This window comes from Serpentinimonas sp. SSL01 (genome assembly GCF_056323735.1).
The window spans coordinates 1,622,195-1,848,815 of record NZ_CM150487.1 but is presented as its reverse complement, the minus strand read 5'-3'; the positions used below and the strand labels follow the sequence as shown (position 1 = coordinate 1,848,815).

Annotated in this window: 200 protein-coding genes, 1 tRNA gene, 4 pseudogenes and 1 CRISPR repeat array (2 of these 206 cut by a window edge); of the genes and pseudogenes, 116 read left to right on the top strand and 89 right to left on the bottom strand. The window is 66.0% G+C overall.

The window, feature by feature from the left end:
* A protein-coding gene (locus ACVMK0_RS08710) for a putative bifunctional diguanylate cyclase/phosphodiesterase (RefSeq protein WP_476463556.1) crosses the window boundary here: on the bottom strand, positions 1-90 show its beginning. The gene continues 2,394 nt to the left of window position 1, outside the view; only the first 90 of its 2,484 coding nucleotides appear in the window; its start codon is at positions 88-90; the stop codon falls past the left edge of the window.
* A 215-nt stretch (positions 91-305) separates the two neighbouring features.
* On the opposite strand from ACVMK0_RS08710, the gene ACVMK0_RS08705 reads away from it, so the two are divergent.
* The 14 genes from ACVMK0_RS08705 (at position 306) to rpmG (ending at position 13,611) form a co-directional block, all read left to right on the top strand.
* Positions 306-698 carry a MerR family transcriptional regulator gene (locus ACVMK0_RS08705; RefSeq protein ID WP_034109661.1) on the top strand — a complete coding sequence of 131 codons (393 nt, stop codon included), beginning with the start codon at positions 306-308 and terminating at the stop codon, positions 696-698.
* 133 nt (positions 699-831) lie between these two features.
* Complete coding sequence (locus tag ACVMK0_RS08700; RefSeq protein WP_034109659.1) at positions 832-1,284, top strand: PaaI family thioesterase; 453 nt, start codon at positions 832-834, stop codon at positions 1,282-1,284.
* A gap of 54 nt (positions 1,285-1,338) precedes the next feature.
* Positions 1,339-2,529: an isovaleryl-CoA dehydrogenase gene (locus ACVMK0_RS08695; protein ID WP_250960500.1), complete on the top strand. Its 1,191-nt coding sequence runs from the start codon at positions 1,339-1,341 to the stop codon at positions 2,527-2,529.
* A 176-nt stretch (positions 2,530-2,705) separates the two neighbouring features.
* Complete coding sequence (gene aceK / locus ACVMK0_RS08690) at positions 2,706-4,631, top strand: bifunctional isocitrate dehydrogenase kinase/phosphatase (protein ID WP_476463555.1); 1,926 nt, start codon at positions 2,706-2,708, stop codon at positions 4,629-4,631.
* Between the two features lie 20 nt (positions 4,632-4,651).
* Positions 4,652-5,149, top strand: a complete 498-nt coding sequence (locus ACVMK0_RS08685; RefSeq protein ID WP_045536394.1) for a hypothetical protein — start codon at positions 4,652-4,654, stop codon at positions 5,147-5,149.
* Positions 5,150-5,191: 42 nt separating this feature from the next.
* Positions 5,192-6,382, top strand: a complete 1,191-nt coding sequence (locus tag ACVMK0_RS08680; protein ID WP_476463554.1) for an acetyl-CoA C-acyltransferase — start codon at positions 5,192-5,194, stop codon at positions 6,380-6,382.
* Positions 6,383-6,414: 32 nt separating this feature from the next.
* On the top strand, positions 6,415-7,551 hold the full coding sequence (locus ACVMK0_RS08675) for an acyl-CoA dehydrogenase family protein (RefSeq protein ID WP_476463553.1): 1,137 nt from the start codon (positions 6,415-6,417) through the stop codon (positions 7,549-7,551).
* On the top strand, positions 7,548-8,939 hold the full coding sequence (trkA, locus tag ACVMK0_RS08670; RefSeq protein WP_476463552.1) for a Trk system potassium transporter TrkA: 1,392 nt from the start codon (positions 7,548-7,550) through the stop codon (positions 8,937-8,939). The genes ACVMK0_RS08675 and trkA overlap by 4 nt, the downstream gene beginning before the upstream one ends.
* 96 nt (positions 8,940-9,035) lie before the next feature.
* Positions 9,036-10,517, top strand: coding sequence for a TrkH family potassium uptake protein (locus ACVMK0_RS08665; RefSeq protein ID WP_476463551.1), 1,482 nt, complete (start codon positions 9,036-9,038; stop codon positions 10,515-10,517).
* A 225-nt stretch (positions 10,518-10,742) separates the two neighbouring features.
* On the top strand, positions 10,743-11,066 hold the full coding sequence (locus tag ACVMK0_RS08660) for a hypothetical protein (protein ID WP_476463550.1): 324 nt from the start codon (positions 10,743-10,745) through the stop codon (positions 11,064-11,066).
* Positions 11,063-11,557: a hypothetical protein gene (locus ACVMK0_RS08655; protein WP_045536384.1), complete on the top strand. Its 495-nt coding sequence runs from the start codon at positions 11,063-11,065 to the stop codon at positions 11,555-11,557. Before ACVMK0_RS08660 ends, ACVMK0_RS08655 begins: the two co-directional genes overlap by 4 nt.
* Positions 11,541-12,899, top strand: coding sequence for a DUF2325 domain-containing protein (locus tag ACVMK0_RS08650; RefSeq protein WP_476463549.1), 1,359 nt, complete (start codon positions 11,541-11,543; stop codon positions 12,897-12,899). The genes ACVMK0_RS08655 and ACVMK0_RS08650 overlap by 17 nt, the downstream gene beginning before the upstream one ends.
* A gap of 287 nt (positions 12,900-13,186) precedes the next feature.
* Positions 13,187-13,420, top strand: a complete 234-nt coding sequence (gene rpmB, locus ACVMK0_RS08645; RefSeq protein ID WP_034111793.1) for a 50S ribosomal protein L28 — start codon at positions 13,187-13,189, stop codon at positions 13,418-13,420.
* 20 nt (positions 13,421-13,440) lie between these two features.
* On the top strand, positions 13,441-13,611 hold the full coding sequence (gene rpmG, locus ACVMK0_RS08640) for a 50S ribosomal protein L33 (RefSeq protein WP_029462955.1): 171 nt from the start codon (positions 13,441-13,443) through the stop codon (positions 13,609-13,611).
* Positions 13,612-13,686: 75 nt separating this feature from the next.
* On the opposite strand, the gene ilvA is transcribed toward rpmG, so the two are convergent.
* Positions 13,687-15,330 carry a threonine ammonia-lyase, biosynthetic gene (gene ilvA / locus ACVMK0_RS08635; RefSeq protein ID WP_082027332.1) on the bottom strand — a complete coding sequence of 548 codons (1,644 nt, stop codon included), beginning with the start codon at positions 15,328-15,330 and terminating at the stop codon, positions 13,687-13,689.
* A gap of 332 nt (positions 15,331-15,662) precedes the next feature.
* On the opposite strand from ilvA, the gene ACVMK0_RS08630 reads away from it, so the two are divergent.
* Entirely contained in the window at positions 15,663-16,112 is a 450-nt protein-coding gene (locus ACVMK0_RS08630) for an OsmC family protein (protein WP_476463548.1), read from the top strand.
* 34 nt (positions 16,113-16,146) lie between these two features.
* On the opposite strand, the gene coq7 is transcribed toward ACVMK0_RS08630, so the two are convergent.
* The 7 genes from coq7 to ACVMK0_RS08595 all read right to left on the bottom strand — a co-directional run bounded on the left by coq7 (position 16,147) and on the right by ACVMK0_RS08595 (position 22,498).
* A complete protein-coding gene (gene coq7, locus ACVMK0_RS08625; RefSeq protein WP_476463547.1) occupies positions 16,147-16,809 on the bottom strand; it encodes a 2-polyprenyl-3-methyl-6-methoxy-1,4-benzoquinone monooxygenase in 663 nt (220 codons plus the stop codon).
* 143 nt (positions 16,810-16,952) lie between these two features.
* Positions 16,953-17,879, bottom strand: a complete 927-nt coding sequence (locus tag ACVMK0_RS08620) for a CopD family protein (RefSeq protein ID WP_476463546.1) — start codon at positions 17,877-17,879, stop codon at positions 16,953-16,955.
* Positions 17,880-17,903: 24 nt separating this feature from the next.
* Positions 17,904-18,272 carry a copper resistance CopC family protein gene (locus tag ACVMK0_RS08615; protein WP_476463545.1) on the bottom strand — a complete coding sequence of 123 codons (369 nt, stop codon included), beginning with the start codon at positions 18,270-18,272 and terminating at the stop codon, positions 17,904-17,906.
* A gap of 57 nt (positions 18,273-18,329) precedes the next feature.
* Entirely contained in the window at positions 18,330-19,130 is an 801-nt protein-coding gene (locus tag ACVMK0_RS08610; protein ID WP_476463544.1) for a DUF411 domain-containing protein, read from the bottom strand.
* 59 nt (positions 19,131-19,189) lie between these two features.
* Positions 19,190-20,686, bottom strand: a complete 1,497-nt coding sequence (locus tag ACVMK0_RS08605) for a multicopper oxidase family protein (protein WP_476463543.1) — start codon at positions 20,684-20,686, stop codon at positions 19,190-19,192.
* Positions 20,687-20,688: 2 nt separating this feature from the next.
* A complete protein-coding gene (locus tag ACVMK0_RS08600) occupies positions 20,689-21,942 on the bottom strand; it encodes a hypothetical protein (RefSeq protein ID WP_476463542.1) in 1,254 nt (417 codons plus the stop codon).
* A gap of 82 nt (positions 21,943-22,024) precedes the next feature.
* Positions 22,025-22,498, bottom strand: coding sequence for a hypothetical protein (locus ACVMK0_RS08595; RefSeq protein ID WP_476463541.1), 474 nt, complete (start codon positions 22,496-22,498; stop codon positions 22,025-22,027).
* Between the two features lie 64 nt (positions 22,499-22,562).
* Here ACVMK0_RS08595 and ACVMK0_RS08590 point away from each other — a divergent pair, with 64 nt between their 5' ends.
* The 8 genes and pseudogenes from ACVMK0_RS08590 (at position 22,563) to ACVMK0_RS08555 (ending at position 28,771) form a co-directional block, all read left to right on the top strand.
* On the top strand, positions 22,563-22,796 hold the full coding sequence (locus ACVMK0_RS08590; RefSeq protein WP_045537925.1) for a hypothetical protein: 234 nt from the start codon (positions 22,563-22,565) through the stop codon (positions 22,794-22,796).
* Positions 22,797-22,874: 78 nt separating this feature from the next.
* Positions 22,875-23,615, top strand: coding sequence for a 2OG-Fe dioxygenase family protein (locus tag ACVMK0_RS08585; RefSeq protein WP_476463540.1), 741 nt, complete (start codon positions 22,875-22,877; stop codon positions 23,613-23,615).
* A gap of 96 nt (positions 23,616-23,711) precedes the next feature.
* Positions 23,712-24,899 carry a beta-ketothiolase BktB gene (gene bktB / locus ACVMK0_RS08580; protein ID WP_476463539.1) on the top strand — a complete coding sequence of 396 codons (1,188 nt, stop codon included), beginning with the start codon at positions 23,712-23,714 and terminating at the stop codon, positions 24,897-24,899.
* 105 nt (positions 24,900-25,004) lie between these two features.
* A pseudogene (locus ACVMK0_RS08575) lies at positions 25,005-25,049 on the top strand (hypothetical protein); the annotation flags it as partial.
* A 40-nt stretch (positions 25,050-25,089) separates the two neighbouring features.
* Positions 25,090-25,797, top strand: a complete 708-nt coding sequence (locus ACVMK0_RS08570; protein WP_052468477.1) for a choice-of-anchor I domain-containing protein — start codon at positions 25,090-25,092, stop codon at positions 25,795-25,797.
* Between the two features lie 149 nt (positions 25,798-25,946).
* Positions 25,947-26,960, top strand: a complete 1,014-nt coding sequence (locus ACVMK0_RS08565; protein WP_476463538.1) for a TatD family hydrolase — start codon at positions 25,947-25,949, stop codon at positions 26,958-26,960.
* 28 nt (positions 26,961-26,988) lie between these two features.
* Positions 26,989-27,912 (top strand): DMT family transporter, encoded by a 924-nt coding sequence (locus ACVMK0_RS08560; protein ID WP_045536374.1) that lies wholly within the window; start codon positions 26,989-26,991, stop codon positions 27,910-27,912.
* A gap of 64 nt (positions 27,913-27,976) precedes the next feature.
* Positions 27,977-28,771, top strand: a complete 795-nt coding sequence (locus tag ACVMK0_RS08555) for an SDR family oxidoreductase (RefSeq protein ID WP_476463537.1) — start codon at positions 27,977-27,979, stop codon at positions 28,769-28,771.
* A gap of 155 nt (positions 28,772-28,926) precedes the next feature.
* Here ACVMK0_RS08555 and ACVMK0_RS08550 read toward each other — a convergent pair whose 3' ends face one another.
* Positions 28,927-29,862: a DMT family transporter gene (locus tag ACVMK0_RS08550; RefSeq protein WP_045536368.1), complete on the bottom strand. Its 936-nt coding sequence runs from the start codon at positions 29,860-29,862 to the stop codon at positions 28,927-28,929.
* 205 nt (positions 29,863-30,067) lie between these two features.
* On the opposite strand from ACVMK0_RS08550, the gene ACVMK0_RS08545 reads away from it, so the two are divergent.
* Together ACVMK0_RS08545 and ACVMK0_RS08540 are read left to right on the top strand one after the other, a co-directional pair.
* Positions 30,068-31,069, top strand: a complete 1,002-nt coding sequence (locus ACVMK0_RS08545; RefSeq protein ID WP_476463536.1) for a quinone oxidoreductase family protein — start codon at positions 30,068-30,070, stop codon at positions 31,067-31,069.
* Between the two features lie 181 nt (positions 31,070-31,250).
* On the top strand, positions 31,251-31,676 hold the full coding sequence (locus ACVMK0_RS08540; protein WP_045536364.1) for an Hsp20/alpha crystallin family protein: 426 nt from the start codon (positions 31,251-31,253) through the stop codon (positions 31,674-31,676).
* 24 nt (positions 31,677-31,700) lie between these two features.
* Here ACVMK0_RS08540 and lspA read toward each other — a convergent pair whose 3' ends face one another.
* The 3 genes from lspA to ACVMK0_RS08525 form a co-directional block, all read right to left on the bottom strand.
* Positions 31,701-32,213 (bottom strand): signal peptidase II, encoded by a 513-nt coding sequence (gene lspA / locus ACVMK0_RS08535; RefSeq protein WP_045536362.1) that lies wholly within the window; start codon positions 32,211-32,213, stop codon positions 31,701-31,703.
* Between the two features lie 30 nt (positions 32,214-32,243).
* Positions 32,244-35,120 carry an isoleucine--tRNA ligase gene (gene ileS, locus ACVMK0_RS08530; RefSeq protein ID WP_476463535.1) on the bottom strand — a complete coding sequence of 959 codons (2,877 nt, stop codon included), beginning with the start codon at positions 35,118-35,120 and terminating at the stop codon, positions 32,244-32,246.
* Between the two features lie 74 nt (positions 35,121-35,194).
* Complete coding sequence (locus tag ACVMK0_RS08525) at positions 35,195-36,256, bottom strand: bifunctional riboflavin kinase/FAD synthetase (protein ID WP_476463534.1); 1,062 nt, start codon at positions 36,254-36,256, stop codon at positions 35,195-35,197.
* A gap of 196 nt (positions 36,257-36,452) precedes the next feature.
* Here ACVMK0_RS08525 and ACVMK0_RS08520 point away from each other — a divergent pair, with 196 nt between their 5' ends.
* The 3 genes from ACVMK0_RS08520 to ACVMK0_RS08510 all read left to right on the top strand — a co-directional run bounded on the left by ACVMK0_RS08520 (position 36,453) and on the right by ACVMK0_RS08510 (position 41,635).
* Positions 36,453-37,010, top strand: coding sequence for an HNH endonuclease (locus ACVMK0_RS08520; protein WP_045537918.1), 558 nt, complete (start codon positions 36,453-36,455; stop codon positions 37,008-37,010).
* Between the two features lie 152 nt (positions 37,011-37,162).
* Positions 37,163-39,352: a catalase/peroxidase HPI gene (gene katG, locus ACVMK0_RS08515; RefSeq protein ID WP_476463533.1), complete on the top strand. Its 2,190-nt coding sequence runs from the start codon at positions 37,163-37,165 to the stop codon at positions 39,350-39,352.
* A gap of 114 nt (positions 39,353-39,466) precedes the next feature.
* A complete protein-coding gene (locus tag ACVMK0_RS08510) occupies positions 39,467-41,635 on the top strand; it encodes a hypothetical protein (protein WP_476463532.1) in 2,169 nt (722 codons plus the stop codon).
* A gap of 1 nt (position 41,636) precedes the next feature.
* Here the strand turns inward: ACVMK0_RS08510 and ACVMK0_RS08505 are convergent, their stop codons facing one another.
* The 3 genes from ACVMK0_RS08505 to ACVMK0_RS08495 form a co-directional block, all read right to left on the bottom strand.
* Positions 41,637-42,812: an acyl-CoA dehydrogenase family protein gene (locus ACVMK0_RS08505; protein WP_476463531.1), complete on the bottom strand. Its 1,176-nt coding sequence runs from the start codon at positions 42,810-42,812 to the stop codon at positions 41,637-41,639.
* A 21-nt stretch (positions 42,813-42,833) separates the two neighbouring features.
* Positions 42,834-44,015 carry an acyl-CoA dehydrogenase family protein gene (locus ACVMK0_RS08500; protein ID WP_476463530.1) on the bottom strand — a complete coding sequence of 394 codons (1,182 nt, stop codon included), beginning with the start codon at positions 44,013-44,015 and terminating at the stop codon, positions 42,834-42,836.
* A gap of 185 nt (positions 44,016-44,200) precedes the next feature.
* Positions 44,201-44,929, bottom strand: a complete 729-nt coding sequence (locus tag ACVMK0_RS08495) for a YceH family protein (RefSeq protein ID WP_082027325.1) — start codon at positions 44,927-44,929, stop codon at positions 44,201-44,203.
* A 25-nt stretch (positions 44,930-44,954) separates the two neighbouring features.
* On the opposite strand from ACVMK0_RS08495, the gene purN reads away from it, so the two are divergent.
* Positions 44,955-45,560, top strand: a complete 606-nt coding sequence (gene purN / locus ACVMK0_RS08490; RefSeq protein WP_476463529.1) for a phosphoribosylglycinamide formyltransferase — start codon at positions 44,955-44,957, stop codon at positions 45,558-45,560.
* On the opposite strand, the gene ACVMK0_RS08485 is transcribed toward purN, so the two are convergent.
* Positions 45,557-47,176 (bottom strand): peptide chain release factor 3, encoded by a 1,620-nt coding sequence (locus ACVMK0_RS08485; protein ID WP_476463528.1) that lies wholly within the window; start codon positions 47,174-47,176, stop codon positions 45,557-45,559. The genes purN and ACVMK0_RS08485 overlap by 4 nt on opposite strands.
* 155 nt (positions 47,177-47,331) lie before the next feature.
* Between ACVMK0_RS08485 and ACVMK0_RS08480 the strand changes: the two genes are divergently transcribed.
* The gene (locus ACVMK0_RS08480) at positions 47,332-48,243 is read left to right on the top strand and encodes a 5'-nucleotidase (protein WP_476463527.1); all 912 of its coding nucleotides are present in this window, start codon (positions 47,332-47,334) and stop codon (positions 48,241-48,243) included.
* Between the two features lie 19 nt (positions 48,244-48,262).
* Here ACVMK0_RS08480 and ACVMK0_RS08475 read toward each other — a convergent pair whose 3' ends face one another.
* The 11 genes and pseudogenes from ACVMK0_RS08475 to ACVMK0_RS08425 all read right to left on the bottom strand — a co-directional run.
* Positions 48,263-48,400, bottom strand: a complete 138-nt coding sequence (locus ACVMK0_RS08475; RefSeq protein ID WP_476463526.1) for a hypothetical protein — start codon at positions 48,398-48,400, stop codon at positions 48,263-48,265.
* A 107-nt stretch (positions 48,401-48,507) separates the two neighbouring features.
* Positions 48,508-49,308 carry an exodeoxyribonuclease III gene (locus tag ACVMK0_RS08470; RefSeq protein ID WP_476463525.1) on the bottom strand — a complete coding sequence of 267 codons (801 nt, stop codon included), beginning with the start codon at positions 49,306-49,308 and terminating at the stop codon, positions 48,508-48,510.
* A gap of 52 nt (positions 49,309-49,360) precedes the next feature.
* Positions 49,361-52,369, bottom strand: coding sequence for a type III restriction-modification system endonuclease (locus ACVMK0_RS08465; protein ID WP_476463524.1), 3,009 nt, complete (start codon positions 52,367-52,369; stop codon positions 49,361-49,363).
* Between the two features lie 10 nt (positions 52,370-52,379).
* Positions 52,380-54,419 carry a site-specific DNA-methyltransferase gene (locus ACVMK0_RS08460; protein WP_476463523.1) on the bottom strand — a complete coding sequence of 680 codons (2,040 nt, stop codon included), beginning with the start codon at positions 54,417-54,419 and terminating at the stop codon, positions 52,380-52,382.
* 31 nt (positions 54,420-54,450) lie between these two features.
* The gene (locus ACVMK0_RS08455) at positions 54,451-55,290 is read right to left on the bottom strand and encodes a DUF4391 domain-containing protein (protein ID WP_476463522.1); all 840 of its coding nucleotides are present in this window, start codon (positions 55,288-55,290) and stop codon (positions 54,451-54,453) included.
* On the bottom strand, positions 55,287-57,074 hold the full coding sequence (locus ACVMK0_RS08450; RefSeq protein ID WP_476463521.1) for a GmrSD restriction endonuclease domain-containing protein: 1,788 nt from the start codon (positions 57,072-57,074) through the stop codon (positions 55,287-55,289). The genes ACVMK0_RS08455 and ACVMK0_RS08450 overlap by 4 nt, the downstream gene beginning before the upstream one ends.
* A gap of 26 nt (positions 57,075-57,100) precedes the next feature.
* Positions 57,101-59,293 (bottom strand): S8 family peptidase, encoded by a 2,193-nt coding sequence (locus ACVMK0_RS08445; RefSeq protein WP_476463520.1) that lies wholly within the window; start codon positions 59,291-59,293, stop codon positions 57,101-57,103.
* A gap of 153 nt (positions 59,294-59,446) precedes the next feature.
* Positions 59,447-60,433 carry an AAA family ATPase gene (locus ACVMK0_RS08440; protein ID WP_476463519.1) on the bottom strand — a complete coding sequence of 329 codons (987 nt, stop codon included), beginning with the start codon at positions 60,431-60,433 and terminating at the stop codon, positions 59,447-59,449.
* A 3-nt stretch (positions 60,434-60,436) separates the two neighbouring features.
* Positions 60,437-63,670, bottom strand: a complete 3,234-nt coding sequence (locus ACVMK0_RS08435; protein WP_476463518.1) for a helicase-related protein — start codon at positions 63,668-63,670, stop codon at positions 60,437-60,439.
* Entirely contained in the window at positions 63,667-63,903 is a 237-nt protein-coding gene (locus tag ACVMK0_RS08430) for a helix-turn-helix domain-containing protein (RefSeq protein WP_476463517.1), read from the bottom strand. Before ACVMK0_RS08430 ends, ACVMK0_RS08435 begins: the two co-directional genes overlap by 4 nt.
* A 104-nt stretch (positions 63,904-64,007) precedes the next feature.
* Positions 64,008-64,394: pseudogene (locus ACVMK0_RS08425) on the bottom strand (endonuclease/exonuclease/phosphatase family protein); the annotation flags it as partial.
* A 12-nt stretch (positions 64,395-64,406) separates the two neighbouring features.
* On the opposite strand from ACVMK0_RS08425, the gene pyrE reads away from it, so the two are divergent.
* Both pyrE and ACVMK0_RS08415 read left to right on the top strand, forming a co-directional pair.
* Positions 64,407-65,162, top strand: a complete 756-nt coding sequence (gene pyrE / locus ACVMK0_RS08420; protein ID WP_476463516.1) for an orotate phosphoribosyltransferase — start codon at positions 64,407-64,409, stop codon at positions 65,160-65,162.
* Positions 65,163-65,179: 17 nt separating this feature from the next.
* Positions 65,180-65,737: a hypothetical protein gene (locus ACVMK0_RS08415; RefSeq protein ID WP_476463515.1), complete on the top strand. Its 558-nt coding sequence runs from the start codon at positions 65,180-65,182 to the stop codon at positions 65,735-65,737.
* A 1-nt stretch (position 65,738) separates the two neighbouring features.
* Here the strand turns inward: ACVMK0_RS08415 and gatB are convergent, their stop codons facing one another.
* From gatB to gatC, 3 genes are read right to left on the bottom strand one after another with little or no spacing between them, the layout of a single operon-like run.
* Positions 65,739-67,256, bottom strand: coding sequence for an Asp-tRNA(Asn)/Glu-tRNA(Gln) amidotransferase subunit GatB (gatB, locus tag ACVMK0_RS08410; RefSeq protein WP_476463514.1), 1,518 nt, complete (start codon positions 67,254-67,256; stop codon positions 65,739-65,741).
* The gene (gene gatA, locus ACVMK0_RS08405) at positions 67,253-68,779 is read right to left on the bottom strand and encodes an Asp-tRNA(Asn)/Glu-tRNA(Gln) amidotransferase subunit GatA (protein WP_476463513.1); all 1,527 of its coding nucleotides are present in this window, start codon (positions 68,777-68,779) and stop codon (positions 67,253-67,255) included. The genes gatB and gatA overlap by 4 nt, the downstream gene beginning before the upstream one ends.
* On the bottom strand, positions 68,776-69,075 hold the full coding sequence (gene gatC, locus ACVMK0_RS08400) for an Asp-tRNA(Asn)/Glu-tRNA(Gln) amidotransferase subunit GatC (protein WP_045536339.1): 300 nt from the start codon (positions 69,073-69,075) through the stop codon (positions 68,776-68,778). Before gatC ends, gatA begins: the two co-directional genes overlap by 4 nt.
* 123 nt (positions 69,076-69,198) lie before the next feature.
* On the opposite strand from gatC, the gene ACVMK0_RS08395 reads away from it, so the two are divergent.
* The 4 genes from ACVMK0_RS08395 to mrdA are packed head-to-tail and all read left to right on the top strand — an operon-like array spanning position 69,199 to position 73,796.
* On the top strand, positions 69,199-70,245 hold the full coding sequence (locus tag ACVMK0_RS08395) for a rod shape-determining protein (RefSeq protein ID WP_045536337.1): 1,047 nt from the start codon (positions 69,199-69,201) through the stop codon (positions 70,243-70,245).
* 19 nt (positions 70,246-70,264) lie between these two features.
* On the top strand, positions 70,265-71,203 hold the full coding sequence (mreC, locus tag ACVMK0_RS08390; protein WP_045536335.1) for a rod shape-determining protein MreC: 939 nt from the start codon (positions 70,265-70,267) through the stop codon (positions 71,201-71,203).
* A complete protein-coding gene (gene mreD, locus ACVMK0_RS08385; RefSeq protein WP_250960454.1) occupies positions 71,200-71,730 on the top strand; it encodes a rod shape-determining protein MreD in 531 nt (176 codons plus the stop codon). The genes mreC and mreD overlap by 4 nt, the downstream gene beginning before the upstream one ends.
* 29 nt (positions 71,731-71,759) lie before the next feature.
* The gene (gene mrdA / locus ACVMK0_RS08380; RefSeq protein WP_476463512.1) at positions 71,760-73,796 is read left to right on the top strand and encodes a penicillin-binding protein 2; all 2,037 of its coding nucleotides are present in this window, start codon (positions 71,760-71,762) and stop codon (positions 73,794-73,796) included.
* On the opposite strand, the gene ybeY is transcribed toward mrdA, so the two are convergent.
* Together ybeY and ACVMK0_RS08370 are read right to left on the bottom strand one after the other, a co-directional pair.
* Entirely contained in the window at positions 73,772-74,266 is a 495-nt protein-coding gene (gene ybeY / locus ACVMK0_RS08375; RefSeq protein WP_476463511.1) for an rRNA maturation RNase YbeY, read from the bottom strand. The two genes, mrdA and ybeY, sit on opposite strands and share 25 nt — an antisense overlap.
* Entirely contained in the window at positions 74,263-75,282 is a 1,020-nt protein-coding gene (locus ACVMK0_RS08370) for a PhoH family protein (RefSeq protein ID WP_045536327.1), read from the bottom strand. Before ACVMK0_RS08370 ends, ybeY begins: the two co-directional genes overlap by 4 nt.
* 30 nt (positions 75,283-75,312) lie before the next feature.
* On the opposite strand from ACVMK0_RS08370, the gene ruvA reads away from it, so the two are divergent.
* Positions 75,313-75,906, top strand: a complete 594-nt coding sequence (ruvA, locus tag ACVMK0_RS08365) for a Holliday junction branch migration protein RuvA (protein WP_045536325.1) — start codon at positions 75,313-75,315, stop codon at positions 75,904-75,906.
* A 12-nt stretch (positions 75,907-75,918) separates the two neighbouring features.
* Positions 75,919-76,980 (top strand): Holliday junction branch migration DNA helicase RuvB, encoded by a 1,062-nt coding sequence (gene ruvB, locus ACVMK0_RS08360; RefSeq protein ID WP_045536323.1) that lies wholly within the window; start codon positions 75,919-75,921, stop codon positions 76,978-76,980.
* Between the two features lie 48 nt (positions 76,981-77,028).
* Here ruvB and ACVMK0_RS08355 read toward each other — a convergent pair whose 3' ends face one another.
* Positions 77,029-77,667, bottom strand: a complete 639-nt coding sequence (locus ACVMK0_RS08355) for a histidine phosphatase family protein (protein WP_476463510.1) — start codon at positions 77,665-77,667, stop codon at positions 77,029-77,031.
* A gap of 92 nt (positions 77,668-77,759) precedes the next feature.
* On the opposite strand from ACVMK0_RS08355, the gene ACVMK0_RS08350 reads away from it, so the two are divergent.
* Entirely contained in the window at positions 77,760-78,737 is a 978-nt protein-coding gene (locus ACVMK0_RS08350; RefSeq protein ID WP_476463509.1) for a chemotaxis protein, read from the top strand.
* A 5-nt stretch (positions 78,738-78,742) separates the two neighbouring features.
* Here the strand turns inward: ACVMK0_RS08350 and ttcA are convergent, their stop codons facing one another.
* From ttcA to ACVMK0_RS08335, 3 genes are all read right to left on the bottom strand, one after another.
* Positions 78,743-79,702 (bottom strand): tRNA 2-thiocytidine(32) synthetase TtcA, encoded by a 960-nt coding sequence (ttcA, locus tag ACVMK0_RS08345; RefSeq protein WP_476463508.1) that lies wholly within the window; start codon positions 79,700-79,702, stop codon positions 78,743-78,745.
* A 156-nt stretch (positions 79,703-79,858) separates the two neighbouring features.
* Positions 79,859-80,251, bottom strand: coding sequence for a dihydroneopterin aldolase (locus ACVMK0_RS08340; RefSeq protein WP_045536316.1), 393 nt, complete (start codon positions 80,249-80,251; stop codon positions 79,859-79,861).
* A 116-nt stretch (positions 80,252-80,367) separates the two neighbouring features.
* A complete protein-coding gene (locus ACVMK0_RS08335) occupies positions 80,368-81,159 on the bottom strand; it encodes an SDR family oxidoreductase (protein WP_045536314.1) in 792 nt (263 codons plus the stop codon).
* A gap of 56 nt (positions 81,160-81,215) precedes the next feature.
* On the opposite strand from ACVMK0_RS08335, the gene ACVMK0_RS08330 reads away from it, so the two are divergent.
* Complete coding sequence (locus ACVMK0_RS08330) at positions 81,216-82,424, top strand: class I SAM-dependent methyltransferase (RefSeq protein ID WP_476463507.1); 1,209 nt, start codon at positions 81,216-81,218, stop codon at positions 82,422-82,424.
* Between the two features lie 17 nt (positions 82,425-82,441).
* On the opposite strand, the gene ACVMK0_RS08325 is transcribed toward ACVMK0_RS08330, so the two are convergent.
* The 4 genes from ACVMK0_RS08325 to ACVMK0_RS08310 form a co-directional block, all read right to left on the bottom strand.
* Positions 82,442-83,770, bottom strand: a complete 1,329-nt coding sequence (locus ACVMK0_RS08325; RefSeq protein ID WP_476463506.1) for a multifunctional CCA addition/repair protein — start codon at positions 83,768-83,770, stop codon at positions 82,442-82,444.
* A gap of 72 nt (positions 83,771-83,842) precedes the next feature.
* Entirely contained in the window at positions 83,843-84,211 is a 369-nt protein-coding gene (locus ACVMK0_RS08320) for a metal-sensitive transcriptional regulator (RefSeq protein ID WP_082027322.1), read from the bottom strand.
* Positions 84,212-84,242: 31 nt separating this feature from the next.
* Positions 84,243-85,190 carry a complex I NDUFA9 subunit family protein gene (locus tag ACVMK0_RS08315; RefSeq protein WP_476463505.1) on the bottom strand — a complete coding sequence of 316 codons (948 nt, stop codon included), beginning with the start codon at positions 85,188-85,190 and terminating at the stop codon, positions 84,243-84,245.
* Positions 85,191-85,240: 50 nt separating this feature from the next.
* Entirely contained in the window at positions 85,241-87,361 is a 2,121-nt protein-coding gene (locus ACVMK0_RS08310; protein WP_476463504.1) for a lytic transglycosylase domain-containing protein, read from the bottom strand.
* Between the two features lie 9 nt (positions 87,362-87,370).
* Between ACVMK0_RS08310 and ACVMK0_RS08305 the strand changes: the two genes are divergently transcribed.
* Positions 87,371-87,985, top strand: a complete 615-nt coding sequence (locus ACVMK0_RS08305) for a 5-formyltetrahydrofolate cyclo-ligase (protein ID WP_476463503.1) — start codon at positions 87,371-87,373, stop codon at positions 87,983-87,985.
* An 18-nt stretch (positions 87,986-88,003) separates the two neighbouring features.
* On the opposite strand, the gene ACVMK0_RS08300 is transcribed toward ACVMK0_RS08305, so the two are convergent.
* Positions 88,004-91,429, bottom strand: a complete 3,426-nt coding sequence (locus ACVMK0_RS08300) for a methylmalonyl-CoA mutase family protein (protein ID WP_476463502.1) — start codon at positions 91,427-91,429, stop codon at positions 88,004-88,006.
* A 182-nt stretch (positions 91,430-91,611) separates the two neighbouring features.
* Complete coding sequence (locus ACVMK0_RS08295) at positions 91,612-92,331, bottom strand: Crp/Fnr family transcriptional regulator (protein WP_034110731.1); 720 nt, start codon at positions 92,329-92,331, stop codon at positions 91,612-91,614.
* A gap of 448 nt (positions 92,332-92,779) precedes the next feature.
* Between ACVMK0_RS08295 and ACVMK0_RS08290 the strand changes: the two genes are divergently transcribed.
* Positions 92,780-94,003, top strand: coding sequence for an IS110 family RNA-guided transposase (locus ACVMK0_RS08290; RefSeq protein ID WP_476463501.1), 1,224 nt, complete (start codon positions 92,780-92,782; stop codon positions 94,001-94,003).
* A 25-nt stretch (positions 94,004-94,028) separates the two neighbouring features.
* Here ACVMK0_RS08290 and ACVMK0_RS08285 read toward each other — a convergent pair whose 3' ends face one another.
* From ACVMK0_RS08285 to osmB, 4 genes are read right to left on the bottom strand one after another with little or no spacing between them, the layout of a single operon-like run.
* On the bottom strand, positions 94,029-94,862 hold the full coding sequence (locus tag ACVMK0_RS08285; protein ID WP_476463500.1) for a response regulator: 834 nt from the start codon (positions 94,860-94,862) through the stop codon (positions 94,029-94,031).
* On the bottom strand, positions 94,859-96,541 hold the full coding sequence (locus ACVMK0_RS08280; RefSeq protein WP_476463499.1) for a PAS domain-containing hybrid sensor histidine kinase/response regulator: 1,683 nt from the start codon (positions 96,539-96,541) through the stop codon (positions 94,859-94,861). The genes ACVMK0_RS08285 and ACVMK0_RS08280 overlap by 4 nt, the downstream gene beginning before the upstream one ends.
* Positions 96,542-96,581: 40 nt before the next feature.
* Positions 96,582-96,731 (bottom strand): lmo0937 family membrane protein, encoded by a 150-nt coding sequence (locus ACVMK0_RS08275; protein ID WP_144400319.1) that lies wholly within the window; start codon positions 96,729-96,731, stop codon positions 96,582-96,584.
* Between the two features lie 57 nt (positions 96,732-96,788).
* Positions 96,789-97,022, bottom strand: a complete 234-nt coding sequence (gene osmB, locus ACVMK0_RS08270; protein WP_034110733.1) for an osmotically-inducible lipoprotein OsmB — start codon at positions 97,020-97,022, stop codon at positions 96,789-96,791.
* A gap of 345 nt (positions 97,023-97,367) precedes the next feature.
* On the opposite strand from osmB, the gene ACVMK0_RS08265 reads away from it, so the two are divergent.
* The 3 genes from ACVMK0_RS08265 (at position 97,368) to ACVMK0_RS08255 (ending at position 104,583) form a co-directional block, all read left to right on the top strand.
* Positions 97,368-101,108, top strand: a complete 3,741-nt coding sequence (locus tag ACVMK0_RS08265) for a DUF6079 family protein (protein ID WP_476463498.1) — start codon at positions 97,368-97,370, stop codon at positions 101,106-101,108.
* Between the two features lie 206 nt (positions 101,109-101,314).
* Positions 101,315-101,863: a hypothetical protein gene (locus ACVMK0_RS08260; protein WP_476463497.1), complete on the top strand. Its 549-nt coding sequence runs from the start codon at positions 101,315-101,317 to the stop codon at positions 101,861-101,863.
* A complete protein-coding gene (locus tag ACVMK0_RS08255) occupies positions 101,860-104,583 on the top strand; it encodes a DNA methyltransferase (protein WP_476463496.1) in 2,724 nt (907 codons plus the stop codon). The genes ACVMK0_RS08260 and ACVMK0_RS08255 overlap by 4 nt, the downstream gene beginning before the upstream one ends.
* A 250-nt stretch (positions 104,584-104,833) precedes the next feature.
* On the opposite strand, the gene ACVMK0_RS08250 is transcribed toward ACVMK0_RS08255, so the two are convergent.
* From ACVMK0_RS08250 to ACVMK0_RS08225, 6 genes are all read right to left on the bottom strand, one after another.
* Positions 104,834-104,924 (bottom strand) — tRNA-Ser (locus ACVMK0_RS08250).
* A 126-nt stretch (positions 104,925-105,050) separates the two neighbouring features.
* Complete coding sequence (locus tag ACVMK0_RS08245; RefSeq protein ID WP_476463495.1) at positions 105,051-106,457, bottom strand: tryptophan--tRNA ligase; 1,407 nt, start codon at positions 106,455-106,457, stop codon at positions 105,051-105,053.
* 28 nt (positions 106,458-106,485) lie between these two features.
* Positions 106,486-107,154, bottom strand: coding sequence for a site-2 protease family protein (locus ACVMK0_RS08240; RefSeq protein ID WP_034114573.1), 669 nt, complete (start codon positions 107,152-107,154; stop codon positions 106,486-106,488).
* A gap of 52 nt (positions 107,155-107,206) precedes the next feature.
* Entirely contained in the window at positions 107,207-107,842 is a 636-nt protein-coding gene (locus tag ACVMK0_RS08235; RefSeq protein WP_476463494.1) for an L-threonylcarbamoyladenylate synthase, read from the bottom strand.
* Between the two features lie 16 nt (positions 107,843-107,858).
* Positions 107,859-108,752, bottom strand: a complete 894-nt coding sequence (locus ACVMK0_RS08230) for a DMT family transporter (protein ID WP_476463493.1) — start codon at positions 108,750-108,752, stop codon at positions 107,859-107,861.
* Positions 108,742-109,596: a 3',5'-nucleoside bisphosphate phosphatase gene (locus ACVMK0_RS08225; protein ID WP_476463492.1), complete on the bottom strand. Its 855-nt coding sequence runs from the start codon at positions 109,594-109,596 to the stop codon at positions 108,742-108,744. The genes ACVMK0_RS08230 and ACVMK0_RS08225 overlap by 11 nt, the downstream gene beginning before the upstream one ends.
* A gap of 117 nt (positions 109,597-109,713) precedes the next feature.
* Between ACVMK0_RS08225 and murJ the strand changes: the two genes are divergently transcribed.
* On the top strand, positions 109,714-111,279 hold the full coding sequence (murJ, locus tag ACVMK0_RS08220; protein ID WP_250961019.1) for a murein biosynthesis integral membrane protein MurJ: 1,566 nt from the start codon (positions 109,714-109,716) through the stop codon (positions 111,277-111,279).
* Between the two features lie 38 nt (positions 111,280-111,317).
* Here the strand turns inward: murJ and purM are convergent, their stop codons facing one another.
* Entirely contained in the window at positions 111,318-112,370 is a 1,053-nt protein-coding gene (gene purM / locus ACVMK0_RS08215) for a phosphoribosylformylglycinamidine cyclo-ligase (RefSeq protein ID WP_476463491.1), read from the bottom strand.
* Positions 112,371-112,449: 79 nt separating this feature from the next.
* Between purM and ACVMK0_RS08210 the strand changes: the two genes are divergently transcribed.
* The 5 genes from ACVMK0_RS08210 to folK all read left to right on the top strand — a co-directional run bounded on the left by ACVMK0_RS08210 (position 112,450) and on the right by folK (position 117,365).
* Positions 112,450-113,619 (top strand): AI-2E family transporter, encoded by a 1,170-nt coding sequence (locus ACVMK0_RS08210; protein ID WP_250961021.1) that lies wholly within the window; start codon positions 112,450-112,452, stop codon positions 113,617-113,619.
* Between the two features lie 6 nt (positions 113,620-113,625).
* Positions 113,626-114,321, top strand: coding sequence for a DnaA regulatory inactivator Hda (gene hda, locus ACVMK0_RS08205; RefSeq protein ID WP_476463490.1), 696 nt, complete (start codon positions 113,626-113,628; stop codon positions 114,319-114,321).
* A gap of 57 nt (positions 114,322-114,378) precedes the next feature.
* Positions 114,379-115,056: a histidinol-phosphatase gene (locus ACVMK0_RS08200; protein ID WP_045536282.1), complete on the top strand. Its 678-nt coding sequence runs from the start codon at positions 114,379-114,381 to the stop codon at positions 115,054-115,056.
* Positions 115,053-116,762 carry a polynucleotide adenylyltransferase PcnB gene (pcnB, locus tag ACVMK0_RS08195; protein WP_476463489.1) on the top strand — a complete coding sequence of 570 codons (1,710 nt, stop codon included), beginning with the start codon at positions 115,053-115,055 and terminating at the stop codon, positions 116,760-116,762. Before ACVMK0_RS08200 ends, pcnB begins: the two co-directional genes overlap by 4 nt.
* A gap of 108 nt (positions 116,763-116,870) precedes the next feature.
* Positions 116,871-117,365, top strand: coding sequence for a 2-amino-4-hydroxy-6-hydroxymethyldihydropteridine diphosphokinase (folK, locus tag ACVMK0_RS08190; RefSeq protein ID WP_250961024.1), 495 nt, complete (start codon positions 116,871-116,873; stop codon positions 117,363-117,365).
* A gap of 85 nt (positions 117,366-117,450) precedes the next feature.
* Here the strand turns inward: folK and pdxH are convergent, their stop codons facing one another.
* Positions 117,451-118,083 carry a pyridoxamine 5'-phosphate oxidase gene (pdxH, locus tag ACVMK0_RS08185; RefSeq protein WP_476463488.1) on the bottom strand — a complete coding sequence of 211 codons (633 nt, stop codon included), beginning with the start codon at positions 118,081-118,083 and terminating at the stop codon, positions 117,451-117,453.
* Positions 118,084-118,157: 74 nt separating this feature from the next.
* On the opposite strand from pdxH, the gene ACVMK0_RS08180 reads away from it, so the two are divergent.
* The 22 genes from ACVMK0_RS08180 (at position 118,158) to nagZ (ending at position 138,484) form a co-directional block, all read left to right on the top strand.
* A complete protein-coding gene (locus ACVMK0_RS08180; RefSeq protein ID WP_250961026.1) occupies positions 118,158-118,742 on the top strand; it encodes a YceD family protein in 585 nt (194 codons plus the stop codon).
* A gap of 133 nt (positions 118,743-118,875) precedes the next feature.
* Positions 118,876-119,058, top strand: a complete 183-nt coding sequence (rpmF, locus tag ACVMK0_RS08175) for a 50S ribosomal protein L32 (protein WP_250961027.1) — start codon at positions 118,876-118,878, stop codon at positions 119,056-119,058.
* 160 nt (positions 119,059-119,218) lie between these two features.
* Positions 119,219-120,265 carry a phosphate acyltransferase PlsX gene (gene plsX / locus ACVMK0_RS08170; RefSeq protein ID WP_476464668.1) on the top strand — a complete coding sequence of 349 codons (1,047 nt, stop codon included), beginning with the start codon at positions 119,219-119,221 and terminating at the stop codon, positions 120,263-120,265.
* A 44-nt stretch (positions 120,266-120,309) separates the two neighbouring features.
* Positions 120,310-121,329 (top strand): beta-ketoacyl-ACP synthase III, encoded by a 1,020-nt coding sequence (locus ACVMK0_RS08165; RefSeq protein WP_250961028.1) that lies wholly within the window; start codon positions 120,310-120,312, stop codon positions 121,327-121,329.
* Between the two features lie 163 nt (positions 121,330-121,492).
* Positions 121,493-122,443, top strand: a complete 951-nt coding sequence (gene fabD / locus ACVMK0_RS08160; RefSeq protein ID WP_476463487.1) for an ACP S-malonyltransferase — start codon at positions 121,493-121,495, stop codon at positions 122,441-122,443.
* Between the two features lie 79 nt (positions 122,444-122,522).
* Positions 122,523-123,329, top strand: coding sequence for a 3-oxoacyl-ACP reductase FabG (gene fabG, locus ACVMK0_RS08155; RefSeq protein ID WP_476463486.1), 807 nt, complete (start codon positions 122,523-122,525; stop codon positions 123,327-123,329).
* A 138-nt stretch (positions 123,330-123,467) separates the two neighbouring features.
* The gene (gene acpP / locus ACVMK0_RS08150) at positions 123,468-123,707 is read left to right on the top strand and encodes an acyl carrier protein (RefSeq protein WP_045536264.1); all 240 of its coding nucleotides are present in this window, start codon (positions 123,468-123,470) and stop codon (positions 123,705-123,707) included.
* Positions 123,708-123,714: 7 nt separating this feature from the next.
* Complete coding sequence (gene fabF / locus ACVMK0_RS08145; RefSeq protein ID WP_476463485.1) at positions 123,715-124,959, top strand: beta-ketoacyl-ACP synthase II; 1,245 nt, start codon at positions 123,715-123,717, stop codon at positions 124,957-124,959.
* A 109-nt stretch (positions 124,960-125,068) separates the two neighbouring features.
* Positions 125,069-125,545: a hypothetical protein gene (locus ACVMK0_RS08140; RefSeq protein WP_250961032.1), complete on the top strand. Its 477-nt coding sequence runs from the start codon at positions 125,069-125,071 to the stop codon at positions 125,543-125,545.
* 105 nt (positions 125,546-125,650) lie between these two features.
* A complete protein-coding gene (gene rpoE / locus ACVMK0_RS08135; protein ID WP_045536258.1) occupies positions 125,651-126,283 on the top strand; it encodes an RNA polymerase sigma factor RpoE in 633 nt (210 codons plus the stop codon).
* 33 nt (positions 126,284-126,316) lie between these two features.
* The gene (locus ACVMK0_RS08130) at positions 126,317-127,213 is read left to right on the top strand and encodes a sigma-E factor negative regulatory protein (RefSeq protein ID WP_476463484.1); all 897 of its coding nucleotides are present in this window, start codon (positions 126,317-126,319) and stop codon (positions 127,211-127,213) included.
* An 86-nt stretch (positions 127,214-127,299) separates the two neighbouring features.
* A complete protein-coding gene (locus ACVMK0_RS08125) occupies positions 127,300-128,280 on the top strand; it encodes a MucB/RseB C-terminal domain-containing protein (protein WP_171820297.1) in 981 nt (326 codons plus the stop codon).
* Positions 128,281-128,546: 266 nt separating this feature from the next.
* Positions 128,547-129,956, top strand: coding sequence for a Do family serine endopeptidase (locus ACVMK0_RS08120; RefSeq protein ID WP_476464667.1), 1,410 nt, complete (start codon positions 128,547-128,549; stop codon positions 129,954-129,956).
* An 84-nt stretch (positions 129,957-130,040) separates the two neighbouring features.
* Positions 130,041-131,852: a translation elongation factor 4 gene (lepA, locus tag ACVMK0_RS08115; RefSeq protein ID WP_045536248.1), complete on the top strand. Its 1,812-nt coding sequence runs from the start codon at positions 130,041-130,043 to the stop codon at positions 131,850-131,852.
* 14 nt (positions 131,853-131,866) lie between these two features.
* Positions 131,867-132,832, top strand: a complete 966-nt coding sequence (lepB, locus tag ACVMK0_RS08110) for a signal peptidase I (RefSeq protein ID WP_476463483.1) — start codon at positions 131,867-131,869, stop codon at positions 132,830-132,832.
* A gap of 57 nt (positions 132,833-132,889) precedes the next feature.
* Positions 132,890-133,234, top strand: a complete 345-nt coding sequence (locus ACVMK0_RS08105) for a DUF4845 domain-containing protein (RefSeq protein ID WP_250961035.1) — start codon at positions 132,890-132,892, stop codon at positions 133,232-133,234.
* Positions 133,234-133,971 carry a ribonuclease III gene (gene rnc, locus ACVMK0_RS08100; protein ID WP_476463482.1) on the top strand — a complete coding sequence of 246 codons (738 nt, stop codon included), beginning with the start codon at positions 133,234-133,236 and terminating at the stop codon, positions 133,969-133,971. Before ACVMK0_RS08105 ends, rnc begins: the two co-directional genes overlap by 1 nt.
* A 164-nt stretch (positions 133,972-134,135) precedes the next feature.
* Entirely contained in the window at positions 134,136-135,122 is a 987-nt protein-coding gene (era, locus tag ACVMK0_RS08095) for a GTPase Era (protein WP_476464666.1), read from the top strand.
* A gap of 8 nt (positions 135,123-135,130) precedes the next feature.
* The gene (recO, locus tag ACVMK0_RS08090; RefSeq protein ID WP_476464665.1) at positions 135,131-136,051 is read left to right on the top strand and encodes a DNA repair protein RecO; all 921 of its coding nucleotides are present in this window, start codon (positions 135,131-135,133) and stop codon (positions 136,049-136,051) included.
* A gap of 131 nt (positions 136,052-136,182) precedes the next feature.
* Positions 136,183-137,013: a pyridoxine 5'-phosphate synthase gene (locus ACVMK0_RS08085; protein WP_476463481.1), complete on the top strand. Its 831-nt coding sequence runs from the start codon at positions 136,183-136,185 to the stop codon at positions 137,011-137,013.
* A complete protein-coding gene (gene acpS, locus ACVMK0_RS08080) occupies positions 137,010-137,420 on the top strand; it encodes a holo-ACP synthase (RefSeq protein WP_250961039.1) in 411 nt (136 codons plus the stop codon). The genes ACVMK0_RS08085 and acpS overlap by 4 nt, the downstream gene beginning before the upstream one ends.
* The gene (gene nagZ / locus ACVMK0_RS08075) at positions 137,402-138,484 is read left to right on the top strand and encodes a beta-N-acetylhexosaminidase (protein ID WP_476463480.1); all 1,083 of its coding nucleotides are present in this window, start codon (positions 137,402-137,404) and stop codon (positions 138,482-138,484) included. The genes acpS and nagZ overlap by 19 nt, the downstream gene beginning before the upstream one ends.
* Before the next feature lie 18 nt (positions 138,485-138,502).
* Here the strand turns inward: nagZ and accD are convergent, their stop codons facing one another.
* From accD to asd, 7 genes are all read right to left on the bottom strand, one after another.
* Positions 138,503-139,381 (bottom strand): acetyl-CoA carboxylase, carboxyltransferase subunit beta, encoded by an 879-nt coding sequence (accD, locus tag ACVMK0_RS08070; protein ID WP_476463479.1) that lies wholly within the window; start codon positions 139,379-139,381, stop codon positions 138,503-138,505.
* A gap of 41 nt (positions 139,382-139,422) precedes the next feature.
* Positions 139,423-140,289: a tryptophan synthase subunit alpha gene (trpA, locus tag ACVMK0_RS08065; RefSeq protein WP_476463478.1), complete on the bottom strand. Its 867-nt coding sequence runs from the start codon at positions 140,287-140,289 to the stop codon at positions 139,423-139,425.
* Positions 140,286-141,554: a tryptophan synthase subunit beta gene (trpB, locus tag ACVMK0_RS08060; RefSeq protein ID WP_476463477.1), complete on the bottom strand. Its 1,269-nt coding sequence runs from the start codon at positions 141,552-141,554 to the stop codon at positions 140,286-140,288. The genes trpA and trpB overlap by 4 nt, the downstream gene beginning before the upstream one ends.
* Positions 141,527-142,252 (bottom strand): phosphoribosylanthranilate isomerase, encoded by a 726-nt coding sequence (locus ACVMK0_RS08055; protein WP_476463476.1) that lies wholly within the window; start codon positions 142,250-142,252, stop codon positions 141,527-141,529. Before ACVMK0_RS08055 ends, trpB begins: the two co-directional genes overlap by 28 nt.
* Before the next feature lie 84 nt (positions 142,253-142,336).
* Positions 142,337-143,131, bottom strand: coding sequence for a tRNA pseudouridine(38-40) synthase TruA (gene truA / locus ACVMK0_RS08050; RefSeq protein WP_476463475.1), 795 nt, complete (start codon positions 143,129-143,131; stop codon positions 142,337-142,339).
* Positions 143,132-143,180: 49 nt separating this feature from the next.
* Positions 143,181-145,718, bottom strand: a complete 2,538-nt coding sequence (locus ACVMK0_RS08045) for a FimV/HubP family polar landmark protein (RefSeq protein ID WP_476463474.1) — start codon at positions 145,716-145,718, stop codon at positions 143,181-143,183.
* 209 nt (positions 145,719-145,927) lie between these two features.
* Positions 145,928-147,037: an aspartate-semialdehyde dehydrogenase gene (gene asd / locus ACVMK0_RS08040; protein WP_476463473.1), complete on the bottom strand. Its 1,110-nt coding sequence runs from the start codon at positions 147,035-147,037 to the stop codon at positions 145,928-145,930.
* A gap of 317 nt (positions 147,038-147,354) precedes the next feature.
* Here asd and ACVMK0_RS08035 point away from each other — a divergent pair, with 317 nt between their 5' ends.
* The gene (locus tag ACVMK0_RS08035) at positions 147,355-147,747 is read left to right on the top strand and encodes a DUF2784 domain-containing protein (protein WP_045533579.1); all 393 of its coding nucleotides are present in this window, start codon (positions 147,355-147,357) and stop codon (positions 147,745-147,747) included.
* Here ACVMK0_RS08035 and ACVMK0_RS08030 read toward each other — a convergent pair.
* The 12 genes from ACVMK0_RS08030 to ACVMK0_RS07975 all read right to left on the bottom strand — a co-directional run bounded on the left by ACVMK0_RS08030 (position 147,737) and on the right by ACVMK0_RS07975 (position 158,082).
* Positions 147,737-148,354: a mechanosensitive ion channel family protein gene (locus tag ACVMK0_RS08030; RefSeq protein WP_045536227.1), complete on the bottom strand. Its 618-nt coding sequence runs from the start codon at positions 148,352-148,354 to the stop codon at positions 147,737-147,739. The genes ACVMK0_RS08035 and ACVMK0_RS08030 overlap by 11 nt on opposite strands.
* Positions 148,355-148,398: 44 nt before the next feature.
* The gene (gene leuB / locus ACVMK0_RS08025) at positions 148,399-149,469 is read right to left on the bottom strand and encodes a 3-isopropylmalate dehydrogenase (RefSeq protein WP_476463472.1); all 1,071 of its coding nucleotides are present in this window, start codon (positions 149,467-149,469) and stop codon (positions 148,399-148,401) included.
* A gap of 115 nt (positions 149,470-149,584) precedes the next feature.
* A complete protein-coding gene (gene leuD, locus ACVMK0_RS08020; RefSeq protein ID WP_034113116.1) occupies positions 149,585-150,235 on the bottom strand; it encodes a 3-isopropylmalate dehydratase small subunit in 651 nt (216 codons plus the stop codon).
* 29 nt (positions 150,236-150,264) lie between these two features.
* Positions 150,265-150,390 (bottom strand): entericidin A/B family lipoprotein, encoded by a 126-nt coding sequence (locus ACVMK0_RS08015; protein ID WP_052468471.1) that lies wholly within the window; start codon positions 150,388-150,390, stop codon positions 150,265-150,267.
* 22 nt (positions 150,391-150,412) lie between these two features.
* Positions 150,413-151,834 (bottom strand): 3-isopropylmalate dehydratase large subunit, encoded by a 1,422-nt coding sequence (gene leuC, locus ACVMK0_RS08010; protein WP_476463471.1) that lies wholly within the window; start codon positions 151,832-151,834, stop codon positions 150,413-150,415.
* 216 nt (positions 151,835-152,050) lie between these two features.
* Positions 152,051-153,364, bottom strand: a complete 1,314-nt coding sequence (locus tag ACVMK0_RS08005) for a citrate synthase (RefSeq protein WP_476463470.1) — start codon at positions 153,362-153,364, stop codon at positions 152,051-152,053.
* A 63-nt stretch (positions 153,365-153,427) separates the two neighbouring features.
* A complete protein-coding gene (locus ACVMK0_RS08000; protein WP_250961057.1) occupies positions 153,428-153,715 on the bottom strand; it encodes an FAD assembly factor SdhE in 288 nt (95 codons plus the stop codon).
* 18 nt (positions 153,716-153,733) lie between these two features.
* A complete protein-coding gene (locus tag ACVMK0_RS07995) occupies positions 153,734-154,438 on the bottom strand; it encodes a succinate dehydrogenase iron-sulfur subunit (RefSeq protein WP_045536194.1) in 705 nt (234 codons plus the stop codon).
* Positions 154,439-154,471: 33 nt separating this feature from the next.
* On the bottom strand, positions 154,472-156,280 hold the full coding sequence (gene sdhA / locus ACVMK0_RS07990) for a succinate dehydrogenase flavoprotein subunit (protein ID WP_476463469.1): 1,809 nt from the start codon (positions 156,278-156,280) through the stop codon (positions 154,472-154,474).
* A 3-nt stretch (positions 156,281-156,283) separates the two neighbouring features.
* Complete coding sequence (gene sdhD, locus ACVMK0_RS07985; RefSeq protein ID WP_476463468.1) at positions 156,284-156,649, bottom strand: succinate dehydrogenase, hydrophobic membrane anchor protein; 366 nt, start codon at positions 156,647-156,649, stop codon at positions 156,284-156,286.
* A gap of 41 nt (positions 156,650-156,690) precedes the next feature.
* Positions 156,691-157,125 (bottom strand): succinate dehydrogenase, cytochrome b556 subunit, encoded by a 435-nt coding sequence (sdhC, locus tag ACVMK0_RS07980; RefSeq protein ID WP_476463467.1) that lies wholly within the window; start codon positions 157,123-157,125, stop codon positions 156,691-156,693.
* 165 nt (positions 157,126-157,290) lie between these two features.
* Positions 157,291-158,082, bottom strand: a complete 792-nt coding sequence (locus ACVMK0_RS07975) for a GntR family transcriptional regulator (RefSeq protein ID WP_045536184.1) — start codon at positions 158,080-158,082, stop codon at positions 157,291-157,293.
* Positions 158,083-158,207: 125 nt separating this feature from the next.
* On the opposite strand from ACVMK0_RS07975, the gene ACVMK0_RS07970 reads away from it, so the two are divergent.
* The 4 genes from ACVMK0_RS07970 to acnB are packed head-to-tail and all read left to right on the top strand — an operon-like array spanning position 158,208 to position 163,457.
* On the top strand, positions 158,208-159,194 hold the full coding sequence (locus ACVMK0_RS07970; RefSeq protein WP_476463466.1) for a malate dehydrogenase: 987 nt from the start codon (positions 158,208-158,210) through the stop codon (positions 159,192-159,194).
* 32 nt (positions 159,195-159,226) lie between these two features.
* Positions 159,227-160,243, top strand: coding sequence for an HpcH/HpaI aldolase/citrate lyase family protein (locus ACVMK0_RS07965; RefSeq protein WP_476463465.1), 1,017 nt, complete (start codon positions 159,227-159,229; stop codon positions 160,241-160,243).
* Between the two features lie 24 nt (positions 160,244-160,267).
* Positions 160,268-160,825, top strand: coding sequence for a hypothetical protein (locus ACVMK0_RS07960; RefSeq protein ID WP_052468466.1), 558 nt, complete (start codon positions 160,268-160,270; stop codon positions 160,823-160,825).
* A gap of 40 nt (positions 160,826-160,865) precedes the next feature.
* Positions 160,866-163,457 carry a bifunctional aconitate hydratase 2/2-methylisocitrate dehydratase gene (gene acnB, locus ACVMK0_RS07955; protein WP_476463464.1) on the top strand — a complete coding sequence of 864 codons (2,592 nt, stop codon included), beginning with the start codon at positions 160,866-160,868 and terminating at the stop codon, positions 163,455-163,457.
* Between the two features lie 82 nt (positions 163,458-163,539).
* On the opposite strand, the gene ACVMK0_RS07950 is transcribed toward acnB, so the two are convergent.
* A complete protein-coding gene (locus ACVMK0_RS07950; protein WP_045536176.1) occupies positions 163,540-165,573 on the bottom strand; it encodes a sigma-54-dependent Fis family transcriptional regulator in 2,034 nt (677 codons plus the stop codon).
* 289 nt (positions 165,574-165,862) lie between these two features.
* On the opposite strand from ACVMK0_RS07950, the gene exaC reads away from it, so the two are divergent.
* The 4 genes from exaC (at position 165,863) to trhP (ending at position 170,576) form a co-directional block, all read left to right on the top strand.
* On the top strand, positions 165,863-167,383 hold the full coding sequence (gene exaC / locus ACVMK0_RS07945) for an acetaldehyde dehydrogenase ExaC (RefSeq protein ID WP_476463463.1): 1,521 nt from the start codon (positions 165,863-165,865) through the stop codon (positions 167,381-167,383).
* A gap of 51 nt (positions 167,384-167,434) precedes the next feature.
* On the top strand, positions 167,435-168,583 hold the full coding sequence (gene yiaY / locus ACVMK0_RS07940; protein WP_045536171.1) for an L-threonine dehydrogenase: 1,149 nt from the start codon (positions 167,435-167,437) through the stop codon (positions 168,581-168,583).
* 148 nt (positions 168,584-168,731) lie between these two features.
* Complete coding sequence (locus ACVMK0_RS07935) at positions 168,732-169,091, top strand: DUF779 domain-containing protein (RefSeq protein ID WP_045536169.1); 360 nt, start codon at positions 168,732-168,734, stop codon at positions 169,089-169,091.
* Positions 169,092-169,193: 102 nt separating this feature from the next.
* Positions 169,194-170,576, top strand: a complete 1,383-nt coding sequence (gene trhP / locus ACVMK0_RS07930) for a prephenate-dependent tRNA uridine(34) hydroxylase TrhP (protein WP_476463462.1) — start codon at positions 169,194-169,196, stop codon at positions 170,574-170,576.
* 30 nt (positions 170,577-170,606) lie between these two features.
* Here the strand turns inward: trhP and ACVMK0_RS07925 are convergent, their stop codons facing one another.
* The gene (locus ACVMK0_RS07925; protein WP_250961066.1) at positions 170,607-170,933 is read right to left on the bottom strand and encodes a hypothetical protein; all 327 of its coding nucleotides are present in this window, start codon (positions 170,931-170,933) and stop codon (positions 170,607-170,609) included.
* Between the two features lie 222 nt (positions 170,934-171,155).
* On the bottom strand, positions 171,156-171,383 hold the full coding sequence (locus tag ACVMK0_RS07920; RefSeq protein WP_250961067.1) for a hypothetical protein: 228 nt from the start codon (positions 171,381-171,383) through the stop codon (positions 171,156-171,158).
* 170 nt (positions 171,384-171,553) lie between these two features.
* On the opposite strand from ACVMK0_RS07920, the gene cas3 reads away from it, so the two are divergent.
* From cas3 to ACVMK0_RS07860, 12 genes and pseudogenes are all read left to right on the top strand, one after another.
* Positions 171,554-174,295, top strand: a complete 2,742-nt coding sequence (cas3, locus tag ACVMK0_RS07915) for a CRISPR-associated helicase Cas3' (RefSeq protein WP_476463461.1) — start codon at positions 171,554-171,556, stop codon at positions 174,293-174,295.
* Entirely contained in the window at positions 174,292-175,902 is a 1,611-nt protein-coding gene (locus ACVMK0_RS07910) for a type I-E CRISPR-associated protein Cse1/CasA (RefSeq protein ID WP_476463460.1), read from the top strand. The genes cas3 and ACVMK0_RS07910 overlap by 4 nt, the downstream gene beginning before the upstream one ends.
* The gene (casB, locus tag ACVMK0_RS07905) at positions 175,889-176,443 is read left to right on the top strand and encodes a type I-E CRISPR-associated protein Cse2/CasB (protein ID WP_476463459.1); all 555 of its coding nucleotides are present in this window, start codon (positions 175,889-175,891) and stop codon (positions 176,441-176,443) included. The genes ACVMK0_RS07910 and casB overlap by 14 nt, the downstream gene beginning before the upstream one ends.
* Positions 176,444-176,467: 24 nt before the next feature.
* Positions 176,468-177,733: a type I-E CRISPR-associated protein Cas7/Cse4/CasC gene (gene cas7e, locus ACVMK0_RS07900; protein WP_476463458.1), complete on the top strand. Its 1,266-nt coding sequence runs from the start codon at positions 176,468-176,470 to the stop codon at positions 177,731-177,733.
* 1 nt (position 177,734) lies between these two features.
* On the top strand, positions 177,735-178,448 hold the full coding sequence (gene cas5e, locus ACVMK0_RS07895; protein ID WP_476463457.1) for a type I-E CRISPR-associated protein Cas5/CasD: 714 nt from the start codon (positions 177,735-177,737) through the stop codon (positions 178,446-178,448).
* Entirely contained in the window at positions 178,445-179,188 is a 744-nt protein-coding gene (cas6e, locus tag ACVMK0_RS07890) for a type I-E CRISPR-associated protein Cas6/Cse3/CasE (protein WP_045536116.1), read from the top strand. Before cas5e ends, cas6e begins: the two co-directional genes overlap by 4 nt.
* An 18-nt stretch (positions 179,189-179,206) precedes the next feature.
* Entirely contained in the window at positions 179,207-180,100 is an 894-nt protein-coding gene (gene cas1e, locus ACVMK0_RS07885) for a type I-E CRISPR-associated endonuclease Cas1e (RefSeq protein WP_045536114.1), read from the top strand.
* Positions 180,072-180,383 (top strand): type I-E CRISPR-associated endoribonuclease Cas2e, encoded by a 312-nt coding sequence (gene cas2e / locus ACVMK0_RS07880; RefSeq protein WP_045536112.1) that lies wholly within the window; start codon positions 180,072-180,074, stop codon positions 180,381-180,383. The genes cas1e and cas2e overlap by 29 nt, the downstream gene beginning before the upstream one ends.
* Before the next feature lie 55 nt (positions 180,384-180,438).
* Positions 180,439-184,336: a CRISPR direct-repeat array (repeat unit 29 nt; unit sequence GGTTCCCCCGCGCAAGCGGGGATAGACCC).
* 275 nt (positions 184,337-184,611) lie between these two features.
* Positions 184,612-184,899 (top strand): annotated as a pseudogene (locus tag ACVMK0_RS07875) (EAL domain-containing protein); the annotation flags it as partial.
* 2 nt (positions 184,900-184,901) lie between these two features.
* Positions 184,902-186,401: a M20/M25/M40 family metallo-hydrolase gene (locus tag ACVMK0_RS07870; protein WP_476463456.1), complete on the top strand. Its 1,500-nt coding sequence runs from the start codon at positions 184,902-184,904 to the stop codon at positions 186,399-186,401.
* A gap of 2 nt (positions 186,402-186,403) precedes the next feature.
* Positions 186,404-187,249: a lysophospholipase gene (locus ACVMK0_RS07865; protein ID WP_476463455.1), complete on the top strand. Its 846-nt coding sequence runs from the start codon at positions 186,404-186,406 to the stop codon at positions 187,247-187,249.
* A gap of 111 nt (positions 187,250-187,360) precedes the next feature.
* A complete protein-coding gene (locus ACVMK0_RS07860) occupies positions 187,361-187,534 on the top strand; it encodes a hypothetical protein (protein ID WP_171820292.1) in 174 nt (57 codons plus the stop codon).
* Between the two features lie 28 nt (positions 187,535-187,562).
* Here ACVMK0_RS07860 and hemL read toward each other — a convergent pair whose 3' ends face one another.
* Both hemL and thiD read right to left on the bottom strand, forming a co-directional pair.
* A complete protein-coding gene (gene hemL, locus ACVMK0_RS07855; RefSeq protein WP_476463454.1) occupies positions 187,563-188,864 on the bottom strand; it encodes a glutamate-1-semialdehyde 2,1-aminomutase in 1,302 nt (433 codons plus the stop codon).
* Between the two features lie 19 nt (positions 188,865-188,883).
* A complete protein-coding gene (thiD, locus tag ACVMK0_RS07850) occupies positions 188,884-189,837 on the bottom strand; it encodes a bifunctional hydroxymethylpyrimidine kinase/phosphomethylpyrimidine kinase (RefSeq protein WP_250961069.1) in 954 nt (317 codons plus the stop codon).
* 95 nt (positions 189,838-189,932) lie between these two features.
* Here thiD and ACVMK0_RS07845 point away from each other — a divergent pair, with 95 nt between their 5' ends.
* The 6 genes and pseudogenes from ACVMK0_RS07845 (at position 189,933) to ACVMK0_RS07820 (ending at position 198,376) form a co-directional block, all read left to right on the top strand.
* A complete protein-coding gene (locus ACVMK0_RS07845; protein ID WP_045537861.1) occupies positions 189,933-190,106 on the top strand; it encodes a rubredoxin in 174 nt (57 codons plus the stop codon).
* Positions 190,107-190,174: 68 nt separating this feature from the next.
* Positions 190,175-190,576 carry a response regulator gene (locus ACVMK0_RS07840; RefSeq protein WP_045536095.1) on the top strand — a complete coding sequence of 134 codons (402 nt, stop codon included), beginning with the start codon at positions 190,175-190,177 and terminating at the stop codon, positions 190,574-190,576.
* Positions 190,577-190,591: 15 nt separating this feature from the next.
* A complete protein-coding gene (locus tag ACVMK0_RS07835; RefSeq protein WP_034109681.1) occupies positions 190,592-190,954 on the top strand; it encodes a response regulator in 363 nt (120 codons plus the stop codon).
* Positions 190,955-190,976: 22 nt separating this feature from the next.
* Positions 190,977-191,552, top strand: coding sequence for a chemotaxis protein CheW (locus ACVMK0_RS07830; RefSeq protein WP_082027309.1), 576 nt, complete (start codon positions 190,977-190,979; stop codon positions 191,550-191,552).
* 393 nt (positions 191,553-191,945) lie between these two features.
* Positions 191,946-193,055: pseudogene (locus ACVMK0_RS07825) on the top strand (methyl-accepting chemotaxis protein); the annotation flags it as partial.
* A gap of 14 nt (positions 193,056-193,069) precedes the next feature.
* The gene (locus tag ACVMK0_RS07820) at positions 193,070-198,376 is read left to right on the top strand and encodes a hybrid sensor histidine kinase/response regulator (RefSeq protein ID WP_476463453.1); all 5,307 of its coding nucleotides are present in this window, start codon (positions 193,070-193,072) and stop codon (positions 198,374-198,376) included.
* Here the strand turns inward: ACVMK0_RS07820 and ACVMK0_RS07815 are convergent.
* Positions 198,373-199,872, bottom strand: coding sequence for a cryptochrome/photolyase family protein (locus ACVMK0_RS07815; RefSeq protein WP_250961072.1), 1,500 nt, complete (start codon positions 199,870-199,872; stop codon positions 198,373-198,375). The genes ACVMK0_RS07820 and ACVMK0_RS07815 overlap by 4 nt on opposite strands.
* Positions 199,873-199,898: 26 nt before the next feature.
* Here ACVMK0_RS07815 and ACVMK0_RS07810 point away from each other — a divergent pair, with 26 nt between their 5' ends.
* Genes ACVMK0_RS07810 through ACVMK0_RS07785 form a run of 6 tightly spaced genes read left to right on the top strand, consistent with a single transcriptional unit; the run spans position 199,899 to position 204,894 of the window.
* Entirely contained in the window at positions 199,899-200,684 is a 786-nt protein-coding gene (locus tag ACVMK0_RS07810) for a YqgE/AlgH family protein (RefSeq protein ID WP_045537855.1), read from the top strand.
* Positions 200,681-201,169, top strand: a complete 489-nt coding sequence (gene ruvX, locus ACVMK0_RS07805; RefSeq protein WP_476463452.1) for a Holliday junction resolvase RuvX — start codon at positions 200,681-200,683, stop codon at positions 201,167-201,169. The genes ACVMK0_RS07810 and ruvX overlap by 4 nt, the downstream gene beginning before the upstream one ends.
* Positions 201,166-201,726, top strand: coding sequence for a bifunctional pyr operon transcriptional regulator/uracil phosphoribosyltransferase PyrR (gene pyrR, locus ACVMK0_RS07800; protein WP_082027307.1), 561 nt, complete (start codon positions 201,166-201,168; stop codon positions 201,724-201,726). The genes ruvX and pyrR overlap by 4 nt, the downstream gene beginning before the upstream one ends.
* On the top strand, positions 201,723-202,679 hold the full coding sequence (locus ACVMK0_RS07795) for an aspartate carbamoyltransferase catalytic subunit (protein WP_045536089.1): 957 nt from the start codon (positions 201,723-201,725) through the stop codon (positions 202,677-202,679). Before pyrR ends, ACVMK0_RS07795 begins: the two co-directional genes overlap by 4 nt.
* A 21-nt stretch (positions 202,680-202,700) precedes the next feature.
* Positions 202,701-204,071, top strand: a complete 1,371-nt coding sequence (locus tag ACVMK0_RS07790) for a dihydroorotase (RefSeq protein WP_476463451.1) — start codon at positions 202,701-202,703, stop codon at positions 204,069-204,071.
* A gap of 19 nt (positions 204,072-204,090) precedes the next feature.
* A complete protein-coding gene (locus tag ACVMK0_RS07785; protein ID WP_045536085.1) occupies positions 204,091-204,894 on the top strand; it encodes a lysophospholipid acyltransferase family protein in 804 nt (267 codons plus the stop codon).
* Positions 204,895-204,954: 60 nt separating this feature from the next.
* On the opposite strand, the gene ACVMK0_RS07780 is transcribed toward ACVMK0_RS07785, so the two are convergent.
* Positions 204,955-206,643, bottom strand: a complete 1,689-nt coding sequence (locus ACVMK0_RS07780; RefSeq protein ID WP_052468456.1) for a tetratricopeptide repeat protein — start codon at positions 206,641-206,643, stop codon at positions 204,955-204,957.
* A 270-nt stretch (positions 206,644-206,913) separates the two neighbouring features.
* Between ACVMK0_RS07780 and ACVMK0_RS07775 the strand changes: the two genes are divergently transcribed.
* The 5 genes from ACVMK0_RS07775 (at position 206,914) to ACVMK0_RS07755 (ending at position 212,082) form a co-directional block, all read left to right on the top strand.
* Positions 206,914-208,134 (top strand): ABC transporter substrate-binding protein, encoded by a 1,221-nt coding sequence (locus ACVMK0_RS07775; RefSeq protein WP_476463450.1) that lies wholly within the window; start codon positions 206,914-206,916, stop codon positions 208,132-208,134.
* Positions 208,135-208,241: 107 nt separating this feature from the next.
* Positions 208,242-209,024: an ABC transporter ATP-binding protein gene (locus ACVMK0_RS07770; RefSeq protein WP_476463449.1), complete on the top strand. Its 783-nt coding sequence runs from the start codon at positions 208,242-208,244 to the stop codon at positions 209,022-209,024.
* Positions 209,021-209,725: an ABC transporter ATP-binding protein gene (locus tag ACVMK0_RS07765; protein WP_476463448.1), complete on the top strand. Its 705-nt coding sequence runs from the start codon at positions 209,021-209,023 to the stop codon at positions 209,723-209,725. The genes ACVMK0_RS07770 and ACVMK0_RS07765 overlap by 4 nt, the downstream gene beginning before the upstream one ends.
* 3 nt (positions 209,726-209,728) lie before the next feature.
* The gene (locus ACVMK0_RS07760; protein WP_476463447.1) at positions 209,729-210,742 is read left to right on the top strand and encodes a branched-chain amino acid ABC transporter permease; all 1,014 of its coding nucleotides are present in this window, start codon (positions 209,729-209,731) and stop codon (positions 210,740-210,742) included.
* Positions 210,739-212,082: a branched-chain amino acid ABC transporter permease gene (locus ACVMK0_RS07755; RefSeq protein WP_476463446.1), complete on the top strand. Its 1,344-nt coding sequence runs from the start codon at positions 210,739-210,741 to the stop codon at positions 212,080-212,082. Before ACVMK0_RS07760 ends, ACVMK0_RS07755 begins: the two co-directional genes overlap by 4 nt.
* Positions 212,083-212,109: 27 nt before the next feature.
* Here ACVMK0_RS07755 and ACVMK0_RS07750 read toward each other — a convergent pair whose 3' ends face one another.
* From ACVMK0_RS07750 to pilB, 8 genes are all read right to left on the bottom strand, one after another.
* Complete coding sequence (locus tag ACVMK0_RS07750; protein WP_476463445.1) at positions 212,110-212,952, bottom strand: heme ABC transporter ATP-binding protein; 843 nt, start codon at positions 212,950-212,952, stop codon at positions 212,110-212,112.
* A 13-nt stretch (positions 212,953-212,965) separates the two neighbouring features.
* Positions 212,966-214,072 (bottom strand): FecCD family ABC transporter permease, encoded by a 1,107-nt coding sequence (locus ACVMK0_RS07745; protein ID WP_476463444.1) that lies wholly within the window; start codon positions 214,070-214,072, stop codon positions 212,966-212,968.
* Positions 214,069-215,025 (bottom strand): heme/hemin ABC transporter substrate-binding protein, encoded by a 957-nt coding sequence (locus ACVMK0_RS07740; RefSeq protein ID WP_476463443.1) that lies wholly within the window; start codon positions 215,023-215,025, stop codon positions 214,069-214,071. The genes ACVMK0_RS07745 and ACVMK0_RS07740 overlap by 4 nt, the downstream gene beginning before the upstream one ends.
* Positions 215,022-216,101: a hemin-degrading factor gene (locus ACVMK0_RS07735; RefSeq protein WP_476463442.1), complete on the bottom strand. Its 1,080-nt coding sequence runs from the start codon at positions 216,099-216,101 to the stop codon at positions 215,022-215,024. Before ACVMK0_RS07735 ends, ACVMK0_RS07740 begins: the two co-directional genes overlap by 4 nt.
* Positions 216,102-216,114: 13 nt before the next feature.
* Entirely contained in the window at positions 216,115-218,394 is a 2,280-nt protein-coding gene (locus ACVMK0_RS07730) for a TonB-dependent hemoglobin/transferrin/lactoferrin family receptor (RefSeq protein ID WP_284738259.1), read from the bottom strand.
* 150 nt (positions 218,395-218,544) lie between these two features.
* Entirely contained in the window at positions 218,545-218,727 is a 183-nt protein-coding gene (gene hemP, locus ACVMK0_RS07725; protein WP_034109471.1) for a hemin uptake protein HemP, read from the bottom strand.
* 129 nt (positions 218,728-218,856) lie between these two features.
* The gene (locus ACVMK0_RS07720; protein WP_476463441.1) at positions 218,857-220,074 is read right to left on the bottom strand and encodes a type II secretion system F family protein; all 1,218 of its coding nucleotides are present in this window, start codon (positions 220,072-220,074) and stop codon (positions 218,857-218,859) included.
* A gap of 44 nt (positions 220,075-220,118) precedes the next feature.
* Complete coding sequence (gene pilB, locus ACVMK0_RS07715) at positions 220,119-221,849, bottom strand: type IV-A pilus assembly ATPase PilB (protein WP_476463440.1); 1,731 nt, start codon at positions 221,847-221,849, stop codon at positions 220,119-220,121.
* Between the two features lie 148 nt (positions 221,850-221,997).
* On the opposite strand from pilB, the gene accB reads away from it, so the two are divergent.
* From accB to ACVMK0_RS07690, 5 genes are all read left to right on the top strand, one after another.
* A complete protein-coding gene (gene accB, locus ACVMK0_RS07710; RefSeq protein ID WP_476463439.1) occupies positions 221,998-222,486 on the top strand; it encodes an acetyl-CoA carboxylase biotin carboxyl carrier protein in 489 nt (162 codons plus the stop codon).
* Positions 222,487-222,499: 13 nt separating this feature from the next.
* Complete coding sequence (accC, locus tag ACVMK0_RS07705) at positions 222,500-223,849, top strand: acetyl-CoA carboxylase biotin carboxylase subunit (RefSeq protein WP_045536064.1); 1,350 nt, start codon at positions 222,500-222,502, stop codon at positions 223,847-223,849.
* A gap of 58 nt (positions 223,850-223,907) precedes the next feature.
* The gene (gene prmA, locus ACVMK0_RS07700; protein WP_476464664.1) at positions 223,908-224,792 is read left to right on the top strand and encodes a 50S ribosomal protein L11 methyltransferase; all 885 of its coding nucleotides are present in this window, start codon (positions 223,908-223,910) and stop codon (positions 224,790-224,792) included.
* Positions 224,793-224,817: 25 nt separating this feature from the next.
* The gene (locus ACVMK0_RS07695) at positions 224,818-225,888 is read left to right on the top strand and encodes a zinc-ribbon and DUF3426 domain-containing protein (RefSeq protein ID WP_045536062.1); all 1,071 of its coding nucleotides are present in this window, start codon (positions 224,818-224,820) and stop codon (positions 225,886-225,888) included.
* A 63-nt stretch (positions 225,889-225,951) separates the two neighbouring features.
* Positions 225,952-226,621, top strand: partial view of a carbohydrate kinase family protein gene (locus tag ACVMK0_RS07690; protein ID WP_250961084.1) — the 5' portion only. The gene runs 218 nt beyond the window's last position; only the first 670 of its 888 coding nucleotides appear in the window; it begins with the start codon at positions 225,952-225,954; the stop codon falls past the right edge of the window.

Here is a 226,621-nt window from a genome sequence, read left to right as displayed (position 1 = left end):
GTCGTGTGGGTGCACCAGATCGAGGTAGAGCAGGTGCTGGCGCATCCAGTCGGTGGCGCGGTAGCCCCACTGGCTCACGTTTTCACTCACGTACGCGACCGGACAGCCTTCGGCTCCCACCCAGGTGATTGCCACCACAGGCGAGGCATTGATGGCGGTGGCCAAAAATCCCGGGCCGGAATGACGCGGACCCGGGGCGTAGGGGGCAAAGGGATGCGGCGCTTCCATGGCAAATGGCAGTGATCAGATTTTCGCTTGCGGCATTATGAGCCCATTGAGAAACAAGGGTGTTGACGGCGCACAACATGGTTAAAACCAGCTACAGCATCAGCGATTTGGCGCGCGAGTTCGACCTGACCACGCGCGCCATTCGTTTCTACGAAGACATGGGGCTGCTGCAGCCGCAGCGCAGCGGCGCGCTCGGGCGCAACCGCGTCTACAGCGCGCGCGACCGCACCCGGCTCAAGCTCGTGCTGCGCGCCAAGCGCTTGGGCCTGAGCCTGTCGCAAGCCAAAGAAATCATCGACATGTACGACACCCCGCGCGACAGCGGGCCGCAGCTGCGCAAGTTTTTGGCGGTGCTGGCGTTGCACCGGCGCCAGCTCGAAGAGCAACTGGCCGACCTGCAAGCCAACCTAGACGAGGTGAAAGTGCATGAAAAAGAAGCCAAGGCCCTGCTGGCCAAGCTGGGGGGCTGAGCTTGGGGGAGTACTGCGCTGAACCGGTGCCGTGGGCGTGTTGCCGGCGTGAGTTTTTTGAGGCCATAATTGACGTTTACGTAAACGTAAATTAAAGTTGGCCCCTGATCTGGCCGGCCACACAGGAGACCCTATGCCGCACGCACCCACCGCCGCCGAGCTTGCTGCGCTCACCGAGCGCGTGCAAAGCAGCCTCGAGCGCCAAGGCATGATGCAGCCGCTGGGTGTGCGCTTGCTGGCCGTGGCGCCGGGTACGGTGACGCTGGCCATGCCCTACTCGGAGCGCGTGGCGCAGCAGCAAGGCGGCTTTCATGGCGGCGCCATGGGCGCGCTGGCCGACATCGCCGGTGGCTACGCCGCCCTCACCGTGGCCCCCGAGGGCATGGAGGTGACCACGGTGGAGTACAAAATCAACTTTCTGGCCGCCTTTCAGGGCGGCGAGCTGCAGGCCACGGGCAAAGTGGTGCGCGCCGGCAAGCGCATCATCGTGACCACGGCCGAGGTGGTGCACGTGGCGCCCGACGGCCGGCGCAGCGTGTGCGCGCTGATGCAGCAGACCATCGTGCCCGTGCCCAAAACCTATTGATCCACCCCTGCCACCCCCACCACCTCTAACCTCAAAAAACCGGAGACACCGACCATGAGCGCACTGCCCAACCTGCCCGGCCTCGATTTCATGCTGGGCGACGACATCAACGCCCTGCGCGACGCGGTGCGCGACTTCGCCCAGGCCGAAATCGCCCCGCGCGCGGCCGAGATCGACCGCAGCGACCAGTTTCCCATGGACTTGTGGCGCAAAATGGGCGAGTTGGGCGTGCTCGGTATCACCGTGGGCGAGGAATACGGCGGCGCCAATATGGGCTACCTGGCGCACATGATCGCCATGGAGGAAATCTCGCGCGCCAGCGCCAGCGTGGGCCTGAGCTACGGCGCGCACTCCAACCTGTGCGTGAACCAGATCAAGCGCAACGGCAGCGAGGCGCAGCGCGCCAAGTACCTGCCCAAGCTCATCAGCGGCGAGCACGTGGGCGCGCTGGCCATGAGCGAGACCGGCGCCGGCTCCGACGTGATCGGCATGAAGCTGCGCGCCCAAGAGCGCGGCGGCTGCTACCTGCTCAACGGCAGCAAAATGTGGATCACCAACGGCCCCGACGCCGACACGCTGGTGGTCTATGCCAAGACCGAGCCCGAGCTGGGCGCGCGCGGCGTGACCGCGTTCCTGATCGAAAAAGGCATGCCGGGCTTTGGCGTAGCGCAAAAGCTCGACAAACTGGGCATGCGCGGCAGCCACACCGGCGAGCTGGTGTTCAACAACGTCGAGGTGCCGGCCGACAACATCCTCGGCGGCCTGAATCAAGGCGCCAAGGTGCTGATGAGCGGCCTGGACTACGAGCGCGCCGTGCTGGCCGCCGGCCCCATTGGCATCATGCAGGCGGTGCTCGACAACGTGGTGCCCTACATCCACGAGCGCAAGCAGTTTGGCCAGAGCATCGGCGAGTTTCAGCTGGTGCAGGGCAAGGTGGCCGACATGTACACCGTGCTGCAGGCCGGCCGCGCCTTTTGCTACCAGATCGGCAAAAACCTGGATCAACTGGGCGCCGCGCACGTGCGCCAGGTGCGCAAAGACTGCGCCTCGGTGATTTTGTGGTGCGCCGAACAGGCCACCAAAATGGCCGGCGACGGCATCCAGCTCTTTGGCGGCAACGGCTACATCAACGACTACCCGCTGGGCCGCCTGTGGCGCGACGCCAAGCTGTACGAGATCGGTGCCGGCACCAGCGAAATCCGGCGCATGCTGATTGGGCGCGAGCTGTACAACGAGACCCGCTGAAAGCGCCGCACCCCCTACAAAGCGGCGCCGCGCCCGGCTGACCACACGCCAGTGGCTTGCAGATGGGCCGGAACCAGCACGCTGAACAGTAGGCAGGGCGGCCTGTTTTTGTGCTAGTGTCAGGGTCTGCATGCGGGCAGATGGCCTGCTCGGCCCTTGTCCCCCTTCAACTGCCTATGGTCACCACCCTGCCGCAACGGCTCGACTCCACGCTGGCGCACGACATCGCGCGCGCCATGATCGACGGTTTCGACCGCCATTACCGCCTGTTCCGGGCCGAGTCGGCGCGCGCCAAGCACCGCTTTGAAACCCAAGATTGGCACGGTCAGCAGCGCGCCCAGCGCGAGCGCATCGAGTTTTACGACCTGCGCGTCAAGGAATGCGTGACGCGGCTGGAGCGCGAATACCACGCCGCGCAGCTGCCGATGGAGGTCTGGCAGCAGATCAAGCTGTTTTATGTCGGCATGCTGGTGGACCACCGCCAACCCGAGCTGGCCGAGACCTTTTTTAATTCGGTCAGCACCAAGATTCTGGATCGCTGCTATTTCCAGAACGACTTCATCTTCGTGCGCCCGGCGGTGAGCACCGAATACCTAGAGCCGCAAGACCCGCAGACCCACACCAGCTACCGCAGTTATTATCCGCAGCGCGCCAATTTGCTCGATGAATTGCGCCGCATGGTGCGCGATTTTGGCCTGCGCGCGCCGTTTGAAGATTTCGAGCGCGACACGTTGTCGGTGTATGAGGCGCTGCTGCCTTTGTTTGAGCACGACAAACTGCGCGCCAATTTCCAGATTCAGGTGCTGCACAGCCTGTTTTATCGCAACAAGGGCGCCTATGCGGTCGGCAAGCTGATCAACGGTTTTCAAGAGCTGCCCTTTGCATTGCCGATTCTGCACAACGAACAGGGCCAGTTGGTGATCGACACCCTGTTGCACGGCGAAGACGATCTGCTGATGGTGTTCAGCTTTGCGCGCGCCTACTTCATGGTTGACATGGAAGTGCCCAGCGCCTACGTGCAGTTTTTGCGCAGCATGATGCCGCGCAAACCGCGGGCCGAGTTTTACAACGCGCTGGGGCTGGCCAAGCAGGGCAAAACGCTGTTTTACCGCGATTTTTTGTACCACATGCGGCACAGCACCGACCGCTTCCGGATTTCGCCCGGCATCAAGGGCATGGTCATGCTGGTGTTTGACCTGCCGAGTTTCCCGTTTGTGTTCAAGGTCATCAAGGATTTTTATCCGCCGCAAAAAGACACCACGCGCGAGCAGATCCGGGGTAAATACCAGCTCGTCAAGCAGCACGACCGGGTCGGGCGCATGGCCGATTCGCTCGAGTTCAGCGAAGTCGGGTTTCCGCGCGACCGCTTCGAGGACGAGTTGATCGAGGAGATCAAAAAGTTTGCCCCCAGCCAGATCGAAATCAGCGACCGCGATGGCGACGGTACGATCGAAGTCGTGATCAAGCACCTCTACATCGAGCGGCGCATGATCCCGCTCAACATCTACCTGCAAGAGGCTTTTGACGTGCTGCGCCACGACCGCAACCATGCCGGCGCGCGCCGGCAGCTCGAGCGCGCGGTGTTCGAATACGGCAATGCCATCAAAGACTTGGTGGCGGCCAACATCTTCCCCGGCGACATGCTGTGGAAGAACTTTGGCATCACACGCCACGGCAAGGTGGTGTTTTACGATTACGACGAAATCGAATACATCACCGATTGCAATTTCCGCCGTGTGCCACAAGCGCGCAACGACGACGACGAGATGAGCGGCGACGTCTGGTACAACGTGGCCAAGAACGACGTCTTTCCCGAAACCTTTGGCCCCTTTTTGCTCAGCAACCCGCTGGTGCGCGAGGTCTTCATGCGCCACCACGCCGATCTGCTGCAAGCCGATTTCTGGCAGGGGCACAAAGACCGCATCTTGGCCGGCCACGTGCACGATGTGTTTCCCTACGAGCGCGAGCGCCGCTTTGGGGTGCAGCGCGCCCAAGCGGCGCTGGCGGCCGAGTTGGCGGCCGAACTGGCGGCGCAGGCGGCGGTGCTAGAAGCGCAAGCGGCGCAAACAGCGGCCTTGAGCTCGAGCGCCCAAACCCCTTAGAGCCCAGCGCTGCGGCCCCCATGACGATCGACGACGCCTTCATGCTGGCGGCCAACGCCGTGACGGTGATCGGCTTGCCCTTTGCCCTCTGGACTTATGTGCAGCAAGCGCGCAAAGAGCGCGAAAACGAAGAAGAAGAAGCCTACCAGCACCTGAGCGACGCCTACAACCAGTTTTTGCAGGTGGTGCTCTCACACGCCGATTTGCAGCTGCGCAGCACCCGTGCCCTGCCCAACCCCACGCCTGAGCAGCGCGAGCGCATGCTGGTGATCTTCGACATGCTCATCAGCCTGTTCGAGCGCGCCTACCTGGTGGCCTACAAAGAGCAGATGAGCCCGACCGAGCAGCGGCGCTGGAACAGCTGGGACGACTACATGCGCGAGTGGTGCCGGCGCGAAGACTTTGCCGCCGCGCTCGATCAGTTGCTGCGCGGCGAAGACCCGGACTTTGTGGCCTACATCGAGCGCGTGGCGCGCCAAGAGCGCGAGGCGGTGCAGCGCGAGGCCGCAACCGCCTAAATTTTTCTGCACCCTGCCAAATTTTTTATCAGGAGCCCCGCCATGAACCCAGTCGCCGACCCGATCGTCATCGTTTCCGCCGCCCGCACCCCGATGGGCAGTTTGCAGGGCGACTTTGCCGCGCTGGCGGCGCACGACTTGGGCGGGGTGGCGATCGCCGCCGCGGTGGCGCGCGCCGGCATTGCGCCCGAACTCGTCACCGAGGTGCTGATGGGCAACTGCTTGCTGGCAGGACAAGGCCAAGCGCCGGCGCGCCAAGCGGCTTTCAAGGGCGGCTTGCCCGACAGCGCCGGCGCCGTGACGCTGTCCAAAATGTGCGGCTCCGGCATGCGCGCGGCCATGTTTGCGCACGACATGCTGCTGGCCGGCAGCCACGAGGTGCTGATCGCCGGTGGCATGGAGAGCATGAGCAACGCCCCCTACCTGCTGGCCAAGGCGCGCGGCGGCTACCGCATCGGCCACGACCGCATCTACGACCACATGATGCTCGACGGCCTCGAGGACGCCTACGAACCGGGGCGCAGCATGGGCACCTTTGGCGAAGACTGCGCCGCTCACTACGGGTTCACCCGCGCCCAGCAAGACGCCTACGCCACCGCCAGCGTGCAGCGCGCCCAGCGCGCCATTCAGGATGGCAGCTTTGCAGATGAAATCGCCCCGGTCACGCTGCAAGAGCGCAGCGGCGCGCGCGAGGTGCGCATCGATGAAGGGCCGGGCCGCATCAAGCTCGACAAAATCCCAACGCTCAAACCGGCCTTCAAAAAAGACGGCACCGTGACCGCAGCCAGCAGCTCCAGCATCAACGACGGCGCCGCCGCGCTGCTGCTCATGCGCGCCAGCACGGCGCAGCGGCTCGGTTGCACACCGCTGGTGCGCGTCTGCGCCCACGCCACCCACGCCCAAGCGCCGCAGTGGTTTGCTACCGCGCCGGTGGGCGCGAGCCTAAAGCTGCTGGCCAAGCTGGGCTGGACGGCAGACGAAGTCGATCTGTGGGAAGTCAACGAGGCCTTTGCCGTGGTGGCGATGGCGCTGATGCACGACCTAAAAGTGCCGCACGAGCGCGTCAACGTCAACGGCGGCGCCTGCGCGCTGGGGCACCCGATCGGGGCCAGCGGCGCGCGCATACTGGTCACGCTCATCCACGCCATGCGCGCCCGCAACGCCCGGCGCGGCGTGGCCACGCTGTGCATCGGCGGCGGCGAGGCCACGGCCATGGCGCTGGAATTGCTCTAAGCCAGATTTTTAAGCAAACGCGAGGCCTAGCCGTGCTGCTCACCCCCGACCAACTGCAAATCCGCGACGCCGTGCGCGCCTTCGCCCTCGAGCAACTGTGGCCGCACGCCGCCGCTTGGGACCAAGGGCACATCTTCCCCAAAGAGGCGCACCAGGGGCTGGCGGCCTTGGGTTGCTACGGCATCTGCGTGCCCGAGGCGCTGGGTGGTGTGGGGCTCGACACCCTGACGCTGGCGCTGGTGCTGGAAGAAATCGCGGCCGGCGACGGCGGCGTGAGCACCACCATCAGCGTCACCAACTGCCCGGTCAACGCCATTTTGCTGCGCTACGGCAGCAGCGCGCAGCAGCAGCGCTGGCTGGTGCCGCTGGCGCGCGGCGAGCTGCTGGGCGGCTTTGCCCTGACCGAGCCGCAGGCCGGCTCCGACGCGTCTGAGCTGCGCACGCGCGCGCGGCGCGACGGCGACGGCTATGTGCTCGACGGCGTCAAGCAATTCATCACCAGCGGCCAATACGGGGATTTGTTGATCGTCATCGCCGTCACCGACCCGGCGGCGGGCAAAAAGGGCCTGAGCGCCTTTCTGGTGCCCACCACCACCCCCGGCTACTTGGTGGAGCGGCTCGAGGACAAAATCGGCCAGCACAGCAGCGACACGGCCCAAATCCGCTTCGAGGGCTGCCGCATCGCGCTCGAGCAGCGCATCGGGGCCGAGGGCGAGGGCTACAAAATCGCCCTCGGTGCGCTCGAAGGCGGGCGCATCGGCATCGCGGCGCAGAGCGTGGGCATGGCGCGCAGCGCGCTCGACTTTGCCATCGGCTACGCCCGCGAGCGGCGCAGTTTTGGCCGCGCCATCATCGAGCACCAAGGCGTGGGCTTCAAGCTCGCCGACTGCGCCACCCGGCTGGAGGCGGCGCGGCAACTGGTCTGGCACGCCGCCAGCTTGCGCGACGCCGGGCTGCCCTGCCTCAAAGAAGCCGCCATGGCCAAGCTCTTTGCCAGCGAAGTGGCCGAGCAGGTCTGCTCGGCTGCCATCCAGACCTTGGGTGGCTACGGCGTGGTGCGCGATTTCCCGGTGGAGCGCATCTACCGCGACGTGCGCGTGTGCCAAATTTACGAAGGCACCAGCGAAGTGCAAAAAATCCTCATTCAACGCGCCTTGGCGGCCCCATGAACATCATCATTTTTGGCGCCGGCCGGGTGGGCGAGAGCGTGGCCGAGAGCCTGGTGTCGGAGCACAACGACATCACCGTCATCGACCAAGACCCGCTGCGCATCCGCGCCCTCGAAGACCGGCTCGATTTGCGCGGCCTGGTGGGCAACGGCATCCAGCCCTCGGTGCTGCGCGAGGCCGGGGCCCAAGACGCCGACATGGTGATTGCCTGCGCCGCAGCCGACGAATCGAACCTGGTGGTGTGCAAGATCGCGCACGACGTCTTTAGCGTGCCCACCACCATCGCGCGCCTGCGCTCGCCCGAGTTCGCCGAGGGCGACGAGCTGATGAGCAAGGCCGGCTTTGCGGTCGATCACGTGATCTGCCCCGAAGAGTTGGTGATGCGCTTCATCCACCAGCTCATCGAGTACCCCGAAGCCCTGCAAGTGCTCGAGTTTGCCGATGGCCGGGTCTGCCTGATCGCGGTGCGCGCCGAGCACGGCGGCACCTTGGTTGGGCGCACCATCGCCCAGTTCAAAGAGCTGCTGCCGCACGCCGACATGCGCGTGGTGGCGCTGTACCGGCTCGACACCGAGATGGAGGCCACGCGCGAAACCCGCATCCTGCCCGGCGACGAGCTGTTCGTGCTGGCGGCGGCCGACCAGATCCGGCTCGTGCTGGCGGCCATCCACACCATCGACAAACCGGTGCTTCGCGTGATGATCGCCGGCGGCGGCCGGGTCGGGTTGCGGCTGGCGCGCAGCCTGAGCGGCCAGTACCAGGTCAAAGTGATCGAGCACAACGCGCTGCGCTGCGAATACCTGGCCAGCCAACTGCCCTCGAGCACGCTGGTGCTGCGCGGCGACTGCACCGACGAGTCGCTGCTCGAGGAAGAAAATGTGGCCGACATGGACTTGTTCCTGTCGCTGACCAACGACGACGAAGACAACATCATGGCCGCCATGCTGGCCAAGCGGCTGGGCGCGCGGCGCGTGATGGCGCTCATCAACCGCCGCGCCTACGCCGACATGATGCAGGGCAGCGCCATCGACATCGCCATTTCGCCGGCGCAAACCGTGATCGGCGAGCTGCTCACCCACGTGCGCCGCGGCGACGTGGTGGCGGTGCACAGCCTGCGCCGCGGCGCCGCCGAAGCGCTCGAAGGGGTGGCGCGCGGCGACGTCAAAACCTCCAAGCTGGTGGGGCGCCGCATCGAAGAGATCGCGCTGCCGCAGGGGGCACGCTTTGGCGCCATCGTGCGCGGCCAGGGGCGCGAAGCCCAGGTGCTGATGCCGCACCACGACACCCTGATCGAGGCCGAAGACCACGTGGTGATCTTCATCCCGCACAAGCGCTTGGTGCGCGAGGTGGAAAAACTGTTCCAGGTCACGGCCACTTTTTTCGGCTAAACCCTTGTTTCCCATGCCGCTGCTGCGCGTCGCCTCGGTGCTGGGCTGGTTTATGCTCGCGGCACTGGTTTTGTTTACAAGGGCTTTTTGGCGCAAATGAACGGCTTGTCTGCCCTGTGGTCGTTTTTTGGGCCCGTGTTGGCGCTGCTGGCGCGCATCATGATGGCCTTTTCCTTCGCCTTTCTGGTGCCCCTGACTTGGGGCTGGGCGCTGGATCTGAACTACCTGCGCGCCATCTGGGGCGTGGCTTTTGGACTGACCTTCGGCTCCGGCTTGCTGCTGCTGTGGCTCACGCGCCACCAGTACCGCGAGCTGCTGCCGCGCGACGGGTTTTTGCTGGTGGTGCTGGTCTGGCTGGTGCTCACCGCCTACGCCGCCATTCCCTTGTACTGGCTGGTGCCCGACATCAGTTGGAGCCACGCCTATTTCGAGGCCATGAGCGCGCTCACCGCCACCGGCGCCACCGCCTTGAGCGGTCTGGGCGATTTGCCGGTTTCGGTCAACGTCTGGCGCGCCTTTTTGCAGTACATCGGCGGCCTCGGGATCATGCTGCTGGTGGTGGCGGTGTTGCCGCTGCTGGGTTTGGGCGGCATGCAGCTCTACAAAGCCGAAACCCCCGGCCCGATGAAGGACACCAAGTTCACGCCCCGCATCGCCGAGACCGCGCGCGGCCTGTGGCTGGTGTATTTTGGTTTTTCGCTGGCCTGCCTGTTGGCCTACCGCTGGGCCGGCATGAGCTGGTCCGACGCCTTCATCCACATGTGCAGCACCATGAGCCTGGGCGGCTTTTCGTCGCAGGACGCGAGCATCGGGCACTGGGATTCGGCAGCGGTGGAGCTGGTGGCGATCGTTTTCATGACGCTGGCCGGCATCAGTTTTTTGCGCTATTTTCTGGTGCTGCGCACGCTCACGCTGGGCCCGATCGTCAACGACCATGAGATCCGCAGCTACTTTTTGGTGCTGGCCGGCTCGGTGCTGCTGGTCGTGGCCTTGCTCACGGCGCACCAGGTTGAAGCCGATTTTTGGACCGCCCTGCGCAGCAGCGCCTTTCACGTGGTGTCCCTGGCCACCACCACCGGCTACGCCGCCACCGACTACGGGCAGTGGCCGGTGTTCATCGGCGTCTATCTGATGTTTCTGGGCTGCTTCGTCTCGTGCGCCGGCTCCACCGGTGGTGGCATCAAGATGGTGCGCATGGTGCTGCTGATCAAGCAGGCGCGGCGCGAGCTGGTGCGCATCGTGCACCCGCGCGTGGTCAACCCGATCACCCTGGGCGGGCAGTGCATCGCCTCGGCCACGCTGATCACGGTGCTTGGCTACATGCTGATCTACGGCGCTGCCACGCTGGGGCTGAGCTTTGTGTTGCTGCTCACCGGGCTTGACATCGAGACCGCCTTTAGCGCCGTGGTGGCCACGCTCAACAACATCGGCCCCGGGCTGGGCCTGGTCGGGCCAGCGCACAACTTTGGCTGGCTCAGCGGCTTTCAGCTTGGGGTGTTGAGCTTTGCCATGTTGCTCGGGCGGCTGGAGCTGCTCACGGTGCTGGTGTTGTTTACGCGCCATTATTGGCGGCGTTGAACCGCTCTTTTCAGGTTGGAGAGGGCGTTTGAGGGCGTCCACTGCGGCCGCGTTCAGTCCTGCCACATGGGGTGCAGATCTGCAGGAAGCGCAGAACAGGATCGGGCGCTTGTGTAAATCAACAATCGGCAGCACATCCGGTTAAGAAAAAATAAATCAATTTGGCAATTAACAAGAACGATTCGCATTTACTATACGTCCATCGCCCCCATCCTAGGAGCCGCCATGGAACGAGACCTCGACTGGACCGAAGCCGATACCTACCTGTTGCCCGCCTCAGAGGCCATGCTCGCGGCTGCCTTGGCGCTCATGACCGGCCACGCCCAGAGCGCTTGCGAGCGCCAGCGAGCCGCTTTGGCGGACAAAATCGGCGCCTTGTTGCTTGCACTCACCGAGCAGACCAGCCTGAGCGCATCGATGCGCGCCATGGTCTGGCGCTTGCATGCCCATTGGCAGGCGTTGCCCAAGGCGCCAGCCCGGCAAGCGCTGGTGTGCCCCCCGTGCGCCCCGGGTTGGAGCGGCCAACCGCTGACGGCGGGTTTGCAATGAGCGCCGCCTTCGACTGCGTGCCTGGCGCGGCATCGGACGCCATGCCAATGGATGAGCAGATGGTTTGGCTGCGCCACCACGCCCGCGTGCAGCAAAGGGTGAGCGAAACCGTGCGCCAGATGGCCGCCCGCATCGAGGCGCTGGAGGCCGATCTGTTGCGCCACCGGGCCAAGGCCGTTTTGGAGCGCACCGCCAAATGGTGGGCGATTCCGCTGCGCAGCCGCCGCTCGTGGCGTGCGTGGCCCAGAGGGCAGGCCAGCGTGGCCCAAAAAGCGCTCGTGCGCCTGGTTTTTCACAGTCAACCCCTGGACCAGGCTGCGGCTTCCAATGTGGCTCCCGATGCATGGCGCGCATCTGATGAGGTGCTGTGCCAAACCGCTTGCGTCGGCCATGCCCACCATTGGCTGGGCGCAGATGGCCAGTGCCAGCGCAAGGGCGGGGACTGCGAGCGGGTGCAAACCGTAGGAGACGTTTATGTGTCTGGCACGTAAAGCCACGGCGGTGTGGTCGTCTGAATCGGGCGCCGACGGTCTGCGGCCACTGGTGTTCGAGGTGCCGTCGATGGACGGCGCCCGCAAAGCCGCCAAGCGCCGACGCTCCTTGTGGGAGCTGAGCGCCAGCGCCGCCTGCCCGGTGCTGGGGGTCTGTCTGCCGATGTGCGAGCAGCGTGCGCTGATGCACAAGTGTGGCATCGACGTACACGGACGCGGCGACTACGAGCTGCACCAGATCGGGGTTTCGGAGTGCCGGCGCCGCACGCCCTTGGCCGAGCGCTTGCAAAAGTGGCTCGACGCGCACTTCGCCCTCGAGTTGCGCCAAGTGGCCGATTTGCGCAGCGCCGACGAGCTGCGCCAGCACTGGCAGCAGGCAAGGGCAGAGCCGGCATGGGGCGGTGTGATGTGGGCCGTGCTCACTCACCCGGCCTGCCTGCTCACGCTGGAGCACGAGCTGCTGGGCGATGTGCACATGATGCAGCACCAAGTGGGCATGGTGACGCGCGTCGAGCAGCAGCAGTGGCAGCAGCAGCGCAGCCAAATGGCGCAACTGCGCGCCGAATTGGTCGAGCACAAAGGGCGTGCGCAGCGTCAGCAGCATGAGGCGCAGCAGCGCCAGAACGAGCTGCAAGCCGAGCTGCAGCGGCTGCGTCACAGCCTGCTGCAGGCCGTGGCCGAACAGGAGCGGCTGGCCACACGCTGCCAGCAGTTGCAGGTCGAGCGCCCCGACGCCGAGACCCTGGAGGCGCTGTGGCTGGAAAACGCCGATTTGCGCCAGCAGTGCCAGCAGGCCAACCGGGCCTTGCGTGCAGCGGTGCGTCCATGCGCGACCAGCCCCCAGGGGTCGATTCAGCCCTGCTTGGCCCCGGTGGTGGCAACGGTTGGTAGCAAGGTGCAAGCCCATGCGCAGCAGGCAAACCCGGAGTCGCAAGGGCACGCGGCGCAACCGGTGCCGGAATCGGGCTGCACCAGCGACTGCGCGGCCTTGACCGGCCGCGCAGTCCCGGGCACCAAGGTCGCGTGCGTGGGCGGCCGCACGGCACAATTGCCCGCTTTCCGCGAGGTGGTGGAAGCGCACGGTGCGCAACTGCTGCACCACGACGGCGGTGACGAACACCACCTGAGCCAGCTGCAAGCCACCCTGGCGGCCGCCGACTGGGTCATCTGCCAAGTGGGCTGTATCAGCCACAACGCCTACTGGCGCGTCAAAGAGCACTGCAAACGCACCGGCAAGCCCTGTCTGTACGTTGAGAGCACCAGCCGCAGCGCGCTCGAACGCGCCATGCAGCGCATCCATGCAGCGCAACAGGTTCCCGTTTGTCCCGCTGCAGCGGTGTGAATGGGGGATTGCAGGCGGCAAAAAATTTGGCACTCAAAATTTGCCACTCAGCCGCGCTGATGGTTTAGAATAGCAGGCTGTCCAAGTTGGGTGGCGTGTTCAAGCCGCGCCATGCTTGCATTCAATGCAAGGCCCTTGGTCAACCTCCCTCGACCGCTCGCGAGCCGGAGCCGTCCTTGAAAAAGCCTGCAGGCATGGCTTGCAGGGCACCCCAAGGCAGGCGGCGCAACACAGGACGCGAGCGAGGTGCAGCCTTCGGGCTGTTTTTATTTGATAGGAGTGCCCACATGGCACGGGTATGTGAAGTCACGGGCAAAAAGCCCATGGTGGGGAACAATGTGTCCCACGCCAACAACAAAACCAAGCGCCGCTTTCTGCCCAACCTGCAGTCGCGCCGCTTCTGGGTCGAGAGCGAAAAGCGCTGGGTGCGCCTGCGCATTTCGGGCGCCGCGCTGCGCCTGATCGACAAAAACGGTATCGAAGCGGTGCTCGCCGATCTGCGCGCCCGCGGTCAAGCCTGATCGCTTAAAGGAGCAGCACCATGGCAAGCAAAGGCGGACGCGAAAAAATCAAGCTGGAATCCACTGCAGGAACCGGCCACTTCTACACCACGACCAAGAACAAGAAGACCACACCAGAAAAACTGGCCTTCGCCAAGTTCGACCCCAAAGCACGCAAACACGTGCAGTACAAAGAGGTCAAGCTGAAGTAATACGCAGCTTGGGTCGCCAGCAAAAACCGCCACTTTGGGCGGTTTTTGCTTTTTGGGGCCGCCGGTGCACGGCCCTCAACGGCGCAAAAACAACCGATATACCGGGTTGGCGGTTTCGTCCACGCACGGGTAGCCCAGCGTGGTCAGAAAGGTCTGGAACTCGGCCTCTTCGGCCTCGGGCACCTGCAGCCCGACCAAGATGCGGCCGTAGTCGGCGCCCTGGTTGCGGTAGTGAAACAGGCTGATGTTCCAGCCCGGGCGCATCAGGTTCAAAAACTTCAGCAGCGCGCCGGGGCGCTCGGGAAACACAAAGCGCAGCAGGCGCTCGTCGTGCGCCAGCGGCGAGTGGCCGCCGACCATGTGCCGGATGTGCTCTTGCGCCAGGTCATCGTGCGTCAGGTCTAGGGCGGCAAAGCCGTGGCGGGCAAAGTTGGCGGCAATTTTGCTGCTCTCGCCGCGGCCGTGCGTGCTCAGGCCCAGAAACACGTGTGCTTCGCTCGCGTCGCTGATGCGGTAGCTGAACTCGGTCACGTTGCGCGGCCCGCCCGGCAGGTTGCCGATGGCCCCGAGGAAGCGTTTGAAGCTGCCGCGCTCTTCGGGAAGGGTGACGGCAAACAGGCCCTCGCGCTGCTCGCCCACCTCGGCGCGTTCGGCCACGAAGCGCAGCCGGTCGAAGTTCATGTTGGCACCGCACAAAATCGCGGCGTAGGTCTCGCCCCGGGTTTTGTGCGTGGCCACGTACTGCTTGATCGCCGCCACCGCCAGCGCGCCGGCGGGCTCGACGATGCTGCGCGTATCCACAAACACGTCTTTGATGGCGGCGCAGACGGCGTCGGTATCGACTTCGATAAAGCCATCGACCAGAGCGCGGCTGATGCGCAGCGTCTCGTCGCCCACGCGCTTGACGGCGGTGCCGTCCGAAAACAACCCGACTTCGGCCAGCGTCACCTGCTGGCCCGCCGCGACCGAGCGCAGCATGGCGTTGGAGTCGTTCATCTGCACGCCGATGACCTTGATCTCGGGCCGCAGCGCCTTGAGGTAGTTGGCCACGCCGCTGATCAGGCCGCCGCCGCCCACGGCCACGAACACCGCATCGAGGCGCTGGTTGCCCAGGCTTTGCAACTGGCGCAGCAGCTCCATGGCCACCGTGCCCTGGCCGGCGATCACGTAGGGGTCGTCAAAGGGGTGCACAAAGGTGTAGCCGTGCTCGGCTTGCAGTGCCAGCGCGTGCGCGTGCGCGTCGGTATAGCTGTCGCCGTGCAGCAACACCTCGCCACCGAGGGCGCGCACGGCCTCGATCTTGAGCTGCGGCGTGGTCACGGGCATGACGATCACCGCCCGCGCCCCGAGCCGATGCGCCCCCAGCGCCACCCCTTGGGCGTGGTTGCCGGCCGAAGCGCAGATGACGCCGCGCTGCAACTGCTCGGGCGCCAAGTGCGCGAGCTTGTTGTAGGCGCCGCGCAGCTTGAAGCTGAACACCGGCTGCTGGTCTTCGCGTTTGAGCAGCACCTTGTTGTGCAAGCGGCGGCTGAGCTGGCGCGCCGGCTCCAGCGCCGACTCGACCGCCACGTCATAGACGCGCGCCGTGAGGATGAGCTTGAGGTAGTCGGCGGGGCTGAGGTCGGTGGCGGCGGTAGCGGCCGGCGCTGCGCCGGCAGGGGACTCCGCCAAAGGGGCAGCAGACACAGCGGCGGGCGGGGCAGGTTGGGGTGCGGGCATGGGGGCAAAAGCGTAAATCTAGGGCAGGGCGGCAGGCCAGTTGCTAATGTGGCAGGGCAGCCCGGCATCATAGGGGAAAGCGCTGTGGCGGCCCGAAATCCATGGGGGGCAGTCAGCCCAGCGCGGTCAAAAAAAAGCCCGGTCGCGATGACCGGGCTTAACCACCCGTTGAAGGGCAGAGGAGACAACTGGTAACGCAGCAAGGGGGCTGCGGACGCTACAGGCGCTGATCGAGCCACTCCTGCATACAATGGCGCTAGTGTAAACCCGGATTTGCTGCAATGCAACATCTTTTTTTGTAAGCCCCTGTTGTTTTTGAGGTAATGATTGAAATGGAATGCACCGTCACCTGGACCGGCGCCGCCGGCACCCGTTCATCCATGGGCTTTGTGGCCGAAACAGGCAGCGGCCACGTGCTATACATGGACGGCGCGCCCGACCCGGCGCGGCCCGAACACGGCGGCGCCAACCTGGCCCCGCGCCCCATGGAGGCGCTGCTGGCCGGCACCGGCGGTTGCAGCGCCTACGATGTGGTGTTGATCCTCAAGCGCGGTCGCCACGACGTGCGCGGCTGCAGCGTCAAGCTCAGCAGCGAGCGTGCCCAGACCGACCCGAAGGTTTTTACCCAGATCCACATGCACTTCACCGTGCGCGGGCGCGGCATCCCCGAGGCGGCGGTGCAGCGCGCGATCGAACTGAGCCACGAAAAATACTGCTCGGCCAGCGTGATGCTGGGCAAAACCGCCGCCATCACGACCAGTTTCGAGCTGATCGAAGACTGAGGGGCTGGGAGGCTGGCAGGCTGGCAGGCGCGCTCTAGACCCGGTGCGCCACCGTGGTCATGACCTTGGCCGCCAGCCGCATCAGGCCCTTAACGGGGGGTGGCAGATCGACGCCGCCGTCGCGTTTGGCCTCGTTGGCGTGGCGCACTTCGTCGGCCTTCATCTGCTCGACGATGGCGCGCGAGGCGTGGTCGTGCGCCGGCAGTCGCCCGAGGTGGCTGTCGAGGTGGGCCTCGACTTGGCGTTCGGTCTCGACCACAAAGCCCAAGCTCACGCCTTTACCGAAGCGCCCGGCCAGCAGGCCCAGCCCAAAGGCGCCGGCGAACCAGAGCGGGTTGAGCAGCGAAGGCCGGTCACCCAGCTCATCCAAGCGCTGCTTGCACCAAGCCAAGTGGTCGGTTTCGTCCTGCCCGGCGGCCTCGAGATGGTGCGCCAGCTTTTCCTTTTCGGCCTCAGAGCCCGGCCCTAGCCGCGCCGCCAGCGCCTGCGAGGTGTAGAGCGCTTGGGCGCAGATCTCGCCCACGTGGTTGACGCGCATGAGCGCACCGGCGTGGCGCTTTTCAGCTTCGCTCAACGCCGTCACAGCCACATCGGCGGGCGGGCGCGGGCACGGGCGGGCGGCACGGTGCGGCGCAAACAGGGCGCGCAGCGCGCCGTCGGCAGCGATCAGGTGGGCGTCGATGAAGGCAGTGCTCATGGTCGGTTCCGAGGGCTAAAGGTCTGGTGGAATTATCGGCTGCGCCGGGCCGGATTGCAAACCTGTCAACCCAAAGTAGAAATGTCCCCTTGCTGTGAGGTCGAGCGTGCTCAAGACTCAGCCGCTGGGGCAGGCTGGCGCACTCAGGGTGAGGTGGTGGTGGTCAAAAATGCCGTCAGGAGCAGGATCAGGGCCACCAGCAGCATCTCGCAGCCTATGCTGGCGCGCAGCCTTTGCCGTGCGCGCGGCGCATGGGCCACCAAGGCCGGCACCAGCAGCCAGCGGTTCAGCCCCGCCAAGGCCAGCAGCAGGCCCAGCACGGCGAGCTTGAGCAGCAGCACCAGGCCGTAGGCGCTGTGCAGCAGGGGCGACCAGCCCTCCAGCAGGCGCCAGGCCAGCCACAGCCCGGCGACGATCAGGCCCGCCACCACCGGGGCCGCCACCAGGCCAAAGCGCTGCAGCACGTGGGCCGCTGGTTCGCCCAGTTGCGACGGCCCGCTGATGCGGTACAGGGGGATCAGGGCGCCGACCCAGAACGCCACCGCGCCTAGGTGCAGCAGCAGCAGCACCGCCAGCAGCGCACGCGGTGCACCGGTGCTGTGCCCGACTAGCGTGAAGGCCAGCAGCACCAACGCCGCGCCCAGCAGACTCGCTGCCGCCGCGGGCCCGCGCCAGCGCCCCGACACTATCCAAAACGCCTGCAACAGCAGCAAGCCGCTGCCGGCCAGCAGCAGGCGCTGGCCGGTGGCACCGTCAAACACCAGCGCGAGCAAGCCAGGGTCGAAGGCCGCCGCCCAGGTGCCGCCACCCAGAAAGCCGGCCTGCAGCGGCCACTGCAACAGCAGCAGGGCCAGCGCCAGCCCGGCGGCTACGGGCACCAGCGGCCGCAACCCAGCGGCCCGATGCAGCCCCGTAGGGTGAGCAAACACCTGCCCAAACAGCACACCGCCTACGGCCACCAAGGCGCAGGCGTAGAAGGCCGCCGCCACCAGCACGCGCAGCCAGGTCCAGCCATCGGTCTGCGCGAGCAGTTCTAGCAGGGGTTGCAACAACGACAGGGCGGTGCTCATTGCGGGAGCGGTATCCTGCAGGGATCAGCGCACGGTGAAATAAATTTCATCGGCCATCACGTGCCCGTCTGCCGCCAGGCCGCGCCAGCGCACCGTGTATTTGCCGGGCCCCAGCGGGGTGGCCGGGCTGGCTTCGAAGCGGGTGAGCGCGTCGCGGCCCGGGCCTTGGCTCAAGGGCACCACACCCCGGGGGCCGCTGACTTCGAACAGCGTCAGCCGCATCGGGTGATCGAACCAGACCGCGATCCGGTTCGGGCTGCCGCTGACGGTGCTGCCGTGCGCGGGCAGCGAGCCCTCGGGCTGGGCGTGGGCGTGCAGATGGGGCGTGGCCAGCAGCAGGTGCAGCGCCAGCGCAGCGGGGGCGATCTTGAGCAAGGTTTTCAAACGGTTCATGGTCAGACTCCGGTGTGCAAGGGAAGGGGTGTGGGTGCGCGACGGGATTGGACAAAATCAAGGCAGGGACGCGATTTGCATCACGGTGTATTCGCCCTGGATGAGCGCGGCGCTGAAGCGGATGCGCTGCCCCTGCTGCAGTTGCTCCAGCAGGGCCGGGTCGCTGAGCTGGAACACCATGGTCATGCCGCCCATGTCGAGGTTGGGGATGGGGCCGTGGCGCAGGCTGACGCGGCGGTTGCTGCGGTCCACCCGGCGCACCTCGGCCTCGACCCAGGGGCGGCCGTCGCGGTCGGTGGCCGCGCCCGCGCCCGCCGCGTCGGCGCCGTCGGCTGCTGGCTGCGTCGCTGCTGCCCCGGCCGCTGGTTGGTTATGCGAGGCCCAGATGCGCGAGCTGCCGTCGCGCCCGACCAGCAGCACGTGGAAGGGGTCGCGGCGGCCGCCGTAGAGCGGGCCGTCCATGCCGGGGCTGCCGATGGGCATGCCCGGCACGCTCAGGCCCAGCGCCGCCGGGCGCTCGCGCAGCAGGCGCTGGATGTCGGCGGCGGGCACGTGTCCCTCGACCACGTAGCCGCCGATGAGCGCGGTGTGGCAAGAGCCGTATTTCTCGGGCATGCCCAAGCGCTGGCGCGCCGCGATGTTGCCGGTGTCGAAGGCGCGCACGCTGAAGCCGTTTTTTTCGAGGTAAGTGATCCAGTCGTCGCAGCAGCCGCATTGGGGGTCTTTCCAGACCTCCATCACGGGCGGGTTGCGGCGCGCCTGCGCCAGCGCGACTGGGGCTGTCAGGGCGAGCAGGGTGCTGCCAGCCAGCCCGGTGAGGGCGGCGCTGGCGCTGTGGAGCAAGGTGCGTCGTTGCATGGTGGGTGTGGTTTGAGTCAAGGGAGCGCCGGGTTTGATGCCCGGCACAGGCCGCAAGTTCAGTGCCGATGCACCGGGGCGGCCGGTGCGGGTGTTGCCGGTGTTGCCGGACTGGGCGGTGGCGCTGCGCCGTGGGCTCCGTGGGCTCCTCCTCCGTGGCCTCCCTGCGCCCCTCTACGGACTTCTCCGTGGGCAGCTTGGGGCGGGCTGGGTGGGCGCACCGCCTCGGGTACCGGCCCCCGGTATTCAAAGGCCACGCTGCCGCTCGGGAAGGCGTAGGGGCCGGGGTCGCGGTAGTCGTTGGGCGGCTGGTTGGCGCGCACCTTGAGCACGGTCAGCATCCCGCCCATGCCGATCGGGCCGAACTGGCCTTGGCCGGCCATCATGGGCAGGGTGTTGGGGGGCAGTTCCATCGGCATCTGCTTCATGTCGTACATGCCGCGCTCGCCCATGACCATGAAGTCGGGCGCCAGGCCCTGGATTTTGCCGACCAGCCCGCGGTGATCGACTCCGATCATGGTCGGCACCTCGTGCCCCATCGGCCCCATGGTGTGGTGGCTCTTGTGGCAGTGCACGGCCCAGTCGCCGGGTTCGTCGGCGATGAACTCGATCTGGCGCATTTGGCCGACGGCCAAGTCCACCGTCACCTCGGGCCAGCGCGCGCTCCTCGGTACCGGGCCGCCGTCGGTGCCGGTGACTTCAAACTCGACCCCGTGCACGTGGATCGGGTGGTTGACCATGGTCAGGTTGCCCATGCGGATGCGCACGCGGTCGCCTAGGCGCGCCACCAGCGGGTCGATGCCAGGAAAGACGCGGCTGTTCCAAGCCCAGGTGTTGAAGTCGAACATGGTCGCGACGGTGGGCGTCTGGGCCCCGGGTTCGACGTCGAAGGCGTTGAGCAAGAAGCAGTAGTCGCGCTGCACCGCTTCGATCAGCGGGTGCCGGCCGCGCGCATCGAGCTTGGGGTGCGTGACCCACATGCCCATCATGCCCATGGCCAGTTGCACCATCTCGTCGGCGTGTGGGTGGTACATGAAGGTGCCCGGGCGGCGCGCTTGGAACTCATAGACGAAGGTTTTGCCAGCCCCGATCGAGGGCTGGTTGATGCCCGCCACCCCGTCCATGCCCGAAGGCAGGCGCTGGCCGTGCCAGTGGATGCTGGTCGGCTCGGGCAAGCGGTTGCTGACAAAGATGCGCACCCGATCCCCCTCCACCACTTCGATCGTGGGGCCGGGGCTCTGGCCGTTGTAGCCCCACATATTGACCACGAAACCGGGCGCCACTTCGCGCACCACCGGCTCGGCCACGAGGTGGAATTCTTTGACGCCGTCGCGCATCCTAAAGGGCAGGGTCCAGCCGTTTAGCGTCACCACCGGCCGGTAGGGCAAACCGGCCCCGGTGACGCCGGGCGGCACCCAGGGCGCGGCGGTGGCGGCGCTGTGCTGCAGCACCGGCTCGGGCAAAGCGGCCAGCGCGTGGCGGCCGACGGTGGCGCTGGCGGCGGCTGTGAAGGCCCCGGCAGCCAAGGCACCCTGGAAAAATTGGCGGCGTTGCATGATCAATTTCCTTTCGCGGTTTCGTAAGATAGGCCGGCGAGCACGGCACGCAGTTCGGCTGCGGCCACAGCGGCGTCGCGCCGCGCCAGCAGGGCGGCCTCGCTCGCCTGCACCCGGGCGCTGGCACTGGCCAGCAGCTCCCAGGTGCTCTTGAGCATGCCGTTGTAGCGCTGCTGGGTTTCGTCTTGCAAGGCGCTGTGCAGGCGCAGCGCGTCTTGCGCCGAGCCCTCGGCCAGCGCGGTGGCGGTTTGCCAGGCGCTGTAGGCGCTGTGGACGTCGGCGCGTATCTGGCGCTCGAGCGCATCGGCCTCGGCGCGCACCTTGGCGGCTTTGTCCCAGGTGTGCGGCCAGAGCTGGCGCGCAGCCAGCTCGGGCAGTGCGGGCGGGGCACCAGTGCCGGGCTGCGGCGCGACGGCGACCGCCAGCGTGGCAGCGATGCGTTCGAGCTCGGCCGCTGACAGGCCGCGCTCCAGCATTTCGGCCTGGCGCTGCAGCAGCGGCCAGCGTGGGTGCGACTGCAGTGCCTGCGCTTCCAGCACAGCCAAGGGGGCGAAGGCGGGTGTGGCGCTCGCCACTGGCCATTCGTTGGGCAGCCGCTGCTCCAGTTGCGCCGGCGTGAGCCCACCGCCTGCCATGCGCCACAAGTTCAGCAAGGCCAGGTGCTGCTGGTGCTGCGCCACGCGCTGCTGCGCCTGCGCTTGGTTGAGCAGCAGTTGCTGTTGCAACAGGTTCATCTGCGGCCAATTGCCTACCCGCACCATGCGTGTCGCCAATTCGGCCCCGGCCTGCGCGGCTTGCAGCACCTGCGCCTGGTAGCGGGCGCTGCTGCCAGCCGCTACGGCGCGCAGCCAGGCCCGCTCCACCTGCAAGGCCAGATCGGCCTGCTCCAGCCGCAGCGCGGCGCGTTCGAGCGCATTTTGGCCCGGCCGCGCCAGCAGATCGGGGCGCGCGCGCTGTGCCGCCATCAGAGCATCAGACAGGCGCAAGTGCTGGGCGGCGGCGGGTTGCGGCGCGGCGCTGGCGTGCGGCTGCTGCTGGGCCTCCCACTGCACGATGTCGGCGTGGCCGCGGGGGAAAGCGCCGACCAGCTCGTTGGCCGCGCGCCACTGCTGCTCCGGCTCGGGATTGGCCCAGGCAGGGCCAGACCAAGCGGCCGCCAGCAGCGCCGCACCCAACAGGGGATGCCAAAAGGCTTTCGGCCCGCCGCGCTGCACACGCCGCACGCGCTGCACTGGGGCCCAAAAAGTAAAAAACATGGAAAACTCTCCGATCAAGAACCAAGAAACGCCGCGCCGCTGCCGAAGCAAGAACCAAGCGGGCGCACTGCGGGTGTCGAGATCAGAGAATGGGCGGTTTGAGCTCGGGTTGCGGCGTGGCCTGCACGATCACGGTGCGCGCGGGCACCGGTGTGCCTAGGGGCAAGGCGGGCGGCAAGGCCCCTAACCGCAGCGGCACCGCCAGTGCCTGGTGGCAAATCCCGCACAAAAGACACAGGCCATGCGCGCCCGCTTCAGAGTGCCCGGGGCAGGCGGGGTCGGCGGCCTGAGCTGCCCCAAGCGCCGCCCCATGCGGTACGCCGTGGTTGGGGACGTGAGCGAGGTCGTGAGTGGCGGCGGGAGTGCTGGCGTGCGCAGCCTCGTGCAGCGCCAAGTCGGCGTGGCCACAGAGTGCTGCCGGGTTGATTGACGCCATCTGGGCTGGGCCATACGCAGCGGCAGGGACTGAATGCAAAACCGCCAGCGCCATGGCGTCGCCCGCCCACAACCGCCAAGGCAGCAGCAGCACGAACAAGATGATCAGCCAGCGACGCATCTTTCGATGTTAGCGCATTTGGGCACAGCGTGCAATCGCTGCGCCGCGCGGCACAATGGCCCCCATGCCCGATTCCGCCCCACCCACCCCCTTGCCGCAGCGCCTGCGCCGCCTCTGGCAGCCGCACAACGGGCTGTTCTGGCTGATGCTGCTGTTCAACGGCCTCTCGACCGGCATGGCTTGGTTTCTGCACCTGTCACCGCCCGCTGGTTGGTTGCTGCTGGTCTTTACCCTGCTGGCGCTGGCCAATGCGGCTGCGGGCATGCTGCTGCTGTGGCTGCTGTGGCGCAGCACCTAGGGAGGGTGCTGGCTGGCGCGTGCCCGGGTTTACACTAGTGCCACCCGCACAAAGCCGCTTGCCTTTGTCAACCCTCCCATGAACGCCGTTTTCCCACCCCCCACCGTGCCGTTGGAGCAGCTCGATGCCACCTTGGCGCGCCAGGGCTTTGCCCTGCTCGATGCGGCTGCGGTGCAGCGCTGGCTTGGGCTCGAGGCGCAGGCGCTGGCGGCCCTGCAACCGAGCTGGGAGCGGCTCTGCCCCGACCACTATCTGCGCGATGGCGGGCGCTACCGCAAACGGCGCCACAGCTGCTTCGTGGTCGAGGGCGCGCAGGTGCGCCAGGTGCCGCACCGGGTGCACTGGCAGCCGCTGCAGTACAACGCGCTGCACGGCGGCATGCAGCGCTGGTTCGAGCCGATCGAGCCCGAGGTCGTGGCCCAACCCGCTTGGCAGCGCCTGCTACAGCAGACCGCGGCGGCGGCTTCGGCGCTCAAGGGCGCGCAGCCGTGGTACGTGGAAGCGCACCAGTTTCGCATCGACACCACCGACGGCATCGGCCGCCCCACGCCCGAGGGCGCGCACCGCGACGGCATGGAGCTGGTGGCCGTCTATCTGCTCGCTCGCCAAGGCATCAAGGGCGGCGAGAGCCGGGTGTTCGAGGCCGATGGCCCGCACGGCCAGCGCTTCACCCTGACCGAGCCTTGGTCGCTGCTGCTGCTCGACGACGAGCGCGTGATCCACGAATCGACCCCGATCCAGCCGCTGGTGCTGGGTGAGCTGGGCTGGCGCGACACGCTGGTGCTGACGTGCCGCTCGGGCGGCTTTCAGGGCGATTGAGCGGCGATTGAGCCGCCGCGCTGGCCTTAAGATCTGGTCTTGGGCGCAGCAGTGGCCCAAGCCATTTACAACCATACCCCCCAGGAGCCCAAACCCATGAGCAACCGAGAAGTCGTCGTCGTCAGCGCTGCGCGCACCGCCATCGGCACCTTTGGCGGCAGCCTCAAAGACACCCCCACCACCGAACTCGGCGCCCTGGTGGTGCGCGAGGTGCTGGCGCGCGCTGCCGTGCCCGGTGCCGACGTGGGCCACGTGGTCTTTGGCCACGTCGTCAACACCGAGCCGCGCGATCTGTACCTATCGCGCGTGGCTGCGCTCGACGGCGGCTGCCCAGACACCACCGTGGCCATGAACGTGAACCGCCTGTGCGGCTCGGGGCTGCAGGCCATCGTCAGCGCCAGCCAAGCGATCTTGCTGGGTGATTGCGACGTCGCCATCGGCGCCGGGGCCGAGAACATGAGCCGCGCGCCCTACCTCAGCCTGGTGTCGCGCTTTGGCGCGCGCATGGGCGACGCCACACTGGTGGACATGATGGTGGGCGCGCTGCACGACCCCTTCCACAAAATCCACATGGGCGTGACGGCCGAAAACGTGGCGGCGCAGTTTGGCATCAGCCGCGCCATGCAAGACGCACTGGCGGTCGAGAGCCACAACCGCGCCGAGCGCGCCAGTGCCGAGGGCCGCTTCAAATCGCAGATCGTGCCGGTGCTGCTCAAGGGCCGCAAGGGCGAGGTCGCGTTCGACACCGACGAGCACTTTCGCCCCGGCTGCACGCTGGCCGACATGGCCAAGCTCAAGCCGGTGTTCGTCAAAGAAAACGGCAGCGTCACGGCGGGCAATGCCTCGGGCATCAACGACGCCGCCGCCGCCGTGCTGCTGATGGAAGCTGGCGCGGCGCGCGCGCGTGGCCTAGCCCCCATGGCGCGGTTGGTGGGCTACGCGCACACCGGGCTCGAGCCCAAGATCATGGGCGTGGGCCCGATTTCGGCCACACGCAAAGTGCTCGAGCGCACCGGTCTGACGATTGCCGACCTCGACGTGATCGAAGCCAACGAAGCCTTCGCCGCCCAAGCCTGCGCCGTGACGCAAGAGCTGGGCCTGGACCCGGCCAAGGTCAACCCCAACGGCTCGGGCATCTCGCTTGGGCACCCGATCGGGGCCACCGGCGCCATCATCACCGTCAAGGCGCTGTACGAGCTGCAGCGCACCGGCGGCCGCTACGCGCTGGTGACGATGTGCATCGGCGGCGGGCAGGGGATTGCGGCGATTTTTGAGCGCCTTTGACCGCCCTGGGGCGGCCTAGGGCGGGCCGGGCGGGGGCGCGAGTTCACAGATTTGTCATATGGCTTGCGTAGAGTGCGGCGATTCAAACCCAAACCGCCCTACCCAATGCCCAAAACCCCCACCCCCTTCGCCCTAGCCCGCTTGACTGCGGCGGCTGCCCTAGCCATTGTGGCGCTGGCCGGCTGCCAGAATGCCCGACGCCATGGCCGCCTACAGCGTGGGCGGGCGCACCCTGCTGGTCACGGCCAACGAGGGCGACGCGCGCGACTGGCCCGGCTTCAACGAAGAGGTGCGCGTGCGCGCCCACTGCCCCCAAGGTCTGGATCCGGCCGTCTTTCCCAATGCGGCCGCGCTGATCATGGATTCGGGCTTGGGCCGACTGCTCGTCACCAACACCCCCAACGCCGGTCAAACTGGGCGCAACGCCGCCGGCCAGTGCACCGAGCTGTTCAGCTTTGGCGCGCGCTCGTTCTCGATCTGGGACGCCAGCAACCTGCAGCAGGTCTATGACTCGGGCGACGAACTGGAGCAACGCACCCGTGCCCTGCCCAAGGTCGCCTTCAACGCCAGCCACAACAACAACACGCTCGACGCCCGCAGCCCGAGCAAAGGCCCAGAACCCGAGGCGGTGGTGGTGGCCCAGTTTGGCAACCGGCACTTCGCCTTCATCGGGCTCGAGCGCGTCGGCGGCGTGATGGTCTATGAAGTCACCAACCCGGCCGAGGCGCGCTTCGTGACCTACTTCAACGGCACGCGCAACGGCGTCACCGGCGACCGCGGCCCCGAGGGCCTGACCTTCATCCCGGCGGTGCAATCGCCCAACGGCCGGCCCCTGCTGGTGGTGGCCAATGAAATCAGCGGCACCACGCGCATACTGCAAATCAACTTGGGGTTTTAAGCGGTTCAACGGCCGATCGGCCCAATGGTTGTTGATGGGCTGGTGGACTGGTGTGCTGATCCTCTAGGCCCTGCAGGGGCGGGGCGCTGTGCGGCCTAGGCGCGTGCGCTGGCTGCAGGCTGGAGTGGCGCAGCGCATAATCGCTGCGCATGTGGATCGACAGCCATTGCCACCTCGACGCCCCCGATTGGACGGATGAGCAGCGCTTGGCGCTGCGCCGGCAGGCGCGTGCCGCCGGGGTGGAGGTCTGCGTCTATCCGGCGGTGGAGCGCGCCAACTGGGCGCGTGTGCGCGAACTGGCGCACACCACCGGCGACGCCTACGCGCTGGGCATCCACCCGCTTTATGTGATGCAGGCCGACGACGCCGACCTCGAGGCGCTGGCGCTCGAGTTGCAACGCTGCCACGACGACCCGCAGCTGGTGGCGGTGGGTGAGATTGGGCTCGATTTTTTTGTTCCCGCCCTGTGCGCGCCGGCTGCGCGCCAGCGCCAGTGGCACTTCTACACCGCCCAACTGGAGCTGGCGCAGCGCTTTGGGCTGCCCGTGATCTTGCACGTGCGGCGTTCGGCGGACGAGTTGCTGCGCGGCTTGCGCCAGCGCGATCGGGGCGGGCCGGGTGCGGCCACGGCAGGCCCGGCAACGCGCTCGGCCACACGCCTAGCAACCAGCCCGGCCAGCGCGCGCGGTGGCATCGCCCACGCCTTCAGCGGCAGCTTACAGCAGGCGCAGGCCTTCATCGAACTCGGATTTGCCCTGGGCTTTGGCGGTGCCTGCACCTTCGAGGCGGCGCGGCGCCTGCGCCGGCTGGCCAGCGATCTGCCCGCCGAGGCGCTGGTGCTGGAGACCGACGCCCCCGACATGCCGCCCCAGTGGCTCTATACCCCGGCCGCGGCGCGCGCCAGCGGCGCCAGCCAAGCGCCCAACACCCCGACCGAGCTGGCGCGCATCGGTGCCACGCTGGCGGCGTTGCGCGGCTTGGACTGCGCCGCACTAGCCGCCCAGACCAGCGCCAACGTGCGGCGCGTGCTGCCGCGGCTGGCAGTGCTGCGGCCAAATTCGGGCCCAGCAGCGCTTGCATCCGCACCCACGCCCACGCCCACGCCCGCAATGGGCCAGTTGCCCCAGTCATCCACCAGCGCGGCGCCCGGCGTCGCACCCTGAGTGCCACCGCCGCGCTCCAAGCAAGCCTATGCCACTGCGCCCCACCGGTTTGTCCAAACTTAGCCGCCTGCAAAGCGGCTTGCTGCTGGCGCTGGCTGGGGCCGTGGCCTTCAGTGGCAAGGCCATCATCGTCAAGCTGGCGTATCGCTACGGCGTCGATCCGGTCACGCTGCTGATGTACCGCATGCTGTTTGCGCTGCCGCTGTTTCTGGCCATGATCTGGTGGGCCACCTACCGCAGCGCCAAGCCGGTGCAGCCGCTGCAGCGGCGCGACTGGTTGGCCATTTTTGGGCTGGGTTTTTGCGGCTACTACCTCGCCAGTTTTCTCGATTTTCTGGGCTTGCAGTACATCAGCGCCAGCCTCGGGCGGCTGATTCTGTACCTCAACCCCACGCTTGTGCTGCTGCTGGGCTGGCTCTTGTTTGCCCAACGCGTCACGCCGCGCCAGCTCGGGGCCATGGGCCTGAGCTATGCCGGCGTGCTGCTGGTGTTTGGGCACGAGTTGCGCTTCGACGGCTGGAGCACGGCACTGGGGGCGGCGCTGGTGTTTGGCAGCGCGCTCAGCTACGCCGTATATCTGGTCTATAGCGGCGCGCTGGTGCAGCGCATCGGTGCGTTGCGGCTGGTGGGCTGGGCCACCACTGTCGCCTGCATCCTGTGCATCGGCCAGTTTGTGCTGCTGCGCCCACTCGAAGCGGCGCTGGTGGCGCCCGAGGTGATCTGGCTCTCGCTGCTCAACGCCGTGCTCTGCACCGCGGCGCCGGTGGTGCTGGTGATGCTGGCGATCGAGCGCATCGGCGCCGGGCTCACGGCCCAAGTCGGGATGGTCGGCCCCATGGCCACGCTGCTCATGGGCGCGCTGATACTGGGCGAGCCCTTCAACGCTTGGATTTTGGCCGGCACCGCGCTGGTGCTGGCGGGCGTGCTGTGGGTGAGCCGGCCCAGCCGGTGAGGATAATCGGATCAAGCAAATCGCTCAATCCGGCCCGCTCGGGCCATTTTTGGAGTGCAAGACAATGGATTTGGGAATCGCGGGCCGCTGGGCCTTGGTGTGTGGGGCCAGCAAAGGGCTGGGTTGGGGTTGCGCGCAGGCGCTGGCGAGTGCGGGAGTGAATTTGGTGATCGCGGCGCGCGGGGCCGAGCGCTTGCAGCAGGTGGCTGCCGAGCTGCGCCAGCAAAGCGGGGTGACGGTGCTGCCGGTGGCGGCCGACGTGACCACGGCAGCCGGGCGCGAGACGCTGTTTGCGGTGCCCGGCGGGCCGGGGCGGGCCTTTGACATCGTGGTCAACAACGCCGCTGGCCCACCCACGGGCGACTTTCGTCACTGGGAGCGCGAGCAGTGGCTGCAGGCGCTGGAGGCCAATATGCTGAGCCCGATCGAGCTCATCAAGGCCACGGTGGACGGCATGGCCGAGCGCGGTTTTGGCCGCATCGTCAACATCACCTCCAGCGCCGTCAAGGCCCCGATCGACATCTTGGGCTTGAGCAATGGCGCCCGCAGTGGCCTGACCGGCTTCGTCGCCGGGCTGGCGCGCAGCGGCTTGGCGGCGCGCGGCGTGACCATCAACAACCTGCTGCCCGGCAAGTTCGACACCGAGCGCCTGGCCGCCACCCTGGCCGCCGGGGCCCAAAAGAGCGGGCAGCCGCTCGAGGCCGTGCGCGCGGCGCAACTGGCGCAGATACCGGCGCGCCGCTTTGGCAGCCCGCAAGAGTTCGGCGCCGTCTGCGCCTTCCTGTGCAGCACCCACGCCGGCTACCTCAACGGCCAAAACATTTTGCTCGACGGCGGGGCCTATCCGGGGGTGTACTAAAAAACTTCGGGCTGGTTGGCGGGGGCTGAGCTGGGCCTGGGTTCGTCAGTCACACGTTCCGATTCCTCACCCCGGCCCAGCCCAGCCCTGCCTTGGTGGCGCGAGGGCTCGCCAAAAAATCGTGGTCCTATTCCGATTTGGGGCGGGCCGGCCCCTCAACGCCGCAGCGACGAGACCGCGATGCCGGCCACGATGAGCGCGAAGGCGGCGACGTGGAAGGCTTGCGGGGGTTCGCGCAGCAGGGCGGCGGACATGAGCGCGGCCAGCAGCGGCGTCAGGTTGCTGAAGAACGCGGCCACGGTGGGGCCGGCGCGCTGCACCCCTTCGCCCCAGAAGCGGTAGGCGATCACGCCCGGCCCCAGGCCCACGAACACCAGCACCGCCAGCAGCGCCCAGCTCCAGTCGATCTGCGGCAAGGGGGTGCCGGTGGCCGCTGGCCACAAGACCCACTCGCCGGCGCTGAGCGCGGCCGACCAGAATAGGCCAAAAATGATCTGCGCCATCAAAAAGGCCGACCAATCGGCGCGGATCGGGGCCGGTTCGTCGCGCCGCGTGAGCAGCCAGCTGTAGAGCGCCCAGGTGCAGGTGGCCAGCAGCATCCAGGCGTCGCCCGGCACCAGTTGCAGCTCGAGTATGCGCTGCACTTGGCCTTGCGTGAGCACCACCAGCACCCCGAGCAGCGACAGCGCCGAGCCCAGCAGCGCCTGGCGCGTGATGGCGGCGCCAAAGAACAGGCGCCCAATGATCAGCATCCAGACCGGCATGCTGGCTGCCACCAGCGTGACATTGATCGGCGTCGAGGTGTGCAGCGCCAGGTATTGCAGCGAGTTGTAGCCGGCAATCGCCAGCAGCCCGAGCAGGGCAAAGCGGCGCCAGTGCTGCCACAAACCGCTGTGGCGGCGCAACACCCAAGCCGCCAGCGGCAGCAAAATGGCCAAAGCCACCAACCAGCGCAGGAAGTTGAAGGTCATGGGCGGAATCCAGTCCGCCGCCAGACGGCCCACGACGGCGTTGCCAGCCCACAGCAACGGGGCGATGGTGAGCATGGCGGCGGTGCCCAAGGTCAGGGGCGCAAAGGGTGTGGCAGACATCGCTGCGACTGTAACGCCTGCGCGCTCGCGGCCTTGGCAAGGGGTTTGCAGTGCCGGTTTTGGGCGCTGCTGATTTCGTGGCACCATTGGCGTTTTGGCCGCCAGCAATGCAAGCCTTTGGCTCCAGCCTTTGCGGTGCACACATTGCGCCGCTCGCTGGTGTGCCGGTATTGCCCCAACCCACTCATTTTCAGGAACCCCCCCCATGAGCACCACCCACAGCCGCGCCGTCGTGATCGAGCAAACCGGCGGCCCCGAGCAGATGCACCTGATCGAGGCCCCGGTGGGCGACCCCGGCCCGGGCGAGGTGCGCATCCGCCACCACGCCATCGGGCTCAACTACATCGACGTTTATCAGCGCAGCGGCCTGTACCCGCTGCCGCTGCCGCTGCCATTGCGCTTAGGCATGGAGGGCGCGGGCGTGATCGAGGCCGTGGGCGCGGGCGTGGAGCACCTGCAGGTCGGTGACCGCGCCGCCTACGCCAGCCAGCCGCCAGGCAGCTACTGCGACGCGCGCGTGCTGCCGGCCATGAACGTTTGCCGCCTGCCCGAGGACATCGGCTTTGAGCAGGGCGCGGCCATGATGCTCAAGGGCCTGACGGCCCAATACCTGCTGCGCCACTGCAAGCCGGTCGAGGGCTTGCAAGCGGGCGACTGGGTGCTGTTCCACGCGGCGGCGGGCGGCGTTGGGCTGATCGTTTGCCAGTGGGCGCGCGCGCTCGGCCTGCGCCTGATCGCCACTGCGGGCACGGACGAAAAATGCGCGCTGGCGCTGGCCAATGGGGCCGTGCACGCGATCAACTACCGGCACGAAAACGTGGCCGAACGCGTGCGCGCCCTGACTGCGGGCAGCGGCGTGAAGGTGGTCTATGACGGCGTGGGCAAAGACACCTGGGAGGGCTCGCTCGACAGCCTAGCGCCTTTTGGCCTGCTGGTGAGCTTTGGCAACGCCTCGGGCCCGGTGCCGGCCTTTGCCCCGGCGCTGCTGGCGGCCAAGGGCTCGGTCTATGTCACGCGCCAGACTCTGTTTCACCACATCACCAGCCGCGCGCGCACCCAAGCCATGGCCGACGAACTGTTTGCCGTGGTGGGCAGCGGGGCGGTGCAGATCCACGTCGAGCAGCGCTACCCGCTGGCGCAGGTGCAGCAGGCGCACCAAGCGCTGGAGGCGCGCCAGACCGTGGGCGCCACGGTGCTGTTGCCCTAAAGGCGGCGGCAGGGCGCCGTTGCGGGCGTCGTTGTGGGCGCCATTGTGGGCGCCGTTGTGGGCGTTTTTGGGGTCTTGAAATCGCCATCCGTCGCCGCTAGATTGTGCCTGTGGCCGCAAGGGTTTGCGGCCCAACAAGGGTCTCATCAACCGCAGTGTCTAGCAAAGGAGTGCACGCATCATGAACCACCTGATTCCACGGGGCAGCCTGTTCGACGACTTTTTCAAAGACATGGCCTCGCCCGGTTTTTTCATCAAACCGCTGCACGGCGACGCGCTGCCGCAGTCGATCAAGGTCGATGTGAGCGAAACGCCGGAGGCCTACCAGGTGCAGGCCGAAATCCCGGGTGTGGCGCGTGAAGACATTCACGTCAACATCGATGGCAGCATCGTGAGCCTGCGCGCCGAGGTCCGGCAGCAGGACCGCCAGACCTCAGACGATAAACTGCTGCGCAGCGAGCGCTACTACGGCTCGGTGGCGCGCAGCTTTCAGTTGCCGCTCGAGATCGACGAGGCCGAGGCCAAAGCCAAGTACGAGCACGGCGTGTTGACGCTCACGCTGCCCAAGAAGCGCGGCCGCAGCGGCCAGCGGCTGACGATCGAGTGAGGGCGTCGGGGCCGGCGCACCAACTCAGGCGCGCGAGCGCCGCACGCGCCGGATTTCGTCGATGATGATACCGCACGCGCCCAGCGTGATCGCCATGTCGGCCAAGTTGAAGGTGGGAAAGTGGCCGCCGTGAAACACCGGCTGCAGCCAGCGGAAGTGAAAGTCGAGCATGTCGATCACGTGGCCGTGCAGCAGCCGGTCGATCAGGTTGCCGATGGCCCCGCCCATGATGCAAGCGATCGAAAAAGCAAACAGGCGCTGGCTGTGGTGCTTGTGCAGCAGCCATACGATGAAGGCGCTGGCCGCCACCGCCACCGCGCTCAGAAACCAGCGCTGCCAGCCACCGGCGTCGGCCAACAGCGAAAAGGCCGCGCCCGGGTTGTGGTGCCGCGTGAGGTTGAAAAACGAGCTGATGCGCAGCGCTTCGCCGTGGTCGAAGGTGGCGACGATGAGCGTTTTCGTGAACTGGTCGGCCAGCACGATGGCGGCGGCCAGCGCGAGCCAGAGCCAGAGGCTGGTGGGGGATGATTTGGCCATGGGGCGCTTTGTATAAAAAGGTGCAGCCTCTTAGGCTACGTGGCGCACTTCGCCGCTGCCGTACAGGTTGCTGGTGCAGCGGCCACAGAGCTCGGGGTGCGCCGGGTCGTGGCCCACGTCGTCGCGGTAATGCCAGCAGCGCGCGCACTTGGGGGCGCTGGCTGGGCGCACCTGCACCGCCAGCTGCGCGCCCGGCTGCAGCTCGACGGCCGAGACGATGAACACAAATTTGAGCTCGTCGCCTAGGCTGCGCAGCAGCGCCAAGTCTTCGGCGTCGAGCGTGAGCCTCAGGTTGGCTTGCAGCGAGGAGCCTAGGCTGCCGCTGCTGCGCACATCCTCGATCGCCTTGTTGACCACCGTGCGCAGCTCGCGCAGGCGGCCCCACTTGGCCAGCAAGGCCTGGTTGGGGCTGGGCAGCGGCAGGTAGGTCTCGGTGTAGATCGACTCGGTGTGGCCGACCAATTTCCACGCCTCCTCAGCGGTGAAGCTCAAAAACGGCGCCATCCAGCGCAGCAGCGCGTGCGTGATCTGGTGCAGCGCGGTCTGGGCGCTGCGCCGTGCCAGGCTCTTGGGGGCGCTGGTGTAGAGGCGGTCTTTGAGCACGTCGAGGTAGAAGGCGCCCAGGTCTTCGGAGCAATAGACTTGCAGCTTGGCGACCACGGGGTGGAATTCGTACTCTTGGTAGTGCGCCAGCACCTCGGCCTGCAAGGCGGCCGCGCGGCTCAGGGCGTAGCGGTCGATCTCCAGCAGTTCGGACTCGGGCACGCCGTCGGTGGCGGGGTCGAAGTCGCTGATGTTGGCGAGCAAAAAGCGCAGCGTGTTGCGCATGCGCCGGTAGGCATCGACCACGCGCGCCAGAATTTTGTCGTCGATCGCCAGATCGCCCGAATAATCGGTGGCCGCCACCCACAGGCGGATGATCTCGGCCCCGAGCTTGGAGCTGATCTGCTGCGGCGCCACCACGTTGCCCACGCTCTTGCTCATCTTGCGGCCTTGGCCATCGACGGTGAAGCCGTGCGTGAGCAAGCCCTTGTACGGCGCGCGGCCGTACAGGGCGCAGGCGGTGAGCAGCGAGCTGTGGAACCAGCCGCGATGCTGGTCGTGGCCTTCGAGGTAGAGGTCGGCCTCGGGGCCGTGCTCGTGCCCGGCGCCGGCGTGGCTGCCCTTGAGCACGGTGGTGTGGGTGGTGCCCGAGTCGAACCAGACTTCCAGAATGTCGCTGCTCTTGCTGTAGTGCGCCGGGTCGGCGGCGTCGTCGATGCGCGCCAAAATCTCGGCCACGCTGAGCTGGCTCCAGGCCTCGATGCCGCCCGCTTCCACCACCTCGGCGGCTAGGTCGATGATCTCGAGCGTGCGCGGGTGCGGCTCGCCGCTGTCGAGGTGCAGCAAAAAGGGCAGCGGCACGCCCCAGGAGCGCTGGCGGCTGATGCACCAGTCGGGCCGGTTGGCGATCATGTCGCGCAGCCGGGTGCGGCCGTTTTCGGGGTAAAAGCGCGTTTGCTCGATGGCTTGCAGCGCCGACTGGCGCAGCGTCTGCTCGGCGGCGTCTTGCGTGAACACGCCGTTGCCCGCGTCCATGCGCACGAACCACTGCGCGGCGGCGCGGTAGATCACCGGCGTTTTGTGGCGCCAGCAGTGCGGGTAGCTGTGGCTGATGGTCTCGGTGCCAAACAGCCGGCCGTGCGCGCGCAGGGTGTCGATGATCACCGAGCAGGCCTTCCAGATGTTGAGGCCGCCAAACAGGGGCAGCGCCTCGTCGTACTGGCCGTTGCCCTGCACCGGGTTGAGGATTTCGTCCAGCTTCAGGCCGTGGGCGACGCAGGAGTTGAAGTCTTCCACGCCATAGGCCGGGGCCGAGTGCACGATGCCGGTGCCGTCTTGGGCGGTGGCGTAGTCAGCCAGATAAATGGGGCTTGAGCGCTCGTAACCGGGGTGCACGTGCGCCAGCGGGTGCTGGAAATTGATCAGCTCCAGCGCCCGGCCGGGGGCGGTGGCGAGCACGCTGCCTTGCAACTGAAAGCGCACCAGGCATTTTTCCACCAGCGATTCGGCCAGCACCAGCAAGCCGCGCGGCGTGTGCACCAGCGCGTAGATCAGCTCGGGGTTGAGGTTCAGGGCCTGGTTGGCCGGAATGGTCCAAGCGGTGGTGGTCCAGATCACGGCGTACATGGGCTGGCGCGCAAGCTCGGCGGTATCCACGTGCGGCAGGCCGCTGTGGCCAAAGAAGGCGTGCAGCAGTTTGGCCGGTTCGGCGCACAAAAAGCCCACGTCCAGGCTCTGGCTTTGCTTGTCTTGGTACTCGATCTCGAACTCGGCCAGCGACGAACCGCAGTCAAAGCACCAATAGACGGGCTTGAGGCCACGGTAGACGAAGCCGCGCTCCATCACGCGCTTGAAGGCACGGATCTCGTGGGCTTCGGTGGCGAAGTCCATGGTTTTGTAGGGCTGGTTCCACTGGCCCAGCACGCCCAAGCGCTGGAAGTCGGCCATCTGCTGCGCGATCTGCTCGGTGGCGAAGGCGCGTGCCTTGGTCTGCATCTGATCGCGCGACAGCTTGCGGCCGTGCAGCTTTTCGATCGCGTTTTCGATCGGCAGGCCGTGGCAGTCCCAGCCGGGGATGTACTGCGCGTCAAAGCCGGCCAACTGGCGCGCCTTGACGATCATGTCTTTGAGCACCTTGTTGACCGCGTGCCCGATGTGGATCTGGCCGTTGGCGTAGGGCGGGCCGTCGTGCAAGATGAACTTGGGCGCACCCACGCGCGCGGCGCGCAGGCGCTGGTACAGGCCGTGCTCGTTCCACTCTTGCACCCAGCCCGGTTCGCGCTGCGGCAGGTTGCCGCGCATGGGAAAGGGCGTGTCGGGCAGGTTCAGCGTGGCGCTGTAGTCGGTCGGGGTGGCGTCTGGCATGGCAATGGCGGTAGGGGGTGCGGTGAGCGGGCCGGCTGACAGAGAGGGTGCCGCGCCCGCCCCAAGGGGCGCGCTCAGGTGGGGGCTGCAGACCGGGCGGCAAACCAGGCGCGGGCGTCGGCGCAGTCTTGTGCGATGCCGCGTGTGAGGGCCTCGAGGCCATCGTAGCGCAGCTCGTCGTGCAGTTTGTGCAGCAGTTCGACGCGAATGATTTTACCGTAGGCCTCACCCGGCGTGGTGGCGCCGCGCAGGGCCTGCTGCACGCGCTCGGGCCAGGCCAGGCAGTGGGTCTCGAGCAGCACCCGGCCGCCGTTGGCGTCGTCGGGGTCGAGCGAGGGCCGCACCCCGAGGTTGGCCACGCCGGGCAGCGGCGGTGCCGCCGGGTCTGGGTCCAGCCCGTGCACTTGCACCACGAAAATGCCGCTGGCGGCGGGCTTCCAGTGGTCAAAGCGCAGGTTCAGGGTGCGAAAGCCGTCGTCGGCCCCGCTGGCCGACGCGCCCAGCGCGCGCCCAAGCTTGCGCCCATGCACCACGTGGCCGCTGATGGCGTAGGGCCGGCCCAGCAGGGCGGCCACATCGGTCATGCGGCCAGCGGCCAGCGCCTCGCGCACCTCGGAGCTGGAGACGCGCAGACCGTGCACCTCGTAGCTCATCATGCGCGCCACGTCGAAGCCCTGGGCGCTGCCTGCGGCATCGAGCAGCGCGTAGTCGCCGCGGCGCTGGGCGCCAAAGCGGAAATCGTCGCCCACCAGCACGTAGCGCGCGCCCAGCGCCCCGATCAGCACCTGGTCGATGAAGGCCTGCGCCGGCAGCGTCGCCAAGCGCTCGTCAAAGGGCAGGATCACGCACCGCTCCACGCCGCAGCGGCGCAGCTCGTGCAGCTTGTCGCGCAAGGTGGCGATGCGCGCCGGGGCCAGATCGGGCTGGCGGTATTTTTGCGCGAAATAGTCGCGCGGGTGCGGCTCGAAAGTGAGGGCGCAACTGGGCAGGCCGCGGTGGCGCGCCTCATTGCCCAGCAGCGCCAGCATGGCTTGGTGGCCACGGTGCACGCCGTCGAAGTTGCCAATGGTGAGCGCGCAGCCCCCTTGGGAGCGGGTCTGGCGCAGCAGGTTGGCCATGCCTTGGATGATTTTCATGCGTAAAGGGTAAAGATTTGGGCCGGGTGTCGCCGAACCGCAACCAAAGCGCGCTATATTGACACAAACCCACATGGGTTTCGCCTCTGCCCGCCGCTGCCTTGGCTAGGTTGCCGGTGGGCCGGGTTTCTGTGGTGGTTCGGGTGGCTGCGCGGCGCGTGGCGGCCAAGGCCAAAGCACGCGGAGGCAAGGTTTGGTGAAGGTCTTGAAATTGTCGGCACAGGGCGTGCCGCAGTCGTGGATCAGCCTAGAGCAGGCCGTGCTGCACTACGCAGCCGGCGAGGTGCGCTGGGAGGCGGGCCTGCGCGTGGCGCGGTTTCGGGGCGGTATCAACGCCGCCAGCGGGCTGCAGTCGGTGATCGAGGTCAACTCCATCATCGGCACGGTCGGCGTGCCCAACATCAACCCCTTCGAGCTCAAGCCCAGCCTGAACAACGAAAAACTGTTCGCCCGCGACCGCAGCCTGTGCGCCTACTGTGGCGACTCGTTCCCCGAATCGTTTCTCACGCGCGAGCACATCCGGCCGCTGGCCCAAAAAGGCGGCGACCAATGGATGAACGTGGTCACGGCCTGCCGCAGCTGCAACCACCGCAAGGGCAACCGCACGCCCGAACAAGCGCGCATGCCGCTGCTCTACACCCCCTACGTGCCCAGCTTGTGGGAGGACTTTATTTTGCGCAACCGCCGCATCTTGGCCGACCAGATGGAGTTTCTGGCCGCGCGCCTGCCACGCCACTCGCGGCTGCACGCCTGAGCACGGTGCAGCGCGAATTGGCCGGCCCGCAACCGCGCACCGATCCTATTGATCGATTAGACAAAACCAATCCCCGCACCCGATAGCCTCGGCCTACACTGTACGCACCTGTCCACCCCCCCCGTCCACTTTTTCAACCAGGAGATGAGACCATGACGACCGAATCCAAATGCCCTTTCCACGGTGCGCCCACCGCCCCGGCGGTGGCGGGCGTGCGCTCGAACCGCGACTGGTGGCCCGAGCAGCTCAATCTGCGCATCCTGCACCAGCACGGCTGCAAATCGAACCCGATGGGCAAAGACTTTGATTACAAAAAAGCCTTCGCCGAACTCGACCTCGACGCTGTGGTGCAAGACCTCAAGGCGCTGATGACCGACTCGCAAGACTGGTGGCCGGCCGACTACGGCCACTACGGCCCCTTCTTTATCCGCATGGCCTGGCACGCCGCCGGCACCTACCGCATCCACGACGGCCGCGGCGGTGCCGGCCACGGCGCGCAGCGTTTTGCCCCCGAGAACAGCTGGCCCGACAACGGCAACCTCGACAAGGCGCGGCGCCTGCTGTGGCCGATCAAGCAAAAGTACGGCAAGCACCTGTCGTGGGCCGATTTGCTCATCCTCACCGGCAACGTGGCGCTGGAGTCGATGGGCTTCAAGACCTTTGGCTTTGCCGGTGGCCGCCCCGACATCTGGGAGCCGCAGGACGACATCTGGTGGGGCCCCGAAACCGAGTGGCTGGGCGACAAGCGCTACAGCGGCGAGCGCGATCTGGCCAAACCGCTGGGCGCGGTGCAGATGGGCCTGATTTACGTCAACCCGCAGGGCCCCAACGGCGTGCCCGATGCGCTGGCCTCGGCGCGCGACATCCGCGAGACCTTCGCGCGCATGGCCATGAACGACGAGGAAACCGTGGCCTTGGTGGCCGGTGGCCACACCTTTGGCAAGGCGCACGGGGCCGGGCTGGAGTCGCACGTGGGGCGCGAGCCCGAAGGCGCGCCGATCGAGCAACAGGGTTTGGGCTGGGCCAACAGCCTGGGCACGGGCAAGGGCGGCGACACCATCACCAGCGGCATCGAAGGCGCTTGGACCCCGACCCCGACGCAGTGGGACCACAGCTACTTCGAGATGCTGTTTGGCTACGACTGGAATCTGGTCAAGAGCCCGGCCGGCGCCTGGCAGTGGGAGCCGGTCAACGTGGCCGACAAAGACCTGGCCCCGGCCGCGCACGATCCATCCAAGCGCGTCAAGACCATGATGACCACCGCCGACTTGGCGCTGCGCTTCGACCCGGCCTACAACAAAATCGCGCGCCGCTTTCAGCAAAACCCGGCCGAGTTCGCCGACGCCTTTGCCCGCGCCTGGTTCAAGCTCACGCACCGCGACATGGGGCCGCGCGCGCGCTACCAGGGCAAGCTGGTGCCGCCCGAGGTGCTGATCTGGCAAGACCCGCTGCCGGCCGCCACGCAGCCGCTGATCGACGCCGCCGACGTGGCGGCGCTCAAAGCCCAGGTACTGGCATCAAACCTGAGCGTGGCGCAACTGGTGGCCACGGCCTGGGGCGCGGCGAGCACCTTCCGCGGTTCCGACAAACGCGGAGGCGCCAACGGCGCGCGCATCCGGCTGGCGCCGCAAAAAGACTGGGCCGCCAACGACCCGGTGCAGCTCGCCAGCGTGCTGGCCCAACTCGAAGCCATCCAGCAGCGCTTCAACGCCAGTTCGGGCAAAAAAGTCTCGCTGGCCGATTTGATCGTGCTCGCTGGCGGCGCAGCGGTGGAGGCAGCGGCCAAGGCTGCGGGCCATGCCATTGAGGTGCCGTTTCACCCCGGGCGCACCGACGCGCTGCCCGAGCAAACCGATGTGGCCTCGTTTGCCGTGCTCGAGCCGCGCGCCGACGGCTTGCGCAACTACGCTGCTCCCGGCTGCGAAGCCCACGCCGCCGAGCTGCTGATTGACCGCGCGCAGCTGCTGACCCTTACCGCGCCCGAACTCACGGTGCTGGTGGGTGGCCTGCGCGTGCTCGGGGCCAACAGCGGCGGCAGCCGCCACGGCGTGTTCACGCAGCGCCCCGGCGTGCTCTCGACCGACTTCTACACCCAGTTGCTCGACATGGGCACGGTGTGGGCGCGTTCGGCCGCCAATCCGCACGTGCTCGAGGGCCGCTGCCGCAAGAGCGGCGCCCTGAAGTGGACCGCGACCGTGGCCGATCTGGTGTTTGGCTCCAACTCGCAACTGCGGGCCCTGGCCGAGGTCTATGCCGAGCGCGGCAACGAGCGCAAGTTCGTGCAGGACTTTGTCGCCGCTTGGGTCAAGGTGATGGAGCTGGACCGCTTCGACTTGCGTTGATACAGCGCACGGGCTCGGTGCGGTGGTGGCACCGGGTCCGCGCAAAGTGCTAGGATCTGCAACCGTTGTCAGCCACTTGGGTCGCTGGCAGCGGTTTTTTCTTTGGAGGCAACAATGGGCGAAGCTTTGGAGATGAGCGGCCTGCATCGCTGGCGTTTTTTTCGCAGTGGCGGCTTTGACCAAGTGCGCATCGAAACGTCGCAGGATTTGCGCAGCCTCGATCAGCTTGACCAAAAGCTGTGGGCCGTGCTCGCCTGCCCGACCAGTGGCCTCGAGTTCGACAGCCGCACGTTGCAGCGCATCGACACCGACGGCGACGGCAGCATCCGGGTGCCTGAGCTGCTGCACGCGGTGCGCTGGGTCTGTGAGCAGCTGCACAACCCACAGCTGCTGTTTCAACCCGGTGCCGACTTGCCGCTGGATGCGTTGCGCTCCGACACGGCAGCCGGGGCTTCCCTGTTTGCCGCCGCGCAGCAGGTGCTGCAGCGCCTGGGCAAAGCCACAGCCGAGCAGCTGTGCCTAGACGACCTGAGCGATCCGGCGCGCCTGTTTCCGCCCACACTGCCCAACGGTGACGGCGTGGTGCCGGCCGAGCTGGCCCCAGACGCCGCCTGCGCCGAGCTGATCGCGCACCTCATCGCCACCCAAGGCGCTCAGACCGACCGCAGCGGCCAGCCCGGGGCCACGCAAGCGGGCCTGACGGCCTTTTTGGAGCAGGCGCAGCAGGCGCTGGACTGGCACCTGAGCGCCCCGCACGGGCCGGGTACAGTGCCGCCAGAAGCGGCAACCAATGCGCCGCCGCTCTCGGGTTTACAGGAAGCGGCCGCCCTGCAAGCCTACGACGCCGTGCAGGCCAAGGTGGACGATTTTTTTACCCGCTGCCGGCTGCTCGACTTCGACCCCCGCGCCGAGGCGGCGCTCAACCCAGACGAGGCGCGCTACACCGAGATGGCCCCCCTCACCCTGCACGCAGCCAGCGCCGAACTGGCAGCCTTGCCGCTGGCTCGGGTGCAGCCGGGGGCCGCTCTGCCTCTGTGCGCAGGGGTCAACCCGGCGTGGCAGAGCCGCTTGGCCGCGCTGCGCGAGGTGGCGGTGCAACCGCTGCTGGGCGATTGCGAAGCGCTGACGTCCGCCCAGTGGGGCGATCTGGGAGCGCGCTTGGCCGACTGCCGCGCCTGGCTGGCGGCGCGCCCTGCCGGCACCTTGGCCGACTGGAGCCCGGCCGCGCTGCGCCAGTTGCTCGACAGCCCCGCGCCGGCTCGGCTGGCGGCCCTGATCGAACAAGACCGCAGCGCCGATGCCAGTGCCGCCGGCATCGAAGCGCTCGAGCTGCTGCTGCGGCTGCGCCGCGACCTCGTGCCGCTGCTGCGCAACTTCGTCAACCTGAGCGATTTTTACGGCCAGAAAGAGCCGGCCATCTTCCAAGCCGGCACGCTCTACATTGACCAGCGCAGCTGCACGCTGTGCCTGCGCGTGTCCGATCTGGAGCGCCACAGCGAATTGGCCCCGCTCTCGGGCGCCTACCTGCTCTACTGCGAATGCGTGCGCCCCGACGAGGAGCCAATCACCATCGTCGCTGCCCTCACCGGCGGCGACGCCGACGAGATGCTGGTGGCCGGGCGCAATGCGCTCTTTTACGACCGCCAAGGGCGCGACTGGAAGGCGCAGGTGCTGCGCGTGGTCGAGGCACCCATCAGCGTGCGGCAAGCGTTTTGGATGCCATACCGGCGTTTGGCCCGATTCATCAGCGCCCAGGCGCAGCGTCTGGCGGCGGCGCGCGAGCAAAACGTCGAGGCCCAATCGGCAGCCGGGGCGGCGGCAGCAGTGCCGGGTGCGGCCGCGCCGGTGTCCGCGCAGGCCTTCGACATCGCGCGCTTTGCGGGTATTTTTGCCGCCATCGGCTTGGCGCTGGGGGCGCTGGGCACGGCGCTGGCCGCGATCATGGGCGGTTTTTTGCGCCTGCCGCTGTGGCAGATGCCGCTGGTGCTGGTGGGTCTGCTGCTGCTGATTTCCGGCCCGGCGATGTTGTTGGCTTGGTTCAAGCTGCGCCAGCGCAACCTAGGCCCTTTGCTCGACGCCAACGGCTGGGCGGTCAACATCCGGGCGCGGCTCAACATCCCCTTCGGGGCGGCGCTCACCGGTGTGGCGCAGCTGCCTGCTGGGGCCGAGCGCAGCCTACAAGACCCCTATGCCGAACCCAAACGGCCTTGGTCCTGGTATGCTTTGACGGCCTTGCTGATGCTGATGCTGGTGCTGGCCCTGACTTGGCTGCTGCTGCGCTGAATTAGACAAACACCCCGGCGCTGGCGCCCATGCGCGCCGACACCTCGTCGAGGTGGTGCAGGGTGTCGCCCAAGGTGAGCTCGAGCTGCGTCAGCTTTTTGAAGCAGTGGCTCACGATGTACTCGTCGGTGACGCCGATGCCGCCGTGCAGCTGCACCGCTTGCTGGCCAACGAAGCGCATCGATTGCCCCAGCTGCACCTTGGCGCGCGCCAGCGCCTGGCGCCGTTCGGGGGCGGGCGCACCGAGCTTGAGGGTGGCGTAGTAGCTCATGCTGCGCGCCAGCTCGAGCTGCATTTTCATGTCGGCCACGCGGTGGCGCAGGGCCTGAAAGCTGGCGATGGGCACCCCGAACTGCTGGCGTGTGTTCAGGTATTCGAGCGTGAGTGCCAGCGTTTGCTCCATCACGCCCACGCCTTGGGCGCAAGCGGCGGCGATGCCGACGTCGGCGGCCCGCTCCAGCGCCGCCAAGCCATCGGCGCTGAGCAGCTGCGCCGGGCTGTGCGCAAAGCCGACTTCAGCGGCGCGGCTGCCGTCCTGGGTTTGGTAGGCTCGGGTTTGCACCCCGGCGGCGCTGCGTTGCACCAAAAACAGCGCCAGCCCCTGCGCGGTCTGGGCCGGCACCAGAAAAGCGTCGGCGCAGTCGCCGGCGGGTACCAGGCTCTTGGCGCCGTTGAGCAGCCAAATTTCGCCCTGTGGTTCGGCTTGCCCCGCGCTTTGGGCACTAGGCCGCCCCGCTTGCGAAGTAGCCGGCTGCGCGACCGCTTGGGTTGCCACGGCCCCCAGCCGGTGGCGCAAGCCCCGCTCCACGTGCGCCAGCACCAGCAGCGCCGCACCACTGGCCAGGCGCGGCAACCACTGCGCTTGCACGCTGGTGGGCGCAAAGGCCTGCAGCACCGAGGCGGCGACGAAGGTCTGCTCTAGGGGCTCGAGCACCAAGCCGCGCCCCAGCTCCTCTTGCACCAGCATGGCTTCCACCGCGCCCAGCCCCAGTCCCTCGTGGGCATCGGTCACGGTCAGGCCGCACAGGCCGAGTTCGGCCAGTTCGTTCCAAGCGGCACGATCAAAGCCGCCGGCGGCGGCAGCGGCGCGGCGGCGCTCGAAGGGGTAGGCTTTGTGCACCCAGCGCTGCACGGCCTCGCGCAGCTGCAGTTGCTCGTCGGAAAAATTGAAATCCATCACGGTCTCCAAAAAGGGGGCTTAGCCGAGCAGGGTTTGGGCCACGATGTTGCGTTGCACCTCGTTGCTGCCGCCGTAAATCGTGGTTTTGCGCAAGTTGAAGTAGGTGCCTGCCAGGGGCGCGTTGGCGCTCAGGCCGCCGGGGAAGTCGCCCTGCCAGCCGGCTTCCAGCGCTTCAAAGATGCAGGGCAGGGCAAAGGGGCCGGCGGCGAGCATCATCAGCTCGGCCAGGCGCTGCTGGATTTCGCTGCCACGGATTTTGAGCAAGCCGGCGATGTCGAGCGGGTTTTTGCCCGATTTTTCCGCCGACAGCACGCGCAGCACCAGCATTTCGAGCGCCACCACATCGACTTCAAGCAGCGCGACCTGATCCCGAAAGCGGCTGTCGTTCCACACCCCTTCGGCTTGGGCGATGCGCTTGAGGCGCTCGAGTTCGCGCTTGGCGCGGTTGACTTCAGCGATGTTGGTGCGCTCGTGGCTGAGCAGGTGCTTGGCGTAGTTCCAGCCCTTGTTTTCGGCCCCAATCAGGTTGCCGAGGGGCACCTGCACATCGTCGAAAAAGACCTCGTTGACTTCGTACTCGCCGTCGAGCAGACGCACCGGGCGCAGCGTGATGCCGGGCGATTTCATGTCGATCAGCAAAAAACTGATGCCGCTCTGGGGCTTGCCTTCGTGGCTGGTGCGCACCAGACAAAAAATCCAGTCGGCGTGCTGGCCCAGCGTGGTCCAGGCTTTCTGGCCGTTGACCAGGTAGTGGTCGCCCCGGTGCTCGGCTCGGGTTTTGAGGCTGGCCAGATCGGAGCCGGCGCCGGGTTCGCTGTAGCCTTGGCACCACCAGACCTCGCCGCTGGCGATGCCGGGCAGGAAGCGCTGCTGCTGCTCGGCGTTGCCGTAGGCCATGATCACCGGGGCCACCATCACCGGGCCGAAGGGGATGACGCGCGGGGCCCCGGCGAGGGCGCATTCTTCTTCGAACAGGTGTTTTTGCACCGCCGTCCAGCCCGGGCCGCCGAAGGCCTTGGGCCAGCCGCTGGCCAGCCAGCCCTTGCGCCCGAGGATGCGGGCCCAGCCTTGCAGGTCGTCGCGGCTCAGGCGCAGGGCGTGGTGCACCTTGTGCGCCAGTTCGGGCGGCAGGTGGGCGCGCACCCAGGCGCGGATTTCGGCTCTGAAAGCCTGTTCTTCGGGCGTAAAAGCCAAGTCCATGGGGCGGGTCTCCTGTGTGGCGTCGTGGTGCGATCACCGCTTTGTAGCACGCACCCTTTCACAGCGCTGTCCGGGCGGTGACAGCGGGTTCAGGCAGGGCCGAGTGGGGCCGGGCAGGGTAGGGCCGTACCACAAAAACTGGCCTAGGCTGCAGCAGCCAAAGGCCCTTGTGGGCCAACGCCTGCTCAGACCCCGGCCTGCTCCAGCCGCTGCTGCAAATCCTGCACCTGCTGCTCTAGGGCCTGCACGCGCTCGGCCAGCGCGGCCAGTTGGGTTGCCAGCTCCGTCCCCTTTCCAATTCCCAGCCCAGCGCCCCCCGCCTCGGCCAGCAACTCGGGTGCCGGTGCGCCACACAGCAGATGGGCCCAGCGCGGCTCGCGCGCACCGGGCTGGCGCGGCAGCAGCGCCACCAGCGGCCCGCCCTTTTGCGCCGGGCGCTGCTGCAGTTCCTCCAAAAAGGCCTCGACCGAAGCGATGTCGAGGAAGCGGTACCAGCGCTCGGCGTTCAGGCGCAGCTCGCCCGCGGTCTGCGGCCCGCGCAGCATCAGCAGCCCCAGCAGCACGGCGGCTTGCTCGGGCACGCCCACGGCGCGCTGGAAGTTGTGCTCAAAGCGCGGCACGCGCCCGCCGCTGCTCTCGAACACCAGGGTGCGCTGGCGCAGGCCGTCGAGCGCCAGCGCGATTTCGCTCTCGCTCAGGTTGAGCACCGGGTCGCGCGCCGATTTTTGGTTGCAGCCCAAGAGCAGGCTGTTGAGGGTCAGCGGGTAGCTGTCGGGCACGGTGCGCGCTTTCTCCATCAGGGTGGCGAGCACGCGCGCCTGCACCGCCGTCAGCGGCTCGAAGGCGGTGGGCGATGGGGTGTCGTGCTCGTTGGGGGCAACGCTGGGGTCCGCAGCAGGGTCGGGCAGGTTCATGGGAGTCATTACACTAGGCATCTGTATGGTTGCAACAAAGAACATTGTCGTACTGATTTCGGGCACCGGCTCGAATATGCAGGCCTTGGTGCGCGCGGCGCAGCAGCAGCACTGGGAGCAGCGCTTCGGGGCGCGCATCGCTGGTGTGCTCAGCAACCGGGCGCAGGCGGGCGGGCTGGCTTGGGCGCAAGCGCAGGGCTTGCCCACGGCGCTGCTCGAGCACGCACACTACCCCAGCCGCGCCGCCTTCGACGCCGCGCTGATGCAGGCCATCGACCGCTTCGACCCCCACGGCAGGCCGGCGCTGGTGCTGCTGGCGGGTTTCATGCGCATCTTGGGGCCAGACTTTGTGCAGCACTACGCCGGGCGCCTGCTCAACATCCACCCCTCGCTGCTGCCGGCGTTTCCGGGGCTGCACACGCACCAGCGCGCGCTCGATCTGGGTTGCCGCTTTGTCGGGGCCACGGTGCACCACGTCACCGCCGAGGTGGACAGCGGCCAGATTCTGGAGCAGGCGGTGCTGCCGGTGCTGCCCGACGACACCGCATCCACCCTGGCCGCCCGGCTGCTGACGCAAGAGCACCTGATCTACCCGCGCGCGGTCGAGCGCTGGTTGGCGGCAGCCGCCTAGAGCGCCTTGTGAAACACCAGCCCCGCGTGCTCGCGCATGGCGTGGAACTGGATTTTGGGCCAATTGGCCTCGACGGCGCGCAGCGTCGCTTGGTGGTCCACCAGCAGCGTCGGCGCATCGACCGCGTCCCAGGCCATGCGGTGCAGGTTGGCTTGCATGAATCGCTTGAGCTCGGCCTCGCCGCCGTCTTCGGGTGCGCAGGTGACCCAGCGCGCCACCTGGTAGGGGCTGGGGCTGATGCGTGCCTTGACGCCGTATTCGCTCTCGAGCCGGTGCTGCACCACCTCAAACTGCAACTGCCCCACGGCACCCAGCATCAGCACCGTGCCCGCCATCGGCCTAAAGACTTGGATCGCGCCTTCTTCGCCCAGCTGCGTCAGACCGGCCTTGAGCTGCTTGCCGCGCAGCGGGTCGGCCACTTCGACGCTGCGGATGATCTCGGGCGCAAAAAACGGCAGCCCGGTGAACTGCAGCGCCTCGCCTTCGGTGAGCGTGTCGCCCAGTTGCAGCACGCCGTGGTTGGGGATGCCGATGATGTCGCCGGCAAAGGCCTCGTCGAGCAGTTCGCGCCGTTGGCTCAGAAAGCTGACCACGGTGTTGGGGCGCAGCTCTTTGCCCGAGCGCACCACCTTGAGCTTCATGCCGCGCTCGAAATGCCCGCTGGCGCAGCGCACAAAGGCGATGCGGTCGCGGTGCGCCGGGTCCATATTGGCCTGGATTTTGAACACCACGCCGCTGAACTTGGGTTCGGTCGGCTGCACTGTGCGCTGCAAGGCCGGTTTGGGGCCCGGCGGCGGGGCCAGATCGACCAGCGCGTCGAGCACCTCGCGCACGCCAAAGTTGTTGATCGCCGAGCCAAACAGCATCGGCGTTTGCTGCCCGGCCAAAAAGGCGCTGGCCTCAAAAGCCGGGGCGGCGCCAGCCAGCAGCTCCATCTCCTCTTTGGCCTGCTGCCATTCCAAGCCAAAGCGCCGGGCGCTTTCCGGGTTGTCGAGGCCAGCGTGCACCTCTTCGTCGCCGCCCACGCGGTCGGCGCCGGCATCAAACACCCGCATCTGGTCCGAGCGTCGGTCGTAAACGCCATGAAACAGCTTGCCCATTCCCACCGGCCACGTAAAGGGCACCACCGTCATGCCGAGCTCGCGCTCGATCTCGTCCATCAGGTCCAGCGGCGCTTGCACTTCGCGGTCCATTTTGTTGACGAAGGTCAGGATGGGCGTATTGCGTGCGCGGCAGACCTGCAGCAGGCGTCGCGTCTGCGGCTCGACGCCATTGGCGGCGTCGATCACCATCAGCGCCGCATCCACGGCGGTGAGCACGCGGTAGGTGTCTTCGGAAAAGTCTTGGTGCCCGGGGGTGTCGAGCAGGTTGATGACGCAGTCGCGGTACTCCATCTGCATCACCGAGCTGGCCACCGAGATGCCGCGCTGCTTTTCGATCTCCATCCAGTCGGAGGTGGCGTGGCGCGCGGCCTTGCGCGCCTTGACCGAGCCGGCGATGTTGATCGCGCCCGAGAACAGCAGCAGCTTTTCGGTCAGGGTGGTCTTGCCGGCGTCGGGGTGGGAGATGATGGCAAAGGTGCGGCGGCGGCGCACCTCGAGGGCGAGATCGGGCATGGGGTGGGATTATCCGGGATTGGCTAGCGGAGTCTGAAACCCAATCCAGGCTCCGCTAGCGGGTTTGTGTCGCTTGGCCACTCCACAAGCGCATTGGGGCGGCTTGAGCAGATAGGCTGGAGCAGGCACCTGCCCCATGCGAGAATGAAGCCACCATGCCCACCACCCTCGACGGCCAGCTCGTGGTCGCTATCTCGTCGCGTGCGTTGTTCGATTTCGAGGCCGAAAACCGGGTTTTCGAGCAAAGCGACGACCGCGCCTACATGCAACTGCAGCTCGAGCGGCTGCAGCAGCCCGCCGCTGCCGGGGTGGCGTTTTCGCTGGTGCAAAAGCTGATGCGCTTCAACAGCGCCGCGCAGCCGCGGGTCGAGGTGGTGATTTTGTCGCGCAACGACCCGGTTTCGGGCATGCGCGTGTTTCGCTCGGCGCAGCACTATGGTCTGTCGATCGAGCGCGGCGTGTTCACGCGCGGCCAGCCGCCTTGGCGCTACCTGCGGCCGCTGCGCGCGAACCTGTTTTTGTCGACGCACTTAAGCGACGTGCGCGCCGCGCTCGAGGTCGGGGTGCCGGCGGCGCAGGTCTATCCGCAGTCGGTGCACGCCAGCGACGCGCACCCGAACGAAGTGCGCATCGCCTTCGACGGCGACGCGGTGCTGTTTTCCGACGAGGCCGAGCGCGTCTATCAGGCCCAAGGGCTGAACGCCTTTCAGCAGCACGAAGTGAGCAAGGCCAGTCTGCCGCTGCCGGGCGGGCCGTTCAAGCCGCTGCTCGAGGCGCTGCACCGGCTGCAAAGCGCGGGCACGGCGCAGATGCGTATCCGCACCGCGCTGGTGACGGCGCGCAGCGCCCCAGCGCACGAACGCGCCATCCGCACCCTGATGAACTGGAACATCGAGGTCGATGAGGCGCTGTTTTTGGGCGGCCTGCCCAAGGGCGAGTTTTTGCGCGAGTTCGAGCCCGACTTCTTTTTCGACGACCAAACCGGCCACATCGAGCACGCCGCGCGCCACGTGCCCTCGGGCCATGTGGCCAGCGGGGTGGCCAACGCGTACAGCGGGGCGGATTGAGGCCGCCCTTACTGGCGCCTCACAGCGCCCAGTCGTAGTCCAGCGTCAGCGGCGCATGGTCCGAAAAGCGCTGCGCCTTGTGCACCTGTGCGCTGCGCGCCGCCGCCGCCAACGCCGGGGTGGCGAGGTGGTAGTCAGTGCGACAAAAAACCTGCATTTTTATGCCGATTTCCAAGGCGCGACGCAACTTACGTACCCCTTAGGGTTGGCCAGCGCCACAGCGTGCGCCGGTCGCCTGGCGTGCGCAGTCGTCACCGAGGCCCCTCACAGCGACAGGTCGTACTCGATGGTGAGAGGTGCGTGGTCACTAAACTTCTGCTCCTTGTAGATGGCGGCAGATCGCGCAAGGGCGGCAATGCCAGGAGTTGCGAACTGGTAGTCCAGTCTCCAACCGACGTTCTTGGCATAGGCCTGACCCCGGTTGCTCCACCACGTGTAACAGGTGTCCGTGGTGTCCGGATGCAGACGGCGGTACACGTCCACGAGGCCGCCCTGGCCCTTGTCGATGCCCACCAGCTGGGTCACCCAGGCTCGCTCCTCGGGCAGGAACCCGCTGTTCTTCTGATTGCTCTTCCAGTTCTTCAGGTCAGCTTCCTTGTGAGCGATGTTCACATCGCCGACGAGGATGAATTCGCGCTGCTGCTTCAGCTTGGCCAGATGAGGTGCCATCGCGTCGAGAAACCGGAACTTGGCCTGCTGGCGGTCTTCGCCGCTAGAGCCGCTGGGGAAGTAGCAGCTGATGATGCTGAGTTTCCGACCGGGCTTGTCGAAGCGCTTTTCGATCCAGCGCCCCTCTGCATCGAACTCAGGGACCCCGAAGCCCACCACGATGTCGCTCGGCTCGACGCGGGTGTACAGGCCAACGCCAGAGTAGCCCTTCTTCTCGGCGTAATGGAAGTGGCCAGACAGTCCCGCGAATTGGCAGAAGGTGCCTTCAACTACGTCAGACTGCGCCTTGACTTCCTGCACGCCGAGGGCGTCCGCATCTTGCTGTTGGAGCCATTCGAAGAAGCCTTTGGTGGCCGCCGAACGGATGCCGTTCAGGTTCGCGGTGATGATTTTCATAGTTGGCTATCAAAGGTCGTGGATCTTGGGGGCGGTGCACAAGGAGTCATCGTCACTCCACAGCTGTCAGCACGTCACTGAGCGACCGCGCCACCAGGTAGCGCGCAGGGTTCTCGCCGACGGCCAGGGCCTTGAAGTGCGCCTTGCCGCACTCGATCTTGGCGCTCTCCTTGTTGCGCAGGTCGTCGGTGAACAGGCTGCTCTTGGTCTCGACCACGAAGTACAGGCGCCGGGTTCCGTCCTTGTTCACCAGCACGGCCCAGTCAGGGTTGTAGTTGCCCAGCGGGGTGGGCACCTTGAACCAGCCGGGCAGCTTGGCGTACAGCACCACGTCGTCGTCCTTCTCCAGGGCGTCGGCGAAGTCGCGCTCGGTGGCCGAGTCGTAGACCACGTGCTCGTAGATCGAGCGCTTGGTGTCGCGCAGCATGTTGGTCAGGTAGCCAGTCAGCTCCTCGGTCTCGAACAGCTCCTGGGCCCAGACGGCGTCGTCGCCCAGGCGCTGGTAGCGGATGCCGTCCACCAGGGCCATGCGCTTGCAGCGGTTGATGATTTCGGCCGCCTGCTCGATGAACTGCTGTGGGTTGCGCTTGAAGTCGTCCAGCCGCTCACACTCGGTCAGAATCTTGACCAGGGTGCGCCGCGTCAGCTGTGTGCGGTCCTGCAGGTCGGTCAGCAGGTCGGGTAGTTCGATGTCGGCCTCGTCCAGCGTCACGGTGTAGGCGCCTTCCTTTTCGCGCGCCTCCACGCCGGCCTTGCCGATGCCGATCTCCGCCTTGCGCCACTGCAGCCGGGCTCGCGCGATGTGCAGGTCACGGGTCAACGCGGCCGTGCAGTCGCGGATGAGCTTGTCGTTGTCGAACTGCACCCGGTACGTGGTCTTGTGCTTGATGCGGTCCCACAGCGCCTTGAAGTCCTCGCTCAGCGTCACCGCCTTACCGTCGGCACCCTTGCGCAGCGGCACGGTCTCGCGGTCATCGCGGTTCTTCACCTCCACGCGGCCGGTCACCTTGCGCAGCAGCTCGGCCACCTGGCCCCGGTAGGGCTCGAAGGCCTCGGGCAAGGCCAACTTGCCGTCCTTCAGCGCGATCTTCAGCGAGTCCTGCACCTTGCCCTTGGCGTCGATGTGTCCGGCAGCGCGCAGGTGGTCCCACAGGGCCTTGGACTGGTCCGCGCCCAGCGGGGCCACCTTGCCGTCGGGCGTGGTGATGGCGATGGTGGCGAACTGGTGCTGCTCGACGATGCCGAAGCGGATACCCGTGTCGGCCTCGATCTCCTTCTGCAGCTGGTCGGCGAACTCCTGGTAGGACTCGGTGGCAATCACCGTCAGCCGGTTCACGTCGTGCCCGTAGACGCGCTGCCCGTCCTGGTTGACGCACAGGCGCAGGCCCCGGCCCAGGGTCTGGCGGCGCTCGCGCTCGCTGCCCATCTCGCGCAAGGCGCAGATCTGGAAGACGTTGGGGTTGTCCCAGCCTTCCTTCAGGGCCGAGTGGGAGAAGATGAACTTCAGCGGCGTGCTGAAGGTGAGCAGCTTCTCCTTTTCCTTCATGATGAGGTTGTAGCCGCGCTCGGCGTCGGCGCGGCTGGTCTCGTTCTTCAGGCCGCCTTCCTTGTCTAACTCGGGGTCGGCCCAGCGGCCCTTCTTGTCGATGGAGAAGTAGCCGTCGTGCACGGCGGCGGCTTCTTGGGCCAGATCCACCTCGCCGAAGAGGCTCTGGAAGGCCGGCAGCTTGGCCGCGCGCCGATACTCTTCCTCGAAGATGCGGGCGTAGTCACCCTTCACCGGGTTGCCGTCCTTGTCGTATTGACGGTAGCGCGCCACCGACTCGATGAAGAACAGCGACAGCACCTTGATGCCCTTGGGCCGCAGCAGCTTCTCCTTCTCCAGGTGTTCCTTGATGGTCCGCCGGATCATCTCGCGCTGCACGGCCAGGGCATCCACCTCGCCGTGGGCTTGCCCCAGGGCCAGGTAAACCTCGCCGCCGGGGTAGCGCAGCTCCATGAACTCTTCGCCTTTGGCGGTGTTGATCTCGCCGACACGGAAGTCGGCGTACACCGCACGCTTGGCCAGCTGCTGCAGGTCGTCTCTGTCGTTGACGGTCAGCACCTGCGGCTTGGCACCGGTGGCCGTCTGCACGTGCAGCTCCACCTTGGCCGAGATGCCCTTCTTGTTGCTCACCTCCAGCAGGCGCACGTAGGGCTTGTTGAACGCGTCCTCGATGGTGGCCGCTGCCACCTCGATCTGCTTGACCAGCTTACGCTCGTAGGCGTCCACGGCGTCCAGCCGGTACACCATGTGGTGCTTGTTGGCGTGGGTGGCCGAGTAGCGCAGGGTGCATAGCGGGTTCATCGCGTCCAGCGCGGCCTTGCCGGCGCCGCTGAGGCCGCCGTCCACGCTCTGCGGCTCGTCCACGATGACGATGGGCCGCGTGGCGCGAATCAGGTCGATGGGCTTCTCGCCGCCGGTCTTCTCGCTGTCCTTGTAGAGGTTGTTCACCTCCTTCTTGTTGATGGCGCCCACCGTCACCACCATGATTTGGATGGTGGCGCTGGTGGCGAAGTTACGCACCTGGCCCAGCTTGCTGGAGTCGTACAGGAAGAAGTCCACCGGCACGCCGGCATACATGCTCTTGAAGTGCTCCTCGGTGATCTGCAGCGACTTGTAGACGCCTTCCTTGATGGCCACCGACGGCACCACGATGACGAACTTGGTGAAGCCGTAGCGCTTGTTCAGCTCGAAGATCGTGCGCAGGTAGACGTAGGTCTTGCCGGTGCCGGTCTCCATCTCCACCGTGAAGTCGCCCGACGCCAAGGTGCTCGACGGCGCCAGGCCGTTGCGCAGCTGCACGCTGCGCAGGTTGTCCAGCAACTGGTCGTCCACGAGGGTGAGGCGGTTGCCCAGGCCCTTGTCGGTGTCGGCCACGCCCAGCGTTAGCTGCTGGTCGGGCAGCTTCATGGTGACGGTGAACTCGGTGCGGCAGATCTCCTGGCCACGGAACAGGTCGCAGACCGACTCGATGGCCTGGAGTTGATAGTCCAGATTGGGCTCGAAGTGAAGCTTCATCGCATCGGCCTCACAGACTGCGCACGTTGGCGATGCCGTTCTGCTCCAGGATCGCGGCCATGTTGGTCTTGGCTACGTCGTCGGCAAAGGCACTGTCGCGGAACACGCAGGTGGTGTCGCCGGCCGGGGTCAGCTCCTTGTGCCAGGCAATGATGCCCTGAGCGAGGGGCTCGACATCGCTTGCCTGAATCTGTGGATCCAGGCAAGCGATGAGCACGCCCCCAGCAACGCTCCGGAGCTGCTTGCCAGCGACAGCTCGGGCCTGCGTTGGCACGCAAAGGTCAAGACCGAGCTTCAGCAGAAGTTCGGCCAGAACGTCGTCGTCCGTGCGGCCCGGCAGAAGATGTTCAGCGTGAGCCAGCAGGGTCTGAGCCATGCCGTCTGCTGCTGGGTTCCAAGCGCGGATGTTGGACGAGTCCAGCTTGAAGACGCGGAAGCCGAAGTCGCCACCAAAGAGCGGGTTCTCGGCCTTCACCTTTGCGGCAGCGCGACGGATGCGTTCCTTGGTCAGCTCGGCAATGTTGCGCGGCTTCTTCAGCTTGTCGCAGAGCGAGGCGCCGGCCTTCTGCGCTTTGTCGGACGGGTCCAAGGGTTCCGGAAGCTGAACGCAGATGAAGCGGCGAGACTGCGAGTCGATTGCGTTCTGCTGCATCACCGCCTGGGCCGTTGCTCCCGATCCCGCAAACAGATCCATCACGATGTCGTCGCCACTCGTGCCAAGGAGGATGCATGTGCGCAGGAAGTCGATGGACTTCGGGAAGTCGAACACTTCTCCAGGCAACAGCTCTTTAAGGGCTCGCTTGCCGCTATCGGTGGAGAACTCTCCCCCCAACCAGAACGACTTCGGCTTTGACGTACGCTCAACGACGCCCTCGTCCTCTTCATCGTCATCGGGCTCGTCTTCAATGGCGATAGAGGTATCGAGATAGACCCGATGCTCCACGTCCAGCCGACCGGTCCGGTCTGAGCGCTTCGGGTGCATCCAGTCAAGGTGCTTGCGAACCTTGTCAATGCCCCACCGCCAGCGACCTTCTACGCCGTCGCCGCGTATCGGCAGGATCTCGCAGTCACTCGGTGCCAATCGCTCCAGAGACACCCGACCGGTCTTCTCGTCCCAGAAGATCGGGAAGTACATGTTCGGTCGGTCTTCGCGCTTGTCCGGTCCGCCGCGCTTTCGCAGGTCCCGCAGCGCGTACTTGTTGCCCTTGTCATCCGCGTACTTGAACGCAGCCTTCTGTTCATCGGTCAACGGCAAGCCGTTGGAGCGGAAGGCCGGCCCCGCATAGATCACCACATACTCGTGGCAGGCTGCGACGTGCTTCTTGTCGTTGCGGCCCTTCATGTTGTTGACGACGCTGACGGTCGCGACGAAGTTCTCCTCGCCGAAGACCTCGTTAGCAACCATCCGGAGATTGGTCAGCTCGCGGTCGTCGATGGAGATGAACACCACGCCGTCCCGCCGCAGCAGCGCCCAGGTCAGCTTCAAGCGCGGCAGCATCATGTTGAGCCAGTCGGTGTGAAACCGCCCGCTGGCCTCGGTGTTGCTGCTGATCTTGCGTCCACCCTCGACCTGACCGGTCAGCTCCAGGTAGTTCTGGATGCTGTCCCGAAAGCTGTCCGGGTACACGAAGTCCTTCCCAGTGTTGTACGGCGGGTCGAGGTACGCCAGCTTGACCTTGCCCGCGTAGCTCTTCTGCAGCAGCTTCAGCACTTCGAGATTGTCGCCCTCGATCATCAGGTTCTTCGTGGTGTCCCAGTCCACGCCTTCGTCCGGGCAGGGGCGCAGCGTGCCGGTGCTGGGCGTCAAGGCCAGTTGTCGCGCGGCACGCTTGCCGTGCCAATTCAGGCCGTACTTCTCTTCGGCGTCGGTCACCTTCGCGTCGCCCACCAGCGCCTTCAGCACGTCCAGGTTGACGGCCGGGCCGTGCGGCCCCTCGGTCACCAGTTCCGGGAACAACGCCTTCAGCTGGGCCACGTTGTCGGCCACCAGGTTGGTGGATTGGGCCTCCGGGCTGGTCGCTTCGATCTTCTGCATCTTCGGGTCTTTCATTCGGTCGTTCTTGTTTGTCGGGTTGCGCGCGTCACAGCCGCGCACGGGCCTCGTTCAGGTCGGCCTGCAGTCGCTGCAGCGCCAGGTTCAGGTCCACCTGCTTAGCAATCTGTCGTTCCTTGGCGGCCTGGCTACGCAGGCGCGCCGCTTCTTGTTCCAGTCGCTGGCAGGCTCGCAGCGCGTCACGCTGGGCGGCAGCTGCGGGGGGGCCGCTGGGCAGGCGGAAGTTCCCGGTCAGGCGGGCAGCCTCCGCTGCGGTGAGGCAGTCCATCCAGCCCTGGTACAGGGCCATCAGGTCTTGATGCGGCTGGCGGTCCAGGGCCATCGCCTCCAGCAGCGGGCCCACCACGGAGGCGGCAGCGCTGTTGGCGCCCATCAGCTCGGAGCGGACCAGTTCACCGTCGAGCACCACCTTGCCCGCCTCGTTCTGCGCAGCGCGCTTGTGCGCGAGGCTGAGGGCGAGCTGGGTCGGCGGCGTCGGTGTCGAGGCCTCGGACGCTGCTGCGGCGCCCGGCGCCAGCGCCTGGATCAGCAGCACGGGGTAGGGCACTGCCCGGTGCACCAGCTCGGCCAACCGCAGCCACTGCGATGCCTTGCCATGCGTGGCACGCACCTGCACGCCGAGCACGGCCACTTCCAGGTATTCGCGCCCGTCGGCACGGTGCTCGGGGATGGCCACGGTGCCGGGCTTCAGCGCGGCGATCCACTGCAGTTCCTCGATGCCGTCGGTCAGCAGGCGCCGGTCGGCCGCCGTCGGCGCGCCGTGCTCGGCCAGCATCTTCTTGGGCACGCGCTGGTCCACCCGTGCGCGCTCGGGCAAGGCAAGCGCCTTAACCACGTCGTCGGCGGTGAGGTGGTGCGTCGCCGTCATGGGGTCAGCGCAGCTCCGAAGGCCTTGACGGTGTCCTCGCTGTCGCGGCCCGACACGGTCTTGCTGGTGGCGGCTTCAATGAGCGCCAGCAATGCGCCAGCGCGCAGGCGGATGAAGGCGTCAAAGTCGTCTGCGCGCAATGCAGCCACGGGGATGACGTGCGAGGCCAGGAACTCGTCCAGGCTGGTCGGCGGCACCTGCTTGGCTTTCTGGATCCGGCCCAGGTAGACGCTCGGGGCGTCACCGCTGATGAAGCGGTTGGTGCCGGCGGCCAGCGGGGCCTTGTTGATCACGCTGTTCCACTTGTCCTTGGGCAGCTTCTGCTTCTCGCACCACGCACGCGGGAAGATGTGGTGGATGTCGATGGCGTTGTTGAAGTAGGTGTTCAGGTCGATGGGCGTGCCGCTGACGAAGTCGCGCCCTCCATGCTTCATCAGCAGGGCTGCCAGCCCCTTGTAGGCCGCTGCCAGGCGGCTTTGCAGCGACAGCAGGCGGGTGGGCGCGAAGTTGGCATCGCGCACCGTGCGCGGTTCGGTGCCGCCGTCTACCCAAGCCACCACGTCCTGCATGTCCATCGCGAAGCGCGTCTCGTTGGCGCCGCCGTACAGCTCGCCCAGCACACCGCTCCAGTACCAACGCAACAGGCTTTGCTTGATGCCGTGCAGGGTTGTGCGTTCGCCCAGGTGGGCGCAGATCGCGGCCAGTGGGATCAGCTGCGTGGCATAGGGCAGGCTGCGCTCGTCGAAGATCTTCTCCTCGGCCAGCAGCTCGGCTGCGCGCTTGAAGCCCAGCTCCAGGGCCGCCTCCAGGGCCTTGAAGTCGGCCAGATCCAGCTTCAGCACGTCGGCACGCTTGCAGCTCACCGCTGTCTTCTGGGCCAGGTGCCGCCGGTAGCTGGCCAGCAGCGTGACGGCAGTCAGGAAGCTCGTGCCGTCCACGGCCTCCAGCACGTCGTGCTTGGCGGTCAACCGTTCGCGCCGGGCGTCCCAGTCGTCGCGCAGGTTGAACTCGTCCGCTGCAAAGGTGGCGGTCATCAGCTCGAACACGGTCAGCGTGACGCCGCCGGTGTTGACCTTTTCGAAGACCTGGCAAACGGCCTCACGTGGCGTGTCCTGGGTCAGCTCGATGGCCGGTACCTTGAACTGCTGGAATCGCAGCCAGATCTCGTTGCGGAACTTCTGCATGAACTGCATGGCTTCCGCGCCGAACTGGTGGTAGGCACTGAAGCCGCTCTCCCAGGTCATGAAGCCCTGGATGTCGAACAGCAGCGCCACCGGGAACAAGCGCTGGGCGTACTGCAGCTCAGGCGTGCTCACATCAAGGTCGACTTTGCGGCCGAAGTCCGAGGTGACCTGCAGCGACTCGGGGACCGAGATGACGGCTTCCTCGCGGTCGGCGTCCGGATCCAGGCACTTGGCCATGTCCAGGAAGTAGAGCCGGCGGATGTTGGCACCCTTCTCTGTGCGCGTGGGCACGGGCTGGCCGCTGCGCAGCGACAGGTACATCGAGGTCAGGCGTTGCTGGCCGTCCAACACCAGGGTTTTGGGCTTGGGCGCAGGCTGCAGTTGCACGCCGGCGAACAGCCGGGGCTTGAACGGCACACCGCCGGCCTCCAGGAACATCACGGCGCCGATGGGGTACGACAGGGACAGGCTCGCGATCAGCGACCGGATGTGGTTGTCATCCCAGACCCAGCCGCGCTGGAAGTCGGGCAGCTGAATCTGACCGGCAGCGATGGCGTCGAGAACGTCCTTCAGTGCGGGTTCTGCGGTGCGGAAGCTCATAGGAACATGCGATCCATACGGTTGCGTCAGACTCGTGCGCGTGCACGCTGCTCGACCCGGGCCCTGAGAAGGGCTTGGATCTGCGCGTACAGGCGCGATTGGACGTTGGCCCTGTCGGCGATGCTGACGCACAGGGCGTAGTGCTCCAGGACGTCGTTTACCGTGGACCAGGGCGCGTCTTGGCGGGTCACCACGATGAACAGTTGCCCGCGAGGGCGCTGCCTGAAGGTCCAACGAGACACCTGCAGCGTGCCGGCCTGGCGCGCCTCGCCAGACAGCCAGCGGTTGTTGCCGCGCTCGGACATGCCCTCGTCGCGGTTGGGCTGGAAGGCTGCCGCCACTTCGTCCAGGTTGTTGGCCACGACCAGGCTGAACTTCAGCTTGGTCATGCGGTAGTCCAGCCGAGTGGTCCGCACCACTGGGCTGTAGGCCAAGGCAACGGTCACTTCCCGAGTGCGTCGCCCGCCATCCCAGAACTCGTCCGGGATGGGGACCGCGTAGAACTGGCAGCGGTCGTTGCCGATTTGCTCTTCGCAGATCAGCGACACGACGTTGTCGAGCGACTGCTCCAACGCGTGGTCGTTTATGCAACCGTAGCCGACCAGGCGCGTGAGTTTCTCGCGGCCTTCGGCGTTGTCGTTGGGGTTGAGCAGGGGGACCGAAGGGTCAGGCCACTTGGCGTGGGCGCCCAGCAATGCGCGCAGCAAGTTGTGGCTGGCGCCGGGCACACGTCGCAGCAGCTTGGCCGCCCGGTGGGCAACGGCCGGAGCGGCGAAGCTGGTTCCCACCACCTCCCTGAATGCGCCGCTGTTCGCGAAGCCGCCATTGACGGTGATAACGCCCAGTCCTCGGTCAATGGTCCCACCACCCGCGCGGCGCACGGCCAGATTGCCAGCGTGCTCCACGAAGTCCGGCTTGATAGCGCCATTGATGGAGGGGCCAGAGCGGGTCAGTGGGTACGGGTGGCCCGCCCTCGCAATGGGCCGATCCTCGACAGCGTCTTGATACCGCTGGGCATTGTGGGTCGCTTCGTGCCGTGCCACGCCACCGACGGTGACCGCGTTCAACGCCGTGGCAGGGTCAAGCAAGCGCGCTTGGTCCTGCAGTAGGTAGTCTGGATAGGCCGCAAGAGGGTCCTCAGGCAGGCCCTCCAGCTTGAGGTTGCCAGTCGACACGACGAACAGGACGCCCAGTTCACGTGTCAGTCGATCCAACGTGTAGGCAAGACCGCGCACGTGCCCACGGTCATAGACCTTGTTGTGGTCGCCGTAGCTCAGGTTGAAGACCTTGCAGCCGAACCCGGCGTGTAGATCTCGCACAGCGCGCTCGACTGCGTTCTCCACGAACTCCGTCTGGTCGTTGCCGTCATGGTTGAACACCCGGCCAGACACGAGGAAGAGGCTGGGGATGAATCCGCCGGCCGCGATCGCGGCCTCGATGTCGCCGTAGAGCGCGAGGCCGGCCACCGAGGTGCCGTGCCACGGGTTGGCGTCGTCCGGGCTGCGATGCGGCAGCACGTAGCCCTGGGCGTGTCCGACCGCAGGGGCCAGGAGCGGGTGTCCGGTGACCAGTCCCGAGTCCAGCACGGCGACTCGGGGGGCGTCAGCCCCGGGCTGGGCAGGCTGAGGGAAGCGGTTCACGTCCGCAGCGACGGTACCTACGGCCACGCCCCAGCGCGGCGGCAGATCTACTGTCCGCGCATCTCGGTAACGAAGCAGTTGTTCCGCTGCTTGACGGCTACAGCGCAGGCGCACCATGAGCAACGACGGGGAGACAACCCTGTCGACGATTTCCGCCCCCAGCTCCCCGGCGAAGGCCGTGAAGGACTCCATCGTGGACTGCCGACGAGCCGGCTGTTCCTGCGGCCAGAGCTCGACGTCCAAGGTGCAGAGACCGTCTTGCGGCAAGCCCTGTTCGGCCAGTGCCGCGCCAGTCCTATCTTCGGGTGTCCAGTGCTCGAACGCGTCGATGACGAACAGCAGCTCTTTGCGCGTCACTCGCCCGTCACGTGCCAGCGTCGCAAGCCGCTCCTCGACCAGGTTCAGCGCCGCCGCCGTGGCAAACGCGAGGACGACTTCATGACCCTCCTGGCTGACAACTTCCAGGCCATCGATCAGGTTGAAGGGTGGAAGCTGCCGCTCGCCCTCGCGCAGGCGGATCTTCAGCAGCTTGCGGTCGTCAAATCCACCGAGGTCCTCATTTGCTGCGACTTCGCGCACTGCGCGAAAGCTCCGAAGCAAGGCATTGCCGTGGCCTCGTGGGTCCGCAGGCGCTGGTGCGCCGAAGCCGCGCGGCCGATGCCGGTCGGTGACAGGAGACTCTTTTTCTAGTCGCAGGTGCTCATATGCCATCCAGTTGCCTCCCTAGGCCACTCAGTGGGGTTGTTGGTATTCCTTCGCCAGCGCAGCCTCTAGGTGGGCCTTGGCGAGGAACTCACGGTTGGACAGGACCATGTCCTTGACGGCGCGGCGAAGCACGCGCTCGATGTCGGCGTGGGACAGGCCCTTGAAGAGGGCGGCGATCTTCGAGTCGTCGGTCTCAAAGTTCCGGCGCACGCCGGACAGCTTCAGGGCCAGCAGGCGCTTGGCCTGCTCCAGGTTCGGGGGCTCGAAGCGGATGACCTCGTCGAAGCGACGCCACACGGCCTTGTCCAGCAGGGTCTCGTAGTTCGTCGTCGCAATCAGGATGCTCGGGCCTCGGTACCCGTCCATCATCTGCAGCACGGCGTTGACGGACCGCTTCAGCTCACCGTGGTCATCGCTGGCGCCGCGATCCTTGCTCAGGGCGTCGAACTCGTCGAAGAGCGCAACCACGGGACGCGCCGACACGTAGTCGAAGACCTTGCGCAAGTTGGCTGAGGTCTCGCCCAGCAGCGAGGAGATGACGGAGTCCAGGCGAACGACCACCAGCGGCAGTTCCAGCGCGCTGGCGATGACCTCGGCGGCCAGCGTCTTGCCGCAGCCCGGTGGACCGCAGAACAGCAGGCGCTGCGCCGGTTGCAGGCCGTGCGCCAGCAGCACGTCGCCGCGCCGGTGCTCCATCAGCACCTCGTCCAGCGCCGACTGCGCGCCGTCGCCCAGCACGATGTCGGTCTCATCGCGGACCGCTGGCCGCTCTTCCACCAGGGCCAGGCCGCTGTCCTTGTTGATGGGCAGTTCCTTGGCAGGCAGCAGGCGCAGGTAGCCCCGGCCAGTGGCTGACCTTTCTCCATACAGTAGCCTCTCCAGATCGTTGGCCAGGAGGTGATGCTTCTTTTCGCGCTCTTCGCGGATGACGGCCTCAGAGGCCGCCTTGAAGCCATCCGTGTCTCCGTCCATACCGGTCTTGATCAACTGCCTAAGCAACTTTGCATTGGACATGATTTACCTGTCCTTACTAAAAGTTTTGTATTTTGACCCGAAGCTTGTTTCCACAGGCAAGACAACCATGAAGGCAGTTACCTCAAAATCATTGCTACCTGCGAACTCACCCTTTAATGCATGGGTGCCGCCTAGTGAAAACAGGCTGGCCACGGCGCGTTCTTCATTCTTGCCCACCACTGACGCCACGGCTGCGGCCAGCAGCTTTTGGGCGTGTCGCATGTCCTCGCCCTGCCGGGTTTGCTTGTCAAACTTGGTGCATGCGCCCTCGTCGGGCAGCTCGCGCCCAAGGGCCAGGCGTTTGAGCCGGTCCAGGATGCGCTTGGCTTGGGGGTAGGGTAGTAGCACGGCGCCGTCTTCGCCCACATGGGCCAGGTAGATGGGTGCCAGTGGGTAGTCGGATGGCTTGCCCTTGGCCGCCGCCGCACCCTCGGCCCTCAAACAGAAGATGACACCAGGCGCAATATCCGCGTCGATGCTGGTGGTAACGGCGTAAGTGCCCAATGGCAGGCCTTCAAGCTGGCCAGGGTGTTCTTTGAGGTACTGCGCCAGGTCGATACGGAAGTCGGTGAGCGTCAGGTCGGTGATGGACACGCCGTTGCTAAGGTCTTCCATGTCGATGACCGTGTCTTGCAGCTTGAGCAACTGCTTGCGTCGGTACTCAAGGTCATTCATCGGGTTGCCCGACTGTTGCTCGATGAGGTTTTCCTCGCCCGTGGCCGACACGTCCAGCAGAACCATCCGCCCGCTGACACGCTGCTCCAGGCCGATGTATTCCTCCAGCTCCATGTTGGGCCAGAAGTTGACTAACTGAATGTTTTGGTTTGGCGAGCCGATACGGTCAATCCGACCGAAGCGCTGGATGATCCGCACGGGGTTCCAGTGGATGTCGTAGTTGACCAGCCAGTCGCAGTCCTGCAGGTTTTGGCCTTCAGAGATGCAGTCGGTGGCGATGAGCAGGTCGATTTCCCCCTCAGCTGCTAGGTCGGCCGGGCGTTCCTTGGCGCGCGGCGCGAAGGCCGACAGCACGCTGCTCATGCTCTTTCGCAGCCCGGGCAAGGTGGTCTGAATGCCAGCACTGCCCGTGACGAGTGCGGCGTCAACCCCGAGGCTGGCTTTGACCCAGGGCGCTAGATTTGCGTACAGATACTGGGCAGTGTCTGAGAACGCCGTGAAGACAATGATCTTCCGGTTACCGGCGTTGATGGGCTGGCGGCACTTCTGCTCAATCATGTCGCGCAGCTTGGCCAGCTTGGCATCGCGTGCTGCATCCACCTGCTGGGCAGCAGCCAGTAACGTAGCGAGGCGGTTGCGGTCTTCGATGAGGTCTTGCTTCCACCGAATCAGGTCCACATCGCTGAGCAGCACCTTGACCTTGCGCCCAACAAGCAGAGATTCAAACGCTGGGTCGTCGATGTCCACGTCGGCGATGTCGATTTCCTCGATGTCGGCGTCGCGGTTCTCGATGTGGGCCAGCACGGCTTCGACGTCCTTGAGCTGCCGCTGAACCGTCAGCGAAAAGGACGATACGGCGCTTTCCATGCGCTTGAGCACGTTCACGCGCAACAGGTGAATCAGGCTCTCTTCACGGTCAACTTGGCGGAAGAAGCTCTCGCCGCCCCGAATCTCGGTGCTGTACTTGGCGTCGTAGGCGGCCTGCTTGTGAGGCAGCACGTAGCGCAGCGGTGCATAGCTGGCCAGGTTCAGGCGCCTGATTTCGAGGTTGATGTCCTTGATGGCACGGAACTGACCAGCCAGGTCTACGTCGGCCTTGATATTGATAGGCGGCAACCGCCCAGGAAACTTGCCGGTTTCATCGGTGCCGTAATAACGCTCGACGTGGCGGCGCGAACGCGCGATGGTCAGGTGGTCCAGCAGGGTGAAATAGTCAAAACCCAGCATTTCGACCAAATGACCGGGCGTGCGCTCTGCTTCGTCCATGGTCAACCAGCGGTTGAACTGGATTTGGGCTTTGCGGGTGGTTTGCTCGATGCTGTCGATGCCGTGCTCGATCAGCGCGGTATCGTCGCCCTCGGTGACGAAAGCGATTTGGTTTTTGAGGTCGGCCAGGCGGTTGTTGACGGGGGTGGCCGACAACATCAGCACGCGGGTCTTGACGCCTTCCTTGATGATCTTGCGCATCAGGCGGTCGTATCGCGTCTCGGTCCCCTGGCGTGGGGACTTCTTGTTGCGGAAGTTATGGCTCTCGTCGATGACCACGAGGTCGTAGTTGCCCCAGTTCACGTGGGAAAGGTCGATGTCACCCGACATGCCCCCGTCGCGCGACAAGTCGGTGTGGTTCAGCACGTCGTAATTGAACCGGTCGGCAGCCAGCACGTTGCGCTTGTCGTTGGCCTTGTAGAGCGTCCAGTTGTCGCGCAGGCGCTTGGGGGCCAGCACCAGCACACGGTCGTTGCGCAGCTCGGCGTACTTGATGACGGCCAGCGCCTCGAAGGTCTTGCCCAGGCCGACGCTGTCCGCGATGATGCAGCCGCCAAAGCGGGCGAGCTTGTCTATGGCGCCGACGACACCGTCACGCTGAAACTTGAACAACTTCTTCCAGACGACGGTGTTTCGGATGCCCGTGGCCGACTTGACGATGCGTTCCTCGTCCATTTCATCATCGCGGTTCCCGAAGAGGTGGTTCAGGATTGCGGCGTAGACGGTGAAGGGGGCGTGGTGAGCCCCCATGCCGCGCAGAGCTTGGACCAGGGCGTCGCGGCTCTCGGGCTGGGTGTGAAGGGCATTCCACTGCTGGTCGAACCACTGGGCGAGCTGGGCCGCCTCAGCGGGCGACTCAGACGCCTGGATCAGGCTCATAGGGTTGCCTGGCGTCAGCCCCAGGCCGTCCGTGCTCAAAGCGAACGAACCTAGCACCACCTGCTCAGCGTTGCCCTGTGCATCACGCATTACGGCAGTGCCTTGGGGCACGAGGCCATGTGCACGCCGTAGCTCCACTTTTCCTGTCAGCCAGTTGGCGCACTGGTTGGCCAGCCATCGTGCTTGGAGTCGGTTGCGGTTGGCGCGGTCGCCATCGCCACCCAGGTATTGCAACGAGTCGTTTTGGGGCGGCAAAATGAGCTGGACCCGTTCGAGTTTGGTCAGCGCATCGCGCAATTCAGCAAACGCGAACAATGAGAACGACGGGGTAACGCACCCCAACTGGCTACCCGGCTTGAGGTGCGGGCGCATCAAGTCGACGACACGGTCTACCCCGCTGTTTTGGACAAGTCTCAAGGCTTCCTTCCCTTCCCTTTCTGCTCACCATTCAACGATTCTTCGGCGGCGTTTTCTGCCATCTGTCCATCAATCCACCTTTCAATGTCGGCTCGCTTGAACCGCCAATTTGCGCCTACCTTGAAGCTAGGCAGCCTCCGGGTGGCCGCAAGTCGGTAAACCGTCCGTTGGTTGACTCGCAGGTAGTCGGCGACCTCTTGCACGGTCATTACGGTGGTGATGTCGGCTTGCATGCAGCGCGGGTGAATAGAAACTGCAACACAGTGTAAAGGAGTACAAAGCCATTCACCATCGTCTGCTCGCGGCGAACCACCTACGACAAGGGGCCGTCGGACAACTGGTATTTGGCCAGCTGGCGTTCGGGGCCGCTGGAGCCGCTGGGAAAGTAGCCGCTGATGACCGAAAAGCGCCGCGCCGGGGTGTCAAAGCGCAGCTCGATCCAACGCCCTTCGGCATCAAACTCGGGCACGCCGATGCCGCAGCGCACCGCGCTGGGCTCGTGCCGGCTGTAGATGCCCACGCCGGAGTAGCCTTTTTTCTCGGCGCAATAAAAATGCCCGCGCAAGCCCGCCAGCTCGGCCAAGCCGGGGCCGAGTTCGCTGCTTTGGGCGCGCAGCTCTTGCACGCAAATACAATCGGGCGCGGCGGCGCGCACCCAATCGGCCAGGCCCTTGCGGGTGGCGGAGCGGATGCCGTTCAGGTTCAGGCTGGTCAAACGAAACAAGGATGGTTCTCCATGGCAGATGTGACGACAGGGGCTAAAGTGGGCTGTGGGGTTCAGGTGCCGGATCAGACTGCTGCGGCGCAAGACGAGCTGGCGCAAGAATTCGTGCGATTTTCGGTTGAATCGGGCGTGCTGCGCTGGGGCGAGTTTCAGACCAAGGCCGGGCGCATCAGCCCGTATTTTTTTAACGCCGGCGGTTTTGACGACGGCGCCAAGCTCGAGCGACTGGCGCAATGTTACGCGCGGCGCATCGTGGCCTCGGGTATCGGGTTTGACATGCTGTTTGGCCCGGCCTACAAGGGCATTCCGCTGGTGGCGGCGCTGGCGGTGGAGCTGGCGCGGCTGGGCCACAACCACCCCTTTGCCTACAACCGCAAAGAGGCCAAGGCGCACGGCGAAGGCGGCACACTGGTGGGCGCGCCGCTGCGCGGCCGTGTGCTGATCGTCGATGACGTGATGAGCGCGGGCACGGCGGTGCGCGAGTCGATCGGCCTGATTCGGGCCGCGGGCGCGACGCCGCATGCGGTGGCGATCGCGCTCGATCGGCAAGAGCGCGCCACCGAAACCGGCCCCGACGGCACCCTGCACGACCTGCCGCACAGCGCGGTGCAATACGTGCGCGAGCAGCTCGGGCTGCAGGTGTGCGCGATTGCGCGCCTGAGCGATTTGCTCGATTACCTGCAAGGGCAACACAGCCCCGAAATGGCCGGGCACCGCGAGCGCGTGCAGGCCTACCGCCAGCGTTACGGTGTAAACTGGCAAAAATAGATTTTTAAGGGGTGCAGATGCGATACCCTAGAGGGGTGCAGCTGGGGTTGATGTGGGCGTCGGCGCTCCAGATCGCTCCTGCGTTTGCGCAAACTGGCAGCATCTTCACCTGCACCGATGCCCAGGGCCGGCACTTGAGCTCGGATCGGCTGCGCGCAGAAGAACGCGCCCGCGCCGAGGCGCAGGTGCGGGCCCGCTCCAACGACGAGCGGCGCTTGCAACAGGCGCTGCTGATGCGCTACCGCGACCAAGCCGCGCACCAGCGCGAGCGCGCTTTGGCCCTGCAGCCGATCCAAGCCATGCGCCAGGCGGCGCTGCAGCGGCAGCAGGAGCTGGAGCAGCAGCGCCGCGCCGCTGCCGACGAATGGGCGGAACTGCAGCGCGCCGACCCCACCAAAGCCCCACCCGCTAGGCTGGCCCAGCGCAAGGCCGATCTTGAGCAACAGTTGGTATCGCAAGATGCGCTGGTGCAAGGGCATCAGCGCGAACTCGAGCACATCGAGCAGCGTTTTGACGCCGAATTGCGGCTGCTGCAGCGCCTCTGGGCCGAGCGCGACGCCGCAGCGATGCGCTGAATCAAGTGCCCAACAGCTGCTTGAGCAGCGCGTTGACGCCCGCTGGGTCGGCCTTGCCTTGGCTGGCTTTCATCACTTGGCCCACCAGGGCGTTGAAGGCTTTTTCTTTGCCGGCGCGGTATTCGGCCACGTTCTTGACGTTGGTTGCCAGCACCTGCTCGGCGATGGCTTGCAGAGCGCCGCTGTCGTTCATCTGCTTGAGGCCTTTGGCGGCGATCACTTGATCGACTCGGGCCAGATCACCCGTTCCAACGGCAGTGTCATGTCCCGACTCAGTGGCACTCCCAGATCCGGTAACCACAGGATTGCTCCAGAGCTCATCAAACACCTGCTTGGCGGCGTTGTTGCTCACCGTTTGGTCGCCGATGCGTGTGAGCAAGGCCGCCAGTTGGGCCGCACTCACCGGCGCTTGGGCGATGTCGCGTTCTTCGGCGTTGAGGCGGCGCGAGACCTCGCCCATGATCCAGTTGCTGGCCGATTTGGCCAAAGCCTTGCCGGCTGCGGTCACCACGGCCTCGAAGTAGGCCGCCATCTGTGGCGATTGCGTGAGCGTGGCGGCGTCGTATTCGGGCAGGCCGTAGTCGGCCACGAAACGCGCGGCCATGGCGCGCGGTAGCTCGGGCAGCTCGACGCGCAGCTGCTCGACCCACTGCGGCGCGATGCACAGCGGCGGCAGGTCGGGGCAGGGGAAGTAGCGGTAGTCGGCCGCGTCCTCTTTGCTGCGCATGGCGCGGGTCTGGCCGCTGTCGGGGTCGAACAGCACCGTGGCCTGTTCGATCGCGTAACCGTCTTGCAGCCGCTCGATCTGCCAGCGCACCTCGTAGTCGATGGCCTGCTGCATGAACTTGAAGCTGTTTAGGTTTTTGATCTCGCGCCGGGTGCCCAACGGCGCCCCGGGCCGGCGCACGCTGACGTTGGCGTCGCAGCGAAACGAGCCCTCTTGCATGTTGCCGTCGCAGATGCCGATCCAGGTGACGAGCTGGTGCAGGGCCTTGGCGTAGGCCACCGCTTCGGCGCTGGAGCGCAGATCGGGTTCGGTGACGATCTCGAGCAGCGGCGTGCCGGCGCGGTTGAGGTCGATGCCGCTCATGCCGTGGAAGTCTTGGTGCAGGCTCTTGCCCGCGTCTTCTTCGAGGTGGGCACGCACCAGCCGCACCGTGCGCGCGGCGCCCGCGAGCTCAAAAGCCACGCTGCCGCCTTGCACCGCCGGGATTTCGTACTGGCTGATCTGGTAGCCCTTGGGCAAATCGGGGTAGAAATAATTTTTGCGCGCAAACACGCTGCGCGGGGCAATGTGCGCCCCCACCGCCAGCCCGAAGCGGATGGCGCAGGCCACCGCTTCGCGGTTCATCACCGGCAGCGTGCCGGGCAGCGCCAGATCGACGGCGCAAGCCTGGGTGTTGGGTTCGGCGCCGAAGGCGGTGGGCGCGCGGCTGAAGATTTTGCTGCGCGTGGCCAGTTGCGCGTGGGTCTCGAAGCCGATCACGACTTCGTAACCTTGGACCAAAGGGGCGCTCATGAATGGGATCCGGGGCAGGGCGTGAAAGGGGGCGGCGTGCGGGTGTGCCAGTCGCTCACCAGCTGCAACTGGTGCGCCACCTGCAGCAGCCGGGCTTCGCTGAGGTAGTTGCCGATCAGTTGCAGGCCCACGGGCAGTGGGTCGGCGCCAAAGCCGGCGGGCACGCTCATGCCGGGCAGGCCGGCGAGCGAGGCCGGCAGGGTGTAGATGTCGGCCAAGTAGGCGGCGAGCGGGTCGGCGGTTTTGGCGCCGATGGCCCAGGCCACGCTGGGAGCCACCGGGCCGGCGATGAGGTCGCACTGGCCGAAGGCGGTCTGGAAATCTTGCGCGATCAGGCGCCGGATCTGCTGCGCCTTGATGTAGTAGGCGTCGTAGTAGCCGTGGCTTAGCACATAGGTGCCCAGCAAAATGCGGCGCTGCACCTCGGGCCCGAAGGCCTCGCTGCGCGAGCGCTGGTACAGGTCGAGCAAGTCGCTGGGCTGCGCGGCGCGGTGGCCGTAGCGCACGCCGTCGTAGCGGCTGAGGTTGGAGCTGGCCTCGGCGGGGGCGATGATGTAGTAGGCCGGGATCGCCAGTTCGGTGCGCGGCAGGGCGATGTCGAGCAAGGTGGCGCCAAGGCGCTCGAGCTCGCTCAGGGCGGCGCGCACGGCTTGCAGCACGTCACTGGCGCAGCCGGGGCCAAAGAACTCGCGCGGCAGGCCGATGCGCAGCCCCTGCAGCGGCCGGCTGGCGCTGGCCCCCGGCCACGGCTGGGCCAGATAGCGGCTGTAGTCTTCGGGCGGCTGCTCGAGGCTGGTCGAGTCGCGCTCGACATCGGGTCCGGCCATGGCGCTGAGCAGCAGCGCGCAGTCGTGAGCGCTGCGCGCCATCGGGCCGGCTTGATCGAGGCTGGAGGCGTAGGCCACCAGCCCGTAGCGCGAGCAGCGGCCGTAGGTGGGCTTGATGCCGGTGACGCCGCAGAAGCTGGCGGGCTGGCGGATCGAGCCGCCGGTGTCGGTGCCGGTGGCCGCCGGGGCTAGGCGCGCCGCCACCGCCACCGCCGAGCCGCCCGATGAACCGCCGGGTACGCGCGTGCGGTCCCAGGGGTTGTGCGCCGGGCCATAGGCGGATTGGTCGTTGCCCGAGCCCATGGCGAACTCGTCGCAGTTGAGTTTGCCTAGGCTGACGGCGCCGGCAACCGCCAAGCGCTGCACCACGGTGGCATCGAAGGGGCTGCGGTAGCCTTGCAGCATTTTCGAGCCGGCGGTGGTGGGGAAATCGCGCGTCACGAGCACGTCTTTGTGCGCCAGCGGCACCCCCAGCAAGGGGCCGCGTTCGCCAGCGCTCAGGCGCGCATCGGCGGCGGCGGCCTGCGCCAGTGTGGCCGCTTCATTTAGGGCCAGATAAGCCCCTAGGCCGCTGTGGGCGTGGGCGCGCGCAAGCAAATGCTGCGCCACCTCGGTGGCCGAGGTCTGGCGGGCGTGCAGGGCGGCGCCGAGTTCGGCCACGCCCATCTGGTGCAGGTCAAGGGTGGCGGCGCTCATTCGATCACCCGGGGCACGAGGTAGAGGCCGTCTTCCACGGCCGGGGCGCTGGCTTGGTTGGCTTCGCGCTGGTTGGGCTCGCTGACCACATCGGGGCGCAAGCGCAGTTGCACCGCTTGCATGACGGCGGTTGGGTGCGCCAAGGGCTCGACGCCGCTGGTGTCCACGGCCTGCATCTGCTCGACCAAGCCCAAAAAACCATTCAGGCGCTGCTGAGCATCCAGCGCCTGCTCGGGCGTGAGTTGCAGCCGCGCCAACTGCGCGAGGCGTTCGATTTCTTGCAAAGTCAATGACATGGGGCAATATGTAAGAAAGCTTAAGCGCCTCCCAAAGCGGCGTCGATCGGGTATTATCCCCGGTTTGTGCCCGCGCTTAAACCAGTCGGCATCCGTGTCCGGCGGTGCAGGGCAACCCTCATCATGTTTGAATCCATACGCCAGCATTTCTCCACCGATTTGGCCATCGACCTCGGTACCGCCAACACCCTGATCTACGTGCGCGGCAAGGGCATCGTGCTCGACGAGCCGTCGGTGGTTTCGATCCGCCACGAAGGCGGCCCGCAAGGCAAAAAATCCATCCAGGCGGTGGGCAAAGAAGCCAAGGCGATGCTGGGCAAGGTGCCTGGCAACATCGAAGCCATCCGGCCCATGAAAGACGGCGTCATCGCCGATTTCACCGTCACCGAGCAGATGCTCAAGCAGTTCATCAAGATGGTGCACCCGCGTTCGATGTTCAGGCCCAGCCCGCGCATCATCATCTGCGTGCCCTGCGGCTCGACCCAAGTCGAACGCCGCGCCATCCGCGAGTCGGCGCTCGGGGCCGGGGCCTCGCAGGTCTATCTGATCGAAGAGCCCATGGCGGCGGCCATCGGCGCCGGGCTGCCGGTGTCCGACGCGCGCGGCTCGATGGTGGTGGACATCGGTGGCGGCACCACCGAAGTCGGCGTCATCAGCTTGGGCGGCATGGTCTACAAGGGCAGCGTGCGCGTGGGTGGCGACAAGTTCGACGAGGCCATCATCAGCTACATCCGGCGCAACTACGGCATGCTGATCGGCGAACCGACCGCCGAGACCATCAAGAAAACCATCGGCTCGGCCTTCCCGGGCTCCGAGGTCAAAGAGATGGAGGTCAAGGGCCGCAACCTGGCCGAAGGCGTGCCGCGCAGTTTCACCATTTCGAGCAACGAGGTCCTCGAAGCCCTGACCGACCCGATCAACCAGATCGTGCAAGCGGTCAAGACGGCGCTGGAGCAAACCCCGCCCGAACTCGGGGCCGACATTGCCGAGCGCGGCATGATGCTCACCGGCGGCGGCGCCCTGCTGCGCGACCTCGACCGCCTGCTGGCCGAAGAAACCGGGCTGCCGGTGTTGGTGGCCGAGCAGCCGTTGCTGTGCGTGGTGCTGGGCTGCGGTATGGCGCTGGACCAGATGGACCGTTTGGGCGGCAGCATTTTTACCGCCGAGTAATTTTTCGCTGCATCCGGCCATGTCGCTGGGGACCATCGACCAATCCCCGCCGCCGTTTTTCAGGCAGGGCACGCCGGCTTTGTCCAAGCTGCTGGTGCTGGGGGCGCTGGCGGTGTTGCTGATGGTGCTCGACGCCCGCTTGCAGTGGGCAGCGCCGGTGCGCCAGACCGTGGCGGTGGCGCTCAGCCCGTTGCAATGGTTGGCCTTGCAGCCGCTGCACGCGGCGCGCTGGTCGGGACAATACCTGGGCAGCTTGCGAGCCGCCCAAGACGAGGCGGCGCTGGCGCGCGCCGAGCTGATGCGCCAAGCCGAGCGCGCCGCCATCGTCGAGCACCTGGCCCAAGAGAACCGCGAGTTGCGCGATTTGTTGGGCATGCGCGCCCGACTGCCCGCCACGACCCGGGGCGCGCAGATTTTGTATCAGCTGGCCGACCCGTACACGCTGGCGGTGGTGATCGACCGCGGGCAACAAGATGGCGTGCAGCCCGGCTCGGCCGTGATGGATGGCTTTGGCGTGCTGGGGCAGGTGACGCGGGTGCATTGGGCCACGGCGGAAGTGCGCCTGTTGGTTGATCCCCGGCAGGCGATGGCGGTCATCAACACCCGCACCGGGCAACGCAGTCTGGCTTTTGGCCTGCCGGCGGACTGGGGTGCAGACGCACAGATCGAGCTGCGCTTCGAGCCCATCGCCACCCAGGCCATGGTGGGCGATGTGCTCACCACCAGCGGCATCGACGGGGTTTATCCGGCTGGTTTGCCGGTGGCGCAGATCGTTCAGGTGATGGCCTCGGGTGCCGACGGATTTGCCCAAGTGCACGCCCGGCCGCTGGCCCGCATCCAGCACGCTCTGCATGTGCTGGTGATCGACCCGGTGGGGCGCCCGGTGGCCAACGAAACGCCCGCCGCTGCGGCGGCCAGTGCGCCGCCCACCCCCCCCGATAGGAGGGCTGCGCCATGATCATGAGCCCTGGGCAGACCCTGCTGCTGCCCGCCAACCCTTGGTTTGTCTGGGGTACCCTGCTGGGTGCGTTGCTGCTCGAAATGGCGCTGCAGGTGGCGCTGCTGGGGCGCGCAGCGTGGGCGCCCGACTTGTTGGCCCTGACGCTGGTGTTTTGGGTCGTGCACCAGCCGCGGCGCGTCGGTGTCGGGGTCGGGTTTGTGCTGGGCTTGTTGATCGATGTGCACCAAGGCGCACTCTTGGGGCAGCATGCCTTGGCCTACAGTGTGATGTGTTACTTGGCGGTCGTGATTCACCGGCGGCTGCTGTGGTTCGACTGGAAGCGCCAAGCCTTGCACGTAATGTTGCTGTTTGTGTTGGCGCACGCGCTGCAGTGGCTGGTGCGGGCGCTGGCGGGCGACGGCGGACCCGATCTCGGGATGCTGCTGGCGCCATTGTGGCAGGCCGCCTTGTGGCCGCTGGCCACCGTGCTGCTGCTGGCGCCGCAGCGGCGCGCCCACGACCCCGATGCCGACCGGCCCCTTTGAGCCAGCGCCACAGCCAGCGCCCGCCTGCCATGCACGACGTTGAACTTCAGCTGTTGCGTTTTCGACGCCGGGCGCAGATCGCGCTCGTGGTGGTGTTGCTGGCCTTGGGGCTGCTGGCCGTGCGCATGTACGTGCTGCAAATCCAGCGCCATGCCGATTTACAGACCCGCGCCGAGAGCAACCGCACCGCCGTCATCCCGCTGCCGCCGTTGCGTGGCCAGATCGTGGACCGCCACGGTGTTCTGCTGGCCGACAGCCTGGCGGTGTTTACGCTCGAAATCACGCCGGCTTTGGTGGCCGACATGGACCACACCCTGCAGACGCTGGCCGAGCTGGTGCCGATCACCCCGGGCGAGTTGCGCCGCTTTCAACGCCTGCGCGCCGAATCGCACCGCTTTGCCTCGCTGCCGCTGCGCAGTCGGCTGACGCCCGAAGAAATGTCGGTGCTGGCGGCGCAACTGTTTCGCCTGCCCGGGGTCTCGATCCAAGCGCGCCAGATGCGCTACTACCCGCTGGGTGCGTCAGCGGCTCATGTGGTCGGACATGTGGGGCGCATCAACCAGCGCGACCGCGAGCGCATGGCCGAATGGCCGCCCGAAAAGCAAGCCAACTACCGGGGCTCCGACCACATCGGCAGACTGGGGGTGGAGCAAAGCCACGAAGCGTTGCTGCACGGCAGCACCGGGTTTCGCCGGGTCGAGATCAACTCGCACGGCCAGGTGCTGCGCACGCTCGAGACCGTGCCCGCCCGCGCCGGCCAAACGCTGCGCCTGACGCTGGATGCGCGCTTGCAGCACTTGGTGGAACAACTGTTTGGCGCGCGCCGCGGTGCCTTGGTGGCCATCGACGTGCGCAACGGCGAGGTGCTGGCTTTCGTGAGCATGCCCAGTTTTGACCCCAATTCTTTTGTCGATGGCATCGGCGTGGAAGAATGGCGCGCCCTGAACGAGTCGATCGAGCGCCCGCTGTTCAACCGGGCTTTGCGCGGCACCTATCCGCCGGGCTCAACCTTCAAGCCCTTCATGGCCTTGGCCGGGCTGGAGCTGGGGCTGCGCCGCCCCGAAACCACGGTCTATGACCCGGGCTTTTGGGTGCTGGGCAACCAACGTTTTCGCAGCGTGGGCGAGCGCCATTTGGGGCACGTGGACTTGCGCAGCGGCATGGCGGTGTCGAGCAACGTGTACTTCTACACGCTGGCGCACGAGATGGGCATCGACGTCCTGCACGGCTTTATGCACCCCCAAGGCTTTGGCCAGCGCACCGGCATCGACTTGGTGGGCGAGGGGCGCGGCCTGTTGCCCAACCAAGCTTGGAAGCGCAGCGCCTACAGCCACCCGGCGCAGCAGCGCTGGTTCCCTGGTGACACGGTGGCCGTGGGCATCGGGCAGGGCTACAGCGCGTTTACCATGCTGCAACTGGCCCATGCCACCGCCACCTTGGCCAACGGGGGCGTGCGCCATCAGCCGCACTTGGGGCTGCGCGCCTACGCCTTGGGTGAGCCCCGGGGGCGCGAACTGGCGACGCACCAAGGCACGCCCATGGGCTGGCAGAGCCAGAACCTGCAAGCGGTGCTCGAGGCCATGGAGGCGGTGAACCTGCCCGGCGGCACGGCGGCGGGGGTGTTTGCCGGTGCGCCCTACCGCAGCGGTGGCAAGACCGGAACCGCCCAAGCGGTGCGCATTGCCCAAGGCGCACGCTACGACGCCGCGCAGCTCGAGGAGCACCAGCGCAGCCACTCGCTCTACATCGGCTTTGCGCCGCTGGAGGCGCCCACGGTGGCGCTGGCGGTGATCGTGGAGAACGCCGGCTTTGGCTCGGTGGCCGCGGCCCCGATCGCGCGCCGGGTGTTCGACTACCTGCTGCTGGGCCTGTACCCGAGCGAGGCCGACATCGCCGCCACCGCCCTGGGCCAGACCCGAGCGCCCACGGGGCTGCAGCGGCTGGCGCGCGAAGTCGCCTGGCCGGGGCGCCCAGCGCCGCCAGCCCCGCAACCAGCGCCGGCCGTGCAGCCAGCGCTGGTCTCGCAGCCAGCGCCAGCGACTCAACCAGCTGCGGTGCCCCGGTAGGGGTCGGAAAAGCCCAAGCCGGCCAAAATCTGCGTTTCGCGCGCTTCCATGGCTTCGGCGTCGGCGGCGCTGGTTTCGTGCTCCCAGCCTTGGGCGTGTAAGCAGCCGTGCACCAGCAGGTGCGCGTAGTGCTGCTGCAGGGTCTTGCCCTGCTCGGCGGCCTCGCGCTCCAGCACCGGGGCGCACAGCACCAGATCGGCCAGCACCACCGGTTCTGCCGCGTAGTCGAAGGTCAGCACGTTGGTGGCGTAGTCTTTGCCGCGGTAGTCGCGGTTCAGGACCCGGGCTTCGTCGGTGCCGACGATGCGCACCGTGAGCTCGGCCGGGCACTCCAGCGCGTGGCGCAGCCAGCGCCGCACCAAGTGCCGGGGCAGGGCGGCGCGGTGCGCGGCCAAGTTCAGGCCCGCTTGGGTGTCGGCCGCCTCGGGGCGCGCATATTGCAGCGACAGCATAAGGGTGGGCAGCTTCATGGGGCGGGCTCGGCAGCGAGCGGGGGTGGGCGGCGGCTGCGCCGGCTGGCGGGTGCGGCGCTGTGGTCGCTGGCGTGAGCAAGGCCAGCGCTGTCGTAGGCATCGACGATGCGCGCCACCAGCGGGTGGCGCACCACGTCGGCGCTGGAAAAGCGGCTAAAGGCGATGCCTTGGGTGCGCTTGAGGACGCGCTCGGCGTCGATCAGGCCGCTCAACTGGGTGCGCGGCAGGTCGATCTGGCTTACGTCGCCGGTGATCACGGCTTTGGAGCCAAAGCCGATGCGCGTCAGAAACATCTTCATCTGCTCGGGCGTGGTGTTTTGCGCTTCGTCGAGGATGACAAAGGCGTGGTTTAGGGTGCGCCCGCGCATGAAGGCCAGCGGCGCGATCTCGATTTGCTGGCGCTCAAAGGCCCGGTGCACCTGCTCGAGCCCCATCAGGTCGTAGAGCGCGTCGTAGAGCGGGCGCAGATAGGGGTCCACCTTTTGCGCCAGATCGCCGGGCAAAAACCCGAGGCGCTCACCAGCCTCGACCGCCGGCCGCGTGAGCACGATGCGCTGCACGGCGCTGCGCTCGAGCGCATCGACGGCGCAGGCGACCGCGAGGTAGGTCTTGCCGGTGCCGGCTGGCCCGATGCCGAAGGTGATGTCGTGCGTGGCCATGTGCGTGAGGTAGCGGCGCTGGTTGGCGCTGCGGCCGCGCAGTTCGCCGCGCCGCGTTTGCAGCGCCGGGGCCTCGTCGGCCCCCGGCGCAGCGGGCAAGGCGGTGTCGCCGCTGAGCATGAGCTGCACTTTTTCTGCGGGGATGGGCGCGCGCGCCTGCTCGTACAGCGCCTGCAAGACCTCGAGCGCCTGCTGCGCGCGCGCCTTGGGGCCTTCGATGCGAAACTGCTCGAAGCGGTGCACCAGCTTGACTTGGAGCGCGGCCTCGATCTGGCGCAAATGGGCATCGAGCGGGCCGCACAGGTGCGCCATGCGCAGGTTGTCGGGCGGGGTGAAGGTGTGGCGCAGAATCAAACCGATAATCCGCAAAAAAGGAAAACCCCAATGATAGGCAAATTGAGCGGCACCCTGCTAGAAAAAACGCCACCGCAGATCGTGATCGACTGCCACGGCGTCGGCTACGAGGTCGAGGTGCCCATGAGCACCTACTACGGCCTGCCGGCCTTGGGCGCGCCCGTGGCCTTGCTGACGCAGCACGTGGTGCGCGAAGACGCGCAACTGCTGTACGGCTTTGCCACGGCGGCCGAGCGCAGCGCCTTTAGGCATCTGATCAAAATCAGCGGCGTGGGGCCGCGCACCGCCCTGGCGCTGTTGTCGGGCCTGAGCGTGGCCGAGCTGGCGCAGGCCGTGACGGCGCAGGAAGCGCGCCGGCTGCTCAAGGTGCCGGGCATCGGCAGCAAAACCGCCGAGCGCTTGCTGCTCGAGCTGCGCGGCAAGCTCGGGTCCGAGCTGGGCCTGCCCGCCACACAAGCCGGGGCCGCGGCAGCGCCGGCCAACGCCGAGCAGGCCGACATCGAGCAAGCCCTGCTGGCGCTGGGCTACAGCGAGCGCGAAGCCGCCGCCGCCCTCAAGGCGCTGCCACCGGCGGTGGGGGTGAGCGAAGGCATCCGGCTGGCGCTCAAGGCGCTGGCGCGCTAAGAAAATTCCCACATGACCATCCAAACCGACGATTTTGCCCCCGCCGCGCCGCGGCGCACCGTGTCGGCGCAGCCCGAGAGCCCGCGCGAAGAGGCGCTCGAGCGCGCGCTGCGCCCCAAGGGTCTGGCCGAGTACGTGGGGCAGGCCAAGGCGCGCGAGCAGCTCGAGATCTTCATCGGCGCGGCCAAAAAACGGCGCGAGGCGCTCGATCACGTGCTGCTGTTTGGCCCGCCGGGCCTGGGCAAAACCACGCTATCGCACATCATCGCGCACGAGCTCGGGGTCAACTTGCGCCAAACCAGCGGCCCGGTGCTGGAAAAGCCCAAAGACCTGGCGGCCTTGCTGACCAACCTCGAGCCCAACGATGTGCTGTTCATCGACGAAATCCACCGTCTGTCGCCGGTGGTGGAAGAAATCCTCTACCCGGCGCTCGAGGACTACCAGATCGACATCATGATCGGCGAAGGACCGGCGGCGCGCTCGATCAAGCTCGATCTGCAGCCCTTTACGCTGGTTGGCGCGACCACGCGCGCCGGCATGCTCACCAACCCGCTGCGCGATCGCTTTGGCATCGTGGCGCGGCTGGAGTTTTACACCCCGCAAGAGCTGGAGCTGATCGTGCGTCGCAGCGCCAGCTTGCTGCAGGTGCCGCTGGATGCCGCCGGCGGCTTTGAGATCGCGCGCCGTTCGCGCGGCACGCCGCGCATCGCCAACCGGCTGCTGCGCCGGGTGCGCGACTACGCCGAAGTCAAGGGCAATGGCCGCATCACCGAGGAGGCGGCGCAGCGCGCGCTGGCCATGCTCGACGTCGATGCACTCGGCTTTGACCTGATGGACCGCAAGCTGCTCGAGGCGCTGATCCACAAGTTCGACGGCGGTCCCGTGGGGCTGGACAACATCGCCGCCAGCATCGGCGAGGAGCCCGGCACGATCGAGGACGTGATCGAGCCCTACCTGATCCAGCAAGGCTACCTGCAGCGCACGCCGCGCGGTCGCATCGCCACCCAAGCGGCCTATCGGCACCTGGGGCTGGCCGCGCCCAGCGCCGCCCACGACCTGTTTGCCGCCGAGTAAAAAGGCCCTCTGCGCATCCCCCAGCAGGACTTGCGGCCCGCTTGCCCTTTAACTCAGCGGTTCGTCGCTGGGTGCGGTGTCGAGGTGCAGGGTGTCGGACCAGCCCACCAGCCGCAGCCCCTGCGGGCTCCAGAGCAGGCGGTTGATGGCGGCGTTGCCCAACTGCCAGGTGCGCGGTGCCTGCAGATCGACCCCGGTGGCCAAGCGGTACAGGGTGTCGAGCACGCCGCCATGGGTGACAACCACGATCTGCTGCCCTAGGTGCGCGACCGCCACTTCTTCCAGCGCCTGCAACACGCGCTGGCGCAGCATGAGCAGCGACTCGCCGCCCGGCGGGGCAAAGTCGGGCACGCGGCGGCGCCAGAGCTCGGTGAGTTCGGGCTGCGTGGTTTCGAGCTCGCTCCAGCGGCTGCCTTGGCAGACGCCAAAGTGGCGCTCGCGCAAGCCCAGGTGCAGTTGCGTGCTCAAGCCCTGGGCGCGGGCGATGGCGGCGGCGGTGTCGGCAGCGCGCGACAGGTCGCTGCTGTATACCGCGCCCAGGGGCTCGCCGCGCAGCGCCTCGGCGGTGCGCTCGGCCTGCCAGCGACCGGTCATGTTGAGCTCAATGTCGAGCTGGCCTTGGATGCGGTTGTCGCGGTTCCAGGCGGTCTCGCCGTGCCGGATCGCCAAAATGCGGGTGCAATGCACGCTCGTGTCCCCTAAAAAACAGCCGACGGTTCATCGGAAAGCCCTAGAATGGTAACGGGGATGGCGCGGCGCCGTCGCTTCGAGGAAAATTTATGCCCACAGCAGCCCAAAAAGAGATCGACGAGCGCACCAACCTGACCGGCTCCAATAAATTCGAGATGTTGCTGTTTCGCCTCGGCAACGCCGCCGGCACCGAGCGCTCCGAGCTGTTTGGCATCAACGTCTTCAAAATCCGCGAGATTGTTGCCATGCCGGCGGTCACCGCCATGGCCGGCGCGCCGCAACACGTGCTCGGGGTGGTGAACCTGCGCGGCCAAGTGATTCCCGTGATCGACCTGCCGGCGGTGGTGGGCTGCGTGCCCAAGAGCGGCCTGAACATCATGCTGGTGACCGAGTATGCGCGCACCACGCAGGCCTTTGCGGCCGAGGCGGTCGAAGACATCGTGCGCTTGGATTGGAAGCAGATCCTGTCGGCCGACGAAGCCATGGCGCGCGGCTTTGTCACCAGCATCGCACGCCTGGACGGCGACCAAAACAGCACCCGACTGGCGCAAATCCTCGATGTGGAATCGATCCTGCAGCGCATTTTGCCCGCCGACCAAGCCGACCTCAAAGCCAACTCCAGCGGCCCAGCGCTCAAGCTGCGCCCCGGTGCGATCATTCTGGCCGCAGACGATTCCTTTGTGGCGCGCGCCATGATCGAGCAAGAGCTCAAGGCGCTCCAGCTGCCCTACGAGATGACCAAAACCGGCCAAGAAGCCTGGAACCGGCTGCAAGCCATCGCCGCCGAATGCCAAGCCCAAGGGCTGGAATTGCGCGAGCGCGTGGCGCTGGTGCTCACCGACCTCGAAATGCCCGAGATGGACGGCTTCACCCTGACGCGCAACATCAAGAAGGACCCGGCCATGCGCAGCGTGCCGGTGGTGATCCATTCGTCGCTCACCGGCGACACCAACGAGCAGCATGTGCGCAGCGCCGGGGCCGACGCCTACGTGGCCAAGTTTGCCGCGCGCGAGCTCGACGTGGCGCTGCGCGACGCGCTGGCGCGCTACGAAGCCGTGGTGGCCTAATAGGCCTATAAGGCTGGCTGGGCGGCTGGCTGGCAGCTTCCGGCGGCGCTGGCCGACCGGCCCGTCTGCGCCCGCATAGGCAGGGGCAGCGCCACCGATTGCAGCATGGGGGTTGCCGGTTCCACAGATGGTTCGGGGGCGTCAAAAACGGTGTCGCCTTCTTCTGTGGGCTGGCCCGTGGTCTGCAGCGTCTCGAAGGGGAACAGCGCGCGGTCCATCAGGTGGCTGGGCACCACGCTTTGCAGCGCCTTGAGCATGTTGTCGAGCCGCCCGGGGTGCTTGCTTTCCCATTCGCGCAGCATCTGCCCGACCTGCACCCGTTGTAGGTTGTCTTGGCTGCCGCACAGGTTGCAGGGGATGATCGGGAACTGGCGCACTTGGGCCCAGCGCACCAGGTCGGGCTCGGCCACGTAGGCCAGCGGCCGCAGCACCATGAATTCGCCGTTGTCGCTCACCAGCTTGGCCGGCATGCCTTTGAGCTTGGCGCCAAAAAACATGTTGAGCAGCAGCGTTTGCAAGATGTCGTCGCGGTGGTGCCCGAGCGCGATCTTGTTGCAGCCCAGTTCGCGCGCCACGCGGTACAAAATGCCCCGGCGCAAGCGGCTGCACAGGCTGCAGGTGGTCTTGCCCTCGGGGATGATTTTTTTCACCACGCTGTAGGTGTCTTGGGTTTCGATGTGAAACGGCACCCCGAGCTGCGTCAGGTAAGCCGGCAGCACCTCGGCTGGGAAGCCGGGCTGTTTTTGGTCCAGGTTGACGGCGATGAGTTCGAAGTCGATCGGCGCGCGCTGACGCAGCTTGAGCAAAATGTCGAGCAGCGTGTAGCTGTCTTTGCCGCCCGATAGGCAGACCATGATGCGGTCGCCGGCCTCGATCATGGCGTAGTCGGCAATCGCCTGGCCCACCAGCCGGCACAGGCGTTTTTCGAGTTTGTGGTTTTCGCGTTCGATTTTGTCGGGGTTCATGTCAGGGATTTCCAATCTGGGTCGGGCATGCATGCGTGGCATGAAGGCATCGAACGTGGCCACGGTGTAGGCTGGGCAATGTGATGCGCTGAGGATAACTTGCCTAAATTTGCTTGATTGGTCCGCCTGCAAGCGCCAGCGCGCTGCTGCGCGGGCTCACCACTGCCCGCTCTCGATGCGGATGGCGACTTCGCAGTCGTCAAAAATTTCGAGCTTGGCGATGCGCACCCGCACCCCGACCACGCCCGGCAGCCGCAGCAGGCGCTGGGCCAGCTTGCCGATCAGGCTCTCGAGCAGGTTCACGTGCTCGGCGGTGCACTCGTCGATGATGATCTGGCGCACCTTGCGGTAGTCGAGCACATGGCTGATGTCATCGTCGTGCGGCTGCAGCGGCTGCGGCCCTTGGTTGAGCTCGGCATCGACTTGGATGGGTTGCGGCGCGCAGCGCTCATGATCGAGGATCCCAAGGTTGGCGGCAAAGCGCAGGCCAGTCAGCGTCAGGACTTGGGTGCCGCTGTCGGGGGCGTTGCCGGGCGGGAGTGGGGTCATGGGTGGATTAAAAATGCGATTCGAAGGGCGCCGCTAAAGAGGCTGGAAACAAGGGGCGGTTGACAAGGGGCAGTTGACAAGGGTGGCTTGCTGGCCCGCTCTGCGCGGGGCGTGGTTTACATGAGCGAAAAGTCGCGCTCGAAGCGTTGCAGATGCTGGCCGCCATCGACCAGCAGCGTGCTGCCGGTGACCGAGCGGTTGTCGAGCGCAAAGCGCACTGCGGCGGCCACGTCTTCGGGACTGGAGGAACGACCCAGTGGCGACTGGCGGTGCAGTTGCGCAAACTTGGCCTCGTCGAGCAGGTGGCTGGTGAGCGTGAGGCCCGGGGCCACGCCGACCACGCGTACCAGGGGCGCCAGCGCCAGCGCCAACATGGTGGTGGCGCAGTGCAGCGCGGCTTTGGACAGGGTGTAGCTGAAAAAATCCGGGTTCAGGTTCCACAGCTTTTGGTCGAGCAGGTTGACCACCACGCCTGCGGCGCTGGCTGTAGGCGTGCGCTGGCCTAAGTGCTGGTGCAAGGCCTGCGCCAGCAGCACCGCCGGCGCCGTGTTGCTGCGCAGGTGCTGCTCTAGGCTGGCGTAGCTGAAGCTGGCGGCGCTGTCGTGCTCGAAGGTCGAGGCGTTGTTGACCACGGCATCGAGGCGGCCAAAGCGCTGCAGCACCAGCGGCACCAAGGCACGGCAGGCCGCTTCGTCGGCCAGATCGGCGCCAAATACAGCGGCCTGCACGCCCAGCAGGCGGCAGTCGGCGGCGCATTGTTCGGCCTCGAGCGCCGAGTGGCGGTAGTGCAGGGCCAAGTTCCAGCCGGCGGCGGCCAAGTCGAGCGCGATGCGGCGCCCAAGCCGTTTGGCTGCACCGGTGACGAGCACGCAGCGCGCTTCACCAGCGGCGGGGGTGGAGGACGACATGGGGGACAATCCGATCTGTGGACAGACAAACGCCCATTTTATCGACCCTCTCCGGGTTGCCTCCGGTCCCTACCGGAGCGGCTTGGCCATTGCACGAGCGCATCGTGGCCGCACTGGCCGACGCCGGCGGCTGGTTGCCCTTTGACCGTTTCATGGCATTGGCGCTGTACAGCCCGGGCTGGGGTTACTACGCCAGCGCCAGCCCAAAGTTTGGCGCCATGCCCGCCAGCGGCAGCGATTTTGTCACCGCGCCCGAGCTGTGTCCCGCCTTTGGCCGCACCTTGGCGCGCCAAGTGGCGCAGGCGCTGGCGGCCAGCGGCACGCAGGAGGTGTGGGAGTTTGGCGGCGGCAGCGGGGCGCTGGCGCAGCAGGTGCTGCAGCAGCTGCAGGCCGATGGGGTGGCGCTGGCGCGCTACACCCTCGTCGAGCTGTCGGCCGAGTTGCGCTGGCGCCAGCAGCAGCGGCTGGCAGACTTTGCCCCGCGCGTGGTCTGGGCCGAGGCCTTGCCGCCGCAGATGCAGGGGGTGATTTTGGGCAACGAGGTGCTCGACGCCATGCCGGTGCAGCTGCTGCTGCGCTGTGGCGGCGTGTGGTACGAGCGTGGGGTGGCGCTGGCGGGGGTGGCGGCAGAAGCTGATGCGGGAGCTGGGGCGCCCGAGTCGGCCCGGCTGCGGCCAGTGCAAGGCGCGGAGGCGGCGCCGCTGGCGGATGCGGCCCCCGCGTTTGCCTGGGCCGATCGCGCCACCGACTTGCGCCCGCCGCTGGCAATCGCCGGCACACACGACTACCTGTGCGAAATCCACCCGCAGGCCGAGGCCTTCATCGCTACACTGGCCGAGCGCTGGCAGCGCGGGGTGGCGTTTTTCATCGATTACGGCTTCCCCGAGGCCGAGTACTACCACCCGCAGCGCAGCAGCGGCACCCTGATGTGCCACCGCGCGCACCGCGCCGACGCCGATCCGCTGGTCGATGTGGGCCGCAAAGACATCACGGCGCATGTGAACTTCACCGGCATCGCCGTGGCGGCGCAGCAGGCTGGCCTGCAGGTGCTGGGTTACAACAGCCAAGGCCGGTTTTTGCTCAACGCCGGGCTGCTCGACGGCGCCGACGGCTGGCCGCTGGCCGAGCGCGCCGCCGCCGCCCGGCTGGTGAACGAGCACGAGATGGGTGAGCTGTTCAAGGTGCTGGCGCTGGCGCCGGCAACGTTGCCGGCGGACTGGCTGCCCACGGGGCTGTTGACCGGGGACCGCACGCACCGGCTTTGAGCGCTGGCCCAAGCGGCCTAAGCATCGGCTTGCGGGGCTGCCGGCAAGGCCGCCGCGATGGCGGCCTCGCGCAGCGCCTCGATGGCGCGCCCGATCTGCAGGCCGCTGCTGCGCGGGTTGGCTCCGGGCTGCGCCTGCACGGCCGCGGCCACGCCGGCGGTGTCGGCGGCCAGCGCCGCTTGCAGGGCCAGGCGCAGCCGCTGTGCTTGCGGGTAGGGCGCGTCGTGGTGGCCCAGCCGGCCGCGGGCGTCGGCTTCGCAGGCCAGCAGCACCTGCTCGAAACGCTCAGGCCGGCGCAGCGCATCGCAGCGCTGCAGCAAGCGCAGCGTGGCCCCGGCGCTTAAGTTCAGGCTGGCGTGGATGTGGCCGTGCTCGCGCGCCACCACGTCGGCCAGTTCGCGGCAGTCGCGCGGCACGCGCCAGCGCTGCCCGATGGCCTGCGCCAGCCGGGCGCTGCGCTGCTCGTGCCCGTGGTGGCGCGGCAGCAGCTCGGCCGGGGTCGTGCCCTTGCCCAAATCGTGGCACAGGCAGGCGTAGCGCACCTCGAGCCCGGCGCCCAGCTGCGCCGCCATGTCGAGCACCATTTCGAGGTGCGTGCCGGTGTCGATTTCGGGGTGGTATTCGGCGCGCTGCGGCACGCCCCAGAGCGCATCGACTTCGGGCAGCAGCACGCGCAGCGCGCCGCACTGGCGCAGCACCGCCAGCATGCGCGAGGGCCGGGGCTCTTGCAGGCCGCGCGCCAGCTCTTGCCAGACGCGCTCGGGCACCAGGTGGTCGGCCTCGCCGTGCGCCACCATCTGCTGCATCAGGCTCAGGGTTTCGGGGGCAATTTGAAAGTCGCTCCAGCGCGCCGCAAAGCGCGCCATGCGCAACAGGCGCACCGGGTCTTCGGCAAAGGCGTGGGTGACGTGGCGCAGCACCTTGGCTTGCAAGTCGGCGCGGCCGCCGTAGGGGTCGATCAGCGCCGGGCTGTGCGGGTCGAAGCGCCCGTCGGGGTCGAGCGCCGCAGCGGGCAGCGCCATGGCGTTGATGCTCAGGTCGCGCCGCCCCAAGTCTTGCTCGATGGTCACCGTGGGGTCGGCGTAAAAATCGAAGCCGTGGTAGCCGCGCGCGGTTTTGCGCTCGGTGCGCGCCAACGCGTATTCCTCGTGTGTGCGCGGGTGCAAAAACACCGGAAAGTCGCGCCCCACGGGCAGAAAGCCCTGGGCCCGCATCTGTTCGGGCGTGGCGCCGACCACGACCCAGTCGCGGTCGGCGTGCACGCTGCCGTCGGGGCGGCGGTGGGCTAAGTGGTAGTGGCCGAGCAGGCCGTCGCGCACGGCGCCGCCGACGAGGTAGATGTGCATCGGGAGGTGGCTGGTGGCAGCGGGTGCTGGCGGTGGCAGGTGAGGGGGCAGCTCAGCTGCGTGCTCAGCCGCTCAAGCGTATTTTTCGAGGATGCGGGTGGAGCGCTCGAGATCGTTGCCGGCGTCGGCGCTGGCGGCGGCTTCCATCATCGAGCAGGCCATCATGCGGTAAAAGGCCTTGTCGAGCGCCTTGCGGGCGGCGGCCATCTGCTGGGCGATGTCTTCGCAGGGGCGGCCGTCTTCGATCATCTGCACCAAGGCGCGCACCTGGCCTTCGATGCGGCGCAGCCGGTTGCTCACGTCGCGCTGGTGCTGGGCACGGTGCGCCGAGATCGGCTCGGGCGCGGCCGCGTCAGCCGGTGCTTGTGCGGCGTTTTTCAAGGGTGCGGCGGACGCTGGTGTGGCAGCTTTGGCTGCCGGCTTGGGTGTGCTCTTGCTCATGGTGGGTAGGGGGGTGGTGGCTTGTGGCCGGTTACTTGCGATGGACAGCGTGTTTGCGCAGGGCCAGCAGCGGGTCGGCGCGGCCGGCTTGATCGAGGTAGCGCGCCGCCAGCGGCTCCAGCGCTTGGGGTTCGATGCCCAGTGCGCGCAGGTCCGGCAGTTGGCCGCTGGCCACGTTGTCCACTTCGAGCGAGCGCAGGTTGTCGGCGCTGAGCAGCGGCTCACCGGGCAGCAGCTGCATCAGCAGTGCCTGCACGTAGCCCAGCGCGCGCGGCAAGGGCAGCACGGGCCGTGGGTGGCCCGACAGCCGGCCCGCCAGCCGCACCAAGTCGGCTAGGCTAAAGGTCTCGGGGCCGGCACACTCGATGATCTGGCCGCTGGTGGCGGGGTGCAGCAGGCAGTGCAGCAGCGCCCGCGCCACGTCACCCACCCAGACCGGCTGCAGCCGCGCCTGTGATCCGGCCAGCGGCATGAGCGGAAACAGCTTTTGCAGCGAGGCAAACAGGTTGAGGAAGCGGTCTTCGGCGCCGAAGATCACACTCGGGCGCAGGATGGTGAGCTCGAGCCCGGCGGCTTGCAGCACGGCCTGGCCGGCGGCTTTGCTGCGCTGGTACTCCGACGGTCCGCTGGCGCTGGCGCCCAGCGCGCTCACGTGCACCAAGCGGCGCACACCGCTGGCTTGCATGGCGGCGGCGAGCCGGCGCGGCAATTCCACGTGCACCTGCTCGAAGCGCGCCCGGCTGCCGTGCAGCACCGCGATCAGGTTGACCACGGCGTCGTGGCCAGGCAGCAGCCGCGCCAGCGCGGCCGCATCGTGCACATCGGCCTCTAGCGGTTGCACCAAGGGCAGCATCTGCACCGCTTGGGCGTTGTTCAGGCGGCGCGTGGGCACGGTGGCGCGGATGCCGGCGCGGTTGAGGTGTTCGCACAGGTGGCGGCCGACAAAGCCGGTGCCGCCCAGAACCAAAACGTTTTTCATGAGGTACAAATGCAGTGTAGGTGGGGGTGTGAAAAGAGGGGGTTTGGTTTTCAGGGCCGCTGGGCTAAAGGCACCGGGGCGCTGGCGGCGGGGGTGGCGCGCGGCCCGATCGGCTGCAGGTGCGCGCGCAGGCTCTGTGGTTGGCCGCTGATCAGGGCGGCGTAGTTGGTGCCGTTGGCCAGCACGCGCTGCACGTAGTCGCGGGTTTCGGCAAAGGGGATGTTTTCGATCCAGATCGCGGCTTCGAGCACCGGGCCGTTGCGCCACTGCTGCGGGCGCCCAATGCCGGCGTTGTAGGCGGCGGCGGCGAGCACGCGCGAGCCGTCGAGCTGCTCTAGGCGCCATTGCAGGTAGGCGGTACCCAAGGCGATGTTGACGTCGAGCTGGTTGACCTGATCTTGGGTGAAGTTTTGCAGCCCGATGCGCCGCGCCACCAGACGCGCGGTGGCGGGCATGAGCTGCATCAGCCCCGAAGCACCGACGTGCGAGCGCGCATCCATGATGAAGCGGCTTTCTTGGCGAATCAGGCCAAAGACGTAGGCCGGATCCAGCCCGATGGCCCGCGACTGGGCCAACACCTGGTCGCGAAACGGCATCGGGAAGCGCTGCAGGTGGTCGATCTCGGTGCGGGTGCGCTCGCTGGTGTTGATGCAACGGTCCCAGACTTGGCGGCTGCAGGCGAAGTCGGCGGCGGCTAGCAGTTCGCGCTCGCTCAGGCCGCCGCTGCGGTGCACGATGATGTGGTAGTTCCACTCGCGTACGCCATCGTTGCGCAGCCCGATGGCAATGGCGTGCAGGGCGCGCTGCAGACCCGGGTGCTGGCGCGCGGCGGCGATTTCGGCCGCCGTCAGGGGGGCGGGGGCGGGTGGGGTGCTGATGCGCTGGCCCAGGGCTTCGAGCGCCAACTGCTCGTAAAAACCGCCCACGCCGGCGATGCGGCGCTGGATTTGCTGCGCCTGTTCGCGCCATTGCTGCGCCTGTGCCGCTTGACGGGCCGGCAGGCTGGCGGCGCGTTCGTTCAGGGCGCGCGCCAACCAGTAGCTCCAGACCGCTTCGTCGCGCTGCGCGCTGCCCATGGCCATGATGGCGTCGTGTACCCGGTTCCAGTCGCCGGCGCGCAAGGCGGCACGCGTGGCCCAGATCAGGTGCGAGTCGTGCAGCAGATCAAGCTGGGTGTGGCCAAAGGCGGCGTGGGCCTCGGAGTTCAGGCGCTGGGCTTGGCGGCGCCCGATCACGGCCCAGACCCAGCTCTGCGCTTCGGCGCTCAGGTGCAAGCGCCAGCGCGCTTGGTGCATGGCGTCGGTGGCGGCTTGGGGGTCTTCCATGGCCAGCCGGATGAGTGCCAGTGTGGCCAGTTCGGGGGCGGGCAGGCGCTCGGCGCTGCCGGCGGCGTCGATGAAGCGCTGTGGCTGGCTGACGAGGCCCGCCACCTGCTGCGCCCACTGCGGGTTAATCAGGCCCACGGCTTGCGCCGCCGTGCCGGGCAGATTGCCCTCGGTGGCTAGGCGCGCGCGCTGCCAGACCACGGCTGCGGGCAGGTCGCCGCTGGCAAGCAGGCGCTCGGCGGCGTGGGCGCAGCCGTCGTCGGCCCGGGTTTGCGCCAACCAGAGCGCGGGCAAGGCGGCGGCGCGCTCGGCCGCCGGGCGCTCGCGCTGGGCCACCAAGGCGTAGCAGCGGATTTCGCGGTCGGCGGTGAGGCGGAAATCGGCAAACTCCTGGTTGAAGGTGTTCCAGTCGCGCGCGCGCCCGAGCAGCAGCAGCCAGTCAGCGCGCAGGCGGTTTTCGTAAAAGGTGCCGCTCCAGCGGCGCAGAAAGGCGCGGATTTCGTCGGGGTTGGCGCTCTCGAGGCGCGCCGCCAGCACCCAGTACTGGGCCAGCGGTTCGAGCGGGTGCCCGGCCACTTGCGGCAGCAGGGCGGCCAGGCGCGCGTGGTTGCGGCGCTCGAAGGCCTGCTCCATCTCGAGCAGCGCTTGCTCGGCCCGGCTCAGGGGCGCAGGTGCCGCGGCTGCGGCTGGCGCGCTCAAGGTCGCTGCGCTGGGGTTGGCCGCCACCGCGGCAGGCAGTAAGATGCACGCCAGCAGGGTGGCAAACCAGCGCAGCCGCCGCCTGGGCTGGGTGGGTGCGAACGGGCGCAGCGACGCCTTGGGTTGAGCAACGAACAATCTGAACATAGGCCGATTATGAACAACAACCGCCCGCCTGACCAGATGGCGCGCAAAGCCCAGTGGCGCCAGCGCCTGATCGAGCAGCGCCTGCGCCTGGGCGACCGGCTGGCGCGCAACGACGCGCTGCAGCGCGTGCTGCGGGTCTGGCTGGTGGATCGGCCCGACAGCGCCATCGGCGCCTACTGGCCGATCAAGGGCGAGTTCGACCCGCTGCCGGCGCTGTTTCGCTGGCAGGAGGCCGGGCGCGAGGCCGACGCGCTGGGCGCCAGCCGCGAACGCAAAATCGGCCTGCCGGTCATCGACAAGGCCAGCAAAACGCTGAGCTTTCACCGCTGGTATCCGGGCTGCCCGATGGAGCCCGACGCCTACGACATCCCCAAGCCCAGCGGCACCCAGCGCATCGCGCCCACGCTGCTGTTCGTGCCCTGCGTGGGCTACGGACCCGGCGGCTACCGGCTGGGCTATGGCGGCGGCTTTTACGACCGCACGCTGGCGCAACTGCAGCCCCGCCCCTACACCGTGGGGCTGGCGTACACGCACGGGTTTTTGCCCGAACTCGAACCCGAGCCGCACGACTGGCCGCTGGACGCGATCTTGAACGACAACGGCGTGGTCTGGCCGCTCGACTGAAGCGCGGCGCCCCAAAGCTCACATACTGCGCCGGTACTGCCCCCCGACTTCGAACAGCGCCTGCGTGATCTGCCCCAGCGAGCAGCAGCGCACGGCCTCCATCAGCACCTCGAAGACGTTGCGCTCCTCGATCACCGCTTGTTGCAGGCACTTGAGCATGGCCGGGGCCGCAGCGGCGTGGCGCTCGTGGAAGGCCTGCAGGCGCTGCAGTTGCGACTGTTTTTCGGCCTCCGACGAGCGCGCCAGCTCGATCTGCGCCGGCACCGGGTCGCCGTGTGGGTTGCGAAAGGTGTTGACGCCGATGATCGGGTGTTCGCCGCTGTGCTTGAGCTGCTCGTAGTGCATCGACTCGTCTTGGATGCGCCCGCGCTGGTAGCCGGTTTCCATCGCGCCCAGCACGCCGCCGCGCTCGCTGATGCGCTCAAACTCGGCCAGCACCGCTTCTTCCACCAGTTCGGTGAGTTCGTCGATGATGAAAGCGCCTTGGTTCGGGTTTTCGTTTTTCGCCAGGCCCCACTCGCGGTTGATCACCAGTTGGATCGCCATGGCGCGGCGCACCGATTCTTCGGTGGGCGTGGTGATGGCCTCGTCGTAGGCGTTGGTGTGCAGGCTGTTGCAGTTGTCGTAGATGGCGATCAGCGCCTGCAGCGTGGTGCGGATGTCGTTGAAGGCGATCTCTTGCGCGTGCAGGCTGCGGCCGCTGGTCTGTACGTGGTATTTGAGCTTTTGGCTGCGCTCGTTGGCGCCGTATTTGTCGCGCATGGCCACGGCCCAGATGCGCCGCGCCACCCGACCGAGCACGGTGTATTCCGGATCCATGCCGTTGCTGAAAAAGAACGACAGGTTGGGCGCAAAGTCGTCGATGTGCATGCCGCGCGCGAGGTAGGCTTCGACGAAGGTAAAGCCGTTGGAGAGTGTAAAGGCGAGCTGGCTGATGGGGTTGGCGCCGGCCTCGGCGATGTGGTAGCCGCTGATGCTGACCGAATAAAAGTTGCGCACGTCGTGGTGCACAAACCATGCGGCGATGTCGCCCATCACTTTCAGGCTGAACTCGGTGCTGAAGATGCAGGTGTTCTGGCCTTGGTCCTCTTTGAGGATGTCGGCCTGCACCGTGCCGCGCACGTTGGCTAGCACCCAAGCGCGGATTTTGGCGGCTTCGGTATCGGTGGGCTCGCGGCCATTGTCGGCTTTGAACTTGTCGAGCTGCTGGTCGATGGCGGTGTTCATGAACATCGCCAATATGGTGGGCGCCGGGCCGTTGATGGTCATCGACACGCTGGTGCTGGGGCTGCACAGCTCAAAGCCGCTGTAGAGCACTTTGAGGTCGTCGAGCGTGGCGATGCTCACGCCGCTGTTGCCCACTTTGCCGTAGATGTCGGGCCGTGGGTCGGGGTTGGCGCCGTAGAGCGTGACCGAATCAAAAGCGGTAGAGAGCCGCTTGGCATCCATGCCGGACGAGAGCAGCTTGAAGCGCCGGTTGGTGCGAAAGGCGTCGCCCTCGCCGGCGAACATGCGCGTCGGGTCTTCGTTTTCGCGCTTGAAGGCGAACACGCCGGCGGTGTAGGGGAAGCTGCCGGGCACGTTGTCGAGCAGCAGCCATTGCAGGATTTCGCCCTCGTCTTCGTAGCGCGGCAGCACCACTTTGCGGATTTTGCTGCCCGAGAGCGTGGTGTGCACCAGCGCGGTGCGGATTTCGCGGTCGCGGATTTTCACCACGTACTCGTCGCCAGCGTAGGCCTGCTGCATCGCCGGCCACTGCGCCAGCAGCTTGCGCGCCCCCGGGTCCAGCCGCTGCTCGCGTTGCTCGGCGAGGCTAAGCGCAGCAGCGGCGGCGGCTTGCGCGGCATCGTCTGCCGCAGCGGCTTCGTTCGGGCAGCGGGCGGCTTCGGCGCGCAGCATGGCGCTGGCGGCGCGCAGTTGCTGGATCTCGCGCGCCAGCCGCGCTTGTGCCCGCGCCAGCTGCTTGTAGCCGCGCACCGTGGTGGCGATTTCGGCCAGGTAGCGGTTGCGCGCCGGCGGCAACACCGGCGTCTGGTTGGAGCTGTGGCGCACCGCCACCGGGGGCAGGCGGCTGCCTTGCGCATCCAGCGCCAGGCCCAGCGCCGCCAGCCGCGGTTTGAGCGCCTGGTAGAGGGCGCTCACGCCGTCGTCGTTGAAGCGGCTGGCGGTGGTGCCAAAGACCGGCATCTGCTCCGGGCTCTGGTTCCAGGCTTGGCGGTTGCGCTGCACCTGTTTGCAGACGTCGCGCAGCGCGTCGAGCGCGCCTTTGCGGTCAAACTTGTTGATGGCGACGAACTCGGCAAAGTCGAGCATGTCGATTTTTTCGAGCTGGCTGGCGGCGCCAAACTCGGGCGTCATCACGTACAGCGGCACATCCACCAGCGGCACGATGGCGGCGTCGCCCTGGCCGATGCCCGAAGTCTCGACGACGATCAGGTCAAAGCCCGCCACCTTGCACGCCGCCAGCACATCGGGCAGGGCGGCGCTGATTTCGCTGCCAAAGTCGCGCGTGGCGAGGGAACGCATGAAGATTCGAGCCCCCACGCTTGGCGCTGGCGCGCCGTCGCTGCCCCCCGAGGGGGCGCTCGCCAGCTTGGGGCGGCCCGGCGCTGGCTCGGTGGCCTTGTCTCGGGTGGTGCCCCATTCGCCAATGGCATTCATGCGAATGCGGTCGCCCAGCAGCGCGCCGCCGCTCTTGCGCCGCGAGGGGTCGATGCTGATCACGGCCACGCGCAGCGCGTCGTCTTGGTCTAGGCGCAGGCGGCGGATGAGCTCGTCGGTGAGCGACGATTTGCCCGCGCCACCGGTGCCGGTGATGCCCAGCACCGGCACCCGGCGGCCTTGGGCGCCCGCGTGCAGTTGCTGCACCAGTGCGGCCGGGGCGGCGCCGTTTTCCAGCGCCGTGATCAGCTGCGCCAGCGCGCGCCAGGCGGCGTCGGTGTGGCCCTCGATCGCTGCCGGCGTCTGCGGCGCGTAGGGCGTGAGGTCGAGGTCGCAGCGCATCAGCATCTCGCCGATCATCCCGGCCAGGCCCATGCGCTGGCCGTCTTCGGGGCTGAAGATGCGCGCCACGCCGTAGTCCATCAGGGTGCGGATTTCGTCGGGCACGATCACGCCGCCGCCGCCGCCGAACACCTGCACGTGCGCGCCGCCGCGCTGGCGCAGCAGATCGACCATGTACTGAAAATACTCCACATGCCCGCCCTGATACGAGCTGATGGCGATGCCCTGCACGTCCTCTTGCAGGGCGGCCGTCACCACCTCCTCGACCGAGCGGTTGTGCCCCAGGTGGATGACCTCGGCGCCCATGCTCTGCAGCAGGCGGCGCATGATGTTGATGGCCGCGTCGTGGCCGTCGAACAGGCTGGCGGCGGTGACAAAACGCACCTTGTGGCGCGGGCGGTACTCGGCCAAGGCTTTGAAATCGGCGTGCAGATCGGTCATGGGCGGCGGTCTCCGGTGTGGCCGCATGGCCGTGCGGGCAGGGCGGCACGGCGACGGGCTTGTGTTGGGTTGCAACAGGCAATTGTCGATCCGCACACTTTAATTGACGTTTACGTAAACGTCAATAGGGAGTCATCGCGCCAGCCCCCCAAGGCGCGTCAGCGCGTAGTCTGATCACGCGCTCAAGCCGCTGGGCGTGGTGGCAGCAGGCGCTCGTATTCTTTTTTGACCACGGCGTAGCATTCGCAGACGCGGCCTTCGAGCGCTTTTCGGTCCAGCACCGTGATGTGCCCGCGGGCGTAGCGGATCATGCCAAGCCGCTGCAGCTTCAGCGCCGCTTCGGTCACGCCTTCGCGGCGCACGCCCAGCATGTTGGCAATGAGCTCGTGCGTCATCACCAGTTCGTTGCCGCTCAGACGGTCCAAGCTCAGCAGCAGCCAGCGGCAGAGCTGCTGGTCGAGCGCATGGTGGCGGTTGCACGCCGCCGTCTGCGTCATCTGGGTGATGAGCGCCTGGGTGTAGCGCAGCAGCAGGTGCAGCACCGGGCCGGCGCGGTTGAATTCATCCTTGATGTCGGCCGCGCGCAGACGGTAGCCCTTGCCAGCGCTTTGAACCACGGCGCGGCTGGGTGTGGTTTCACCGCCCATGAACAGCGCGATGCCGACCAGGCCTTCGTTGCCCACCACCGCGATCTCGGCCGAGGCGCCGTTTTCCATCACGTACAGCAGCGAAACGATGGCATCGATGGGGAAGTACACGTGCCCCATCTTGCTGCCCGATTCGTACAGCACCCGGCCCAGCGGCAGATCGACCACCTCCAGCAGCGGGCCAATGCGCTGCCATTCGGGCATGGGCATGGAGGCGAGCAACTGGTTGGCCGCTTGGTCGGGAGGGATGCCCATGTGTCTGTGCTCTCGATAGGGGGGTTCAAGCCCGGGGCGCCAAGGTGCGGCTTTTTGGTCTGCAGGCGCAGTATGCACCGCGATCAAGCCATCAGCCCCTCAGTTATCCATTCCGCGAACGCGGCACCCGCGACGCATGAAACCGGTGTGTAATTGAGGGGCGGCGTCCGGCACAGAGGTCGGTTCGTACTTGGTGCTTCGAGCTCGTTTCTCAGTTATCCATTCCGCGAACGCGGCACCCGCGACGCATGAAACCGGTGTGTAATTGAGGGGCGGCGTCCGGCACAGAGGTCGGTTCGTACTTGGTGCTTCGAGCTCGTTTCTCAGTTGGACCCGCGGCCTCACGAGCACCCCGCACTGTCGCCTGGGGACCAGCGCCCCTGAGCACGCACTTCAGACTTCGATGACGTGGGCCGCACGCTGATGTCGCCGCGACTTGGAGGCGATCATGGACGTAATCTACCGCCGTTGCGCGGGACTGGACGTGCACAAGCAGACCGTGGTGGCTTGTGCACGCGTGGCGGGCCAAGGCCCGCTGTTGCAAGAGGTGCGCACCTTTGCCACCACCACCTCGGGGTTGCTGGAGTTGGTGGACTGGCTGGAGTCCTTGCACATCGAGCACGTGGGCATGGAGGCCACGGGGGTGTACTGGAAGCCCGTCTGGCACATCTTGGAGGGGCACTTTGAGCTGGTGCTGGCCAACGCGGCGCACGTCAAGAACGTGCCTGGGCGCAAGACCGACGTCAACGACGCGGTGTGGCTGGCTGACCTGCTGGCGCATGGTTTGATTCGCGCCAGCTTCGTGCCGCCCACCCCAGTGCAGGAGTTGCGCACCCTCACGCGCACGCGCAAGCAGTTCGTGCGCGAGCGCGCTGCGCATGTGCAGCGCATTGAGAACGTGCTCGAAGACGCCAACCTCAAGATCACCAGCGTCATCAGCGACATCTTGGGCCATGGGGGACGTGCGGTGTTGCGGGCCATCATCGCCGGTCACAGCAGCCCCGACTTCTTGGCCGCGCAGATCACCACCCGTGTCAAGGCCAGTCAAGCTGAGTTGCGCGAAGCGCTGCGCGGGCGCATCAGCCCACACCACCGCTTCATGCTCAAGCTGCATTTGGGTCACATCGAGGCCTTGGATCAGGCCATCGCCGAGATCGAACAGGAGGTGAGCCAAGGGCTCGAGCCGTTTCGGCAAGCTGCCCGCTTGCTGAGCACCATACCCGGCGTGAGCGAGGTCAGCGCCAATGTGCTGATTGCCGAAATCGGCATCGACATGTCGCGCTTTGCTTCGCCGGCGCATTTGCTGTCTTGGGCTTGTCTGTGCCCGCGCAGTGACGAGAGCGCCGGCAAGCGGCGCAGCACCCGATTGCGACGAGGCGGCGTCTGGCTCAAGAGCACACTGGTGCAGTCGGCTTGGTCCGCGGTCAGGGTCAATGGCGGCTACTTGCAAGCGCAGTTCCATCGCATCCGCGCCCGCCGGGGCGTCAAGAAAGCGATCATCGCCGTGGCCGCCTCCATGCTCACGGCCGTTTGGCACATGCTGCGCGATGGCACCGAGTGGCACGATCTGGGCGCGGCGCACTTTGACCAAGCCAACACCCAGAAAGTAGCCAACCGCCTGCTCAAACGGCTGCAGAGCATAGGCTACAACGTGCAGATAACGCCGGCTTGAATGAGTCGTGGAGTCTGGTTTCACTTCAGACCTTCGGCAGCGTGAGCACCTCGACGCCGAAACCCCGGTAGCCGGTGAGGGCGCAGCGGGTGTCGAACACCGGCGTGCCGCTCACGCGGTACTGGCGGGTGGTGCCGTCGGGCAGCGACTGGTTGAGCACCATGTCTAGGAAGGGGCTGCGGGCGGCGATGCGGTCCAGCAGCTTTTGGCGCTCGGCCTCGTTCCAGCCGGCGCTGGCCGTCGGTGACGCACCGTCGGCCAACACCGAGTCTTGCAGTCCCAGCATCTCCAGCACCGGGCCGGATACTTGGGTGAAACGGCCCTCGCCGTCTTGCTCCCAGTGCCAGTCGGTGGCGAGTTCGGTCAGGGCACGGTAGCGCGCTTCGCTCTCGCGCAGTTCGGCGGTGCGCTGCTGCACCCGTTGCTCCAAGACCAGGTTGTGTTGCGCCAGTTGGCGGTGCAGCAGGCGCACCTCGATCAGGTTGCGGATGCGCGTCTGCACCTCGACCAAGTCGAAGGGCTTGCTCACGAAGTCTTTGGCCCCAGCTTGCAGGGCGCGCAGCTTGTGGCCCGGCTGTGCGGTGATCACCAGCACCGAGAGGTAGTCGCCCTCGGCGGTGCCCGCCTTCAGCGCCTCCATCACTTGGAAGCCGTCCATGCCGGGCATCTGCAGGTCCAGCAGGATCAGGTCAAACGGCGCCTCGCGGTGCAGCGCGGCCACGGCCGTGGGGTCCATGGTGCTGAACACCTGGCTGTAGCCCACGCCGTGCAGCAGCTCATGGAGCAGCGCCACGTTGGCGGGCTGGTCGTCCACAATCAGGATGCGTGCGTTGAGCATGTCTTGTGGGCTGAGGGTCATGCGGGTTCCTGTAGGGTGGCCGGGTCGCTGCTGCTGGATGGCGAGCAGGCCAAGGCCGCCTCCAGCGCGTCCATGAGCTGGTTGACCTTGATCGGCTTGGTGAGGTAGTTGAAAAAGCCCGCATCCAGAGCGCGCTGGATGTCGCGCGGCACGGCATTGGCGCTCAGCGCGATGATCGGGATGTGCGCCGTGCTCGGGTCGGCGCGCAAGATTTTCATGGCCTCGATCCCGCTGATACCGGGCAGGTTGATGTCCATCAGGATCACCTCGGGCTGGTAGACGCGGGCAAACTCGATGCCCAAGCTGGCGTCGGCCGCGCTCAGCAAGCGCAGGTCGGCGCGGCGGCCAATGATCAGCTCCACCAGCTCCAAGTTGGCTGGGTTGTCCTCGACGTACAACAGGGTGTGCAGGGGGGTGCCTTGCGGTGCATCGGGGCGCGGCGGGTCGGCGCGGGGGGTGTCGCCGTCTGTGGGGTTGCGTTGCGGTGCGGCGGTGAGCGCCATCTGAACCCAGAACACGCTGCCCACGCCGGGTGTGCTGTCCACACCGATCTCGCCACCCATCAGGTGCACCAGGCGCTGCGTCACCACCAGGCCGATGCCGGTGCCCTCTACGCCACCGTTCTCCTGCCCGAGCCGGTTGAACGGCTGGAACAGCTGCGCCTGCTGCGCGGCCGAGAGCCCCGGGCCGGTGTCGCGCACGCTGATGCGGATCGTCTCGGGTGTGGCGAGCGTGCACTCCACCGTCACGTGGCCGCCCGGCTGGTTGTATTTGATGGCGTTGAACAACAGGTTGATGAGCACCTGCTTGAGCCGCGTGCGGTCGGCCTTCACGCAGCGCGGCTGCTCCAGCCGGGCAAAGACCATGCCGATGCCGCGCTGCTGCGCCTGCGGCTCCACCATGGCCCGGCATTCGGCCAGCACCTCGGTCAGCGACACCGGCTCGCCCGACAGCGTGAGCTTGCCGCTCTCGATGAGCGCGAGGTCCAGGATTTCGTTGATCAGCTCCAGCAGGTACCAGCCGGCTTTGAGGATCTGCTCGATGCTGCGCTTTTGAGTCGGCGTGGGCAGGGGCGTGCCCGATTCGAGCAGCTGCGCAAAACCGAGGATGGCGTTGAGCGGTGTGCGCAGCTCGTGGCTCATGCTGGAGATGAAATCGGTCTTGGCGCGGTTGGCCTGCTCGGCCGCGGCCATGGCCTCGTTGAGCTGCAGCTCGCCGCGCTTGCGCACCGAGTTGTCGGAGCCGATCAGCAGGTAGCCAATCAGATCGCCGTAGTCGTCGCGCAGCGCGGTGATGGAGACGATCGCCGGGAAGCGGCTGCCGTCTTTGCAGATGTAGGTGAGCTCGTAGACGTCTTCGATGCCGCGCGAGGCCTTGAAGGCCAGCGCCTCGAAGCCCGGCGCGATCGGTGTGTCGAGCTCCAAGCTGAGCGCCATGGCGCGCACCCGCACTTCTTGCGGGTCGTGCATGTCGCTCGGGCGCACCCGGTTGACCACCTCGACGGCGCGGTAGCCCAGCATGCGCTCGGCCCCCACGTTGAAGAGCTGGATGATGCCCTTTTCGTCGGTCGCGATGATCGAAAAATTGGCGCTGGTGAGAATGGCGTTCTGCAGCGCGCCGGCCTTGAGCAGCGCGTTGCGTTGGCGGCGCTTGGGGGTCCACCCCGGGGTCTGTGGCATCGTGGTGTGCTGGTGTTGGCCGCCCCGTGGACGGATGGCGTCAGAGCGGGCGGCGTCCGCTGATCACGCGCAGCAGCACCACCACCAAGGCGATCACCAGCAAGACGTGGATGAGACCGCCCAGCACGGTCGATGTGACCATGCCCAGCAGCCAGAGGATGAGCAGCACGAGCGCAATGGTGTAGAGCATGGTGAGGCCTTGGTTGGGGGTTTTTGGTTGTGCGGGGTGATGCTGGCGCGCGGCCGTTTATTTTCTGGGTTCGACTTGGCTGCCGATCACACCGCCGATGGCGGCGCCCCCCAAGGTGCCGAGCGTGCCGCCGTCGGTGAGCACGGCGCCACCGACGGCCCCCACGCCCGCGCCGATGGCGGTGTTTTGGTCTTGGCGCGACATGCCGGCGCAGGCGCTCAGGCCTATGACCAAGGTCAGTGCGATGGCCGTGGCCAAGCCACGGGGAACGAGGAGCGGGTTCGTGTTCATGAAATACCTTTTGGAGGGAGCAATGGAGGGCTAGGGCAACGCGGCGGTTCAGTTACCCTGGGGCTGCTCCGCATGGCGGGCCGGGTTCGCATCCGGTGCCATTGCGCTCAATGTAAAGCCGGGCTGCCCGCGCGTCTGTGCGCTAGCGCACCTTGCGGCCGCCGACAATCTTTCAATCCTTCATTCAAGGCTTGAAAGATTTGCACTATCCTTTCGCCTGTTACACCCCCACGGCAATGTCGATGGCATCAAGTCTAGGCACCAGCGGAATCACAACGATCGGGCCAAGTCGCCGACTACCTGATAAAAAGAGAATGGGGAAGAGGGAGCCCTATGGCCCAGAACATGAAATACAGAGATCTGATCCAGTTCGAGCAGATCGAGTCAGTCATTCAGCTGCTCGATGCCGGACGCCCTGACGAGGCCAAGAAGCTCGTCGCGACCTACGTCATCTCCGACGACATGGCAGAGCGGATCTCCAAGCTCATGGTGCCCCAACTCAGTTTCGACGATTCCGTCGATCACAAGGGCGTGCTGATCGTCGGCAACTACGGCACCGGTAAGTCGCACTTGATGTCGGTGCTGTCGCTGGTGGCCGAAGATGCGGCCTACGCGCCGATGATCCGCCACCCCAAGGTGGCCGAGGCGGTGGCTCCTATCACTGGGCGCTTCAAGGTGCTGCGCATCGAGGTGGGCGGGCTGCAGATGCCGCTGCGGCAGATCATCACCCTGCAGCTTGAGCGTTTCCTGGAAAAAATCGGCGTTGACTACACCTTCCCGACCGCCGACAAGGAGCTCAACAACAAGCACTCCTTCGAGGAGATGATGGCCGCGTTTGGCGAAAAATTCACGGACCAGGGTGTGTTGCTGGTGGTCGACGAGTTCCTGGAGTACCTGCAGTCCCGTCGCGACCAAGAGCTGGTGCAGGATCTGGCCATCCTGCGGCAGATCGGCGAAGTCACCAAGCACCTGAAGTTCCGCTTCGTGGCCGGTGTACAGGAGGCCATCTTCGACGGCGCGCGCTTCCAGCATGTGGCCGACAGCATGCACCGCGTCAACGAGCGCTACACGCAGATTTTCATCGACCGCCAGGACCTCAGCTTTGTCGTCTCTGCGCGTCTGCTCAAGAAGACGGCCGACCAGCAGCACAAGATCCGCGCATACCTCACACCGTTCGCCAAGTTCTATGGCTCCATGAACGAGCGCATGGACGAATACGTGCGCTTGTTCCCGGTGCACCCGGATTACCTCAAGACCTTCGAGCAGATCCACTTCACCGAGAAGCGTGGCGCGCTCAAGACCATCGAGGCCGCCATGCTGGCCATCCTCGACCAGGACGTGCCCGCCGACCAGCCGCTGTTCATCAGCTACGAGAGCTTCTGGAACACCATCAAGGCCAACTCGGTCTTGCGCGCCGACCCCAGCATCAAAGAAGTGATGCGCGTCTCGGAAGTGCTGGAGTCCCGCGTGCAGCAAGCCTTCACGCGCCCGGCCTACAAGGCCATGGCGCTGCGCGTCATCAACGCGCTGGCCGTACACCGCCTGACCACGGGCGGCGACATCCACGTGCCCATTGGCCCCACGGCTGCCGAGCTGCGCGACGCCCTGTGCCTGTTCCAACCAAGCGTGGAAGACATGCCGGGCGATCCGGCCGAGAACCTGTTGTCGATGGTCCAGACCGTGATGCGCGAGGTGCTCAAGACCGTCAACGGCCAGTTCATCTCCAAGGTGCCAGACACCGAGCAGTACTACCTCGACCTCAAGAAGGACATCGACTACGACGCGCAGATTGAACAACGCGCCCAAGCCCTTGCGCCCGATGCGTTGGGCCGCGCTTACTACAGCGCCGTCAAGGCGCTGATGGAGTGCAGCGACGACCTGCGTTACCCCGGCTTTCAGATCTGGCAGTACCCGCTCGAGTGGCAGGAGCGGCGTGTCGAGCGCATCGGCTACCTGTTCTTCGGCGCGCCGAACGATCGCCCCACGTCCCAGCCCGAGCGCGACTTCTACATTTACTTTATCCAGCCGTTCACCAAACGCAGGTTCGATGACAACAACCTGCCAAACGAGGTGTTCTTGCGCCTCACCGGGCTGGACGACGAGCTCAAGCGGCACCTGTCATCCTACGCGGCGGCACTCGATCTGGCATCCACCGCCAGCGGCGGCGCCAAGGCCATCTACCTCTCCAAGGCACAGGACTTCCTGCGCGCCATGAGCAAGTGGCTGCAAGAAAAGCAGCTGACCGCCTTTGAGGTCACCTACCAAGGCAAGAAAAAGAACCTACAAGAGTGGGTCAAAGGCGTGTCGCCGCGCGACCGGGCGCGGCTGGGTGCGGACGAACCCCGCCACTTTCGCGACGTGGTCAACACCGTCTCGGGCTTGGTGCTGAGCCAGCACTTTGCCTGTATCGCGCCCGAATACCCCACCTTCACGGTGCCGGTCACCGAAGCCAACCGCAAGCAACTGGTGGGCAGCGCGCTCAGGCTGCTGGCTGGCGGCACGCGCACCAAAGATGCGCTCGCCGTGCTCGATGCGCTGGAATTGCTCGATGGCGACCGCGTCGATCCGGCCAAGTCCCGCTACGCGCAGGAAGTGCTCAACCGCCTCAAGGCCAAGGGCCATGGCCAAGTGCTCAACCGCAGCGAGCTGCTGTCGGGCACGTCTGACCTTGAATATTTCGCGCCAAGCAAGTGCCGGCTGGAACCCGATCTGCTGGTCACCGTGCTGGGCGGGCTGGTCTATTCCGGCGACATCGTGCTGTCGATCACCGGCGACAAGATCGACTCCGGCAAACTGACCCAGCTGGCAGAACGCTCGCTGGAGGAACTCAAGCAGTTCAAGCACGTCGAGGCGCCCAAGGAGATCAATCTCGCGGTGCTGCGCGCCTTGTTCGAGTTGTTCGACCTGCCGTCCGGCCTGGCCCAGAAAGCCAGCCAGGGCGATACCGAGCCTGTCATCAAACTGCAGGAGAAAGTCAGTGCGCTGGTGCCGCGCGCGCTCAAGGCCGGATCCGACCTGCAGCAAGGCAGGCTCGGCTTCTGGGGCCAGAATCTGCTGCGCGAAGAACAAGCCAAAGACTGGCACGCCCGGCTCGATGCGCTGAAGAAGTTTGCCGAGTCGCTCACGCCCTACAACACCGTCGGTAAGCTCAAGAATCTGCGCGTCACCCAGGAAGATCTGTGCGGCCAGAAGAAGAATTTGGAGATCCTGGCCGCCGTCGAGCGTCTGCTCGAACTGGTGGTGGAACTGGGCAGCACGGCGTCCTACCTCTTGCAGGGCGAGATGGTGTTGCCCGCCGAGCACCCTTGGGTGAAACAGGCCGAGACCGCCCGCAAGGCCATTTGCGAGCAGATCAGCCAAGACCGCACCACCGAGCACGCGGCCCTGATTTTGGGTAATGGCCGGCAGATGCTCAACCAGCTCAAGAAGGGCTACATCAGCGCCTACATCGCCAGCCACAGCAAGGCGCGGCTGGGCGTGGACGAAGACAAGACCCGCAACGCGCTGCGCCGCGACGACCGCCTGCTGGCGCTGCGCCTGCTGGCCAGCGTGTCGCTACTGCCCACCAGCCAGCTCACCGCCTTCGAGGAGTCGCTGAACGGCCTGAAGAGTTGTTTCTCGCTGGATGAGCCCACGCTGATGGCCGCGGCGGTATGCCCGCACTGCCAGTTCCGCCCGTCAGCCGAGCCGTTGGAGCTGATCCCGGCCGCCAACCGCCTGCACAAGCTCGACAACGACCTGGATCAGTTGCTAACCAACTGGCAGCAGATCCTGCTGGAGTGCCTAGAAGATCCGTACACGCAGGAGAGCCTGGGCCTGATGCCGCCCGCATCCAGGAAGCTGATCGACGCCTTCCTGGCTTCGCGCCAGCTGCCGGCCCCGATGACCAGCGAGTTCGCCAACGCCGTACAGAAGGCGCTGTCGGGGTTGGAGAAGATTGAGGTCAAGGGCGACGAAATCAAGCAGGCGCTGCTGCAGGGCGGTTTGCCGGCCACGCCGGACGATTTGCGCATGCGCTTCGATGTTTTAATGAACAATCTCTGCAAAGGAAAAGACTCCATCAAGCTTCGCATCATCATCGAGTAAAGGTCAGGACTGAAATGGAAACAGCAATCAACAAACTGCTCAGCGAATTTCCTGTGATCGAGGAAAAATGCAGACAAAACCGAGTGCCCATCAACCTCCAAAAGTTAACTGCAGAGGCTGAAGCATGGCTTTCTAGGCAGCAGAAATAAGACATTTCGTACAAGCATGATTTGATTTCTCCACACGGACTGACGATTGAGCTCACGTTGGCTGAGCTCAAATATGCCTTCGCCGTCGGAACCGTTAGAACGTGGTTCAATGAAAAAGTGATGGGATGGAAATATCGGCACTCCGGGCTACCAAGCCAACTTGCGCATTCAATAGGCCAAGCCGGCGAGATGGCTCTATCAAAATATCTGCAATCCAAGCAGGTCGAGTTTTCTGGTGCGCCTGTCGTGGTGGCCTCCAAAAGCGAATTTAGGCAAGACCTCACCATAAACGGAAAAAGTGTAGGAATCAAGACTGCAGCCAAACGTTCGTACCTTGAGATTATTCGGCGTGGAACCTCTTACTATCCAGCAAAAATGCTTGACGGCGAGTCATTGCGTGTGCTTTCATATCCGGAGTTGTTAATTCAAATCGGCGTGGATTCCTCAACAGGAGCAGTGGCAATCCTCGGCTGCATAACCAGAGGTGAAATAATGGCGTCACCCACAGCCAATATTTTCAACAAGCCAGCTCACGTTATTCCAATCGTAAGTTATGCTTCATTTGATGATATTTCCTGGCTTCAGCGGTTGGGAGCGAAGGAGTGACTGAAATTTTTAATGAAAAAACCATTGGATCGATTGAATGCCTAGGAAAAAAATTCCCCAGCGAAGAAGCAAGAAGGGACTTTTATCTCGGGATTCTGGCTGAGAAACTTAAAGACCCGGCATTTAGGGGAATTGAAGGATTCCCGATAGGATCAGATGAGGCCATACTGGCTCTATCAGACCCCCCGTATTACACTGCCTGCCCGAACCCATTCATAAAAGATTTTATTGAGTTTTATGGCAAGCCAATAATTGAAGCATCGAAATACGATGTCACGCCATTCTCTTTGGATGTCATTGAAGGCAAGAATGATCCGCTGTATGCAGTTCCGTCTTACCATACCAAAGTCCCGCCAAAGGCCATTCAGAACTACTTGCTCCATTACACAAAACCCGGCGATCTGGTTCTGGATGCATTTTGCGGCACAGGCATGACAGGTGTGGCAGCGGCAAACTGCGCAAACCCTGGCAGAGACATAACTGACAGATTTTCCGTTTACGAAAAAGGCGCGCGCCGAGCGATTCTGGTGGATCTGTCGCCAGCTGCTGCATTCATAGCATCAATAATGAACTCCCCCCTTGATGAGCATTTGTCCAGTGGGGTCAGCGGTGTTCTAGGCGAATTCATCAAAAAAGAGATTCTTCCGCTATATACATTCAAGAACGGAAATGCGACAGATCACTTTGATTACGCAGTATTTTCGGACTGGGGCGAATGCGCAAACTGCGGTGGCAGTTTTTTGTTGTATGACGCCATTATTGATACCAAAAATCCGTGCATTTTAAGTGAGTATCCTTGTCCTCATTGCGGTGCAATCATCAAATCGGAGTCGGCTAAAAAGAGCTTTGAGGCCGTATTTGATCCATGGATCAACGACACAACCCGTCTTGCCAAGACATCCATGGTGTTGATTTCGAAAAAGGTGGGAAATCGTGCGATTCGCACAAAACCTACTGAGCTAGACGTCAGGCACTATGAGGAAGTTGGCAGCCGGGTGGTTTCTCTGGTTCCGGCCAAACTGGAATATACGCACATGACCCATGAAAGGAACAACTTACCCGAATACTGGGGGATCACCCACATTCATCACTTCTATACAAGACGAAACTATTATTCCTTGGCCAGAATAGCAGGCATCAAGGATGCGCAGTTAAGGCGGGCTGCTTTATTTTGCGCGTTGACGATTATGGAAAATAATGCCACTCGCCGCAATCGGTTCTATATTGACAAGCGGCGCCCTAATGGCTCCCCTATTGGTCCGTTGTCCAACACGTTATACGTTCCAACATTGCAAACCGAAACAAACATTGGGAGAAAAATGCTTCAGGTGCTTGAGAGTTTGAAAAAAGTGCACTCATCATGGCCAAAGACCAGGGCGATCGTATCAAACCAAAGCGCAACAAACCTTGCGCAAATACCAGATGCAAGTATAGATTTTATCTTTACAGACCCCCCATTCGGGGGGAATATTAACTATTCTGAGCAGAACATTCTCTACGAATGGTGGCTTGGAATTAAAACCAACAACCAGGCTGAGGCCATAACCAACTCGGTGCAAAAAAAGAAAATTCAAGAATACACCCATTTGATGACTCTTGTCTTCTCTGAATATACACGTGTTTTGAAGCCGGGTCGTTATATCGTCGTCGAGTTCCATAATTCATCCAACACCGTTTGGCATGCCATACAGCACGCCCTTGAAAAGTCTGGCCTAATTGTGGCCAATGTTGCATTGCTTGACAAGATACAGACAACACTCCATCAGGATCATAAGGCTGCAGCTGTGAACAAAGACTTGGCCATTACTGCATATAGGCCAATAGAATCGCTGATCAGAAGCTGTGTCCTCAATTCACAAAACAGCCAGTCTGTTTGGGATTTTGTAAAAGAGCACCTCAAGCACATACCGATAATTAAGGAGCACGACGGCCTTATTAATTACATCTCAGAAAGAGATCCACGGGTTTTATTTGATCGGATGGTCGGGTGGTTTATTAGGCAAAACGTATATGTTCCTTTGTCGCATCAGGAGTTCCGTGCGGGACTTGTTGAGAAATTTCTAGAGAGAGATGGCATGATTTTTTTGCCAGATCAAGCAAAGGAGTATGACAAGAGGCGTGCGTCTGTTTCTACGGCTCCGCAAATGGAGCTTTTTGTCTCTGATGAAAGAAGCGCGATTGAATGGCTGACTAACTTCCTTAAATCAAACCCTTCAACCTATCAAGAGATATATCCAGAATTTACGGCGCAACTCGGCGCAGGCTGGAAAAAGCACGAATCAAAACCAGAGCTTCAGCGTCTTCTTGAGGATAACTTTATTGAGTTTGATGGTTTCGGCGAATGTCCATCGCCAATCCATATCTATCTTTCAAGTATTTCCAAAGATATGCGCGGGCTTGATAAGTCAAATCCATCGTTGCTGCATAAGGCGAAGAACCGTTGGTATGTACCAGACTTCAACAAGGCGCAGGATCTGGAAAAAAAGCGGGAAAAATCGCTACTTAAAGAGTTTGAAACATACAAGACCTTCACAGGTCGCAAGATTAAGGAGTCGCGTTTGGAGGTCCTGCGTGCTGGTTTCCGCGCTGCCTGGGCCGCCAAGGACTACAAGACCATCATCGGCATCGCCAACAAGCTGCCAGAGGATACGCTACAAGAGGACGAAAAGCTGCTCACTCTCTATGACCTCGCGCTGACCCGTGCCGCGGATGGGATCTGAGCGGGGACGTCAGCGGGTTCTCCATCGGCGACTGGTGCGATTCCACACGGAAGGCTTCACCGGTCTCTAGACCCCTAGCGCCGTACCACCCTGAGAAAAGTCAGGAGGTTCTGAGACGAAACGGGGTTTGAGACGAGTTTCGCGGGTGGGTGGCCATGGGGTCAGTCAGGAGCCCATAGAAAAAAGCCCCGCGTGCGGCGGGGCTCTGCGCGCCTTCAAGGCCCGCTGAGCAGGTTTGAAGGGTTGGTTGTGGCGGAGAGAGAGGGATTCGAACCCTCGATACGGTACAACCGTATACCGGATTTCGAGTCCGGCGCATTCGACCACTCTGCCATCTCTCCGCGTGTCGAGCCTGCAATTGTAGCAGGCTCAAAACCGACCCTCGCAGGGCCATGGCGAGCCGGCGGACTACTACCGGGGCCGCTAGAGACTCTCACAAAAGCCTAGAGGGTCTGGGGTGCTGCGCGCTAACCGGCTGTCCGCAGCGCTGCCAAGGCGGCGTCGGCTTGGGACGCACCCGCATCCGCATCGGCATGCTGCGCACCCAGTTGCAACAGCGGGTGCAGTTCGGGGCAGGCGCTGTAGCCGGTGGCTTTGAGGCGGGCGATGGCTTGCGCCGCTTCTTGCGGGGTGGCAAAGCCCAGGCTTTGCAGCAGCAGCTGGCCGCGTGCGTCGGTGAGCTTGAAGGCAAAGCGGCCGTCGGGTTCGCGGTACTGCTTGAAGGTGGGCAGGGCGGCTTTGGCGGCAGGGGCGTTGGCTGCTGCGGGGGCCGCCAGGCCGCCACCAGCCAAGGCTGCCGCCGCACCATCATCCCCCGCCGCGGCAGTGCCCGACCCGGCTCTGGCAACCGCGCCCAACGCAGCACCCCCCACCAGCGGTCGCAGCCCCACCGCATGGCGCAGGCGCTGGACAAAGGGGGTGGCGCTGCGCCGCGCCTTGGCGGCACCGGCTTGCAGCAGCGCTTCGACCTCGTGCGGGCGCGCCATGAGCTCGAGGTAGCGCGCGCGCAGCGGCGCGATTTCGGCCTCGATGCGATCGTACAGCAGCTGCTTGGCCTCGGCCCAGCCTATGCCCTGTGCATAGGCGCGCGCCAGCGCGGCGCTTTCGTCGGCGCTGGCAAAGGCCTGGTAAATTTGGAACAGCGCCGAGCCCTCGGTCTGCTTGGGTTGGCCCGGTGCCAGCGAGTCGGTGACGATGCCAAAGATCAGTTTTTTGAGCTGCTGGGGCGGTGCAAACAACGGGATGGTGTTGTCGTAGCTCTTGCTCATCTTGCGCCCATCGAGCCCGGGCAGGGTGGCCACTTGGGCCTCGACCACGGCCTCGGGCAGGGTGAAGTGCGTGCCGTAGAGGTGGTTGAAGCTGGAAGCGAGGTCGCGCGCCATTTCGATGTGCTGCACCTGGTCGCGCCCCACCGGAACCTGATGCGCGTTGAAGAGCAGGATGTCGGCGGCCATCAGCACCGGGTACATAAACAGGCCGGCGCTCACGCCGTCGTCGGGCTCAACGCCGCTGGCGGCATTTTTGTCCAGCGCCGCCTTGTAGGCGTGGGCGCGGTTGAGCAGCCCTTTGCCGCAGACGCAGGTGAGCAGCCAGGTGAGTTCGGTGGTTTCGGGGATGTCGGACTGGCGGTAAAACGTGACGCGCTGCGGGTCGAGGCCGCAGGCCAGCCAGGTGGCGGCGATTTCGAGCGTCGAGCGCTGCACGCGCTCGGGTTCGTGGGTGGAGATGAGGGCGTGGTAGTCGGCCAGAAAATAAAAGGCATCGACGCTGCCCAGCGCGCTCGAGCGCAGCGCCGGCCGGATGGCGCCCACATAATTGCCCAAGTGCGGGGTGCCCGAAGGCTTGATGCCGGTGAGAACGCGCAAGGTTTGCATGAAGGGTTCGACCAAAAAGGGGATAAATCTACAGCAGCAGCCAGCGCAGCGGCGTGAGCACGGTTTGGATCAGGTCGGCCGAAAGCGCCATCAGCGGGCGCAGCCAGTAGGTGCCCAGCAAACCGGTGAACAGCAGCACCAGCACGATGATGAAGCCAAAGGGTTCGATGCGCGCGACGGCTTGCGCCGGTTGCGCGGGCAGCAGCCCGACCAAGATGCGCCCGCCATCCAGCGGCGGCAGCGGCAGCATGTTGAGCACGAACAGCACCAGATTGACCAGCAGCCCGGCTTGCGACATTTCGAGCAAAAACGGCTCGTGGATGCCCAGCGCCAGCAGCAGGTAGCCAAAGATCACCCACAGCAGCGCCTGCACCACGTTGGAGGCCGGGCCGGCCAGCGCCACCCAGACCATATCGGTTTTGGGGCGGCGCAGGCGCGCGGCATTCACCGGCACCGGCTTGGCGTAGCCAAACAAAAAAGCGCCGCTGGTGGCAAACAGCAGCAGCAGCGGCAGCGCGATGGTGCCCAGCGGGTCGATGTGCTTGGCCGGGTTGAGCGTGATGCGCCCCAGCATCCAGGCCGTGGGGTCGCCAAAGTAGCGCGCCGCGTAGCCGTGCGCGGCCTCGTGGATGGTGATGGCAAACAACACCGGCAGCGCAAAGACGGCGATGGTTTGCAGCAGGGCGGCGATGTCCATGGGGTGCATTGTCTCAGCAGTGCAGCGGTGCGGCGTATGGGCTCGGTGGGGCTTACAACCCGAGCGCGGCCAAGCTGCCTTGGCCCTGGCGCAGCAGCTGCGGCGCCTCGCCCTGGGCCATGGGCGTGAGGTCGAGCACGGTGGTGGGCTCCAGCGCACAGGCGCCGGCGTCGATCACGGCGGCCAGGCTGTGCTCGAGGCGCTGGCGGATTTCGTGCGCGTCGTTCAGGGGCTCGCTGGCGCCGGGCTCGATCAGGGTGGTGCCCAGCAGCGGCGCGCCGTGCAGTTCCAGCAGCGCTTGCAGCACCTTGTGCGCCGGCACGCGCAGCCCGATGGTTTTGCGCGCCGGGTGGCTCAGGCGCCGCGGCACCTCTTTGCTGGCCTCGAGCACGAAGGTGTAGGGGCCGGGGGTGCCGAGTTTGAGCAGGCGAAACTGGGCGTTGCTCACGCGCGCGTAGCTGGACAGTTCGCTCAGGTCGCGGCACAGCAGCGTGAGCGGGTGCTTGGCATCGACGCCGCGGATGCGGCGCAGGCGCTCGACCGCGTCTTTGTCGTCGAGGTGGCAGACCAGCGCGTAGCTGGAGTCGGTGGGCAGCGCCAGCACGCCGCCGTGGTGCAGCGCTTGCACCGCTTGCTTGAGCAGGCGCGGTTGCGGGTTGTCGGGGTGGAGTTGAAAATACTGCGACATGCGTACAGGGTAAAAATCAGTCGATTTTGGGTTGGCGCGCCGTGAGCCAGACCAGGGTCGCGCCGCAGAGCACGATCAGGCCCATGCCCACCCAGGCCCACAGCCCCGGCAGGTGGCCAAACAGCAGCCAACCCAGCAGCAGCGCAAAGCCCACTTGCAGATACATGTAGGGGGCTAGGGTAGAGGCCGGCGCGCGCGCAAAAGCCTGGATGAACAAAAAATGCCCCACGGTGCCGCACAGCCCCGCCAGGCACAGCAGCGCCAGCGTGCGCAAGTCGGGGATGGTCTGCCAGACCCAAGGCAGGGCCAGCGTCATCAGCGCGGCCCCGGTCCAGCCGGTGTAGCAGTGCATGGTCATGGCGTCTTCGCTGCGCGCCATGCGGCTGGTCAAAATCTGGAACGCGGCGTACAGCAGCACCATGAGCAGCGGCACCAGCACAAACCAGCCCAACGCGGCCCCGGTGGGCTGGATGATGAGCAAGGCCCCAGCAAACCCGCCCCAGACCAAGAGCCAGCGCAGGCGGCTCACGGCTTCGCGCAAAAACACGGCCGCCAGCAGCGTCACCACCAGCGGCGTGAGCATGATCATGGCGGTGAACTCGCCCAGCGGCATGTGCTGCACGCTGACAAAGCTCAGCGTGCTCACTGCCAGCAGCAGCAGCCCGCGCAGCACGTGCAACAGCGGCTGGCGCGTGGCCAGCGAACGCCAGCCGCGCGTGGGCAGCACCACCGCGGCCATGACCAGCGCCTGAAAGGTGTAGCGAAACCACACCACCATCAGCACCGAGATGCTGGCGCCCAGCAGCTTGACGGTGGCATCCAGTGCCGCAAAGCAGGCCACCGCCAGCACCACAAAGGCAATGCCCAGCAGCGCGCGTGGCTGCACCAAGCGCGCGCTTTCAGTGGACACGGTGTGCCAGCAAATCCCACACCGGCTGCAAGCGCGCGTCGAGCAAGGGCAGGGTGCCGAGCTCGCAGTGGCTCTCGCCGGGGCTGTGGAAATCGGAGCCGCGCGAGGCCGCAAGGCCAAACTCGAGCGCCATCTCGGCGTACTGGGCCGCTTCGGCGCTGCTGTGGCTGCCGGTGAGCACTTCCACCGCTTGCCCGCCATGGGCCTTGAATTCGCTGAACAGGGCGTATTCTTGGGTGGCGTTGGGGTGGTTGTAGCGCGCCGGGTGCGCGATCACCGCCACCCCGCCGGCCTCGACGATCCAGCGCACCGCGTCGCCCAAGCTGGCCCAGCGGTGTGGCACGAAGCCGGGTTTGCCGTCGGTGAGGTATTTGCGAAACACCTCTTGCACGTCTTTGCACACCCCGGCCTCGACCAGGTAGCGCGCAAAATGGGCGCGCGAGATCAGCTCCGGGTTGCTGACGTATTTGAGCGCCCCCTCGAACACACCGGGGATGCCGACCAGGCGCAACTGCTGCGCCATTTCTAGTGCGCGCTCGCTGCGGCCGCTGCGCGTGCGCTCCAGGCCCTGCAGCAGTGCCGGGTGGGTGTGGTCAAAACCGAGCCCGACGATGTGCACCGTGAGCTCGCAAAAGCTGACCGAGATCTCGGTGCCGGTGAGGTAGGGCAGCGCCAAGGCGCGCGCGGCGTCGATGGCGCGCTGCTGGCCGCTCACTTCGTCGTGGTCGGTCAGGGCCCAGAGCTCGACCCCGTTGGCTTTGGCGCGCGCCGCCAGCACCTCGGGCGTGAGGGTGCCGTCGGAAACGGTGGAGTGGCAGTGCAGGTCGGCGTTGAAAATCGGCATAAGAATCATTTTATAAGCGCCCGACCGCCCGTAGCCACCCGCGCATCCCCTTTGAGTGGTGGCGAGCGCAGCGATCGTGGGAGCAATTCATTCTAGTGCCAAGGCTACACTCGCGCTGTGTCGCTCTTTAAATCCGCCTCAGTCGTCTCGCTGCTCACCCTGCTGTCGCGCATCAGCGGTTTGGTGCGCGATCTGCTCATCGCCGCCACCTTTGGCGTGAGCGCCATGACCGACGCTTTCAACGTCGCCTTTCGCATTCCCAACCTGCTTCGGCGCCTGTTTGCCGAAGGCGCCTTCAGCCAGGCGTTTGTGCCGGTGCTGGCCGCCACCCGCGCGCAAGAGGGCGATGAGGCCACCAAAGACCTGATCGACCGCGTGGCCACGGTGCTGGCCTGGGCGCTGACGCTGACGTGCATCGTGGGCGTGCTGGCGGCACCGCTGCTGGTGTGGGCCATGGCCTCCGGGCTGGCGCGCGACCCCTACACCTTTGACGTGACGGTGGCGCTGACGCGCTGGATGTTCCCCTACATCGGCTTCATGTCGCTGGTGGCGCTGGCGGCCGGGGTGCTCAACACCTGGAAGCGCTTTGCCGTGCCGGCGGCCACGCCGGTGCTGCTCAATGTCGGGCTGATCCTAGCGGCGGCTTGGGGCGCGCCGTGGTTTGAATCGATGGGCATCGAGCCGATCATGGCGCTGGCCGGTGGCGTGTTGCTCGGCGGCACCTTGCAGCTGGCGGTGCAGCTGGCGGCCCTCAAGCGCCTGGGGCTGCTGCCGCGGGTGGCGCTGCGCTGGTCCAAGGTGCGCGCGGCCTGGCAGCACCCGGGCACGCAGCGCATCCTCACGCTCATGCTGCCGGCGCTGCTGGGGGTGAGCGTGGCGCAGATTTCGCTGCTCATCAACACCCAGATCGCTTCGCATCTGGCCACGGGCAGCGTGAGCTGGCTCACTTTTGCCGACCGGCTGATGGAGTTCCCGACCGCGCTGCTGGGGGTGGCGCTGGGCGTGGTGCTGCTGCCGCAACTGGCGGCCGCCAGCGCCGCCGCCGACCCGACGCGCTACAGCCAGATGCTCGACTGGGGCCTGCGGCTGGTGCTGGTGCTGGCCGTGCCCAGCGCGGTGGCGCTGCTGACCATCGCCGTGCCGCTGGTGGCGGTGCTGTTTCATTACGGTGCCTTCACGGCCTTTGACGTGCGCCAAACCGCGCTGGCTCTGATGGGCTACGGCGTGGGGCTGGTGGGGCTGATTGCGATCAAGATTCTGGCCCCGGCCTTTTATGCCAAGCAAGACATAAAAACCCCGGTGCGCATCGCCATCGTGGTGCTGGTGCTGACGCAGGTGTTCAATCTGCTGCTGGTGCCCACCATGGCGCACGCCGGGCTGGCGCTGGCCATCGGGCTCGGGGCCCTGATCAACGCCGGCTGGCTGCTGATCGGGCTGCTGCGCCGCGGTTCCTACCAGCCGCAGCCAGGCTGGCTGGTGCTGGCGCTGCAGGTGCTGGCCGCCAGCGCGCTGCTGGCGCTGTTTTTGCTATGGGGCAGCAGCCAGTTTGACTGGCTGCACGAGGATGTGGTGGTGTGGCAACGCCTGCTGGCCATGCTCGGGCTGCTGGTGGGCGCGGCGCTGGTCTATTTTGGCACCCTGCTGCTGGCTGGGGTGAAGCTCAAGCGGCTGGTGCGGATGTAGCCGGGCGCCGCGCCGCTGCGGTATGTTGCGGTTTGGGCTTAGCCCACCCGCACCGCCGCCCCGGTGCCGCGCGCCGCGATCTGGCCAATGGCGTACACCGTTTCGCCCTGGGCGCGCAGCGTGGCGGCCACCGCGTCGGCGGCGGCGGCATCGACCACCAGCACCATGCCGATGCCGTTGTTGAAGGTGCGGTTCATCTCGAAGTCGTCGATGCCGGCGCTGCGCTGCAGCCAGGCAAAGAGCTCGCTCTGCGGCCAGCTGCCCGACACCAGTTCGGCTGCCAAGTGATCGGGCAGCACGCGCGGAATGTTTTCCAGCAAACCGCCGCCGGTGATGTGCGCCAGCGCCTTGATGCCGCCCGCTGGCGCATCGAAGGGGTGCTGCGCCAGCGCCTGCAACACGCTGCGCACGTAGATGCGCGTGGGCGCCATGATGGCTTGGCGCAGCGGCTGGCCGTCAAGGGTGGCGGGCAGGTTGGCTGCCTCGCGCTCGAGGCACTTGCGCAGCAGCGAAAAGCCATTCGAGTGCACGCCGCTGGAGGCCAGGCCCAGCACCGCGTCGCCGCTGGCCACGGTCTGTCCGGTGAGGATGCGCGCTTTTTCCACCGCCCCGACGCAAAAACCGGCCAGATCGTACTCGCCCGCCGGGTACATGCCCGGCATTTCGGCGGTCTCACCGCCGATCAGGGCGCAGCCCGCCAGTTCGCAGCCGCGCGCGATGCCGCCCACCACCGCCGCCGCGGTATCGACATCCAGCTTGCCGCAGGCAAAGTAGTCGAGGAAAAACAGCGGCTCGGCGCCTTGCACCAGCACGTCGTTGACGCTCATGGCCACAAGGTCGATGCCCACCGTGTCGTGCAGCTGCCACTCGAAGGCCAGCTTGAGCTTGGTGCCCACGCCGTCGGTGCCCGAGACCAGCACCGGTTCGCGGTAGCGCTTGGGCACTTCAAACAGCGCGCCAAAGCCGCCGATGCCCGCCAGCACGCCTTCGCGCAGGGTTTTTTTGGCCAAGGGCTTGATGCGCTCGACCAGCGCGTCGCCGGCCTCGATGTCAACGCCGGCGTCTTTGTAGGAGAGGGGTGTCGTGGTCATGTGATGTGGGCACTATAGAATGTGTTGATTTTACCGGCCTGCTCTTTCACCCCGCCTGCTCACCTTGTCTGCCCCTCCGATGTTGCTCACCCCTGCGCAGTTGCGCGTGCTCGCCTGGCTCAGCTTGGCTGTGGTGGCGTGGCTGCTGCTGGATCTGCTGGCCCCGGTGCTGATGCCCTTTTTGGTCGCGGCGGTGCTGGCCTACGCCCTGCACCCGGCGGTGGAGCGCCTGCATGGGCGCGGGGTGCCGCGCTGGGTCGGGGCCGGGCTGGCGCTCACGTTGCTGCTGCTGGTGCTGCTGGCGGTGATGCTGCTGATCGTGCCCGTGATCACGCACCAAGTACCGCTGCTGCGCGACCAGATTCCGCTGCTGCTGGAGAATTTCAACGCTTGGATCGGGCCTTTGGCCGCGCGTTTCGGGCTGAACGCGCAGATCGACGTGGCGATGGTGCGCGAGTTGCTGCAGCGGCTCATCAGCGGCGAGGAAGGGCAGTGGATCGAGTACCTGTTGTCGTCGTTGCGCATCGGCGGCAGCGTCTTGCTGGCGGCGCTGGGTTTTCTGGTGCTCACCCCGATTGCCGCCTATTACCTGTTGCTGGACTGGGACTGGCTGGTTGAAAACACCAAGCTGCTGGTGCCACCGCGCTGGCGCGCCCCGACGCAGCGTTTTCTGGATGAGACCGACCAGGTGCTGGGGCAGTACCTGCGCGGCCAACTGCTGGTCATGAGCAGCATGGCGGTGTTTTTTACCGTCGGGCTGATGCTGGTCGGGCTCGATCTGGCGCTGCCCATAGGCGTCTTTACCGGCTTGGCGATGTTCGTGCCCTTCCTCGGCTTTGGCGTCGGGATGGTGCTGGGCCTGCTGGCAGCGCTGCTGCAGTTTGGTGATCTGTGGGGGGTGTTGCTGGTGGGCGCCGTCTTTATGCTGGGTCAGACCCTAGAGAGCATGTTCCTGACGCCGCGCCTGCTGGGCGGGCGCATCGGTATGCACCCGATCGCCGTGATTTTTGCCCTGATGGCCTTTGGGCACCTGTTTGGTTTTATCGGGGTGCTGATCGCCTTGCCGGTGAGCGCGGTGCTGGTGGTGGCCTTGCGCCGCTTGCAGGCGCTGTACCAAAGCAGCGCGCTCTACACCGACGGCATGGAGCGGGTGGCTGCGCCTGCCGCTTTTGCTGATGCCGCCCCCGCCACAGGGCCGGCCTTGGCGACCCCGCCCGTTGCGCACGCCCCCGGGAACCCGCCCGCCTGAGCCACGATGCAGCAACTGGTGCTCGATTTGGGGCTGGCCGCGCCGCCCGCGCTCGACAATTTCCTCACCGACCTCGACACCGAGCAGCCGGCCTTGGCGCACCTGCGTCAGCTGCTGGCGCAGCCGCAGCGCGCCACCGTGCCCACTTTTATTTGGGGCGCGCCCGGCACCGGCAAAACGCACCTGCTGCACGCGGTGCGGCTGGCGCTGCAGCAGCAGGGGTTGGCGGTGGGTTGGCTCGACACCAGCTCCCAGGTGCTGCCCGATTTTGATGAGAGCTGGAGCGCCGTGCTGCTCGACGACTGCCAGCACTACGGCAGCGCGCAGCAGGCGCTGGCCTTCAACTGGTGCATCAACGCGCTCACGCCCACCGACGGCCGCGCGCGCTGGGTGCTGGCCGCCGCCGACCGGCCGCCGGCCGACCTCGAGCTGCGCCCCGACCTGCGCACCCGGTTGGCGTGGGGTCATGTGTTCCAATTGCCGGTGTTGAGCGACGCCGAGCGCCGCCGCGTGCTGCGCCAAGCCGCCAGCGTGCGCGGACTCGCAGTGCCCGACGAGCTGCTCGATTTCATGCTCAACCGCTTTGCGCGCGAGCTCGGTAGCCTGATGGCGCTGCTCGAGCGGCTCGACGACTACGCCCTGCGCACCCAGCGGTCGCTGAGCATCCCCTTGCTCAAGGCCATGCTCGATGAGCCCCGATAAGTCGGCCCCAGCCCCCTTCAAGCCTCCCATTCAAGCCCACCACCAACGCCCCCTCCCATGAAGCTGGCCCTATTTGACCTCGACCACACCTTGCTGCCACTGGACTCTGACCACGCCTGGGGCCAGTTCACCACCCGCATCGGCTGGACCGACGCCGAAACCTTCACGCGCCGCAACGACGAATTTTTTGCCCAGTACCAAGCCGGCGCGCTCGACATTCACGACTACGTGCGCTTCAGCACCGCCGCCGTGCGCGAGCGCGGTGCGCAGGCCGCCGCCGCCGCGCACCAACAATACATGCGCGAAGTGATCACGCCGCAGCTGCGGCCCGCCGCATTCGAGCTGATCGAGCGCCACCGCCGCGCCGGCGACGCGCTGCTCATCATCACCGCCACCAACGAGTTCGTCACGCGCCCGATCGCGCACGCGTTCGGCATCGACGAACTGCTGGCGGTCGAACTGGCGCGCGGCCCCGATGGCTGGTACAGTGGCGAGATCGCGGGCACGCCCTCGTTTCGCGAAGGCAAGGTGCAGCGCCTAGAGCAATGGCTGGCCGCGCGCGGCTTGGGCTGGGGCCAGGTGCACACCACGTTTTATTCCGACTCCCTCAACGACCTGCCCTTGCTCGAAAAAGCCGACGTGCCGGTGGCCACCAACCCTTCGGCTGGCTTGCGCGCGCTGGCGCAACAACGCGGCTGGCCTATTCTCGACCTATTTGATACCGCACCGGCATGATCACCTCTTTTATCAACCGCTTACTGGGCAAAACGCGCAAGGCCAGCGCCACCCCCTTTGGCAAGCGCGAAGACGTGCCGGTGGCGGTGCACGGCATCGACCCCTCGCTGGTCGATGGCCGCGCGCTCGATGTGCTGCACACCCTCAAGCGCGCCGGCCATGAGGCCTACATCGTGGGCGGAGCGGTGCGCGATTTGCTGCTGGGCTTGCGCCCCAAAGATTTCGACGTCGCCACCAGCGCCACGCCGGAGCAGGTCAAGTCCTTGTTTCGCCGCGCCTTCATCATCGGGCGCCGCTTTCGCATCGTGCACGTGGTGTTTGGCCGCGGGCGCGAGCACGAGGTGATCGAGGTCTCGACCCTGCGCGCCTACCTCGACAGCGCCGACGCCGAGCAGATCAGCGGCAACGAGCGCAGCCAGAAGGCGGCGCTGGTCGGCGTCGGGCATGCCGTCGATGCCAGCGGCCGGGTGCTGCGCGACAACGTCTGGGGCACGCTGGAGCAGGACGCGGCGCGGCGCGACTTCAGCGTCAACGCGCTCTATTACGACCCCGAGACCGAGGTGGTGGTGGATTTTCACCACGGCATCCGCGACGCCAAAAAGCGCGTGCTGCGCCTGATCGGCGACCCGGCCACGCGCTACCGCGAAGACCCGGTGCGCATCATCCGCGCCGTGCGCTTTGCCGCCAAGCTCAGCGGCCTGGGGTTTCACTTCGACAGCAAAACCCGCGCCCCTCTGCGCCCCAGCCTGCCGCTGCTGGCCGAGGTGCCGCCCAGCCGCTTGTTCGACGAAATGCTCAAATTGCTGCAAACCGGCCACGCCCTAGCCAGCCTCGAGCAGCTGCAGGCGCTCGGGCTGGGGCAGGGCATCTACCCCTTGCTCGACGTGGTGGTGGAGCGCGCCCACGACCCCTTTGTGCGCGCCGCGCTGCAAGACACGGATCGGCGCGTGGCCGAAGAAAAATCGGTGGTGCCAAGCTTTTTGCTGGCCTGCGTGCTGTGGAGCGACGTGCGCGAAGGCTGGGGGCGGCGCCAGCAGGCCGGCAGCAGCCCCTTTGCGGCCCTGCAAGAGGCGGTGGATGAGGCCTTCGAGGCGCGCATCGGCGACGTCTCGGGGCGTGGCAAGCTGGCGGCCGATATGCGCGAAATCTGGCTCATGCAGCCGCGTTTTGACAAGCGCAGCGGCCAGGCCCCGTTTGCCCTGGTCGAGCAGCCGCGCTTTCGCGCCGGCTTTGATTTTTTGCGCCTGCGCGCCCAAGTGGGTGAGATCGACGAGGAGCTCTCGCACTGGTGGGAGACCTTCAGCTTGGCCAACGAAGCCGTGCGGCGCGACATGCTCGAAGCGCTGCGGCTCGAGCAGCAGCGCAACCGGGCACCGGCCAAGGGGCCGGGGCGCGCCAAAACGCCCAGGGCGCCGCGCTCGGCGGCTGGGCACCCGGGCGAAGCCCGGCCCGAGCTCGACCCCCATCGGCCCGAGTTGGGCGAGGCCGAGCACGGCGCGGCCGTCGGCAGCGAAGGCGGTGCAGCCGATGCCGCCCCCGCACGCAAACGCCGGCGCCGACGCAAACCTGCTGGGGGTGGTGCGGGTGCTGGTGCTGGTGCGGGTGGCGAAGGTGGCGGTGGTGGCGGTGGCGGTGGCGGTGGCGGTGGCGGTGGCGGTGGCGGTGGCGGTGGCGGAGCACGCGCCGCCGATTCCAGCGCGGACTGAAGCGCCGCTGCCGCCCAGCGCCTGCTCAGTCCCTGCTTGTTAGCCTCCGCTCAATCGTCGATCAACCTCCGCTCGGCAGCGCAGACCCTCCATGCCCGCCCACGCGCCATGATCAACACCATGCACACCACCGCCGCGCGCCCCCCGGTGTCGGCCTGGGTGGGCTTGGGTGCCAACCTGGGCGATGCCCGCGCCAGCGTGCTGGCCGCCATCGAGGCGCTGGGGCGCTTGCCGCGCACGCAGCTGCTGCGGGCCTCGAGCCTGTACCGCAGCGCGCCGTGGCAGGCCGAAGGGGCCGACTTCATCAACGCCGTGGCCGAAGTGCACACGCACCTGAGCGCCCCCGACTTGCTGCAGGAGCTGCAAGCGCTCGAGCAGGCTGCCGGCCGCGCGCGCCCCTACCGCAACGCGCCGCGCACGCTCGACCTCGATCTGCTGGCATACGGCGCGGCGCGCATCGAGTCGGCACGGCTCACCCTGCCGCATCCGCGCTTGCACGAGCGCGCCTTCGTGTTGTGGCCGCTGGCCGAGATCGCGCCCGAGCGCGTCAGCGCCGCCGCGCTGGAGCGGGTGGCGGGGCAGCGCATCGAAAGGCTGGGGTAGGGCCTTTTGGCGCCAGTGAGGCGCAGCAAAGCGGCTTGGCGGCTATCCGGCTCTAGGCCAGCCGCGCGCTGGGCGGTCTGGCCCCTCAGGGATACAGGCGCTCGCGCACCCAGGCGGTGCCCTCGAGGCGGTAGCGCAGCCGGTCGTGCAGGCGGCTCGGGCGGCCCTGCCAGAACTCCCAGCGGTCGGGGCGCAGCCGGTAGCCGCCCCAGTGCGGCGGGCGCGGCGGTTGCAGCACAAACTGGGCCCCGACCTTGAGCGCTTGCGCCACCAACGCGGCGCGGCTGGAAAGCACGCGGCTTTGCGCGCTGGCCCAGGCGCCGATGCGGTGCTCCAGCGGCCGGGTCTGGAAGTAAGCATCGCTCTCGGCCGCGCTGACGCGCTCCACCCGGCCCTCGATGCGCACCACGCGCTCGAGCTCGGTCCAGTGAAACTGCAGCGCCGCCCACGGGTTGCCGGCCAGTTCTAGTCCTTTGCGGCTGTCGTAGTTGGTGTACCACACCAAGCCAGCGGCGTCGTAGCCCTTGATCAGCACCACGCGCGTGCTCGGGCGCAAGTCGCTGCCCACGGTGGCCAGCGTCATGGTGTTGGGCTCGGGCAGTTCGCTGTTCAGGGCTTCCTCGAACCAGCGGCCAAACTGCTGCAGCGGGTCGGGGTGCGAGTCGTCCTCGCTCAGGGCGGCGCGTTCGTAGCTTTTGCGCAAGTCGGCGATGTTCATGGGCTGTAAGTATGGCATGGCGGGCGGCCACTTAAAATCGGGCACTTGCGCAGCAGTCCCCAGCCTTCAGCCCCATGACCCAACCCGCCCCCCGGCCCCAAGCCATCGACCTGCGTGCCCTGGCCGACAGCGCGCAGCCGCTGCACGGCGAGCTGGCCCTGGCCGATCTGCCGCGCTGGAGCGCCGACGCGCCGGCTTGGCCCAGCCCGCTGGTGCCGCTCATGTGGCAGGCGCTGGCCCAGTGGCGCACCAGCCCGGCGGCCGCGCCGGCTGCGGGGCGCAGCGCGCCGCGCCAGTTGTGGCTGCAGCTGCGCTGGAGCGCCCAGGTGCCGCTGCGCTGCCAGCGCTGCCTCGAGCCCTACCTAGAGCCGCTGCAAGACGAGCGCTGGTTTCGCTTCGTGGCCGACGAGGCCAGCGCCTTGGCCGAAGACGACGCCAGCGCCGAAGACCTGCTGGTCTGGCAGCCGCGTTTTGATTTGGTCGGGCTGATCGAGGACGAGCTGTTGCTGGCCCTGCCGCTGGTGCCCATGCACGCGGCCTGCCCCAGCGCGCTGCCAGGCTACGCCGATGCCACCGCCGCGCCAGCAGAAGAGCCGCCGCAGCCAAACCCATTTAAGGTGCTGGCGCAGCGCAAACCCAACGCAGACTCGGCGTTATAATGCAAGGTTACGCACGCGAGTGACTGGGGTGGCTGCAGGCAATGGCTGCAGCTGCCTAGGGTCGCAAACGCTGTGCATTGTCGCAAAATCGGGCAGGCTCCTTGGGCCACCCACTTTCATCCAGGAGCCGATCATGGCCGTTCAGCAAAACAAAAAGTCGCCTTCCAAGCGCGGTATGCACCGCTCGCACAACGCCCTGAATGTGCCGGGCATGGCGATCGAGTCCACCACGGGCGAGGTGCACCTGCGCCACCACGTCAGCCCCAACGGTTTTTACCGCGGCCGGCAGGTGCTCAAGAACAAGTCCGAGGCTTGATCCGGCTTGCGCCTGCCGGTGTCCTTGCGCGTTTCCCGGCGTACTCGCCTGCGCACTTGTCCGCGTCGGCCCACGCGCTCGAGCCAGTGCCTGAGCGCAGTCCAGCGCTGGGATTGGGCTGGGCTTTATCGGCATGCACGTGCCTAAGGGGCAGCCGATCGTGATCACGCTGGCGGTCGATTGCATGGGCGGCGACCACGGCCCCGCCACCACCTTGGCGGGGTGTGCGGCGTTTCTGGCGCGCCACCCCCAAGCCCGTTTGCTGCTGGTCGGCCAGCCGCAAGCCTTGGCGCAGCTGCCGGCGGCGCTCGACGCCAGCCGCTGCACCGTGGTGCCCGCTTCCGAGGTGGTGGCCATGGACGACTCGGTCGAGGTGGCGCTGCGGCGCAAGCGCGATTCCTCCATGCGCGTGGCTATCGAGCAGGTCAAGAGCGGGGCGGCGCAGGTGGCGGTTTCGGCGGGCAACACCGGCGCCTTGATGGCGATCGCGCGCTACCTGCTCAAAACGCTCGACGGCATCGACCGCCCGGCGATCGCCTCGCAGATGCCCAACGCCAAAGGCACGGCCACCACCGTGCTCGACTTGGGCGCCAACGTGGATTGCAGCGCCGAACACCTGCTGCAATTTGCCCTCATGGGTTCGTCATTGGTGGCGGCCAGCGGCAAGGCCTCGCCCACGGTCGGTTTGCTCAACATCGGCGAAGAAGTCATCAAGGGCAACGAGGTCATCAAGCAAGCCGGCGTGCTGCTGCGCCGCGCCGCCGAACACGGCGACCTCAATTTTTACGGCAACGTCGAAGGCAACGACCTGTTCAAGGGCACGGTCGATATCGTGGTCTGCGACGGCTTCGTGGGCAACGTGGTGCTCAAGGCCAGCGAGGGGCTGGCGAGCATGATCGGCGGTTTTGTGCGCGAAGAATTCTCGCGCAGCTGGTACAGCCAGCTGGCCGCTGCGCTGGCGTGGCCGGTGCTGTCGTCTTTCAAAGAACGGGTCGATCACCGGCGCTACAACGGTGCGGCCTTGCTGGGCCTGCGCGGGCTGGTGTTCAAAAGCCACGGCTCGGCCGACGCCATGGCGTTCGAGCAGGCCCTGCGGCGCGCCTACGAGGCCGCCGACAAACAACTGCTGCAGCGGGTGCAAGAGCGCATCGCTGCCGCCGCGCCGCTGGCGCCGCCTAGTCCTGCAAGTCTAGGCAGCCCGGCATAAGGCCCGGGTACGCCCACTGGCCCCCAAGCAACCTTGTACAGCCCATGATCCGCTACACCCGCATCACCGGCACCGGCAGCTACCTGCCGCCCAAGCGTTTGAGCAACGCCGATTTGGTGGCCGAACTGGCCGCGCGCGGCATCGAAACCAGCGACGAATGGATCGTCGAGCGCACCGGCATCCGGGCGCGGCATTTTGTCGATGAGGGCAGCGAGGCCAGCGATCTGGCGCTGCAAGCCTGTTTGCAGGCGCTGCAGGCGGCGGGCCGCCAGGTGGCGGATGTGGACCTGATCGTTGTCGCCACTTCCACGCCCGACATGGTGTTTCCGTCCACCGCCACGATCTTGCAGCGCAAGCTCAGCGAGCACGCGCAGGCCCAAGGCTTGGCGGGCGCCGCGGGCGGGGCGGCCTTTGATGTGCAGGCGGTGTGCAGCGGCTTCATCTACGCGCTCACGGTGGCCGACGCGCTCATCCGCACCGGCAGCGCCCGCTGCGCGCTGGTGGTGGGGGCCGAGGTGTTCTCGCGCCTGCTCGATTTCAACGACCGCGGCACCTGCGTGCTGTTTGGCGACGGCGCCGGGGCGGTGCTGCTCGAGGCCTGCACCCACGACGGCAGCGGGCCGGCGCTGCTGGCCAGCGATCTGCACGCCGACGGCCGCCACAGCGGCATTTTGTGCGTGCCCGGCAGCGTGGCCGGCGGCCAAGTGCGCGGCACGCCGCTGCTGCGCATGGACGGGCAGGCGGTGTTCAAGCTTGCTGTCGGGGTGCTGGAGGAGGCCGCCCGCGCCGTGCTGGCCAAGGCCGGGATCGAGGCCAGCGCGGTCGATTGGCTGATCCCGCACCAGGCCAACATCCGCATCATGCAGGGCACGGCGCGCAAGCTCAAGCTGGGCATGGACAAGGTGATTGTGACCGTGCACGAGCACGGCAACACCTCGGCCGCCTCGATCCCGCTGGCGCTGGACCATGGCGTGCGTTCGGGCCGGGTGCGCCCGGGGCAGCTGCTGCTGCTCGAAGGGGTGGGCGGTGGGTTCACTTGGGGCGCGGTGTTGTTGCGCCTGTAGGGGGGCCATGGCTAGCCCACCAAGGCCCGACGGATTTCGACCCCATTCAACTCGCATCGACGGCCCCCCTACAGCCCCCATCAACAGCCCCCCTACAGCCCCCATCAACAGCCCCCAATCCAGACCCATTGACAGCCCAACTGGGCCCGCAAGGAGCGCTTACATGTCTGATTTTGCTTTCGTTTTCCCCGGCCAAGGCTCGCAGTCGGTGGGCATGCTCGACGCCTGGGGGCCGCACCCGGTGCTGGCCGATACCCTGCAAGAGGCCAGCGCCGCCTTGGGCGAGGATGTGGGGCAGCTGATCCAGCACGGCCCCAAAGAGGCGCTGGCACTGACCACCAACACCCAGCCGGTGATGCTGGTGGCCGGTGTGGCGGCGTGGCGCATCTGGCGCGCCGAGGGTGGCGCGGCGCCGGTGGCGCTCGCCGGCCATTCGCTGGGCGAGTATGCGGCGCTGGTGGCCGCCGGGGTGCTCACGCTGGCCCAGGCGGCGCCGCTGGTGCGGCTGCGCGCCCAGGCCATGCAAGACGCGGTGCCGGTGGGCGCCGGCGCCATGGCCGCCATTCTGGGCTTGGGCGCCGAACAGGTGCGCGCCGGCTGCGAGCAGGCCCAAGCCAGCTTTGGCCAAGGCAGCGCCGAGGTGGTGCAGGCGGTCAACTTCAACGACCCGGCGCAAACCGTGATTGCCGGCAGCAAGGCAGCGGTGGAGCGCGCCTGCGAGTTGCTCAAGACCAGCGGCGCCAAGCGCGCGCTGCCCTTGCCGGTGTCGGCCCCGTTCCATTCCAGCCTGATGCGCCCGGCGGCCGAGCGCCTGCGCGTGGCGCTGGAGCAGACGGCGTTTTTGCCGCCGCAAATCCCGGTGCTCAACAACATCGACGTGGCCTGCGAGACCGCCCCCGAGCGCATCCGCGACGCCCTGTACCGCCAGGCTTTTGGGCCGGTGCGCTGGGTCGAGTGCGTGCAGGCGCTCAAGGCGCGCGGCGTGCGCACGGTGGTCGAATGCGGCCCCGGCAAGGTGCTGGCCGGGCTGGTCAAGCGCATCGACCCCGAACTGGCCAGCGCCGCACTCTACGACCCGGCTACACTGGCGGCGTTGCGCGCCCAATTGGGCTAAATAGTTTGAAGGGCCAAGCGGGCATGACGGCGCGCCCGAGCCCAGCGCGCGCACCCACACCCATGCAGCGACACAACCCATGAGCGAAACCACCAACAGCCCCCCCTCCGCCTCCGTGCCAGCGGCCGCGCCGAGCACCGCCAACAGCCACAGCAGCGCCCAAGTCGCCCTCGTCACCGGGGCCACGCGCGGCATCGGCGCGGCGATTGCGCTCGAGTTGGCGCGGCGCGGTTACAGCGTCATCGGCAGCGCAACCAGCGACGATGGCGCCGCCAAAATCAGCCAAGCGCTGGCGGCGCACCCCGGATGCCGCGGCGTGCGGCTCGACGTCAACGACGCCGCCGCCGCCGAGGCCCTGATCGATGCCATCGTCAAAGAACACGGTGCGCTGCACGTGCTGGTCAACAACGCCGGCATCACGCGCGACACGCTCGCCATGCGCCTCAAAGACGAAGACTGGGACGCGGTGCTCGACACCAACCTCAAGGCCGTGTTTCGCCTGTGCCGCGCCATCATCCGCCCGATGATGAAGCAGCGCTGGGGCCGCATCATCAACATCACCAGCGTGGTCGGGGCCAGCGGCAACGCCGGGCAAGCCAACTACGCCGCGTCCAAGGCCGGTGTCGCGGGCCTGACGCGCGCGCTGGCGCGCGAGCTCGGCAGCCGCCAGATCACGGTCAACTGCGTGGCGCCGGGCTTCATCGAAACCGACATGACCGCCGCCCTGAGCGAGGCCCAGCAGCAGGCGTTGCTGGGCCAGATTCCGCTCGGGCACTTGGGCAAACCGGCCGATGTGGCGCAGGCCGTGGCCTTCTTGGCCAGCGCGCAGGCGAGCTACATCACCGGGCAGGAGCTGCACGTCAACGGCGGCATGCTGATGCCCTGATTTGGCCCCGCTGCCCACTTGCGCTAACATCGGCCCCCTAGACCCAGCGCGTTGCGTGGCCGCACCCCGTTGTTTAGCACCCTAAACCACCCCGGCTAGAATGCCGGTCTTGCATTTCAACCACCCACAGAGGGAACTATGAGCGACATCGAAGCACGTGTGAAGAAAATCATCGCCGAACAACTCGGCGTGGAAGAGTCCCAGGTCACCAACGAAAAAGCCTTCGTGGCCGATCTGGGTGCCGACTCGCTCGACACCGTGGAACTGGTCATGGCCCTAGAAGACGAGTTCGGGATCGAGATCCCGGACGAAGACGCCGAAAAAATCACCACCGTTCAGCACGCCGTCGATTACGCGCTGGCGCATCAGAAAGGCTGAGTTGCCTATGAGCCGCCGTCGCGTCGTCGTGACCGGTCTGGGCTGCGTCAGCCCCGTGGGCAACACGGTGCCCGAGGCGTGGGCCAGCGTGCTCGCAGGCCGCTCCGGCATCGGTCCCATCAGCAAGTTCGATGCCTCTGCCTTTGCCTGCCAAATCGCAGGCGAAGTGCGCGGCTTCGACCTCGAAGCCTACATGAGCGCCAAAGAAGGGCGCACCATGGACACCTTCATCCACTACGGCATCGCCGCCGCCGCGCAGGCCGTGGCCGACGCCGGCTTGCCCACCGGGGCAGATCTGGATGAGGAGCAAGCCTGCCGCATCGGCTGCGTGATCGGTTCGGGCATCGGCGGGCTGCCGCTGATCGAGCAGACCCACGCCGACCTGATGCAGCGCGGGCCGCGCCGCATTTCGCCCTTTTTCGTCCCGGCCTCGATCACCAACATGATCTCGGGCCACGTGTCGATGCGTTTTGGCTTCAAGGGTCCCAACCTCGCGGTCGTTACGGCCTGCACCACCGGCTTGCACTGCATCGGTGAGGCGGCACGCAAGATCGAATACGGCGACGCCGACGTGGTGGTGGCCGGCGGCTCCGAGGCCACCGTGTCGCCGCTGGGCATCGGCGGCTTTGCGGCCATGCGCGCGCTCTCGACCCGCAACGACGATCCCACCGCCGCCTCGCGCCCTTGGGATCGGGGGCGCGACGGCTTCGTGCTCGGCGAAGGGGCAGGCGTGCTGGTGCTCGAAGCCTACGAGCACGCCCTTGCCCGCGGCGCCAAAATTTACGCCGAAGTGGCGGGTTACGGCATGAGCGCCGATGCCGGCCACATGACCGCCCCCAACATGGACGGCCCGCGCCGCGCCATGCTGTCGGCGCTGCGCAACGCCGGCCTCAACCCCGACCAGGTGGACTACCTCAACGCCCACGGCACCTCCACGCCGCTGGGTGACATCAACGAGAGCAACGCCATCAAGGCGGCGCTGGGCGACCATGCGCGCCAGGTGCTGATCAGCTCCACCAAGTCCATGACCGGGCACCTGCTCGGTGGCGCTGGCGGGGTCGAGAGCGTGTTCACGGTGCTGGCGCTGCACCACCAAGTGGCCCCCCCGACCATCAACCTGCACGAGCCCGACCCCGAGTGCGACCTCGATTACTGCGCCCACACGGCGCGCGAGCGCAAGATCGACGTGGCCCTGAAGAACAACTTCGGCTTCGGCGGCACCAACGGTTCGCTGGTGTTCAAGCGCATCTGATGGGCTTTCGTTCGTGCTTGGCTTGATGCGGCGCCGTCTGGTGTAGGCGGCGGCATCCCCATTTGCCGCCGATTCATCGACCACCGCGTCCTTCATAAGCACCCCCGCCATGCAAGGCCCGCCTGCGGTCTCTTACCCCGTCGGGGCGCCCAAGGCCGAATACGTGGCGCTGGCTGGGCTGGCGCTGGCGTGGGCTGCGGGTTTGTTGCTTTGGCTGACGCTGGCCCCCGCGCACGTGGCGCCACCGGCCTGGTGGGTCAGCTTGGCTGTGGGTGTCGCGCTGCTGGCTTGGTGCCTGTGGCGCTTGCGCCAGCCGGTGCAAGGCGAGCTGGTGTGGGAGCCCGTGCCGCCCGGTGCGCGTAACCGCAGCCCCGGTGCGCGCGGACAGTGGCGCTGGTTTAGCCCCGCGTGGCGGCGTGGCCTCGAGCTGACCGAGTTGCGCTGCGTGCTCGATCTGCAGGGCCTGCTGCTGTTGCATTGGCACAGCGCCAGCGGCCTGCGCGGCTGGGTCTGGCTCGAGCGCAGCCAAAACCCGGGGCAATGGCAGGCACTTCGCGCCGCTGTGCACCATCAGCGCCAACCCTGAGAGGCCGAGTGCTGCACAAACTTACAAATGCGCCAGCGCTTGCGCGCACCTTGGGGCCAAACCAGAGCAGCGATCGGGTATATTGACTCGCCCTCACCGATCACCATGACCGAACTCGAATCCCTCCCCGTTAACGCCGATTTGTTGCTGGTGCAGCGCACGCTGGCCGGGGATCAACGCGCCTACGGTTTGCTGGTGGTCAAATACCAGCGCCGCGTCGAGCGCCTGATCGGGCGCATGGTGCGCGACTCCGACTTGGTGCAGGACATCGCGCAAGAGACCTTTATCCGTGCCTACCGGGCGCTGGGCCAGTTTCGCGGCGAGGCCCAGTTTTACACCTGGCTGTATCGGATCGCGGTCAACACCGCCAAAAAACAGCTCATGGAGCTCAAGCGCGACCCGGTGGTGCTGATGAGTTCGCTGATGCGCAACGAAGACGATGAAACTTCCGCACCAGAACTCGAACTAAATGGGCAAGTAGCCGATGCCGAAACGCCCGAGTCGTTGCTGGCGAGCAAAGAAATCGCCCAAGCCGTGAACGACGCGATGGAGGCGCTGCCCAAAGAATTGGGGCAGGCCATTGCCCTGCGCGAGATCGAAGGCCTCAGCTACGAGGAAATTGCGCAAGCGCTGGACTGCCCCATCGGCACGGTGCGCTCGCGCATTTTCCGCGCCCGCGAAGCCATTTCGGCGCGCATCAAGCCCATGCTGGAGCGCCAGTCGGGCAAGCGCTGGTGAAGCGGCCAACCCTGAATGTGAAAGCGCAGTACCATGCAGACCATGCCCCGCTCCAACGCCCACAAGGCCGAGCACCCCGCCCAAGCCGACGCGCTCAACCCAGCTGGCCCGACGGGCTCTGGCGCCGCAAACGCGGCGGCGCCAGATGCCGACCCAGTAACCGCGCGCGAATGGTTGTCGGTCTTGGTGGACGGCGAGTGCCCGCCCGAGCGCGTGGCCCAGGCCCTCGCCACGCCGGGGCGCCAGCGGCCCGTACTGGGCGCTGAGCGCGGTTCTGATCTCGATACCGCTCTTGATGCCGAGCTCGATGCCGCTCTCGACGCCGACCTGTGTGCCGACTGGTCGCTGCACCACTGGATCGGCGAGGCGCTGCGCGGTGAGCCGGCGCACCCGCCCGCCAGCCCAGACTTTGCCAATGCCGTGTTGGCGCGCCTAGCCGCCGAGCCGGCCCCCGCCTGGAACCCGATTGCGGCGGCGCCCCAGCAGCCCGCAGCACACGTGCAACCCGAAACGAGCCCGCAGCCCCAAGCGCCCATCCAGCCCGAGCAACCCCGCGCGCAGCAACCCGCTGTGCCGCTGCCTACCGCCCAGCACGCCGCCAACGACGCCGTGTTTCGCTGGAAAATGGTGTCCGGATTGGCCTCGGTGGCGGCGGTGGCTGCCCTGTCGTGGTCGTTGCTGCCCGGTGCCGCCACCCCAGACGCCGGCCAGCAATGGGCGCAATCCCCGGCCCCATTGCAGGTGTCTGCCACCGACCCTGCTGCGCAGCCCGCCGATTTGCAGGCTGTGGCCACTGCCCACGGTTTGGTCTGGCGCGACCCGCAGTTCGAGGCCCTGATGGCGGCGCACCGCCACCACGGCAGCCTCAACGCCTTGCACGTGCCGGTGGGCTTCATGCGCAACGCCACCTACGATCGGCCCGCTAATTGATGAACATGCACCGCGTTTTAGATTCAAGGGCGGCAGAATTTTCGCGTCGGACCGTTGCTTTGTGGCTGGCTCTGGGTGCATCTGCGGTGTACGCGCAGAGCGCGGCGCCCACAGCGGCTGCACCCCAAGCCAACGCCCCCGCCAGCAGTGCCAGTCCGGGCAACGCCGCGCAGCAGCAGTCGGTTCTGCACTGGCTCGAGCGCCTGCACATGGCCACGCGCAACCGCTCGTACACGGGCACCTTTGTGTTTTCCAACGGCACCGAAATCGCCTCTTCCAAAATCTGGCACGTGTGCGATGGGCGCCAGCAGCTGGAGCGCATCGAGGCCTTGACTGGTGCGCCGCGCATCACCATGCGGCGCAACGACGAAGTGGCGATTTTTTTCCCGGTCCAAAAGCTGGTGCACAAAGACCGGCGCGACGCCCTGCGCCAGTTCCCCGATTGGCTGCGCCCGACCAACCCGCGCATCGACTCGTTTTACAGCGTGCGCGTGGTCGGCAGCGAGCGCGTAGCGGGGCTGGAGGCCACGGTGGTGGACTTTGTCGCCGCCGACGGGCTGCGCTTTGGCTACCGCGTCTGGTCTGAGCAGCGCACCGGCTTGATGCTCAAAATGCAAACCCGCAGCCCCCAAGGGCGCGTGCTGGAGCAGGTGGCGTTTACCGAGCTGCAGCTCGATGCCCCTGTGCGCCTTGAGCTGTTGGCGCGCCAGTTTGAGCAGACCAACGGCTACCGCATCGTGCATTCGGTGCAACGCCCCAGCACGGCACTCGATCAGCGCTGGCGCATGCGCCACGATGTGCCCGGTTTTCAACCCATGGTATTCAATCTGCGACAGGATCCGAACGCCGCCCCGATTGCCCAGTGGGTTTTTTCGGACGGCTTGGCGTCGGTGTCGCTGTTCATTGAAACCTTCAACCCGCAGCGGCACACGCGCGAGTCGGTGCAGGCTGAAGGCGCCACCCATTCGTTGACGCGCCGTGTGGGCGATCATTGGGTGACTGCGATGGGCGAGGTGCCGCCCGAGACGCTGTTGTTGCACATCCAAGCGCTCGAGCGGCTGCGCTGAGGCTTGAATATCCGCTGTGGCACCCCCATTCTTAGGCGCTGCACCGCGATTTGCCGCATCTGGGGCAAAATGAACCAGCCCTGACCGACGGAGTACCCCCTACCATGAAGATCCTTACCCAAAGCACCCGGCGTTACTTGGCAGCCAGCGCGGCTGCACTCGGTTTGGTGGCCGTGTTGTGGCTGGCGCAGTCACAGACGGTGGAGGCGCAGCCTGGCACGCCCGTTGCCTCCGGCACCTCAAGCGGCCCGCTGCCCTTGGGTGCCATGGCGCAGGCCGTGCCCGCACGCAGCGCAGCTACCGTGGTCCCAGCCAGTGCCCCCCCGGTGGAGGTGCGCGGCCTGCCCGATTTCACGGTGCTGGCCGATCTGGTCGGGCCGGCGGTGGTCAACATCCGCACCGTGGAGCGCGTGCGCCGCGGCGGCTCGCCCGAAGACCAAATGCAGGAGTTCTTTCGCCGCTTTGGCATCCCGCTGCCCCCCGGCATGTCACCGCGCGGCCCCCAAGGCCCGCAAGACGGGCCCGAGATCGAGCGCCCGCGTGGCGTCGGTTCGGGCTTCATCCTCACGCCCGACGGCTTCATCCTCACCAACGCGCACGTGGTCGAGGGCGCCAGCGAGGTCGTGGTGACGCTCAACGACGAGCGCGAATTCACCGCCCGCGTGGTCGGGTCCGACCGGCGCACCGACGTGGCGGTGGTCAAAATCGAGGCCACCCGGCTGCCCACGGTGCGCATCGGCGACGTGACGCGGCTGCGCGTGGGCGAGTGGGTCATGGCCATCGGTTCGCCCTTTGGGCTTGAAAACACCGTCACCGCCGGCATTGTCAGCGCCAAGCAGCGCGAAACAGGCGAGTTCCTGCCCTTCATCCAGACCGACGTGGCCATCAACCCCGGCAACTCGGGCGGGCCCCTGATCAACATGCGTGGCGAGGTGGTGGGCATCAACAGCATGATCTACAGCCGCTCGGGCGGCTTTCAGGGCATCTCCTTTGCCATTCCGATCGACGAAGCGATGGTGGTTGCCGACCAGCTGCGCGCCACCGGCCGCGTCACGCGCGGGCGCATCGGCGTAGCGATCGCCGCCGTGGACCGCGAGACGGCCGAAGCGCTGCGCCTGCAGCGCGCCACCGGGGCCTTGATCCGGGGCGTGGAAAACAACTCGCCGGCGGCTCGCGGTGGTATCGAGCCCGGCGACGTGATTTTGAGTTTCGATGGCAAAGCGGTAGAACGCTCGACCGACCTGCCGCGCATCGTGGCCGGCACCGCGCCCGGCTCCCGGGTGCCGGTGCGGGTGTGGCGCCAAGGGGCCGAGCGCACCCTGACCGTGACCGTGGCGGCCTTTGAGGACGAACGCACCGCCCGCGCCGGCGAGCGCGACGCCGAGCCACCTACAGCCACCCCGGCGGCGCAGCGCCTGGGCCTGAACTTGCGCGAGGCCACGGCGGCCGAGCGGCGCAGCCTGCGCATCGACGGCGGGGTCTGGGTGGCGGCGGCCAGCGGCGCGGCGGCTCGGGCCGGCCTGCAAGCCGAGGACGTGATTTTGGCCGTTGGCAACCGCCCGGTGGCCAGCGTGCGCGAGTTCGAGGCCGCTGCCGCTGCCGTGCCCCAGAACCGCCCCGTGCACGTGCTGGTGCGCCGCGGCGACTGGACCCAATACGCCATCATCCGCCCGTAACGTAAAATGGCGGGTTGACCTGCCCCTTTTGCAGCAGGCCTCGGGCGCGCCAGCCAGTGCGCGCCCGTTTTGTTTGCCCCTTTCATGAAGCACATCCGCAATTTTTCCATCATCGCCCACATCGACCACGGCAAAAGCACGTTGGCCGACCGCTTGATCGCCCGCTGCGGCGGCTTGAGCGACCGCGAAATGAGCGCCCAAGTGCTCGATTCGATGGATTTGGAAAAAGAGCGCGGCATCACCATCAAGGCGCAGACGGCGGCGCTGCAATACACCGCGCGCGACGGCCAAACCTACAACCTGAACCTGATCGACACCCCCGGGCACGTCGATTTCTCTTACGAAGTCAGCCGCTCGCTCAGCGCCTGCGAGGGCGCGCTGCTGGTGGTCGATGCCAGCCAAGGGGTGGAGGCGCAAACGGTGGCCAACTGCTACACCGCGCTCGAGCTCGGCGTGGAGGTGCTGCCGGTGCTCAACAAAATGGACCTGCCGCAGGCCGACCCGGACGCGGCGCGGCAAGAGATCGAGGAGGTGATCGGCATCGACGCCACCGAGGCCATCCCCTGCTCGGCCAAAACCGGCATGGGCATCGACGAGATTTTGGAGCTGGTGGTGGCCAAGGTGCCGCCGCCGCGCGGCCAGCCCGAGGCGGCCTTGCGCGCCATGATCATCGACTCGTGGTTCGACAACTACGTCGGCGTGGTGATGCTGGTGCGGGTGGTCGATGGCCGCCTGAACCGCGGCGACCGCATCAAGCTCATGGCCACGGGCGCAGTCTATAGCAGCGAGAAGCTGGGCGTGTTCACCCCCGCCAACCAGCCGCGCCAGGCGTTGTGTGCCGGCGAGGTGGGTTATGTGATCGCCGGCATCCGCGAGCTCAAGGCGGCCAAGGTGGGCGACACGCTCACCGCCATCAAGAGCAGCAGCGGCGCCAACCTGCAACTGGCCACCGAGCCGCTGCCGGGCTTCAAAGAGGTGCAGCCGCAGGTTTTTGCCGGCCTGTACCCGAGCGAAGCCAGCGAATACGAGGAGCTGCGCGACGCGCTCGAAAAGTTGCAGCTCAACGACGCCGCGCTGCACTACGAGCCCGAAGTCTCGCAGGCGCTGGGTTTTGGTTTCCGCTGCGGTTTTCTGGGCCTGCTGCACATGGAAATCGTGCAAGAGCGGCTCGAGCGCGAATTCGACCAAGACCTGATCACCACCGCGCCCAGCGTGGTCTATCAGGTGCTGCGCGGCGATGGCGAGCTGCTGGAGATCGAAAACCCGGCCAAGATGCCCGAAGTCGGGCGCATCCAGGAAATCCGCGAGCCCATCGTCACCGTGCACCTGTACATGCCGCAAGAGTACGTGGGCGCGGTCATGACGCTGGCGAACCAGAAGCGCGGCGTGCAGCTCAACATGGCTTACCACGGCAAGCAGGTCATGCTCACCTACGAGCTGCCGCTGGGCGAGATTGTGCTCGACTTCTTTGACAAGCTCAAATCGGTCAGCCGCGGCTACGCCAGCATGGACTACGAGTTCAAAGAGTACCGCGCCTCTGACGTGGTCAAGGTGGACATCATGCTCAACGGCGACAAGGTCGATGCGCTGTCGATCATCGTGCACCGCAGCCAGTCGCAGTTTCGCGCGCGCGCGGTGGTGGCCAAGATGCGCGAGATCATCAGCCGCCAGCAGTTCGACGTCGCCATTCAGGCGGCCATCGGGGCCAACATCATCGCCCGCGAAACGGTCAAGGCGCTGCGCAAAAACGTGATCGCCAAATGCTACGGCGGCGACATCTCGCGCAAACGCAAGCTGCTCGAAAAACAAAAAGCGGGCAAAAAACGCATGAAACAGATCGGTTCGGTCGAGGTGCCGCAAGAGGCGTTTCTGGCCATTTTGCAGGTGGACGAATGAGCCGGGAATCGAGCATGGCCGCCCTCACCGGGGTGGTGCTGGCGGCCTTTGGTGGCTACGGGCTGGCCTGGTACCTGGGGCTGGTGCAGGGCAATTTTTCGCTGCTGCTGCTGCTGGCCACGGCGGTGACCGGGGTTTATTGGGTGGCCGAGCGCTGGCATTTTTTGCCCCAGCGCCGCGCCGCCGCGCAGCGCTTCGAGGCCGAACACCAGCGCCGCATGGCCGAGTTTGAGCGGCTGGGAATCAAGGGCGATAACGTCGATGTCGAGGCGGCGCGGCACAAACTCCTGTTGCAGCCGTGGTGGCTGGATTGGACCGCCGGGCTGTTTCCGGTGATTTTGATCGTCTTTTTGCTGCGCTCGTTTTTGTTTGAGCCGTTCAAAATCCCCTCGGGCTCGATGCTGCCCACGCTGCACGTGGGCGATCTGATCTTGGTCAACAAATTCCACTACGGCGTGCGCCTGCCGGTGATCCACACCAAAATCCTGCCCAACAACCCCCCCGCGCGCGGCGACGTGATGGTGTTTCGCTTCCCGCCGCAGCCCAACCTAGACTACATCAAGCGCGTGGTGGCCGTGCCCGGCGACGAAGTGGCCTTCCTCGACAAGCGCCTGTCGATCAACGGCGTCGAGGTGCCGCGCGAGGCGCTGCCGCAGTTCTTCGACCCAGAATCGATGCGCTTCTCGCTGCAATACGCCGAGACCCTGGGCGAGCGCCGCTTTCGCACCCTCAACGATGCTGACCGCCCGGCCTTTATCCCCGCTGTGGGCGATTTTCCGCACCGCGAGCTGTGCCGCTACACCATCGAGGGCGTGACCTGCACCGTGCCGGCAGGGCACTTTTTCGTGCTCGGCGACAACCGCGACAACTCGCTCGATTCGCGCTTCTGGGGCTTTGTGCCCGAGGCCAACATCGTCGGCAAGGCTTTTTTCGTTTGGATGAATTTTGGCGATTTGAGCCGCATCGGGGGCTTTGAGTGAACCCGGCGCGCGGCGATTGATTAAGATGCACCTTTTGCATGGCAATGGAGTCGGCTCATGAAGCGTCAGCAGCGTGGGGTCAGTTTTCTGGGTATCGTCCTGATCGGGGTCGTGGTGGCGGCGCTGGCGGTTCTGACCGCGCGGGTGGTGCCCACGGTGATCGAATTCCAGTCGATTCAGCGCGCCGTGCAGCAAGCCGCGCTTACCGGGCAGACTCCGGCGGAGGTGCGCACGGCCTTTGAGCGCACGCGCACGGTGGGCTATTTCGACGCCGTCACGGGCGCTGATCTGGTCATCACGCGCACCAACGACCGCCTGCTGGTGGAGTTTGCCTACGACGAGGAAATCCACCTGTTTGGGCCGGCTTACCTGGTGCTCAAATACCGGGGAAGCAGCCACTGATGCCCGCCAGCGACACGGGTGCGGAGACCCCAGCGCCCCCGGCTGCCCAAACTGCCCCGGCGGCGCTGCTGGCGCTGCAAGAGCGCATCGGGCACCGCTTCACCGACCCCGCCTTGCTGCTGCGCGCCCTCACGCACCGCAGCTTTGCCGCCGAACACAACGAGCGCCTCGAGCTGCTGGGCGACTCGGTGCTCAGCTTGGCCGTCACCACCTTGCTCTACCAGCACCTAGACAGCCACAACGAGGGCGAGCTGTCGCGCACCCGCGCCAACCTGGTCAAGCAAGACACGCTGCACCGGCTGGCGCTGGCGCTGGGCTTGCCTGAGCTGCTGCGCCTAGGCGAGGGCGAGGCGCGCTCCGGGGGCCGCCAGCGGGCCTCGATTTTGGCCGACGCGCTCGAGGCGCTGCTGGGTGCTGTGTACCTCGACGCCGGCTTTGCCGCTGCCGAGGCGCTGGTCCGCCGCTTGTATGCGGGCATCGACCTGCGTCCGGGCCAAGGCGCGCACGGCAAAGACGCCAAAACCGCCCTGCAAGAGTGGTTGCAGGGGCGCAAAATGCAGCTGCCGCTCTACACCGTGGCGGCGACGCGCGGCCAAGCGCACCTGCAGACCTTCGAGGTGCAGTGCCAGATCAACGAGACCGGCCAGAGCGCGCGCGGCCAGGGCAGCTCGCGCCGCGCCGCCGAGCAGGCCGCTGCCGCGCAGCTGCTGCAACAACTCCAAAACACCAAGCCATGAAACCCAGCAAGCCCCCAGCCCAAACGCCAGATTCAGCCCCAGCCACCACTGGCGAGCCCCAGAGCGCCGCTGAACTCGAGGCCATGCTGGCGCAGGCTTTGGGCAAGCTGCCCAAGGCTGCGGCGGCCCCAGACCCGGCTGCCGCTCTTGCCAATCAACCGCCAATGCCGGGCGGTGTGGCCGCGGAGGGTGTGGCTGGAGCAGCGGCAGAGGGATCGGCAGACGCAGCGCCAGACGCCTTCGCCCCGGCTGCCAGCGCGGGTGTGGAGGCGCCGCGCCGCTGCGGGCTGGTGGCCATCGTCGGGCGGCCCAATGTGGGCAAATCGACGCTGCTCAACGCGCTGGTCGGGCAAAAGGTGAGCATCACCTCGGCCAAGGCGCAGACCACGCGCCACCGCATCACCGGCGTGCTCACGCAAGGGGCGAGCCAGTTCGTGTTCGTCGATACCCCCGGCTTCCAGACCCGGCATGGCAACGCGCTCAACCGCAGCCTCAACAAAACCGTGCTCGGCACCGTGGCCGACGTCGATCTGATCGTGTTCGTGCTCGAGGCCGGGCGCTTTGGGCCCGCCGACGCGCAGGTGCTGGCGCTGCTGCCGCCGCAGGTGCCCACGCTGCTGCTGGCCAACAAGCTCGACGCCGTGGCCAACCGCGCCGACTTGGCGCCGTGGCTGTTGCAGATGCAGCAGCGCCACGCTTTTGCTGAATACGTGCCGATGTCGGCCAAGAGCGCGCGCGACGTGCAGCGCCTGCTGGCGATCGTAGAAAAATACCTGCCGCAGCAAGATTGGCTGCACGAAGCCGACGCCCTGACCGACCGCAGCGAGCGCTTCATGGCGGCCGAAATGGTGCGCGAAAAGCTCTTCAGACTCACCGGCGACGAGCTGCCCTACACCAGCACGGTGCTGATCGACCAGTTCGAGCAAGAGGGCACGCTGCGCCGTATCGCCGCCACCATCGTGGTCGAGCGCGAGGGGCACAAGGGCATGGTGATCGGCGAGGGCGGCGAAAAGCTCAAGCGCATCGGCAGCGAAGCGCGCCAAGAGCTAGAAAAACTCTGGGACTGCAAGGTGTTTTTGCAGCTGTGGGTCAAGGTGCGTTCGGGCTGGGCCGACAACGAGGCCCGCGTACGCTCCTTCGGTTACGAGTGAGCGCCGCCATGGCGCGCGCGGCGGCGGCCAAGGCCAGCCGTGTGCACGAGGAACCGGCCTTTGTGCTGCACCGCCACGACTGGAGCGAGTCGAGCCTGATCCTCGAGGTGTTCAGCCGCCACCACGGCCGCGTGGCGCTGGTGGCCAAGGGCGTGAAGCGCCCGACTTCGCAGTTTCGCTCGGTGCTGCTGGCGCTGTGGCCGCTGCGCCTGAGCTGGGGCGGCGCGACCGAGGTGCGCACCCTCAAGGCCGCACACTGGCCGGGCGGGCAGCTGCTGCCCCCCGGCGAGGCCTTGCTGGCGGGCTACTACCTCAACGAGCTGCTGCTCAAGCTGCTGGCGCGCGAAGACCCGCACCCGGCGCTGTTCGACCACTACGCGCAGGCGCTGGCCCTGCTGGCCGCCGGCGCGCCGCAGGCCGGGGTGCTGCGCGCTTTCGAGCTGCTGCTGCTGGGCGAGCTGGGCTGGTTGCCGGCCTTGGACCACGACAGCGCCAGCCTGCAGCCGCTGCGGCCCGAAGGGCGCTACCTGTTGCAGGCGCAGGGCGGCTTGCGCGAGGTGGCGCCGCCGGATGGCGGGCAGCTCGAGGGGCTGGATGGGGTGGTGGCACAGGAGCGGACGCAGGAGCAGCGGGTGCAAGAGCGGGTGCAGGAGGAGGGCCGTGCTTCCCCCAATGCCCCCGCCGCCAGTGCCGATTCCGCTGCCGCTGCGTGCAGCGCAGACTATTGGCTGGCGCTGCACGCGGCCTTGCAGGCAGAAACGGTGTGGCCGGCGCTGCTGCCGCTGTGCCAGCAAGACCGCAGCGGGGCCTTGCGGCGCCAGTTGCGCGCCGCCTTGCACTACCATAGCGGGGTGCGCGAGTTCCAGACCCGGCGCTGGGTGCAGCAGGTGCAGCGCTTGGCGGGCCACCGGGTAGCGCTGCCCGGATGAGCCCTGCACGATGCCCTGCCCAAACCCCACAGCAAATCTGTATTCAGCCCGTGCGGTGCGGCCCTGGTGCCGTTGAGGGCTTGAGCCGCTGCTCATTTTTTCATTTCTCATTCCTTTTTGCCGATTGCCCCATGCGCCCTGCTGCCAGCCCCACGCCTTGCGCCTTGTCGGTCAACCTGAACAAGGTGGCGCTGCTGCGCAACAGCCGGCACCTAGGCATCCCGAGCGTGCCGCGCGCCGCGCTGGCCTGCCTGCAAGCCGGGGCGCACGGCATCACCGTGCACCCGCGGCCCGACGAGCGCCACATCCGCCGCCACGATGTGTTTGAGCTCGCCGAACTGCTGCAAGCCTGGCCGCAGCGCGAATACAACATCGAGGGCAACCCCTTTCACAACCTGCTCGAGGTGGCGCGCGAGTTGCGCGCGCGCGGCCTGCCGCTGCACCAGCTCACCTTCGTGCCCGACAGCGTGGGCCAGTACACCAGCGACCACGGTTGGAGCCTGCCAGCCGACGCCGAGCGGCTGCGCCCGGTGATCGCGCAGGCGCAGGCGCTGGGCGCGCGCGTGAGCCTGTTCATGGACGCCGAGCCCGAGCAGATGGCGGCCGCCCGCGCCCTCGGGGCCGACCGGGTCGAGCTCTACACCGAGCCCTATGCGGCGGCGCACTCAGCCGCTGACTGCCCGCTCGATGGCAAGGCTAGCACCGCGCTGCAGGCGCAGCTGCAGCGCTACGCCGCCGCCGCCCAAGCCGCCTTGGATGTCGGGCTGGGCGTGAACGCCGGCCACGACCTGAACCGCGCCAACCTGAGCGATTTTTTGCGCCAGGTGCCCGGCGTGCGCGAAGTCTCGATCGGCCACGCCCTGATCGCCGACGCGCTCGAGCTCGGCTACAGCGCCACGGTGTGCGATTACCTGCGCTGCATCGAGGAGGCCGCCGCCAGCCCAGCCACCCCCCGGCCATGATCTACGGCATCGGCACCGACGTCTGCGATATCCGGCGCATCGGCGCTGCGCTGGCACGCCACGGGCCGCGCTTTGCCCAGCGCGTGCTCGGACCGCACGAGCTGGTCATCTGGCAACAGCGCAGCGCGCGCAGTCCCGAGCGCGGCCTGCGCTACTTGGCCACGCGCTTTAGCGCCAAAGAAGCCTTCAGCAAAGCCATCGGCTTGGGGCTGCACCTGCCCATGCGCTGGCGCGATTGCGAAATCTTGAACCTGCCCAGCGGCCAGCCCAGTGTGCAGCTGCAAGGCGCCCTCAACGACTGGTTTGCGGCGCGCGCCCTGCGCGCCCACGTGACTTTAAGCGACGAAACCGACTATGCCACCAGCTTCGTGGTGGTGGAGCACAACCCATGCAACACGCCCCCCTGATCATCGACGTCGCCGGTACCCGGCTCAACAAAACCGAGCGCCAGCGCCTTGCACACCCACTGGTGGGCGGTGTGATTTTGTTTGGCCGCAACTGGGAGAGCCGCGCCCAACTCGCCAAGCTGTGCCGGCAGATCAAAAAAGTGCGCCCCGACTTGTTGATCTGCGTCGATCACGAAGGCGGCCGCGTGCAGCGCTTTCGCAGCGACGGCTTTACGCACCTGCCGCCCATGCGCGCGCTGGGGCAGATGTGGCTGGGTGAGGCGCCGCAGCCAGCCGGCGCCGCCGCGCTCGCCGCCTGCCGCGCCGCCACCGCTTGCGGCTACGTGCTGGCGGCCGAACTGCGTGCCTGCGGCGTCGATCTGAGCTTCACCCCGGTGCTGGACCTCGACCACGGCGGCAGCGCCGTGATCGGCGACCGCGCCTTGGGCGCCGATGCGCGCGTGGTCAGCGTGCTGGCTCAGGCGCTCATGCACGGCCTGCTGCAAGCGGGCATGCGCAACTGCGGCAAGCACTTTCCTGGCCACGGCTATGTGGCAGCCGATTCTCACCACGAGATTCCCGTGGATGAGCGCAGCCTCGAAGCCATCCTGGTGGCCGACGCCGCCCCCTACGGCTGGTTGCAAGCCAGCCTGGACGCCGTCATGCCCGCGCACGTGGTCTATAGCCAGGTGGATGCGCGCCCGGCCGGATTCTCAGCGCGCTGGATCGAGGGCATTTTGCGCCAGCAGCTGGGTTTTGGCGGCGCCGTGTTCAGCGACGACCTGAGCATGGCCGGGGCGCGCCGCCTCGACGGGCGCGAGATCGGCAGCACCGAGGCCGCGCTGGCCGCGCTGCACGCCGGCTGCGACCTGGTGCTGCTGTGCAACCAGAGCGTGGTGGACGACGGCGCGCCGATCGACGAACTCATCGACGGCCTGAGCCGCGCCCAGATCGAAGGCCGCTGGCAGCCCAGCGCCCTGAGCGAGCAGCGCCGCCTCGAGCTGCTGCCCGCTGCGCCCGCGCCGCTGTGGGACGAGCTGATGGTGAGCCCGCGCTACATGCAGGCGCTCAGCCTATTGCCCTGAGCCCTTGTAGCCCCGTATTCAACCCGCCTGCACCGCATCCGCGCTCTGGCGCTGCAGCATGGCCAGCAGGTTGGCTACCGTGGAGCGCAGCTCGCGCCGGTCGCAGATCAGGTCTAGGGCGCCTTTGTTGAGCAAAAACTCGGCGCGCTGAAAGCCCTCGGGCAGCTTGACGCGCACCGTGCTTTCGATCACCCGCGGGCCGGCAAAGCCGATCAGCGCCTTGGGCTCGGCGATCACCACGTCGCCGACAAAGGCGAAGCCGGCGCTGACGCCGCCCATGGTCGGGTCGGTGAGCACGCTGAGGTAGGGCAGGCCCTTTTTGGCCAGCCGCGTCAGGGCGGCGTTGGTCTTGGCCATCTGCATGAGGCTGAGCAGCCCCTCTTGCATGCGCGCGCCGCCGGTGGCGGTAAAGCAGACGAAGGGCACTTTTTGCTCGATCGCCGTCTCGACACCGCGCACGAAGCGCTCGCCCACCACCGAGCCCATCGAGCCGCCCATGAAGTCGAACTCGAAACACGCCGCGACCAGATCTAGCCCCTGCACCGCGCCGCCGATGACGATCAGGGCGTCGGTCTCGCCGGTGGCCTCCAGCGCCTCTTTGAGCCGCTCGGGGTATTTGCGGCTGTCCTTGAACTTGAGCGCATCGACGGGCAGCACCTCTTGCCCGATTTCGTAGCGGCCTTCGGCATCCAAAAAGGCGTTGAGGCGCGCGCGCGCCCCGATGCGGTGGTGGTGCGCGCAGTGCGGGCAGACGTTGAGGTTTTTCTCGAGGTCGCTTTTGTAGAGCACGGCCTCGCAGCTGGGGCACTTGAGCCACAGCCCCTCGGGCATGCTGCGGCGCTCGGCCGGGTCGGCGCGCTTGATTTTGGGCGGGAGCAGTTTTTCGAGCCAGGACATGCGGGTTTTCCTTGCTGATCTGGGGGCTACGACGGCGCTGATTATCCCCGATTGCCCGCCGGCGCAAGCGCGACAGGGCCGCCAGCGCCGCCGCCCTCGAGTCCGTCGAGCGCCTGCCGCAGCTCGGCCATGAAGGCGCGGGCCACAGCCCCGGCCTGTTCGGGGGGCGCGCTGTCGAGCAACTGGATCAGCCGGGTGCCGATCACCACGGCGTCGGCGCTGCGGCCCACGGCGCAGGCGCTGGCGGCGTCGCGGATGCCAAAGCCCACGCCCACGGGGATGTGCACGTGCCGGCGGATGCGCGGCAGCATCGCCTCCACGGCGGCGGTGTCGAGGTGCCCGGCCCCGGTCACGCCCTTGAGCGACACGTAATAGACGTAGCCGCTGGCCACGCGCCCGACTTCGGCCATGCGCGCCTCGCTGCTGGTGGGGGCGAGCAAAAAGATCAGGTCCAGCCCCTGCGCCTTGAGGGCGGCGGCAAAGGCTTGGCATTCCTCGGGCGGGTAATCGACGATCAGCACGCCATCGACGCCGGCGGCAGCGGCGTCGCGCGCAAAGGCGCCAGCGCCGCGCTTGAGCTCGTAGCGCTCCACCGGATTGGCGTAGCCCATCAGCACCACGGGCGTGAGGCGGTCGTGGGTGCGAAAGGCGCGCACCATATCGAGCACCTGCACCAGCCCGACGCCGGCGCGCAGCGCCCGTTCGCCGGCTTGCTGGATCACTGGGCCGTCGGCCATCGGGTCGGAGAACGGCACGCCGAGCTCGATGATGTCGGCCCCGCCCTGCACCAGCGCCTGCATCAGGGCGGGCGTGCCGTCGGCCTGCGGGAAGCCCGCCGTCACGTAGGGGATGAGGGCTTTGCGGCGCTGGCTTTGCAGGCGGCTGAAGGTGGCATCGATGCGGCTCATGCGCTCACTCCGGCGAGTTCGGATACGGTGGCCAGGTCTTTGTCGCCGCGGCCCGAGAGGTTGACGAGGATCGATTGATCGGGGCGCAGGGTGGGGGCGAGCTCGAAGGCGTAGGCCAGCGCGTGGCTGGATTCGAGCGCCGGGATGATGCCCTCGTGGCGGCACAGGCGGTGGAAGGCGGCCAGCGCCTGCGCGTCGGTGATGCCCACATAGCTGGCGCGGCCGCTGTCTTTGAGCCAGGCGTGCTCAGGGCCGACGCCGGGGTAGTCCAGCCCGGCGCTGACGCTGTGGGTCTCGATGATCTGGCCGTCTTCGTCTTGCAACACGTAGCTGCGGTTGCCGTGCAGCACGCCGGGCAGCCCCTTTTGCAGCGAGGCGGCGTGGCGGCCGCTCTCGAGCCCTTCACCGGCGGCCTCGACGCCGATCAGGCGCGTGTGCGGGTGGTCGATGTAGGGGTGGAAAATCCCGATCGCGTTGCTGCCGCCGCCCACGCAGGCCAGCACCACATCGGGTTGCAATTCGGCGCCGTTGCCCGGCAGGCCGAGCTCGCGCAGCAGGGTGGGCATCTGCTGCAGGCATTCTTCGCCGATCACGCACTGGAAATCGCGCACCATCATCGGGTAGGGGTGCGGCCCGGCCACGGTGCCGATGAGGTAGAAGGTGTGCTCGACGTTCGTGACCCAGTCGCGCATGGCTTCGTTGAGCGCGTCTTTGAGGGTCTGGCTGCCCGACGTCACCGGCACCACGGTGGCGCCCAGCAGCTTCATGCGATAGACGTTGGGCAGCTGGCGCTTGAGGTCTTCGGCGCCCATATAAATCACGCACTCGAGCCCGTAGCGGGCGCAGATGGTGGCGGTGGCCACGCCGTGCTGGCCGGCGCCGGTCTCGGCGATGATGCGCGCTTTGCCCATGCGCCGCGCCAGCATGGCTTGGCCGATGACGTTGTTGATTTTGTGCGCGCCGGTGTGGTTGAGGTCTTCGCGCTTGAGGAAGATCTGCGCCCCGCCCAGCTCGCGGCTGGTGCGCGCCGCGTGGTAGATGGGTGAGGGCCGGCCGACGAAGTGCGCCAGTTCGTAGCGGAATTCGCGCTGGAACTCGGGATCGTGCTGGGTGCGGGCGTAGGCCTCGCGCAACTCGGACAGGGCGTGGGTGAGCGTTTCGCTGACAAAGCTGCCGCCGTAGGGGCCGAAGTGGCCGCTGGCGTCGGGTTGCTGGTAGGGGGGGCTGCTGGTGGGGGCTAGGGCGGTGGCGGTGGCGTTGGACATGACGGTGGGGATGTGAGGGGCTGGGGTGCGGCAAGGGCCGAGTCGGCCAAGCGCACAGCGGCGACGAAGCGGGCGATCAAATCGGGGCACTTGATGCCGCGCCCGGCCTCGACCCCGGAGCTCACATCAACCGCCCACGGGCGCAGTAGGCGCACGCCATCGGCCACGTTTGCAGGCGTGAGTCCACCAGACAAAACGAGGCGAGAGCTGGCGTTTAGTGCGGGGTGTGACCAATCGAATGCCGTCCAGTCAAAAGAATGCCCGGCGCCGCCGTAGCCCGGCACTTGGGCGTCGAGCAACAGCGCTTGTGCGCCAGCGTGTTGTTCGGCGTATTCTAGAAGATCGAAGCGCGCCGCGTCGGCACCCAGCGGAATGCGCGCTGCGCGCAGATAGGGCCGGCCTTGGGCCAGCGCCTGGCATTGGGCGGGCGATTCGTCGCCATGAAACTGCAGCAGCGCGTGGGGCACCTCTGCCAAACCGGCCTGCACCTCGGCGGCGCTGGGGTTGACGTAGAGCAGCACCGGCGTGATAAAGGGTGGCAGCAGCCGCGCCAGCGCGCCCGCCTGCGCCGGCGTGAGCGCGCGCACGCTGGGCGGGTAGAGCACGAAGCCCACGGCGTCGGCCCCGGCGGCGGTGGCGCAGTGCAGGTCAGACGGGCGGGTGAGGCCACAGATTTTGATGCGGGTGCGGTGTGGCATGGGACGGGCGCTATCTGCGGGGGTGGCAAAGGTGGGAGCAAAGATGGGAGCAAAGGTGGGAGCAGGCGGGGATGCAAGCGACAACTAGGGGCTTTGGGGCAACCAGTCCAGCCCCGCAACCCGGTCTGGCAGGCCCCAGTGCGGCGCATAGACCGGGCCCAGAAAATACAGCCCGTCGGGGGCGAAGGTGGGCGCAGCGACGGCGCGGCTGCGCGCCGCCAGCACGTCCGCGATCCAGTCGGGCGCGTGCAAACCCTGGCCCACGGCCAGCAGGCAGCCCATGAGGTTGCGCACCATGTGGTGCAAAAAGGCGTCGGCCTCGAACTCGAAGCGCCAGTAGGCGCCGTGGCGCGAAATATCGAGCCGGCGCAGGTGCTTGACGGGCGAGAGCGCCTGGCAGCTGGAGGCGCGAAAGCTCGTGAAGTCGTGTCGGCCCAGCAGGTGCGCCGCCGCCGCCTGCAGGTCGGGCAACGACAGTGGCCGAAACACCCAGCCGGCGCGGCCGTGTTCTAGGCTCGGGCGCACGGCCGATTCGAGCAGCACATAGACGTAACGCCGCGCCAGCGCACTGGCGCGGGCGTGAAAGGTGGCCGGCACCACCTGCGCCCACTGGATGGCGATGTCGGGCGGCAGGTAGCGGTTGCAGCCGCGCACCCAAGCGTGCAGCGGGCGCTCGATTGGGGTGTCGAAGTGCACCACCTGCATCAGGGCGTGCACGCCGGCGTCGGTGCGCCCGGCGCACAGGGTGCTCACGGCCGGGGCGGCGGTGAAGGTCGCCAGTGCGGCCTGCAAGTGGTCTTGCACCGTCTGGCCGCTGGCTTGGCTCTGCCAGCCCTGGTAGGCGCTGCCCGAGTAGCTGAGTCCGAGCGCGAGGCGCAAAGGCGTGGGCTTTCTGAAGGGGGGGGTGCCAGCGGGGACTTGGGGGCGCTTAGCCCAACTGCGCCAAAAAGGCCCGAGCCCGCTCTTTGAGCGCCCCGGTGGCCTCGGACTCGACTTCTTGCGCCAGCGAGCGCGCGCCGTCGGTATCGCCGATGGCGTCGAACTCTTGCGCCAGCGACAGCTTGGTCTCGAGCGGGTCGGCCCCTGAGGGTTCGAGGTCGAGATCGAGGTCCAGCGACAGATCTTGCACGCTGCTGGGCAAGGTGGCAGCCAAGTTGGGTTCGGGGGTTGAGGTGGGCGGTTCGCTCGGGGTGATGGGGGGCTGTTTGGGTGTAGGGGTATTGAAGTCGCTAAGGTCGAGATCGAAGTCGATTTCATGTGCAGCAATGGCGCTCGGCAAAGCTGCAGTGGTTGGCGTATCTGCCGCAGGCGACGGTGCGGGCTTCGGTGTGGTGTCGAAGTCGAAATCGAAAGCCAAGTCGGTTGTGGGGGTGGTGGGTTTTCGGGTGCCTGCGAGCAGGGACTCGAGCTCCTCATCGGCCGCATCCATGGCTTGCCGCGAGGCGGGGCCAGAAGTTGTTGCAGGGCCGGAGTGGGATGCGGGTTCAGAGAGAGCGTCGGATTTGGATTCGGCAAATCCCAAATCAAAATCTGGCACCACCGATGACGGGCTGTCTGCCTCTGACGTGGCGCTGCCTAGAAGGGCGCTGGCTGGAGGGGCGCTGCTGGGAACCAGTTGGTAGAAGGGGTTGTCGGGGTCGAGCAGCTGGCCGGCCTCGCGCGCCTGCTCCCAGGCGTCGCCCGTGCCCCCGCTCACTTGGTATAAGGTTTGGGCTGCGGCGTTGAAAGCGGGCAAGTCGCGCCGTTGACCGTAAATTTCGAGCAGCTTGAGGTGTGCAGGCAGTCTATCCGGATGCAGACGGATGGATTCGAGTAAAATGTCTTCGGCCTGCTTTTCGCGGCCATAAGCCAGGTACACCTCGGCCTCGGCCACGGCATCGACGTCGCCGCCCGCATCGAGCTGACTGGGCGAATACATCATCGAGGTCGCTTGCGCATCGGTCGGCGCATCGGCCAGCGCATCGTTCTCGGATTCCGATTGCGGATCGTCCCGGTCAGCCAAAGCGGCTTGATTTTGCTGTCGGCGGCTGCGGATGCGCGCGGCCAGCAGCCCCAGCAGCAGCAAGGCTGCGGCACCACCCGCTGCGGGCAGCGCCAAGGGGTGGGTGCTGAGGGTCTGAAGCAAACCGGGCGCAGCCACTTCGGCCGGCGCAGGCGCTGGTGGGGCAGCAGGGGCTGGGGGTGCGGCAACCGGGGCTGGAGGAACAGGCGGTGCAGCCAATGCCGGGGCCTCGAGGACTGGTGCGGCGGGTGTGGGTGCCGCCGCGGTTTCGGCCGCAGCTGGTGTGGCGTCGGCAGCGGCCGGCGCTGCAGGGGCCGGGGCAGGGGCCTGCGCAGCTTGGCGCAGACGCTCGAGCTCTTGCAGGTTGCGCTCGACTTCGGTGATTTGCTGCTGCGTGGCCTGCTGTTGCCGCGCTTGGGCCAACTGGTCGGCAGCGGCTCCGGGCAAGGCGCCGCGCTCGAGCGTCAGGCGGTCTTGCACGGCGGCGGCGGGTCGTGGATCGGTGACTTCGGCTTGCACCGCACCGGCAGCGGCGCGGGTGGCTTCGGGTGCTGCTTGAGCCGGGGCCAATGCGGCCAAGCGACGCCGAAACTCGTTGAAATCTTGGCTGTGGGCTTGTACGATGCGGCGCGCCTCAGGGGCGGGGGTGGCGTTGGCCGCTTCGGCGCTGGGCAGGTCGAGCACCGCGCCAGCGCGCAGCCGGTTGACATTGTCGCCGATGAACGCTTGTGGGTTGGCGCGCAGCAGCGCCACCAACATCTGATCGAGCGACACCCCGCCGGGCAGGTGCGCCTGCGCGATGCGGCCGGCGGTATCGCCACGCCGAACCGTGATCGACGCGGGGGTGGGGTCGGCGGCAGGCGCTTGGGCGCGGGGTCGTGCAGGTGCGGCGGCGGCAGGGACGGCTGGGGGCAGCGGCACGGCCGGACGCACCTGGGTCACCAAGGGCGCGGGCGCTGGCGCGGGAGGTGCTGGAGGTGCAACCGCAACCGGCGGCTGTGGCGCCGGAGCCGGAGCCGGGCGCAAATTGGGCGGGTCGAACAACAGGGTGTAGCCACGCAGCAGCTGCCCATTGGCCCAGTTGGCTTGCACCAGCAAATCGAGGAAGGGTTCGTTGATGGCGGCGGTGCTGCTCAGGCGCAAGACACTGCGGCCGTCGGGCAGCGTGACCAATTGAAAGCGCAAATCGGCCAAGGCCGGGTTAAAGCTCAGGTTGAGCGCCTGAAAGCGCTCGGGCGCCGCCACGCTGGCTTGCAAGGTGGCGGCGTCTTGGGCGCTGAGCTGGGGCAAGTCGATTTCGGCGCGCAGCGGCTCACCCAGTTGCGATTGCACCGTCACCCTTCCCAGCGCCACCGCCCAAGCTTGGCTGGCCGGCACCGCCAAGGCCGCCACCATGGCCACCGCGCCTGCCACCGAGCGCCAGCGCAGCCGATGGGGTGGCGCAGGTGGTTTGTCGGTGGCCAAGGCAACAGGTCCCGTGGGGTGCATTTTTGAAGGGCGATTCGGCACAGACACCTCTGTCATTTTCAAAGCTATTCGACCATAACATCAAGCGCTTGCACACACAAGCTCAGAAGCAGCCCGAAGCAAATCTGGGGCCCAAATGGCATCCAAGCAGGGGATTTGCGTTGCACTGGTGCAACAGATTTTATATTCCCCTTGCCGCCATGCCCTTAGGCCGCTAGCAGAATGCGCAGCATGCGCCGCAGTGGCTCGGCCGCGCCCCACAGCAGTTGGTCGCCGATCACGAAGGCCGACAGGTACTGCGGCCCCATGTTGAGCTTGCGCACCCGGCCCACGCCCACCTGCAAGCCGCCGGTGATGGCTGCTGGCGTAAGCTCGGCCACGCTGGCCGGGCGCTCGTTGGGAACCCATTTGACCCAGGGGTTGCCGCCCCGAATCAGGGCCTCGATTTCGGCCAGCGGCAGGTCATGCTTGAGTTTGAGCGTGAGGGCCAGGCTGTGGCAGCGCATGGCGCCGATGCGCACGCACAGGCCATCGACCGGGATGGTCTGGGCCGTGCCCAAGATTTTGTTGACCTCGGCCTGGCCTTTCCATTCTTCTTTGGACTGGCCGTTGTCGAGTTGCGCGTCGATCCACGGGATCAGGCCACCGGCCAGCGGGGCACCGAAGTATTCGCGCGGCACATCATCTCGGATGGCCTGCGCCACTTTGCGGTCGATGTCCAGGATGGCGCTGGCTGGGTTGGCCAAGTCGGCGGCCACGGCGGCGTGGCACACGCCCATGCCTTGCAGCAGTTCGCGCATGTGGTTGGCGCCGCCGCCCGAGGCCGCTTGGTAGGTCATCGAGCTGACCCACTCCACCAGATCGGCGCGGAACAAGCCGCACAGGCCCATGAGCAAAATCGAGTTGGTGCAGTTGCCGCCGATCCAGTCGCGCCCGCCGGCAGCCAAGCGCTGGCGGATCAGGCCCTCGTTGACCGGGTCGAGCACGATCACGGCCTCGGGTTCCATGCGCAGCGCCGAGGCGGCGTCGATCCAGTGCCCGCGCCAGCCGCTGGCGCGCAGACGCGGGTACACGGCTTTGGTGTAGTCTCCGCCTTGGCAGGTGAGGACGATGTCGCAGCGCGCCAAGGCCGCCACGTCGTTGGCGTCTTGCAGTGTGCGCTGGCTTTGGGCCTGCGCCGGGGCGGCGCCGCCGGCGTTGGAGGTGGAAAAGAACACCGGGTCGATGTGCGCGAAGTCGCCCTCGGCCGTCATGCGATCCATCAACACCGAGCCGACCATGCCGCGCCAGCCCACCAGACCTACCAACTTGCTCATGACGAACGCCCTTTCAGGTTGCAGAAATACGGATCCAGACCCCGGGTACCGTCCTGCCCGGCTCGTCTGGCCGGGTGGGGGCGCGCGACGAACCGGGCTGGGGTTTAGCCGGTCGTGGTTTTAACGATTGCGCGCCCACACACCCGCGCCGGAGTGGCGGTGGTGTGGTTCGAGGTGAACGATTGGGCGGCAAACATGGTCGTACATTCTAGCCGATGGCGACCGCTGCGGTGCTCTGCGGCCTTGACAGCGCAGTTTGCGCTGCGCCACAGCGCCCGCGGGTTTTGATGGCCTCTTTCGTCTGGAGCAAAACTGCCATGTGGTACCAAATCGCGGCCGAAGCGGTCATGAGCGTCCACCTGCTCTACATTGTTTTTTCGGTGTTCGGAGCCGTGCTGGCGCTGTGGTGGCGCTGGGTGCCGTGGCTGCAACTGCCGTGCGCGGCTTGGGCGTTTTTTGTCATGATCGCCGGGGCGCCGTGCCCGCTCACCGACATCGAAAACCATTTCCGGCTCCAGGCCGGCCAGGCCGGCATGGCCCCGGGCGGCTTCATCGAGCACTACCTGTTGGCCGTGATCTACCCCGCAGGCCTGACGCGCGAGCTGCAATACCTGCTCGGGGCGCTGGTGCTGGGGTTCAACGGCGTGATTTATGCGTGGGTCTGGAGGCGCTGGCGCCGCCGTCCCCCGGGGGGTGCAATTAGGGCGTAGCGCCGCCGCTGGGCGGCTGGGAGGCGGCACCGGCGCCCGTGGGCGCGACCACTGGCGCGGGCGGCTCGCCCGGCCAAGTGCGCGTGATGCGTTGAAAAAACATGCTGTTGGGAAACTTCAGGGTCGAGCCCGAGCCGTCGGCGCTGTGTTCCTGCACCGTGGTGTAGATCAGATTGATGTCGATCACTTGGCCCCTGAGCCCAGCGGTTTGGCCGTTTTCCACGACTTCGATGTGGTCGTGCAAGCGCACGATGCCGGTAACAAAGATCAAAAAACTGCAAAAAATGTTGGACAGCACGCTCCAGGCGGCAAAAAAGGCCACCGCCGCCACGGCCGCAAAGCCGGTGAACGCGGTCCAGAGCACGGTGGCCGAAACCCCCAGGCGGTCGAGCACCAGCAACAGGGCGGCACCGTAGATCACGATCTTGCCCGCGAGCAAGGCGACAAACGTAAACTCGGGTGGCAGCCCATGGCGCGTGCTGGTACTCCGCACCAAGCGCCCAAACAGGGCGCGCAGCAGCCACGCACCCACGATGAGCAGGGTGATCTGCGCACCGAGCACGATGCTGGGCACCCAAGGGTACAGCCACTGCGGCAGCATTTGCATAGAGACTAACACCGGTGGAGCTGGCTGGAATTAGGGAGCTTGGATCAGCCCAGCGCCGCCCGCACCGCCGCGCCCATCTGCGCCGTGCCGACGCGGGTGCAGCCGGGGGCCATGATGTCGGGCGTGCGCAGGCCTTGCTCGAGCACGGTTTGCACTGCGGCCTCGATGCGCGCCGCCGCCTCGGGCTGGCCGAGCGAGAAGCGCAGCATCATGGCCGCGCTCAAAATCGTGGCCAGCGGGTTGGCCACGCCTTGCCCGGCGATGTCGGGTGCGCTGCCGTGGCTGGGCTCGTACAGGCCTTGGCCACGCTCGTTCAGGCTTGCCGAGGGCAGCATGCCGATCGAGCCGGTGAGCATCGAGGCCTCGTCGGACAAAATGTCGCCAAACATATTTCCGGTGACGATCACGTCAAAAGCCTTGGGGCGCTTGACCAACTGCATCGCGGCGTTATCGACATACATGTGCTCCAGCGCCACGTCGGGGTACTGGGCGTGCACTGCGCTCACCACGTCTTTCCAGAACTGGAAGGTCTCGAGCACGTTGGCCTTGTCCACGCTGGTGACCTTGTTGTTGCGCTGGCGCGCGGCCTTGAAGGCCACGTGGGCAATGCGCTCGATCTCGGGCCGGCTGTAGCGCATGGTGTCGAAGGCTTCTTCGCTGCCGGCAAAGGGGCCGTCTGGGGCGCTGCGGCGGCCGCGCGGTTGGCCGAAGTAGATGTCGCCGGTGAGCTCGCGGATGATCAGGATGTCGAGCCCGGCCACCAGCTCGGGCTTGAGGCTGGAGGCATCGACCAGCTGCGGGTAGCAGATGGCGGGGCGGAAGTTGGCAAACAGCCCCAGGTGCTTGCGCAGCCCCAGAATGGCTTGCTCGGGCCGCAGGTGGCGCTCGAGCCGGTCGTATTTCCAGTCGCCCACGGCGCCGAACAGCACCGCGTCGGCCTGCTGCGCCAGCTTGAGCGTGGCCTCGGGCAGCGGGTGGCCGTGCGCCTCGTAGGCGGCACCGCCCACGGCGGCGTGCTCGAACTCGAACGGCAAAGCCAGAGCCTGCAACACGCTGATCGCTTGGGCGACGATTTCGGTGCCGATGCCGTCACCGGGGAGGACTGCGATTTTCATGGGGTGTGAGCTGGAAGGCGTGAGGCCCGGGCGTGGGCGCTGGGTGGGTCGAGTAAGGCGGTCGGGGCCAAAGGGCGGCGGCGCGGGTCAGCCGATCGGGTTGCAGGTGCTGGCCTCAGCCCAGCCAAGTGCGCGCCAGCCACGGTTTGGCCGCCAAGCGCTGGACCTCGAAGGTGCGGATGGTGTCGGCGTGGCGCAGCGTCAGGCCGATGTCGTCTAGGCCGTTGAGCAGACAGTGCTTGCGAAAGGGGTTGACCTCGAAGGCGATCTCTTCGCCTTGCGGCAGCACGATGCACTGGCGCGGCAGGTCGATGGTCAGGCGGTAGCCGGCAAAGGCGTGCACGGCGTCGAACAAACTGGCCACGGTGGCTTCGGGCAGCACGATCGGCAGCAGACCGTTTTTGAAGCAGTTGTTGAAGAAGATGTCGGCAAAGCTGGGCGCGATCAGGGCCCGAAAACCGTACTGCTCGATCGCCCAGGGCGCGTGCTCGCGGCTGGAGCCACAGCCAAAGTTTTTGCGCGCCAGCAAAATCGACGCCCCGGCGTAGCGCGGCTGGTTCAGCACGAAGTCGGGGTTGGGGCGCCGGCTGGCTGGGTCTTGCCCCGGCTGGCCGACGTCGAGGTAGCGCCACTCGTCGAACAGATTCGGGCCAAAGCCGGTCTTGCGGATGGATTTGAGGAACTGCTTGGGGATGATGGCGTCGGTATCGACGTTTTCGCGGTCGATCGGGGCCACCAAGCCCTGGTGTACGGTGAAGGCTTGCATCGGAGAGCGTAAAGGGGTGTGGGCGCCGCTCAGCGGGCGGCGTCCTGGATGATCTGGCCGCCGCGTTGCACGTCTTTGCCGATGCCGGCGACGGTGGCGCAGCCGCCCAAGGCCAAACTGGCGCTCAACAGCAGCAGGGTGAGGAAGGTTTTCATGGCAAAACTCCTGGAAAAGAATTCAGGCGAGGGTACGGATATCGACGAAGTGGCCGTGGATGGCTGCCGCCGCCGCCATGGCTGGGCTGACGAGGTGCGTGCGCCCACCGGCGCCTTGGCGGCCTTCAAAGTTGCGGTTGCTGGTGCTGGCGCAGCGCTCGCCGGGTTCGAGCCGGTCGGCGTTCATCGCCAAGCACATGCTGCAACCGGGTTCGCGCCACTCAAAGCCGGCAGCGCGAAAAATCTCGTGCAGCCCTTCGCGTTCGGCCTGCGCCTTAACCAGGCCCGAGCCCGGCACCACCAGCGCCTGACGCACGTTGCGCGCCACCTTCCGTCCCAGCTTTTGCACCACCTCGGCGGCTTGGCGCAAGTCTTCGATGCGGCTGTTGGTGCACGAACCGATGAACACCTTGTCCACATGGATATCGGCCAGCGCCTTGCCCGGTTGCAGGCCCATGTAGTGCAGCGCGCGCTCGGTGGCGGCGCGCTGGTTGGCGTCTTTGATTTGGTCGGGGTCGGGCACATTGCCCGTGATCGGCAGCACCATCTCGGGCGAGGTGCCCCACGTCACTTGGGGCGCGATCTGCGCCGCGTCGAGCTCGACCACGGCGTCAAACACCGCATCGGGGTCGGACTGCAGGGTGCGCCAGTAGGCCACGGCCTGCTCCCACTCGAGGCCCGTGGGCGCCAGCGCACGGCCTTGCAGGTAGGCGATGGTTTTGTCGTCCACCGCCACCAGGCCAGCGCGGGCGCCGGCCTCGATCGCCATGTTGCACACCGTCATGCGCCCTTCGATCGACAGCGCGCGGATGGCGCTGCCGCCAAACTCGATCGTATAGCCGGTGCCGCCTGCGGTGCCGATGCGGCCGATGATGGCCAGCACGATGTCTTTGGCGCCGCAGCCCCGGGGCAACTGGCCCTCGACGCGGATGAGCAGGTTGCGCGCTTTTTTGGCCAGCAGCGTCTGCGTGGCCAGCACGTGCTCGACTTCGCTGGTGCCGATGCCGTGCGCCAGCGCGCCAAAGGCGCCGTGGGTCGAGGTGTGCGAGTCGCCGCAGACCACGGTCATGCCCGGCAGCGTGGCGCCGTTTTCCGGCCCCACCACGTGCACGATGCCCTGGCGTGGGTGCATGAAGGGGAAGAAGGCGGCGGCGCCGAACTCGGCGATGTTGGTGTTAAGGGTGACGATCTGCTCTTTGCTGATCGGGTCGGCGATGCCCTCGTAGCCGTGCTCCCAGCCGTGGGTGGGGGTGTTGTGGTCGGCGGTGGCCACGACCGAGCTCGCGCGCCAGACCTTGCGCCCGGACTCACGCAAGCCCTCGAAGGCTTGCGGGCTGGTGACTTCGTGCACCAGATGGCGGTCGATGTAGAGCAACGCGGTGCCGTCGGCTTCGGTGTGGACGACGTGCTCGTCCCAGATTTTGTCGTAGAGGGTGCGTCCCATGGCTGCGCGGTGGTGGTTCGGATCGGCGGTTGCCAACCCTGCAAAATAGAGATTTTAAGCCGCTGGGCCAAAGCGGCACAAAAGCGTTACAAAAGCCGCACAAAAGCGGAACATCCAAGCAGCTCATAAAAAACGGCCCGCGTGCTGCGGGCCGATCGATCGGCGCTTGCGCGCCGGCTTGGGCTTGGGCTGGGCGCTGGCGCGCCAGCCTAGCCTTTAACGGCGCTGATCCAGCGTCGGCACGTCGCGCCGGGGTGAGCCGGTGAACAGCTGGCGCGGGCGGCCGATTTTGTACTCGGGGTCGCCGATCATCTCGTTGAGCTGGGCGATCCAGCCCACGGTGCGCGCGAGCGCAAAGATGCCGGTAAAGAGCTTGACCGGGATGCCGATGGCGCGCTGCACGATGCCGGAGTAGAAATCGACGTTGGGGTAGAGCTTGCGCTGCACGAAGTAGTCGTCTTCGAGGGCGATTTTTTCCAGCTCTTTGGCCAGTTTGAACAGCGGGTCGTTCTCGAGCCCGAGCTCGCCCAGCACCTCGTTGCAGGTTTCCTGCATCATTTTGGCGCGCGGGTCGTAGTTTTTATAGACGCGGTGGCCAAAGCCCATGAGCTTGACGCCCGAGTTTTTGTCCTTGACCTGGTTCATGAACTCGCCCACCTTGGCCACCCCGCCCTTGGCTTGGATGTCTTCGAGCATGTTCAGGCAGGCCTCGTTGGCGCCGCCGTGGGCCGGGCCCCACAGGCAGGCGACGCCGGCGGCGATGGCGGCAAAGGGGTTGGTGCCCGAGCTGCCGCACAGGCGCACGGTCGAGGTCGAGGCGTTTTGTTCGTGGTCGGCGTGCAGGATGAAGATGCGATCGAGCGCGCGCTCGAGCACCGGGTTGACGACGTAGTCTTCGCACGGGGTGCCAAACATCATGCGCAGGAAGTTGCCGGCATACGAGAGTTCGTTGCGCGGGTACATATAGGGCTGGCCGACGCCGTATTTGTAGGCCATGGCCACCAGGGTGGGCATTTTGGCGATCAGGCGGATGGCGGCAATGCGCCGGTGCTCGGGGTTGTTGATGTCGGTGCTGTCGTGGTAGAAGGCCGACAGGGCGCCGATGAGGCCGGTGAGCACCGCCATGGGGTGCGCGTCGCGCCTGAAGCCGCGCAAAAAGAACTGCATCTGCTCATTGACCATGGTGTGGTTCAGGATGAGCTTGTGAAAGCCGTTGCGCTCGGGCTCGTTGGGCAGTTCGCCGTTGAGCAGCAGGTAGCAGGTGTCGAGGTAGTCGCACTGGGTGGCGATCTGCTCGATCGGGTAGCCGCGGTAGAGCAGCTCGCCCTTGTCGCCGTCGATGTAGGTGATGGCCGACTGGCACGAGGCGGTCGAGAGGAAGCCGGGGTCGTAGGTGAACATCCCGGTCTGGCCATAGAGCTTGCGGATGTCGATCACGTTGGGGCCGATGGTGCCGGCGTACACAGGCAGCTCCATGCTCGGCGCGCCGTTGCTGAAGGACAGGGTGGCTTTGTGGTCAGCGAGTTTCATGCGGCATCCTTGTGAGAAGTGGGGGAGTAAAGAAGGGGGCTAAAACCTAGGACGGGCAGCGGGCTAGACCTGCTGCGCCGTGGGGCGCAACTGTTGCAGCATCTCGAGGATTTCGGCGCTGCTTTGCTCGGGGCCGGGGGGCTTGCGCGCCAGCAGCAGGTCGAGCAGATCGGGGTCGGACAAGTCCATGAGCGCCAACAGGGCGCGCTCTTGGCTCACGCTGATGCGGTCGCCCATGCGGGCAAAAAACCGCTCCAGCAGCAGGTCGTTTTCGAGCAAACCACGCCGACAGCGCCAGCGCAGCTTGCTAAGCGCGCGCTCGTCGATGGGGGCGTGGTCGGGGGCGGACATGGTCGGTTGGTCTAAAGCTCAGATGGCGCGGCGCACCATCATCTCCTTGATTTTGCCGATGGCCTTGGTCGGGTTCAGGCTCTTGGGGCAGACATCGACGCAGTTCATGATGGTGTGGCAGCGGAACAAGCGGTACGGGTCTTCGAGGTTGTCGAGCCGCTCGGCCGTGGCCTGGTCGCGGCTGTCGGCCAGGAAGCGGTAGGCCTGCAGCAGACCGGCGGGGCCGACGAATTTATCGGGGTTCCACCAGAAGCTCGGGCAGCTGGTGGAGCACGAGGCGCAGAGGATGCACTCGTACAGGCCGTTGAGCTCGTCGCGCTCTTCGGGCGATTGCAGGCGCTCGGTCTCGGGCGGCTGGCTGGTGTTGACCAAATAGGGCTTGATGCTGTGGTACTGCTGGAAAAACTGCGTCATATCGACGATCAAGTCGCGCACCACCGGCAGGCCCGGCAGGGGCTTGAGCACGATCTCGCCTTTGAGCGTGTTCATGTTGCTCAGGCAGGCGAGGCCGTTTTTGCCATTGATGTTCATGGCGTCGGAGCCGCACACGCCTTCGCGGCACGAGCGCCGAAACGAGAGCGTGGGGTCAACCTGCTTGAGCTTCATGAGCGCGTCGAGCAGCATGCGCTCGTGCCCGCTGAGCTCCACTTGCAGGGTCTGCATGTAGGGCTTGGCGTCGCGCTCGGGGTCGTAGCGGTAGATTTTGAAGGTGCGTAGGGCCATGTTCTGGTGCTCCGGGGGCGTGCGTCTGCGGCTTTAGAAGGTGCGGACTTTGGGCGGAACCGAAGCCACCGTGAGTGGCTTGAGGTTGACCGGTTTGTAGCTGAGCGAATTGTCGGCGCTGTGCCACAGGGTGTGCTTCATCCAGTCGCGGTCGTTGCGGCCTAGCGGGTGCTCGGCGTCGTCGGCGGCGCGCTCGTAGTCGTTCACGGTGTGGGCGCCACGGCATTCGGTGCGCGCGGCGGCCGAGGTCATGGTGGCTTGCGCGGCTTCGATCAGGTTTTCCACTTCCAGCGCCTCGATGCGCGCGGTGTTGAAGACCTTGGACTTGTCTTTGAGGCCGATGGCTTGCACGCGCTGGCGCATGGCGGCCACTTTGACCACGCCCTCGTTCATGCTGGCTTGGGTGCGGAACACGCCGGCGTGCTGCTGCATGGTGGCGCGCAGGTCGTCGGCCACCACTTGGGCGTATTCGCCATCGGTGCAGGCATCGAGCCGGGCCAAGCGGGCCAGCGAGCGGTCGGCGGCGTCGCGCGGCAGATCGGGGAATTCGGCTTTGCGCGCGAGCGTGTCCACAATGTGGTTGCCGGCGGCGCGGCCAAACACCAGCAGGTCGAGCAGCGAGTTGGTGCCCAGCCGGTTGGCGCCGTGCACCGAGACGCAAGCGCATTCGCCCACGGCGTACAGCCCTTGCACCACTTTCTGGCCGCCGGCGGCGTCGGGCACCACCACTTGGCCGTGGATGTTGGTCGGGATGCCGCCCATCTGGTAGTGGATCGTGGGCACCACGGGAATGGGCTCTTTGGTGATGTCCACGTTGGCAAAGTTGTGGCCGATCTCGAACACCGAGGGCAGGCGCTTGAGGATGGTGTCGCCACCCAAGTGCGTCATGTCGAGGTTGATGTAGTCTTTGTTCGGGCCGCAGCCCCGGCCTTCTTTGATCTCTTGGTCCATGCAGCGGCTGACGAAGTCGCGCGGGGCCAAGTCTTTGAGCGTGGGCGCGTAGCGCTCCATGAAGCGCTCGCCTTGGGCATTGCGCAAAATCGCGCCTTCGCCACGGCAGCCTTCGGTGAGCAGCACGCCAGCGCCGGCCACGCCGGTGGGGTGGAACTGCCAGAACTCCATGTCTTGCAGCGGGATGCCGGCGCGCGCCGCCATGCCCAACCCGTCGCCGGTGTTGATGAAGGCGTTGGTGGAAGCGGCAAAAATGCGTCCGGCGCCGCCGGTGGCCAGCAGCGTGGTCTTGGCTTGCAGCAGGTAGGTGTCGCCGGTTTCCATCTCGAGCGCGGTCACGCCCAGCACGTCGCCGTCGGCGTTGCGCACCAAATCGAGCGCCATCCACTCGACGAAGAAGGTGGTGCGCGCGGCCACGTTTTGCTGGTACAGGGTGTGCAGCATGGCGTGGCCGGTGCGGTCGGCGGCGGCGCAGGCGCGCTGCACCGGTTTTTCGCCGTAGTTGGCGGTGTGGCCGCCAAAGGGGCGCTGGTAGATGGTGCCGTCGGGGTTGCGGTCGAAGGGCATGCCGAAGTGCTCGAGCTCATAGACCACTTTGGGCGCTTCGCGGCACATGAACTCGATCGCGTCTTGGTCGCCGAGCCAGTCGGAACCCTTGACGGTGTCGTAGAAGTGGTAGTGCCAGTTGTCTTCGCTCATATTGCCCAGCGAGGCGCCGATGCCGCCTTGTGCGGCCACGGTGTGCGAGCGCGTGGGGAACACCTTGCTCAGCACCGCCACGTTGAAGCCGGCGCGCGCCAGTTGGAGCGAGGCGCGCATGCCCGAGCCGCCGGCGCCGATGATGAGGACGTCAAAGCGGCGCTTGGGCAAAGAGGATGTGAGGGCAGTCATGAATCAAAGTCTCCAGAGCACTTGGAAGGCCCAGCCGGCGCAGCCTACCAGCCAGACGAGTGTGAACACATGCAGGGCCAGCCGCAAGCCAGCCGGTTTGACGTAATCCATCCAGATGTCGCGCATGCCCACCCAGGCGTGCCAGATGAGGGCGACGATCAGGGCGTAGGTCAGGAACTTCATCCACGTTTGGGCAAAGATGCCGGACCAGACTTCGTAGTCGATGGGGCCGCTGACCAGCAGCAGTTGCGCCAGCAGCAGCAGGGTGAACAAAGCCATGAGCGCGGCGCTGATGCGCTGCATCAGCCAGTCGCGCAAGCCGTAGTGGGCGCCGCTGACGACGCGCCGGGAACCGTAGTTGACAGGCATTTTTATGGGCTCCTAAGGGGTGGCTATTTTGTGGGGGTGAATCAGTACAGGCCAAACAGCTTGGCGCCGAGCGCGGCCGTGAGGACCAGGCTGAGCACCAAGGTGGCCACGGCCGAGGACTTGCCAAAGGCTTTGTCCACGCTGTGGGTGGCGTCCATGTAGATGTGGCGCAGGCCGGCAAACAGGTGGTGCAAGAAGGCCCAGATCAGCCCCAGCACCACCAGCTTGACGAACCACGCCGGCACAAAACCGATGCCGGCCGTGAAGGCCGAGGCAAAGACGCCAAAGGAGAGCTCGGACGAGAGCGAGGTGTCGAACATCCAGACGATGAAGGGCAGCAGCAGAAACATCAGCAAGCCGCTGATGCGGTGCAGGATCGAGACCCAGCCCGCAGCGGGCAGGCGGTAGCTGGGCAGATCGGTCAGGGCGTTGATGTTGCGAAACTCGGGCCGCGGTGTGGTGCGCGATTCAGCCATGGTATGAAGAACCTGTGGTGGGGGGTGGGGCAGGTGGGGCGGGTGCAGCGGGGGGGTGTTCGATGCAGCGGCTGGGCCTGAATGTGCACGAAAACCCTGACGCATCTCTTTCGGATTCTATTGCAACGCAACATCTGCGCTGCGGGTCTATGGTTATCTTTGGGACTAGCTAAGTTGGTTGCGGTAGTGGTGGTGTTCGGTGCGGTACAGGCCGCGGCGCAGCTCCATGGGCTGGTCGTGGTAGGTGTAGGCCAAGCGCTCGACGCTGAGCAGCGGCGTGCCCGGCGCCAGCGCCAAGCCGGCCGCGGCCTCGGCATCGGCCGCCACGGCCTTGATGCGCTCGTCGGCGCGCACCATGCGCACGCCGAATTCGCTCTCGAACAGGGCGTACATGGGGCCTTGGTGCTCGGTCAGCACCTTGAGCGTGAGGCCCTTGAAGGGGTCGCCGGGCAGCCAGAGCTGCTCCAAAATGGTGGGCACGTCTTGAAACGACAGCACGCGCTGCACCTGCACCACGGTGTCGCCGGCGCGCAAGCCCAAGGCCAGCCCGACGTCGGCCGGTGCGCGCAGCCGCTGGCACGACAGGATGCGCCGCTGCGCCGGGCCGCTGGGGTCCAGATGGCCAAGGTCGGAGTGCAGGCGCAAAAAACGAAACTGGGTGCGCTGCTCGGCGTGGGTGGCCACGAAGGTGCCCTTGCCTTGGCGCCGCAGCAGCAGGTTTTCGGCGGCCAACTCGTCGATGGCTTTGCGCACCGTGCCTTGGCTGACGCGAAAACGGGTGGCCAGATCGACCTCGCTCGGGATCGGTTCGCCCGGCTTCCACTCGCCGCTTTGCAGGCTGCGCAGCAGCAACGCCTTGATTTGCTGGTACAAAGGGCTGAAGGCGGGCGCAACCTGTGGCCCGGCCGGCTCGGGGGCGGGGCTCGGGGTGGCGAGGGGGCTGAGGTCGGTGTTCATGGTGTGTCTGCCCCGAGTTTATCTTATATAAGACATAAGACAAATTGACGCGCAGGGCAAGTCGGGGTACACTCACAAAAGTCGAGCGCTTTTTTTCAACCTGTGCATTATTTTGGAGTGTATTCATGAGCAAGAAGCCCGTACGCGTGGCCGTCACCGGTGCCGCTGGCCAGATTGGTTATGCCCTGCTGTTTCGCATCGCTTCCGGTGAAATGCTGGGCAAAGACCAGCCCGTAATCCTGCAGCTGCTCGAAATCCCCGACGAAAGAGCCCAAAAAGCGCTCAAGGGTGTGATGATGGAGCTCGACGACTGCGCCTTCCCGCTGCTGGCTGGCATGCAAGCCCACAGCGAGGCCAAATCGGCCTTCAAAGACACCGACTACGCGCTGCTGGTGGGCGCGCGCCCACGCGGCCCGGGCATGGAACGCGCCGACTTGCTAGCGGCCAACGCCCAGATCTTCACCGCCCAAGGCCGGGCGCTCAACGATGCCGCTTCGCGCAACGTGAAAGTGCTGGTGGTGGGCAACCCAGCCAACACCAACGCCTACATCGCCATGAAGTCGGCCCCCGACCTGCCAGCGCGCAACTTCACCGCCATGCTGCGCCTGGACCACAACCGCGCTCTGAGCCAACTGGCCGCCAAAACCGGCAAGCCGGTGGCCTCGATCAAAAACCTGGCGGTGTGGGGCAACCACAGCCCGACCATGTACGCCGACTACCGCTTTGCCACCATCGACGGCGCTTCGGTCAAAGACCTGATCAACGACCAAGTCTGGAACAAAGACGTGTTCTTGCCCACCGTGGGCAAGCGTGGCGCGGCGATCATCGAGGCGCGCGGCCTGTCGTCGGCGGCCTCGGCGGCCAACGCGGCCATCGACCACATGCGCGACTGGGCGCTGGGCACCCACGGCGCCTGGGTGACCATGGGCGTGCCCTCCAATGGCGAATACGGCATCCCCAAAGAAGTGGTGTTCGGCTACCCCGTGACCTGCTCGGGCGGAGACTACCAGATCGTGCCAGGGCTGCCCATCGACGCCTTCAGCCAAGAGTGCATCAACAAGACCCTGGCCGAGCTGCAGGGCGAGCAAGACGGCGTGCGGCATCTGCTGTAAACCACCTGCTGTAACACGTGCGGCAGCGCTCCATGCACCCACGCGACCTGTTGATGGGCCCGCAAGCCGGCCAGCGCCTGCTGCCGGTGTGTGACCATTACAGCGGCGTGCCGGCGCGCATGCGCAAGAGCTTGGCGCTGCAAGCCGAGTACAGCCAGCGCCACGGCCGCTGCGTGTTCGACGTCACGCTCGACTGCGAAGACGGCGCCCCGGTAGGCGGCGAGGCCGAGCACGCGGCCTTGGTGGTCGAGCTGCTGCAAGGCCTCGATCTGGCGGCGCCGGTGCCGCCGCGCGTGGGGGTGCGGGTGCACCCGGTGGGGCACGCGGCCTTCGGGGCCGACATCGAGTGCATCGTCGGGCGGGCGCACGAGCGGCTGGCCTACCTGATGCTGCCCAAGGTCGAAGGCGTGGCCGATGTGCAGCGCGCTCTGCAGGCGCTGGACGCCGCTGGCGGCGCGGCTTTGCCGCTGCACGTGCTGATCGAATCGCCGCTGGCGCTGCAACGCGCGTTTGAGATTGCGGCGCAGCCGCGGGTCGAATCGATCAGCTTTGGCCTGATGGATTTTGTCTCGGCGCATGGCGGCGCGATTCCGGCGAGTGCGATGGGGCTGCCGGGCCAGTTCAGCCACCCACTGGTGCGCCGCGCCAAGCTCGAAATCGCCAGCGCCTGTCACGCCCACGGCAAGGTGCCGTCGCACTGCGTGGTGACCGAGATCAACGACCTGCCCGCGCTGCGCCACGCCGCGCACACGGCGGCGCACGAGTTTGGCTACAGCCGCATGTGGAGCATCCACCCGCAGCAGATCGAGCCCATTTTGCTAGCCTTTGCCCCGCCCACCGACGAGGTCGAGCGCGCCACGGCGATTATCTTGGCCGCGCAGGCGGCCGATTGGGCACCCATCTCGCACCGGGGTCAATTGCACGACCGCGCCAGTTACCGCTACTATTGGCAGATACTGGAGCGCGCGCAGCAAGCCGGCGCTGCGCTCGATGCGGAGTTGCAGCCGTTTTTCGCAGCGCCGCTGGCCGGGCAGCGATCGAGCCCTTAAACCCTTGTACCGCAGGAGCCCATCATGCACAAGAACGCTGTTCCAAACCCGTCGCGTGCGCTGCCCAGCCGCACGCGCAACCGGCTGGTGTCGTGGTCGAGTGCGCTGCTGGGGCTGGGGTTGGTCGCCTCCGCGCTGGCCACAAGCCTCCCCGCACAGGCCCAAGGCAGCCGCAGCGTGCCCACGGTGCAGGCCGGCACCCCGGCCGACACCCCGTTGAGCGAGCGCGAGCTGGCCACGGCGGCGCTGGTGCACGTGGGCAGCAAGACCTGCTCGCACGGCCGCAGCGTGCGCATCGAGGCGGCCCCGCAAGCTGCTGGCCACTTCGTGCTGCAAAGTGGGGGCCAGCGCTACCTGCTGCGCCCGGTCGAGACCAGCACCGGTGCCATCCGGCTCGAAGACCGCGCCCAAGGTGCGGTCTGGATCCAGCTCGCCAACAAATCCATGCTGCTCGGCCAGCGCCCGAACCGGCGCCTGCTCGACGACTGCAGCAACGCGCTGCAGCAGGCGGTGGCCGCCGCCATGCTGCGCAACCCCGGCCCCGACCTGCTCGGCATCGCGCAGCGGCCAGCCGGCCAATGAACCCTTTGTAATTGATCCTTTTTTTACTGGAGCCCCCGCCATGTTGCAAGCCTACCGTCAACACGCCGCCGAACGCGCCGCGCTCGGCATCCCGCCGCTGCCACTGGACGCCAAACAGGTGTCGGAGCTGATCGAGCTGATCAAAAACCCGCCGGCTGGCGAAGCCGATTTTCTGCTCGACCTGCTCACGCACCGCGTGCCGCCGGGTGTGGACGACGCCGCCAAGGTCAAGGCCAGCTTCCTAGCCGCTGTGGCGCATGGCGAGCTCGCAGTCGGCCTGATCGGCAAGGCCAAGGCCACCGAGCTGCTGGGCACCATGGTGGGCGGCTACAACGTGCACCCGCTGATCGAGCTCCTCGACGACCCCGAGGTGGCGCCCGTGGCCGCCGCAGGGCTCAAGAAGACGCTGCTGATGTTTGATTTCTTCAACGACGTGGCCACCAAGGCCAAGGCCGGCAACGCCCACGCCCAAGCCGTGATGCAGAGCTGGGCCGCTGCCGAGTGGTTCACCAGCCGCCCCGAAGTGCCACAAAAAATCACCGTCACCGTGTTCAAGGTGCCCGGCGAAACCAACACCGACGACCTCTCGCCCGCGCCCGACGCCTGGAGCCGCCCCGACATCCCGCTGCACTACTTGGCGATGCTCAAAAACACCCGCCCCGACGCGGCCTTCAAGCCCGAAGAGGACGGCAAGCGCGGCCCGATGCAGTTCATCGAAGACCTCAAGAAAAAAGGCCACCTCGTGGCCTACGTGGGCGACGTGGTGGGCACCGGCTCGAGCCGCAAATCGGCCACCAACTCGGTGGTCTGGGCCACTGGCCAAGACATCCCCTTCGTGCCCAACAAGCGCTTTGGCGGCGTGACGCTGGGCGGCAAAATTGCCCCGATCTTTTTCAACACCCAAGAAGACTCGGGTTCGCTGCCGATCGAGGTCGATGTCAGCCAGTTCGAGATGGGCGACGTGATCGACATCCTGCCCTACGCCGGCCAGATCGTGAAAAACGGCGCCACCGTGGCCCAGTTCCAGCTCAAGAGCGAGGTGCTGTTCGACGAAGTGCGCGCCGGCGGCCGCATCAACCTGATCATCGGGCGCTCGCTCACCGCCAAGGCACGCGATTTTCTGGGTCTGCCTGCTTCCACCGCCTTCCGCCTGCCCAAGGCGCCGGTGAACAGCGGCAAGGGCTTTACGCTGGCGCAAAAAATGGTCGGTCGCGCCGTGGGCCTGCCCGAAGGCCAAGGCGTGCGCCCCGGCACCTACTGCGAACCGCGCATGACCACCGTCGGCAGCCAAGACACCACCGGCCCGATGACGCGCGACGAACTCAAAGACCTCGCTTGCCTGGGTTTTTCGGCCGATCTGGTGATGCAGTCGTTCTGCCACACGGCCGCCTACCCGAAACCGGTGGACGCCAAAATGCACCGCGAGCTGCCGCCCTTCATCAGCAGCCGCGGCGGCGTGGCGCTGCGCCCCGGCGACGGCGTGATCCACAGCTGGCTCAACCGCCTGCTGCTGCCCGACACCGTGGGCACTGGGGGCGACTCGCACACCCGCTTCCCGATCGGCATCAGCTTCCCGGCCGGCTCCGGTCTGGTGGCCTTTGGCGCCGCCACCGGCGTCATGCCGCTGGACATGCCCGAATCGGTGCTGGTGCGCTTCAAGGGCCAGATGCAACCCGGCGTGACGCTGCGCGACTTGGTGCACGCCATCCCGCTCTACGCCATCAAGGCCGGACTGCTGACGGTGGCCAAATCGGGCAAGAAAAACATCTTCTCGGGCCGCATCCTCGAAATCGAAGGCTTGCCCGAGCTCAAGGTCGAGCAGGCGTTTGAGTTGTCCGACGCCAGCGCCGAGCGCTCGGCCGCCGGCTGCACGATCCAGCTCAACCCCGAGCCGGTGATCGAATACCTCAACAGCAACATCGTGCTGATGAAGAACATGATCGCCGACGGCTACCAAGACGCCAAGACGCTGGCGCGGCGCATCGAGCGCGTGCAGCAGTGGCTCGAGCAGCCCAAGCTGCTGCGCGCCGACGCCGACGCCGAATACGCCGCCGTGATCGAGATCGATCTGGCCGAAATCAAAGAGCCGATCCTGTGCTGCCCCAACGACCCGGACGACGCCAAAGTGCTGTCGGACGTGGCCGGCACGCCGATCGACGAGGCCTTCATCGGCTCGTGCATGACCAACATCGGGCACTTCCGCGCCGCGGCCAAGCTGCTCGGCGGCCAGCGCGACATCCCGGTCAAGCTCTGGGTGGCCCCACCCACCAAGATGGACGCCAGCGAGCTGATGAAAGAGGGCCACTACGCCAACTTCGGCGCCGCCGGTGCGCGCACCGAAATGCCCGGCTGCAGCCTGTGCATGGGCAACCAAGCGCAGGTGCGCGAGGGCGCCACGGTGATCTCGACCAGCACGCGCAACTTCCCCAACCGGCTGGGCAAGAACGCCAATGTCTTTCTGGCCTCGGCCGAGTTGGCCGCCATCGCCTCCAAGCTGGGCCGCATCCCCACCGTGGCCGAATACCACGCGGCCATGGGCGTGGTCAACCAAGACGGCGCCGCGATCTACAAATACCTGAATTTCGATCAGATCGAAGAATACGCTGAGGCGGCCAAAGAAGTGGCGGTCTGAAAACCGCCAGCGGGCCCACCTGTGGGGCCCGCGCCCGCACCCTGAGGGCTTGAGTGCTTTTGGGTTGCGGCTTGCGCAGCGCTCAGCCGCGCAAGCCCTGCAGCTTGCGGTACAGGGTCTGGCGGCTGATGCCCAGCGTGCGCGCGGCTTGGGCCACGTTGCCGCCGCTGTTGTGCAGCGCTTGCTGCACGGCGGCCTGCTCGAGCTGGATCAGGCTGTGGGGCAGCGGGCCAAGGGTGGTGGGCGCGGTGGCTTTGGCGCTGGCCGCTGCCGGGCTTGCTGGGGCATGGGCTGGCGCAGGGGCAGGGCTGGCCTGCAGCTCGGCACGCAGGTCGTCGGGCAGGTGCTGCCAATCGAGCGTGTGCTCGTGCGGCTCCAGCATGGCGCAGGCGGTGCGCAGCACGTTGGCGTACTGGCGCAGGTTGCCGGGCCATGGGTACTGCTTGAAAGCCTGCAGCAACGCTGCGCTCAGCGCCAAAGTGCGGCCGGGCTCGATGCCTTGCAGCAGGGTGGCGCTCAGGGCCTCGAAATCGCTGCGCTGGCGCAGCGGCGGCAGTTCGACCATGAGGCCGTTGATGCGCCAGTACAGATCGGCGCGAAAGCGGCCGGCCTCGACCTCGAGCCGCAGCGGCCGGTGGCTGGCGCTGATCAGAAAAAAATCCAGCGGCTCGGCCTTGTGCGAGCCCAGCGGCGTGACTTCGCGCTCTTGCAGCACGCGCAGCAGCCGGGTTTGGGTGGCCAGCGGCATGTCGCCGATTTCGTCTAGCAGCAGGGTGCCGCCGTGGGCTTGGCGCAGCAGCCCGGTGCGGCCCTCGCGCCGGGCACCGGTGAAGGCGCCGGGGGCATGGCCAAACAGCTCGGCCTCGATCAGCCCCTCGGGCAAGGCGGCGCAGTTGAGGGCCACGAACGGCCGCTCGTGCCGGGGCCCGCTGGCGTGGGCGGCGCGTGCCAGCCACTCTTTGCCGACGCCGGATTCGCCCTGAATCAGCAGCGGGATCGGTTTGTCGAGGATGCGGCGCACCTTGGCGCAGGCGCTGCGCCAGCCGCTGTCGCCGCTGTCGAGGCGGGCTAGGGCGTCGGTGGGTGCGTGGGCCGTTCCACCGGGTAAGCCCACCATTGTGGCATTCGGGGCATTCGGCACTGCCGGACTCAATGCAGGCGGCCGTGTGGGCGACCGCAAGCCCAGCGCCGCCGCACCGGGGTGCAGTTGGCCATACAGGGTGCGTCCATCGTGCAGCCGCAGCGCCAAGGGCTGCTGTGGCTGGCGCTGATGCAGGGCGTGCAGCTGCGCCAGATCGAGTGGCAGCCAATGCTCGAGCCGGGTCGGCGGCGTACCCAGTTGCCGGGCGTCGAGCCGCAGCCACGCGCAGGCGCTGCGGTTGGCAGCGATCAGGCAGCCGTCGTCGGCGACGACCACAATGCCTTCGCCCAGCGAGCCGATGCCCTCGGCGCGCGGGTGCAGGTGCAGCCGCGTCTGGCCCGGGTGCAGGGTGCAAAGCAGGCGGTTCTCGACGTTGCGCGCGGCGGTGTTCACCAGCCCCAAGCTGTAGGGGTTCCAGCGCCCGTGTTCGGCCGAGATGTCGAGCACCCCGAGCAGGCGCCCGGTGCCAGAGGCGATCGGGGCGGCGGCGCAACTCAAGAAAGCGTTGTGCTCCAGGTAGTGCTCGGCCCCTTGGATTTCGACCGCCTCGCCCTCGGCCAAGGCGGTGCCGATGGCGTTGGTGCCGCGCTGCGCTTCGTGCCACGTGGCCCCGGCCGACAGCGCCACACGCTCGGCCTTGCTCAAAAACCGCCCCTCGCCCAAGGTGTGCAGCAAGGTGCCACCCGCATCGGCCAGAATCACCATGCCTTGCGCCAGCCGCACTTGCTCGAACAAATACTCCATCGCCGGCAGCGCATGCGCCAGCAACTCGTGCTGGCTGGCGCGCAAGTCGCGCAACTGCGTCTGGCCCAAGGGGTCGGGCAAGGCCCGCGCCACGGGCAGCAGGCCCGCAGCCAAGCTGCGCTGCCACGAGCGCGCCAACCGCTCGCCCAAGGCGCCGGGCGGGCAGACACCGTGTTCCAGCAAATGTTGCCGGCAAGTGCGCAGAGCCAATGCCTGCAGGGGTGCGCGCATGTTGTCTCCTGGGCGCTGCTTTTGAAGGTCTGGCCGCCAGTATAGGCACTAGACGGGCCTGGCGCAAGGTTTATTGCGCGGCTGCGCCGACACCTGTCCGGTTTTGTGACAGGTGTCGCGTTTTGCAACCGGCGCCCTGCGTGCAGGGCCGCTGCTGCAGATCGCTGTTGCGGTGGTGCGCGCAATCAAATCAATGGCTTAGAAAATAAATCCGGGTTGGCACGAAACGTGGTTATAGGTCGTCGCCACATCGGCAATTGTTTGCAACCCCCGTACAGAGGAAGACACCATGATTTACGCAGCCCCAGGCAGCCCAGGCGCCAAAATCGCCTACCAGCCACAGTACGACAACTTCATCGGCGGCAAATGGACCGCCCCGGCCGACGGTCAGTATTTCGACGTCATCACGCCCATCAGCGGCAAGGTCTATACCCGGGTGGCGCGCTCCAACGCCCGCGACATCGAGCGCGCCCTCGACGCCGCCCACGCCGCCGCCGGCGCTTGGGGCCAAGCCTCGGTAACCGAACGCGCCAACATTTTGCTCAAGATCGCCGACCGCATCGAGAGCAACCTCGAGCTGCTGGCCTACGCCGAAACCGTGGACAACGGCAAGCCGATGCGCGAGACGCTCAACGCCGACATCCCGCTGGCGGTGGACCATTTCCGCTACTTCGCCGGTTGCATCCGGGCGCAAGAGGGCGCCATCAGCGAGATCGACAGCCAGACCGTGGCCTATCACCTGCACGAGCCGCTGGGCGTGGTCGGGCAGATCATCCCGTGGAACTTCCCCATTCTGATGGCGGCTTGGAAACTGGCGCCGGCGCTGGCCGCGGGCAACTGCGTGGTGCTCAAGCCGGCCGAATCGACCCCTGTCTCGATCTTGATCTTGGCCGGGCTGATTGCCGACCTGCTGCCGCCCGGGGTGCTCAACATCGTCAACGGCTACGGGCGCGAAGCCGGCTTGCCGCTGGCGCAGAGCAAGCGCATCGCCAAAATCGCCTTCACCGGCTCCACCAGCACCGGGCGCGTGATCGCGCAGGCGGCGGCCAACAACCTGATCCCGGCCACGCTCGAGCTGGGCGGCAAATCGCCCAACGTGTTCTTTGCCGATGTCATGGCGCACGACGACGCTTTCCTCGACAAAGCGATCGAAGGGCTGGTGCTGTTTGCCTTCAACCAAGGCGAGGTCTGCACCTGCCCCTCGCGCGCCCTGATCCACGAATCGATCTACGACGCGTTCATCGAGCGCTGCCTCAAGCGCGTGGCGGCGATCAAGCAGGGCAACCCGCTCGACACCGAGACCATGCTGGGCGCCCAAGCCTCCAGAGAGCAACTGACCAAGATCACCAGCTACCTCGATCTGGGGCGGCAAGAGGGTGCGCAGGTGCTGATCGGCGGTGCGCAGGCGCAGATGAGCGGCGAGCTGGCCGGCGGCTATTACGTGCAGCCCACGCTGTTCAAGGGCCACAACAAGATGCGCATCTTCCAAGAAGAAATCTTTGGCCCGGTGCTGGCCGTGACCACCTTCAAAGACGAAGCCGAGGCGCTGGCCATTGCCAACGACACCCTCTATGGCTTGGGTGCCGGGGTTTGGAGCCGCAACGGCAATGTGGCCTACCGCATGGGCCGCGCCATCAAGGCCGGCCGGGTCTGGACCAACTGCTACCACGCCTACCCGGCGCACGCCGCATTCGGTGGCTACAAAGAATCCGGCATCGGCCGCGAGACCCACAAAGTCATGCTCGACCACTACCAGCAGACCAAAAACCTGCTGGTGAGCTACAGCGAAAACAAGCTGGGGTTTTTCTGATTTCCGGTCAATTCTGTCAATTCACAATTCATTCATTCCAGGAGCTTCAACATGACTTCCACATTTTTCATGCCAGCTGTCAATTTGATGGGCAGTGGTTCATTGGGCGAAGCCATGCAGGCTGTCAAGGGTTTGGGCTATCGCAAGGCCTTGATCGTCACCGACGCCATGCTCAACAAGCTCGGGCTCGCAGACAAAGTGGCCAAGCTGCTCAACGAGCTGCAGATCGCCACCGTGGTGTTTGATGGCGCACAACCCAACCCAACCAAGGGCAATGTGCGCGCCGGTTTGGCGCTGCTGCGTGCCAACCAGTGCGACTGTGTGGTGTCGTTGGGTGGCGGTTCCTCGCACGATTGCGCCAAAGGCATCGCACTGTGCGCCACCAATGGCGGTGAAATATCCGACTACGAGGGCGTGGACCGCTCGGTCAAGCCCCAGTTGCCGCTGGTGGCCATCAACACCACGGCCGGCACCGCCAGCGAGATGACCCGGTTTTGCATCATCACCGACGAAGAAACCCACATCAAAATGGCGATTGTGGACCGCAACGTAACCCCCATCCTGTCGGTCAACGACCCCGATCTGATGCTGGCCAAGCCCAAGGCGCTCACGGCGGCCACCGGCATGGATGCGCTGACCCACGCGGTGGAGGCCTACGTGTCCACGGCGGCCACGCCCATTACCGACGCCTGTGCCTTGAAAGCGGTGGAATTGATTGCGCGGCATTTGCGCACGGCTGTGGCAAAAGGTGACGATCTGCACGCGCGCGAGCAAATGGCTTATGCGCAGTTTTTGGCCGGCATGGCATTCAACAACGCCTCCTTGGGTTATGTGCACGCCATGTCGCACCAACTGGGTGGTTTTTACGATTTGCCGCATGGGGTCTGCAACGCCTTGTTGCTGCCGCACGTAGAGGCTTTCAACGTCAAAACATCCGCAGCGCGGTTGCGCGACGTGGCCCAAGCCATGGGCGAGAACGTGCAAGGTTTGGATGCCCAAGCCGGTGCGCAGGCTTGCTTGGCAGCCATACGCAAACTCTCGAGCGACATTGGCATCCCCAAGAGCTTGGGCGAACTGGGGGTCAAGCGGGCAGACATTCCCACCTTGGCCGCCAACGCCATGAAGGACGCATGCGGTTTCACCAACCCCCGCAGCGCCACGCAAACCGAGATCGAGGCCATCTTCGAAGGCGCCATGTGATGCGATGAGCCCCTGCCCGATGCCAAGGCCTATAGGTGAATGCGGTCTATAGGCCCGGCATGGGCAGGCGGCCATGGTTGAAATACGATGTGAGGGCGTGGCATGGCAGCACTGCTTTCTCATCATCTGCCTTTTACAGGAGCCCGCCATGGTAGATAAAGTGATCGCCACCCCAGCCGCGCTGGAGCTGATCGAGCAACTCAAGGCCCTGCACGGGCCAGGGCTGATGTTTCACCAGTCGGGCGGCTGCTGCGACAACAGCGCCGCCAACTGTTACCTGCTGGGCGAACTCACCATCGGGGCCGGCGATGTGCACTTGGGCGACATCGGCGGCTGCCCGTTTTACATCAGCACGACGCAGTACCAGACGTGGAAGCACACCCAACTGGTCATCGACGTGATCGAGGGCACGGGCGGCACCTTCTCGCTCGAGGGGCCGCTCGGGCGCGCCTTCCACACCCGCTCGCGCGTGTTTAGCGACGAAGAGCTGGCGGCCCTAGAGTTGTAGGCGGCTGGCACTGGCAAGGCGGCCGAAGGCAGGGCTGGGCTGGGCTGGGGCGGGCAGGGCGGCGCGCAGCAGGGAATAGCGAAAGCGCCGAAAATACGCCCCATGACCCTCAAAGCCCCTGAACTGCTGCTGCCCGCCGGCTCGCTGGAAAAAATGCGCGCCGCCTACGACTTCGGCGCCGACGCCGTCTATGCCGGCCAGCCGCGCTACAGCTTGCGCGCGCGCAACAACGAATTTCGCCTCGAGCAACTCGCGCAAGGCATGGCCGAGGCGCGTGCGCGCGGCAAAAAGCTCTTCGTCACCAGCAACCTGATCGCGCACAACGACAAGGTGCGCACCTACCTGCGCGACATCGAGCCCATCATCGCGCTCAAGCCCGACGCGCTCATCATGGCCGACGCCGGCCTGATCATGCAGGTGCGCGAAAAATGGCCCGAGGTGCCGATCCATCTGTCGGTGCAGGCCAACAGCACCAACTGGGCCGCGGTCAAGTTCTGGCACCGGGTGGGCGTGACGCGCATCATCCTGAGCCGCGAACTGAGCCTAGACGAAGTCGATGCCATCCGCAACGAGTGCCCCGAAGTCGAGCTCGAGGTGTTCGTGCACGGTGCGCTGTGCATCGCCTACTCGGGCCGCTGCCTGCTGAGCGGCTACTTCAACCGCCGCGACCCCAACCAAGGCACCTGCACCAACGCCTGCCGCTGGGAGTACGGCACCCAGGCCGCGCAGCTGGACCCGGTCACGGGCGAGGCGATTGCGGCGGCGCGCATGGGGGCCGACTTCGATTTTGGCCAAGCCCAAGCCGAGGCCGAAACCGCCTTTGCCACTTGCGGCAGCGGGCAGCGGCACCCGGCTGCCGACCAGATCTATCTGCTCGAAGAAAAAGGCCGCCCCGGCGAGCTCATGCCGATCATGGAAGACGAGCACGGCACCTACATCATGAACAGCAAAGACTTGCGCGCCGTCGAGCACGTGCAGCGGCTGTGCCAGATCGGCGTCGATTCGCTCAAGATCGAGGGCCGCACCAAGAGCCTGTACTACGTGGCGCGCACCGCCCAAGTGTATCGGCGCGCCATCGACGACGCCATGGCGGGCCGCCCCTTCGACCCCGATCTGCTGCTGCAACTCGAGGGCCTAGCCAACCGCGGCTACACCGGCGGCCTGCTCGAGCGCCGCCCGGCGCAAGACTACCAAAACTACCTCAGCGGCCACTCGCAGCTGCAGCGCAGCCACTACGTGGGCGAGGTGCTGGGCGTGCGCGCCGACGGCTGGGCCGAAGTCGAGACCAAAAACCGCTTCGCCGTCGGCGACCAGATCGAGGTCATCCACCCCAGCGGCAACCGCATCGTGCAGCTCGAAGCCATGCACAACCCCGACGGCGTGCCGGTGCAGGTGGCCCAGGGCAACCCGGTGCGCGTGTTCGTGCCGCTGGGCGCGCCGGTGCAAGGCGCCTTGCTGGCGCGGCTGCTGGGAGCGCCAGCGTAATTGCATTGCCTCGAGCGTGCGGCTTGCCATTCATTCGCCAGCCGCAAGCCGATGTGCGCGCAGTGCCCAGGCCGCGACCATGCTCGCAGCATTTGTCAGGTACAGCGTGGTCTGGTTGGCATGGCTGGCGGCCTTGCCCACTGCGGCCCGGTCACGGTAGAGTTGGGCGATAGATTCCAGCGGGTAGTCCACATCGGTGACATACACCGCGTACTCCCAGAGCTTGCCGCACTCGTGCACGCTCGGGCTGGCCAGATCCAGCCGCATCTGCTTGCTGTCCAGGGGCCGCTCGCGCGCGAGCAGGTTGGCCACCAAGAGCGCTCGGCGCAGGGCGTCTTCGCTCACGACTTTGTTCATGCCCAATGCCTGTGCGGCCAGCGCGCCGCCGCGCAGCGCGAAACTGGCCGTGCGGCGTGGCCGCCGCACCCGTGTCCCAGCGCACGTGCATGCGCCCGCCCAGCGTGTCGACGATTTGCGGCTCGCAAGGCTCTTGGCCTGCCCCCTGGGCGCGCCGCCAGCGCCTTGCTTCTTGATTCACCCATCGGGTGAGTGTGCCAAAATCAAGAAACTCTCTGCCAGTCAGGGCTCTGCGTGCGATCTTGGGGGGGTGACTGCCGGATTTAGGTTGATCTGCAAACAAATCAGTCCTGGTGCCTGCCCCTCATCAAAATGGCAGCGCAGCGCGTCGTTTAGCATCGCATGCAAACCGGACAACGTGTCGGCTTCGGTGTAGATGTCGTACCCCGCGGCGCGAGCGGTGTAGCCGCCAGAGGGCGCGGCTTGGGCGAGGAAGAGGATCTCGGTCATGGTGTGCATAGCATACGATCAGCACATTATCTTGGTCGAATGCTAAAGTGTGTCACTAGAGGCCTACAGCCCGCACACTGCTGGGAGTGTCTTTGTAGGGTTTCCCTTGGTGCAACCTGATTTTTCACCAGATCGATGTGCAGCGAAAGGCCTTCAGGGAGAAAACAGACGTGGCGAATCTAGAGAATCCGGCGATTGGACCTATGCCGACCGCGCACACCAAGCAAGTAGCTTGGGGTAAGTTGTCGCGAGATGAGGCCGATCGTCTGACCGGTACGCATTCATTGCTCGACCACATGACCGATGTTGCCGCGTGCTTTTTGGCCTTGGCTGAGTGCGCGGGCATCCGACGATCTCTGGAGTTGGCTGCGGGCCGACCCCTTGACGAAGCAGATTTACAGCGACTGGCTGTCTTGGTTTTTCTGCACGATGTAGGCAAAGCCAACGCCGGTTTCCAGTCCCGCAAATGGCAGCCACCCGAACGACCGCCTGCGCTTTGGCCCACTACTCCATTTGGGCATGGACCTGAAGGCTGGGAGCTGATTGCCGGGCGCATACCGAACGCCGAACACTACGCAGCTGGGTTGCCCATTGCAGAAATGGTGACATGGGGTGAAGAAGCGGTCAGTGAGTTGCTTCAGGCGAGCATCAGCCACCACGGAAGACCGTTGGGTGAAAGTCCTGAAAAGCAAACGGAAATCATCTGGAAGCCGGTTCTGACCACCAGCGGCACCGTGTTGTACGACCCGGCGGCCACTTTGTCCAGTATTGGGGAGCGTTTGAAGCAAACCTATCCGCTGGCCTTTGGGGAGTGCGAGCGACCATTGCCTGTCCAACCCGCCTTCGTGCATTTATTTGCTGGACTGGTCCAACTGGCTGACTGGCTGGGTTCTGACACACGTGAGTCATTCTTCCCCTACACCGTACCTGGGGAAGATCGTATCCAGTCGGCAGTCGCTCGTGCAGCCTACGCGGTTCGGTCCATTGGTCTGGATGTGTCTGCATGGAAAGAAGAACTGAATAGTCAACCGCCCACCTTCAGTGCAGCGTTTGGTGTGCCGGCTGCCCGCCCGATGCAGTTGGCCGCAGCCGATCTTTCCTTGGGCGATATCGTGGTGCTGGAGGCTGAAACCGGCAGCGGAAAGACCGAAGCTGCGTTGTGGCGCTTCGTGCAGTTGTTTGAAGCAGGCAAGGTTGATAGCCTGTACTTCGCCCTACCAACGCGCGTCGCGGCGACACAACTTCACAAGCGGGTGTTTGAGTTGGTGAATCGCCTTTGGCCAAATAATGCCCCTGTGGTCGTGCGCGCGTTGCCAGGATACGAGGCAGCAGCCGATAAGGAAAAAATCAGCCTGCCGGATTTCAAGGTTCAGTGGCCCGATGTCCCTGATGACTACAAAGCTCACCAGCGGTGGGTGGCGGAATCACCCAAGCGCTTTTTGGCCGCCACCATCGCGGTGGGCACTATCGACCAGGCATTGCTCGGAGCGCTCAAGGTCAAGCACGCCCACATGCGCCACGCCTTGCTGGCTCGCAGTTTGTTGGTGGTTGATGAGGTGCACGCATCCGATTCGTACATGACCGTGCTTTTGGAGAAATTGCTTCAAGCCCACATCAAGGCAGGTGGTCATTCCATATTGCTTTCTGCCACTCTCGGCGCCATGGCCCGAACGCGCTATCTCAACATTGGGAATAAAAGGAAGCTTGCGCCACCCTCGCTGGCCGATGCATGCGCAACCACTTATCCGGCACTCAGCTTCCGGGATTCAACCGACATTCACTTACACCCTGTGGCTGGCAACCCGCAACATAAAACGGTGCATTGGGAGACGCTGGATGCCATTGACGACCCCAAGCGAATTTCAATGCTCGCCGCGCAGGCTGCGGCACAAGGTGCGCGCGTGCTGGTGGTGCGCAACACCGTGCCTGCAGCCGTTGCCACATTGAAAGCGCTGGAAGAACTGACCTTGGCTCAAGGCGGCGACTGGTTGTTCAAGGTCAACGGCGTCAGCACCGTTCACCACAGCCGCTACAGCCGCCAGGACCGTCCCTTGCTTGATCAGGCGGTAGAAGCCCAATTGGGGAAAACACGGCAAGACGAAAAGGGGCGCGTGATTGTTGGCACGCAAACACTGGAGCAAAGCCTGGACATTGACGCCGATTTGCTCATCACCGACCTGTGCCCCATGGACGTGTTGCTACAGCGCCTGGGTCGCATGCACCGACATGCCCGACCCGACGCAGAGCGACCAGAGGGCTACCGCCTGCCGCATGCTTGGGTGCTCACCCCCGCAGGCAACGACCTCACACCCATGCTCAAGCGTGCTCGCCATGGCCTAGGCCGTTTCCGCGATGGAGGCGGTGTGTACCCCGACCTGCGCATGGTTGAAGCTACCAAGCGATTGATTCGGGCACAGCCCAGCCGCCAGATACCAGCAGACAACCGCATGCTGGTTGAACACGCCACGCACATCGAAGCTCTGCAGGGGATCGAAAACGATCTTGGGCCCGACTGGCAGAAACTGGGACAGGCCATTGAGGGTGATACCAGTGCTCGCAGAGGTGTGGGACATCTGCACACATTGCCGTATGATGAAGCCTTTAGCGACGTTATGTTCCCCGACGGCGATCAAAAAATTGCCACCCGTCTTGGAGCTGCTGATCGTCTGGTGATTTTTGACCCACCCCAACCTGGCCCGTTTCAGCAGGCCGTGAAGCAATTGGCGCTGCGTCACCATCAGATCCCCGAGGGGGTCAGTCCTGACGCGCTGCCAGTAGACATCGCCGTATTGCCTGCGGGCGCAGGTTTTGAGTTCACCTTGGGCTCCGCGCGGTATCGTTACAACCGCTTTGGGCTTGAGCGCTTGAAAGCCCTCGACGAAAACAAACCCACACAGGGAGGACCCATATGACGAATGCCCCGGAGCTGCAGTTTTGCTTGCTCACCGAGCCGCTCATTCGCTATCGCCGTGTGACCGATGGAAATGCCGTTTTTGCCAACTTGCCTGAGTTGTTCGTGGCGATGGCTGCTGACGAAGTGCGCGACTACCCGGCTTTGCGTCCGCATCAGCGCCATGCGTGGTATGCCTTTCTTGTGCAGTTGGCTGCCATTACATTAAACAAGGCTGGGCGAACAGCGGTTTTTGAAACTGCGCAAGAGTGGCGGGATGCGTTATTGGCTCTCACGCCCGATGATCCAGATGGAGCCGCGTGGTGTTTGGTGTCGCCGCCAGAAAGGGTGGCATTTATGCAGGCAGCTTCCCCCAATTGGGATGTTCGTGAATGGGATACCCTTTTTGATGCGTCCGATGAATTGGATCTACTGCTCACATCGAAGAATCACGATCTTAAGGGTGCGCGCATGCACGCATCGCGCCCCGAGGACTGGCTGTTTGCATTGATAAGTTTGCAAACACTTGAGGGTAGCAATAGCGGCTCACATAAAGGCATCTCAAGGATGAATAGTGGTGCAGGTAGCCGTTCGGGAGTTGGCGTTGTTCCAAAAGGAGGTATCGGACAGCGCTGGACGCGTGATGTGGTGCTTCTAAATGAAGCACGTTCTGCGGTCGCGGAAAAGTACAGCCTGAATGAAGTCGCAGGTCTTGCGTTGGTGTGGTTAAAACCTTGGGACGGCACAACAAGCATTTCATTTTCAGAGCTTGATCCTTGCTACATCGAAATTTGTCGCAGGGTTCGGCTTTTCACAAAGTCTGGTCGTTTGTTTGCAAGAAGAGCCAAAACTCCGACATCAAGAATAGATGCGGGCGGTAAGAAGGGTGTGACGGGTGATCCATGGATGCCAATAGACATATCAGAAGAAGAGTCAAAGGCTTTGAGTGTTCAGGGGCGTGGCTTTGACTACAAGTTGATTTGCGAAATTCTTTTTTCAGGGAAATTTTTCAAGCCGGAACCATTGAGGGTAAATTTGTTGGATGGGAATGGCCTTTCGCTACTGGCTCAGGGGGTGGCAAGGGGAAATAGCAAAACAGAGGGCTATCACGAACGGCGGGTGCCTATTTCTCCTAAAGTTCGTGGCCTACTGAGGGCAAATCAAAACGCCCAACTTGAGCGTGTGACAGGGCAGCGCATAGTCGCCATTAGTGAGGTAATTCGACTGCTGAAAGATGCGTTGATTCATCTGTTTGAGAACGGAGACATCAAAAACTACAAGCAGGCAGTCAAGACGCACGGAGCAAAGATTGGCTCGATAAAAGATGCCTTTGAGGCTGCTGAAGACTCTCGCTTCTTTGACGACCTCAACGAAGAAATGGAAGCCACAGACCCAGACGCACAACGTCTGCAATGGTTGCTGGGCTTAGTCGAACGGGCAGAAACCATTCTAAAGAGAGCCTTCGATACGGGACCGCGCAGCGGCATCCAAAAGTACCGAGCCCAGTCTGCGGCCTTGTCACGCTTTCATGGCGGGCTTCGCAGTGACAAGTTCCCCATACCCGATCTGGTCAATTACTACCGCCAACAAACCACCCAACGTCAGGAGGAAACCAGTGACCACGCTTGAACCCACTTTGGAGGCTCCACCAGATGGTGCCGTCACGTACAGCGAACCTTTTGGGGCCTTGGCTGCATATATCAAGCGCGCCAACAGCGGTGATCGCGCGGCACTGTCCCGGCTGAAACCAGAAGCGCTTCAGCCCCACCAGTTGGCTGCGTTGGCACGAGCCTTGTCAGCTGCAGGTCTGGCCCCAGAGCAATGGCATGCTGACACCTGGCCGCGCTGGGCCTTGATTGCTCATGGCATGGCGCTCGCTGGACACGACGGCAAACAAAAACTGGGCAGGCAATTGGCCAACGCCGGAGTGTCTGAATCGCGCGTTACCAAATTGCTCACCTCCCGAGGCGACGCCTTCACACAGCTTTTGCCCCGTGTGCTGCGGCTGTTGGCAAGCAAAGGCGTGGCACCCAACTGGCGCGAGCTGGGCGAACTGGTGCTCAAAGAAGGTAGCGCCTTGCGCAGCAGCCAAGCAGAAGCCGAGGAAATACGTCTTCAGATCGCAGGCCCCTATTTCACGGAACTGGCCCGCGCCAAATCCAAGTCATAACAAACCATCACCCAAGGAGTTTTCATGAACCTGCCCCGTTTTATCCAAATCCACACCCTGCACAACTACCCAGGTGCACTGCTGAACCGGGACGATGCCGGTCTGGCCAAGCGTCTGCCCTATGGCGACGCGGTGCGCACGCGCATTTCGTCGCAGTGTTTGAAGCGCCACTGGCGGAAAGCTGAGGACCATTTTTCGCTGGCAAGCCTGGGTGTGCCCATGGCCGTGCGTTCACGTGGGTTTGCAGAAAAAATTCTTGAGACTTTGGTGGCGGATGGTGTTGCGGAGAATATTGCAACGCCAGTGGCAGCCGCTCTTCGTGACGCATTTAAGAAAGACCTGAAGAAGCTGATCAAAGCAGCCACTACGCCCAAAAAAGTAAAAAGTAAGAAAGGCGCTTCTGATATTGACGATGCAGAAGAAGATGAGGCTACAGAGAACGCGGATCAGAAGCAGGCCATCCTTCTAGGGGTGAGTGAACTTGCCTATCTGACAAGGCTGGCGCAAGAAGTTGCTGGGCAGGTTGCGCAGCCAGCTGATGCACGTTTGGCCATGCTCCATCGCCTTGAGTCAGAGCAAGAAAACCTCAAGGCGATGGAGCATGGTAGTGGCTTGGAGTCTGCCCTGTTCGGTCGCATGGTCACTTCTGACGTGCTGGCCAGCCGCGATGCCGCTGTGTACGTGGCCCACGCCTTCACGGTGCACGAAGCCCAAGTGGAGAACGACTACTTCACCGTGGTGGACGACCTGCAGCAAGAAGCGGGTGAGCTGGGTTCCGCTGGCATCTTCGATACCGAACTGGCCTCCGGCCTGTACTACGGCTACGTGGTGGTGGACGTGCCGCAACTGATTGCCAACCTGGAGGGTGAAGCAGCCAAAGACTGGGTCACCTTGCCCGCGGAGAAACGTGAACTGGCAGGCCGTGTGGTGCGGCACCTTTTGCACCTGATTGCCACGGTCAGCCCCGGAGCGAAGCGTGGATCAACCGCGCCGTTTGACTGGGCCAAGTTCATGCTGGTGGAGGTGGGGGACTGGCAGCCGCGCAGCCTAGCGGGTGCATTCCAGAATGCCTTGCCGACCGACCACTCAGCCCTTCGCGAAACGGCTGTGCAGATGCTGGCAGACGAAATTGGCAAGATGGATGAGGCTTACGGGGCAACGCTGGATCGGCGTTTCCTGGCCTTGGACAAAGTGATCGTCCCCAACGCCGAGCGCCTGCCCCTCAATGACCTTGCAACGTGGGTGCAAGCTTACATCACCCAAGGCGCAGCGCCAGCGCAGGCGGACTGATATGGCGCGCCATCTGCTGATCAGGTTGTCGTCCCCGCTCATAGCGTTTGGAGGGGAAACCATCGATAACTTCGGCGTCATTCGCGACTTCCCGGCGCTCTCCATGGTCACGGGGTTGATTGCCAATGCCTTGGGTTGGGATCGGGGCGACAATGTGTTGCACAACCGACTGCAAGAGCGGTTGCGATTGGGTACCCGACTGGAGGCGCAGGGGACACGGCTGACCGACTTTCAAACTGCGCAGCTGGGAGCCAATGACAAGGCCTGGACGACTTGGGGTAGGGTGGATGAGCGCAGGGGCGGCGCCGCTTCGTATGAAAGTCCTCATCTGCGGTACCGCGACTACCACGCCGACCTCACGGCCCTTCTTGCTTTGCGGCTTGATCCTGCTGACGAGTCGCCCACGCTGGATGAAGTAGCCCAAGGGCTGGACCGGCCCCAACGTCCACTGTTCATCGGACGCAAACCTTGTCTGCCTGTGGGGCGGTTGGTGGCGGGATGGATTGATGCAGATTCGGTTTTGCAGGCTCTGCAACTTGCCCCGTTGGCCGCCGGCTGGGATGGCTTGCGGGCCCAGTGGCCAGATGGCGAGGGGCAATTGCCGGGTGATCGTTTGGTGGATGTGTGCGACGAACGCAATTGGACCAGCGGCGTACATGGTGGTTGGCGTCCGGTGCGAGAAGGTCTCATCAAGAACGCAGGAAACATGTCATGAGTTTTGACCCTCTGTATTTGCTGCACACCCAGCCCGATCCGCAACGGTTGGCAGTGTGGGCAGCACGCCACTGCTTGTTGGGCTCGCAAGGCGATCTGGGCTACGCGCTTCACGCGCTGTTGCACGCCGCTTTTGGTGAACATGCACCACAGCCATTTCGCTACCTTGATGCCGAACAGGGCTTGTTGGCCTACACCCAACGGAGTGCTGCCGAATTGGCACAGCTTGCTGCTCTGGCTGACCCTGATGCGGCGGCTGCGCTGGGGCTGGGCCAGACATCGCGACACGGTGGCATGAACGCGCGGCCGTTCCCAACGCAGTGGGCGACGGGGCATGCACTTGGGTTTGAGGTGCGCGTGCGCCCCATCATTCGCGAAGGAAAGACCGGTCGCGAGAGAGATGCGTTTTTGGCGGTTGTCGAGAAAACTGCTGATGGCGAGTTGAACCGTGGTGAAGTATATGTGCAGTGGCTGCGCGAGCTGTTCGCCCGGCAGGGCGGTGCGGAGCTGGTGGATGCCAGTGTGATTCGCTATCAGCAGCTGGGCGTTACGCGAAAGAGCCAGAAAGGGGGTGCTGGCAATGAGCGCCAGAGCCGTCTTGTTTATGGCCCCGATGCAGTGCTGACAGGGCAATTGCGCGTGACCAATCCGCAGGCATTCGCGCAGTTGTTGACACAAGGAGTTGGGCGACATCGCGCGTTCGGTTTTGGCATGCTTTTGCTGCGCCCTGCCAGAGATTGACGTGATGGTGACGCCGAAGTGCTGAAAGGTCGCCTAGGGCTGGAGACAGCCCGGTTTCCGCACGCTGATCGCCATGGACTGCTGTGGTTGGAGCGCGGTGAATTGTGCGTTGTTGACGGTTGCTTGCATTTCATGCGGGGCAGCAACTCTTTGACCCCACAGATGGATCAGATCCCGCATCAATCGGTGTCCATGATTTTGCTGGGGCCTGGCAGCAGCGTGACGCACGATGCCTTGCGCTTGCTTGCCCGCCACGGCACACTGATGGCCGCTGTAGGGGTGGACGGTGTGCGCACCTATACGGCGCCGCCTTTGATGCCGGACCGTTCAGATGTCGCTAGAAGGCAAGCCGAGTTGTGGGGCAGCCCTCGTCGGCGCGTGAGCGTGGCTCGCCATATGTACGCCTTGCGTTTGGGCGAAATCCTGCCACATCGCGATCTGGACACACTGCGCGGTATTGAGGGGTCGCGCGTGAAGGTCATGTACAAGCTGATGGCCGACAAGCACGGTATTGAATGGAATGGCCGCCACTACGACCGAGCCAATCCGATGGCTGCTGATATTCCAAATCAGGCGTTGAACCATGCGGCTACTGCTGTTCAAGCTGCGGCGGCGATTGCTGTTCAGTCTCTGGCGGCGTTGCCACCGCTGGGTTTCATTCATGAGGACTCGGGGCAGTCGTTTGTGCTGGACATCGCTGACTTGTTTCGAGAAGCGGTCACGTTGCAAATCGCTTTTTCGGCTGCCAAGCAGGTGGACAAAGGGGCTGAGGACACGGTTGACCGCCTAGTGCGTCGTCAGGCGGCTCAGGTGTTTCGAAAACAGCAAGTCATTCCATCGATGATCGACAAAATCAAGCAGGTACTGCGCATGGAGGGGGACAATGGCGCTGGTGATGATCGTGACTCGTGACGTGGCAGACCGATTCCACGGGTTCCTTGCTTCCGTCATGCTGGAAGTTGCCCCAAACGTATTTGTCGCACCCCGGATGAACAAGGGCGTTCGGGAGCGCACATGGAGCGTTGTCTCTGACTGGCATGGGCAGGAACCGAGAGGCAGTTTGGTGATGGTCTGGCGTGATTTGAACGAGGTGGGTGGGGTTGGTTTGGCCCATCTTGGAACGCCACCCCGGGAGCTGGTCGAGATGGATGGCATGTGGTTGACCCGTCGCAGCAAGCCTGCAAGCGCTCTTTAAAAAATTAGATGTATTTTCTTGTTTTCTCTGGCAACTCAAGAAGTTGGGTGCTAGAGGTTCCCCCGCGCAAGCGGGGATAGACCCGACCAGATAGCGGCGGTCGGATGAGTCGATGGGGTTCCCCCGCGCAAGCGGGGATAGACCCTTAGGTGGCACGACTATTACGGCATTTGATACGGTTCCCCCGCGCAAGCGGGGATAGACCCTGGATGGAAAACCCACCTTATGACCCATATACGGTTCCCCCGCGCAAGCGGGGATAGACCCTCCTGCACCAACCACACCAGCAACCGGAACGCGGTTCCCCCGCGCAAGCGGGGATAGACCGTGCCGGCTTATGCCCGCAAGGCTCAGGGCCATGGTTCCCCCGCGCAAGCGGGGATAGACCCAGGTTTTTGCCGCTGCCCTCGTCGCCGTGCATGGTTCCCCCGCGCAAGCGGGGATAGACCCGCAAGAAAGCGTACCTGCGCGAGTGGTACGCAGGTTCCCCCGCGCAAGCGGGGATAGACCCTGTACGGGCCGCCAGTGCATTTCCGCGATGATGGTTCCCCCGCGCAAGCGGGGATAGACCATGCCCAGCGACATCTTCGACGGGCCGGTGAACGGTTCCCCCGCGCAAGCGGGGATAGACCCGGGCCAGCCACCGAGCCGATCTGATCCGAGTCGGTTCCCCCGCGCAAGCGGGGATAGACCCGCCACGGGCGCTATGTCCACGGCCAAGGTGCTGGTTCCCCCGCGCAAGCGGGGATAGACCCTCAAAACCGACACCAAGTGGCTCAAAAAAGCCGGTTCCCCCGCGCAAGCGGGGATAGACCCCTTTCGGTGGGCGTAGGTGTTGATTTGGAGGAGGTTCCCCCGCGCAAGCGGGGATAGACCCCAACGGAGTACCAACATGAACAACGGCAACTAGGTTCCCCCGCGCAAGCGGGGATAGACCCCATGATGGGTCATGGCTGATCGGGTCGGGCATGGTTCCCCCGCGCAAGCGGGGATAGACCCATTGCAAGAAATCGCACGAATCGGACATTGACGGTTCCCCCGCGCAAGCGGGGATAGACCCGTCCGTGAAGCCATTATTGCCCGTCAAGCCGAGGTTCCCCCGCGCAAGCGGGGATAGACCCACCTGCAAAGGGCCCTGAGTCCAACACCTGCAGGTTCCCCCGCGCAAGCGGGGATAGACCCCAGTTCGACGCTTTCGTGAGCTTGGCGTACAAGGTTCCCCCGCGCAAGCGGGGATAGACCCCTCCCAAGTCTCGGCCAAAACGGTGTTGGTGAGGTTCCCCCGCGCAAGCGGGGATAGACCCCTCTGTCAGCTGCTGGGCTACGCCAGAAGCGAGGTTCCCCCGCGCAAGCGGGGATAGACCCTTCGGGCCGATCTACACGGCACGATTGGTGCTGGTTCCCCCGCGCAAGCGGGGATAGACCCACCCGAGTGGCCGGCATCCCGTGCATCGCGCGGGTTCCCCCGCGCAAGCGGGGATAGACCCCGTGGACGCAATTCGGTGGCAATGCCATGCTGGGTTCCCCCGCGCAAGCGGGGATAGACCCTCGTTGGCCAGTGGGTTGTGTGCAGTGCCTGAGGTTCCCCCGCGCAAGCGGGGATAGACCCGACACGCACGGCATTTCGGGCGTTTCGACCGGGGTTCCCCCGCGCAAGCGGGGATAGACCCGATGTGGGCACGGCGGTGGCCGATGCGCGCACGGTTCCCCCGCGCAAGCGGGGATAGACCCCGGGCACCCTCAACCCTGAATGGAGAAAGACAGGTTCCCCCGCGCAAGCGGGGATAGACCCTTGCCATGCCCCCACTCCAAGGCTTCTGCAATGGTTCCCCCGCGCAAGCGGGGATAGACCGTACGGGTGGGTGATATTGCGTTGCAGGGTGGAGGTTCCCCCGCGCAAGCGGGGATAGACCCCATTGGCGATGATTTCGAGTGCATCAACAAGGGGTTCCCCCGCGCAAGCGGGGATAGACCCTGGCAAGCGACCATCAACGCACCGGCAAGCGGGGTTCCCCCGCGCAAGCGGGGATAGACCCGCCTTCCGGTTCATTCCCGGCAATGCGGACGCGGTTCCCCCGCGCAAGCGGGGATAGACCCTTGATCGGCTCTCGCGTGACACTGACGGTGCGGGTTCCCCCGCGCAAGCGGGGATAGACCCTGCTGGAGGCACTGGAGCGTCTGATTGCTTCTGGTTCCCCCGCGCAAGCGGGGATAGACCCTTGTTGTATAGCCTCCACGAAGCGCCCGTCGCGGTTCCCCCGCGCAAGCGGGGATAGACCCTGCATGATTCCGATGGAGACGCTGCCGCCGCCGGTTCCCCCGCGCAAGCGGGGATAGACCCTCGAATCCAGTTTTTCAGGTCTGCCGGTTGATGGTTCCCCCGCGCAAGCGGGGATAGACCCGGCAACGACGCGCTGAAGGCCATGGGCGTGGCGGTTCCCCCGCGCAAGCGGGGATAGACCCGCTACCCATGTTGCTCGTGTGGATTGGGGCGGGGTTCCCCCGCGCAAGCGGGGATAGACCCCTCAGGAGGCAAAGCGGCGAAGGCAGGAGACAGGTTCCCCCGCGCAAGCGGGGATAGACCCTTGTCCACGTCCTTCGCGCTCACGTCAGCGCAGGTTCCCCCGCGCAAGCGGGGATAGACCCGCGAGGGGTTGAGCCATGTTGCCACTGGATCAGGTTCCCCCGCGCAAGCGGGGATAGACCCGGTTCGGCTAGATCGTCTGCTGATTTGACTGTGGTTCCCCCGCGCAAGCGGGGATAGACCCTGGCGCGTGAGGTGGGTGTTGAAAGCGCCTTGGGTTCCCCCGCGCAAGCGGGGATAGACCCGTGCGGCTACTTGAGAAGCCTTAGCTGAAACTGGTTCCCCCGCGCAAGCGGGGATAGACCGCGCAAGCCGAAGCCTTACCCAAAGAAATGACGGGTTCCCCCGCGCAAGCGGGGATAGACCCCCGCGTGATCTTAGTATCTTGTAGGTGTGCAAGGTTCCCCCGCGCAAGCGGGGATAGACCCCTTATTGACTCCATCCGTCAGGCTCAGGTGTTGGTTCCCCCGCGCAAGCGGGGATAGACCCAGGGGGCATAGGCGGGTCGGTGCGCGATGCAAGGTTCCCCCGCGCAAGCGGGGATAGACCCGGTCAAGTCGCCATTGTCGATGGAGCCGCCGCGGTTCCCCCGCGCAAGCGGGGATAGACCTTTGAGGCTGCATTTCAGCCATTCGGGCACTGAGGTTCCCCCGCGCAAGCGGGGATAGACCCGACTATGCCCAGGCAGGCGGCGACTTGGCGGCGGTTCCCCCGCGCAAGCGGGGATAGACCCAAGCCGCCGAAAATGCGGCGCTGATGTGGGAAGGTTCCCCCGCGCAAGCGGGGATAGACCCGCCCGAGTGGGTGACAAAGTGGTCATCTTCGCGGTTCCCCCGCGCAAGCGGGGATAGACCCTCCGCGCACTCGGCCTTGGTCAACTGGCTGGTGGTTCCCCCGCGCAAGCGGGGATAGACCCCAATCAAATCAAGGTTAAATCCAAGGTCGCCAGGTTCCCCCGCGCAAGCGGGGATAGACCCTTCTTGGTGTTGCCACCCGTCTGCCCGCCACCGGTTCCCCCGCGCAAGCGGGGATAGACCCGGAATAGCGACGGTGGCACCGGCCGCAATGGAGGTTCCCCCGCGCAAGCGGGGATAGACCCCTTCTGACCCGCCGCCGCCCACGCGCCAACGAGGTTCCCCCGCGCAAGCGGGGATAGACCCCGCAGTGAGCAATTCTGCGAAACCATGGGCATGGTTCCCCCGCGCAAGCGGGGATAGACCCCGAGGAGCAGTGGACTGATAGACCCCGTCGAGCGACTGAAGGGCCGAGCCTAACCCGGGTTCCCCCGCGCAAGCGGGGATAGACCCGTGATGTGCTCCGGCAGGATAGGGTGGAGTGAAGGTTCCCCCGCGCAAGCGGGGATAGACCCTGCTGCAGATCGCTGGCGGCGGCCACCCGGTATCGAGACGCTGATTCGTTTGAAGATGTTCAGCTTTGACAGGATAGTTGCGCCCGGAATGCGCGGAATCGTATGAAATCTGGCGGAATATCGCCCGTATCGGGCGCATGATGTGCAAAAAACAAGCGGAAATCTCACTCCCGTCCGGAAATTTCAAAAAAAGAAATCCGGCCGGGAAGCGCTGGCGTTTAAACGCGATTTATAGAAGTGCCCTTAAACTGCAGCAGTTGGCGGACCAGGGCATCCGTTTCTCGCTCGACGACTTTGGCACCGGTTATTCGTCCCTGAGCTACCTCAAGCGCCTGCCGCTGTCGCAGCTCAAGATCGACCAGTCGTTCGTGCGCGACCTGCTGACCGACCCCAACGACGCCGCCATCGCGCGCACCATCCTGCAGCTGGCCCAGAGCCTGGACCTGGACGTGGTGGCCGAAGGCGTGGAAACCGAAGGCCAGCGCCAGTTCCTTGAACGGATGGGCTGCAAGGCCTTCCAGGGCTACCTGTTTGGACAGCCCGGCCCTTTTGAAGGAGATTGACCATGAACGCCCGTTTGCCCACCCCCGCACTGGACGCCGCCACACTGGCCGCTTTTGTCGACCAGCGCTGGGATCAGGCCCTTATCCCCGAGCTGAAAAGCTACATCGAGATCCCGGCCAAGTCGCCCTCGTTCGATGCCGACTGGGCCCGAAACGGCCACCTCGAAACCGTGCTGCAGCGCGCCGCCGAGTGGGTGCGCGCGCAGAAGGTCGAGGGTCTGCAGCTGGAGGTGGTGCGGCTGAAGAAGCCCGATGGCAGCGACCGCACCCCGGTGCTCTTTTTCGAGGTACCCGCCTCCAACGGCCGCCACGGCGGCGCTGCGCCCGCATCCGGCCAGACGGTGTTGATGTACGGCCACCTCGACAAACAGCCGGAGTTCACCGGCTGGCGCTCCGACCTTGGCCCCTGGACGCCCAAGATCGACGACGGCAAGCTCTACGGCCGCGGGGGCGCCGACGACGGCTACGCCGTCTACGCCAGCGTGGCCTCGCTGCAGGCGCTCAAGGACCAGGGCGTGGCGCACCCGCGCATCGTCGGCCTGATCGAGACCTGCGAGGAAAGCGGCTCGCACGACCTGTTGCCCTACGTGGACGCGCTGCGCCTGCGCCTGGGCGACGTGGGCCTGGTGATCTGCCTGGACAGCGGCGCCGGCAACTACGACCAGCTGTGGTTGACTACCAGCCTGCGTGGCATGGCCAGTGGCGTGCTCAAGGTGCAGGTGCTGACCGAAGGCATCCACTCCGGCGACGCCTCGGGCTTGGTGCCGTCGAGTTTTCGCATCATGCGTCAGGTGCTGAACCGCCTGGAAGACAGCGCCACCGGCCGCCTGTTGCCCGCCAGTTTTCATTGCGAGGTGCCGGCCGAACGTGTGGCCCAGGCTCGGGCCACCGCCGCCATCCTGGGCGAGGAGGTCTACAAACGTTTCCCCTGGGCCCACCACGACTGTGGCGGCTCCAGCGTGTTCGCGTTGCCCACCACCACCGACCCGGTCGAAGCCCTGCTCAACCGCACCTGGCGGCCCACGCTGTCGGTCACCGGCGCCGACGGTTTCCCCGAGCTGAAGAACGCCGGCAACGTGCTGCGCCCCTACACCGCCTTCAAGCTCAGCCTGCGCCTGCCGCCGCTGGTGGATGCGGCGTTGGCCGTGCAGGAGCTGAAAACCCTGCTGGAGGACAACGCGCCCTACCAGGCCCGGGTCACCTTCGAGGCCGAAGGCGGCGCCACCGGCTGGAACGCACCCAACGTCGCGCCCTGGTTCGAGGACGCGCTGCAGGTGGCCTCGCGCGCCAGCTTTGCTGGCGCTGGCTACGGCACCATTGGCCAGGGTGGCACCATCCCGCTGATGAACATGCTGAGCCAGGGTTTTCCGACCGCGCAGATGATGGTCTGCGGCGTGCTGGGCCCCAAGAGCAACGCCCACGGACCCAACGAGTTCCTGCACCTAGCGTACGCCCGGCGCCTGACGGCCTCGGTCGCGCAAGTGATCGCTCGCATGCCCTGAACATGACGACGACCTCACAGGCTCCTTTCACCCTGCGCGACGGCCTCACCCTCGCCCTCTACGGCTGGCCCCTGCCCGACACCGTACGCCCGCGCGGTGTGGTGCTGATCGTGCACGGCCTGGGTGAACACGCCTGGCGCTACGACCACGTGGCCCGCCGGCTCAATGCCTGGGGTTTCTGGGTGCGCGCCTACGACCAGCGCGGGCACGGCGAATCGGGCGGCGCGCGCGGCGTGCTGCCGGCCGATCACGCCCTGCTGGCCGATCTGGCCGAGGTGGTGGACGACACCCGCGAGCAGCTGTGCAACCGCTGGGCCTGCCCGCTGCTGCTGCTGGGGCACAGCATGGGTGGGCTGGTGGCGGCCCGCCTCGTGGCCGGCCGCTTGCGCCCGGTGGAGGCGCTGCTGCTGTCTTCGCCCGCGCTCGATGCCGGGCTGAACCCGGTGCAGCGCGCGTTGATCGGGCTGCTCTACCGGCTGGCACCCGGTCTCGCGCTGGGCAACGGACTGGATGCCCGCAAGATTTCCCACGACGCCGAGGTGGTCCAGCGCTACCAGACCGACCGGTTGGTGCACGACCGCATTTCCGCGCGGCTGGCGCGCTTCATCGACACCGAAGGCGCCGTCACCCGCGCGGCCGCACCCGGCTGGACCGTGCCCACCTTGCTGATGTACGCCGGCGCCGACGCGCTGGTGAACCCCCGTGGCAGCCGCGACTTTGCCGCCGCGGCGCCGCCCGCGGTGGTCAGCAGCCGGTGTTTCGACGGGCTGTTTCACGAAATCTTCAACGAATCCGACCCGGCCGAGGTTTTCGAAACCCTGGAACACTGGCTGGAGAGCCGGTTCTAGGCAGACCCGCCACCTCTACTGCAGCCGCTCGGTGCCGGACAGCGTGCTGGCGGCCATCGACCAGGCCCTGGCCCGCATGGGCACACGACCTCCCGGGGGCGCCGCGCCGCGATGAACGACCGCACGGTTGCCTCAGGACGCTGGCGCTGGCGCCCCAGCCTGCGCCTGTCGCTGCAGCTGGTGCTGCTGGCCACCGTGGTGCTGCCAGCCGTGGTGGTATCGAAGGGCATCCGGCGCTCGTCGGCAATGCGCAGCATCAGCAAGCGGATGGCGTCAGAGGCATAAGCGGATGGCGTCAGAGGCATAAGCGGACCTACCCCCCTGCCCACACCCCCCGCGCCGCAGCCACCGTGGCCTCAACATCAGCCTCGGAGTGCGCGGCGCTCACAAAGCCGGCTTCGTAGAGGGCGGGGGCGAAATAGACGCCGCGCTCGAGCATGGCGTGGAAGAAGTGGTTGAAGCGGGCGCTGTCGGTGCGCAGCACGGCGGCGTAGTTTTGCGGCAGTTGCTCGAGCAAGAAGAAGCCGAACATGCCGCCTTCGCTGTCGGTGCAAAAGGGCACGCCGGCTTGGGCGGCGGCTTGGGCTAGGCCTGCGGTCAGGCTGCGCGTGCGCGCGCTCAGGGCTTCGAAGAAGCCGGGGCGTTGCAGTTCACGCAGGGTCGCCAGGCCGCAGGCGGTGGCCACGGGGTTGCCGCTCAGGGTGCCGGCCTGATAGACCGCGCCCAGCGGCGCCAGTTGCTCCATGATGGCGCGTTTGCCGCCAAAAGCGGCCAGCGGCATGCCACCGCCGATCACCTTGCCCAGCACCGTGAGGTCGGGCTCGAAGCCGGGGATGTGCTGCGCGTACAGGCTTTGCGCGCCACCGAGCGCGACCCTAAAGCCAGTCATCACCTCGTCGAAGGCCAGCAGCGCGCCGTGCTGGGTGCACAGTTCGCGGCAGCGGCGCATGAAGGGCACGCTGGCGCGCACGAAGTTCATGTTGCCGGCGATGGGCTCGATCATCAGGCACGCCACTTGGGGGCCGTGCTCGGCAAAGGCGGCTTCGAGCTGGGGCAGGTTGTTGTACTCGAGCACCAGCGTGTGCTGCACCACTTCGGGCGGCACGCCGGCGCTGGTGGGGTGGCCGAAGGTGGCTAGGCCCGATCCGGCCTTGACCAGCAGCGCGTCGGCGTGGCCGTGGTAGCAGCCTTCAAACTTGATGATTTTGCTGCGCCCGGTGGCGCCGCGCGCGAGCCGGATGGTGCTCATGCCGGCTTCGGTGCCCGAGCTCACCAGCCGCAGCATCTCGATGCTGGGCAGCAGCTTGACGATTTCTTCGGCGAGCTCGATTTCGCGCTCGGTCGGGGCACCGAAGCTAAAGCCGTCGAGGGCGGCGCGCTGCACCGCTTCGAGCACCGCCGGGTGGCCGTGGCCCAAGATCATCGGGCCCCAGGAGCCGATGTAGTCGATGTAGCGCTGGCCGTTGGCGTCCCAGAAGTAGGCGCCCTGGGCGCGCTGCACGAAGCGCGGCGTGCCGCCCACGGCCTTGAAGGCGCGCACGGGCGAATTCACGCCGCCGGGGATGAGCTGGCGCGCGCGCTGCAGCAGGGCAAGGTTGCGGTCGGTGGCTTGCATAAATGAGATAAAAAAGGAATCAGTGGGTGCGGGATGGGGTGGGGAAGGCTTCGAGCTGCTGCGCCGGGCCGGCCGTGGGGTCGTCGGGGTCGGCTGCGCCTTCGGGGGGCTCGTCATCATCCAGAGCCCAGAACAGGCGGTTGGGAATGGCGTGGCCCATGCCGGGCTGAAAACCGGCCACCAGGCACTGGTCGAGGTAGGTGAGGGCTTCAGCGCAGGCGGTTTGCAAGTCGGTCTCGCCGGCCAGCAGGGCGCACAGCACCGCCGACAGGGTGTCGCCGGCGCCGCTGAAGGTGGCGTCGAAGCGCTCGAAGCGGGCGCTGGCGAGCAGCGTTTCGGGGGCCGCGAGGTGGCTCTCGAGGTAGAGGTCGGGGGCGTTGAAGCCGGTGACCAGGGTGTAGGGCACGCCGTGCACAGCGGCGGCGGCGGCGATTTCGCGCGCCAAAGGGGGGCGGTCGTGGGCCCAATCGGGCAGCAGCCAGCGGCTCAGGGTGTGGTGGTTGCCCACCAGCACGCTGGTTTGCGGCAGCACGCGTTCGGCCAGCGCGTCGAGGTAGTTTTCGCGCTCCACTTCGTCCCACCAGGTGAGGTCGGGCAGGTAGCAGACCACGGGGATGTGGGCGTAGTCGCTCAGCAGCTCGGCGATGGTGCCGAGGTTGTCGGCATTGCCCACGAAGCCGACCTTGATCGCTTGCGGGGTGATGTCTTCGAGCACGCAGCGGGCTTGGTCGTCGACTAGCTCGTCGTCGAGCGCAATGTGGTGGTGGATGCTGCGCGTGTCGCGCACGTAACAGCCGGTGGCGATGGCCAGCACGTGGCACGAGGCGCTGCTCATGGCGGTGAGGTCGGCCGACAAGCCGCCGGCGCCGCAGGGGTCGTTGGCGTTGAAGGTGAGCACGCAGGGCGGGCTGGCATGGGCTGCGGCCTCGGGGGGTGCGGTTGCGGGCGCAGGGGGAGGCAAAACAGGGCTCATGCAGGGGCGGCTGGGTCGCGGTGGGCAGAAGGGGTCTGTGGGTGCAGGCGGCGCTGGATACAATGTCTTCATTCTATGTCAAGCATTTTTCAACCATGAGCGCCCACAAAACTTGGATGTGCCTGATCTGCGGCTGGGTTTACGACGAAGCGGCAGGTTCGCCGGAGCACGGCTTGCCCCCCGGCACGCGCTGGGAGGATGTGCCCATGAATTGGACCTGCCCAGAATGTGGCGGGCGCAAGGAGGACTTTGAAATGGTGGCCTTGTGACTGCGATGTTGCTGCTTTGTGCGCCCGGCGTACAAGCTTAAATTACGATCGAGTCACAAAGGCACGCCATGCAGGAAAGCTCCAAAATACCTTGTAAAGTGCTGGTGGTGGATGACAGCCAGACCGTGCGGATGAGCGCTCAACGGTTTCTGCGTGAAGGGGGGCACGAGGTGCTTTTGGCCGAGGACGGCTACCAAGCGCTGGCGCTGCTGCACGACTTCATGCCCGATCTGGTGTTTTGCGACATCCTGATGCCGCGCCTCGATGGCTACCAAACTTGCGCCATCATTCGCCGCAACGCGCGCTTTGCCCACGTGCCGGTGCTGATGCTGTCTTCCAAAGATGGCGTTTTTGATTTGGCCCGTGGCCGCCTGGCGGGCGCCCAAGACCATTTGGGCAAACCCTTTGGTCGCGAGCAGTTGCTGCAGGCGGTGCAACAACACGCGGTGCGATCGCCTTGCGCGCCTTAACAGACGTTTTATGCCATGGTTCGAAATATCTTAGTAATCGACGACTCGCGTACCGAATTGCTGCACCTGTGCAAGCTGCTCGGGAACAACGGCTACCGGGTGCGAGTCGCCCAAAATGCCGAGCAGGCTCTAGAGGAGTTGGCTGTTGAGTTGCCTGACCTGATCCTGATGGACGTGGTGATGCCTGGCACCAACGGTTATGCCCTTACACGCCAATTGGTGCGCCACCCCCAGTACGGTCAGGTGCCGGTTTTTCTTTGTTCAAGTAAAAATCTGGAGTCGGACCGGGTTTGGGGCTTGCGCCAAGGTGCGCGCGAGTATTTCACCAAACCGATTGACGTCAAGTCGCTTTTGGCGCACATCGAGGCGCTGAGCTAAAAATGCAGCATCGCCCTTGACCATGATGACTTCCAGCCGACCCAGCCGCAAATCTTACGAAGCCGAATTGAAGCGCAAGCTGGCCGAGTCGGGTCGGCGCAGTGCCCAAGCGGGATGGTTGGCGTTGGGCTGGCAAGGAGCCCTCGCCCTGGTGCCGCTGGCCCAAGCGGGTGAGATTTTTACCCCGACGCCTTTGCAGCGCTTACCGCACAGCCAACCTTGGGTGTGTGGCGTGGCGGGTTTGCGTGGCAATATTTTGTTGGTTTTTGATTGGGCTCAGTTGCTCGGTTGCGCCGCACCCGGGCAGGCCACCCCAACTGCGCTCGATGCGGCGGGCCAGTACTGGGTGTCGTTGAGTCCGGCCTTGGGCATTGGTGCCGCGCTGTGTGCCGACCGCTTGCTGGGTTTGCGCTATGAACAGAGTTTGGAGTTTGCTCCGGCCACAGGCCATCCTTCCGGGGTCCAACGACTGGCTCGAGATGCACAAGGGCAGCAATGGCTGGAGCTCGACTTGCCTGCAATTTGCAGTCGGGCGGCGTTTCAGAATTTGTTGCTTTCAGGATTTTCTCGCTCCGAGCCCACCTTGCCTCCTACTTAGCTAAGGTCGTCCATGTTTGCCGTGTTTCGTCGTATGTTTTCTGCCAAGGCCGGCAGCACGCCGACCGAGCCTGTCGCTGCAGCCACGAGCGACTTAAACCCTAACGACAGTGCGGCGCTCGCTCTCGATCCGACTCCCGGTCGCCTGGAGAGCCCCGATGTCGAGGTGGCCCCGACTCCCGATCGCCCCGATCGCCCCGATATCGATGTGATCGCTACCGCCGACCTGTCGTGGTGGGGTGCGAGCCACTGGTGGGTGTTTTTTCTGCTGTTCCTCATGCTGATGGTGTTGTCGGCGTTGCAAGGGTGGTACAACCCACAGTGGGCGGTGCCGCACAATTTGCCCCCTGGAGCATGGAGCGTGTTTGCAGCTGGGTTTGGATTTTTGGCGGTGTTGTCCTCACTCGCCATGATGGGTCAGTTGCAGCGGGCGGCCTTGGCGCAGCAGCAGGCCCTGGTGGATTCTGAGGTCTTGGCGCGAGAACAGGAGCAGGAAACCCGGCGCATCAACGAGGCCACGCAAGCGGCCATCCTGCGCCTGATGAACGAGCTCCAGCGCGTGGCCGAGGGCGACCTGACGCAGCAAGCCACGGTGAGCGAAGACGTGACCGGGGCCATTGCGGATACGGTCAACTACACGGTCGAGGAGCTGCGCAGTCTGGTGGCCCAAGTGCAGCGGACCACGGAGCGGGTGGGCGAAACCTCTGGCCGGGTTGAAAGCGCTTCCAATAAGTTGCTCTCTGCGTCGTCTGAGCAGCTGCGCGAAATTCGTCAAACCGCGCAGTCGGTGCTTGATATGGCGGTGCGCATTGGACGCGTGTCGCAGCAAACGCAAGGTGCGGCAACTGCGGCGCAGCAATCGCGTCAGGCGGCCGAAACTGGGTCGCGTGCGGTGCACGAGGCGATCGAGGGCATGAACCGCATCCGCCAGCAGATGCAAGAGACTTCCAAGCGCATCAAACGACTTGGGGAATCTACACAAGAGATTGGCGAGATCACCGAACTGATCGACGACATCACCGAGCAGACACAAGTTCTGGCGCTCAATGCCGCCATCCAAGCCGCGGCGGCGGGCGAAGCTGGACGCGGCTTTTCGGTGGTGGCTGAGGAGGTGCAACGTTTGGCAGAGCGCAGCGCCGATGCCACCAGCCAGATTGCTGCGCGGGTGCGCGCCATTCAGGTCGATACCCAAGACGCGGTGCAGGCCATGGAGGGCTCGACGCGCGAGGTGGTTGAAGGCACGAAGCGCTCCGACAACGTGGGGGCGGCGCTTGCCGAGATCGATCGCTTGTCGGTGCAAGTGGCTGACCTGGTTGCCCAAATTGCCACCACCGCAACCCACGAAGCGCAGCAGGCTGGGGCGGTGGCGAAGCAGATCCAACACGGCTTTCTGGTGACCGAGCAAGCCAGCGAGGGCACGCGCGCTACGGTGCTGCAGTTGCGCGAATTGGCGCAACTGGCCGAAGAGTTGCGCCTGTCGGTGACTCGCTTTAAGATTGCCTGAGCCCAAGGCCGCCCATGAAAGCTGCCTTGAGCGCCTCCCCTGCCGATCCAACCAGCGCCCCCATGCAAACCAACCCGCACAGTGCGCTTGAAGCCGGATTGCAGCCCTTTGCTGCGTCAGAAGCGGTGAGTATGGGGCCCCTGGGATGGGTTTACGAAGAGCTGCGCCAGTGTCTGCAAGAGGCCGATGCCACGCTGCTGCGCTTTGTCTCTGACAATGTGGCGGCTCGCAGCGGCGACTTGGCCGAGATCGATGCCAGCGAGCTGCGGCTGCTTAGCCAGCGCTTGCACCAGGCGGTGGGGGCGCTGGAATTGGTCGAGTTGGCCGCAGCCGCTCAGACCTTGCGCGCCTTGGAGGCGGCTGTGGGCAAGCTGATCGCCAAGCCTGCCCTGGCCACCGAGGCGGCAGCCGCCGCCGTCAGCGCCGGCTGCCGGGTGTTGCTGGACTTTCTCTGGCGCGAACTGCGCCAGCGCCCGGTGTCGCCGCAAGCGCTGTACCCAACCTATCTGGCATGGCAGCAACTGGCCGGTGCGGCGCGCATTCATCCGGCTGATTTGTGGCCCTGCGAGCCGCGCATGGTGCCCCTGCCCGCTGGGCCGGCCTTGACCCCGGAACCGGCGTTGCGCACCCGGCTCGAGCGCCATGTGCTGGCGGTGGTCAAGAGCCGCGATGCCGCCGCAGCGGCGGCGTTGGTGCCCTTGACCGCTGGTTTGGCACGCGGGGCCTCAGTGCCCGAAGCGGCACAGTATTGGCTGGCTGCTGCGGCCTGCTTTGAGGCCTTGGCCGAGGGCTGTCTGCCCGACACGCTCTACGTCAAGCGGGCCGTTACCGGCGTGCTGACGCAATACAACGCCCTGGCCCAAGGCCGATTCGAGCCATGGGCACGCCACACCCACGACTTGCTGTACTTGGTGGCCCACTTGCCGGCTGCGGCCATCAGGATTGGCAGTTTGCATGTCCAGGCCATCCGGCAGACTTATGGCTGGCAGCCACCAGATTTGCTCGGGCAGTCAGAGTCAAATTTGGGGCAGGACGATTCGTTGCGGCTTGCACAGGCACAGTCTGCGTTGCATGCGGCCCAACGGGCCTGGGAGCGCCGGAGTGCCGGGGAGGGCGGCGATCAGTTTGGTGCAGCCATGCAGCGCTTGGGTGGCAGCCTAGATGCCTTGTGGCAGGGGTTGCCCCAGTCTGCGGTGCCTGATTCGACCCTTCAGCCGTCGGCTGATGCGGTTGCCCCCTCTTCAGACCCATCCAGAGCAACCAGCTGGGGCCGCGTGTGCACCGACCTGGTGCAAGGCCTTAGTCATGACCCTGCTGCATGGCCACCCGGGCTGGCGCTCGAAGTCTCCAGCACGCTGTTGTGCCTGGGTGCCGAGCTCGATGACTTCGATGCGCACCCGCAGATCGACTCTGCCGACTCGCGCTCGACCGAGCGGGTTGATGCAAACGCAGCGTACCAGCGCCAGCAGGACCTGCTGCAACGGTTGCATGCCTGCGCCCACGGACTGCCGCTGCCGCCTGCTCCCAGTTGGATGAGCGAGCGCTACTGCAACTTCAGCGAGCGCCAAAGCCAAGCCGCACTGTACGGGCAGATGCGCAGCGATTTGAACGAGCTCGAGCGTGCGCTCGAGACTTGGTTGCAGGCCAAACAAAGCGTCCCGACAGCCATGCCCGACGAAGCGATTTGGCCACGCTTCGATGCGCTGTACAAAATTGCCGAGTGGCTGGACTTGAAGCCTGTGGTTTCAACTTTGGGAGCAATGCGGCGTTGGTTTGCGGCCCTGGAGACAGCCAGCGCATCGCAGCGCGCAGAGTTGGAATCGGCCCAATGGTTGGCCGACAACTTTTCGGCCTTGGAGTTGCTGCTGGAAGCCATGTCGCAGCAAACCGAACTGGCTAGCGAGGCATTTGCGTTTGACCCTGCAACCGAACGCTTGCAGGCGTTGCGCCCTGTGGCTTCTGCGGCCACTTCGGCGCCTCAAATCAATGCGGCGGTGGATGCAGCCGGTGTCACCAAGGCCGACGCCGATTCTGTTTCGGAGTTGTCCGAGTCCGATGATTTGCTTGAGGTGTTTTTAGACGAGGCGCAGGCCCTACAGGAGCAAATCACGCAATCGTTGGCGGCGTTGCAATTGCAGCCCGACAGCGCGCCGAACCTGCTGGCCACGCGCCGCGCCTTTCACACCCTCAAAGGCAGCGCCCGCATGGTGGGCCAGACGCAGGTGGGTCAATTGGCCTGGGGTGTGGAGCAGGTGCTCAACACCTGGCTGGCCGATCGCCTCCCGGCTACCCCCGATTTGTTGCAGCAGTGCGCAACCGCGTTGGAACGCATCCGCGAGGCTCTCGGCCTTGGATCGACTCAAGCCAGTGATGCGGCGTCAACAGTCGAATTCATGCGACCCGAGCTCCCGGCTGCACCGATTGCCGAGGCTTCGTTGCCGCTCCAATCACCGCCCGACCCCGAGCGCGTGCCGCTGCTGCGCGATGCGCTTCAATTGCCGCCCGTGCTTGATCAGCCCGTCAAGGAAGTGGGGCCGCTGCGCATAGAACTCGATCTGTTCAATGTTTTTTTGGCCGAAGCCGACGACTGGTCGCGCCGTCTGCTGCAGGGGCTCGAGCAGCCGGAGCTGGCCACTGTACCGCCGCTCTTTGAATGGTCGCATGCGCTTGCTGGAGGCGCGGCCACAGTGGGTCATGAGGGTCTGTCACAGCTGGCGCGTGCCTTGGAGCAAGCACTGGAGCGGTTGCTGCCGGTTGCTGGGGGTGCCCGCTTGCAGCAGCCGGTGCAGGCGGTCTTGATTGAAGCGGCGCAGCAGATGCGCGCAATCCTGCATCAATTTGCTGCCGGTGTGTTGCGCAACCCTCAGCCCGAGACCTTGGCTGCTCTGGCGGGCTTGGTGCCATCAAGCGAAACGCGCTCTGAGTCTGGTGCATTGCGGGTGGCTGGGGCTGCGCCAGGGGATCGATCCGGCGAGGTGACGTCAACGCCGCAGTCTACGGTCGTGCCCGAGGCCGAGTTGGCCCCCGCTTTTCTGCGCGACCTTGTACTCGACCCTGCTGTTTTTGCCGTTTTCGATGACGAGGCGCAGCAGTTGTTGCCTCAGCTGGGTGCCGCCTTGCGTCAGTGGAAAGCCCGTCCACAGCACGGGGTGGCACGCAGTGAGTTGCTGCGCCATCTGCATACCTTGAAGGGAAGCGCCCGTCTGGCCGGCGCCATGCAGCTGGGAGAGCGCTTGCATCGACTCGAAAGCCGGGTGCTGGCACTGCCTGATGTGCCCGAGTCCACCGCTTTGCATGCGCTCGAGCCAGAGCTGGAGCAGGTCGAAGCCGACCTGGCACAGCTGCGCCGCCGCAGCGCCCAAGCCAAAGTCAAGGCGCAAGCCGACGTTCCAGTTGCGCATCGGCCGAGCCATGCGGTGGCAGAGTTTGCGCCCGAGTTGCTGCAACCGAGTCCAGTGGTCAGTACCCTGAGGGTGCGCGCCGACTGGCTCGACCGGCTGGTGCTGCACGCCGCCGATCTCAGCCTGAGCCGCACCCGCATCGAGTCGGATTTGTTGGGTGTGCGCCGCTCGTTCGAGGACATGGCCACCAACGTGGCCCGTCTGCGCAGCCAGTTGCGCGAACTTGAACTGCAGACCGAATCGCAGAGATCTCCTGCCGTGGTGCAAGGTTCGTCTCCCGATCCGCGCTTCGACCCGCTCGAGCTTGACCGCTACACCCGATCCCAGGAGCTTACGCGCCTGATGGCTGAAGCGATCAACGACGTAGCCGTGGTGCAGCACCAATTGCAGCGGGCGATGCAGTCTGCTGAGGGCAACTTGGCAGCGCAGACCCGCCAGACGCGCGATTTGCAGCGGGATTTGTTGCGCAGCCGACTGGTGGCTTTTGATTCGCTGGGCGAGCGCTTGCAGCGCTGTGTGCGGCTGGCGGCTGAGGACTGTGGAAAAACGGCGGAACTGCGCCTAGAACACGGTGAACTCGAGCTCGAGCGCAGCGTCTTGGAGCGTTTGGTTCCAGTGCTCGAACACTTGTTGCGCAACGCGGTCGTGCACGGACTGGAGACCGATGTGCAGCGCCACCTGTTGCGCAAGCCGCTGCCTGGCCGGATTTCGATTGCGCTGCAATCCCACGACAAAGACCTGTCCATTACTTTGAGCGACGACGGCGCCGGGCTCGATAGCGAGCGCATACATCAGCGCGCTATCGCCTTAGGGCTGCATCCGAAGGCCGGGCAATGGAGTCTGGAGCAGGCCCAGCGGCTGGTTTTTGCTGTGGGTTTGAGCACAGCGGATGAGGTCACCCAAGTGGCTGGGCGTGGCATTGGGCTCGATGCCGTGCGCAGCGAGGTGCGTGCGCTCGGTGGTCGCATCGACTGCCTAGCACCCCCAGCGGGGGGGTGTGCATTTCGGCTTTGGTTGCCTCGCAGCAGCAGCTTTAGCCAGGTTCAGATGCTGCGTGTGGGTGATTTTGTCTTTGGCGTACCTTCCGACTTGGTGCTGCAAGTTCACCAAGCGCAAGCCCCTGCCCTTACAGCCGCCTACGTCCGAGGCCGCTGGTCTAGTGAGGCTGCAGGGCCGATCGCCTTTCATTGGGCTGGGGCACTGTTGGCCTTGTCGGCCGAGAGCACGGATGAGGCCTCGCAGCAGGCACGGCAGTGGCAGGTGGTTGAGTTTTATAGTGCGGGTCAGCGCGTGGCATGGCATGTGGACGAGGTGCTTGAGGTGCAAGAGGTGGTGCTCAAGCCCTTGGGCCCGCCTTTGGTGGGCTTGCCAGGCTTGGCAGGGGCCACTGCGTTGGCCTCGGGTGCCGTGTGCCTGATCTACAACCCGGTCGCCCTGACGGCCTTGTGCGCCGAGGCGGCGCGCCAGTGGGTGCGCGAACATCGCGCTGGCGCCACCAGCAAAACAGCAGCGACGCAGGCCACTCCCGTCGGGCCTGCAGCGGCCCCGCTGGTGCTGGTGGTAGACGACTCCATCACGGTGCGCCGCGTCACCCAGCGTTTGCTGCAGCGCGAGGGTTATCGCGTGGCGCTGGCCAGTGACGGTGTGCAGGCCTTGCAGCGTCTTGCAGTCGAGCAGCCCGCAGTGATGCTGTGCGATATTGAAATGCCGCGCATGGACGGGTTCGAGTTGCTGCATCGAATGCGCCTAGACCCGCGCTGGGCCGATTTACCGACCATCATGATCACCTCGCGCTTGGCTGAAAAGCACCGCCAGCATGCACGCACACTGGGGGTCGAGCATTACCTGGGCAAGCCCTATTCTGAGCTTGAACTGCTGGCTTGGGTGCGGGAAGCCTGTGCGCGCAGCGCTCAGCCCTAGGTTTCGGTGCGCGCCACGGCGTAGCGCTCGAGCGTGAGCGCGCGCGCCTCGAAGTGGTCCACCAGCGGCGCCGGGTAGTTGCGCCCCAGCACCACGCCGGCTGCCGCCAGATCGTGGGCTGATGCGCGCCACGGTGCGTGCAGCTGCGCGTCGGGCAGGCTGGCCAATGGCGGCAAATAGCGCCGGATGAATTTGCCTTGGGGGTCGAACTTTTCGCTTTGCAGCACGGGGTTGAAGATGCGGAAGTACGGTTGCGCGTCGCAGCCGCTGGAGGCGCACCACTGCCAGCCGCCGTTGTTGGCGGCAAGGTCGAAGTCGATCAAATGATCGGCAAAGTAGCGCTCGCCCCAGCGCCAGTCCAGCCCCAGGTCTTTGCACAAAAAGCTGGCGGCCACCATGCGCAGGCGGTTGTGCATGTAGCCGCTCTGGTTGAGCTGGTGCATGGCCGCATCCACCAGCGGGTAGCCGGTCTGGCCCGCGCACCAAGCGGCAAAGTGGGCTTGCGCTGTTTTGCCGTGCTCCCAGCGGATGCGGTCGTAGACGGGCTTGAAGGCGCGCTCGGCCACGTGCGGAAAGTGGGCCAGTATCTGCTGGTAAAACTCGCGCCAGATCAGCTCGCTGAGCCAAGTGCTGGCGCCGGCCACCCCTTGTTGGTGCAGATCGTGCGCCAGCCGCACCGCTTGGCGGATGCTCAAGGTGCCAAAGCGCAGGTGCACGCTCAGGTAGCTGGGGCCTTTGAGGGCGGGGAAGTCGCGCGTTTGGCCGTAGTGCTCGATGCGCGCCAAAAAATCTTCCAGCAGCGCCAGCGCGCCGCGGCTGCCGGTGCGGATTTTGAGCTCGCGCAGGTTGCTGGGCACAAAGCCGAGCGCTTCCAACGGCGGCACCCCGGTGGCCAAGCCGGGCGGGAAGGGCGCCAGCGCGTCGGCAAAGCGCTCCACGGGGTGCGGCTGCGTGTGGCTGGGGGTGAGCGATTGCAGCCAAGCTTTTTTGTAAGGCGTGAACACGGTGAATGCGTGCCCGCTTTGGTTGAGGATTTCATGGCGTTCAAACACCACCTGGTCTTTGTAGGTGTGCAGCAGCACGCCCTCGTGCGCCAGCGCGCCGCGCACCTGGGCATCGCGGGCTAGGGCGGCGGGCTCGTGGTCGTGGTTGGCGTACACCGCCTGCACGCCCAGTTGCGCGGCCAGGCGCGGGATTTGCTCAATGGCGCGGCCGTGGCACACCAGCAGCCCCACGCCTTCGGTGCCGTTGCTGCGCCCGAGCGCGCGCAGCTGCTCGTCGAGGTCGATGAGCGACTCGTGGATGAACTCGACCCGCCGGTCCGCCTGCAGGCCGCGCTCGAGCAGCGGTTGCAAGATGTCGGTATCGAACACAAAGACGCACCAGACGCGCTGGCACTGGCGCAGCGCTTGATGCAGTGCAGCGTGGTCGTGGCTGCGCAGGTCGCGGCGCAGCCAGACCAGACCGCTGGGGTAGGTTTTGGGGGCTAGGGTCATGTGGGTGGGCGCTTAGAATGCACGGCATGAATTCGGATTTTGCACCCACTGACCTGACACACCATTTTTTAATCGCCATGCCGGGCCTCAAAGACGAGCTTTTTGGCAAAAGCGTGGTGTTTTTGTGCGAGCACTCGCCGCGCGGGGCCATGGGTTTGATCATCAACAAACCCAGCCATCTCACCGTGGGCGAGTTGTTCGAAAAGGTCGATTTGCCGCTGCGCCGCAGCGAGCTGGCGCCGCAACCGGTGTTGCTCGGCGGGCCGCTGCAAACCGACCGCGGCTTTGTGCTGCACCCGGCCATGGGGGCGGTGCAGGCGGTGGGCAGCGACCACACCCCACCGGCGGTGGCGCGCGCCCTGCGCGAAGCGCTGGCCGGCCTCGAGTCCGATGACGCAGCGCAACCCGAGCGCGATGCGTCGGCGCGCAACGAGCAGCCCGTTGACGATCCCAATGTGCAACCCGACGCGCCGCCAGACGCACAATCTGAGGCCAGCGCGCCATCGGCGCTGCCCAGCGCCTACGCGGCCAGCCTCAAAATCGCCGGCAGCGGGCTGGAGATGACCAGCTCGCGCGACGTGCTCGAGGCCATGGCCTGCGGCGCTGGGCCCAGCAAAATGTTGTTTACCCTCGGTTACGCCTCGTGGGGCGAGGGCCAGCTCGAGTCCGAGATTGGCGAGAACAGCTGGCTGACGGTAGACGCTGACCCGGCCCTGATTTTCGACACCCCGCTGGCGCAGCGCTACGAAAAGGCCATGGCCTTGCTGGGGCTGCAGTCGTGGATGCTGGCACCGGGCGCGGGGCATGCATGACGGCGGTCAGCGAGGCTTTGCCGCCCAATGCCGCCTTGGCGGCTGCGGCTGCGGCCGCGGCTGCCGCTTCGGCACCCAGCCCGCTGCAGTCCGTACCAGACAGCCAGCAGCGGTTTTTGGCCTTTGACTGGGGGCTCAAGCGCACCGGCGTGGCGAGCGGCAACCGCCTGACGCGCAGCGCCAGCCCACAGCCCACGCTGCGCGCCGAAGGGGCGGCGCGCTGGCCGCTGATCGAAGCGCGCGTGCGCGAATGGCAGCCCGATGCGTTGGTGGTGGGCATTCCCACCCACCCCGACGGCGCTGCACACGCCAACACGGCGCTGGCGCAAAAATTTGCGCGCCAGTTGCGCGGCCGCTTTGCTTTGCCGGTGTACGAGGTGGACGAGCGCTACAGCAGCACCGAAGCCCACAGCCAGGGCGCGCGTGACGCCGATGCCGCCGCCGCCTGCATCATCTTGGAGCAGTTTTTGAGGAGCCTGCCATGAGCCATTTGCTACTCGATGCCGAACAGCTGTACGCCGAGCTCAAGCGCGGCGTGCAAACCCTGCTGGCCGGCAGCGCCACGACGCCGCACCTGGTTGGGGTGGCCACCGGCGGGGCCTGGCTGGCCGAGCGCTTGCACGCCGAGCTGGGTTTGCCGGGCCGCGCCGGCGTGATTTCGTCGGCCCTGCACCGCGACGACTACGCCCAGCGCGGCCTGCGCGCGCGCGGCGGCCAAACCAGCCTGCCCTTTGAGGTGAGCGGCGCCGAGGTGCTGCTGATCGACGACGTGCTCTACACCGGCCGCACGCTGCGCGCCGTGATCAATGAGCTCTACGACTACGGTCGCCCAGCCTGTGTGCGGCTGGCGGTGCTGGTGGATCGCGGCGGGCGCGAGCTGCCGCTGGCGGCCGACTTTGCCGCCGTGCGGCTGCCGCTGGACCGCGCGCTGCGCTTTGACTTGGTGCGCCGCGCCGAGGGCGGCTTCGACTTCGAGGTCGCCCCCGCCAGCCCTGTTTCCAGCGCTATGTCCGGCAGCAGCCTAAAGGGGAGCGCCACATGAGCCCCAACCCGCAACTCAACCGCCACGGCGAACTCGTCCACCTGCTCTCGACCGAGGGGCTGCCGCGCGAGATTTTGCTGCACATCCTCGACACGGCGGCCAATTTCGTGGGTGTGCACCAGCGCGAAGTCAAAAAAGTGCCGCTGCTGCGCGGCAAGAGCGTGTTCAACCTGTTTTTCGAGAACAGCACCCGCACCCGCACCACCTTCGAGATCGCCGCCACGCGCCTGTCGGCCGACGTGATCAACCTCGACATCGGGCGCAGCTCGGCGGCCAAGGGCGAATCGCTGCTCGACACCATCGCCAACCTGAGCGCCATGGCGGCCGACATCTTTGTCGTGCGCCACAGCGAATCGGGCGCGCCCTACCTGATCGCGCAGCACGTGGCGCCGCACGTGCATGTGATCAACGCCGGCGACGGGCGCCACGCCCACCCCACGCAGGGGCTGCTGGACATGTACACCATCCGCCACCACAAGGGCGATTTCAGCCAGTTGTCGGTGGCCATCGTCGGCGACGTGCTGCATTCGCGCGTGGCGCGCTCCGACATCCACGCCCTGCGCACGCTGGGCTGCCCCGACGTGCGCGTGGTCGGGCCGCGCACGCTGGTGCCCGCCGATCTGGCCTCGATGGGGGTGCGCGTCTGCCACGACCTGGAGCAGGGCATCCGCGGCTGCGACGTGGTGATCGCACTGCGGCTGCAAAACGAGCGCATGAACGGCGCCCTGCTGCCTTCGAGCCAAGAGTATTTTCAATGCTTTGGCCTCACGCCCGAGCGGCTGCGCTGGGCCAAGCCCGACGCGATCGTGATGCACCCGGGGCCGGTCAACCGCGGCGTCGAGATCGACTCCAGCGTGGTCGATGGCGCGCAGAGCGTGGTGCTGGCGCAAGTGACCTTTGGCATCGCGGTGCGCATGGCGGTGATGGGCATCGTCGCCGCCAATGAAGCCTAAACGAACAGCGGAGCAGCAAGCATGAAGACACTGATTCGGGGCGGGCGGCTGATCGACCCGGCCAGCCAGACCGATCGGCTGGCCGACGTGGCCATCGCCGGCGGGCGCATCGTGCGCATCGCGGAGCCGGGCGCGGCGTGGCCCAATACTGCGTCAGAATCTGCGTCCGATTCTGCGCCCGAGCGGGTGCTCGACGCCAGCGGCTGCTTGGTCGTGCCCGGCCTGGTGGACCTGTGCCTGCGCCTGCGCGAGCCGGGGCAGGAGCACGCCGGCATGCTGGAGTCCGAGCTGGGGGCGGCGCTGGCCGGCGGCGTCACCAGCCTGGTCTGCCCGCCCGACACCGACCCGGTGCTCGACGAGCCCGGCCTGGTGGACATGCTCAAGGCGCGGGCGCAAAAGCTGCGCCAAGCGCGCGTGTTTCCGCTCGGTGCGCTCACGCGCGGCCTCAAGGGCGAGGCGCTGACCGAGATGGTGCAGCTCAGCCAGGCCGGCTGCATCGGCTTTGGGCAGGCCGAGCTGCCGATCGTCAACACCCAGGTGTTGCAGCGCGCTTTCCAGTACGCCGCCACCTTTGGCTACAGCGTTTGGCTGCGGCCGCAAGACTTCTGGCTGGGCCAAGGCGTGGTGGCCAGCGGCCCGCTGGCTACGCGCATGGGCTTGAGCGGCATACCCGTGGCGGCCGAGGTGCTGGCGGTGCACACCGCGCTGGAGCTGCTGCGTGGCGTGCACGCCAGCGCCTCGAGATCCGGGCCGGGGCTGCGCCTGCACCTGTGCCGGCTCAGTTCGGCCGCTGCGGTCGAACTGGTGCGTCAGGCCAAGGCGGCCGGTTTGCCACTGAGCTGCGACGTCAGCGTGCACAACCTGCACCTGTGCGACACCGACATCGGCCACTACGACACCCGCGCGCGCCTGCAGCCGCCGCTGCGCCAGCCCAGCGACCGCGCCGCGCTGCGCGCCGCGCTGGCCGACGGCACCATCGACGCGCTGGTGTCGGACCACAACCCGGTGGCGGCCGACGCCAAGGTGCTGCCCTTTGCCGAGGCCGAACCGGGCGCCACGGCGGTTGAGCTGCTGGCGGGTCTGGCCTTGCTGTGGGCCGAACAAGAGCGGCTGCCGCTGCTGCGCGCGCTCGAGGTGCTCACCGCCGGGCCGGCGCGGGTGCTGGGGGGCAGCCTGGGCTCGCTGCAAGACAGCTTGGGCTGCGTCAGCGAAGGCGGTGTGGCCGACCTGTGCCTGATCGACCCCCGGCGCCCTTGGACGGTGGCCGCCGGCGCGCTGCGCAGCCAAGGCCGCACCACCCCTTTCGAAGGGCGCGAGCTGCCGGCCAGCGTGCGCGCCACGCTGGTGGGCGGGCAGGTGGTCTATGACGCGGCGCAGCCGCGCCGGGCCTGATGCGGCGGTGGCTTAATACATGAAGCGCGTGCGCGCCATCGGGCGCCTGCTGCGGCTGGCGGGCCATATCTTTTGGGCCCTGTACCTGCTGCTGTACCGTTTCCCCAAGCTCGGGGCGCCCGAGCGCGAGCGCATTGTGCGCGCTTGGACGCAGCAGGCGCTGGCGATCATGGGGGTGCGGCTGCAGGTGCTGTGCGAGCCGCCCTCCGCCGGGCCCTTGTTGGTGATCTGCAACCACATTTCCTGGCTCGATATTTTGATCATCAACGCCAGCCAGCCGTGCCGCTTTATCTCCAAGGCCGAGGTGCGGCGCTGGCCGGTGCTGGGCACCTTGGTCGAGCGCGCCGGCACCTTGTTCATCGAGCGCCAAAAGCGCAGCGACGCGCTGCGCGTGGCGCAGCAGGCTTCTGCCGCGTTGCGTGCGGGCGATCTGGTGGCGCTGTTCCCTGAGGGCACCACGGGCGACGGGCAGGGCATTCTGCCCTTTCATGCCTCCCTGTTGCAGGCGGCGGTGGATGCCGACTGCCCAATCCTGCCCGTGGCCGTGGTCTATCTGCACGGCCACGGGCAGGCGCTGCTGGGCGAGGCGGCGCGCCACGAGGCGCCGGTGTACTGCGGCAACACCAACCTTTTTGCGTCGGTCTGGCGCATCGTTTGCGCCCGCGACCTGCAAGCCACCTTGCACTGGGGCGAGCCCGATGCGGCGCAAGGGCGCGACCGCCGCGCCTGGGCCGAGTCGCTGCGCACCGAGATCGGCCGCTTGGCCGACCAGCCCTTGCTGCCGCGCACCGGCGAGCCGCCGCGCTGGAAAAAAAACGCCTGACCGTCCGGATCAAAAAACGGCCTGATTGTGGTTCGGGGCTGGGGGCCTTGGCTGGGTGTGTCACTCGGGCGCTGGCGGTCGGTCCATTGCACCTAGGTTGACTCCGCCCGCCGGACGCAGCCGCGGGTCGCCCAGCGCCGGTTTGCTGCGCGCGGTGCCATAGTCGGCGCGCAGTTGCGCCAGCTGCGTGCGCTGGCTGTCGGAGGCGGCAATGTCGCTGCCATAGCGCTGCAGCACCAGCCAGGCCGTCTCTACTGCTCGGGCGTTTAACGAGCCTTGGGCGGTGCGCAGCAACTCGGCAAAGGCAGTTTTGGGCTCGCCGCCGTTGGCGGCCTTGAGCGTGCGCTCGATCAATTCCACCATGTGATCCTGAGCCTGCTGCAGGCGCTCGACAAACGGAGGGTGGGCGCTGGCGGCGTTGGCCAAGAGGTCGCCCATGGCTTTGCTGGTGGCAAAGCGGCGCCCCATGCGATCGATCGCTTTCGGGTCTGGCAGCAGATCCCTTTGGCGCTGCCCTAGGTAGGCCAAGGCGCAGAGCAGGTTGCAGGCGGCCTCCATGTCGAAGGTCGGTGCGTCGATCTGCTGGCACGCTTGGGCAATCAGGTTGCGGGCTTTGTCCACCTGCCCTTGTTGGTCGTGGGACAAGGCGGCGATCAGGTCGGTGCAGCGTTGCAAGCGCAGATCGTGCGGGGTGGCGCGCAGGCGTTTGCGCAGCTCGGCTTGGTGGCGCTCGAGTTGCGCCGGTTGCTGGTGCGCATAGGCCGACAGGGCCAACAGCAGGAGGCACTCGCTGTCGAACATTTTGGAATCCAGCCCGAGGTAGGTGGAGCGCTCCAGCAGCTCAAAAGCGCGTTCGCGATCGCCGCAAAAAAAGGCCAGCATGCCCAGCCGCTGCTGGCGGCCGATGGCCATTGGGGTGAGGGTCAGCGCTTTGTGCAGGGTCGATAGTGCCTCTTGAAACTGGCCCAGCTCCAATTGGGCGCGGCCCAACACGTCGTAGGCCTCGGGGTAGTCGGGGGCGGCTTCGATCAAGGCCTTGAGGGTCTGCAGGGCCGCGTGGGTGGCGCCAGCGTCGAGCTGCGCGCGCGCCACGCCGAGCAAGGCCCAGGGCTTGGGGTCGGCGTCCCACAGCAGTTGAAACAAGGCGCGCGCCTCGTCCATGCGCTCGAGCCGCAGCAGCACCTCGGCCCCCAGGCGGCCCGCTTGTTGCCACTGCGGCCCGCGCGCGGCCACGCGTTCGTGCGCCAGCCGCACCGCTTCTTCGGGCTGCTGTGCTTCCAGCGCTTGGTAGATGGGCAGCAGCGCGGCCTTGCGCAGCCGCGCCTGCTCGATGCGGTCGTACAGGCTGCCGGCCGAGTAAGGGCGCACGATGTAGCTGTCCACCGAGGACTCGGCGGCTTCGCTCACTTTGAGGTAAGTGGCTTCGTCGGTAAGCAAAATAAACACCGTGGCGTAGGGCAGCAGCCCGCTGCGGCGCAGGTCGTCGAGCAGCTCTTGGCCGCTGCCGCCGCCCTTGGGGAACTGGTCGCCACAGATCACCACGTCGAAGGGGTTGCGCTCCAGTTCGCGCCGCGCCTCGCTGATGCGGCTGGTTTGGCTCACCGACTGCAAGCCCATGCCGCGCAACTGGCCGGCCAGAGTCATGCGCGTGCTCGGGTTGCCATCGACCACCAAGGCCGCCGACTGGTGCAGTGCGCGCGGACGGTTGGGCGCAGAAGCGGGCGGGGGCGGAGCAAGGGGCCGGTTCATGAAAGGGCAGGCGGGATTTGAAAGCGACTTTAACCGAGTTGGAAGTGCACCGATTTGGGGCGGCAAAGCTGCGACACAACAGGCATGCTTATTGCTTTTAGGCTGGGAGCTGGTGCGCAGGCGTCTGCATCGTGGTACACACTGGCTTGCCCATGGCAGCGTGTCAATTTCATGAAAGCTGGCGGCAACTGCTGCTAAGATTGGCACCTTGGTTGTTTCCGTGGGCGGCTTGCCCGGCGTTTACCCCTACCCCCTTATCAGGAGCCTTACTTGAAAAAGATCTTTGCCATTGCCGCCTTGGCGGCCAGCTTGGGCTTTGCAGCCCAAGCCCAGACCCCGGCACCGGCTGCCGCTGCCGCCGCCACCGCCAACCCAGTGCGCTTGGGCGTGCTGCTGGGCTTTACCGGCCCGATCGAATCGCTCACCCCGGCCATGGCCGCCAGCGCCGAGCTGGCGATCCGCGAAGTCAACGCCAGCGGCCTGTTCCTGCGCGGCACGCGCGTGGAAGCGGTGCGCGCCGACTCGACCTGCGTCGATGCCGCCGCCGCCACCGCCGCCGCGCAGCGCCTGATCACGGCCGAGCGCGTGAACGCCATTGTCGGCGCCGACTGCTCGGGTGCCACCACGGCCGTGCTGCAAAACGTGGCCGTGCCGCGGGGCGTGCTGATGGTCTCGCCGTCCTCCACCTCGCCGGCCCTCACGGGTGTGCGCGACAACGACTTCTTCTTCCGCACCGCACCGTCGGATGCGCGCCAAGGCGAAGTGATCGCCGAGCTGCTGCGCGAGCGCGGCATCACGCGCGCCGCCATGACCTTCACCAACAACGACTACGGCCGCGGTTTGTCGAGCAGCATCCGCAGCAACTTCGAACGCTTGGGCGGGCGCATCACCATTTCGGCCGCGCACGAAGACGGCAGGGGCGACTACACCGCCGAAGTGGCGGCGTTGGCCGCTGCCGGGGGTGAAATCCTGATCGTGGCTGGCTACGTGGACCAGGGCGGGCGCGGCATCATCCGCTCGGCGCTCGACAGCGGCGCCTTCAACCGCTTCTTCCTGCCTGACGGCATGATCGGCGACAGCCTGCCACCGGCCATCGGCGCGGGCCTGAACGGCTCCTTCGGCACCAAGCCCGGCTCCGAAAGCCCCGGCGGTACCCGCTTCGAGGAACTGGCGCGCGCGGCCAACATCCGCATCGGCCCCTTCACGCACCAGTCCTACGACGCCGCTGCGCTGATCCTGCTGGCGATGCAGTCGGCCAACTCGACCGACAGCGCACGGGTGCGCGAGCACATGATGGCGGTGGCCAACGGCCCCGGCGAGACCATCAACGCCGGTGATCTGGCGCGCGGGCTGCGCATTCTGGCGGCCGGCGGGCGCATCAACTACGAAGGGGCCTCGGCCGTGCGCCTGATCCCCCCCGGCGAATCGGCCGGTGGCTTCAGGATCATCGAAGTGCGCAACGGCCGCATGGAAACCACGGGCTTTCGCTGATAGTTAATCCGCAGCCAGCCGCCCTTGCAAAGGGGCGCCGGCGCCCTTTTAATCCACGCCCAACAAAACGGTCCGCCCAATCGGTGCGGGCCGTTTCTTTTGTAGCCATGATCGAAGTCCAAAACCTACGGATGCAGTTTGGTGGCATCCGCGCCGTCGATGACGTGTCGCTGACCATCGAGGCCGGGCGCATCACCGGCCTGATCGGCCCCAACGGCGCCGGCAAGACCACGCTGTTCAACGTCATCGCCGGGCATTACCAGCCCACGGCGGGGCGCGTGCTGCTCGACGGCGCCGACATCACCGGGCTGGCGCCGCACCAGTTGTTTGCCAAGGGCTTGCTGCGCACGTTCCAGATCGCGCACGAGTTTGCCACCCTGACGGTGCGCGAAAACCTGATGATGGTGCCGCCGCGCCAGAGCGGCGAGACGCTGCTGGGCACCTGGTTGCGCCCGGGCCAGGTGCGCGCCGAAGAAGAAGCGGTGCGCGCCAAGGCCGACGATGTGATCCGCTTTTTGCAGATCGAAGCCGTGGCCGACGAACTGGCCGGCAACCTCTCGGGCGGGCAAAAAAAGCTGCTCGAGCTCGGCCGCACCATGATGACCGAGGCCAAGATCGTGTTTCTGGACGAAGTCGGGGCCGGCGTCAACCGCACCCTGCTCAACACCTTGGGCGACGCGATTTTGCGCCTGAACCGCGAGCGCGGTTACACCTTTTGCATGATCGAGCACGACATGGACTTCGTCGGCCGCCTGTGCGACCCGGTGATCGTGATGGCCGAAGGCCGGGTGCTGGCCCGAGGCAGCGCCGCCGAAGTGATCGCCAACGAGCACGTCATCGAAGCCTACTTGGGCCGCGGCCTGAAAAACAAAGCGGGGGCTGCGTCATGAGCTTTCTGATCGCAGCACACATGACCGGCGGCTACGGCGGCAGCGACATCCTGCACGACTGCACCATTGCTGTAGAGCAAGGCCAGATCGCGGTCATCGTCGGGCCCAACGGCGCCGGCAAATCAACCGCCATGAAAGCCATCTTCGGACTGCTTAACCTGCGCCACGGCCAGGTGCGCTTCAACGGCGAGGACATCGGCGCTTTGAGCCCGCAGCAGCGCGTGCTCAAGGGCATGGGCTTCGTGCCGCAGACGCACAACGTGTTCACCTCGATGAGCGTCGAAGAAAACCTCGAGATGGGCGCCTTCATCCGGCGCGACGACATCCGGCACTCGCTCGAGCAGGTCTATGCGCTGTTTCCGGTGCTCAAGGAAAAGCGGCGCCAGCCGGCCGGCCAGCTCTCGGGTGGGCAGCGCCAGCAGGTGGCGGTCGGGCGCGCCCTCATGACCCAGCCCAAGCTGCTGATGCTCGACGAACCCACGGCGGGCGTGTCGCCGATCGTCATGGACGAATTGTTTGACCGCATCATCGAGGTCGCGCGCAGCGGCATCGCGATTTTGATGGTCGAGCAAAACGCGCGCCAGGCGCTGCACATCGCCGACAAGGGCTACGTGCTGGTGCAGGGCAGCAACCGCTACACCGACAGCGGCGCGGCCTTGCTGGCCAACCCCGAGGTGCGGCGTACTTTTCTGGGAGGCTAAAGCATGGAAGATATTCTGAATGCCCTGGCGCTGCTGACCAACTTTGTGCTGCTGCCCGCAGCCGCCTACGGCAGCCAACTGGCGCTGGGCGCTTTGGGCGTGACGCTGGTGTATGGCATTTTGCGCTTTTCCAATTTCGCCCACGGCGACACCATGGCCTTTGGCACCATGATCGCCATTTTGTTCACTTGGTGGCTGCAGGCCCAAGGCGTGAATCTGGGCTTTTTGCCCACTGCGCTGCTGGCGATCCCGTTTGCGGTGCTGGCCACGGTGGCTTTTATGCTGCTGTGCGACCGCTGGGTCTATCGCTACCACCGCGTCAAGAAAGCGCCGGCGGTGGTGTTCCTGATCTGCTCGGTGGGCGTGATGTTCCTGCTCAACGGCATCGTGCGCTTCGTCATCGGCCCTGGCGAGCAGCACTTTGCCGACGGCGAGCGCTTCATCTTCACCGTGGTGCAGTTTCGTGAGTTCACCGGGCTCGAGCAAGGGGTGTCGTTTCGCACCAGCCAGGCGCTGACGCTGGTGAGCGCGCTGCTGATCGTGGTGGCGCTGTTCTGGTTTCTCGAGCGCACGCGCACCGGCAAGTCGATGCGCGCCTACTCCGACAACGAGAACCTGGCGCTGCTCTCGGGCATCAACCCCGACCGCGTGGTGCTGATCACCTGGGTGCTGGCGGCGGCGCTGGCCACCGTGGCCGGGGTGCTGTATGGGCTCGACAAGGGCTTTAGGCCCTTCACCTACTTCCAGCTGCTGTTGCCCATTTTTGCTGCCGCCATCGTCGGCGGCTTAGGCAGCCCGCTGGGGGCGATTGCGGGGGGCTTCATCGTCGCCTTCTCCGAGGTCTTGCTGACCTACGCCTGGCGGCGCGTGTTTGAGTACCTAGGCCCCGAAGGCTGGGCCCCCGAAGGGCTGATGCAGCTGCTCTCGACCGACTACAAGTTTGCGGTCTCGTTCGTCATTTTGGTGCTGGTGCTGCTGATACGGCCCACCGGCCTGTTCGGAGGCAAATCGGTATGAACGCCTGGTTGAATCGCTACATCGGGGCGCCGGCGCTGTTTGGCCTCATGGGCTTGGCGCTGGTGCTGGTGGGGGTGTTGCAGAGCTGGTCGCTGGCGCTGACCATCGCCATCTACTGCGTCATCGGCGCCATCATGGCGCTGGGCCTGAACGTGCAGTGGGGCTACGCCGGCCTGTTCAACGTCGGGCTGATGGGCTTTGCGGCGCTGGGCGGCATCGCCGCCGTACTGGTCTCGATGCCGCCGACCACCGAGGCCTGGCAGGCCGGGGGCTCGGGCATCATCACCTCGGTGCTGCTGTCGCTGGCCACGCTGGCCGTCGCACTGCTGGTCTACAAGCGCATGCGCCGCGGCCGGGCCCGCATGTGGACCATGGTGGTGATTCTGCTCGGCGGCTACCTCGTCACGCGCCAGTTCTTCGACCCGGCAGTCGAGCTGATCGAGGCCGTCAACCCGGCCGCCACCGGCTACCTGGGCGGGGCCGGCCTGCCGATCATGCTGTCGTGGGTCGTGGGCGGCTTGTTCGCGGCCGGCGCGGCCTGGCTGATCGGCAAGATCACGCTCGGGCTGCGCTCCGACTACCTGGCCATCGCCACGCTGGGCATAGCCGAAATCATCCTGTCGGTGCTGCGCTTCGAGGAGTGGCTCACGCGCGGGGTCAACAACGTCAACGGCCTGCCGCGCCCGCTGCCGCAAGAGATCGACCTGCAGCAAACCGCCTGGGTGCAGGAGTGGGCGCTGCGCCTGGGCACCACGGTGCCCGATCTGGCCTCGATCACGGTCAAGCTCGGCTACCTCGGCCTGGCGCTGGGGGTGCTGCTGCTGCTATTCTGGCTGGCGCAAAGCGCGATCCACTCGCCCTGGGGCCGCATGATGCGCGCCATCCGCGACAACGAAACCGCCGCCGAGGCCATGGGCAAAGACGTGACCGGCCGCCACCTGCAGGTGTTCGTGCTCGGTTCGGCCATCATCGGCGTGGCCGGCGCCATGATGGTGACGATCGACGGCCAGTTCACGCCCAACACCTACAACCCGCTGCGCTTCACCTTCCTGATCTGGGTCATGGTGATCGTGGGCGGCTCGGGCAACAACCTGGGCGCCATTCTGGGCGGCTTCCTGATCTGGTTCTTCTGGGTGCAGGCCGAACCGATCGGGTTGTGGTTTATGGACGTCGTCACCGGCACGCTGCCGGCCGAGAGCTGGCTGCGCGCGCACCTGCTCGAAGGCGCGGCGCACATCCGGCTGATGGTGATGGGCATGATCTTGCTGCTGGTGTTGCGCTTCAGGCCACATGGGCTGATTCCGGAGCGCAGCGAGCGGCCGCATTCGCTGCGGCGCTAGCGCCGCAGCTCCCGGGCGCGGGAGCGCTTAGGGGGCCAGCAGCAGCTGCGCGACCCCCGAGGGGTCGCGCACGGCGTGGGTGTGCACCTGCCAGACCGCGTGCACCAGCTCGGGTTGCAACACGCTGGCCGGTGCGCCGCTGCCCACCAGGCGGCCGTCTTGCAGCACCCAGCAGCAGTCGGCGTAGCGCAGCGCCAGGTTCAGGTCGTGCAGCACCAGCAGCACGCCGGCGCCGCGCTGGCGGCTCCACTGGCGCAGTGTGTTCAGGCAAGCGTGCTGGTGCTGCAAGTCGAGCGCGGCGGTGGGTTCGTCGAGCAGCAGCCAGTTCGAGCGCCTATCGGCGCTGGGGCGCCAGACCTGGGCCAGCGTGCGCGCCAGTTGCACCCGGGCGCGCTCGCCACCGCTGAGCTCTCGGATGCTGCGTTGCGCCAAGTGCGCCACCGCGCAGTGCTCGAGCGCGGCGCGCACGATTTGCTCTTCGTCGGGTTGCGGCTGCAAGCGGTGCGGGTAGCGCCCGAGCTCGACCACCTCCTGCGCCGTGAAGTCAAAGGCCGGCACCAGTTCTTGTGGCAAAAAAGCGCGCCGGCGCGCCAGCGCGGCGGCGTTGCGGCGCTGCAGCGCCTCGCCGTCAAGCCAGACCTGGCCCGTCTGCGGGCTGCGCAAACCCCCGAGCACGTGCAGCAGAGTCGATTTGCCGGCGCCGTTGGGGCCGAGCAAGACCCCGACTTGGCCCGCGGCGAGCTGCAGATCGATGCCGTCAAGCAGGGCGCGGCCGTGTTGCTGCACCGTGATGGCTTGGGCCAGCAGGCCGCTGGGTTGTGCTGCGCTGGCGCTGGGCAGAAGGGCGCTGGCGGGCAGGCGGGCGTTCATGGGTGCGGTGCTTTCAGAGGGTGCGCGCGTGCGCGCTGCGCAGCAGCAGCAAGAAGAACGGCACCCCCACCAGCGCGGTGATGATGCCCAGCGGCAGTTCGGCCGGCGCGATCACGGTGCGCGCCCAGGCGTCGGCCAGCAGCACCAGCACCGCCCCGAGCAGGGCCGAGCCCGGCAAGACCCAGCGGTGATCAGGCCCGGCCAGCAGGCGCACGATGTGCGGCGCCACCAACCCGATGAAGCCGATGATGCCGGTGGTGGCGGTCACGGCCCCGACCACCAGCGCGGTCAGCAAAATGCAAGCGAGCTTGAGGCGTTCCACCGGCACCCCGAGCATCACCGCCTGCGCCTCGCCCAGCGCCAGCGCGTTGAGTGGGCGCGCCAAGCGCTGCGCCAGCGCCACCGTGGCCAGCGCAATCAGGCCCACCACCAGCACCGCCTCCCAGCGCGCTCCGCCCAAGCTGCCCAGCATCCAGAACTGCAGGTTTCGCAACTGCTCGTCGGTGGCCAGATAGCTCAGCAGGCCGATGCCGGCCCCGGCCAGCGCGTTGATGGCAATGCCGGCCAGCAGCATGATCCCGACCCGGGTGCCGCCGTCGCCCAGCGACAGCGTGTAGATCAGCGCCGTGACCACCAGCCCGCCCAAAAAGGCCATCAGCATCAGCGGCCAGGTGCCCAGCGCCAGCGGCACCTCGGGCCACCACAGGCTGCCGAGCACGATCGCAAAAGCCGCCGCCAGCGCGGCGCCGCTGCTGACGCCGATCAGGCCCGGATCGGCCAGTGGGTTGCGAAACAAGCCCTGCATCAGGGCCCCGGCCACGCCCAAGCCAGCCCCAGCGGCCACGGCCAGCACCAGGCGCGGCAGGCGGATATTGAAAAACACCAGTTCGGCCGCGCTGCGCTCGGCACCGGGCCACCAGTACGTGGTGAACGCTGCCGCCAGCACGGCCGGCAGTTCGCGCAGCGGCAGGCCAAAGGCCCCTTGACCGCTGGACCAGATCAGGCTGGCCAACAGGACCACGCCCAGCCCCAGCAGCACCCAAGGGCCACGGCGCGAACTCGGCAGCAGCAGCCCAGCCAAGCCAGCCAGCCCGGCGCGCTTCAAGACCAGCGTACTCATGCCGCGATCAGACCGCGGTGCAGGGCCTCGAGCACCTGCGCCAGCCGGGGCCCAAAGCCCAGCAGCGCCAGCGCGTCTTGGTGCCACAGCGAGGCACCGCTGTGGCGGCGCTGCCAGGCGGGCGTGAGCGCGAGTTCGGGCCGCCGCCAAAAGCCTTCGGCACCGCCTACCGCCTGCAAGCTCTGCGTGGTGGTGACGATCACATCTGGGGCGGCGGCGGCCATGGATTCCGCCGTCAGGGGTCTGAAGCCATTGAAGCCCGAAACCACGTTGCGCGCGCCAGCCAGCGTCAGCATGGCGTGGGCGGCGGTTTGGCCCCCGGCCACCAGCGGGCTGCCGCCGTGCGCCATGATGAACAGCGCCCGCGGCGTCGGGCCGCGGTAGGCTTGCACTTGGGCGCGCACGCGGGCCCACTCCAGTTCGAGCTGGCGCAGCAAGTCTTGCGCCGCTGCGCCGCGCCCAGTGGCGCGTCCGGCGGCTTGCACGGTGCGCCGCACATCGTCCCATTCGTGGCGGCGCTCGATCAGCTCGACTTGCACCCGGGCCGAGCGCAGTTGCTGCAGCACCAGCGGTGGCCCCGAGCCGGCCAGCGCCAGCACCACGTCGGGGCGCAAGGCCAGCAGCCCTTCGGCCGAGAGCTGGCGCATGTAGCCGACCTTGGGCGTGGCTTGCGCCGCCGCCGGGTACAGGCTGGTGGTGTCGGTGCCCACCAGTTGCGCCTCGGCCCCGAGCGCAAACACGGCTTCGGTCAGGCTGCCGCCCACCGAGATCAGGCGTGGGCTGCGCGCGCTGGCTGCCGCCGCGCCCGTGGCCAGCGCCGCCAAGGCCAGGGCGCAGGCGCGCCGCGTCAGGGCTGGGGCGGCAGAAGCGCCGGTGTCGGATCCAGCGCATGCTGCCAGACGCGGTGCCGGAGCCGCAGCAGCCGTTGCCCTCAGGTGCACTGGCTGGCTCATGCCGACGCGCCTTCTTCAGCCCCCGACAGGTGCGCCAGCAAATGGCGCCACTCGGTCAGCTCGGGCTTGCCGGGCTTGCGTACGCCAAAAAACAAGACCATCAAATCGCCGTGCGCATCGAACACCTCGAGCGAGCTGATGGTGCCGTCGCTGCTGGGCTTTTCCACCACCCAGACGTCGCCGATGTGGTCTTCGCGCAGGTGCAGGTTGAAGCCGGGGTCGAGCACATTGAGCCACACCTGGCCGCGCATCTCCAGCGGCTCGACGCGCTTGATGGGCCCGCTGTGGATCTGGATGCAGCCGCTGCTGCCCACGAAAGCCATGATCGGGGTGTCGTCAAAGGCGGCCTCCATCAGCATCTGGCGCACCGAGCCGGGCGCGACGCGGCGCGTGAAGCGGCCCTCGACCAGGCGCAAGCCGTGCTGGCGTTCCAAGCCAAACTCGCGCAGCAGCGGGAAGAACTGGTGCACGTCGCTCATCTCGGCCCAAGCCTGGGCAAAGGCGGCGGCGTCCACGGCGGGGTTGGCCGCTTTGGCCTCGGCCGCTGCGGGCGGCTCGAACACCGGCGCTGCCGCCTGCGGGTCTTGCCACTGCGCCAGCACCGCCTGCCAGGCGGCGCGGTCGCTGCCCTCGCGCAGGAATATCTTGTGCACCGCCACGCCGTGCCGGTCGAAGAATTGCAGGCTGCTGCTGGCCGGCTTGTCGGCGTCCGGGTGCAGCTCGGTCACCGCCATGCCGGCGTGCCACTGCTTGAAAAACAGCCGCAAGTCGATCTCTTTGCCCAGCGCCAACCCGACCTGGTTTTGCGCCGAGAGCTTTTCATAGACCCCGGTTTTTTCGTGCACCACGCTGCGGTTGCGCGTCAGCGCCAGCAGCGGGCCGCAGGGCTGCAGCGCTTTGAGCAGCTCCAGCCAGTCGGGGCGCAGCGCCACGGTGCGCGTGGGTTGCTCATGGGTTCCGAGGTGCGCGGCCAGCGCAGCCCCTTCGGACAGGCCGATGTGTTCGGCGGCGTCGCGGGCGCGCAGGCCTTGGGTGCGTGCCGCTTGGTAGGCTTGGCGGATGTCGGTGGTGTTCATGTGGTGGCTCCGATTAAAAACTGCTGACCAGTGACAAAGAAAGGCTGCGCCCCGGCGAGCTGAAGGCATCGAGCACCGCCGAATTTCCGGCTAAGCCCTGCACGTTGCTCCACTGCCAGTATTTGCGGTCGGTGAGGTTGTTGAGCGCCGCGCTCAGGCGCATGTTGCGGTTGATCTGCCAGCTGGCGCTCAGGTCTAGCGTGGTCCAGCTCGGCGGGGCAAACTGTTGCGCGCCGGCGGTGAGGGTATTCAGGATGTCGGCTTGGTCTTTGGCTGCGGTGTGCGTTAGGCGCGCGCCCAGCGTCCACTGCTGCAGCCGGTGTTCCAGCCCCAGCACCAGCCGCTCCGGGTTGACCGAGTTCAACGGCTGGTTCAGCACCGTGTCGCGGCCCTCGGTCTGGCCGTAGCTGGCGCGCAGCGTGGTGGCAGGGCTCAGGGCCCAGCGGCCTTCGAGTTCAAAGCCGTTCAGACGCACCCGGCCGCGGTTGACCGACTGAAAGGTGAGCGGATCAGCCACTGTTCCGGTTCCGCCTACGGCAACTTGGTCTTCGATGAAATCGCGGTAGCGACCGGTGAATGCCGTGGCCAGCCACTGCAGTGCGCCGTGCTGGCCGCGTGCACCGAGCTCGAAAGTGCGGCTTTTTTCCGGGCGCAGGTTCGGGTTTGGGATCGTGCGGTAGGGTGCAGTCCCCACCAAGTTTTCAAAAAAGTTGTTGAGCTGCAGCGGGCCGGGGGCGCGAAAACCCGCTGCCAGATTGCTGAAAATCTGCCAATTTGCTTCTGGCCTAAAAATCAGGCCCAGCTTGGGCGAGAGCGCATCACCGGAAAGGTCAGCCAGTGCGCGCCGGAACAGAGGGCTTTCCTGCGCGTCGATGTCGAAGCGGTCGTAGCGCAGCGCCGGGATGATGCTCCAGCGCTCGCTGATGAATTCGCTTTGCACAAACAGCGCCTGCGTGGTCTCGCGGGTGGTCGGGAAGCGCTGCAAGGGGAAGGTGTCGCCCGCCGGCGGCGCCACGCCGGTGGTGAGGTTTTCCATGTCGGTGCGCGTGAGCTCGACGCCATAAACCAGCTGCTGTGCCCAGCCGTGGCCCAGGTCGCGGCGGCGCTCGGCCTGCAGCGAGGCCTGCCAGATGTCCTCCCAGTAGGTGACGTCGCGCACGCGGAACGTGGCGGGATTGGCGCCCGTTGGGGTGCGTTGTTCGATCGCCACTTCGCGTTTTTCGGCTTGCTGAAATCCGACGTGGGCGCGCAGGCTGTCGGCCCAAGCCGCGCGCAGCGGAAACTGGCCGTCCCAGCTCAGGCGCGTTCGGCTCGAATCCATTTCGCCTTTCAAGTCGCGCGTGGCACCGGCTGCCGCCGGGTTGACGTGGCGCGCGCTCAGGGCATCGATGTCGGTGGATTTTTCTACATATTCAGCGGTGAAGCTGTGGCGCTGCCCGCCGCCAGGGGTAAACACCATTGTCCCCAGCAGGGCGTGGTTGCGGTCGCGCTGCGGGTTGGGAGCGGTGCGGGTGGTGTTGGCGGCTTGGTTGGTGCCTTGGTTGTCGAGAGCGCCGGCGCGCCCGGTTTGCACGCTGCCCAGCCACTGCCATTGGGGGCTGGCTAGGCCGGCCAGCGTCAGACCGACGCCGCTGCTGTCGTCCTCGGTGTCGGCGCGCAGTGTCAGGCGGCCACCCAGGGTTTGGCCGGGCTGCAGCAGGCTTTCGGGGCGCAGCGTGAACATCGCTACCATGCCACCAAGGCCGTCGGAGCCGTAGAGCGCCGAGGTGGCGCCGCGCACCAGTTCCACGCGCTCGATCAGGCCCATGTCGAAATAGTCGCGGCCAAAGGCGGCCGACCCCAGCACGCCGGCGACCAGTTCGCGCGGCATGCGCACGCCATCGACGGTGAGCAACACCCGGTTGCCCTGCATGCCACGGATATTAAAACCGGCGTTGCCATCGCGCCCGGTAGAGCCCAGCACGGCGCCGAAGCGCTGCGGCGCCCGGCGCACCTCGACGTTGGGCAGATCGCGCACCAGTTCGCGGATGTCTTGCGCTTGGGTGGGGTCTAGTGCCGCGCCTTGGAGCACGTCGATGCGCTGCGGCACGTCGCCCACCTCGCGCTCGGCGCGCGCGCCGGTGACCACCACGGCATCGAGTTGGGCAGTCGTTGTGCCGCCGCCAATGGTGGGGGCGGCTGCCGCGCTGCTGCCGGTGGCAGGGCTTGCTGTGCCGGTGTGTGCGCTGGGCGCGCTCTGCGCGCAGGCTAGGCCGCTGCCCAGCAGGCAGGCCAGCGCAATGGGGTGCAGCAAAAAAGAAGCGGGGGTTCGGGCAAGTATTTTCACGAGTCGGTCCAGTGGCGAGTGCAAGAATGGAAACACTGGCTGGCTCGTGGCACCTCAGGCGGTGACTGGCTGGCTGAGGATGGAGAAATTAAATCGGGGCGCGCGTCCAGCGCCGCATCACTTGGTCAGGATGAGCTTGTTTTGTCCCGTCAGGCTGAGGCGATAGACCTGCCCGGCGTGTTCGATCAGCAGCGTGCGCTGACCGGCGCTCAGATCGGTAAACCTAAACGCGCGCGGATTCGGGTTGGGCACGAGGGTGGCCCCGTTCGCGGCAGGGCAGGAGTGGGCAGACGTAGACATGGCTTCATTATAAACACCAATGCGAACGATTCGCAAGAGTGTTTAAAGCGCAGGTCGCGCACTTGATGTGAATCAAGCTTCACTGTCGCGCCGGCGCAACATCGGCGCGACATCAGGGGTCTGCGCTTATCAGACCACCTGACCGAGCTGGAAGATCGGCAGGTACATCGACACCACAATGCCGCCGATGATGGTGCCCAGCACCACGATGATGATCGGCTCCATCAGGCTCGACAGGCCGGCCACCATGTCGTCGACCTCTTGCTCGTAAAAGTCGGCCGCCTTGCCCAGCATGTGGTCGAGCGAGCCCGATTCCTCGCCGATGGCGGTCATTTGCAGCACCATCGAGGGGAAGATGCGGGCGTTGTTCATGGCCATGGTCAGGCTGGTGCCGGTGGCCACTTCGCGCTGGATTTGCGTGGTGGCGTCGGCATACAGGCTGTTGCCCGAGGCCCCACCGACCGAGTCCAGCGCCTCTACCAGCGGCACCCCGGCGGCAAACATGGTGGACATGGTGCGGGTCCAGCGCGCCACGGTGGATTTTTCCACCAGCGTACCGAACACGGGCAGTTTGAGCAGCACCCGATCCATGACGCGCTGCACCTTGAGGTTGCGCTTCCAAGCCTGCATAAAAAAATACAAGCCGCCGCCCAGTGCGCCAAACACAATCCACCAGTAAGCCACGAAAAACTCGCTGATGGCGATCACCAGCAGGGTGGGGGCCGGCAGATCGGCGCCAAAAGAGTCAAACACCTCTTCGAAAGCCGGAATGACGAAGATCATGATCACCACCACGACCACAAAGGCGACCACGATCACGGCCGTCGGGTACATCAGGGCCGACTTGACCTTGCTTTTGATGGCCTCGGTTTTTTCCATGTAGGCGGCCAACCGGTCCAGCAGCTCTTCCAGGATGCCGGCAGCTTCACCCGCTTCCACGAGGTTGCAATACAGGGCGTTGAAGTACAGCGGGTGTTTGCGAAAGGCGGCGCTGAGCGAGGTGCCGGTTTCGACGTCGGTGCGCACCTGGTTGAGCAGTTTGTTCACGCTCGGGTTGGGGTTGCCGCGCCCGACGATGTCAAAGGACTGCAGCAGTGGCACCCCGGCTTTCATCATGGTGGCCAGTTGGCGCGTAAAAATGGCGATGTCTTTGGGCTTGATGCGTCTGGCCGAAGCGGTTTTGCGTTTTTTGACCTTTTGCACCATCACGCCTTGGCGGCGCAGCGTGGCCTGCACCTGGTTTTCACCGGCGGCGCGCACTTCGCCGCGCACGGGTTTGCCGTTGCGGTCTTTGCCTTCCCAATCGAATACGTATTCTTTGATGTCTTTGCTGATCGCCGTCGCCATGATTCCCTCTTTCGGTTTTGCAGCAGGCCCACACGCCGGTGTGGTCAATCGTTGGTGCAGCCCAACACTTCCTCAAGGGAAGTGAGGCCCAGTTTAACCTTGCGCAGCCCCGATTCGCGTAAAGTGCGAACGCCTTCGGTGCGCGCTTGGGCCATGATTTCGTGCGCGCTGCCGCCGCGCAGAATGATGTGCTGCATCGCTTCGCTCATCGGCATGACCTGATAGATGCCCACCCGCCCCTTATAGCCGTTGTAGCAGGCCTTGCAACCCACCGGGCGCCACGGTTTCCAGCTGCCGTCGAGCTCCTCGGGTTTGAACCCGGCATCGAGCAGCGCTTGATCGGGTACGTCTTCGAAAGGTTGCTTGCACTGCGTGCACAAGCGCCGCGCCAGTCGCTGCGCAGTGACCAGATTGACGCTGGAGGCGATGTTGAACGGCAACACGCCCATGTTGATCAGGCGTGTGAGGGTGCCAGGGGCGTCGTTGGTGTGCAGGGTCGAGAGCACCAAGTGGCCGGTCTGGGCGGCCTTGATGGCGATGTCGGCGGTCTCTAGGTCGCGGATTTCGCCCACCATGATGATGTCGGGGTCTTGGCGCAAAAAAGACTTGAGCGCGGCGGCGAAGGTCAGGCCCGCCTTTTCGTTGACATTGACCTGATTCACCCCGGGCAGGTTGATCTCCGACGGGTCCTCGGCGGTCGAGATGTTGACGCCGGGCTTGTTCAAGATGTTGAGGCAGGTGTAGAGCGACACCGTTTTACCCGACCCCGTTGGGCCGGTCACCAGCACCATGCCGTAAGGGCGGCTGATAGCCTCAAGCAACAAGGCTTTTTCATCGGCTTCGTAGCCCAGCGCATCGATACCCATCTGCGCGCTGCTGGGGTCTAGGATGCGGATCACGATCTTTTCGCCAAACAGCGTGGGCAAGGTGCTGACCCGAAAATCGATCGTTTTGTCAGGCCCGACCTTGAGCTTCATGCGGCCATCTTGCGGCACGCGCTTTTCGGAGATGTCGAGTTTTGAGATGACTTTGATGCGCGAAGCCAATTTTTCTTTCAGGGCCACCGGTGGCGAGGCGATTTCGCGCAACTCGCCATCGATGCGAAAGCGCACCCGATAAAAATGCTCGTAGGGCTCGAAATGCAGGTCGGATGCACGCATCGTGTAGGCATCGAGCAGCATTTTGTGCAAAAACCGCACCACAGGCGCGTCTTCGACTTCGGCCGACACCTTCTCGGAGCTTTCGGCGGCGGCCAGTTCAATGGCTTCGGTGTCGAACTCAAATTCGCCACCCACGATGTGCTCGATCGCTTCGCTGGTGCTGGCGCTGGTGCTGTCGGTCAATTTGGTGAGTTTGTCCAGCTCGGCGATCACCCAGTCCACCGTGAGCTGGGTGGTGAACTTGATTTTTTCGGCGACGTCGGTGTGGGTGGGGTCGGCGGTGGCCACCGTGATGCGGTTGCCGCGACGGCTGAGCACCACAATCCGGAACTGCTTGGCGATTTTGGGGTCGAACACGCCTTTGGGCAGGCGCAGCACGTCGATGGCGTCGAGATCGATCAAGGGCGCAGCAAAGGTGCGCGACATGGTGTGCGCCAACTCGCGCGCGCTCAAGGCGCCGCTGCCCACCAGTTCGGCGATGAAGCTGCTTTTGTGCGCTTGGGCTTTGGCGTACAGCCCTTCAGCGCTTTGTTGGCTCAGGGTGCCGGCGGCGACCAGTGCGCGCGCCAAGCCCGGCAGGGCCATGCTGGAGATGGGGGCTTCGCTATCGATCATGGCAGTGGCTGGCTGGCGTGGGCGTCAAGGCAGGCGCGGCTGGGCCGTGGCCAAGCCGCTCGCATGAGGCCAGTTCGTGTATATTCGCGCCTGCTTTCACCTTGATGCGCGCACTTCGACGCATTTGGGTACTGTTTTAGGAGCTGACATGGATTTGCGCAAACTCAAGACCCTGATCGACCTCGTCTCGGAGTCAAATGTATCAGAACTCGAGATCACCGAGGCCGAGGGCAAGGTGCGCATCGTCAAAAGCCCGCCGGTGGCCGCACCGCTGATGCAAGCGCCCACCGCCGTGGCCATGCCGCCGGCGGCCCAGAGCGCCGCCGCGCTGGTTGCCGCCGGTGTCGCGCAGCCGGCGCCGGCTGCAGCGCCCGATGCGCCCGCAGCGCCCGCAGCGCCCAAGGGGCAGGTGCTCAAATCGCCCATGGTCGGCACCTTTTACCGCGCCGCCAGCCCGGGGGCCAAGCCCTTTGTCGAGCTCGGGCAGGTGGTCAAGGTGGGCGATCCGGTGTGTATCGTGGAAGCCATGAAAATCCTCAATGAAATCGAAGCCGAGCACGCCGGCACGGTGACGCAGATTTTGGCCGAAAACGGCCAAGCGGTGGAATACGGCCAGCCCCTGTTCGTGCTCGAGTGAGGGCGCAGCAGCCATGTTCAAAAAAATCCTGATCGCCAACCGCGGCGAGATCGCCTTGCGCGTGCAGCGCGCCTGCCGCGAACTGGGCGTCAAGGCGGTGATGGTCTATTCCGAGGCCGACCGCGATGCCAAATACGTCAAGCTCGCCGACGAGGCCGTGTGCATCGGCCCGCCGCCTTCGGCGCAAAGCTACCTGAACATGCCGGCCATCATCTCGGCGGCCGAAGTCACCGACGCCGAAGCCATCCACCCCGGTTACGGTTTTTTGAGTGAAAACGCCGACTTTGCCGAGCGCGTGGAAAAAAGCGGCTTCGTGTTCATCGGCCCCACGCCCGGGGCGATCCGCACCATGGGCGACAAGGTGGCGGCCAAGCAGGCCATGATCCGCGCCGGTGTGCCCTGCGTGCCCGGCTCCGAAGGCGCCTTACCCGACGATGCGGCCGAGGTCAAGCGCATCGCGCGCACCATCGGCTACCCGGTGATCGTCAAAGCCGCGGGCGGCGGCGGTGGCCGCGGCATGCGCGTGGTGCACACCGAAGCGGCGCTGCTGCACGCGGTGCAAACCACCAAAGCCGAGGCCGGGGCCGCCTTTGGCAACCCCGAGGTCTATCTAGAAAAGTTTTTGCAAAACCCGCGCCACATCGAAATCCAGATCCTGGCCGACAACTTTCGCAACGCCGTCTATCTCTACGAGCGCGACTGCTCGATGCAGCGGCGGCACCAAAAGGTGATCGAGGAAGCCCCGGCGCCGGGCATCGCGCGGCGCCTGATCGACCGCATCGGCGACCGCTGCGCCGCCGCTTGCAAAAAAATCGGCTACCGGGGCGCCGGCACCTTCGAGTTTTTGTACGAGAACGGCGAGTTCTACTTCATCGAAATGAACACCCGGGTGCAGGTCGAACACCCGGTGACCGAGGCCGTGACCGGCATCGACATCGTGCGCCAGCAGATCGCCATCGCTGCCGGCGAAAAACTGCCCTTCACGCAGCGCCAGATCGAGCTGCGCGGCCACGCCATCGAGTGCCGCATCAACGCCGAAGACCCCTACAAGTTCACCCCCTCGCCCGGGCGCATCAGCGCTTGGCACGCGCCCGGCGGGCCGGGGGTGCGGGTCGATTCGCACATCTACACCCACTACCTGGTGCCGCCAAACTACGATTCGATGATCGGCAAGCTCATCACCCACGGCGACACGCGCGAGCAGGCGCTGGCGCGCATGCGCTCGGCCCTGTCCGAGACCGTGATCGAGGGCATCAAGACCAACATCGCCCTGCACCGCGAGATCTTGGTGGACGCCAACTTCGAGGCCGGCGGCACCAACATCCACTACCTCGAAGCCTGGTTGGCGCAGCGTGAGCGCTGAACCACTGGCCGGGGCCGAGCACCAAGGCGGGGCCGAGCCCGGAGGCACACAGGGCGCGCTGCACGAGCTGCTGCTGCTGGCCCCCGAGAGTCAAGTCGAGCCCTTGAGCGAGGCGCTGGAGGCGCTCGACGCCCTGAGCGTGTCGGTCGAAGACGCCGACGCCGACACGGACGCCGAGCGCGGTCTGTTTGGCGAGCCGGGCCTGCCTGCGCCCAAGGCGGGCTGGGCGCGCTCGCGCCTGACGGCGCTGTTTGCCAGCGCAGCGGCGGCGCACGAAGCGCAGCAGCTGCTTCAAGCGCAAGATTTTTTCGCCGGTTGCGAGGTCTGCGCGCTGCGGCCGGTGGCCGACACCGATTGGGTGCGCCTGACGCAGACGCAATTCGAACCGGTGCCGATCACGCCCACTTTTTGGATCGTGCCCAGTTGGCACGAGGTGCCGCCTGCGGCGCAGCAGGTGATCCGGCTCGACCCCGGGCAGGCCTTTGGCACCGGCACCCACCCCACCACCCGCATGTGCCTGCGCTGGCTGGCGCAGCAGCCGCTGGCGGGCCGCAGCGTGCTCGATTACGGCTGCGGCTCGGGCATTTTGGCGATTGCAGCGGCCAAGTTTGCGGCGCAGCGCATCGAGGCCATCGATATCGACCCGGTGGCGGTGCAAACGGCGCAGCGCAACGCCTTGCACAACGGCGTGCAACTGCAAACCGGGCTGCCCGACCTGGCCTGTGGCACCTACGACGTGGTGCTGGCCAACATTCTGGCCACGCCGCTCAAGTTGCTGGCGCCGCTGCTGTGTGAGCGCGTGGGCCCAGGGGGGCAGTTGGTGTTGTCGGGTATTTTGCAGCGCCAAGCCAGCGAGTTGCAGGCCGCCTACGGGCCGTGGTTGACATTGCAGGTGAACGACGCCGAAGACGGCTGGATTTTGATGACGGCGCGCGCGCCTTGAGGCGCCGCACTGCAATAATTGAAGCATGAGCTTCATCACCCGTTGTCCGGCCTGTGCCACCGCCTTCAAGGTGGTGCCCGACCAGCTCAAGATTTCCGATGGTTGGGTGCGCTGCGGCCAGTGCCAGCAGGTGTTCAATGCCACGCTCGATCTGCAGCCGTGGTCTCCGGGGCCGGAGCCAGCCGCCCCCCAGCCCCCCCAGCCGAGCCAACAGTCCGCAGCGCAGGTACACGAAACCGTGCCCGAGCCCGAGCCCGAGTCTCGCACTACGCCAGCGTCGGTGCCTCAGCCCGTTGTGCCGCCGCCTTCGCCAGCGCAGACCGAACCGCAAGAGCCTGACGGCCCGCAAGAGCCGCAACCAGAGGTCCAGGATCAGCAAACATCGCAGGTGCAGCCAGAGGTGCAATGCGCCACGGTCTCGCAGCCGCATCCAACCCCAGGGGATGCCGAGCCGGCACTGGTGCAGCAGCAACCCCAACCCGATCCACAACACCAGCCCACAGACCCGCAGCCCAGGCCGGCAGTCGATGCAGATGCAGGTGCAGGTGCAAGTCCTCTCGCGCATACAGCTCAAACGGCGCCATCTTTCGTGCGCAAGGCGCAGCGTCAGGCCCTGTGGCGACGGCCTGCAGTGCGGCTGTTGCTCCTGGTCGCAGTGGCCGCGCTGGCCCTGTTGTTGGGCCTGCAAGCCGCCACACAATGGCGGGCGCCGCTGACGCGTGCCGTGCCCGCCACGCAGCCCGTGCTCGAAGCCTTGTGCCAGACCTTGGATTGCCAGCAGGCTCTGCCAACCAACCCCAACGATGTGGTGATCGACAGCTCGGTGCTGCTGCGCCTGGGCCCGGGTATGTACGGCTTTCATGTGGTGCTGCGCAACCAGACGGCGCTGGAAGTGGCCAGCCCGGCGATCGAGCTCACCTTGACCGACATCCACGATCAGGTGCTGGTGCGCCGCGTGCTGCTGCCGCACGAATGGCCGCGCCCAACCGCATCCCTGCCGGCCGGGGCGGAGTGGTCGTTGCAATTCGAACTCGCTTTTGATGGCATCGAAGGGCGCGTCATGACCGGCTACCGCGCCATTTTGTTCTACCCCTGATTGATACCGTCTGCTTTCCCTCGGCTGTTCTGCTCCCACCCCCTGGCTTCCATTGCTTACACCATGACCATTCTGATTTGCGGCTCGCTGGCCTTTGACACCATCATGACCTTTGAGGGCCGCTTTGCCGAGCAGATCTTGCCCGAGCAGTTGCACATTCTCAACGTCTCCTTTCTGGTGCCGGCGCTGCGGCGCGAGTACGGCGGCTGCGCCGGCAACATCGCCTATGGCTTGCGCCAGTTGGGGGTGCAGGCGCGCCCGGTGGCGGCGCTGGGCAACGACGGGCAAGATTATCTGGAGCGCATGCAGGAGCTGGGCATCGACACCGGCGCGGTGCAATGGGTGAGCCAGCACTACACCGCGCAAGCCATGATCATGACCGACCGCGACAACAACCAGATCACCGCCTTTCACCCCGGCGCCATGGCGCTGGCACACCAGAACCCGATTGCGGCGGCACCCGAGGCGCGCATCGCCATCGTCTCGCCCGATGGGCGCCAGGCCATGATCGAACACGCTGAGCAGTTGCACGCGCTCGGGGTGCCCTTTGTGTTCGACCCGGGCCAAGGGCTGCCGATGTTCGACGGCCCCGAGCTGCTGCGCTTCATCGAACTGGCCGACTGGGCCGCGCTCAACGACTACGAAGCGCGCATGTTGAGCGAGCGCACCGGCCTGGGTTACGCCGAGCTGTCGCAGCGGCTGCGCGGCCTCGTGATCACGCTGGCCGATCAGG

Bases quoted from the DNA above. Each gene is read 5' to 3' on its own strand.
- ACVMK0_RS08705 (WP_034109661.1), top strand. From the start codon at position 306: ATGGTTAAAACCAGCTACAGCATCAGCGATTTGGCGCGCGAGTTCGAC.
- ACVMK0_RS08700 (WP_034109659.1), top strand. From the start codon at position 832: ATGCCGCACGCACCCACCGCCGCCGAGCTTGCTGCGCTCACCGAGCGC.
- ACVMK0_RS08695 (WP_250960500.1), top strand. From the start codon at position 1,339: ATGAGCGCACTGCCCAACCTGCCCGGCCTCGATTTCATGCTGGGCGAC.
- aceK (WP_476463555.1), top strand. From the start codon at position 2,706: ATGGTCACCACCCTGCCGCAACGGCTCGACTCCACGCTGGCGCACGAC.
- ACVMK0_RS08685 (WP_045536394.1), top strand. From the start codon at position 4,652: ATGACGATCGACGACGCCTTCATGCTGGCGGCCAACGCCGTGACGGTG.
- ACVMK0_RS08680 (WP_476463554.1), top strand. From the start codon at position 5,192: ATGAACCCAGTCGCCGACCCGATCGTCATCGTTTCCGCCGCCCGCACC.
- trkA (WP_476463552.1), top strand. From the start codon at position 7,548: ATGAACATCATCATTTTTGGCGCCGGCCGGGTGGGCGAGAGCGTGGCC.
- ACVMK0_RS08665 (WP_476463551.1), top strand. From the start codon at position 9,036: ATGAACGGCTTGTCTGCCCTGTGGTCGTTTTTTGGGCCCGTGTTGGCG.
- ACVMK0_RS08660 (WP_476463550.1), top strand. From the start codon at position 10,743: ATGGAACGAGACCTCGACTGGACCGAAGCCGATACCTACCTGTTGCCC.
- ACVMK0_RS08655 (WP_045536384.1), top strand. From the start codon at position 11,063: ATGAGCGCCGCCTTCGACTGCGTGCCTGGCGCGGCATCGGACGCCATG.
- ACVMK0_RS08650 (WP_476463549.1), top strand. From the start codon at position 11,541: ATGTGTCTGGCACGTAAAGCCACGGCGGTGTGGTCGTCTGAATCGGGC.
- rpmB (WP_034111793.1), top strand. From the start codon at position 13,187: ATGGCACGGGTATGTGAAGTCACGGGCAAAAAGCCCATGGTGGGGAAC.
- rpmG (WP_029462955.1), top strand. From the start codon at position 13,441: ATGGCAAGCAAAGGCGGACGCGAAAAAATCAAGCTGGAATCCACTGCA.
- ilvA (WP_082027332.1), bottom strand. From the start codon at position 15,330: ATGCCCGCACCCCAACCTGCCCCGCCCGCCGCTGTGTCTGCTGCCCCT.
- ACVMK0_RS08630 (WP_476463548.1), top strand. From the start codon at position 15,663: ATGGAATGCACCGTCACCTGGACCGGCGCCGCCGGCACCCGTTCATCC.
- coq7 (WP_476463547.1), bottom strand. From the start codon at position 16,809: ATGAGCACTGCCTTCATCGACGCCCACCTGATCGCTGCCGACGGCGCG.
- ACVMK0_RS08620 (WP_476463546.1), bottom strand. From the start codon at position 17,879: ATGAGCACCGCCCTGTCGTTGTTGCAACCCCTGCTAGAACTGCTCGCG.
- ACVMK0_RS08615 (WP_476463545.1), bottom strand. From the start codon at position 18,272: ATGAACCGTTTGAAAACCTTGCTCAAGATCGCCCCCGCTGCGCTGGCG.
- ACVMK0_RS08610 (WP_476463544.1), bottom strand. From the start codon at position 19,130: ATGCAACGACGCACCTTGCTCCACAGCGCCAGCGCCGCCCTCACCGGG.
- ACVMK0_RS08605 (WP_476463543.1), bottom strand. From the start codon at position 20,686: ATGCAACGCCGCCAATTTTTCCAGGGTGCCTTGGCTGCCGGGGCCTTC.
- ACVMK0_RS08600 (WP_476463542.1), bottom strand. From the start codon at position 21,942: ATGTTTTTTACTTTTTGGGCCCCAGTGCAGCGCGTGCGGCGTGTGCAG.
- ACVMK0_RS08595 (WP_476463541.1), bottom strand. From the start codon at position 22,498: ATGCGTCGCTGGCTGATCATCTTGTTCGTGCTGCTGCTGCCTTGGCGG.
- ACVMK0_RS08590 (WP_045537925.1), top strand. From the start codon at position 22,563: ATGCCCGATTCCGCCCCACCCACCCCCTTGCCGCAGCGCCTGCGCCGC.
- ACVMK0_RS08585 (WP_476463540.1), top strand. From the start codon at position 22,875: ATGAACGCCGTTTTCCCACCCCCCACCGTGCCGTTGGAGCAGCTCGAT.
- bktB (WP_476463539.1), top strand. From the start codon at position 23,712: ATGAGCAACCGAGAAGTCGTCGTCGTCAGCGCTGCGCGCACCGCCATC.
- ACVMK0_RS08570 (WP_052468477.1), top strand. From the start codon at position 25,090: ATGCCCGACGCCATGGCCGCCTACAGCGTGGGCGGGCGCACCCTGCTG.
- ACVMK0_RS08565 (WP_476463538.1), top strand. From the start codon at position 25,947: ATGTGGATCGACAGCCATTGCCACCTCGACGCCCCCGATTGGACGGAT.
- ACVMK0_RS08560 (WP_045536374.1), top strand. From the start codon at position 26,989: ATGCCACTGCGCCCCACCGGTTTGTCCAAACTTAGCCGCCTGCAAAGC.
- ACVMK0_RS08555 (WP_476463537.1), top strand. From the start codon at position 27,977: ATGGATTTGGGAATCGCGGGCCGCTGGGCCTTGGTGTGTGGGGCCAGC.
- ACVMK0_RS08550 (WP_045536368.1), bottom strand. From the start codon at position 29,862: ATGTCTGCCACACCCTTTGCGCCCCTGACCTTGGGCACCGCCGCCATG.
- ACVMK0_RS08545 (WP_476463536.1), top strand. From the start codon at position 30,068: ATGAGCACCACCCACAGCCGCGCCGTCGTGATCGAGCAAACCGGCGGC.
- ACVMK0_RS08540 (WP_045536364.1), top strand. From the start codon at position 31,251: ATGAACCACCTGATTCCACGGGGCAGCCTGTTCGACGACTTTTTCAAA.
- lspA (WP_045536362.1), bottom strand. From the start codon at position 32,213: ATGGCCAAATCATCCCCCACCAGCCTCTGGCTCTGGCTCGCGCTGGCC.
- ileS (WP_476463535.1), bottom strand. From the start codon at position 35,120: ATGCCAGACGCCACCCCGACCGACTACAGCGCCACGCTGAACCTGCCC.
- ACVMK0_RS08525 (WP_476463534.1), bottom strand. From the start codon at position 36,256: ATGAAAATCATCCAAGGCATGGCCAACCTGCTGCGCCAGACCCGCTCC.
- katG (WP_476463533.1), top strand. From the start codon at position 37,163: ATGACGACCGAATCCAAATGCCCTTTCCACGGTGCGCCCACCGCCCCG.
- ACVMK0_RS08510 (WP_476463532.1), top strand. From the start codon at position 39,467: ATGGGCGAAGCTTTGGAGATGAGCGGCCTGCATCGCTGGCGTTTTTTT.
- ACVMK0_RS08505 (WP_476463531.1), bottom strand. From the start codon at position 42,812: ATGGATTTCAATTTTTCCGACGAGCAACTGCAGCTGCGCGAGGCCGTG.
- ACVMK0_RS08500 (WP_476463530.1), bottom strand. From the start codon at position 44,015: ATGGACTTGGCTTTTACGCCCGAAGAACAGGCTTTCAGAGCCGAAATC.
- ACVMK0_RS08495 (WP_082027325.1), bottom strand. From the start codon at position 44,929: ATGAACCTGCCCGACCCTGCTGCGGACCCCAGCGTTGCCCCCAACGAG.
- purN (WP_476463529.1), top strand. From the start codon at position 44,955: ATGGTTGCAACAAAGAACATTGTCGTACTGATTTCGGGCACCGGCTCG.
- ACVMK0_RS08485 (WP_476463528.1), bottom strand. From the start codon at position 47,176: ATGCCCGATCTCGCCCTCGAGGTGCGCCGCCGCCGCACCTTTGCCATC.
- ACVMK0_RS08480 (WP_476463527.1), top strand. From the start codon at position 47,332: ATGCCCACCACCCTCGACGGCCAGCTCGTGGTCGCTATCTCGTCGCGT.
- ACVMK0_RS08475 (WP_476463526.1), bottom strand. From the start codon at position 48,400: ATGCAGGTTTTTTGTCGCACTGACTACCACCTCGCCACCCCGGCGTTG.
- ACVMK0_RS08470 (WP_476463525.1), bottom strand. From the start codon at position 49,308: ATGAAAATCATCACCGCGAACCTGAACGGCATCCGTTCGGCGGCCACC.
- ACVMK0_RS08465 (WP_476463524.1), bottom strand. From the start codon at position 52,369: ATGAAGCTTCACTTCGAGCCCAATCTGGACTATCAACTCCAGGCCATC.
- ACVMK0_RS08460 (WP_476463523.1), bottom strand. From the start codon at position 54,419: ATGAAAGACCCGAAGATGCAGAAGATCGAAGCGACCAGCCCGGAGGCC.
- ACVMK0_RS08455 (WP_476463522.1), bottom strand. From the start codon at position 55,290: ATGACGGCGACGCACCACCTCACCGCCGACGACGTGGTTAAGGCGCTT.
- ACVMK0_RS08450 (WP_476463521.1), bottom strand. From the start codon at position 57,074: ATGAGCTTCCGCACCGCAGAACCCGCACTGAAGGACGTTCTCGACGCC.
- ACVMK0_RS08440 (WP_476463519.1), bottom strand. From the start codon at position 60,433: ATGTCCAATGCAAAGTTGCTTAGGCAGTTGATCAAGACCGGTATGGAC.
- ACVMK0_RS08430 (WP_476463517.1), bottom strand. From the start codon at position 63,903: ATGCAAGCCGACATCACCACCGTAATGACCGTGCAAGAGGTCGCCGAC.
- pyrE (WP_476463516.1), top strand. From the start codon at position 64,407: ATGGCAGATGTGACGACAGGGGCTAAAGTGGGCTGTGGGGTTCAGGTG.
- ACVMK0_RS08415 (WP_476463515.1), top strand. From the start codon at position 65,180: ATGCGATACCCTAGAGGGGTGCAGCTGGGGTTGATGTGGGCGTCGGCG.
- gatB (WP_476463514.1), bottom strand. From the start codon at position 67,256: ATGAGCGCCCCTTTGGTCCAAGGTTACGAAGTCGTGATCGGCTTCGAG.
- gatA (WP_476463513.1), bottom strand. From the start codon at position 68,779: ATGAGCGCCGCCACCCTTGACCTGCACCAGATGGGCGTGGCCGAACTC.
- gatC (WP_045536339.1), bottom strand. From the start codon at position 69,075: ATGTCATTGACTTTGCAAGAAATCGAACGCCTCGCGCAGTTGGCGCGG.
- ACVMK0_RS08395 (WP_045536337.1), top strand. From the start codon at position 69,199: ATGTTTGAATCCATACGCCAGCATTTCTCCACCGATTTGGCCATCGAC.
- mreC (WP_045536335.1), top strand. From the start codon at position 70,265: ATGTCGCTGGGGACCATCGACCAATCCCCGCCGCCGTTTTTCAGGCAG.
- mreD (WP_250960454.1), top strand. From the start codon at position 71,200: ATGATCATGAGCCCTGGGCAGACCCTGCTGCTGCCCGCCAACCCTTGG.
- mrdA (WP_476463512.1), top strand. From the start codon at position 71,760: ATGCACGACGTTGAACTTCAGCTGTTGCGTTTTCGACGCCGGGCGCAG.
- ybeY (WP_476463511.1), bottom strand. From the start codon at position 74,266: ATGAAGCTGCCCACCCTTATGCTGTCGCTGCAATATGCGCGCCCCGAG.
- ruvA (WP_045536325.1), top strand. From the start codon at position 75,313: ATGATAGGCAAATTGAGCGGCACCCTGCTAGAAAAAACGCCACCGCAG.
- ruvB (WP_045536323.1), top strand. From the start codon at position 75,919: ATGACCATCCAAACCGACGATTTTGCCCCCGCCGCGCCGCGGCGCACC.
- ACVMK0_RS08350 (WP_476463509.1), top strand. From the start codon at position 77,760: ATGCCCACAGCAGCCCAAAAAGAGATCGACGAGCGCACCAACCTGACC.
- ttcA (WP_476463508.1), bottom strand. From the start codon at position 79,702: ATGAACCCCGACAAAATCGAACGCGAAAACCACAAACTCGAAAAACGC.
- ACVMK0_RS08340 (WP_045536316.1), bottom strand. From the start codon at position 80,251: ATGACCCCACTCCCGCCCGGCAACGCCCCCGACAGCGGCACCCAAGTC.
- ACVMK0_RS08335 (WP_045536314.1), bottom strand. From the start codon at position 81,159: ATGTCGTCCTCCACCCCCGCCGCTGGTGAAGCGCGCTGCGTGCTCGTC.
- ACVMK0_RS08325 (WP_476463506.1), bottom strand. From the start codon at position 83,770: ATGCACATCTACCTCGTCGGCGGCGCCGTGCGCGACGGCCTGCTCGGC.
- ACVMK0_RS08320 (WP_082027322.1), bottom strand. From the start codon at position 84,211: ATGAGCAAGAGCACACCCAAGCCGGCAGCCAAAGCTGCCACACCAGCG.
- ACVMK0_RS08315 (WP_476463505.1), bottom strand. From the start codon at position 85,190: ATGAAAAACGTTTTGGTTCTGGGCGGCACCGGCTTTGTCGGCCGCCAC.
- ACVMK0_RS08310 (WP_476463504.1), bottom strand. From the start codon at position 87,361: ATGTTCAGATTGTTCGTTGCTCAACCCAAGGCGTCGCTGCGCCCGTTC.
- ACVMK0_RS08305 (WP_476463503.1), top strand. From the start codon at position 87,371: ATGAACAACAACCGCCCGCCTGACCAGATGGCGCGCAAAGCCCAGTGG.
- ACVMK0_RS08300 (WP_476463502.1), bottom strand. From the start codon at position 91,429: ATGACCGATCTGCACGCCGATTTCAAAGCCTTGGCCGAGTACCGCCCG.
- ACVMK0_RS08295 (WP_034110731.1), bottom strand. From the start codon at position 92,331: ATGGGCATCCCTCCCGACCAAGCGGCCAACCAGTTGCTCGCCTCCATG.
- ACVMK0_RS08290 (WP_476463501.1), top strand. From the start codon at position 92,780: ATGGACGTAATCTACCGCCGTTGCGCGGGACTGGACGTGCACAAGCAG.
- ACVMK0_RS08285 (WP_476463500.1), bottom strand. From the start codon at position 94,862: ATGACCCTCAGCCCACAAGACATGCTCAACGCACGCATCCTGATTGTG.
- ACVMK0_RS08280 (WP_476463499.1), bottom strand. From the start codon at position 96,541: ATGCCACAGACCCCGGGGTGGACCCCCAAGCGCCGCCAACGCAACGCG.
- ACVMK0_RS08275 (WP_144400319.1), bottom strand. From the start codon at position 96,731: ATGCTCTACACCATTGCGCTCGTGCTGCTCATCCTCTGGCTGCTGGGC.
- osmB (WP_034110733.1), bottom strand. From the start codon at position 97,022: ATGAACACGAACCCGCTCCTCGTTCCCCGTGGCTTGGCCACGGCCATC.
- ACVMK0_RS08265 (WP_476463498.1), top strand. From the start codon at position 97,368: ATGAAATACAGAGATCTGATCCAGTTCGAGCAGATCGAGTCAGTCATT.
- ACVMK0_RS08245 (WP_476463495.1), bottom strand. From the start codon at position 106,457: ATGCAAACCTTGCGCGTTCTCACCGGCATCAAGCCTTCGGGCACCCCG.
- ACVMK0_RS08240 (WP_034114573.1), bottom strand. From the start codon at position 107,154: ATGGACATCGCCGCCCTGCTGCAAACCATCGCCGTCTTTGCGCTGCCG.
- ACVMK0_RS08235 (WP_476463494.1), bottom strand. From the start codon at position 107,842: ATGTCGCAGTATTTTCAACTCCACCCCGACAACCCGCAACCGCGCCTG.
- ACVMK0_RS08225 (WP_476463492.1), bottom strand. From the start codon at position 109,596: ATGCCGATTTTCAACGCCGACCTGCACTGCCACTCCACCGTTTCCGAC.
- purM (WP_476463491.1), bottom strand. From the start codon at position 112,370: ATGACCACGACACCCCTCTCCTACAAAGACGCCGGCGTTGACATCGAG.
- ACVMK0_RS08210 (WP_250961021.1), top strand. From the start codon at position 112,450: ATGTTGCTCACCCCTGCGCAGTTGCGCGTGCTCGCCTGGCTCAGCTTG.
- hda (WP_476463490.1), top strand. From the start codon at position 113,626: ATGCAGCAACTGGTGCTCGATTTGGGGCTGGCCGCGCCGCCCGCGCTC.
- ACVMK0_RS08200 (WP_045536282.1), top strand. From the start codon at position 114,379: ATGAAGCTGGCCCTATTTGACCTCGACCACACCTTGCTGCCACTGGAC.
- pcnB (WP_476463489.1), top strand. From the start codon at position 115,053: ATGATCACCTCTTTTATCAACCGCTTACTGGGCAAAACGCGCAAGGCC.
- folK (WP_250961024.1), top strand. From the start codon at position 116,871: ATGATCAACACCATGCACACCACCGCCGCGCGCCCCCCGGTGTCGGCC.
- pdxH (WP_476463488.1), bottom strand. From the start codon at position 118,083: ATGAACATCGCCGACTTGCGCAAAAGCTACGAACGCGCCGCCCTGAGC.
- ACVMK0_RS08180 (WP_250961026.1), top strand. From the start codon at position 118,158: ATGACCCAACCCGCCCCCCGGCCCCAAGCCATCGACCTGCGTGCCCTG.
- rpmF (WP_250961027.1), top strand. From the start codon at position 118,876: ATGGCCGTTCAGCAAAACAAAAAGTCGCCTTCCAAGCGCGGTATGCAC.
- ACVMK0_RS08165 (WP_250961028.1), top strand. From the start codon at position 120,310: ATGATCCGCTACACCCGCATCACCGGCACCGGCAGCTACCTGCCGCCC.
- fabD (WP_476463487.1), top strand. From the start codon at position 121,493: ATGTCTGATTTTGCTTTCGTTTTCCCCGGCCAAGGCTCGCAGTCGGTG.
- fabG (WP_476463486.1), top strand. From the start codon at position 122,523: ATGAGCGAAACCACCAACAGCCCCCCCTCCGCCTCCGTGCCAGCGGCC.
- acpP (WP_045536264.1), top strand. From the start codon at position 123,468: ATGAGCGACATCGAAGCACGTGTGAAGAAAATCATCGCCGAACAACTC.
- fabF (WP_476463485.1), top strand. From the start codon at position 123,715: ATGAGCCGCCGTCGCGTCGTCGTGACCGGTCTGGGCTGCGTCAGCCCC.
- ACVMK0_RS08140 (WP_250961032.1), top strand. From the start codon at position 125,069: ATGCAAGGCCCGCCTGCGGTCTCTTACCCCGTCGGGGCGCCCAAGGCC.
- rpoE (WP_045536258.1), top strand. From the start codon at position 125,651: ATGACCGAACTCGAATCCCTCCCCGTTAACGCCGATTTGTTGCTGGTG.
- ACVMK0_RS08130 (WP_476463484.1), top strand. From the start codon at position 126,317: ATGCAGACCATGCCCCGCTCCAACGCCCACAAGGCCGAGCACCCCGCC.
- ACVMK0_RS08120 (WP_476464667.1), top strand. From the start codon at position 128,547: ATGGCGCAGGCCGTGCCCGCACGCAGCGCAGCTACCGTGGTCCCAGCC.
- lepA (WP_045536248.1), top strand. From the start codon at position 130,041: ATGAAGCACATCCGCAATTTTTCCATCATCGCCCACATCGACCACGGC.
- lepB (WP_476463483.1), top strand. From the start codon at position 131,867: ATGGCCGCCCTCACCGGGGTGGTGCTGGCGGCCTTTGGTGGCTACGGG.
- ACVMK0_RS08105 (WP_250961035.1), top strand. From the start codon at position 132,890: ATGAAGCGTCAGCAGCGTGGGGTCAGTTTTCTGGGTATCGTCCTGATC.
- rnc (WP_476463482.1), top strand. From the start codon at position 133,234: ATGCCCGCCAGCGACACGGGTGCGGAGACCCCAGCGCCCCCGGCTGCC.
- era (WP_476464666.1), top strand. From the start codon at position 134,136: ATGCCGGGCGGTGTGGCCGCGGAGGGTGTGGCTGGAGCAGCGGCAGAG.
- recO (WP_476464665.1), top strand. From the start codon at position 135,131: ATGGCGCGCGCGGCGGCGGCCAAGGCCAGCCGTGTGCACGAGGAACCG.
- ACVMK0_RS08085 (WP_476463481.1), top strand. From the start codon at position 136,183: ATGCGCCCTGCTGCCAGCCCCACGCCTTGCGCCTTGTCGGTCAACCTG.
- acpS (WP_250961039.1), top strand. From the start codon at position 137,010: ATGATCTACGGCATCGGCACCGACGTCTGCGATATCCGGCGCATCGGC.
- nagZ (WP_476463480.1), top strand. From the start codon at position 137,402: ATGCAACACGCCCCCCTGATCATCGACGTCGCCGGTACCCGGCTCAAC.
- accD (WP_476463479.1), bottom strand. From the start codon at position 139,381: ATGTCCTGGCTCGAAAAACTGCTCCCGCCCAAAATCAAGCGCGCCGAC.
- trpA (WP_476463478.1), bottom strand. From the start codon at position 140,289: ATGAGCCGCATCGATGCCACCTTCAGCCGCCTGCAAAGCCAGCGCCGC.
- trpB (WP_476463477.1), bottom strand. From the start codon at position 141,554: ATGTCCAACGCCACCGCCACCGCCCTAGCCCCCACCAGCAGCCCCCCC.
- ACVMK0_RS08055 (WP_476463476.1), bottom strand. From the start codon at position 142,252: ATGCCACACCGCACCCGCATCAAAATCTGTGGCCTCACCCGCCCGTCT.
- asd (WP_476463473.1), bottom strand. From the start codon at position 147,037: ATGAGCAAGTTGGTAGGTCTGGTGGGCTGGCGCGGCATGGTCGGCTCG.
- ACVMK0_RS08035 (WP_045533579.1), top strand. From the start codon at position 147,355: ATGTGGTACCAAATCGCGGCCGAAGCGGTCATGAGCGTCCACCTGCTC.
- ACVMK0_RS08030 (WP_045536227.1), bottom strand. From the start codon at position 148,354: ATGCAAATGCTGCCGCAGTGGCTGTACCCTTGGGTGCCCAGCATCGTG.
- leuB (WP_476463472.1), bottom strand. From the start codon at position 149,469: ATGAAAATCGCAGTCCTCCCCGGTGACGGCATCGGCACCGAAATCGTC.
- leuD (WP_034113116.1), bottom strand. From the start codon at position 150,235: ATGCAAGCCTTCACCGTACACCAGGGCTTGGTGGCCCCGATCGACCGC.
- ACVMK0_RS08015 (WP_052468471.1), bottom strand. From the start codon at position 150,390: ATGAAAACCTTCCTCACCCTGCTGCTGTTGAGCGCCAGTTTGGCCTTG.
- leuC (WP_476463471.1), bottom strand. From the start codon at position 151,834: ATGGGACGCACCCTCTACGACAAAATCTGGGACGAGCACGTCGTCCAC.
- ACVMK0_RS08005 (WP_476463470.1), bottom strand. From the start codon at position 153,364: ATGAAACTCGCTGACCACAAAGCCACCCTGTCCTTCAGCAACGGCGCG.
- ACVMK0_RS08000 (WP_250961057.1), bottom strand. From the start codon at position 153,715: ATGTCCGCCCCCGACCACGCCCCCATCGACGAGCGCGCGCTTAGCAAG.
- ACVMK0_RS07995 (WP_045536194.1), bottom strand. From the start codon at position 154,438: ATGGCCCTACGCACCTTCAAAATCTACCGCTACGACCCCGAGCGCGAC.
- sdhA (WP_476463469.1), bottom strand. From the start codon at position 156,280: ATGACTGCCCTCACATCCTCTTTGCCCAAGCGCCGCTTTGACGTCCTC.
- sdhD (WP_476463468.1), bottom strand. From the start codon at position 156,649: ATGCCTGTCAACTACGGTTCCCGGCGCGTCGTCAGCGGCGCCCACTAC.
- sdhC (WP_476463467.1), bottom strand. From the start codon at position 157,125: ATGGCTGAATCGCGCACCACACCGCGGCCCGAGTTTCGCAACATCAAC.
- ACVMK0_RS07975 (WP_045536184.1), bottom strand. From the start codon at position 158,082: ATGAACACCGACCTCAGCCCCCTCGCCACCCCGAGCCCCGCCCCCGAG.
- ACVMK0_RS07970 (WP_476463466.1), top strand. From the start codon at position 158,208: ATGAGCAAGAAGCCCGTACGCGTGGCCGTCACCGGTGCCGCTGGCCAG.
- ACVMK0_RS07965 (WP_476463465.1), top strand. From the start codon at position 159,227: ATGCACCCACGCGACCTGTTGATGGGCCCGCAAGCCGGCCAGCGCCTG.
- ACVMK0_RS07960 (WP_052468466.1), top strand. From the start codon at position 160,268: ATGCACAAGAACGCTGTTCCAAACCCGTCGCGTGCGCTGCCCAGCCGC.
- acnB (WP_476463464.1), top strand. From the start codon at position 160,866: ATGTTGCAAGCCTACCGTCAACACGCCGCCGAACGCGCCGCGCTCGGC.
- ACVMK0_RS07950 (WP_045536176.1), bottom strand. From the start codon at position 165,573: ATGCGCGCACCCCTGCAGGCATTGGCTCTGCGCACTTGCCGGCAACAT.
- exaC (WP_476463463.1), top strand. From the start codon at position 165,863: ATGATTTACGCAGCCCCAGGCAGCCCAGGCGCCAAAATCGCCTACCAG.
- yiaY (WP_045536171.1), top strand. From the start codon at position 167,435: ATGACTTCCACATTTTTCATGCCAGCTGTCAATTTGATGGGCAGTGGT.
- ACVMK0_RS07935 (WP_045536169.1), top strand. From the start codon at position 168,732: ATGGTAGATAAAGTGATCGCCACCCCAGCCGCGCTGGAGCTGATCGAG.
- trhP (WP_476463462.1), top strand. From the start codon at position 169,194: ATGACCCTCAAAGCCCCTGAACTGCTGCTGCCCGCCGGCTCGCTGGAA.
- ACVMK0_RS07925 (WP_250961066.1), bottom strand. From the start codon at position 170,933: ATGAACAAAGTCGTGAGCGAAGACGCCCTGCGCCGAGCGCTCTTGGTG.
- ACVMK0_RS07920 (WP_250961067.1), bottom strand. From the start codon at position 171,383: ATGACCGAGATCCTCTTCCTCGCCCAAGCCGCGCCCTCTGGCGGCTAC.
- ACVMK0_RS07910 (WP_476463460.1), top strand. From the start codon at position 174,292: ATGACGAATGCCCCGGAGCTGCAGTTTTGCTTGCTCACCGAGCCGCTC.
- cas7e (WP_476463458.1), top strand. From the start codon at position 176,468: ATGAACCTGCCCCGTTTTATCCAAATCCACACCCTGCACAACTACCCA.
- cas5e (WP_476463457.1), top strand. From the start codon at position 177,735: ATGGCGCGCCATCTGCTGATCAGGTTGTCGTCCCCGCTCATAGCGTTT.
- cas6e (WP_045536116.1), top strand. From the start codon at position 178,445: ATGAGTTTTGACCCTCTGTATTTGCTGCACACCCAGCCCGATCCGCAA.
- cas2e (WP_045536112.1), top strand. From the start codon at position 180,072: ATGGCGCTGGTGATGATCGTGACTCGTGACGTGGCAGACCGATTCCAC.
- ACVMK0_RS07870 (WP_476463456.1), top strand. From the start codon at position 184,902: ATGAACGCCCGTTTGCCCACCCCCGCACTGGACGCCGCCACACTGGCC.
- ACVMK0_RS07865 (WP_476463455.1), top strand. From the start codon at position 186,404: ATGACGACGACCTCACAGGCTCCTTTCACCCTGCGCGACGGCCTCACC.
- ACVMK0_RS07860 (WP_171820292.1), top strand. From the start codon at position 187,361: ATGAACGACCGCACGGTTGCCTCAGGACGCTGGCGCTGGCGCCCCAGC.
- hemL (WP_476463454.1), bottom strand. From the start codon at position 188,864: ATGCAAGCCACCGACCGCAACCTTGCCCTGCTGCAGCGCGCGCGCCAG.
- thiD (WP_250961069.1), bottom strand. From the start codon at position 189,837: ATGAGCCCTGTTTTGCCTCCCCCTGCGCCCGCAACCGCACCCCCCGAG.
- ACVMK0_RS07845 (WP_045537861.1), top strand. From the start codon at position 189,933: ATGAGCGCCCACAAAACTTGGATGTGCCTGATCTGCGGCTGGGTTTAC.
- ACVMK0_RS07840 (WP_045536095.1), top strand. From the start codon at position 190,175: ATGCAGGAAAGCTCCAAAATACCTTGTAAAGTGCTGGTGGTGGATGAC.
- ACVMK0_RS07835 (WP_034109681.1), top strand. From the start codon at position 190,592: ATGGTTCGAAATATCTTAGTAATCGACGACTCGCGTACCGAATTGCTG.
- ACVMK0_RS07830 (WP_082027309.1), top strand. From the start codon at position 190,977: ATGATGACTTCCAGCCGACCCAGCCGCAAATCTTACGAAGCCGAATTG.
- ACVMK0_RS07820 (WP_476463453.1), top strand. From the start codon at position 193,070: ATGAAAGCTGCCTTGAGCGCCTCCCCTGCCGATCCAACCAGCGCCCCC.
- ACVMK0_RS07815 (WP_250961072.1), bottom strand. From the start codon at position 199,872: ATGACCCTAGCCCCCAAAACCTACCCCAGCGGTCTGGTCTGGCTGCGC.
- ACVMK0_RS07810 (WP_045537855.1), top strand. From the start codon at position 199,899: ATGAATTCGGATTTTGCACCCACTGACCTGACACACCATTTTTTAATC.
- ruvX (WP_476463452.1), top strand. From the start codon at position 200,681: ATGACGGCGGTCAGCGAGGCTTTGCCGCCCAATGCCGCCTTGGCGGCT.
- pyrR (WP_082027307.1), top strand. From the start codon at position 201,166: ATGAGCCATTTGCTACTCGATGCCGAACAGCTGTACGCCGAGCTCAAG.
- ACVMK0_RS07795 (WP_045536089.1), top strand. From the start codon at position 201,723: ATGAGCCCCAACCCGCAACTCAACCGCCACGGCGAACTCGTCCACCTG.
- ACVMK0_RS07790 (WP_476463451.1), top strand. From the start codon at position 202,701: ATGAAGACACTGATTCGGGGCGGGCGGCTGATCGACCCGGCCAGCCAG.
- ACVMK0_RS07785 (WP_045536085.1), top strand. From the start codon at position 204,091: ATGAAGCGCGTGCGCGCCATCGGGCGCCTGCTGCGGCTGGCGGGCCAT.
- ACVMK0_RS07780 (WP_052468456.1), bottom strand. From the start codon at position 206,643: ATGAACCGGCCCCTTGCTCCGCCCCCGCCCGCTTCTGCGCCCAACCGT.
- ACVMK0_RS07770 (WP_476463449.1), top strand. From the start codon at position 208,242: ATGATCGAAGTCCAAAACCTACGGATGCAGTTTGGTGGCATCCGCGCC.
- ACVMK0_RS07765 (WP_476463448.1), top strand. From the start codon at position 209,021: ATGAGCTTTCTGATCGCAGCACACATGACCGGCGGCTACGGCGGCAGC.
- ACVMK0_RS07760 (WP_476463447.1), top strand. From the start codon at position 209,729: ATGGAAGATATTCTGAATGCCCTGGCGCTGCTGACCAACTTTGTGCTG.
- ACVMK0_RS07755 (WP_476463446.1), top strand. From the start codon at position 210,739: ATGAACGCCTGGTTGAATCGCTACATCGGGGCGCCGGCGCTGTTTGGC.
- ACVMK0_RS07750 (WP_476463445.1), bottom strand. From the start codon at position 212,952: ATGAACGCCCGCCTGCCCGCCAGCGCCCTTCTGCCCAGCGCCAGCGCA.
- ACVMK0_RS07745 (WP_476463444.1), bottom strand. From the start codon at position 214,072: ATGAGTACGCTGGTCTTGAAGCGCGCCGGGCTGGCTGGCTTGGCTGGG.
- ACVMK0_RS07740 (WP_476463443.1), bottom strand. From the start codon at position 215,025: ATGAGCCAGCCAGTGCACCTGAGGGCAACGGCTGCTGCGGCTCCGGCA.
- ACVMK0_RS07735 (WP_476463442.1), bottom strand. From the start codon at position 216,101: ATGAACACCACCGACATCCGCCAAGCCTACCAAGCGGCACGCACCCAA.
- hemP (WP_034109471.1), bottom strand. From the start codon at position 218,727: ATGTCTACGTCTGCCCACTCCTGCCCTGCCGCGAACGGGGCCACCCTC.
- ACVMK0_RS07720 (WP_476463441.1), bottom strand. From the start codon at position 220,074: ATGGCGACGGCGATCAGCAAAGACATCAAAGAATACGTATTCGATTGG.
- pilB (WP_476463440.1), bottom strand. From the start codon at position 221,849: ATGATCGATAGCGAAGCCCCCATCTCCAGCATGGCCCTGCCGGGCTTG.
- accB (WP_476463439.1), top strand. From the start codon at position 221,998: ATGGATTTGCGCAAACTCAAGACCCTGATCGACCTCGTCTCGGAGTCA.
- accC (WP_045536064.1), top strand. From the start codon at position 222,500: ATGTTCAAAAAAATCCTGATCGCCAACCGCGGCGAGATCGCCTTGCGC.
- ACVMK0_RS07695 (WP_045536062.1), top strand. From the start codon at position 224,818: ATGAGCTTCATCACCCGTTGTCCGGCCTGTGCCACCGCCTTCAAGGTG.